Annotated in this window: 191 protein-coding genes, 4 tRNA genes and 1 pseudogene (2 of these 196 running past the window's edge); 122 read left to right on the forward strand and 74 right to left on the reverse strand. The window is 64.6% G+C overall.

Features of this window, described 5'->3' with window-relative positions:
• The 7 genes from CSW57_RS15895 to CSW57_RS15925 all read right to left on the reverse strand — a co-directional run.
• On the reverse strand, positions 1-2,938 hold the 5' portion of the coding sequence (locus CSW57_RS15895; RefSeq protein ID WP_099383687.1) for a BTAD domain-containing putative transcriptional regulator. It extends 524 nt beyond the left edge of the window; the window shows 2,938 of its 3,462 coding nt (coding positions 1-2,938); it begins with the start codon at positions 2,936-2,938; its stop codon lies beyond the left edge, outside the window.
• Positions 2,939-3,054: 116 nt separating this feature from the next.
• Positions 3,055-3,954 carry a metal ABC transporter permease gene (locus tag CSW57_RS15900; protein WP_099383688.1) on the reverse strand — a complete coding sequence of 300 codons (900 nt, stop codon included), beginning with the start codon at positions 3,952-3,954 and terminating at the stop codon, positions 3,055-3,057.
• Positions 3,951-4,820 (reverse strand): metal ABC transporter ATP-binding protein, encoded by an 870-nt coding sequence (locus CSW57_RS15905; protein ID WP_099384521.1) that lies wholly within the window; start codon positions 4,818-4,820, stop codon positions 3,951-3,953. Before CSW57_RS15905 ends, CSW57_RS15900 begins: the two co-directional genes overlap by 4 nt.
• Positions 4,821-4,868: 48 nt before the next feature.
• Positions 4,869-5,888, reverse strand: coding sequence for a metal ABC transporter solute-binding protein, Zn/Mn family (locus CSW57_RS15910; RefSeq protein ID WP_099383689.1), 1,020 nt, complete (start codon positions 5,886-5,888; stop codon positions 4,869-4,871).
• Between the two features lie 101 nt (positions 5,889-5,989).
• Entirely contained in the window at positions 5,990-6,574 is a 585-nt protein-coding gene (locus tag CSW57_RS15915) for a TetR/AcrR family transcriptional regulator (protein ID WP_099383690.1), read from the reverse strand.
• Complete coding sequence (locus CSW57_RS15920; RefSeq protein ID WP_099383691.1) at positions 6,571-7,809, reverse strand: cytochrome P450; 1,239 nt, start codon at positions 7,807-7,809, stop codon at positions 6,571-6,573. Before CSW57_RS15920 ends, CSW57_RS15915 begins: the two co-directional genes overlap by 4 nt.
• A 48-nt stretch (positions 7,810-7,857) precedes the next feature.
• The gene (locus tag CSW57_RS15925) at positions 7,858-8,832 is read right to left on the reverse strand and encodes a pirin family protein (protein ID WP_062797264.1); all 975 of its coding nucleotides are present in this window, start codon (positions 8,830-8,832) and stop codon (positions 7,858-7,860) included.
• A 119-nt stretch (positions 8,833-8,951) separates the two neighbouring features.
• Between CSW57_RS15925 and CSW57_RS15930 the strand changes: the two genes are divergently transcribed.
• The 4 genes and pseudogenes from CSW57_RS15930 (at position 8,952) to CSW57_RS15945 (ending at position 13,710) form a co-directional block, all read left to right on the forward strand.
• Positions 8,952-9,842, forward strand: a complete 891-nt coding sequence (locus tag CSW57_RS15930; RefSeq protein ID WP_223249297.1) for an alpha/beta fold hydrolase — start codon at positions 8,952-8,954, stop codon at positions 9,840-9,842.
• Complete coding sequence (gene mshA, locus CSW57_RS15935; protein ID WP_099383692.1) at positions 9,839-11,269, forward strand: D-inositol-3-phosphate glycosyltransferase; 1,431 nt, start codon at positions 9,839-9,841, stop codon at positions 11,267-11,269. Before CSW57_RS15930 ends, mshA begins: the two co-directional genes overlap by 4 nt.
• Positions 11,266-11,868 (forward strand): annotated as a pseudogene (locus tag CSW57_RS15940) (YbjN domain-containing protein); the annotation flags it as partial. The gene mshA and the pseudogene CSW57_RS15940, both read left to right, overlap by 4 nt.
• Positions 11,869-12,105: 237 nt before the next feature.
• Positions 12,106-13,710, forward strand: a complete 1,605-nt coding sequence (locus CSW57_RS15945; RefSeq protein WP_099383693.1) for an AMP-binding protein — start codon at positions 12,106-12,108, stop codon at positions 13,708-13,710.
• Positions 13,711-13,797: 87 nt separating this feature from the next.
• Here CSW57_RS15945 and CSW57_RS15950 read toward each other — a convergent pair whose 3' ends face one another.
• Together CSW57_RS15950 and CSW57_RS15955 are read right to left on the reverse strand one after the other, a co-directional pair.
• Positions 13,798-15,267, reverse strand: a complete 1,470-nt coding sequence (locus tag CSW57_RS15950; protein ID WP_099383694.1) for an MFS transporter — start codon at positions 15,265-15,267, stop codon at positions 13,798-13,800.
• 89 nt (positions 15,268-15,356) lie between these two features.
• Positions 15,357-16,100, reverse strand: a complete 744-nt coding sequence (locus tag CSW57_RS15955) for a tyrosine-protein phosphatase (protein ID WP_099383695.1) — start codon at positions 16,098-16,100, stop codon at positions 15,357-15,359.
• Between the two features lie 109 nt (positions 16,101-16,209).
• On the opposite strand from CSW57_RS15955, the gene CSW57_RS15960 reads away from it, so the two are divergent.
• The 4 genes from CSW57_RS15960 to CSW57_RS15975 all read left to right on the forward strand — a co-directional run bounded on the left by CSW57_RS15960 (position 16,210) and on the right by CSW57_RS15975 (position 19,583).
• Positions 16,210-16,956, forward strand: coding sequence for a phosphoglyceromutase (locus tag CSW57_RS15960; RefSeq protein ID WP_099383696.1), 747 nt, complete (start codon positions 16,210-16,212; stop codon positions 16,954-16,956).
• A gap of 149 nt (positions 16,957-17,105) precedes the next feature.
• Positions 17,106-17,399 (forward strand): GNAT family N-acetyltransferase, encoded by a 294-nt coding sequence (locus tag CSW57_RS15965; protein WP_023961312.1) that lies wholly within the window; start codon positions 17,106-17,108, stop codon positions 17,397-17,399.
• 178 nt (positions 17,400-17,577) lie between these two features.
• Positions 17,578-18,897 carry a sensor histidine kinase gene (locus CSW57_RS15970; RefSeq protein WP_223249298.1) on the forward strand — a complete coding sequence of 440 codons (1,320 nt, stop codon included), beginning with the start codon at positions 17,578-17,580 and terminating at the stop codon, positions 18,895-18,897.
• Positions 18,894-19,583 carry a response regulator transcription factor gene (locus CSW57_RS15975; protein WP_023961315.1) on the forward strand — a complete coding sequence of 230 codons (690 nt, stop codon included), beginning with the start codon at positions 18,894-18,896 and terminating at the stop codon, positions 19,581-19,583. Before CSW57_RS15970 ends, CSW57_RS15975 begins: the two co-directional genes overlap by 4 nt.
• 4 nt (positions 19,584-19,587) lie before the next feature.
• On the opposite strand, the gene CSW57_RS15980 is transcribed toward CSW57_RS15975, so the two are convergent.
• The gene (locus CSW57_RS15980; protein ID WP_062797278.1) at positions 19,588-20,454 is read right to left on the reverse strand and encodes a hypothetical protein; all 867 of its coding nucleotides are present in this window, start codon (positions 20,452-20,454) and stop codon (positions 19,588-19,590) included.
• A gap of 52 nt (positions 20,455-20,506) precedes the next feature.
• Between CSW57_RS15980 and CSW57_RS15985 the strand changes: the two genes are divergently transcribed.
• The 10 genes from CSW57_RS15985 to CSW57_RS16035 all read left to right on the forward strand — a co-directional run bounded on the left by CSW57_RS15985 (position 20,507) and on the right by CSW57_RS16035 (position 29,721).
• Positions 20,507-21,463 (forward strand): Ppx/GppA phosphatase family protein, encoded by a 957-nt coding sequence (locus CSW57_RS15985; protein WP_099383698.1) that lies wholly within the window; start codon positions 20,507-20,509, stop codon positions 21,461-21,463.
• A 17-nt stretch (positions 21,464-21,480) separates the two neighbouring features.
• Positions 21,481-23,067 (forward strand): hypothetical protein, encoded by a 1,587-nt coding sequence (locus CSW57_RS15990; protein ID WP_099383699.1) that lies wholly within the window; start codon positions 21,481-21,483, stop codon positions 23,065-23,067.
• A gap of 50 nt (positions 23,068-23,117) precedes the next feature.
• Positions 23,118-23,966 carry a sugar phosphate isomerase/epimerase family protein gene (locus CSW57_RS15995; RefSeq protein WP_099384524.1) on the forward strand — a complete coding sequence of 283 codons (849 nt, stop codon included), beginning with the start codon at positions 23,118-23,120 and terminating at the stop codon, positions 23,964-23,966.
• An 82-nt stretch (positions 23,967-24,048) separates the two neighbouring features.
• The gene (locus CSW57_RS16000; RefSeq protein ID WP_099383700.1) at positions 24,049-24,897 is read left to right on the forward strand and encodes a thioesterase family protein; all 849 of its coding nucleotides are present in this window, start codon (positions 24,049-24,051) and stop codon (positions 24,895-24,897) included.
• A gap of 139 nt (positions 24,898-25,036) precedes the next feature.
• The gene (proC, locus tag CSW57_RS16005; protein ID WP_099383701.1) at positions 25,037-25,873 is read left to right on the forward strand and encodes a pyrroline-5-carboxylate reductase; all 837 of its coding nucleotides are present in this window, start codon (positions 25,037-25,039) and stop codon (positions 25,871-25,873) included.
• 177 nt (positions 25,874-26,050) lie between these two features.
• Positions 26,051-26,266, forward strand: coding sequence for a helix-turn-helix domain-containing protein (locus CSW57_RS16010; RefSeq protein ID WP_023961329.1), 216 nt, complete (start codon positions 26,051-26,053; stop codon positions 26,264-26,266).
• 225 nt (positions 26,267-26,491) lie between these two features.
• Positions 26,492-26,593 (forward strand): 30S ribosomal protein bS22, encoded by a 102-nt coding sequence (locus CSW57_RS16020; protein ID WP_003402602.1) that lies wholly within the window; start codon positions 26,492-26,494, stop codon positions 26,591-26,593.
• A 143-nt stretch (positions 26,594-26,736) separates the two neighbouring features.
• The gene (locus tag CSW57_RS16025) at positions 26,737-27,798 is read left to right on the forward strand and encodes an NAD-dependent epimerase/dehydratase family protein (protein ID WP_099384525.1); all 1,062 of its coding nucleotides are present in this window, start codon (positions 26,737-26,739) and stop codon (positions 27,796-27,798) included.
• 127 nt (positions 27,799-27,925) lie between these two features.
• A complete protein-coding gene (locus CSW57_RS16030) occupies positions 27,926-29,074 on the forward strand; it encodes a lysophospholipid acyltransferase family protein (protein WP_370623970.1) in 1,149 nt (382 codons plus the stop codon).
• 92 nt (positions 29,075-29,166) lie between these two features.
• Positions 29,167-29,721, forward strand: coding sequence for a hypothetical protein (locus CSW57_RS16035; protein ID WP_099383703.1), 555 nt, complete (start codon positions 29,167-29,169; stop codon positions 29,719-29,721).
• Between the two features lie 94 nt (positions 29,722-29,815).
• Here the strand turns inward: CSW57_RS16035 and CSW57_RS16040 are convergent, their stop codons facing one another.
• Complete coding sequence (locus CSW57_RS16040; RefSeq protein WP_099383704.1) at positions 29,816-31,036, reverse strand: HAD family hydrolase; 1,221 nt, start codon at positions 31,034-31,036, stop codon at positions 29,816-29,818.
• A gap of 59 nt (positions 31,037-31,095) precedes the next feature.
• Here CSW57_RS16040 and CSW57_RS16045 point away from each other — a divergent pair, with 59 nt between their 5' ends.
• The 9 genes from CSW57_RS16045 (at position 31,096) to CSW57_RS16085 (ending at position 39,227) form a co-directional block, all read left to right on the forward strand.
• Positions 31,096-31,353, forward strand: coding sequence for a glutaredoxin family protein (locus CSW57_RS16045; protein ID WP_084248173.1), 258 nt, complete (start codon positions 31,096-31,098; stop codon positions 31,351-31,353).
• A gap of 98 nt (positions 31,354-31,451) precedes the next feature.
• Positions 31,452-32,282, forward strand: a complete 831-nt coding sequence (locus CSW57_RS16050; RefSeq protein WP_223249299.1) for a redox-sensing transcriptional repressor Rex — start codon at positions 31,452-31,454, stop codon at positions 32,280-32,282.
• A complete protein-coding gene (locus CSW57_RS16055; protein ID WP_099383705.1) occupies positions 32,279-33,637 on the forward strand; it encodes a glutamyl-tRNA reductase in 1,359 nt (452 codons plus the stop codon). The genes CSW57_RS16050 and CSW57_RS16055 overlap by 4 nt, the downstream gene beginning before the upstream one ends.
• A gap of 3 nt (positions 33,638-33,640) precedes the next feature.
• Complete coding sequence (hemC, locus tag CSW57_RS16060; RefSeq protein ID WP_099383706.1) at positions 33,641-34,576, forward strand: hydroxymethylbilane synthase; 936 nt, start codon at positions 33,641-33,643, stop codon at positions 34,574-34,576.
• A gap of 46 nt (positions 34,577-34,622) precedes the next feature.
• Complete coding sequence (locus CSW57_RS16065) at positions 34,623-36,326, forward strand: uroporphyrinogen-III synthase (RefSeq protein ID WP_099383707.1); 1,704 nt, start codon at positions 34,623-34,625, stop codon at positions 36,324-36,326.
• A 10-nt stretch (positions 36,327-36,336) separates the two neighbouring features.
• Positions 36,337-37,329, forward strand: coding sequence for a porphobilinogen synthase (hemB, locus tag CSW57_RS16070; protein WP_099383708.1), 993 nt, complete (start codon positions 36,337-36,339; stop codon positions 37,327-37,329).
• A 143-nt stretch (positions 37,330-37,472) separates the two neighbouring features.
• Positions 37,473-38,234, forward strand: coding sequence for a hypothetical protein (locus tag CSW57_RS16075; protein WP_099383709.1), 762 nt, complete (start codon positions 37,473-37,475; stop codon positions 38,232-38,234).
• A complete protein-coding gene (locus tag CSW57_RS16080) occupies positions 38,231-38,617 on the forward strand; it encodes a hypothetical protein (protein WP_223249300.1) in 387 nt (128 codons plus the stop codon). Before CSW57_RS16075 ends, CSW57_RS16080 begins: the two co-directional genes overlap by 4 nt.
• Before the next feature lie 13 nt (positions 38,618-38,630).
• A complete protein-coding gene (locus tag CSW57_RS16085) occupies positions 38,631-39,227 on the forward strand; it encodes a hypothetical protein (protein ID WP_189339290.1) in 597 nt (198 codons plus the stop codon).
• A gap of 8 nt (positions 39,228-39,235) precedes the next feature.
• Here CSW57_RS16085 and CSW57_RS16090 read toward each other — a convergent pair whose 3' ends face one another.
• The 3 genes from CSW57_RS16090 to CSW57_RS16100 all read right to left on the reverse strand — a co-directional run bounded on the left by CSW57_RS16090 (position 39,236) and on the right by CSW57_RS16100 (position 42,783).
• Positions 39,236-41,260 (reverse strand): acyl-CoA dehydrogenase family protein, encoded by a 2,025-nt coding sequence (locus CSW57_RS16090; RefSeq protein WP_099383710.1) that lies wholly within the window; start codon positions 41,258-41,260, stop codon positions 39,236-39,238.
• Positions 41,261-41,338: 78 nt separating this feature from the next.
• A complete protein-coding gene (locus CSW57_RS16095) occupies positions 41,339-42,310 on the reverse strand; it encodes an isopenicillin N synthase family dioxygenase (RefSeq protein ID WP_099383711.1) in 972 nt (323 codons plus the stop codon).
• Positions 42,307-42,783: a nucleoside deaminase gene (locus CSW57_RS16100; RefSeq protein ID WP_099383712.1), complete on the reverse strand. Its 477-nt coding sequence runs from the start codon at positions 42,781-42,783 to the stop codon at positions 42,307-42,309. Before CSW57_RS16100 ends, CSW57_RS16095 begins: the two co-directional genes overlap by 4 nt.
• Before the next feature lie 104 nt (positions 42,784-42,887).
• On the opposite strand from CSW57_RS16100, the gene CSW57_RS16105 reads away from it, so the two are divergent.
• The gene (locus tag CSW57_RS16105) at positions 42,888-44,423 is read left to right on the forward strand and encodes a PucR family transcriptional regulator (protein ID WP_099384529.1); all 1,536 of its coding nucleotides are present in this window, start codon (positions 42,888-42,890) and stop codon (positions 44,421-44,423) included.
• Here CSW57_RS16105 and CSW57_RS16110 read toward each other — a convergent pair.
• From CSW57_RS16110 to CSW57_RS16140, 7 genes are all read right to left on the reverse strand, one after another.
• Positions 44,411-45,820: a purine-cytosine permease family protein gene (locus tag CSW57_RS16110; protein WP_099383713.1), complete on the reverse strand. Its 1,410-nt coding sequence runs from the start codon at positions 45,818-45,820 to the stop codon at positions 44,411-44,413. The genes CSW57_RS16105 and CSW57_RS16110 overlap by 13 nt on opposite strands.
• A gap of 114 nt (positions 45,821-45,934) precedes the next feature.
• Complete coding sequence (locus tag CSW57_RS16115) at positions 45,935-46,954, reverse strand: agmatine deiminase family protein (RefSeq protein ID WP_099383714.1); 1,020 nt, start codon at positions 46,952-46,954, stop codon at positions 45,935-45,937.
• Positions 46,954-47,940 (reverse strand): nitrilase-related carbon-nitrogen hydrolase, encoded by a 987-nt coding sequence (locus tag CSW57_RS16120; protein ID WP_099383715.1) that lies wholly within the window; start codon positions 47,938-47,940, stop codon positions 46,954-46,956. Before CSW57_RS16120 ends, CSW57_RS16115 begins: the two co-directional genes overlap by 1 nt.
• A gap of 58 nt (positions 47,941-47,998) precedes the next feature.
• On the reverse strand, positions 47,999-49,501 hold the full coding sequence (locus CSW57_RS16125; RefSeq protein WP_099383716.1) for an NAD-dependent succinate-semialdehyde dehydrogenase: 1,503 nt from the start codon (positions 49,499-49,501) through the stop codon (positions 47,999-48,001).
• Positions 49,494-51,488 (reverse strand): primary-amine oxidase, encoded by a 1,995-nt coding sequence (locus tag CSW57_RS16130; protein WP_099383717.1) that lies wholly within the window; start codon positions 51,486-51,488, stop codon positions 49,494-49,496. The genes CSW57_RS16125 and CSW57_RS16130 overlap by 8 nt, the downstream gene beginning before the upstream one ends.
• Positions 51,470-52,849 carry a 4-aminobutyrate--2-oxoglutarate transaminase gene (gabT, locus tag CSW57_RS16135; protein WP_099384530.1) on the reverse strand — a complete coding sequence of 460 codons (1,380 nt, stop codon included), beginning with the start codon at positions 52,847-52,849 and terminating at the stop codon, positions 51,470-51,472. The genes CSW57_RS16130 and gabT overlap by 19 nt, the downstream gene beginning before the upstream one ends.
• A gap of 2 nt (positions 52,850-52,851) precedes the next feature.
• A complete protein-coding gene (locus tag CSW57_RS16140; RefSeq protein ID WP_099383718.1) occupies positions 52,852-54,249 on the reverse strand; it encodes an aminobutyraldehyde dehydrogenase in 1,398 nt (465 codons plus the stop codon).
• Between the two features lie 240 nt (positions 54,250-54,489).
• Between CSW57_RS16140 and CSW57_RS16145 the strand changes: the two genes are divergently transcribed.
• Positions 54,490-55,998 (forward strand): PucR family transcriptional regulator, encoded by a 1,509-nt coding sequence (locus CSW57_RS16145; protein ID WP_442316349.1) that lies wholly within the window; start codon positions 54,490-54,492, stop codon positions 55,996-55,998.
• A 57-nt stretch (positions 55,999-56,055) separates the two neighbouring features.
• Here the strand turns inward: CSW57_RS16145 and CSW57_RS16150 are convergent, their stop codons facing one another.
• Positions 56,056-56,994 carry an SDR family oxidoreductase gene (locus CSW57_RS16150; RefSeq protein ID WP_099383719.1) on the reverse strand — a complete coding sequence of 313 codons (939 nt, stop codon included), beginning with the start codon at positions 56,992-56,994 and terminating at the stop codon, positions 56,056-56,058.
• A gap of 142 nt (positions 56,995-57,136) precedes the next feature.
• On the opposite strand from CSW57_RS16150, the gene CSW57_RS16155 reads away from it, so the two are divergent.
• Positions 57,137-57,970 (forward strand): helix-turn-helix transcriptional regulator, encoded by an 834-nt coding sequence (locus CSW57_RS16155; RefSeq protein WP_223249302.1) that lies wholly within the window; start codon positions 57,137-57,139, stop codon positions 57,968-57,970.
• 79 nt (positions 57,971-58,049) lie between these two features.
• Positions 58,050-59,534 carry an FGGY-family carbohydrate kinase gene (locus CSW57_RS16160; RefSeq protein ID WP_099383721.1) on the forward strand — a complete coding sequence of 495 codons (1,485 nt, stop codon included), beginning with the start codon at positions 58,050-58,052 and terminating at the stop codon, positions 59,532-59,534.
• Between the two features lie 53 nt (positions 59,535-59,587).
• Here the strand turns inward: CSW57_RS16160 and CSW57_RS16165 are convergent, their stop codons facing one another.
• Both CSW57_RS16165 and CSW57_RS16170 read right to left on the reverse strand, forming a co-directional pair.
• Entirely contained in the window at positions 59,588-60,373 is a 786-nt protein-coding gene (locus tag CSW57_RS16165; RefSeq protein ID WP_099383722.1) for an SDR family NAD(P)-dependent oxidoreductase, read from the reverse strand.
• Positions 60,370-61,383 carry a sugar-binding transcriptional regulator gene (locus tag CSW57_RS16170; protein WP_031333076.1) on the reverse strand — a complete coding sequence of 338 codons (1,014 nt, stop codon included), beginning with the start codon at positions 61,381-61,383 and terminating at the stop codon, positions 60,370-60,372. The genes CSW57_RS16165 and CSW57_RS16170 overlap by 4 nt, the downstream gene beginning before the upstream one ends.
• Before the next feature lie 170 nt (positions 61,384-61,553).
• Between CSW57_RS16170 and eltD the strand changes: the two genes are divergently transcribed.
• The 14 genes from eltD (at position 61,554) to ccsB (ending at position 77,057) form a co-directional block, all read left to right on the forward strand.
• On the forward strand, positions 61,554-62,642 hold the full coding sequence (gene eltD, locus CSW57_RS16175; RefSeq protein WP_099383723.1) for an erythritol/L-threitol dehyrogenase: 1,089 nt from the start codon (positions 61,554-61,556) through the stop codon (positions 62,640-62,642).
• Between the two features lie 15 nt (positions 62,643-62,657).
• Positions 62,658-64,079, forward strand: a complete 1,422-nt coding sequence (locus tag CSW57_RS16180; protein ID WP_099383724.1) for an ABC transporter substrate-binding protein — start codon at positions 62,658-62,660, stop codon at positions 64,077-64,079.
• Between the two features lie 17 nt (positions 64,080-64,096).
• On the forward strand, positions 64,097-65,053 hold the full coding sequence (locus CSW57_RS16185) for a carbohydrate ABC transporter permease (protein WP_099383725.1): 957 nt from the start codon (positions 64,097-64,099) through the stop codon (positions 65,051-65,053).
• A 1-nt stretch (position 65,054) separates the two neighbouring features.
• A complete protein-coding gene (locus CSW57_RS16190; protein ID WP_062797320.1) occupies positions 65,055-65,918 on the forward strand; it encodes a carbohydrate ABC transporter permease in 864 nt (287 codons plus the stop codon).
• Complete coding sequence (locus CSW57_RS16195; protein ID WP_099383726.1) at positions 65,915-67,054, forward strand: ABC transporter ATP-binding protein; 1,140 nt, start codon at positions 65,915-65,917, stop codon at positions 67,052-67,054. The genes CSW57_RS16190 and CSW57_RS16195 overlap by 4 nt, the downstream gene beginning before the upstream one ends.
• Positions 67,051-68,196 (forward strand): ABC transporter ATP-binding protein, encoded by a 1,146-nt coding sequence (locus tag CSW57_RS16200; RefSeq protein ID WP_099383727.1) that lies wholly within the window; start codon positions 67,051-67,053, stop codon positions 68,194-68,196. Before CSW57_RS16195 ends, CSW57_RS16200 begins: the two co-directional genes overlap by 4 nt.
• On the forward strand, positions 68,193-69,974 hold the full coding sequence (locus tag CSW57_RS16205; protein WP_099383728.1) for a dihydroxyacetone kinase family protein: 1,782 nt from the start codon (positions 68,193-68,195) through the stop codon (positions 69,972-69,974). The genes CSW57_RS16200 and CSW57_RS16205 overlap by 4 nt, the downstream gene beginning before the upstream one ends.
• Positions 69,971-70,456: a ribose-5-phosphate isomerase gene (locus CSW57_RS16210; protein WP_099383729.1), complete on the forward strand. Its 486-nt coding sequence runs from the start codon at positions 69,971-69,973 to the stop codon at positions 70,454-70,456. Before CSW57_RS16205 ends, CSW57_RS16210 begins: the two co-directional genes overlap by 4 nt.
• A 352-nt stretch (positions 70,457-70,808) precedes the next feature.
• Positions 70,809-72,128, forward strand: coding sequence for a glutamate-1-semialdehyde 2,1-aminomutase (gene hemL / locus CSW57_RS16215; RefSeq protein WP_223249394.1), 1,320 nt, complete (start codon positions 70,809-70,811; stop codon positions 72,126-72,128).
• Positions 72,128-72,760: a histidine phosphatase family protein gene (locus tag CSW57_RS16220; protein WP_099383731.1), complete on the forward strand. Its 633-nt coding sequence runs from the start codon at positions 72,128-72,130 to the stop codon at positions 72,758-72,760. Before hemL ends, CSW57_RS16220 begins: the two co-directional genes overlap by 1 nt.
• 136 nt (positions 72,761-72,896) lie before the next feature.
• The gene (locus CSW57_RS16225) at positions 72,897-73,442 is read left to right on the forward strand and encodes a TlpA family protein disulfide reductase (protein WP_099384532.1); all 546 of its coding nucleotides are present in this window, start codon (positions 72,897-72,899) and stop codon (positions 73,440-73,442) included.
• 5 nt (positions 73,443-73,447) lie between these two features.
• Positions 73,448-74,272 (forward strand): cytochrome c biogenesis CcdA family protein, encoded by an 825-nt coding sequence (locus CSW57_RS16230; protein ID WP_370624006.1) that lies wholly within the window; start codon positions 73,448-73,450, stop codon positions 74,270-74,272.
• The gene (resB, locus tag CSW57_RS16235; protein WP_099383732.1) at positions 74,269-76,059 is read left to right on the forward strand and encodes a cytochrome c biogenesis protein ResB; all 1,791 of its coding nucleotides are present in this window, start codon (positions 74,269-74,271) and stop codon (positions 76,057-76,059) included. The genes CSW57_RS16230 and resB overlap by 4 nt, the downstream gene beginning before the upstream one ends.
• A 23-nt stretch (positions 76,060-76,082) precedes the next feature.
• Positions 76,083-77,057 carry a c-type cytochrome biogenesis protein CcsB gene (ccsB, locus tag CSW57_RS16240; protein ID WP_030165497.1) on the forward strand — a complete coding sequence of 325 codons (975 nt, stop codon included), beginning with the start codon at positions 76,083-76,085 and terminating at the stop codon, positions 77,055-77,057.
• 47 nt (positions 77,058-77,104) lie between these two features.
• Here ccsB and CSW57_RS16245 read toward each other — a convergent pair whose 3' ends face one another.
• From CSW57_RS16245 to CSW57_RS16255, 3 genes are all read right to left on the reverse strand, one after another.
• Complete coding sequence (locus CSW57_RS16245; RefSeq protein WP_023961395.1) at positions 77,105-77,527, reverse strand: helix-turn-helix domain-containing protein; 423 nt, start codon at positions 77,525-77,527, stop codon at positions 77,105-77,107.
• A gap of 238 nt (positions 77,528-77,765) precedes the next feature.
• On the reverse strand, positions 77,766-78,014 hold the full coding sequence (locus tag CSW57_RS16250) for a hypothetical protein (protein WP_099383733.1): 249 nt from the start codon (positions 78,012-78,014) through the stop codon (positions 77,766-77,768).
• Between the two features lie 146 nt (positions 78,015-78,160).
• Positions 78,161-78,412, reverse strand: a complete 252-nt coding sequence (locus CSW57_RS16255) for a BldC family transcriptional regulator (protein WP_062797656.1) — start codon at positions 78,410-78,412, stop codon at positions 78,161-78,163.
• Positions 78,413-78,670: 258 nt separating this feature from the next.
• On the opposite strand from CSW57_RS16255, the gene CSW57_RS16260 reads away from it, so the two are divergent.
• From CSW57_RS16260 to CSW57_RS16290, 7 genes are all read left to right on the forward strand, one after another.
• Positions 78,671-79,117, forward strand: a complete 447-nt coding sequence (locus CSW57_RS16260; RefSeq protein WP_223249303.1) for a DUF4229 domain-containing protein — start codon at positions 78,671-78,673, stop codon at positions 79,115-79,117.
• Between the two features lie 15 nt (positions 79,118-79,132).
• Entirely contained in the window at positions 79,133-80,275 is a 1,143-nt protein-coding gene (locus tag CSW57_RS16265; RefSeq protein ID WP_099383734.1) for a PLP-dependent cysteine synthase family protein, read from the forward strand.
• 61 nt (positions 80,276-80,336) lie between these two features.
• A complete protein-coding gene (locus CSW57_RS16270) occupies positions 80,337-81,005 on the forward strand; it encodes an ABC transporter ATP-binding protein (RefSeq protein ID WP_099383735.1) in 669 nt (222 codons plus the stop codon).
• The gene (locus tag CSW57_RS16275; RefSeq protein ID WP_223249304.1) at positions 81,002-83,542 is read left to right on the forward strand and encodes an FtsX-like permease family protein; all 2,541 of its coding nucleotides are present in this window, start codon (positions 81,002-81,004) and stop codon (positions 83,540-83,542) included. Before CSW57_RS16270 ends, CSW57_RS16275 begins: the two co-directional genes overlap by 4 nt.
• A 140-nt stretch (positions 83,543-83,682) precedes the next feature.
• Positions 83,683-84,531 (forward strand): endonuclease domain-containing protein, encoded by an 849-nt coding sequence (locus tag CSW57_RS16280; protein ID WP_099383737.1) that lies wholly within the window; start codon positions 83,683-83,685, stop codon positions 84,529-84,531.
• Between the two features lie 92 nt (positions 84,532-84,623).
• Positions 84,624-84,878 (forward strand): helix-turn-helix domain-containing protein, encoded by a 255-nt coding sequence (locus CSW57_RS16285; RefSeq protein ID WP_317615600.1) that lies wholly within the window; start codon positions 84,624-84,626, stop codon positions 84,876-84,878.
• A gap of 32 nt (positions 84,879-84,910) precedes the next feature.
• Positions 84,911-85,753, forward strand: coding sequence for a Clp protease N-terminal domain-containing protein (locus tag CSW57_RS16290; RefSeq protein ID WP_099383738.1), 843 nt, complete (start codon positions 84,911-84,913; stop codon positions 85,751-85,753).
• 74 nt (positions 85,754-85,827) lie between these two features.
• On the opposite strand, the gene CSW57_RS16295 is transcribed toward CSW57_RS16290, so the two are convergent.
• Positions 85,828-86,697, reverse strand: coding sequence for a 1,4-dihydroxy-2-naphthoate polyprenyltransferase (locus tag CSW57_RS16295; protein ID WP_099384535.1), 870 nt, complete (start codon positions 86,695-86,697; stop codon positions 85,828-85,830).
• A gap of 122 nt (positions 86,698-86,819) precedes the next feature.
• On the opposite strand from CSW57_RS16295, the gene CSW57_RS16300 reads away from it, so the two are divergent.
• Positions 86,820-90,044 carry a BTAD domain-containing putative transcriptional regulator gene (locus tag CSW57_RS16300; RefSeq protein WP_223249305.1) on the forward strand — a complete coding sequence of 1,075 codons (3,225 nt, stop codon included), beginning with the start codon at positions 86,820-86,822 and terminating at the stop codon, positions 90,042-90,044.
• Here CSW57_RS16300 and CSW57_RS16305 read toward each other — a convergent pair.
• The 11 genes from CSW57_RS16305 to CSW57_RS16355 form a co-directional block, all read right to left on the reverse strand.
• Positions 90,041-90,865, reverse strand: coding sequence for an ABC transporter permease (locus CSW57_RS16305; RefSeq protein WP_099383739.1), 825 nt, complete (start codon positions 90,863-90,865; stop codon positions 90,041-90,043). The two genes, CSW57_RS16300 and CSW57_RS16305, sit on opposite strands and share 4 nt — an antisense overlap.
• Positions 90,862-91,845, reverse strand: a complete 984-nt coding sequence (locus CSW57_RS16310; protein ID WP_099383740.1) for an ATP-binding cassette domain-containing protein — start codon at positions 91,843-91,845, stop codon at positions 90,862-90,864. The genes CSW57_RS16305 and CSW57_RS16310 overlap by 4 nt, the downstream gene beginning before the upstream one ends.
• Before the next feature lie 123 nt (positions 91,846-91,968).
• On the reverse strand, positions 91,969-92,226 hold the full coding sequence (locus CSW57_RS16315) for a response regulator transcription factor (RefSeq protein WP_223249306.1): 258 nt from the start codon (positions 92,224-92,226) through the stop codon (positions 91,969-91,971).
• Between the two features lie 143 nt (positions 92,227-92,369).
• On the reverse strand, positions 92,370-93,461 hold the full coding sequence (locus CSW57_RS16320; protein ID WP_099383742.1) for a hypothetical protein: 1,092 nt from the start codon (positions 93,459-93,461) through the stop codon (positions 92,370-92,372).
• Positions 93,443-94,678, reverse strand: a complete 1,236-nt coding sequence (locus CSW57_RS16325; protein WP_099383743.1) for a sensor histidine kinase — start codon at positions 94,676-94,678, stop codon at positions 93,443-93,445. The genes CSW57_RS16320 and CSW57_RS16325 overlap by 19 nt, the downstream gene beginning before the upstream one ends.
• Complete coding sequence (locus CSW57_RS16330; RefSeq protein WP_099383744.1) at positions 94,645-95,313, reverse strand: DNA-binding response regulator; 669 nt, start codon at positions 95,311-95,313, stop codon at positions 94,645-94,647. The genes CSW57_RS16325 and CSW57_RS16330 overlap by 34 nt, the downstream gene beginning before the upstream one ends.
• Before the next feature lie 156 nt (positions 95,314-95,469).
• Positions 95,470-96,633 carry an o-succinylbenzoate--CoA ligase gene (gene menE / locus CSW57_RS16335; RefSeq protein WP_370623971.1) on the reverse strand — a complete coding sequence of 388 codons (1,164 nt, stop codon included), beginning with the start codon at positions 96,631-96,633 and terminating at the stop codon, positions 95,470-95,472.
• Entirely contained in the window at positions 96,626-96,976 is a 351-nt protein-coding gene (locus tag CSW57_RS16340; RefSeq protein ID WP_099383746.1) for a DUF3349 domain-containing protein, read from the reverse strand. Before CSW57_RS16340 ends, menE begins: the two co-directional genes overlap by 8 nt.
• Before the next feature lie 109 nt (positions 96,977-97,085).
• A complete protein-coding gene (locus CSW57_RS16345) occupies positions 97,086-97,394 on the reverse strand; it encodes a DUF3349 domain-containing protein (RefSeq protein ID WP_099383747.1) in 309 nt (102 codons plus the stop codon).
• 13 nt (positions 97,395-97,407) lie between these two features.
• Complete coding sequence (locus CSW57_RS16350; RefSeq protein WP_099383748.1) at positions 97,408-97,686, reverse strand: hypothetical protein; 279 nt, start codon at positions 97,684-97,686, stop codon at positions 97,408-97,410.
• 3 nt (positions 97,687-97,689) lie between these two features.
• Positions 97,690-98,922 carry an inorganic phosphate transporter gene (locus CSW57_RS16355; RefSeq protein ID WP_189339292.1) on the reverse strand — a complete coding sequence of 411 codons (1,233 nt, stop codon included), beginning with the start codon at positions 98,920-98,922 and terminating at the stop codon, positions 97,690-97,692.
• Positions 98,923-99,134: 212 nt separating this feature from the next.
• On the opposite strand from CSW57_RS16355, the gene CSW57_RS16360 reads away from it, so the two are divergent.
• Positions 99,135-100,187, forward strand: a complete 1,053-nt coding sequence (locus tag CSW57_RS16360) for an LLM class F420-dependent oxidoreductase (RefSeq protein ID WP_099383749.1) — start codon at positions 99,135-99,137, stop codon at positions 100,185-100,187.
• Positions 100,188-100,521: 334 nt separating this feature from the next.
• Here CSW57_RS16360 and CSW57_RS16365 read toward each other — a convergent pair whose 3' ends face one another.
• On the reverse strand, positions 100,522-101,451 hold the full coding sequence (locus CSW57_RS16365; RefSeq protein WP_099383750.1) for a type IV toxin-antitoxin system AbiEi family antitoxin domain-containing protein: 930 nt from the start codon (positions 101,449-101,451) through the stop codon (positions 100,522-100,524).
• Between the two features lie 641 nt (positions 101,452-102,092).
• Here CSW57_RS16365 and CSW57_RS16370 point away from each other — a divergent pair.
• On the forward strand, positions 102,093-102,926 hold the full coding sequence (locus CSW57_RS16370; protein ID WP_370623972.1) for an oxygenase MpaB family protein: 834 nt from the start codon (positions 102,093-102,095) through the stop codon (positions 102,924-102,926).
• A 5-nt stretch (positions 102,927-102,931) separates the two neighbouring features.
• On the opposite strand, the gene CSW57_RS16375 is transcribed toward CSW57_RS16370, so the two are convergent.
• Together CSW57_RS16375 and CSW57_RS16380 are read right to left on the reverse strand one after the other, a co-directional pair.
• Positions 102,932-104,806 (reverse strand): ABC transporter ATP-binding protein, encoded by a 1,875-nt coding sequence (locus tag CSW57_RS16375; protein ID WP_099383752.1) that lies wholly within the window; start codon positions 104,804-104,806, stop codon positions 102,932-102,934.
• Positions 104,803-106,548, reverse strand: a complete 1,746-nt coding sequence (locus CSW57_RS16380) for an ABC transporter ATP-binding protein (RefSeq protein WP_189339293.1) — start codon at positions 106,546-106,548, stop codon at positions 104,803-104,805. Before CSW57_RS16380 ends, CSW57_RS16375 begins: the two co-directional genes overlap by 4 nt.
• A gap of 1,068 nt (positions 106,549-107,616) precedes the next feature.
• Here CSW57_RS16380 and CSW57_RS16385 point away from each other — a divergent pair.
• Positions 107,617-108,576 carry an alpha/beta hydrolase gene (locus CSW57_RS16385; protein ID WP_099384538.1) on the forward strand — a complete coding sequence of 320 codons (960 nt, stop codon included), beginning with the start codon at positions 107,617-107,619 and terminating at the stop codon, positions 108,574-108,576.
• 350 nt (positions 108,577-108,926) lie between these two features.
• On the opposite strand, the gene CSW57_RS16390 is transcribed toward CSW57_RS16385, so the two are convergent.
• Complete coding sequence (locus CSW57_RS16390) at positions 108,927-109,190, reverse strand: hypothetical protein (protein ID WP_099383754.1); 264 nt, start codon at positions 109,188-109,190, stop codon at positions 108,927-108,929.
• A 68-nt stretch (positions 109,191-109,258) separates the two neighbouring features.
• Positions 109,259-110,194 (reverse strand): 1,4-dihydroxy-2-naphthoyl-CoA synthase, encoded by a 936-nt coding sequence (locus CSW57_RS16395; RefSeq protein ID WP_099383755.1) that lies wholly within the window; start codon positions 110,192-110,194, stop codon positions 109,259-109,261.
• A 555-nt stretch (positions 110,195-110,749) separates the two neighbouring features.
• On the opposite strand from CSW57_RS16395, the gene CSW57_RS16400 reads away from it, so the two are divergent.
• The 21 genes from CSW57_RS16400 to CSW57_RS16495 all read left to right on the forward strand — a co-directional run bounded on the left by CSW57_RS16400 (position 110,750) and on the right by CSW57_RS16495 (position 151,458).
• Positions 110,750-111,421, forward strand: a complete 672-nt coding sequence (locus CSW57_RS16400) for a PaaI family thioesterase (protein WP_062799148.1) — start codon at positions 110,750-110,752, stop codon at positions 111,419-111,421.
• A gap of 129 nt (positions 111,422-111,550) precedes the next feature.
• A complete protein-coding gene (locus tag CSW57_RS16405; RefSeq protein ID WP_099383756.1) occupies positions 111,551-112,621 on the forward strand; it encodes an enoyl-CoA hydratase/isomerase family protein in 1,071 nt (356 codons plus the stop codon).
• Complete coding sequence (locus CSW57_RS16410) at positions 112,621-113,397, forward strand: enoyl-CoA hydratase (protein WP_099383757.1); 777 nt, start codon at positions 112,621-112,623, stop codon at positions 113,395-113,397. The genes CSW57_RS16405 and CSW57_RS16410 overlap by 1 nt, the downstream gene beginning before the upstream one ends.
• A 920-nt stretch (positions 113,398-114,317) precedes the next feature.
• Positions 114,318-115,823, forward strand: coding sequence for a sugar transferase (locus CSW57_RS16415; protein ID WP_099383758.1), 1,506 nt, complete (start codon positions 114,318-114,320; stop codon positions 115,821-115,823).
• 2 nt (positions 115,824-115,825) lie between these two features.
• Positions 115,826-116,359 carry an arsenate reductase/protein-tyrosine-phosphatase family protein gene (locus tag CSW57_RS24860; RefSeq protein ID WP_099383759.1) on the forward strand — a complete coding sequence of 178 codons (534 nt, stop codon included), beginning with the start codon at positions 115,826-115,828 and terminating at the stop codon, positions 116,357-116,359.
• A gap of 8 nt (positions 116,360-116,367) precedes the next feature.
• On the forward strand, positions 116,368-117,690 hold the full coding sequence (locus CSW57_RS16425; RefSeq protein ID WP_099383760.1) for a UDP-glucose dehydrogenase family protein: 1,323 nt from the start codon (positions 116,368-116,370) through the stop codon (positions 117,688-117,690).
• Positions 117,691-117,720: 30 nt separating this feature from the next.
• On the forward strand, positions 117,721-119,874 hold the full coding sequence (locus tag CSW57_RS16430; RefSeq protein ID WP_099383761.1) for a WecB/TagA/CpsF family glycosyltransferase: 2,154 nt from the start codon (positions 117,721-117,723) through the stop codon (positions 119,872-119,874).
• Positions 119,875-119,877: 3 nt separating this feature from the next.
• The gene (locus CSW57_RS16435; protein ID WP_099383762.1) at positions 119,878-120,840 is read left to right on the forward strand and encodes an NAD-dependent epimerase/dehydratase family protein; all 963 of its coding nucleotides are present in this window, start codon (positions 119,878-119,880) and stop codon (positions 120,838-120,840) included.
• Between the two features lie 224 nt (positions 120,841-121,064).
• A complete protein-coding gene (locus CSW57_RS24500; RefSeq protein ID WP_189339294.1) occupies positions 121,065-121,487 on the forward strand; it encodes a serine O-acetyltransferase in 423 nt (140 codons plus the stop codon).
• 13 nt (positions 121,488-121,500) lie between these two features.
• Positions 121,501-122,409, forward strand: coding sequence for a glycosyltransferase family 2 protein (locus CSW57_RS24865; protein ID WP_189339295.1), 909 nt, complete (start codon positions 121,501-121,503; stop codon positions 122,407-122,409).
• Positions 122,403-123,662 (forward strand): O-antigen ligase family protein, encoded by a 1,260-nt coding sequence (locus CSW57_RS16450; RefSeq protein ID WP_099383765.1) that lies wholly within the window; start codon positions 122,403-122,405, stop codon positions 123,660-123,662. The genes CSW57_RS24865 and CSW57_RS16450 overlap by 7 nt, the downstream gene beginning before the upstream one ends.
• Positions 123,663-123,681: 19 nt before the next feature.
• Positions 123,682-124,170, forward strand: coding sequence for a serine O-acetyltransferase (locus tag CSW57_RS24870; protein ID WP_099383766.1), 489 nt, complete (start codon positions 123,682-123,684; stop codon positions 124,168-124,170).
• Between the two features lie 14 nt (positions 124,171-124,184).
• Positions 124,185-125,138: a polysaccharide pyruvyl transferase family protein gene (locus CSW57_RS16460; protein ID WP_099383767.1), complete on the forward strand. Its 954-nt coding sequence runs from the start codon at positions 124,185-124,187 to the stop codon at positions 125,136-125,138.
• A gap of 125 nt (positions 125,139-125,263) precedes the next feature.
• Positions 125,264-126,517: an oligosaccharide flippase family protein gene (locus CSW57_RS16465; protein ID WP_099383768.1), complete on the forward strand. Its 1,254-nt coding sequence runs from the start codon at positions 125,264-125,266 to the stop codon at positions 126,515-126,517.
• Between the two features lie 248 nt (positions 126,518-126,765).
• The gene (locus CSW57_RS16470; RefSeq protein WP_099383769.1) at positions 126,766-128,253 is read left to right on the forward strand and encodes a polysaccharide biosynthesis tyrosine autokinase; all 1,488 of its coding nucleotides are present in this window, start codon (positions 126,766-126,768) and stop codon (positions 128,251-128,253) included.
• Positions 128,254-128,288: 35 nt separating this feature from the next.
• Complete coding sequence (locus CSW57_RS16475) at positions 128,289-146,207, forward strand: non-ribosomal peptide synthetase (RefSeq protein WP_189339296.1); 17,919 nt, start codon at positions 128,289-128,291, stop codon at positions 146,205-146,207.
• Positions 146,204-147,994, forward strand: coding sequence for a DUF4012 domain-containing protein (locus CSW57_RS16480; RefSeq protein WP_223249307.1), 1,791 nt, complete (start codon positions 146,204-146,206; stop codon positions 147,992-147,994). The genes CSW57_RS16475 and CSW57_RS16480 overlap by 4 nt, the downstream gene beginning before the upstream one ends.
• Positions 147,991-148,977 carry an ATP-binding cassette domain-containing protein gene (locus tag CSW57_RS16485; RefSeq protein WP_223249308.1) on the forward strand — a complete coding sequence of 329 codons (987 nt, stop codon included), beginning with the start codon at positions 147,991-147,993 and terminating at the stop codon, positions 148,975-148,977. The genes CSW57_RS16480 and CSW57_RS16485 overlap by 4 nt, the downstream gene beginning before the upstream one ends.
• The gene (locus CSW57_RS16490) at positions 148,974-149,798 is read left to right on the forward strand and encodes an ABC transporter permease (protein ID WP_062799126.1); all 825 of its coding nucleotides are present in this window, start codon (positions 148,974-148,976) and stop codon (positions 149,796-149,798) included. The genes CSW57_RS16485 and CSW57_RS16490 overlap by 4 nt, the downstream gene beginning before the upstream one ends.
• Before the next feature lie 58 nt (positions 149,799-149,856).
• The gene (locus tag CSW57_RS24505) at positions 149,857-150,015 is read left to right on the forward strand and encodes a hypothetical protein (protein WP_189339297.1); all 159 of its coding nucleotides are present in this window, start codon (positions 149,857-149,859) and stop codon (positions 150,013-150,015) included.
• Positions 150,016-150,486: 471 nt separating this feature from the next.
• Positions 150,487-151,458 carry a GGDEF domain-containing protein gene (locus tag CSW57_RS16495; RefSeq protein ID WP_099383771.1) on the forward strand — a complete coding sequence of 324 codons (972 nt, stop codon included), beginning with the start codon at positions 150,487-150,489 and terminating at the stop codon, positions 151,456-151,458.
• A gap of 10 nt (positions 151,459-151,468) precedes the next feature.
• Here CSW57_RS16495 and CSW57_RS16500 read toward each other — a convergent pair whose 3' ends face one another.
• The 3 genes from CSW57_RS16500 to CSW57_RS16510 all read right to left on the reverse strand — a co-directional run bounded on the left by CSW57_RS16500 (position 151,469) and on the right by CSW57_RS16510 (position 154,711).
• Positions 151,469-151,927: a cupin domain-containing protein gene (locus CSW57_RS16500; RefSeq protein ID WP_223249309.1), complete on the reverse strand. Its 459-nt coding sequence runs from the start codon at positions 151,925-151,927 to the stop codon at positions 151,469-151,471.
• Between the two features lie 15 nt (positions 151,928-151,942).
• Positions 151,943-153,346, reverse strand: coding sequence for a sugar transferase (locus CSW57_RS16505; protein ID WP_099383773.1), 1,404 nt, complete (start codon positions 153,344-153,346; stop codon positions 151,943-151,945).
• A 99-nt stretch (positions 153,347-153,445) separates the two neighbouring features.
• Positions 153,446-154,711 (reverse strand): glycosyltransferase, encoded by a 1,266-nt coding sequence (locus CSW57_RS16510; RefSeq protein WP_099383774.1) that lies wholly within the window; start codon positions 154,709-154,711, stop codon positions 153,446-153,448.
• A 465-nt stretch (positions 154,712-155,176) separates the two neighbouring features.
• On the opposite strand from CSW57_RS16510, the gene CSW57_RS16515 reads away from it, so the two are divergent.
• Genes CSW57_RS16515 through CSW57_RS16545 form a run of 7 tightly spaced genes read left to right on the forward strand, consistent with a single transcriptional unit; the run spans position 155,177 to position 164,113 of the window.
• The gene (locus tag CSW57_RS16515; protein ID WP_223249310.1) at positions 155,177-156,808 is read left to right on the forward strand and encodes a lipopolysaccharide biosynthesis protein; all 1,632 of its coding nucleotides are present in this window, start codon (positions 155,177-155,179) and stop codon (positions 156,806-156,808) included.
• A gap of 2 nt (positions 156,809-156,810) precedes the next feature.
• Entirely contained in the window at positions 156,811-157,578 is a 768-nt protein-coding gene (locus CSW57_RS16520; protein ID WP_099383776.1) for a hypothetical protein, read from the forward strand.
• Positions 157,575-159,578: an O-antigen ligase family protein gene (locus CSW57_RS16525; RefSeq protein WP_099383777.1), complete on the forward strand. Its 2,004-nt coding sequence runs from the start codon at positions 157,575-157,577 to the stop codon at positions 159,576-159,578. Before CSW57_RS16520 ends, CSW57_RS16525 begins: the two co-directional genes overlap by 4 nt.
• Complete coding sequence (locus CSW57_RS16530) at positions 159,575-160,768, forward strand: glycosyltransferase family 4 protein (protein WP_099383778.1); 1,194 nt, start codon at positions 159,575-159,577, stop codon at positions 160,766-160,768. Before CSW57_RS16525 ends, CSW57_RS16530 begins: the two co-directional genes overlap by 4 nt.
• Complete coding sequence (locus CSW57_RS16535; RefSeq protein ID WP_223249311.1) at positions 160,765-161,745, forward strand: hypothetical protein; 981 nt, start codon at positions 160,765-160,767, stop codon at positions 161,743-161,745. The genes CSW57_RS16530 and CSW57_RS16535 overlap by 4 nt, the downstream gene beginning before the upstream one ends.
• Positions 161,742-162,887: a glycosyltransferase family 4 protein gene (locus CSW57_RS16540; protein ID WP_223249312.1), complete on the forward strand. Its 1,146-nt coding sequence runs from the start codon at positions 161,742-161,744 to the stop codon at positions 162,885-162,887. Before CSW57_RS16535 ends, CSW57_RS16540 begins: the two co-directional genes overlap by 4 nt.
• A complete protein-coding gene (locus tag CSW57_RS16545; protein WP_099383779.1) occupies positions 162,884-164,113 on the forward strand; it encodes a glycosyltransferase in 1,230 nt (409 codons plus the stop codon). Before CSW57_RS16540 ends, CSW57_RS16545 begins: the two co-directional genes overlap by 4 nt.
• Here the strand turns inward: CSW57_RS16545 and CSW57_RS16550 are convergent.
• The 4 genes from CSW57_RS16550 to CSW57_RS16565 are packed head-to-tail and all read right to left on the reverse strand — an operon-like array spanning position 164,094 to position 168,113.
• Positions 164,094-164,483: a holo-ACP synthase gene (locus tag CSW57_RS16550; protein WP_223249313.1), complete on the reverse strand. Its 390-nt coding sequence runs from the start codon at positions 164,481-164,483 to the stop codon at positions 164,094-164,096. The two genes, CSW57_RS16545 and CSW57_RS16550, sit on opposite strands and share 20 nt — an antisense overlap.
• A gap of 11 nt (positions 164,484-164,494) precedes the next feature.
• Positions 164,495-166,915: a glycosyl hydrolase gene (locus CSW57_RS16555; RefSeq protein ID WP_189339298.1), complete on the reverse strand. Its 2,421-nt coding sequence runs from the start codon at positions 166,913-166,915 to the stop codon at positions 164,495-164,497.
• A complete protein-coding gene (locus CSW57_RS16560) occupies positions 166,912-167,871 on the reverse strand; it encodes a DUF1839 family protein (RefSeq protein WP_370623974.1) in 960 nt (319 codons plus the stop codon). The genes CSW57_RS16555 and CSW57_RS16560 overlap by 4 nt, the downstream gene beginning before the upstream one ends.
• Positions 167,868-168,113 carry an acyl carrier protein gene (locus CSW57_RS16565; protein ID WP_030165326.1) on the reverse strand — a complete coding sequence of 82 codons (246 nt, stop codon included), beginning with the start codon at positions 168,111-168,113 and terminating at the stop codon, positions 167,868-167,870. The genes CSW57_RS16560 and CSW57_RS16565 overlap by 4 nt, the downstream gene beginning before the upstream one ends.
• A gap of 194 nt (positions 168,114-168,307) precedes the next feature.
• Here CSW57_RS16565 and CSW57_RS16570 point away from each other — a divergent pair, with 194 nt between their 5' ends.
• Genes CSW57_RS16570 through CSW57_RS16580 form a run of 3 tightly spaced genes read left to right on the forward strand, consistent with a single transcriptional unit; the run spans position 168,308 to position 172,154 of the window.
• On the forward strand, positions 168,308-169,471 hold the full coding sequence (locus CSW57_RS16570) for an acyl-CoA dehydrogenase family protein (RefSeq protein WP_099383782.1): 1,164 nt from the start codon (positions 168,308-168,310) through the stop codon (positions 169,469-169,471).
• Positions 169,468-170,415, forward strand: a complete 948-nt coding sequence (locus CSW57_RS16575; RefSeq protein ID WP_099383783.1) for an amino acid--[acyl-carrier-protein] ligase — start codon at positions 169,468-169,470, stop codon at positions 170,413-170,415. Before CSW57_RS16570 ends, CSW57_RS16575 begins: the two co-directional genes overlap by 4 nt.
• On the forward strand, positions 170,415-172,154 hold the full coding sequence (locus CSW57_RS16580) for a hypothetical protein (protein ID WP_099383784.1): 1,740 nt from the start codon (positions 170,415-170,417) through the stop codon (positions 172,152-172,154). The genes CSW57_RS16575 and CSW57_RS16580 overlap by 1 nt, the downstream gene beginning before the upstream one ends.
• On the opposite strand, the gene CSW57_RS16585 is transcribed toward CSW57_RS16580, so the two are convergent.
• Complete coding sequence (locus CSW57_RS16585) at positions 172,145-173,407, reverse strand: EAL domain-containing protein (protein ID WP_189339299.1); 1,263 nt, start codon at positions 173,405-173,407, stop codon at positions 172,145-172,147. The two genes, CSW57_RS16580 and CSW57_RS16585, sit on opposite strands and share 10 nt — an antisense overlap.
• 324 nt (positions 173,408-173,731) lie before the next feature.
• On the opposite strand from CSW57_RS16585, the gene CSW57_RS16590 reads away from it, so the two are divergent.
• Complete coding sequence (locus CSW57_RS16590; protein WP_223249314.1) at positions 173,732-174,814, forward strand: GGDEF domain-containing protein; 1,083 nt, start codon at positions 173,732-173,734, stop codon at positions 174,812-174,814.
• A 33-nt stretch (positions 174,815-174,847) separates the two neighbouring features.
• Here the strand turns inward: CSW57_RS16590 and CSW57_RS16595 are convergent, their stop codons facing one another.
• The 3 genes from CSW57_RS16595 to CSW57_RS16605 all read right to left on the reverse strand — a co-directional run bounded on the left by CSW57_RS16595 (position 174,848) and on the right by CSW57_RS16605 (position 177,630).
• Complete coding sequence (locus CSW57_RS16595; protein ID WP_099383787.1) at positions 174,848-176,098, reverse strand: saccharopine dehydrogenase family protein; 1,251 nt, start codon at positions 176,096-176,098, stop codon at positions 174,848-174,850.
• A 97-nt stretch (positions 176,099-176,195) separates the two neighbouring features.
• On the reverse strand, positions 176,196-176,351 hold the full coding sequence (locus CSW57_RS24510; protein WP_023962269.1) for a DUF6131 family protein: 156 nt from the start codon (positions 176,349-176,351) through the stop codon (positions 176,196-176,198).
• A 184-nt stretch (positions 176,352-176,535) separates the two neighbouring features.
• The gene (locus tag CSW57_RS16605; RefSeq protein ID WP_099383788.1) at positions 176,536-177,630 is read right to left on the reverse strand and encodes an AbrB family transcriptional regulator; all 1,095 of its coding nucleotides are present in this window, start codon (positions 177,628-177,630) and stop codon (positions 176,536-176,538) included.
• Positions 177,631-177,705: 75 nt separating this feature from the next.
• On the opposite strand from CSW57_RS16605, the gene CSW57_RS16610 reads away from it, so the two are divergent.
• On the forward strand, positions 177,706-178,158 hold the full coding sequence (locus tag CSW57_RS16610; RefSeq protein ID WP_099383789.1) for a MarR family winged helix-turn-helix transcriptional regulator: 453 nt from the start codon (positions 177,706-177,708) through the stop codon (positions 178,156-178,158).
• A gap of 21 nt (positions 178,159-178,179) precedes the next feature.
• Here CSW57_RS16610 and CSW57_RS16615 read toward each other — a convergent pair whose 3' ends face one another.
• Together CSW57_RS16615 and CSW57_RS16620 are read right to left on the reverse strand one after the other, a co-directional pair.
• Complete coding sequence (locus CSW57_RS16615) at positions 178,180-180,528, reverse strand: glycoside hydrolase family 65 protein (RefSeq protein WP_099383790.1); 2,349 nt, start codon at positions 180,526-180,528, stop codon at positions 178,180-178,182.
• The gene (locus tag CSW57_RS16620; RefSeq protein ID WP_099383791.1) at positions 180,525-181,274 is read right to left on the reverse strand and encodes an HAD family hydrolase; all 750 of its coding nucleotides are present in this window, start codon (positions 181,272-181,274) and stop codon (positions 180,525-180,527) included. The genes CSW57_RS16615 and CSW57_RS16620 overlap by 4 nt, the downstream gene beginning before the upstream one ends.
• Before the next feature lie 97 nt (positions 181,275-181,371).
• Here CSW57_RS16620 and menD point away from each other — a divergent pair, with 97 nt between their 5' ends.
• Positions 181,372-183,009 carry a 2-succinyl-5-enolpyruvyl-6-hydroxy-3-cyclohexene-1-carboxylic-acid synthase gene (gene menD, locus CSW57_RS16625; protein WP_099383792.1) on the forward strand — a complete coding sequence of 546 codons (1,638 nt, stop codon included), beginning with the start codon at positions 181,372-181,374 and terminating at the stop codon, positions 183,007-183,009.
• 34 nt (positions 183,010-183,043) lie between these two features.
• On the opposite strand, the gene CSW57_RS16630 is transcribed toward menD, so the two are convergent.
• A complete protein-coding gene (locus tag CSW57_RS16630) occupies positions 183,044-183,910 on the reverse strand; it encodes a cyclopropane mycolic acid synthase family methyltransferase (RefSeq protein ID WP_099383793.1) in 867 nt (288 codons plus the stop codon).
• Between the two features lie 185 nt (positions 183,911-184,095).
• Here CSW57_RS16630 and CSW57_RS16635 point away from each other — a divergent pair, with 185 nt between their 5' ends.
• From CSW57_RS16635 to CSW57_RS16645, 3 genes are read left to right on the forward strand one after another with little or no spacing between them, the layout of a single operon-like run.
• A complete protein-coding gene (locus CSW57_RS16635) occupies positions 184,096-184,566 on the forward strand; it encodes a DUF3592 domain-containing protein (RefSeq protein WP_099383794.1) in 471 nt (156 codons plus the stop codon).
• Positions 184,567-184,591: 25 nt separating this feature from the next.
• A complete protein-coding gene (locus tag CSW57_RS16640; RefSeq protein ID WP_099383795.1) occupies positions 184,592-185,752 on the forward strand; it encodes a glycosyltransferase family 4 protein in 1,161 nt (386 codons plus the stop codon).
• A 41-nt stretch (positions 185,753-185,793) separates the two neighbouring features.
• Positions 185,794-186,483: a demethylmenaquinone methyltransferase gene (locus CSW57_RS16645; RefSeq protein WP_099383796.1), complete on the forward strand. Its 690-nt coding sequence runs from the start codon at positions 185,794-185,796 to the stop codon at positions 186,481-186,483.
• Between the two features lie 116 nt (positions 186,484-186,599).
• Here CSW57_RS16645 and CSW57_RS16650 read toward each other — a convergent pair whose 3' ends face one another.
• The 9 genes from CSW57_RS16650 to CSW57_RS16690 form a co-directional block, all read right to left on the reverse strand.
• Positions 186,600-187,508: an ABC transporter substrate-binding protein gene (locus CSW57_RS16650; protein WP_099383797.1), complete on the reverse strand. Its 909-nt coding sequence runs from the start codon at positions 187,506-187,508 to the stop codon at positions 186,600-186,602.
• 26 nt (positions 187,509-187,534) lie between these two features.
• On the reverse strand, positions 187,535-188,251 hold the full coding sequence (locus tag CSW57_RS16655; RefSeq protein WP_099383798.1) for a class II aldolase/adducin family protein: 717 nt from the start codon (positions 188,249-188,251) through the stop codon (positions 187,535-187,537).
• Positions 188,252-188,301: 50 nt separating this feature from the next.
• Complete coding sequence (locus CSW57_RS16660; RefSeq protein WP_099383799.1) at positions 188,302-189,471, reverse strand: LLM class flavin-dependent oxidoreductase; 1,170 nt, start codon at positions 189,469-189,471, stop codon at positions 188,302-188,304.
• Between the two features lie 21 nt (positions 189,472-189,492).
• Positions 189,493-190,569: an LLM class flavin-dependent oxidoreductase gene (locus tag CSW57_RS16665; RefSeq protein WP_099383800.1), complete on the reverse strand. Its 1,077-nt coding sequence runs from the start codon at positions 190,567-190,569 to the stop codon at positions 189,493-189,495.
• Positions 190,569-191,630, reverse strand: a complete 1,062-nt coding sequence (locus CSW57_RS16670; RefSeq protein ID WP_099383801.1) for an ABC transporter substrate-binding protein — start codon at positions 191,628-191,630, stop codon at positions 190,569-190,571. The genes CSW57_RS16665 and CSW57_RS16670 overlap by 1 nt, the downstream gene beginning before the upstream one ends.
• A 54-nt stretch (positions 191,631-191,684) precedes the next feature.
• Positions 191,685-192,491, reverse strand: coding sequence for an ABC transporter ATP-binding protein (locus CSW57_RS16675; RefSeq protein ID WP_099383802.1), 807 nt, complete (start codon positions 192,489-192,491; stop codon positions 191,685-191,687).
• Positions 192,488-193,366, reverse strand: coding sequence for an ABC transporter permease (locus CSW57_RS16680; RefSeq protein ID WP_099383803.1), 879 nt, complete (start codon positions 193,364-193,366; stop codon positions 192,488-192,490). Before CSW57_RS16680 ends, CSW57_RS16675 begins: the two co-directional genes overlap by 4 nt.
• Positions 193,363-194,397 carry an NrtA/SsuA/CpmA family ABC transporter substrate-binding protein gene (locus CSW57_RS16685; RefSeq protein WP_099384545.1) on the reverse strand — a complete coding sequence of 345 codons (1,035 nt, stop codon included), beginning with the start codon at positions 194,395-194,397 and terminating at the stop codon, positions 193,363-193,365. Before CSW57_RS16685 ends, CSW57_RS16680 begins: the two co-directional genes overlap by 4 nt.
• Positions 194,398-194,489: 92 nt before the next feature.
• Positions 194,490-198,224 carry an ABC transporter ATP-binding protein gene (locus tag CSW57_RS16690; RefSeq protein ID WP_099383804.1) on the reverse strand — a complete coding sequence of 1,245 codons (3,735 nt, stop codon included), beginning with the start codon at positions 198,222-198,224 and terminating at the stop codon, positions 194,490-194,492.
• A gap of 179 nt (positions 198,225-198,403) precedes the next feature.
• Between CSW57_RS16690 and CSW57_RS16695 the strand changes: the two genes are divergently transcribed.
• On the forward strand, positions 198,404-199,147 hold the full coding sequence (locus CSW57_RS16695; protein WP_099383805.1) for an IclR family transcriptional regulator: 744 nt from the start codon (positions 198,404-198,406) through the stop codon (positions 199,145-199,147).
• Positions 199,148-199,230: 83 nt separating this feature from the next.
• On the opposite strand, the gene CSW57_RS16700 is transcribed toward CSW57_RS16695, so the two are convergent.
• Positions 199,231-200,505 (reverse strand): geranylgeranyl reductase family protein, encoded by a 1,275-nt coding sequence (locus CSW57_RS16700; RefSeq protein ID WP_099383806.1) that lies wholly within the window; start codon positions 200,503-200,505, stop codon positions 199,231-199,233.
• A gap of 32 nt (positions 200,506-200,537) precedes the next feature.
• Between CSW57_RS16700 and CSW57_RS16705 the strand changes: the two genes are divergently transcribed.
• Both CSW57_RS16705 and htpX read left to right on the forward strand, forming a co-directional pair.
• On the forward strand, positions 200,538-201,548 hold the full coding sequence (locus CSW57_RS16705) for a polyprenyl synthetase family protein (RefSeq protein WP_099383807.1): 1,011 nt from the start codon (positions 200,538-200,540) through the stop codon (positions 201,546-201,548).
• A gap of 93 nt (positions 201,549-201,641) precedes the next feature.
• On the forward strand, positions 201,642-202,499 hold the full coding sequence (htpX, locus tag CSW57_RS16710) for a zinc metalloprotease HtpX (RefSeq protein WP_099383808.1): 858 nt from the start codon (positions 201,642-201,644) through the stop codon (positions 202,497-202,499).
• 95 nt (positions 202,500-202,594) lie between these two features.
• On the opposite strand, the gene CSW57_RS16715 is transcribed toward htpX, so the two are convergent.
• Positions 202,595-203,086: a YajQ family cyclic di-GMP-binding protein gene (locus tag CSW57_RS16715; protein WP_099383809.1), complete on the reverse strand. Its 492-nt coding sequence runs from the start codon at positions 203,084-203,086 to the stop codon at positions 202,595-202,597.
• A gap of 161 nt (positions 203,087-203,247) precedes the next feature.
• Here CSW57_RS16715 and CSW57_RS16720 point away from each other — a divergent pair.
• From CSW57_RS16720 to rplA, 10 genes are all read left to right on the forward strand, one after another.
• Positions 203,248-203,328: transfer RNA gene (locus tag CSW57_RS16720), tRNA-Tyr, on the forward strand.
• Between the two features lie 157 nt (positions 203,329-203,485).
• Positions 203,486-203,558 (forward strand) — tRNA-Thr (locus CSW57_RS16725).
• Between the two features lie 71 nt (positions 203,559-203,629).
• A tRNA-Met gene (locus CSW57_RS16730) sits at positions 203,630-203,703 on the forward strand.
• A gap of 162 nt (positions 203,704-203,865) precedes the next feature.
• The gene (gene rpmG, locus CSW57_RS16735; RefSeq protein WP_030165273.1) at positions 203,866-204,033 is read left to right on the forward strand and encodes a 50S ribosomal protein L33; all 168 of its coding nucleotides are present in this window, start codon (positions 203,866-203,868) and stop codon (positions 204,031-204,033) included.
• 180 nt (positions 204,034-204,213) lie between these two features.
• Positions 204,214-205,299, forward strand: a complete 1,086-nt coding sequence (locus CSW57_RS16740) for a fused (3R)-hydroxyacyl-ACP dehydratase subunits HadA/HadB (RefSeq protein WP_099383810.1) — start codon at positions 204,214-204,216, stop codon at positions 205,297-205,299.
• Between the two features lie 208 nt (positions 205,300-205,507).
• Positions 205,508-205,580: transfer RNA gene (locus CSW57_RS16745), tRNA-Trp, on the forward strand.
• Positions 205,581-205,689: 109 nt separating this feature from the next.
• Positions 205,690-206,184 carry a preprotein translocase subunit SecE gene (gene secE / locus CSW57_RS16750; RefSeq protein WP_030165268.1) on the forward strand — a complete coding sequence of 165 codons (495 nt, stop codon included), beginning with the start codon at positions 205,690-205,692 and terminating at the stop codon, positions 206,182-206,184.
• 42 nt (positions 206,185-206,226) lie between these two features.
• A complete protein-coding gene (gene nusG / locus CSW57_RS16755) occupies positions 206,227-207,060 on the forward strand; it encodes a transcription termination/antitermination protein NusG (RefSeq protein WP_099383811.1) in 834 nt (277 codons plus the stop codon).
• Between the two features lie 106 nt (positions 207,061-207,166).
• A complete protein-coding gene (gene rplK, locus CSW57_RS16760; RefSeq protein WP_023962301.1) occupies positions 207,167-207,604 on the forward strand; it encodes a 50S ribosomal protein L11 in 438 nt (145 codons plus the stop codon).
• Positions 207,605-207,727: 123 nt separating this feature from the next.
• Complete coding sequence (gene rplA, locus CSW57_RS16765) at positions 207,728-208,438, forward strand: 50S ribosomal protein L1 (RefSeq protein WP_099383812.1); 711 nt, start codon at positions 207,728-207,730, stop codon at positions 208,436-208,438.
• A gap of 342 nt (positions 208,439-208,780) precedes the next feature.
• Here rplA and CSW57_RS16770 read toward each other — a convergent pair whose 3' ends face one another.
• From CSW57_RS16770 to CSW57_RS16785, 4 genes are all read right to left on the reverse strand, one after another.
• Entirely contained in the window at positions 208,781-209,779 is a 999-nt protein-coding gene (locus CSW57_RS16770; protein WP_099383813.1) for an LLM class flavin-dependent oxidoreductase, read from the reverse strand.
• Between the two features lie 131 nt (positions 209,780-209,910).
• Positions 209,911-210,525, reverse strand: a complete 615-nt coding sequence (locus tag CSW57_RS16775) for a flavin reductase family protein (RefSeq protein ID WP_189339300.1) — start codon at positions 210,523-210,525, stop codon at positions 209,911-209,913.
• A 65-nt stretch (positions 210,526-210,590) separates the two neighbouring features.
• A complete protein-coding gene (locus CSW57_RS16780; protein WP_099383814.1) occupies positions 210,591-211,139 on the reverse strand; it encodes a dihydrofolate reductase family protein in 549 nt (182 codons plus the stop codon).
• 10 nt (positions 211,140-211,149) lie between these two features.
• Positions 211,150-211,725, reverse strand: coding sequence for a TetR/AcrR family transcriptional regulator (locus CSW57_RS16785; RefSeq protein ID WP_099383815.1), 576 nt, complete (start codon positions 211,723-211,725; stop codon positions 211,150-211,152).
• Positions 211,726-211,849: 124 nt separating this feature from the next.
• Between CSW57_RS16785 and CSW57_RS16790 the strand changes: the two genes are divergently transcribed.
• On the forward strand, positions 211,850-212,671 hold the full coding sequence (locus CSW57_RS16790; RefSeq protein WP_099384547.1) for a DUF2786 domain-containing protein: 822 nt from the start codon (positions 211,850-211,852) through the stop codon (positions 212,669-212,671).
• Positions 212,672-212,700: 29 nt separating this feature from the next.
• Complete coding sequence (locus CSW57_RS16795; RefSeq protein WP_099384548.1) at positions 212,701-213,216, forward strand: TIGR04338 family metallohydrolase; 516 nt, start codon at positions 212,701-212,703, stop codon at positions 213,214-213,216.
• 15 nt (positions 213,217-213,231) lie between these two features.
• Here CSW57_RS16795 and CSW57_RS16800 read toward each other — a convergent pair whose 3' ends face one another.
• Positions 213,232-215,166, reverse strand: coding sequence for a CocE/NonD family hydrolase (locus CSW57_RS16800; protein ID WP_370623975.1), 1,935 nt, complete (start codon positions 215,164-215,166; stop codon positions 213,232-213,234).
• A gap of 538 nt (positions 215,167-215,704) precedes the next feature.
• Here CSW57_RS16800 and rplJ point away from each other — a divergent pair.
• The 14 genes from rplJ to rpoB form a co-directional block, all read left to right on the forward strand.
• Positions 215,705-216,244 (forward strand): 50S ribosomal protein L10, encoded by a 540-nt coding sequence (rplJ, locus tag CSW57_RS16805; RefSeq protein WP_099383816.1) that lies wholly within the window; start codon positions 215,705-215,707, stop codon positions 216,242-216,244.
• A gap of 66 nt (positions 216,245-216,310) precedes the next feature.
• Positions 216,311-216,694, forward strand: a complete 384-nt coding sequence (gene rplL, locus CSW57_RS16810) for a 50S ribosomal protein L7/L12 (protein ID WP_030165235.1) — start codon at positions 216,311-216,313, stop codon at positions 216,692-216,694.
• 403 nt (positions 216,695-217,097) lie between these two features.
• The gene (locus CSW57_RS16815; RefSeq protein WP_099383817.1) at positions 217,098-218,240 is read left to right on the forward strand and encodes an ABC transporter ATP-binding protein; all 1,143 of its coding nucleotides are present in this window, start codon (positions 217,098-217,100) and stop codon (positions 218,238-218,240) included.
• The gene (locus CSW57_RS16820; RefSeq protein ID WP_099383818.1) at positions 218,241-219,047 is read left to right on the forward strand and encodes an MlaE family ABC transporter permease; all 807 of its coding nucleotides are present in this window, start codon (positions 218,241-218,243) and stop codon (positions 219,045-219,047) included.
• Positions 219,048-219,060: 13 nt separating this feature from the next.
• Positions 219,061-219,918 (forward strand): MlaE family ABC transporter permease, encoded by an 858-nt coding sequence (locus CSW57_RS16825; protein WP_023962325.1) that lies wholly within the window; start codon positions 219,061-219,063, stop codon positions 219,916-219,918.
• Between the two features lie 4 nt (positions 219,919-219,922).
• Positions 219,923-221,287, forward strand: a complete 1,365-nt coding sequence (locus tag CSW57_RS16830) for an MCE family protein (protein WP_099383819.1) — start codon at positions 219,923-219,925, stop codon at positions 221,285-221,287.
• Entirely contained in the window at positions 221,284-222,351 is a 1,068-nt protein-coding gene (locus CSW57_RS16835) for an MCE family protein (protein ID WP_099383820.1), read from the forward strand. The genes CSW57_RS16830 and CSW57_RS16835 overlap by 4 nt, the downstream gene beginning before the upstream one ends.
• A 43-nt stretch (positions 222,352-222,394) precedes the next feature.
• Positions 222,395-223,429 carry an MCE family protein gene (locus CSW57_RS16840; RefSeq protein WP_223249316.1) on the forward strand — a complete coding sequence of 345 codons (1,035 nt, stop codon included), beginning with the start codon at positions 222,395-222,397 and terminating at the stop codon, positions 223,427-223,429.
• Complete coding sequence (locus tag CSW57_RS16845; RefSeq protein WP_099383822.1) at positions 223,429-224,691, forward strand: MCE family protein; 1,263 nt, start codon at positions 223,429-223,431, stop codon at positions 224,689-224,691. The genes CSW57_RS16840 and CSW57_RS16845 overlap by 1 nt, the downstream gene beginning before the upstream one ends.
• Positions 224,691-226,016 carry an MCE family protein gene (locus tag CSW57_RS16850; protein WP_099383823.1) on the forward strand — a complete coding sequence of 442 codons (1,326 nt, stop codon included), beginning with the start codon at positions 224,691-224,693 and terminating at the stop codon, positions 226,014-226,016. Before CSW57_RS16845 ends, CSW57_RS16850 begins: the two co-directional genes overlap by 1 nt.
• Positions 226,013-227,254, forward strand: coding sequence for an MCE family protein (locus CSW57_RS16855; RefSeq protein ID WP_099383824.1), 1,242 nt, complete (start codon positions 226,013-226,015; stop codon positions 227,252-227,254). Before CSW57_RS16850 ends, CSW57_RS16855 begins: the two co-directional genes overlap by 4 nt.
• Before the next feature lie 79 nt (positions 227,255-227,333).
• Positions 227,334-227,990 (forward strand): hypothetical protein, encoded by a 657-nt coding sequence (locus tag CSW57_RS16860; protein WP_143696557.1) that lies wholly within the window; start codon positions 227,334-227,336, stop codon positions 227,988-227,990.
• Complete coding sequence (locus CSW57_RS16865; protein WP_099383826.1) at positions 227,990-229,003, forward strand: hypothetical protein; 1,014 nt, start codon at positions 227,990-227,992, stop codon at positions 229,001-229,003. Before CSW57_RS16860 ends, CSW57_RS16865 begins: the two co-directional genes overlap by 1 nt.
• Before the next feature lie 254 nt (positions 229,004-229,257).
• Positions 229,258-230,686, forward strand: partial view of a DNA-directed RNA polymerase subunit beta gene (gene rpoB / locus CSW57_RS16870; protein WP_099384550.1) — the start only. The gene runs 2,060 nt beyond the window's last position; 1,429 of the gene's 3,489 nt are visible here — the first part of the coding sequence; it begins with the start codon at positions 229,258-229,260; its stop codon lies beyond the right edge, outside the window.

Raw genomic sequence — 230,686 nt, forward strand, 5'->3', positions numbered from 1 at the left:
CGGCGCTGGCCGCCACACCCTCGATCAGCTCGCGGGCCATCGACGCCTCGTCTTCGGACAGATGGCCCTGCTCGCGGCGCAAGCCCATCAAGGACATGTTGGACTGTCCGGTCACGTACAGCTCGGTCTGCTCGTGGACACGTTTGGCGATGGCCCGGTGGCGGGTGGCCCGTTCGAAGTCGCCGTCCCAGACCGCAACCACCACCTCCATCCAGCGGAGCTGTGCACGCAAGATCGGCAGGTTCAGTTCCTCGCTGCCGTTGATCGCCTGGAGTAGATGGCCCCGGACCGCGTGCACGTCGCCGAGGGTGAACGCAGCCATCGTCGCGATCGAGTGTGCGATCACGGTGTCGAATCGGGCCTGGCTGTGCGCGAAGGTCAGCAGGTCATCGATCGTGGCAATGGCTTCGGCGGCATGGGTTGCGACGCCGGAAAAAGTGATCAACCGGGCCATCATCACCTCGGCGGTGATCTCGGGGTCGTCCGCGATGGCCGCGAAATGCTCTGCCTGGACTATCAATTCGGGTGCCAGAGTCGGGTCGGGGTGATAGCTGTGCCCGACACACAGGGCTCCGAGAACCTGTGCGCGCGCGGCATGTTCGTCCGCGACAATTTGTTCGGCGCGAAACAGCAGGGCCAGCAATGGCGCCGGGTCCTTGCCCGGGGTCACCCACGGCCACCCGCCGCCCGAACGCAGCAGCGAACCGGCCAGTTTTCCGATGGTCGCGGTCTTCTCGGTGCGGATGGCCATGGCCAGTTCCGTTTCGACCGTGTCGAGTACGGTCTGGCCACGGCCCGAGCGTGACAGCGCCTCGAGATAGGACACGGTGAGGCCGTCCCGCTCTGCGTCGTCCTGATCGGCTGCGGGCAACAGGTCGTAGGCCACCAGTGCCTGATGCCACCAATTGGCCGCGGACTCGGAGTTCCATCGCTCGGCGGCAGCGGTGGCGGCCGCGATGCAAGCCGCGACCGCGTCGCGGGCCTCCACCAGAGGCAGCGCGGCCATGAGATGTTGTGCGCGCCTGCCCAACACGTCCGAGCCCGATGCGCCTTCGAGTACCTCGCCGACTTTGGCGTGCGCGCGTTTACGACGCAGCGTCGGCATCTGGGCCAGCACTTCCTCGCGAAGCAATCCGTGGGCGAACGCGTAACCGTCGGTGCCCGGGGCCGCGGCGATGATCCGGGCATCGGCCGCCTCGTCGAGATGGTCGGCGAGCGAATCGATGTCGAGGCGGGTGGTGGCCGAGAGCAGCGCCACGTCGATTGCGTCCCCGATGACAGCGGCCATCCGGAGCACTTGCAGCACAGCAGGATCGAGGCCGGCCAGCCTCAGGCCGAGCACGGAGCGAACTGCCTGGGGCAGTTCGCCGGCGTCACGTTCGTCCTTGGACAGGCGTGCGTATTCGGAGACGAACAGCGGATTGCCGCCCGTGCGTCTGATCAGGCGGGAGACCTCCGTGTCGGACAGGGCTTCGTCGGCGATCTCATTGGCCAGTGTCGCGGCATCGTCATCGGCCAGTGCCGACACGACGATCTGACGATTGCCACCTCCGCGGGCGACCGCGCTGAGAAGCCGGCCCAGCGCGGTCCCGTGCTCACCCTCACGCAGAGTGATGATGAAGCCCACCGGGTGCCCGTGCACAGCGGTCGCCATGGAGGCGAGCGCGCCCACCGACATCGCGTCGGCCCATTGGGCATCGTCGATCACGACCGCCAGAGGTGTTGTCGCCGAACTCTGTTCGATGACGCGCTGTACCCGGTCGTACGTGGTGAAGCGGGCGGTGTCGGCGTCCACGCCGGCCTGGGTGGTGAGGATCTCGGCGGGGTCGCAGCCCAGTGCCTCCACGAGCTGACGGGCGGGCCACCAGGCGGGCGCGCCCTCCTCGGGATTGCGGGCCCACACAGCGCGACCACCCAGGGTCTGCATTCGCTGGGCGGCCTCGTCGGCGAGTCGTGTCTTTCCGATGCCAGGCGGGCCGATCAGGATGAGCCAGCGTGTGTTCCCCGCGACCACCTCGCCGAGCAGCCGGCCGATGTGGTCGATCTCGCGCGCGCGGCCCACGAGTTTGCCGCTCGAGGCGGCAGCCGAGGCCGGCACCGGCTGATCCGGAACCGCCTCGGGTTCGGGTGAACGGATCTCGCCGGCGCCAGACCAGCTGGGTTTGCGGGGCCACGCGGCCAACTCCGGGTCGTGGCGCAGGATGGCACCCTGCAGCTCGCGCAGCTCGGCGCTCGGTTCGAGTCCGAGATCGTCGTCGAGTCTGCGCGCATGTTCGGTGAACACATCGAGGGCTTCAGCCGAGCGGCCCGCCCGGTGCAGCGCCATCATGTGCAGCCAGCAACTGCGATCGCGATAGGGCTGCTCGGTCTGCAGTGCCACCACATCGGCGAGTGCCTGAGGAACGCGCCCCAGCGCCAGGAGCGCGGTGATCCGGTTCTCCCGGCACCCGCTGCGGAGTTCTTCGAGTCCGGCCGCCTCGGTCTGAACCCAGCTCTCGTCACCGAAACCGTCGAGCAGCTGTCCGCGCCACATGCCGAGAGCCCGATCGGACGTCTCCAGGGCCGGCGCCCAATCCTCGCGGTCGGAGGCCTGGCGGGCCGAATTGGCCAGGTCCAGGAACTCGTCGATGTCGAGTTCGGAATCGTAGATCTCAAAGATGTACCCGTTCGACTGCCGCCGGATGGGTGAGGTGCCGACCGCGTCGTTACGCAGCGCCCGGCGCAGATTCGAGATGTAGGCCTGCAGGCTGGACGTGGCACTCGGGGGTGCGTCTTCTCCCCAGATCGCGTCCGACAGCCGGTCGATGGAGACGACGGTGCCGCGATTGAGGAGCAGCAGCGCCAGTACCATCCGCTGCTTGGGCGATCCGAGCTCGACGACCTGCGAGTGGTCGGCGCGACGGACCACAGACAGCGGTCCGAGCAACTGATACCGCATCGCCTGCCTTCCGGTCCGGGCCGCTTCGCCTGCGTCGCCCGAATTGAGAGCTTAGGCGATCAGCGGCCCCGGCGTGCCCTTGCCGAGCAGGTTCGAGCCAGCGGAAGGCGAAAGTCTCAGAAACTGCTGCCGAGCAGCGGTTTGCTGGAGGTGGGAACCCGTCGGCGCCCAGAGCCGGCGGACCGTTTGGAGCCGACCACACGGCATACCAGGTAGATGACAAACGAGATGGTGGTGACGAAGGCGGAGACCGGCAGACCCGGCGCCAGCGACAAGACGATACCGCCGACCGCGGCGATCTCAGCGAACAAGATGGACAACCCGAGCACCACCGTGGGGTTCGACGACACGCGCATGGCGGCTGCGGCCGGGGTGATCAGCAGCGACATCACCAGAAGAGCGCCGATGATCTGCACACTCTGGGCCACAGCCGCGCCGAGCAGCACCGCGAACACCACCGAGAGCAGCCGCATCGGCACTCCACGGGCCTCGGCCACGCGGGGGTCGGTGCTGGCGAACAGCAGCGGCCGATAGATGACAGCCATCGCCGCGACCACGACGACAGTGGTGATGACCACGGCCTCGGCGCCCTGGGTGCCCGCGTTGATGGCCTGCCCGGCGAGCAGGTTGAATCCGGTTCCGATGCGTCCCGGGTTGAGCGCGATGAACAGCACCGCCAGTCCGAGGCCGAACGCCATCACGACGCCGATCACCGAATCACGTTCGCGCACACGGTTGCCGAGCAAACCGAAGATGACGGCCGCGACGATCGCCCCGATCACGCCGCCGAGGTTGACGCTGAAGCCGAACAGCAGGGCGGCAGCGGCGCCGGTGAACGACAACTCACTGGTGCCGTGGACGGCAAACGACATCTGGCGGCTCACGACCATCGGACCGAGGACGCCGCCGAGGATGCCGAGCAGCGCGGTCGCCACCAACGCCTGCTGGACGAAGTCGTAGGAGAGCAGGTTCATCGTGGCGTCGAAGTCGAAGAAGTCCGACCACTGGGCCTTCATTCCTTCACCTCGACATCGCGGGTGGGCAGGTGGTGGAGGTCACCGCTATCACCGTGGCAGGCGGATTCGTCGGCGCCGACGACGATCAGCCGGCCCTGCACCTCCAGGACATCGACACGCGTCTGGTAAAGCTCGCTGAGGGTCTCCGACGTCATGACCTGCGCCGGCGTCCCGATGCGGAACCGGCCGTCGACGAGGTAGACGACCCGATCGACGTACGGGAGGATCGGGTTGATCTCGTGGGTGACGAACAGGACGGCGGTTCCGTGGTCGCGGCGACGGCGGTCGATCAGCGCGGCCACCCGGCTCTGGTTGGCGGGGTCGAGACTGAGCAGCGGCTCGTCACAGAGCAACACCGAAGGATCGCCCGACAGTGCCTGCGCAACCCGAAGCCGCTGTTGTTCGCCACCGCTGAGCAGTCCCAACGGGGCGTCGGCGAACTCGCGTGCGTCCACCTGAGCGATCGCATCGTCGACAAGAGCCTTGCGGCGCTTTCGGTTGCGCCATCCGATGCCCCACGCCTGCCCGTCCACGCCGAGACCGACGAGATCCCGGCCACGTAGCGGCACACCCTCATCGTGGGTCTGTTGCTGGGGGATGTACCCGATGCTGCTGTCGCCGGCCCGCAGGCTGCGGCCTTGCACCGCAACCGTTCCCGCGTTCAGCTGGTACTGGCCCAGCAGTGTCTTGAGCAGAGAGGTCTTGCCCGACCCGTTGGGTCCGAGGATCGCGATGAACTCACCGGGGGCCACGGTCAGGTCGAACTCGTCCCACAGCACCCGCTGCCCGAACATCAGGCGCGCGCCGCTGATCGTGACGGCGGCACCGATGTTGTCCAGAAGTGATGCCGATTCGGGCTGGGTCATGAACTGCGCTAACTGCTTGGTGTCGGTCTGGTCGAACACGGTGGCCGATCAGGGAGTGGCTGGTTTGGACGCCAGGGCGGACGTCAGAGACTCAACATTAGCCTTCTGCCATTCGATGTAGTCGGTGGTCCCGGCGGGCAGGGTCTCGGTGAAGTCGACCACCGGCACGCCCGACCTGGTCGCGATGTCGAGAAGTGCCTTGGTGCCCTCGTCAACTGCCTGCGTGTTGTAGATGAGGGCGCGCACCTGGCGTCCCCGCAGCAGATCCTGGGTGGCCGCGATGTCGCGGGCCGACGGCGACTGCCCGGCCTCGACCGCGTCCTGCAGACCGGCGGGGGTGACATCTTTGAGTCCGGCGTCGAGTAGCAGGTAATAGGCGAGCGGTTCGGTCTGCGCAACCGGGGCATCGGGGTTCGCGGTCTTGATGGCGGCGACCTGCGCAGTCAATTCGTCGAGCCGCTTGTCGAACTCGGTGACGTTGTCGCGGTAGGTCTGCGCGTTGGCGCTGTCTTTCTCCGACAGGGCCTCGGCCACCTTGTCGGCGACGAGTCCGGCGACCGCGAGATCGTAGAAGACGTGCTCATTGGCGCCGCCCGCTCCGTGATGGTGGCCGGACTCCTCCTCGTGGCCGGATTCCTGGGAGCCGCTTTCGTCGTGGCCTGCTTCTTCGTGCCCTGCTTCTTCATGGCCCGGTTCTTCGTGCCCACCCTCGGCGAGTTCGAAGGCGTTGATCACGACGGCATCGGAACTCTTGGGCGCGTCCTCCATGTAGGTGTCGTAGTGCCCACCGTTGAGGACCACCACACCAGCTTCGGAGACCTTGGCCGTGTCCTGTGCGTTCGGTTCGAACTCGTGCGGGTCTCCGGTGGGGGAGTTGTACAGCGACGTCACCTCGGCCTTGTCGCCGGCGACCGCAGCGGCGACCGAACCCCAGACGTCGGTGGAAGCCACGATGGACACCTTGCCGTCGGCGGTGGTGCCCCCGTCGTCCGAGGAGCATCCGGCCGCCAACGCGGCGGTGAGGGAGACGGCGGCGGCAACCGCCAGGGGTCGGGACCAGGTGCGCATCGGGGAGTGACCTTTCACGTCGAGACGATGGCCCGCCTCATCGAGGCGGGGGCTCCATCGGGTAGACGCTAATGATAACCGTTACCGACAGCCAGGCGAAATCAGCCTGGCGACACCACGGCCGGCGTCACGAACCGTTCGATGACAGCGCGCTCCTCGGCGGCGTCGGTGCCGGGAGTTGTCAACAGCGACAGAATCATTCGTACGATGAACTGCGCTCGCAACGCTTCATCGGCGCTCGGGTCTACGGAACCGCCTGTGGGGTCGTCGGAGACAAACGCCGTGACGATCTTCTTGATCAGCGCGGACGACGATCCGAGTTCGGCCGCCACGCTTGCCGAGCCGGGGCGAAACCAGGAGTGCAACACCGGGTCGGCGCGCACTGCCTCGACCGCGGTGACAATCGCGTCGGTGGTCCGCTCTGCCGGGTCGGCGTCGTCGGTCACACGCTCGGCGATCTGCCGCGACAGCGCACGGGCCTCGCGTTCGACAAAGGCCATCTGCAGTTCGGCGCGGGACGGGAAGTAGCGGTAGAGCGTGGCCCGCGAGCATCCGGCGGCCGCGGAGATCTGGTTCATGTTGACCGCATCCACCCCGTGCTCGGCGAATAGCTCGGCCGCGACGTCGAGTATGCGGCCGGCAGCGATGGCCGATCGGCTCTCGCCCAGCCAGGAGGCGGCCGTCACCGGTTGGTCCGCACAAGCAGTCTGGTCGGACGGCGTACGTAATTGCCCTTGGCGTAGGTGATCGAATCGGCGTCGACCTCGAAGTCAGGGCAGCGCCTCAGCAGCTCTTCCAGGGTCACCCGCACCTGCATGCGCGCCGCTGCCGCCCCGAGGCAGTGATGGCCGCCTCGACTGAACGTGAGGATCTGGCGGGGGCGCCGATGGATGTCGAGTTGGTCCGCGTCGTCACCGTAAACCCGCGGATCGCGATTGGCCGCGCCGTAACAGAGCAGGACTTTGCGACCCGCCGGAATGGTCACGGGTCCGTCTTCTGTCTCGACCTCGGTGTCGACTGTGGTGGTCCGGGCAAGGCCCTGGACCGGCGAGGTGAGACGGAGGAACTCCTCGATCGCCCCGGTGATGAGTTCGGGCTCGTCTGCCAGTTCGCGCCGCTGCCCGTGGTGTTCGCCGAGCAACGCTGTGGCACCGCCCAGTACTCCGGTGGTGGTGTCGTTTCCCCCGGTGACCATGGTGAAGGCGAAGGCGAGGATCGACAGCAACCCCTCGGTGTTGCCGTCCTCGCCGACTCCCGCCCTCACCAGATGCGACACGGTGTCGTCGCCGGGATGCTCTCGCCGATAGGCGATCAGCGTGCTGAAATACCCCATCAGCTCCACCACCGCCGCCGATGCGGCTTCGCCTGCTCGTGCCAGATCTGAGCTGTCGGCGCCGACGATCGCCTCGGTCCAGCCGTCGAACGCGCGCCGGTCCGACTCCGGTACGCCCAGGTAGTGCGCGACAACCATCGACGGCAGGGGTTTGAACAGGTCTGCGACCACGTCGCCTTCTCCGGCATCGAGGAGGACATCGAGCCGGTCGGTGACAAAACGCCGCACCGCGGGCTCGACGTCGGTCACCTGCTTCGGGGTGAACCCGCGGGCCACCAGCTTGCGGAAGTCGGTGTGCGCAGGCGGGTCCTGCATCACCATGGGCGGGTTGTCGACGAGGCCGAGGCTCTCGAGTTCGCCATAGGTGACGGTGAGGCCTGCGGTGGAGGTGAAGGTGCGCCAGTCGTCGGCGGCGCGGCTGACGTCGCCGTGTCGGGTGAGCACCCAGAAGTCGCGGTCGGGACGGTCGGTACGGACGCGATGGACCGGGTCATGGTCGCGCAGTGCCGTGTACATCGCCCAGGGTTCACGCCATGTCTGCCCAGAGCGCAGGGTGAACTCGGCTGGATATGACACATTGGCCTGCATGTCTCAACAGTGAGACACTTGGGCCAATGTGTCAACCCTCTTGTGCTGTCAGGCTCCCGAGGTGTGCGGCATGAGCGCACCCGGCGGGATGTGGCCGAACTTGCCGGCGTTGAAGTCGTCCATCGCCTCGATGAGTTCGGCGCGGGAGTTCATCACGAACGGCCCATACTGGAACACCGGCTCACGGATCGGGCGACCCCCGAGCAGCAGCACCTCGAGTGCGGGGCGGTTCGAGTCCTGTTGTTGCGCAGCGGAGATGGAGATCCGGTCACCGGGTCCGAGGACTGCGAGCTGACCCTGCTGGATGGGATTTCCCACCGGTCCCACGGTGCCGCGCCCGGACAGGACGTAGACGAGTGCGTTGAAGTCGCGGTTCCACGGCAGGTTCAAGGCTGCGCCCGGCTCGATGGTGGCGTGAGCCAACGTGATCGGTGTGTGGGTCGACCCCGGGCCGGTGTGGCCGTCGATGCCGCCTGCGATGATCCGCACCAGCGAACCTCCGTCGGGCGAACTCAGCAGGGTGGCTTGGTTGCCTTCGATCGACTGGTAGGCCGGGGTGGCGAACTTCGCCTTCTTCGGCAGGTTCACCCACAGCTGGACCCCGTGGAACAGGCCGCCACTCTCGACCAACTCTGCGGGCGGTGTCTCGATGTGCAGGATGCCCGACCCGGCCGTCATCCATTGTGTGGCGCCGTCTTCGATCAGGCCGCCACCGCCATGAGAATCCTGGTGGGCGAACCGGCCGTCGATCATGTAGGTCACGGTTTCGAATCCGCGGTGCGGGTGCCAGCTGGTTCCACGCGGCTCGCCGGGCTCGTATTCGACCTCGCCCATCTGGTCCATGTGGACAAAGGGGTCGAGGTCGGTCTTGGAGACGCCGGCAAAGGCCCGGACGACCGGGAAACCCTCACCCTCGTAACCGCGCGGTCCGGTGGTCACCGACCTGACGGGCCGCTCGGTGTCCGTCGCGACGGGGCCGGCGATGCGGGGCAGGGTCAAGGTATCGGCTGTTACGGCGGGCATGACGTGCTCCTTAGGTGGAGGTGGTTCGTACAGCCAGTATAACCGGACCGCGGTCCGATTCATTCCGTGACCACGGTCGCTGGTCCGTGCCCCCAGAGCCACACCATTAGTGTGGACTCATGGGCACCACCATGGGCCAGGTCGAGGCTCCCGACGGCACGCGCATCAGCTATCGGGTCGCCGGGCGGGCCGCCGACGCAGACAGCCCGGCACTGCTGCTCATCCACGGTTGGGCTCAGTCGTCCACCTGCTGGGGCGATCACCTACTCGAACTCCTCGGGCGCGGGCACCGGGTCATCGCGATGGACCTGCGCGGGCACGGCGAGTCCGGCGTACCCCCGGGCGCGACGTCTGCCGAGAACTTCGGACCGGCGAACTTCGCGATTGATGTGGCTGCAGTGCTCGCCGCCGAGGTCGGACCCGGGCAGCCGGTGTTCCTGCTCGGCTGGTCATACGGCGGGCTGGTCGTGTGCGACCACCTCGCGACCCTGGGGCGAGCGTCGGACACCGTGGCAGGTGTCGTCCTGGTGGGAGCGACAACCTCGATGGGGCGGGGTAAGCCCGGTGGCCGGATCGGGCCGGCGATGCGGGCCGCACTGCCCGATGCGTTGTCCGACGACCCGAAGGTGGCAGTGGCGGCGTTGTCCGACTTCGTCGCCGCGGTGACACCGCTCGGCGACGGTCCCACCATTCAACGCTTCCTCGGCACATCGCTGGCCACCGCACCGGCGGTGCGCAGCGCACTGTTCGGCCGCGGCGCCGACCACGACGACGTCCTGGCGGCTCTCGACGTGCCCGCACTGGTCATCCACGGCACCGCCGATGCGGTGGCCGACATCTCGTGCGCCGAACATGCCACGTCGCTGATCCCCACAGCCACCGCGGAGTTCTGGGAAGGCGGCGGTCACGCACCGTTCGTCGACGATCCCGACACCTTCGCGCGCCAGGTGGAGGGCTTCGTCACCGAATCCGTCCGGAGCTCCGAGCAGGGCAGGGGAGTCCGGTCGTGAGTCCGGCCGGTGGTCCCGCGGTTCCGCGGCGGGTGGCGCTGATCTCGGTGCACACGTCCCCGCTGGCCCAACCCGGGGTCGGAGATGCCGGTGGGATGAACGTCTACGTGTGGCAGACCGCCAAACGTCTGGCGCAACGTGGTGTCGAGGTCGAGATCTTCACGCGCGCAACATCCTCGGCAGATGAGCCCGTGGTGGAGGCTGCCCCGGGGGTGACCGTGCGGAACGTGGTGGCCGGTCCGTTCGAGGGGCTGGACAAGCGGGACCTGCCCACTCAGTTGTGTGCGTTCACGGCGGGTGTCCTGCGGGCCGAGGCGGGACGGCCGGTGGGCTACTACGACCTCGTCCACTCGCACTATTGGCTGTCAGGACAGGTCGGCTGGCTGGCCCGCGACCGATGGGCAGTACCTCTCGTGCACACCGCACACACTCTCGCCGCGGTCAAGAACGCCTCGCTCGCCGAGGGCGACACCCCCGAACCGCCGATGAGGCAGGTGGGTGAGCAGCAGGTCGTCGATGAGGCCGACCGTCTGATCGTCAACACCGAAACCGAAGCGCAGCAACTGATCTCGATCCATCACGCGGACCCGTCGCGGATCGACGTGGTCACCCCCGGCGCAGATCTCGAGTGTTACACGCCGGGGCCTCGGATCGACGCCAGGCTCGACCTCGGACTGGACCCTGACGAGGTGGTGGTGACGTTCGTCGGCCGGATCCAGCCACTCAAGGCTCCGGACGTGTTGCTTCGGGCCGCGGCGCCGCTGATCCGTCGCGGACTCTCGAACGGACGAAAACTACGGGTACTGGTGGCCGGTGGACCGTCCGGCTCCGGGTTGGAACGCCCCACGTCGCTGATCGAGCTCACCCGTGACCTCGGTATCGAGTCGTCCGTGACGTTCATCCCGCCGCAGTCGCCCGAGTCGCTGGCCAAGGTGTACCGCGCGTCGAATGTGGTTGCGGTGCCCAGCTATTCAGAAAGCTTCGGATTGGTCGCCATCGAAGCGCAGGCGGCCGGGATACCCGTGCTCGCCGCGGATGTGGGCGGGCTGGGGGTGGCCGTCGACAACGGCGTCAGTGGTGTCCTGGTGGACGGGCACGGCATCGACCGCTGGACCGGGGAACTCGACCGTCTGCTGGGAGACGAAACCGCCCTCGCGGCAATGGGAGAGGCCGCGCACCGGCACGCCCAGAATTTCTCGTGGGATCACACCGCGGATCAGCTGCTGGCCAGTTACGGCAGGGCCATCGACAGCTTCCGGCGAAATCGTGCACAGGTATCGAATGCGCCCGATTCGGGTACAACCCAGTCGCAGAGCGACCTCTCAGAAGAAAGCACTCCGCACGGAGTCGTGGCCGAACCCGAAGCCCGACCTCTGGCCCGGATGGCACGCCGGTTCGCCGGACGTAGAAATGGGGCACGAACATGACATCACAGATCACCTCAGAGCTCGGTTCGACGATCGACCGATTCCTCACCGAGCGCGAGATGACCTTCAGCCGTAAGGATTCCGGCGGCAAGGACGCCGACTACTTCGTAGTGGATCTACCGGGTGAGAAGAAGCTCAAGACCACGGTGCTGCTGACCGCAGCCCCACACGGATTGCGGATCGAGGCGTTTGTCTGCCGCAAACCCGACGAGAACCACGAGGGCGTCTACCGCTGGATGCTCAAACGCAACCGACGGCTCTACGGCGTGGCGTACACGCTCGACAACTCAGGCGATATCTACCTGGTCGGCAGGCATTCTGCGGAGTCGATCACCGACGCCGAACTGGACCGGCTGCTCGGGCAGGTCCTCGAAGCAGCCGACGGCGACTTCAACGTGCTCCTGGAGATCGGGTTCATCACCTCGATCCGGCGTGAATGGGCATGGCGGGTCTCGCGCGGTGAGTCGCTGAACAACCTCAAGGCGTTCGAGCACCTCATCGACGGTGTCGGGTCAGAGGGGGCGCCTGGTCGATCGGTGCCGTCGCACAACGGCAACGGCGGCGCGCCCCGGTCGCACGGTGAGCGTGCCCGCGGTGACGGCGGTGCACACCTTTCCGGGGGCGATGGGACGACCTCCGCCGGTGGTGCGCCGATCGGCAGTATGGAGAAGGGTCGCGAAGAGGGCGACAGCGGCCGGCCACGGGCATTCGACGCGGCAACCCCGTCGTCGGACGTCGGTCTGGACGACTAACTGTCCGATTCGGCAGACCCTGACAACCGGCATTGCTACTGTTGTTGACTGATCGTCAACAACAATGCCGGAGGCCGAAGAATCATGAGTTTCAAGAGTCCCTTTCCCCCTGTGGAGATCTCCGAGGATTCGATCTACGAGACGTTGTTCGGGTCGATCAGCGAGGAGGACCTGGATCGGACCGCGCTGATCGACGCCGGCGCCACCGAGGGCACCACCTACCGCGAGCTGATAGGCCGGATCAACGCGTTCGCGGGAGCCCTGGCGGCCCGTGGCATCGAGGTGGGCGACAAGGTGGCGCTGCTGTCGCCGAACACCTCGGCGTTCGCGTTCGCGTTCCACGGCATCCTGCGCGCGGGCGCCACTGCGACCACCGTCAACGCGCTGTTCACCGCGCCCGAGATCGCCAAGCAGCTCACCGACTCGGGTGCCAAGATGCTCATCACGATCACCCAGCTCGGTGACCAGGCCAAGGCGGCAGCAGCGCAGGTCGGTCTGCCCGAGAGTGCGGTGATCTTGCTGAACGGGCCCGGAGAGGCAGAGAGCCCCCACCCGAATGCGCTCGATCTGCTGGGTGCCGGCCTCGCGGCACCGGACGTCAGCTTCGACCCGGCAACCCATCTTGCGGTCCTGCCGTACAGCTCGGGCACCACCGGCAACCCCAAGGGTGTGATGTTGACCCATCGCAACCTCGTCGCGAACGTGGCGCAGATTCAGCCACTGCTGAACATGCAGGCGAGCGACTCGGTTCTCGCGGTGCTGCCCTTCTTTCACATCTACGGCATGACTGTGTTGCTCAACGCCGCACTGTTCAACCGCGGCCAGCTGGTTGTGATGCCGCGTTTCGACCTCGAGCAGTTCTTGACGTCGGTGCAGGACTACAAGTGCAGCTACGTGTTCATCGCGCCACCGGTGGCGGTCGCTCTCGCAAAACATCCGATGATCGACGAGTACGACCTGTCGTCCATCCACACGATCATGTCGGGTGCGGCGCCACTGGACGAGGTGCTGGGAAATGCGGTCGCCAAGCGGCTGAACACCCGGGTCATCCAGGGCTACGGCATGAGCGAGCTGAGCCCGGTCAGCCACGCCATGCCCAGCAAACCCGGCGACGGTCCGGAGGCGCCGCTGTCGTCGTGCGGTTGGCCGATCCCGAACACGGTCAACAAGATCGTCGATCCGGCGACCGGCGACGAGATCGACATCCCGGCCGAAGGCCTCAGCGAGCCGGGCGAGCTGTGGGTGGCGGGCCCGAACGTCATGGCGGGCTACCTGAACAACGACAAGGCCACCAAGGAGACCATCGACGACGACGGGTTCCTGCACACCGGTGACATGGCACGGGTCGATGCGAACGGTTGCGTCTACATCGTGGACCGGCTCAAGGAGCTCATCAAGTACAAGGGCTACCAGGTGCCGCCCGCCGAACTCGAGGCGTTGCTGCTCACCCATGACGATGTCGCGGACGTCGCGGTCATCGGCGTGATCGAGGCCGACACCGGCGAGGAGATCCCGAAGGCGTTCGTGGTCAAGCGCCCCGACGCCGAGCTCACCGAACAGCAGGTGATCGACTTCGTCGCCGGACAGGTCGCGCCGCACAAGAAGGTCCGCGAGGTGGAGTTCATCGACGCGATCCCGAAGAGCGCGGCAGGCAAGATCCTCCGCAAGGATCTGCGCAAGCCCGCCTGATCCCAGAGACGCTCCACAATACGAAGACGATCCACCTGGTAGGTGGATCGTCTTCGTATGTCCGGCGTGTTCGCGAAGGTTTGTGGCTCAGACCTTCTGGCTTGCCTGCGCGCTGTCGTTGGCCTCGATCGCCCCGGGCGAGGCCGGCGGCCGTACGTACTTGTTCGGGATGCACAACGCCAGTAGGGCAGCGCCGATTGCGGCGATACTGCCGACGATGAAGACCAGCCGGAAACTGGACTCCGACGGAACGCTCTGGCCACCGCCGAGATCAATGACCGAACTGGCAAGGATTGTTGCGAGCAGGGCTGATGCGATGGCGGTACCGATCGAGCGCATCAGCGAGTTGAGGCTGTTCGCCGCTGCCATCTGGTGGAGCGGAGCCGCGGACATGATGAGAGCGGGCATCGCCGAGTATCCGATCCCGACACCCGTGCTCACGATGATGTTGGCCACCAGGATCTGCCATGGTTCAGCCATGAGGAAGACCGATGTCACATAACCGGCCGCGATGACCGAGGCGCCGATGAGCAGTGTGAACTTCGGACCGATGGCGATGTTGAGCCGCGCGGACACCGGGGACAGGAACATCATCATCAGTCCACCCGGCGCCAGGATCAGGCCGGTGGCCAGGATCGTCTCGCCCATGCCGTAGTCGACAACTCCGGGAATGTTGGGGATCTGCAGCAGCTGCGGCGCGGACAGGCCGATCGCCATGAGCGAGAAGCCTACGAGCACGGACGAGGCGTTGGTCAAGACGATCACCGGCTGCCGAGACGTGCGCAGATCGACCAGTGGCGTCTTCGTGCGCAGTTCGAACCAGCCCCAGAGGGCCAGGATCACGACACCGGCAGCGGTGAGCCCCAGCGTCGTGACACTGGTCCAGCCCCACGTCGCACCCTTCGACAACGCGAGCAACAGCGCCACCAACGCGGTGGTCAAACCTGCTGCGCCGATGATGTCGAAGGTGCCCGGTGACTTCACGTGCGACTCGCTCACCAGCGTGAACACCAGGATGAAGGTGAAGGTGGCGAGACCGGCAGAGGTCCAGAACAGCACGTGCCAGTCAAAGGTCTGCGTGATCCAGGCGGCGACCGGCAAACCGATGGCACCGCCGACACCCAGGGTCGCGGACATCGTTGCGATGGCCCCGGGGACCCGCGCCGGCTCCAGCTTGTCCCGCAGCAAACTGATGCCGCAGGGGATCAGACCCATCGCCAGGCCCTGGAGTCCACGACCGACGATCATCGGAACCACAAGCGATGTCAGAGCACAGATGACGGACCCGATGATCATCGCGGCGATACATCCCAGGATGACGCTGCGCTTGCCGAACATATCTGCCAATCGCCCCGCGATCGGCATGCCCACCGCGGCCGCGAGCAGCGTTGACGTGATCACCCACGACGCGTTGTCGGCGCTGGTGTTCAAATACTCCGGCAGCTTGCCGACAATCGGAATCACCAGCGTCTGCATGAACGATGCCAGCAACCCCCCGAAGCACAACACCGCGATGAGCAGGTTCGGGTTGGGACTGGAGTTCGACTCGCTTTTCATTACTTGCATCATGCATGCAAATGAGTTCGCCAAACAAATCGGACACGCGTGCTGACCTGCACGCGGAGCCCGGGTTGGCCGGTTTGTGACTACGTCAGCATGCGGGCGCGTAAGCGATCCAGGTCACCTGGGGTCACGCGGCAGGCCGTCAGATAGTCGTCGAACGTGCCGAACTCCTCCAGGGCGGCCTCCCGCGCGCTCTGTAGGTAGTCGGCCTTCACCCCGAGGAGGTCATCAGAGATCTCGATCGGTTCGCCGCCCTCCGATGGACCGTAGATGCGCTGCAGGTGCGCGCGAAGGGCGTCGATGTCGCCGTTGCTCTCCAGGTAGTCGGCCATGATCTCGTCGGGATCCACCGCGAGCGCGGTGAGCACGGCAGCCACCACCCAGCCGGTGCGGTCCTTGCCGGCTGCGCAGTGCACCAGTACCCGCCGTTCGGGGTCACCGAGCAACTTGATCACCTGGTCCACCGTGTTCATCGCTCCGGGGAGCGCGGGCATCTGTGCGTAGACGTCGTACATGTAGCGGGTGCGGTTGGCGATGTAGTCGTCGCCCGACATCTCGTGGGGTGCCTTACCGTCCGGCCGGAGATCGAAGGGGACGATGTGCACATCGATCGAGTCCGGAACGCGGTCCGACCCGCTCTTCTCGATCTCCGCGTAATCGCGCAGATCGAAGACATCGGTGACGCCCAGGTTGATGAGATCTTGCCCGCCGGTGTCGTCGAGGTTGCTCAGTTCCGAACTGCGGAACAGCAAACCCGAAGCGACGCAACGGCCTTCGGTGGTCTTGAGGCCGGATACATCACGGAAATTCCACGCGCCTGAGAGCATGGCGTCAGTGTAGGGGGTCGATCCGCGCGGTGTGTTGTTGTTGTGTGGCCTCGATCGACCGATAGGTGTCGAATGCCGCGCCGGTGGGCCTGTGGAAAACTACTGCTCTATGAGCAACGGAACCCTGATCTTGATGCGTCACGGTGAAAGCGTGTGGAATGCGTCCAACCAGTTCACCGGTTGGGTCGACGTTGCCCTCACCGAGAAGGGCGAGGCCGAAGCGGTACGCGCCGGCGAGCTGCTCGTCGAGCACGATCTGCTCCCTGACGTCCTGTACACCTCGCTGCTCCGGCGCGCGATCTCGACCGCTCAGATCGCCCTGGACAGGGCCGACCGCCATTGGATCCCGGTGGTGCGTGACTGGCGGCTGAATGAGCGGCACTACGGCGCTCTGCAGGGTCTGAACAAGGCCGAGACGAAAGAGAAGTTCGGCAACGACCAGTTCATGTTGTGGCGCCGTAGTTACGACACCCCGCCTCCGGTCCTGGAGACGGGCAGCGAGTACAGCCAGGACGCAGATCCCCGGTATGCGGACCTGCCGGCAGTTCCGCAGACCGAATGCCTCAAGGATGTGGTCGACCGATTGATCCCGTACTACAACGAGGCCATCGTCGCCGACCTCAAGGCGGGCAAGACGGTGTTGGTGGCTGCGCACGGCAATTCGCTGCGAGCTCTGGTGAAGCACCTCGACGGGATTTCGGACGACGACATCGCGGGGCTGAACATTCCGACGGGTAATCCGCTGCGCTATGACCTCGACGACAATCTTCGGCCGGTCGTCAAAGGCGGGGCATATCTAGACCCTGAGGCTGCCGCTGCGGGGGCCGCGGCGGTGGCGGCACAGGGCAGTAAATAGCGAGCAATCGCTCTTTCTTTCCGATCGGAAATTCGGCATCAAGTGATTGCCGCATCCCGCTCTCGTACCCGTTGATCAGGTCTACCCTGGTCTCATGATGGCGCTTGCCCATCTGACCGGCGAATCCAGCTGAGGCGGGGGAGCATTGCATGGCAAATATCCGCGTGACACATTCTCAGGCCCAGGAACGGTATGAGATCTTCGACGGCGAGCAATACGTCGGATATCTCGACTACGTCAGTGAGCCCGAGCAGGTGGTGCTGACCCACACCGTCGTGCTCGATCAATTCAGCGGCAAAGGTTATGCCGGACACCTGGTGAAATATGTCCTCGACGATATCGAGCGCTCCGGGAAGAAAGTCGTACCGCTGTGCTCGTACGTCGGATATTTCATCGAACAACACCCGCAATATGCGCCGATGGCCACCGAGGTCACCCGCTGATCCACCCTGGACGTCACCTCGATTCGATGAGCCCGATCCCTTCCGACCGCGCGTGTGGGGCTCTTTCGGCGACCATCGGATGAACAGCGTCCGAACACTTGCGCGCTGACTTGTTACCGACCGTCACTGCCCAGCATTCTGCTGTGGTGTCCTGTTGCCCTGCCCGTAAGATTTGCTTGTGACCGCAATTTTCATCGCGGCAGTGGGCGTGCTGGCACTTCTTATCGGCGTGGCGGCCGGATGGTATCTGGGCCGCAGGCGCGCCGTCTCCGCGTTCTCCGACCTCACTCGATCGGCAACACCGGTCGAGTCCGATGTCGCCCCACTCCTGCACCCGTCGTCCGCCAGGGTTCCCCGGATGACCCGCGCCACCCTTCTCGACCTGATCATCGACGGTGGTGAGACCGGTGTTGCGGTGGTCGACGACGTCCGCGACGTCGTGTTCTTCAACGATCGCGCCAACGCCCTCGGCATGGTCCGCGACCATCTACTCGACGACGACGTGTGGGGCTACGCCCGATACACACTCGAGAGCGGCGACACCAGCAGGTTCACCTTCGTGCCGCCGCAAGGCATCGGGGCCTTTGTGTCCACCGGCCGGGGGCCGGGCCGCAAGATCCAGTCGGTCTCGTGTGTCACCGAACGGATCTCGGACGGAGACGAGCGCTACACCGTCATCTACGGCCAAGACGACTCCGAACACATGCGGGTCGAGCAGACACGCCGCGACTTCGTGGCCAACGTCTCGCACGAACTCAAAACGCCCGTCGCCGCCATCGGACTGCTGGCCGAGGCGTTGATGGAATCGGCCGATGACCCGTACTCGGTGGAGCACTTCGGAGAGCGGGTCCGCGTCGAGGCCCTGCGCATGGGCAACATGGTTTCGGAGTTGATCGCGCTGTCGCGGTTGCAAGGCGCCGAGAAACTGCCCGACCTCGAAGACGTGGAGGTGGACGTGCTCATCGACGAGGTCATCGACCGCGCCCAGATCAACGCCGAGGCCGCCGGCATCAAACTCACCACCGACGAGGACTCCGATCTGCACGTCGACGGCGACCACACCCTGTTGCTCACCGCCCTGAACAATCTCGTGGCCAACGCAATCGCCTACTCGCCCAGCGGTACCGCGGTGTCGGTGAGCAGGCGTGTGGTGACCATCGACAACCGCCAGATGGTGGCCATCGCCGTCACCGACCGCGGCATCGGGATCGCCCCGCAACACCAGCAGCGGGTGTTCGAACGCTTCTTCCGGGTCGACAAGGCGAGGTCACGAGCCACCGGGGGCACAGGCCTGGGACTGGCCATCGTCAAACACGTTGCGGTGAACCACGGCGGATCCATCGACCTGTGGAGCAAACCCGGCACCGGATCCACCTTCACCCTCACCATCCCGCTGGCGACACGCACCACCTCGCGAGCCCCCGAATTGTCCACTGCCACAAGCGCAGAACCGACCACGCAGACCGTGGTCACCGAAGAGAGAGAACTGAGCCGTTGACACATGTGCTGATCGTCGAGGACGAGGAGTCCTTGGCCGACCCGCTTGCGTTCCTGCTTCGTAAGGAGGGATTCGAGGCCACCATCGTCACCGACGGCAACTCCGCGTTGCCCGTCTTCGAACGCGTCGGTCCCGACATCGTCCTCCTGGACCTCATGCTGCCGGGTGCCTCGGGTACCGAGGTGTGCAAGGCGATCCGCGCCAAGTCGTCGGTGCCGGTGATCATGGTGACTGCCCGCGACAGCGAGATCGACAAGGTTGTCGGGCTCGAGTTGGGCGCCGATGACTATGTGACCAAACCTTATTCGGCCCGTGAGCTGATCGCGCGGATCAGGGCGGTCCTGCGCCGCGGTGGCGATTCGGCCGAGACCGACGACCTCGACGGCGGACTCATCGAGGCCGGCCCGGTCTCGATGGACGTCGAACGCCATACGGTCTCGGCCAGTGGGCAGTCGGTGACGTTGCCGCTCAAGGAGTTCGACCTGCTCGAGTATCTGCTCCGCAATGCCGGACGGGTGCTCACCCGCGGACAGCTCATCGACCGGGTGTGGGGCGCCGACTACGTCGGCGACACCAAGACCCTCGACGTCCACGTCAAGCGGCTGCGGTCGAAGATCGAATCCGACCCTGGCAATCCGAAACACCTTGTGACGGTGCGCGGTCTGGGCTACAAGTTCGAGCCCTGAGTTCTCAGGTGACGTCCGGCAGACCGGGGTCGGCGATGTCTTCGGCCTCGGGATGCTGGGCGTACTTGCGGTCGCCCTCTTGACGCTGGGTGGCCTTCGCCGTGGCCGGGTGCACCGCGACCAGGCCCAGCGCGCTGCGGCGACGGCAGACGGTGGCCAACTCGTCGTAGGCCGGTTTGCCGATCAGCGCGATCAGCTCGGGTCCATACGATTGCCACACCTGCTTCTCGCCGATGTGCGCGTCCGGCGACCCCGAGCAGTACCACTTCAGGTCGGCGCCACCTGAACCCCAGCCCCTGCGGTCGAACTCGGTGATCGTGGTCTTGAGCACCTGTTCACCATCGGGGCGTTCCACCCACTGCTCCTCCCGGCGAACCGGGAGTTGCCAGCAGACCTCCGGCTTGACCTCAAGCGGTTCGATGCCCTTGCGCAGTGCCATCGAGTGCAGGGCGCAACCCTGCCCACCGGCGAACCCCGGCCGGTTCAGGAATATGCAGGCGCCCTTGTACTTGCGCGTCTTGATGGCGGGCTCGTCGTCCAGCTCATCCTCTTCGAGGTAGCCGCGTTTGCCCAACGGGTCCTTACCTGAACCCTTTTCGTAGAACTGCCAGTCGTCGGGCGTCAGCATGGCCGCTGCCTTGGCAAGGTTCTTGCGGTCGCCCTTGTCGGACAGATAGGCGCCGTGGCTGCAACACCCATCGCTCTCGCGGCCCTCGATGATGCCCTGGCACGCCGGCGTACCGAAGACGCATGTCCAATGCGACAACAACCAGGTGAGGTCGGCGTTGATGATGCGTTCGGGGTCGGCTGGGTCTGCGAATTCGTACCATTCCCTCGGAAAGTCCAACGGGACCTCGGGGGTGGGCACCATTTTGGAGGCTGGCTGCACAGGTATCAACGGTAGACGCACTAGGTTGTAAGCCGTGCGTTTAGGAGTCCTCGATGTCGGCAGCAACACTGTCCACCTGTTGGTGGTCGATGCTCACCGTGGCGGTCACCCGACCCCGATGAGCTCGACCAAGTCCACTCTGCGGCTCGCCGAGCAGATCGACACCGACGGGCGGCTGTCCGATCCCGGTGCAGACAGCCTGGTGGAGGCCGTCGACGAGTTCACCAAGATCGCGTACACCTCTGGCTGCAAACAGGTGATGGCATTCGCGACCTCGGCTGTCCGTGATGCCACGAACTGCGATGACGTACTCAACCGGGTCGCCGACGAGACCGGTGTGCGGGTGGTGGTGCTCTCCGGCGTCGACGAAGCACGACTGACGTCGCTGGCGGTGCGCCGCTGGTACGGGTGGGGTTCAGGCCGCATCGTCGCCCTCGACATCGGCGGCGGGTCGCTCGAGTTGTCCAACGGCGTCGACGAGGAACCCGACGTCGCGTTGTCGTTGCCGCTGGGCGCCGGCCGGCTGACCCGCGAGTGGTTGTCGGACGATCCGCCCGTCCGCCGCAAGGTCGCGGTGCTGCGTGACTGGCTCGACGCCGAACTGGCGCCGGCGGCCAAAGAGCTCCTCGCTGCGGGCACCCCCGACCTCGCCGTCGGCAGTTCCAAGACGTTCCGCTCGCTGGCGCGACTCACCGGAGCGGCGCCTTCCAGCGCTGGACCCCGGGTGAAGAGGACACTGACCAGCAATGGTCTGCGGCAGTTGATCGCCTTCATCTCCAGGATGACCACGGCGGACCGGGCCGAGCTGGAGGGAGTGAGTGTGAACCGCGCGGGACAGCTCGTGGCAGGCGCACTGGTGGCCGAGGCGAGCATGCGAGCACTGTCGATCGATACTTTGGAGATATGCCCGTGGGCCCTGCGCGAAGGTGTCATTCTGCGCAGACTGGACCTCGAGTCCAGCGATACCGAGTTGCCGGCCGGCGAACGCTAAGGATGGTGAACTAACTCATGGCCAGAGGATCCGATCCCGATTCACGCCCCATCTCGGTTGCCGAGTTGTTGGCGCGGGCCAAGGAGCAGGACGCGGAGAACGCGGCAACCGGGTCTCAACCTGCAGCCACCCCGCCGACCGGCCGTCGCCACCGTGGAGGCAAGGGCGCGGTGTCGGTTGCCGAACTCACGGGCGAGATCCCTCGGGTGAACGATTCTTCCCCTCCGCCCAGCCGAGTTGACAACCCTGTCCCGCCACCCACCCGGGACTTCAATTCGGCAGACGTGTCCAAACGCGCGCAGGACACCGACGATGCCGCCGCACCGACGCCGGGCGAGCCCGAACGTCCTGCTCTGTCGCGCCCCCGTGATGTCGAGGCGCCGGCGGATGAGCAGCGGGCCGATGAATCCCCGGAAGGGTCGAACACCGAGTCGGCGACAAGCGGCGACGAGACCGCAGCCATGCCGGCGTCCGACCGTGGCGAGCGCGAGGAGTCGCAGACCGCGTCAGAAGAGGCCCAGCAGTCCGACGAGGAGACCACCGGAGTCATCGCATCGGTCCAGGCGTATTCGCAGGTCGACGACAACGACCCCGACCGCACCAGGGAAGACGGTCAGCACGACTTCCGTACCGCCGCCGAGCGCGAGGCCGACTTCCAGCGGTACCGCAACTTCGAGGACGTCGACGATTCCCCTGCCGCCCCCAAGCCGGCCAAACGCAAACGCGGTCTGTTCGGCTTCGGACGCAAGGCGGACGAACCGGCACCTGCGCCGTCGGAGCCTGAGCGGTCCGACGACAACGCCGGTGGCAACACCGACCACCAGGTCACCCAGCTCATTCCGACCGTCGATGACTCCGGCCACCCGCCGGCCAAGCCCGACGTGTCCACCCGATCGATGCCGACAGCGGACGGATCGAATCAGGCCGAGCCGGAACAGACCGCCCCGCAACCTGCCACTTCGCAGCCTGCCACCACGGCAACGTCGGGCGCAGCCGCGGGTCGTTACCTCCGGTTCGATGTCGATGACGACGAACAGACGCAGGTGTCAGGTCCAGATCTGACCAAACGCGATGTGCAGCAACCTGATCCGCGAGAGGTCGACCTCACGGGCACCGACCCGGTGGCGTCCGGCATGCCGTCGGGCCTGCGTGAGGTCGGGGCCACGGAGGAACACGGACCGCTGATCCATCCGCAGGTGCACCCGAGTGCCGAAGAAACCGAGGCCGTCAAGGCGCGGCTCACCGGATCCTCTACCGACACACAGGCCGGCGGGACGGACGCTCGATCGACCCACGACGACAGCAGCGCTCAGACCGCCGACAGTGAATCGCGACACTCGCCGACCGTGCAGTGGCTGATCCTGATCGGTCAGGTCCTCGCCGGATTGGCAGTCGGCGTCGCCCTCTTCTGGGGCTTCACCGAACTATGGCGCTGGAACGTGTATTTCGCGCTCGTCCTCGCCGTCGCGGTCATCTTCGGCATGGTCACCCTGGTCCATGTCGTCCGTCGCAGCCAGGACCTGATCAGTACACTATTGGCGTTGGGGGTCGGTCTCCTGGTGACCATCGGCCCGTTGGTTCTCTTGCTCGTCGCCGGAGACTGAGAGTGCCCGAGGAGATCGCCGTGTCCGCGCAGGGTTCTCCGAAAGAGTCGATGAGAGAAGACATCGCGATCGGTCTGTCGACCGCGTCCGTGTATCCGCAGAACACCGAAGCCGCTTTCCAGTACGCCAACGATCTCGGATACGACGGCATCGAGCTGATGGTGTGGGCCGAACCGGTCAGCCAGGACATCGACAGGGTCGCGTTCCTGTCCGACCGCTACCACCTGCCGGTGTTGTCGGTGCATGCACCGTGTCTGCTGATCTCGCAACGGGTCTGGGGTCGCGACCCCGCCGCCAAGCTGGCGCGGTCGGTGGCAGCGGCCGAGGATCTCGGAGCCGGAACCGTGGTGGTGCATCCGCCGTTCCGGTGGCAGCGAAAGTACGCGGGTGGTTTTCGCGACCTGATCGACGCGCTCGAGGACGACTCGGGGGTCGACATCGCGGTGGAGAACATGTTCCCTGTCCGCACCGACAGGTTCTTCGGCAAGTACGAGGAGGCCGCCGGGCGGATGCGAAGGCGCGGTGGGGGACCGGGCGCGGCGGTCTCTGCCTTCGCGACGTCGATCGATCCCACCGATGACGGTTTCGCGCACTACACACTCGACCTCTCCCATGCCGCGACCGCGGGCGCGGATGCGATCGAGATGCTCGACCGGATGGGCGGTGGCCTACGTCACCTGCACCTGACCGATGGTTCGGGGGCGGCCGTGGACGAACACCTGGTCCCCGGCGACGGTTCGCAACCCTGTGTGCAAGTGTGTAAAAGTCTGGCCGCCGGGGACTTCTCCGGATCGGCCATTCTGGAGGTCACCACGAGTTCGGTGAACACCAAGGCCGAGCGTCGTGAGATCCTTTCCCGCTCACTGGATTTCGCGAGAACGCACCTCGAGAGGCCGTAGCCGACCCATCCGGGCCGCCACCGAATCTTCCGATGGCCGTGGCCGGGATGAATGTAGAACCGTTGAAGGAGTACTGAGCACTGTGTCCGAGCCCAGCCTTGCCCGCCTGAACATCCTGCAAGAGATCACCGCTCCCAGCGGTGACCGAGTCGAGTACTCGGCCCAGATCGACCCCGTCTTCACCATCGGGCCCAAGGTGCACGGCGGCACACTGCAGATGCTCAGCGCCAATGCGGCCCTCGCCGGCTTCCGGGCCACCGCGCCGGCCGACAAGCCCGCATCCGACGATCTCGCCGCGATGGCCATCTCCACCAACTACCTCGGCGCACCCGACCCGGCCGAGATCACGTTGCACGTCTGGGTGCGCAAACGCGGCCGCCGGGTGTCGCTGGTCGACGTCGAGATCCATCAGAACGGCCGCAATCTCGTCCACTCGACCGTGACGGTCGGGACACCCGATGTGGACAACCACTACTCGGCCCCCACCCCGCTCTCCGCGGTTCCGGCCTCACCGACCGAAGACGTCATCTGGGTCGAGAAGAGCCCGGTCGGCGAGGTCATGCACCTGTCCGCAGTGCTCGACATCGCCATCGAGGAGCGATCGCTCGCCTTCACCCGCGGGGAGAAGGCCGACCCGGTGTTCCGGATGTGGGCACGGCCCAAGGAGGCCGACCCCGACGCCCTGTTCGCGATCCTCTGCGGCGACCTGAGTGCGCCGGTTGTGATGAACCTGAATCTGTTCGGCTGGGCACCCACCATGCAGTTGACGACATATCTGCGACGTCGGCCCGCGCCCGGATGGCTGCGTATCCAGGCCTCGAGCACCGAGGTCGGGCACGGCTGGTTCGAAGAGGACCACGTGGTCGTCGACTCCACGGGCCAGGTTGTCGTCCAATCGCGGCAACTCGCGATGATCCCGGCCGCGGGCTGACGACCACCCGGCAGCGATCCGGTCCATCGACAGGCGGGGGTCGTCCGCACCCCCGACGATCTCTGCGATCTGCGGCGAAAAAATCAGCCCTGGTGGACTCGCCAGAACACACCCACATCAGCGTGAGAAAGTGAGCAGCATGACTCAGCGAATCGCAATCATCGGCGGCGGCAAGATCGGTGAGGCGCTGCTGGCCGGCTTGATCAAGACCGGCAAGCCGACCAAGGATCTGGTCGTGGCGGAGAAGTCGGCGCGCCGGGCCAAAGAGATCACCGAGGACTACGGGGTGCGCGTCACCGACATCCCCGACGCTGTCGAGGGCGCCAACATCGTTGTCCTCGCAATCAAGCCGGGTGATGTCGACGCCGTCCTGTCGATCATCGCCGACGTCGAGGATGTCGGTGAGGCCGAGCGGCTCACCGTCACTCTCGTCGGCGGATTGCCGATGCTGAAGTACGAGAACGCTCTGCCTGCCGGCGCGCCGGTGGTGCGGGTGATGCCCAACACCCCGATGCTGGTCGGCGAGGCCATGTGCGGGATCGCGGCGGGTCGGTACGCCACCGACGAGCACGTGGCCACCGTGGTGACGCTGCTCGAGACCGTCGGCAAGGTGGTGGTCGTCCCGGAGAGGCAGATGGATGCCATCACCGCGCTGTCCGGATCCGGGCCGGCCTACGTCTTCCTGCTCGCCGAGGCGATGATCGACGCCGGTGTGTCGATGGGGCTGACGCGGTCGATGGCCACCGAACTCGCCGCGCAGACCGTGCGCGGTGCCGGCGTACTGCTGACCGACTCGGGGGTCTCGCCGGTGGATCTGCGCGCAGCCGTGACCTCACCGGCGGGCACCACCGCCGAGGCCCTGCGTGAACTCGAGCGCTACGGCATGCGTCATGCGGTGTCCGAGGCGATGCGGGCGAATGCGGCCAAGAGCGAGGCGACCGGCCGCGCTGTGCTGGCGAACATCGAGACGTCCTGAATCGCCGTCAGGCGCCGCGTCGGGGCGATCTCATGCGACAAAATCGACCCAGTTACCTACTCACGTCGCATTAACCCCACCCGCCACGCTAAGCTTCGGGGAGCACGTGCGTGTCTGGAGTCCGCCGGAGGGGAAGCCGAGCGGCCGCGACGCGTGCCCCGGAGGTATGAAAATTTCATGGCATCTGCAAGCAAGTCAGGTGACAACGCCGGTGGTGGAACTCAGTTCCTGACCGTCGCGGAGGTCGCATCACTGATGCGCGTCTCGAAGATGACCGTGTACCGCCTGGTGCACAACGGAGAGTTGCCCGCGGTACGCGTGGGTCGTTCCTTCCGAGTGCACGCCAAGGCAGTCCACGATTACCTCGAAACGTCGTATTTCGACGCTGGTTAGGCCTCACGAGGCATTCCCGACGGGCCGGGCCGCCACGGTGGCCCGGTCCGCGTCGGCCATTGGATCGAAGACCGCCGCGGTGGATTTCGTGACGAGTACGGTGGCGCGGTAAGGTCGGTAGTCGACCCGTTCGCCTGTGTTCTGGCGTACGACGTTATGTGAGCCAGCCTCGTTGGACGGCAAAACCTTGAAGGACCATCGGTCAGATCGTGAGGAAGTTCCCACATGGGTTCAGTGATCAAGAAGCGCCGCAAGCGCATGTCGAAGAAGAAGCACCGCAAGTTGCTGCGTCGCACCCGGGTGCAGCGCAGAAAACTCGGTAAGTGAGTTTTCTTTTTCGTTCAGAACCCGCCGACATCTCGGCGGGTTTTGTTTTGCCCTGATAAAGGCTTTCTCGCCGGATGTGCGCCCCGGAAAATTACTGAGCCACTGACTGGATGAAGACGGGCAAAGTTCCGTACGCTGGGCACATGGTCGAGGGTGGGGATGTGGCGGATACAACGCCGCGCGTTGTGTTGGTGACCGGCGCATCGACTTTTCTCGGCGGATATCTGACCACTCGTCTGGCGCAGAATCCCGACATCGACCGGGTGATCGCCGTCGACTCGCGGGCCCCTTCCAAAGACATGTTGCGACGTTTCGGTCGGGCCGAGTTCGTCCGGGTGGACATCCGGCGTTCGGCGATCGCGAAGGTGATCGACAAAGCCGGTGTGGACACCGTCGTGCACGCCGCGACCTCGGTGATGGACACCGTCGGTCATTCGCCTGCCATCAAAGAGTTCAATGTCATCGGCACGATGCAGCTGTGCGCCGCCTGCCAGCGCAGCCCCACGGTCAAGCGGTTTGTCGTCCGCTCGTCCGGCATGATCTACGGCGCCAGTTCGGCCGACCCCGCGCATTTCTCCGAGGACACCCATGCCCGGCATGAGCCGACACACGGCTATGCCCGTGATCTGCTCGACGTCGAAGGTTATGCCCGAGGCCTCGGCCGCCGACGACCCGACATGTCCGTCACCATTCTGCGGTTGTCGGCGATGCTCGGACCGCAGATCTCCACGCGCATGAGCAAGTACTTCTCGGCCACGGTGATCCCGGTGGTGATCGGTCACGAACCGCGACTGCAGTTCCTCCACGAAGAAGACGCCTTGTCGGCGCTCGAGCACGCGACTCTCGCCGGTCGCGCCGGCACGTTCAACATCGCCGCCGACGGTGTGGTGACGCTCAGTCAGGCGGTGCGGCGGGCCGGCCGCGTCGCTTTGCCGGTCCCGGGCCGGATGTTGGGCACCGTCGCCGGGGTCTACCGCGGCATGCGCGTTGCCCCGTTTCACAGCGATCAGGCCGACTACCTGACGTTCGGCCGGGTTCTCGACACCACCCGGATGCGCACCGAACTCGGCTTCGAGCCGAAGTACACCAGCTTGGAGACTTTCGACGACTTCATATCCCGAAAACCGCTGGAGCCGGTGATCTCACCGGCGGCCTGGCGGCGGTTGGAGCAGTGGATAGCCCAGGCCGCGAAGCAGCTGACGTGAGCGGGGCGAGCGGAGAAGGTAAGTTCATCCGATGCCTGGCGCGGGGGCGACCATGGCGGGGACAATCGACGAATGCTGTTCGACACGACCACGTAGGGGCGGCGGGCACCATGCTTGAGGGAGGTGGGTGATCGTGCAGAATCGGAATAGTACGTCCGACGCGCGAACGGCCAAGGTGATCCAGCTGTATTCCAGTGCGCCGGGCCCCGGTGGGCAGCCGCGTCGTCGGCATCCGTCCCAGACCAGCGGGCACTCGGCGAAAACTGCTGCGCCACAACAACACCCGAATCACCGCGGGCATCCGAACACCGATGAGTTCGTGCAGGCGCCGGTCACCCCGATCAGCGAGGACGTGCGAGCGCAGCTCGAGGCCGGACGGTTCGAGCAGGCCGCCGAGATGTCGTCGAACTTCCTGAATCTCGACGGTGTCCGGCAGACGATCGCCGACACGATCACCGGTGCCGCCGGGTACGTGCGTCAGCGCGTGACCGGCGACTACGAGGTGGACGACTTCGGCTTCGACGCCCACTTCACCGAGTCGGTGTGGCTCCCCGCCTTGCGGGTCTTGTTCGACAAGTGGTTCCGGGTCGATGTGAGCGGTATCGAGAATCTGCCGCTCGACGGTGGTGGACTCCTGGTGGCCAATCACGCCGGCACCATCCCCATCGATGCCTTGATGACGTCGGTTGCCGTGCACGACTACCACCCGAGGAATCGGCACCTGCGCGTGCTCGCCGCGGACCTCGCCTTCGACACCCCGGTCATCGGCGACATAGCGCGCCGCACGGGGTCCACTCTCGCCTGCACCGCCGACGCACAGAAGTTGCTTCGAGGCGGCGAGCTGACCGCTGTGTGGCCGGAGGGCTTCAAGGGCATCGGCAAGCTCTACAAGGACCGCTACAAGTTGCAGCGCTTCGGCCGGGGTGGTTTCGTCACCACGGCGCTGCGTGCCAAGGTCCCGATCATTCCGGTGTCGATCGTCGGGTCCGAAGAGATTTATCCGATGCTTAACGACCTGAAGCCGATCGCCCGCCTTCTCGGTCTGCCTTACATCCCGATCACGCCGACGTTTCCGCTGCTCGGACCGCTCGGCCTGGTGCCGTTGCCGTCCAAGTGGCAGATCCATTTCGGTACCCCGATCGAGACCGGCCATTTCGATGATCAGGCTGCCGACGATCCGATGGTCGTGTTCGACCTGACCGACAATGTGCGTGAAGACATCCAGCAGACTCTCTTCCGCATGCTCAGCCGTCGATCGAGCGTCTACTTCGGCTGAGTTTCACCCGCCACCCCCGATGATGTGCTGTTATGGCGAACGAACCCCCAGGTGGGCTCCGCCATAAGGGCACATCATCGGAGGGATTGGTTGTGACGTCAGCGGTTGAAGAACTGGACGGGCGACTCGAGCTGTGGCGTGGCCATCTCGGCCCGGACTGGGATGCTTATCGGGGCCATGCGGCACGAGTGCTGGCGTTGTGCGACGAACTGCACGCCATTTCGCCGCGTGCCTCGTCATCACCCGTGCCCAGCACCACCGAGGAGTTCCTCACGGCCGCCGCGTTCCACGACCTCGAAATCTGGACGGCCGGCACGTTCGACTACCTGCCACCATCGGCCGATCTGGCCGTCGCGTGGTTGCGCGATCACGGCCGCGACGACCTCCGGACGATCGTGACGGAGATGGTCTATCACCATCACAAGGTGCGGCGTGCCGCGCCGCCGGCATCACCGGTTGAGATGTTCCGGCGCGCTGACGCGATCGACGTCAGCTTCGGTGTCGTCCGGTTCGGGGTTTCCCGACGGCGGTACCGCCAGCTCTCTAAGCGCCTGCCCGACAACGGGTTTCATCGCCGCCTCATCGAACTCACGGTGGATCGCGCCAAGACCCACCCGACATCACCGTTGCCCATGTTCCGTTGGTGATCCCGCCCAACCCCCGATGTTGTGCTGTTATGGCGAACGAAACCGCAGGTGGGCTCCGCCATAAGGGCACATCATCGGAGGGGGGGCAGGGGAGTCAGCGGCGTAAATGGCGGACCGCGGCGGCAGCGCCACCACCGGCCGCGCCGAGCAACACGGCTGTCGGCACGCCGATCTTCGCGGCCTTGCGGGCCGTGCGGTAGTCGCGGATCTCCCAGCCACGCACCCGGGCGACCTCACGCAGGTCGGCATCGGGATTGATCGCCACGGCGGTGCCGACCAGCGACAGCATGGGGACGTCGTTGTGGGAATCGGAGTACGCCGTACACCGCTTGAGGTTGAGGCCCTCGCGGATCGCGAGCGTTCGCACGGCATGCGCCTTGCCGAGCCCGTGCAGGATGTCGCCGACCAGCCGTCCGGTGAACACCCCGTCGACGCTCTCGGCCACCGTGCCCAGTGCCCCGGTCAGTCCGAGCCGGTCGGCGATGGTCTGGGCAAGCTCCACCGGTGTCGCGGTGACCAGCCACACCTGCTGTCCGGCGTCGAGGTGCATCTGCGCAAGGGTGCGGGTGCCGGGCCAGATCTTGTCGGCGATGAACTCGTCGAAGATCTCCTCGCCGAGCCGCACGAGTTCGTCGGTCTCGCGCCCGGCGATGAAGGACAGCGCTTTCTCCCGCCCCTGCGCGACATCCTCGGAGTTCTCCCGGCCGGTCATCCGGAATTTCGCCTGCGCCCAGACGAATTCCATCACGTCGCGGTAGCTGAAGTAGTCGCGTGCGGCGAGGCCGCGGGCGAAATGCACGATCGACGCGCCTTGGACGAGTGTGTTGTCGACGTCGAAGAACGCCGCAGCGGTGAGGTCCGGCGGGACGTCGGTCGGCGTGCCGGGCTCGTCGGATTCGAGGAAGGTCGAAGGCTCGCTCTCGTCGAGTCCGCGTTCCCGCAGCTTCGACGACGCGGCCCGTGCACTGGCCTCACCGGCGAGCGACTGGCGCAATTCGGCTGCCGACTGACGGAAACGCCCGACCCTGCTCGTCAGCGGGGAGAGCGGGCCGGCCGTGGAGGTGGGTCGCAGTCGCTGCCCGTGGTCGCCGACGGGCCGGTCGTCGAGGTCGTCGTCCGCGAAATCGTCCCCGAAATCGTCTCCGAGGTCGTCGTCGGCGTCGTCATAGCCGTCATCGGAGTCGTCATCCGGACCGTCCCCGGGCAGCTCGCGCCGCCGGTCGTCAGGCTCGTGGTCGTCGCCGTGCTCGGCGCGGGAACCGGTGGCGCCATCGTCCTCGCCGTCGGCGTCCCCACTGCCCGGAGTTGTGCTCACTCCATCGCCTCCTTCGGTCGGTGCCAAGCCTAGTCGCCGATGCCTGCAACACTGGCAGGGTGAGGATCACGTTGCTGTCCCGGGCGGGTTGTGCCGCCTGTGCCCGTGCCAGGGCCGATCTACGGCCGGTTGTCGACGAGTTCGACGTGGAGTTCGACGAGGTCGACGTCGATGCCGTCGCGGCCACCGATCCATCCCTGCGCGCCGAGTTCGGAGACCGGCTGCCGGTGATCTTGCTCGACGATCGTGAGCATAGCTACTGGGATGTCGATATTCCCAGGTTGAGGGCCGATTTGCAGGGTGCCGCCGGACACTAGTCCAGACGCATGGCCAGAAGAACTCGAGCCGAGTTTGTGAATCGATTCACAAGCGGTACCGTAGTGCCTCGAGTTGGTGTTGAACCTGCCATGAGCAGGTGAAGCGCACCGAAGTCCGCAAAGCCGCGGACGATGCAGCCCAGAAGAAAGACGGACGCATGGCCAAGAGTTCGGCGGGGTTCAACGCCCAGTCCGAGATCCCCAGCGCCTCGGTCGCCCGGCTGGCCACCTACCTCCACGTTCTGCGTTCGCTGAGCGAGAGCGGCGCGATGGTGGTGTCGTCCGGTCAGCTGGCCACCGCAGCCGGGGTCAATCCGGCGATCCTGCGCAAAGACCTGTCCCATGTCGGGTCGGGCGGAGTCCGCGGCGTCGGTTACGACGTCGGCCGGTTGATCGCCCGCATCGCCTTGGCCCTCGGAGTCGAGCACAATCACAACGTGGTGCTGGCCGGCGCCGGCCACCTCGGCAAGGCACTGCTGGGCCGGGTGGGGTTCGAGCGACGCGGGATCAAGATCGTTGCCATGTTCGATGCCGATCCCGAGCTGGTCGGGACGACGATCACCGCGGCCGAGGGCGAGTTGGCCGTGCGGGCGCTCGACGAGATCGGCGACATCTGCCAAGAGCACGGGGTGGAGATCGCGGTCCTCGCGACCCCCGACGCCGACGCCCAGGCCACCTGCGACGCATTCGTCGAGGCCGGGGTGCACCAGATCCTGAACTTCACCGCGCTTGCGCCGCGCGTCCCCGAGCACGTGTACGTGCGGCCGGTGGACTTCGCGCTCGAGCTGCAGGTGATGGCCTTCAACGCTGCCCGACGGCACAACGCGGAGTCCGCGGTCGTGCCACGTGAGCAGCGCAGCAGTGGACGTGCCCCGAGGAGTGGGGCGAAGACGAGAGCACGATCAGATCAGAGATCGGTGGGCGTGTGAGTATTTTCCTGTTCGGCGTATCGCATCGGAGCGCGCCGGTACCGATCCTCGAGCGACTCGCCGTCACCGACGACGACCGTCCGAAGATCATCGACGATCTGCTGGCCAGTCCGCAGATCAGCGAGGCGATGATCGTCTCGACGTGCAACCGCGTCGAGGTCTACGCCGTGGTCGACGCCTTCCACCCGGCCCTCGAGGCCGTGGGTGAGGTCATGGGCAAACACTCGGGCATGACGGTCAACGAGATGACCAAGTACGCCTACGTGCGGTACTCCGAAGCCGTTGTCGAGCACCTGTTCTCGGTCGCCGCGGGCCTGGACTCGATGGTGGTGGGCGAGCAGCAGATCCTCGGCCAGATCCGGTCGTCCTACGCCAGCGCCGACGCGAACCGCTCTGCCGGGCGAGTGCTGCACGAGCTGGCGCAGCAGGCGTTGCGGGTGGGTAAACGCGTACACAGCGAGACCGGGCTCGACCGCGCCGGTGCATCGGTGGTCTCGGTGTCGCTCGAGCGCGCGCGGAGCATTCTCGACGATGACATCACCTCTGCCGTTGTCCTGGGTGCCGGCGCGATGGGTGGCCTGGCTGCCGCCCACCTGGCCCGATCCGGGGTGTCGGAGCTGGTGGTCGTCAACCGCACGTTCGAGAAGGCGCAGCATCTGGCGGCCAACGTCACCAAGAATCACGGCATCCCCACGCGGGCGGTGCGTTTCGACGACATGACCGACGCGCTGATCGGCGCCGACGTGCTGGTGACCTGTACCGGCACCATCGGCGCGGTCGTCGGTGTCGGTGAGGTGCATTCGGCGCTCGCCCGTCGCGAGAACAACAAACCATTGGTCATCTGCGACCTGGGATTGCCTCGTAACGTCGATCCTGCGGCCGGTCGGCTACCCGGTGTCCACATCATCGATATCGAGGGTCTGCGTGGCGATGAGGCCACCAAGGCCGCCGATGCCGACGAGTTCGCCGCCCGCGAGATCGTTTTGGGTGAGCTGGCCGACTACCTGATGCATCAGCGTCAGGCCGAGGTCACCCCCACGGTCACCGCGCTGCGGCAGCGGGCCGCCGAGGTGGTCCAGGCGGAGATCCTGCGACTCGAGAGCCGGTTGCCGGGTCTGGACGACCCGCAGCGCGACGAGGTCGCCAAGACCGTCCGGCGGGTGGTCGACAAGTTGCTGCACGCGCCGACGGTGCGGGTCAAACAACTCGCGAGCACGCCGCAGGGCGACACCTACGCCGAAGCTCTTCGCGAGCTCTTCGAACTCAAGCCCGGTGCGGCCGAATCGGTGTCGGCACCAGAGGTCGGGCTCGGGGACACGGCCGGACTCGGCGACACAGACGGAAAGGCCCGGTAGGACTTGAGCACCGACGAGACGAGTCCGATCCGGATCGGCACCCGTGGTTCGTTGCTGGCCACAACCCAGGCCGGCGACATCCGCGACGCACTGATCAAGGCCGGCCATCCTGCCGAACTGGTGATCATCAAGACCGCAGGCGACCTGTCGGCCGCACCGGTCCAGCAGATCGGCGTCGGGGTGTTCACCACGGCGATCCGGCTGGCGTTGACCGCGGGCGAGGTGGACGTCGCCGTGCACTCATACAAGGACCTCCCGACGGCCCCTGAACCCGGGCTGCACATCGCAGCCATCCCGCCCCGCGAAGATCCACGAGATGCGCTGGTCGCAGCGGGTGGCAAGGTGCTCGGCGAGCTACTGCCGGGAGCCACTGTCGGCACCTCCGCGCCGCGCCGGGCAGCGCAGCTTAGAGCATTGGGTCTCGGTTTGGAAATCCGCCCCCTACGAGGCAACCTTGATTCTCGGTTGGGCAAAGTCGCGAGCGGCGAACTCGACGCGGTGGTAGTGGCTCGAGCAGGACTGGTACGCATCGGACGGGCCGACGAGGTCACCGAAGCGCTGGGTCCGGTTCAGATGCTGCCGGCGCCCGCACAGGGTGCCTTGGCCGTGGAGTGCCGCGCAGACGATGCCCGACTGGTGAGCATTCTCGCCGAGTTGGACGATCCGTCCACCCGTGCGGCGATTGACGCCGAACGTGCGGTGCTGGGGGCCCTCGAGGCCGGATGCACCGCGCCGGTCGGTGCGATGGCCGAGGTGGTCGAGTCGATTGACGAGGACGGGCGCATTTTCACCGAGCTGTCGCTGAGGGCGACGGTCGTGGCCGAAGACGGATCGGACGCGGTCAAGGCCTCGGTGGTGGGTCCGGTGGAACGGGCAGCCGAACTGGGCCGAGAACTCGCCGCAGAACTGCTGGATCAGGGAGCAAGACAGCTTCTCTAGAAACAGTGGGCCGAGCTACAGCCCCACGGGGCAGGAGTTGCTGAGCATGAGCCGTAACAAAAAGGCCACCACCCCCGGTCGCATTCTCTTTGTCGGGGCAGGCCCGGGCGATCCCGGACTGCTGACCGTCCGCGCCCGGACCGCGATCGAGAACGCCGTCACGGTGTTCATCGATCCCGACGTGCCGTCCGCGGTCGTCGAACAGATCGGTGTCCGCTGGGGTGAGCAGGCCTCATCGAAGAGTTCGTCGACCGGTGCGACCCGCTCGGGCAAACAAGACATTAGCGGCGGCGAGCAACGCGATTCGCAGGGGGGTGATCCCCAGGACGCCGACGGCGCTGCCGCAGCCGGGGCGGGTGCCGATTCGGCAGACGACTCGATGGGCAATGTGCGTCCCGCGCTGGGTGATCCCGCCGAGGTCGCCAAAACTCTCGTCGCCACCGCCAAGGACGGCCACGACGTCGTCCGGCTGGTGGCAGGCGACCCCCTGACCACCGATGCGGTGCTGGCCGAGGTCAATGCCGTTGCCCGCACCCAGGTGCAGTTCGAGGTCATCCCGGGACTGCCCGCGACGGCCGCTGTGCCGAGCTACGCGGGTATGCCGCTGGGTTCGGGACACACCGAGGCCGACGTCCGCGGAGAGGTCGATTGGGCGGCACTCGCTGCCGCTCCCGGACCTCTTGTGCTCCACGCCACCTCGGGTCATCTCGCCGAGACCGCCAGTGCACTCACCGAGCACGGCCTGGCCGCGCAGACCCCTGCCGCCATCACCGTCAACGGCACCACTTGCCAGCAGCGCACCATCGAGGCGACGCTGGCCACGCTCAACGAGAGCGGAAGCGCCCTCACCGGACCGCTGATCGTCACCATCGGCAAGGTGGTCACCCAGCGCGGCAAGTTGAGCTGGTGGGAATCGCGCGCACTGTACGGCTGGACCGTTCTGGTGCCGCGTACCAAGGATCAGGCCGGCGACATGTCGGATCGGCTGGTCACGCACGGTGCCATCCCGATGGAGGTCCCGACGATCGCGGTCGAACCGCCGCGTAGTCCTGCCCAGATGGAACGTGCCGTCAAGGGTCTGGTCGACGGCCGTTACCAGTGGGTGGTGTTCACCTCGACCAACGCCGTGCGCGCCGTCTGGGACAAGTTCGCCGAATTCGGTTTGGATGCACGGGCTTTCAGTGGCGTGAAGATCGCCTGCGTGGGCGAGGCGACCGCCGAGAAGGTTCGCGGTTTCGGAATCAACCCCGAACTGCTGCCTTCGGGTGAGCAGTCGTCGCTCGGTCTGCTCGAGGACTTCCCGCCCTACGACGACGTGTTCGATCCGGTGAACCGAATCCTGCTGCCCCGTGCCGACATCGCCACCGAGACGCTCTCGGAGGGGCTGCGTGGCCGTGGCTGGGAGATCGACGACGTCACCGCGTACCGCACGGTCCGCGCCGCGCCACCGCCCGCCGAGACCCGCGAGATGATCAAGACCGGTGGCTTCGACGCGGTCTGCTTCACCTCGAGTTCCACGGTGCGCAACCTGGTGGGTATCGCGGGTAAACCGCACGCCCGCACCATCGTTGCGTGCATCGGCCCGAAGACGGCCGAGACCGCAACCGAGTTCGGCCTGCGGGTCGACGTGCGGCCGGAGAACGCATCGGTGCACGAGTTGGTGGACGCGCTCGCCGAGCACGCCGCTCGCCTGCGTGCCGAAGGTGCGCTGCCTCCGCCGCGCAAGAAGGCCCGCCGCTCACGCTCGTAGGCTGGAGGACATGACCTCACCGATCGATCGTCCCAGGCGTCTTCGAACCACTCCGGCCATGCGCCGGATGGTCGCCGAAACCTCCTTGGAGCCCAGGCATCTGGTGTTGCCGATGTTCGTGGCCGACGGGATCGACGAGCCGCGGCCCATCAGCAGCATGCCCGGGGTCGTCCAGCACACACCGGATTCACTCCGCAAGGCCGCGGTCGCCGCAGTGGAATCCGGTGTGGGTGGTCTGATGCTCTTCGGTGTTCCTGCCGAGGGCGACAAGGATGCCGTCGGGAGCGTCGGGACCGATCCGGATGGGGTGCTCAATTCGGCTCTGGGCCTACTGAAGTCCGAGCTCGGCGACTCGACTGTCCTGATGGCCGACACCTGCCTCGACGAGTTCACCGACCACGGGCACTGCGGTGTGCTCGCCGATGACGGCACGGTCGACAACGACGCCACCCTGGCGCGCTACGCCGAGATGGCTGTGGTGCAGGCGCAGTCGGGCGCGCACCTGGTGGGGCCGAGCGGGATGATGGACGGCCAGGTGGCCGTGATCCGTTCGGCACTCGACGATGCGGGATACACCGACACCGGGATCCTCGCCTACACCGCCAAGTACTCATCGGCCTTCTACGGCCCGTTCCGGGAGGCCGTCGGCTCGTCGCTGCGTGGCGACCGCAAGTCCTACCAGCAAGATCCCGCCAACCTGCGCGAGGCGATGCGCGAACTCGAACTCGACCTGTCCGAGGGCGCCGACATCGTGATGGTGAAACCGGCCATGTCGTACCTGGATGTGTTGCGACGGGTGGCCGACGTGGCCGATGTCCCGGTCGCGGCCTACCAGATCTCGGGGGAGTACGCGATGATCACCGCGGCGGCCGAGCGCGGCTGGATCGACCGCGATGCCGCCATCCTCGAGTCACTCACCTCGATCCGCCGCGCCGGTGCCGACATCGTGCTGACGTACTGGGCGCACGAGGTCGCCGACAAACTCCGCCGACCGGGCCGATAACCCCGCCGACCGGGCCGATAACCCCGCCGACCGGGCCGATAACCCCGCCGACCGGGCCGTCAGGGTCCGTTCGCGGCTCATGGCCGGGCGAGCGTTTGTGACGCCCGCGCGCAGCCGCCCGCCCGACCTCTAGGCTGGTGCCCATGTCCGTGACTCCACCGCCCTACAGCCAGGGCCCGTACGGCGGCTCCTCGCCCGAGTCACCGAGCAAGCCGGTCCTGGCCAGCCCGATGGCCATCGCCACCGAACTGTGGGCGCTGATCATCGTGGCGCAGTGCGTGGTTTTCGGAGGTCAGTACCAAGTGGCCTTCGACGCCGCCGACGAGGTGTCCCGAGATATGCCCGAGGGCGAGCTCCCCGATGGCGCCATCTGGGTGGTGTACGTCATCGTGGGGCTGACCCTGGCCGCGGCGTTCGGGGTGCTCGCGTGGCTTGCCCGGTCCGGGCGCAATTGGGCCCGCCTGGTTCTCGGTTTCGTCAGTTTTTATCTCGTTGTGCAGACGGTGTCGGCGTTCTTCATCGAGGAGGCCGATCATTGGACGATGATCCCGACCGTCATCGGCGGAGTCGCCGCACTCGGCGCGGGTGTCCTGCTGATGCATCGGGACTCGGACAAGTACTGCAAAGAGATGGCGGCGTGGCGAAAGAGTCAGTCGCACAAGGGCGGGCAGGCGCCGTGGTCGCAGGGCCCGCCGAGTGGGTATCCGCCCAACCCCACTTATCCGAACCCCTACCAGCAGTACCCGCAGCAGTCATATCAGCAGCAGTACTACGGGGCGCCGGGGTACCCGCAGGGTGGATACCAACACCCCGCCGGTCCGGACAACAGCACGCCCTCGGAGCCCGGCAACACCGATCCGAGACGTTCTGACGACGCCGGATCAGATACAGGAGAACGCAAGTGAGCACCGAGTCCGTGAACCCGGGCGTGCCCCCGAACACCGTCGTGTGGGCGTATCGGTTGTGGCTTGCATCCGGCGTCCTGCTCGCGCTGTGGGGTCTGTTCCAGATCGCCCTGGTGCGAACCGGGACCAGCGTGGTCTTCGGGGTGTTTTTCATCCTTGTGGGGGCGGCCCTGGTGTGGGCGGGTCGGCAGGCGTACGCCGGTGACCCGCGCTGGCGGTCGGCGGTCTCGGTCCTGACGCTGATGCTCGTCGCCATCGGGATCTTCGCCTCGATGCTCTACTCGCTGCCGATGGTCCCCGCACTGCTCTTCGCGTTGATCGGACTGTCCGGTTCGCTGACCGCCAACCGCCCCACGTCCGAGCCCTGGTTCGCTCGCCGGTGAGGGGACTGCGCCGATGAGTGACGAGACGCCCGACCACGAGCCCGAGACGCCGGAGACCGAAGGCGAGGTCTTGTTCTACGAACCCGGCGGCAGTTGGTGGGTGGTCACCATTGGCCCGCTCCTGTGTCTTGCCCTGCTCATCGTCGAGATCGTCGGCGAAGGCAAGGTGCACTGGCTCGCGCTGCTGGTCTTCGCCGCCATCATCGGCGGGTTCTCGCTCGTCCAGGTGTACGCGGCTCGGTCACACGTCACGGTGCGACTCACCGAGATGACTCTGCGTCAGGGCGCGCAGACCATCGCCCTCGACGAGATCGATGAGATCTTTCCGCAGAACAACAGCCCCGAACATCAGAAGTGGGAGAGCGCTCCTGCCCTGGGTGAACTGACTGCCGTGCCGCGGCGACGCAAGGGTGTGGGCATCCAGTTGCGCAGCGGCCGATTGGCGCAGGCGTGGGCCCGTGACGTCGACCGTTTTCGTTCGGAACTGACCCAGGCTCACCAGGCGATCGCCCTGGGGCTCGGTCCGAAGAAGTCCACTTCCCTTCAGAAACCCAAGCCGAAACCGAAGAAGTCCCCGCCACCGGTACGTGGTGACGAGGACTCTTCGTAGGTACAGCTCTAGCTGAGCTGGTCTTCGACCATCGCTGTCTTGAGCAGTTCCTCTGGCACCGCGAACCCGTCGACGAGCGTGCGCGCATGCGGACGCAGTGCCGCACACAGGTCGTTGACGCCGCGGCGGATCGCTTTGGCGCGTTCCACCGAGATGTGCCGGTGCATCAGGAACCATTCGAGGTCTGCTTCGAGAGCCGAGTAGACGTACAGGTCGCAGACCTTGCCGAGCAGTTCGGTTCCGGCCTTGCTGTCGCACTTGTCGATGGCCTCGATGAACGACTCGAGCACCACCCGTTCGATGTGCGCCGTACCGACTTTCAGCAGATGGTCCTGGGCCCCGTTGAACACCTCGAACGGATCGGCGTCGTCGTCGGTCGCCCGACGCAACCGGTTGGCGCAGGTCCGCAGGAGATGGTCTTCGCGGTTGCGGAACAGCCGGATCTGGGTGCCGCGGTTGGTCAGCTCGGACTCTTCGGGATCTTCGCCCGAGGTGTCCATCAGGGTCTGGACCACCTGGCGCGCAGCGGACTTCTCGAGGAACACGTCGCGGGCCATCCCCGCGATGAACCGTGCCCAGCCGACGGTGTTGAGTCCGCGAACGTCTTGCGCGTACGCCGACAGCAGTTCTTTGGCGACGAGCTGCGTGAGGACTGTGTTGTCGCCTTCGAAGGTGGTGAACACGTCGATGTCGCCGCGCATGATCGACAGCTGGTTCTCGTCGAGGTAGCCCGCGCCACCGGTGGCTTCACGGCAGACGTTGATGGTGTGCGAGGCATGCCAGGTGGTCATCGCCTTCAGGCCGGCGGCAGCGCCTTCGAGTTGACGCTGACGGTCTTCGTCGAGGTCTTCGGCGGACTGCAATTCGTGCAGTTCCTCGATGATCTCGTTCTGTGCGAACGCGAGCGCGTACGACTTCGCGATGAGGGGCATCAGCTTTCGCTGATGTGCCAGGTAGTCCATGATCACGATCTCGTCGTCCGAGTCCGGCTGTTCGAACTGCCTGCGCACCAACGCATACCGGGTCGCGATGGTCAGCGCTTTGCGGCCTGCGGCGCCAGCCGTGGCCGCGACACTGACCCGGCCCCGGATGAGGGTGCCCAGCATCGTGAAGAACCGCCGGTTCTCGTTCTCGATGGGCGAACTGTAGGTGCCGTCCTGGGCGACGTCGGCGTAGCGGTTGAGCAGGTTCTCGCGGGGGATGCGCACGCGGTCGAAGACGATGCGGCCGTTGTCGACCCCCGCCAGGCCGCCCTTGTATCCGCAGTCGCTGGTGGTGATCCCGGGGAGATCGTTGCCGTCGTCGTCACGGAGCGGGACCACAAAGCAGTGCACGCCTCGGCCGGTCGGTTCCTCGTCGGGACCACCGGTCACCAGCTGGGCGAACACCGCCGCGACCTTTGCATGCTCTGCCGCGCCGCCGATGTAGTCCTTACGTGCCAGTTGGGTGTCGGAGTTGACGACGAACTCGCCGGTGGCGGTGTCATAGGTGGCCGTGGTCTGGATGGCCTGCACATTGGAGCCGTGTCCGGTCTCGGTCATGGCGAAGCAGCCGAGCACATCGAGATTGATCAGGCCGGGTACGTACTTCTCGTGGTGGACATCGGTGCCGAGGTTCTCCACCGCGCCGCCGAACAGGCCCCACTGGACTCCCGCTTTCACCATCAGCGACAGATCGGCGTAGCCGAGCAGTTCGATCGCGCTGATCGAGGCGCCGATGTCGCCGGTGCCTCCGTGCTTCTCCAGGAATCCGGCGCGGGGGAACCCGTGACCGGCCAGTTCACGCATGATCTCGAGGATGCGAGCACGGGCCTGGTCCAACGGCAGCGACGGGTCGGGTAGCAATTCGGAACGGTTCAGCTGCTCTCGCACCGCTTCACGGGTGGACCGCCAACGCCCGTCGAGTGCGATGCGCAGGTTGTCGACCAGCAGCTCGGTGTCTTCCTCGGGGGTCTGCTTCTCGGGTAGATCTGCGGTTCGGACCTCGGGATCGATGTCCGTTGCCGTGAAGGTGTCCGCTTCGTTCGCCGTCATGGATCCGATGTTACCCACGGGTAAGGACTTTGAACCGGCAGTTCCGCAAACCCTCGGGGGCACCCGTACGGGCGGGCATCAGGACGCTGTGACGGTGATCGCTTCGAGCCGCTCCATGATGAACTCACCTGCGACAACCGGGGGTTGGCCGTGTGCTGCACCGACCGGTGGGCCCAGTGGGGTCACCACCGCATCGTGATCGAGTTCATAGAAGAAGATGAGCGACATCAGGTCTTCGTCGGGAGCGTCGGCCTGCGGAGGCAGCACGCGGTGGCGGCCTGCCGGCCATCGTCCGCCCGTCCAGTATTCGAGGAGATCTCCGATGTTGACGGTCAGGGCCTCGGGGTCGTAGGGGGCGTCCGCCCAGCCGCCTTCCTCGGTATAGACCTGGAGACCGCCGGACCCCGGTTCACGGTCGAGAACGGTGACGGTGCCGAAGTCGGTGTGCGCCCCGATCCGGAACTGTCCTTCCTCGGGACGACCCACCTCGGTCAGGGCGGGGTAGTGGTTGATGTTGGAGGTCCACGTGGCTCGCTCGGCCCGGCCGAGGAAGTCATGTCCGGCATCGAGCCCGAGCGAAGCGCTCATCAGTGCGAGCAGATCGTCGGACAGCAGCTTCATCTGACGGCAGTACTCGGTGAACAACTCCTCCAGCTCGGCCACCTCCGCAGGCCACACGTTCGGCGGGAACCACGCGGCGTCCACCACCGGGTCACCGGTCGGGGTCTGCGCACCGCAGTTGTAGGTCTCCTTGAGGTCGGGTGGCGTCTCGCTCCCGTCGGCAGAACCGTTGGCCTCCATGCCCGGTCCGATCCATCCGCGACCACCGACGGCCACCGCGTACCGGCTCTTGACGTTGGCAGGAAGAGCGAAGAACCGGCGCGCGGCCGCTCGGAGGTCGGCGGGAAGCGCCGGATCGATACCGTGGCCGGTGACCAGCAGGAAACCTGCCTTCTGCAGGCTCTCGTCGACCGCCCGGCACAGTGCCTCGGCTGCGTCGCCGCCCCGGCGCCACTGTGAGATGTCGACGGTGAGAATCGGGCTGCTCATCGGTCGGTCTCCTCGGCGACGCCGATGTCTTCGTTCCACAGCCCGGGGTTGCCGTCGATGAAGTCGGCCATCATGGCCACGCACCGTGGGTCGTCGACCACGGTGACCGACACACCCAGGTCGGCAAGCCAGTCCTCGCCGCCTTGGAAGTTCCGGGTCTCACCGATGACCACCGAACCGATGTCGAACTGGCGGATGAGGCCGCTGCAGTACCAGCACGGCGCCAGCGTGGTCACCATGATGGTCGATCGGTAGTCGCGTTGCCGCCCGGCGTTGCGGAAGGCGGCGGTCTCGCCGTGTACCGACGGGTCATCGTTCTGCACGCGCATGTTGTGACCACGTCCGAGGAGTGTTCCGTCGGCGGCGAACAGTGCGGCCCCGATCGGGATCCCCCCCTCGATCAGACTCTGCTGGGCTTCGGCGTAGGCGGTCTCGAGCAGCGTTGCGGGCGAGACGTCGATGGAGGTGCTCATGGGGACCAACGCTGCCCGTCGTGCGCAGGTGGGGCAACTGACATAGTGTCGCGGCACCGGGGGCTACCGGCGTGCAATTCGTCGGTGACGAGAGGCGAGCGACAATGGTTCTGGCGTTACACGAGGTCCTCGACCGACACCTGGCGGCAACAGATCCGCAGGTGCTCAGCGGGCACGGACGGCTCGGCAACGAAGTCCGCTGGGTGCATTCCAGTGAGATCTTCGAGATCGGTCCGCTGCTGTCAGGTGGTGAACTCCTGCTCACCACGGGACTCGGACTGGCGGGCACCGACGCCGGTACGCGTCGCCACTACATCCGCGAGCTGGCCACTCGCGACGTCGCCGGTGTGGCAGTGGAATTGGGCAGAACCTTCGACGAGGTCCCCGACGAGATGATCCGCGAGGCCTCGTCGGTGCAACTACCGCTGATCGCGCTGCACACCGTGATCCCGTTCATCGACCTGTGCCGTGCCGCCAACACCGACATCGTTTCGCGCGAAGTAGGAGTGCTCCGCCGACGAGGTGAACTCGACGCGGCGCTGCACGCGCTCATGGCGGCCGGTGCCGGTGCCCCGGCGATCGTGAAGGCCATCGCGGCTGCCATCGGTTGCCCACTGGTGGTGTTGGGCAAGAACAATGCGCTGATGGCCGCCGAGGGTGTGGACGACGACCATTCGGCGTGGCAGGTGGTGGACGCGCAGTCCGCGTCGGTGCCGGTACAGTCGCGCGGCCAGGTCATCGCGACATTGGTCGCGGGTCCGTCGTCGCTCGATGCGGACACCATGATGTCGCTTCTCGACCTCGGTGCCGGACCGCTGGGTGTGGCGCTGTCGATGTCGCGCGAGCTCGGAGGGCTGCGCCATCGGGCCGCGGCCACTCTGATGTCCGATCTGCTCGATCGACGGGTTGATCGCCGTCCTGACCTCATGATGCGTTCTCGGGCAGCAGGTTTCGACCCGGCGGGCGCTGTCTGCATCGTTCCGGTGGCGATCTCTGCCCCGGCGCCCCGGATGGCCGCGCAGCTGACGGCGACCGTGACGAAGAAGCTGGCCGTGCAGTCGCTGCACGCCGACGTACATGCGACCTCCTACGCGCTGTTCGCCATGACCGATCAAGCCCGCGACCAGATCACCCGGGTATGTGCGGCATTCGCCGGAATCGTCGGTGAGGCAACGGTTGTGGTGGGAAATGCTGCGCGTGTCGACGCCCGTGACCTGTCCGACGCCTTGCTGACCGTACGGCGAGCACTCGCAATCGCATCCGGGTCCCGTCGGGCGATGGCCCGTCACACCGATGCGGTTTCCTCGGTTCGCGCGCTCGCGGCCGAACTCGCGGTGGAGACTCTCGACGCCGCGGTCCGCGACGACCTGGTGACCTCTGTCGGGCCGCTGGTCGAATGGGATCGGACCCACGGGTCAGAGCTCACCCACACCCTTGAGGTGCATCTTCGACATGGTTGCAGCGCAACACGATCCGCTGTTGCCCTGCACTTGGGCAGGCAGAGTCTGTATCAGCGTCTGGAACGGATCCGGGAGCTGCTTGGATTCGACTTCGCAGCGCCCGAGACGTACCCGTCGGTGTTGCTGGCCCTCTGCGCGCACCGCAGTGCGGTGCGATCGGCCTCCGGTCAGGAGGACTGATAGTCGCGACGAATCTTGCTGCGCGACAGCACGAAGTATCCGGTGAACGCGATGACAAATCCGGCGAAGAACGTGATGTCTCCCAATTCGGGGACGGCCTCGGCGACAAAACCGACATATCGTTCCTGGTTGCTGAAGAGCAACACCGAGGCGACGAGCGCGATCAGGAACGCCGACAGTCCGCCCCAGTTCGTGTACTTCGGGTCGTACAGCATCGCGGCCACGGCACGGTTCCGGCGAAGGATCTGGTCGGCGAACACGATGCCGAGCCACGGGCCGATCCAGTAGGCGACGATCAGCAGGAAGGTCTCATAGGACTCGGCGGCGTCGGCCAGCGCCCACCAGGCAACCAGGAATCCCACGACTCCGAACACCACGGTGACGAGCGCCCGCTGAATACCGAGCGACATCTTGAATCCCATGGTGACAAAAGCCATTCCGCCGGAATAGAGGTTGATCGCGTTGGCCGCGACCGCCCCGACCGCGATGGCCAGCAACGTCAGATCCGCCACGACCGACGGCAGGTGCCCGGTGAATGCGTCGGTGGGGCTCTCCGCATCCGAGCCGATCGTCACCGACGCGGCGCCGACGGCCATCAGGGCCGTGGTGGACACGAACAGCCCTGACGAGGCGAAGAATCCGGTCTTGAACCGGGACACGGTCGCGGGAAGGTAGCGGGTGAAGTCGGCCGCGTAGGGGGTCCATCCGGCGGTGTAACCAAACGCCGTACCCACGGTCAGCAGGAAGCCGCCGAGTCCGGCGCCGCCGTCGGTGGCGGGTGCGCCGAGATCGGCCTTGCTGAAGATGATGACGCCGGCGATCACGAACACGATGGCGAGAAGCGGCGCGGCAATGCGTTCGAACCCTTGGACGAGGTTGTGTCCGAAGAACGCAAAAGCTGTCTGCGCCAATACGACGATCAGGAGTGCCAGCACCGACGGGAGACCGAACAGCGTGTTGAGGGCCAGCGCTCCGCTGACGCTGTTGGTCGCGAACCAGCCGACGCCGCACATGACGGTCATGAACGCGGCGGGCACGATGTTGCCGCGGTAGCCGAAACCCAGGCGGCCAAGAACCATCTGCGGCACTCCGTGCAGCGGGCCGCGAGCGGAGAGGGCGTAGTGAGCGAGGGCGCCGAGGAGGTTGCCGAGAGCCACCGCGGCGAGGGCCTGCCAGAAGCTGAGACCGAAGTAAAGCACCGACAAGACCCCGACGAAGATCGTCGCGAACTCGAGATTGGGCGCGGTCCACGTCCAGAACATGCTGCGCGGTTTGCCGTGCCGGGCCTCGAGCGGGATGAACTCGTTGCCGCCTGGTTCGACCGCAAGCACTTTGCTGCCATACGAGCTGGGCGCCGCGTCGGCGACGGGCTCTGTTCGGGGAGTGGTCGATGTCATTGCGTCACGGTCCCCTACCCGCAGGTGCCGCGGCAACCTACAGAACGTCCGCTGGCGTGGTGTCCCGGGCGGGCGAACTGTCGGCCCATCGGGCGGGGCTCAGTGACAGGTGGTTCATATCCGACGGCCGGCCGGTTGATGCTGCGTGATGCAGTGGATGCCCCCGCCTCGCTCGAACAACGGCCGCGCGTCGACCGTGCGGATCTCTCGCCCCGGGTACACCTCGGACAGGATTGCCGCAGCCCGTGCGTCATTCGGATCGTCGAAGCTGCACGCGATCACGGCATTGTTGACGACGAGGTGGTTGATGTAGCTGTAGTCCACCGGTCCCTCGTCGTCGGTCAGGACCGTGGGGGCCGGCACGTCGATGATCCGCCACCCGGGTTCTGCCGCAGCGATCACCTCTCTGATCCGAGCGCTCACCGCGTGATCGGGGTGGTCGGGGTCTTGCTGGTCGTGCACCAGCACCACACCTGGCGACGGGATGGCCGCGACGATGTCGACGTGTCCACGGGTGCCGAACTTCTGGTTGTCGCGGGTGAGGCCGTACGGCAACCAGATCGCACTCTCGGCGCCGATCGTCCGCCGCAGCTCGTCCTCGACGTCTTCACGAGACCACGTGGCATTGCGGCCCTCGCCCAACTGCACCGATTCGGTCAGCAGCACCGTGCCGTCACCGTCGACGGCGATTCCGCCGCCCTCGTTGACCATCGGCGAGTCGATGCGTTGCGCCCCAGACAGCTCGGCGATCAGCGCGGCGATGTGCTGGTCTTTGTCCCATCGCGCCCACGAGGCGGCGCCCCAGCCGTTGAACACCCAGTCGACGGCTCCGAGGGTGCCGTCCTCGTCGAGCACGAATGTGGGCCCGATGTCGCGCGCCCAGGCGTCGTTGAGCGGAGCCGCGACGATCTCGACGTCGCGGGAGAGATATCGCCGTGCCGCGGGCAACTCGTCCGGGTCGACGAGCATCGTGACCGGTTCGAACTCACAGATGTTGTGCGCCACCGCCGCCCATGTCCGGCGGGCTTCATCGCGCGCGGCGTCGGTGTCGCCGAGTGAATAGCCGGGTGCCGGGAAGGCCATCCACACTTTCTCTTGCGGAGCTGTTTCGGCGGGCATGCGCCACTGCGACATCACACGTCTCCGGCGCCGAAGTGGCCGTGCGTCGCAACCGGATCGACAAGACGACCATAGGTGTCAGGCCGCCGGGTTTTCAGGAACGGGAACAGTGTGAGCCAGTCCCGGCGCTGGGCGAGGTCGAGTTCTGCGACCAGCACGGCAGGTTCGTCGCGCGGCGCCTGGACAAGGATGCGGCCGTACGGGTCGGAGATGAAAGACGAACCGTAGAAGGTGATCTCGCCTTCGTTCCCGGTGCGGTTGGGCACCACCATGAAGGTGCCGTTGGCGATCCCGTTTCCGACGATCACCTGCTGCCACAGCGGCTGGGTGTCGAAGTCGGGGAAATCGGGCTCGGAGCCGATGGCAGTGGGGTAGACGATGATCTCGGCCCCGGCCAGCGAATACGCGCGTGCGGCTTCGGGGAACCATTCGTCCCAGCAGGTCGGCATCCCCAGGGTGGCGTCGAGCCCGGCCGGCGAGTGCACGGGGTACGGGTCGGGTCCGGCGGGTCCTGCCCGGAAGTATGTGTCCTCGTAATAGCCGGCCGTGATGGGGATGTGGATCTTGCGTGTCTTGGCCACCAGCTCACCGGTCGGTGAGACCAGGATGGCGGTGTTGAACCCGAGGCCGTCGTCGTAGGTGGTTCCGTTCTCCGTCGAGTTCTTCTCGTACAGCGACGCGTGCAGGAAGATGTTGTGTTGTCTCGCCATTGCCGAGACGAAGGCGAATGTGGGCCCGGTGTCGAGATCCTCGGCGGACTCGCCCGGGTTCGCGCCACCTCGGACGAACGCCGGATACCGCAGCAGGGTGATCTCGGGCAGGCACACCAGGCCCGCCCCGGTGTCGGCGGCCATCTCGACGCCCTGGGCGAGTTCGGCCAGCAGGGCATCGGTGTCGGGCTGCCAGCGATGCTGCACCAGACCCACCCGTATCGGTGCACGCCCTGAGTCGGTGTCCCGGCACAGTGACGGCGGCGCCGTCAGGGCAGTGATGAGCTGCATGATGTCCTTTCCCGGACGGCGTCGCCGATCCGGTGTGTGTCACTGCGTGTTTGCCGGACTACGTCAGTGCGATGTACTTCGTGGTCAGGTATTCGTAGATGCCCTCTGATCCACCCTCGCGCCCGATCCCGGATTGCTTCACGCCGCCGAAAGGTGCCGCGACATCGGAGATCACGCCTCGGTTGATCCCAACCATCCCCGACTCGATCTTGTCGGCCACCCTCAGCGCCCGGTCCAGGTCCTGGGTGTAAAGGTAAGCAGCCAAGCCGTATTCGGTGGAGTTCGCGGCCTCGATGGCGTCGTCCTCGGTGGTGAACGTACTGATGACGGCGACGGGACCGAAGATCTCGTTTCGCACGATGTCCGCGTCTGCCGGCACCTGGTCGAGAACCGTCGCTGGGTAGTAGCACCCCGCGTCATCGGTCGACGTATCCGGCGTGACGGAGCTCGGCAGGTTCTCCGGATCGGCGCCGAGGCGCACCCGGGCCCCATCCGCGACCGCGGCCGCGACAGCCTTCGCGATGGACGTCTGCTGTTTGGTGTTGACCATCGGGCCCAGGGTGGTCTTCGGGTCGTAGCCGGGCCCGAGGACCATGGCCTCCATCTTCGCCGTCAGCGCCGCGGTGAACTGTTCGGCGATACCTTCCTGGACGAGAAAGCGATTGGCTGCCGTGCAGGCTTCGCCACCGTTGCGGGTCTTCGCTGCGAACGCACCTTCCACCGCCTTGTCCAGATCGGCGTCGTCGAACACGAGGAAGGGTGCGTTGCCACCGAGCTCCATCGACGTCCGCTGAACGTTCTCGGCTGCCTGTCCGAGCAGGCTCCGGCCGACCGGGGTGGACCCGGTGAAGCTGATCTTGCGTACGCGGGGATCGGCGATCAGCGGCTCGGTGACGTCGGCTGCCTTGCTGGTCGGGAGAATCGAGAGCACACCACCGGGAAGTCCTGCCTCGCCGAGCAGCTTGGCGAGGTACAGCATGGTCAGCGGGGTCTCCTGGGCGGGCTTGACGATCATCGTGCAGCCCGCGGCCAGCGCCGGACCGATCTTCCTGGTGCCCATGGCAAGTGGGAAGTTCCACGGTGTGATCGCCAGCGCCACCCCGACGGGGGCGTGGGTCACCATGATCCGTCCGGAGCCGCCCGGCGACGGGGCGAAGCGGCCCGAGACCCGGACGGCCTCTTCGGCGAACCACCGAAGGAACTCGCCGCCGTAGGTGATCTCGGATTTCGAATCGGGCAGTGCCTTGCCCATCTCGAGGGTCATGATCGTCGCCATGTCGTCGGCGTGGTCCTGGACCAAATCGTAGGTGGCGCGCAGGATCTCCGATCGCTTGCGCGGCGCGGTGGCAGCCCACTCGTCCGCCACTGCGAGCGCGCTCTCGAGGGCGGTGTTCGCGTCGTCGGGCGTGGCATCGGCCACGCGGACCAGGGACGTGCCGGTGGCCGGGTCGTCCACCGAGAACGTGGAACCGTCGGATGCGTCCACCGAAGCCCCGCCGATCCACAGACCCGTGGGGACCTGGTCGAGGAGCTCGCGGAAGTCGGCAACAGGATCAGTCATGACAGTGTCCTCCAGATGATTCGAGCGATGTGGATGATGTGGGGTGACAATGCGCGCTCGGGCTCGGTGCGACATCCAGGGATGGGTTGCGGTCGAAGAAGCCGAATGGCTTGAGCCAGAACGAGACCGTGTCGGCGGGCATGATCGGCCAGTCCTCGGGCCGGGTGATGTGGTGGATGCCGAAGGTGTACCAGAGCACCACGTCGGTGTTGTCGATGCTGCGGTTCGCCTTCGTCCATTCGCCCAGCCCCTTGTCGGTGGCCGACTGGTTCACGAATTCACCTGCAGGCCAACGTTCGTCGGGACTGTTCGGGGTGACCCACACGGTATGGCCGATGACCTCGGCGCGCGCGAACACCGGTGAGGCCGGGTCGAACATGGCAGGGATGGCGTCGCCGGGGACCAATTTGTAGGCAGGATGGGTGCCCAGTCCGTTGGTGGTGTTGGTGTTCACCACCTTCCACGCTCGCTGGGTGGACCAGTTCATGTCCTGCTTGCCCTCTTCTTCGGTTCTTAAAGGGGTGTTGCGCTGCACCAGTGACAGGCCGTAGGGATTGGCCGGACCCATCGGCTCGATCTCGGTTTCGCTGGCGTAGACGGTGTTCTGGGTCCCGTCCACGTCGAGGTCGAGGCGGGCGACCAGGAAATGCTGATGGAACGGTGCATACGTGCGTTCGTCCACCAGGGTGCCGTGCGGGTGCGTCGCGCCGGGTGCGATCGGGGTGGTCACCATGATTCCGGTGGCGCGCACCTCGCACTCGATGTTGCCGTCCTGGTAGAAGCGCCAGTAGACGAGGTACTCGTAGTTGGCGACGGTGACATGGAACGACACCGTGAGCCGGCGCATTCGGCGAACCTCCGCGCCGGCGTCGTGATCGACATGTTTCCAGAGGACCGCGTTGTCCTCTTCGTGGATGCAGATCGCATTGGTGATCGTGTACGGCTCGCCTTTGCTGTTGTGCAGCACAGCATCCAGGTAACGGATCTCACCGAGGCAGTCGCAGCCGAGTTCCAGCGAGGTGGTCATGAAGCCAAGGCCCCACTCGCCGATGTCGAATGCTGTTCGGCGGTAATGGTCTTCGCAGTGATCTCGGTACGGCACCATCATCTCGGCAAACGACAGCCGATGGGCCACCGAGCGATCGCGGCCACCGTCGTTGTAGGTGACGGCGTGCAGGGTCATGCCCTCGCGGTGGTTGAATCCGACGCGCAACGACCAGTTCTGCCAGGTCAGCTTGTTGCCCTCGAGGGTGAACGAGGGGCCGTCCGGCTGGGTGATCTCCAGGGGCTTGAGTGGCGGTCGGCGGGATTCGGCCCGGATACGCTCTGGGATCCGGCCGGGCACGTACTCGCCCATGACATTCGGCGGATCCACGCCGCCGTTGTCCTCGATCTCGAGCAGTTCCATCGTGTTGAGGTCGATGACACAGTGCAGTCCGCTGACCGGGTGGGCGTAGGGATTGGCTCCCGGTTCGGACCTGAGCCAGGTGTCCGACCACCCGAGCCGCCTGTCCCGGTACTTGTCCGGGGCCACGGCGTCGCCATAGGTCCAGGTGTCCATGAACACCAGCCCGAGGTCGGTGATCCCGCGCTTCTTCAGGGCAGCGATGACATCTGGGTGGCGCCGCAGCACCTGGTCGCATTCTTCGAACTCGTCGACGGTGAAGTTCGCCTGTACGCCGGGGATGTGGGTGAAGGATTCGACCGCATCCTCGGTCAGTGAGACAACCGCCTTGTAGGTGGCGTTGCGCGTCGTGTCCGAGCAGGTGACGATTCCCTTGCGAGGGGGCCGCGGGCCTCCCGTCGCGTGGTCCGACAGAGCTTGTTTGCTGGGCTCGAGCAGCTCGATCGAATGGAACCGCCAGCCCTCGGCGACGCCGTGGTCTCGTGCGAGTAGTGCTGCCGTCGAACGGAATTCGTCGGCGCTGAAAGGGTCGAGGGGATGGCTGGTGGCCTCGGTTCGGCCGGCTACCGGATCAGTGGACACGCGCTGCTCCTGTCGACCCCGGTCAAATCGCGCAGGCAGTTCTCGAGTACGTCGAGCCCGTCGTTGAGCAGTTCGTCACCGATCACCAGCGGGGGCAGGAGCCGGATGACGTTGCCGTACGTACCGCAGGAGAGCAACACCACACCGTGTGCGAGACAGGCCGCCACCAGAGCCTTGGTCAGCTCCGGATTGGGCGTGTTCGTACCCGGTTGCACGAGTTCGATGGCCAGCATCGCTCCTCGTCCCCGGACGTCGCCGATCTCGTCGGTGACCGAGGCCATCGCCCGCAGTCGTCCGACGGCGATCTCTTCGATCTCCCTTGCCCGTCTGGGTAGATCGAGTTCGGCCATCACGTCGAGGGTGGCAAGTGCAGCTGCGCAGGCCACCGGGTTACCGCCGTACGTGCCTCCGAGACCACCGGCATGCACTGCGTCGAGCAGATCGGCGCGCCCGGTGACTGCGGACAACGGCATACCGCCGGCGATACCCTTGGCCATCGTCACCAGATCGGGCACCACGTTCTCGTGTTCGCTGGCGAACCACGCACCGGTGCGGGCGAATCCGCTCTGCACCTCATCGGCGATGAACACAATGCCGTTCGAGGCGGCCCAGTCTGCCAGTGCGGGAAGGAATCCGGGGGCGGGCACGATGAAGCCGCCTTCGCCCATCACGGGCTCGATGATGATCGCGGCCAGCTGATCTGCCCCGATCTGCTTGTCCATCATCGAGATCGCGCGGGCCGCCGCTTCCGGACCGTCGAGTCCGTCATGGAAGGGATAGGACCCGGGTACTCGGTAGACCTCCGGGGCAAAGGGTCCGAAACCATACTTGTAGGGCATGGTCTTGGCTGTCAGCGCCATCGTCAGGTTGGTTCGGCCGTGGTAGGCGTGGTCGAACGCCACGACCGCGTCGCGTCCGGTGGCCAACCGAGCCACCTTGATCGCGTTCTCCACCGCCTCGGCGCCGGAGTTGAACAGCACGGTGCGCTTCTGATGGTCACCTGGTGTCAGGTGATTGAGTCGTTCGGCCACCGCGACGTATCCCTCGTAGGGCGTCACCATGAAGCACGTGTGGGTGAAATGCCGTGCCTGCTCGGCAACCGCTTCGGCGACCGCCGCGTTGCTGGCGCCCACGCTCGTGACGGCGATCCCCGACCCGAAGTCGATGAACGAGTTGCCGTCGATGTCGACGATCACGCCGCCGTCGGCGTCGGCGGCGTACACCGGCACTGTCGAGCCCACGCCGCCGGCGACGGCCATCGCGCGGCGACCCTGCAGTTCAAGGGATTTAGGTCCGGGGATTGGCGTGACGAGTGTGCGTTGCTGGGGGAGGCGGTAGGAGACCGCTGCTGTTGTCGTCATGGTCATTCCACCGAACTCATCACGTGCTTGATGCGGGTGTAGTCCTCGACCCCGTAGGACGACAGGTCCTTGCCGTAGCCGGAGTTCTTGAACCCGCCGTGTGGCATCTCGGCAACCAGCGGGATGTGGCAGTTGACCCACACACAGCCGAAGTCCATACCTGCGGTCATCCGGTTGGCGGTGCCGTGGTCGGTGGTCCACACGCTCGAGGCCAGGCCGTAGCTCACGTCGTTGGACAGCGCGATGGCCTCGGCTTCGTCCTCGAAGGTCTGCACGGTCACCACGGGGCCGAACGTCTCTTCCTGCACCAGCGCGTCGGTCTGGCGGACTCCGGTGATCACGGTGGGCTCGATGAAGAATCCCTTGTCACCGCGGCGCTTTCCGCCGGTGACCACGGTGGCGTGCGAGGGGATCGAGTCGAGGATCGACGTCACCTTGGTGAAATGGTTGATGTTGTTCAGCGGAGGAACCGTTGTCGCGTCGGCCTTTTCACTGAGCGCGGCAACGAACTTGTCGTGGATGGAGGAGTGCACGAGGATACGGGTCACCGCCGTGCAGTCCTGGCCGGCATTGAAGAACGACGCCTCGCCGATGCCGTCGACGGCCTTGTCGAGGTCTGCATCGGCGAACACTACGGCGGGGGCCTTGCCGCCCAGTTCGAGGTGTGCGCGCTTGAGTTGCTGTGCGGCGGACACCGCCACGGCGATGCCGGCCCGGACCGACCCGGTGATCGACACCATGCCCGGGGTCTTGTGTCCGACGATGGACGCACCCGTCCCACCGTCGCCGAGCACCACGTTGAGGACTCCGTCGGGCAGGATGCCCTTGGACAGCGAGGCCAGGACAAGCGTCGATTCGGGAGTGGTGTCAGAAGGCTTGAGCACCACCGTGTTCCCGGCGGCGATTGCAGGTCCGATCTTCCACAAAGCCATCATCAGGGGGTAGTTCCAGGGGGTCACCTGACCGATGACGCCGATGGGTTCACGCCGCACGTACGAGGTGAACCCCTCCATGTACTCACCGGCCGATTTACCCTCGAGGAGGCGCGCCGCACCGGCGAAGAACCGGATCTGGTCGGCGCCGACGGTCACCTCTTCGTCGGCGATTTGATCGGCCGGCTGCCCGGTGTTCCGTGCCTGGGCGGCCACGAGCGCATCGGAGTTCGCCTCGATGGCATCCGCCAGCTTCAGCAAAGCGGTCTGTCTGGTCTTCGGGGTTGTCTTACCCCAGGTCTCGAAGGCGGTGGCCGCAGCGGCCATGGCCGCGTCGATGTCGGCGGTGGTCGAGACCGGCGACGTACCGACGACCGATTCGTCGGTTGGGTTGATCAGGTCGATCGTCTCGGTGGACGACGACGCGACGAACTCGCCGTTGATGTAGTTCTTCAGGATCTCGGGCATGACGCGCGGTCACTCTCTGTCGGATGGACTCGGGTCGGATCGGACTCGGGTCGTGTGGCTCGGGGGTCGATGTGGCTCGGGAATCGATGGGGGGCAGGTGATGGTTGCCAGTGTTCGCCGCATCGATGTGGTTGCGGACCTGACAAAATGTCCATGGTCTGCTTCCCATCGGTACACTCTGTCCAACGGTCGGCGTGTTTGTGCTGGTCTGCAGCCAGGGGCTGGGCCCCGAGGAGGAAGGTGAAGCGGTTGACCACCACTGTCCGCTGGCTACTGGGTCAACGCGACCTCGATCTGCGGCTGATCGGGGGAGCCGCTGGTCAGGACCGCGACATCGACTGCGCGCTGAGTTCGGAACTTCCTGCCCCGCACGAGTGGCTCGCCGGCGGAGAGCTGCTTCTCACCACCGGTCTGCGCCTGCCTCCCACCACGGCCGGGCGCCTCGAGTACGTCCGGCTGCTGGACCGGGTGGGAGTCGCAGGTGTCGGTTTCGGTGTCGGCCTCGGCTTCGACGACGTGCCTGCCGATCTGGTGGAGGCCGCCGATCAGGTGGGCCTGCCGCTTCTCGAAGTCCCCTTGCCCGTGCCGTTCTCTGCCATCGCGCGCACGGTGCTCGACCACATCGCCGCAGAGCGCTTCGACCAATTCGTCCGCGCGTCGCACACGCAGCCGCGCATCACCCGCGCGATCATCGCCGGCGGCATGCCGGCGGTGGTGCGAGAACTGGCAGATGCCATCGAGCAGACGGTGGTGCTGCTCGACCGTGATCAGCAGTTGGTGAGTGCACGGCCACAACCGGTGTCCACCGAGGATCTGGAGTCGGTGCGGTCGCAGGTGGGACGTGACCCCGCGGCGGCCAGCGGCGTCACCCTGACCGGCGACCGGGTGATCACAGTGCAGCGGATCAGTGTGGCAGGCAACGTCTTCGGGCACCTTGCGGTCATCGGCCGAACCCCGCTCGGTGATCTCGAGCGGGTACTGGTGGGTCACGCGACGTCGCTGCTCAGTCTCGAACACGCCAAACCCGGTCAGGTGATGCGCGACCAGCAGGCGCTGAACTCCGACGCGTTGACACTGGCCATGTCGGGCCCGCCGCCCGCGGCAGCGCGCAACATCGTATTGCGCGCAGCCGACCGGGGCGGGCGTGTGCGGATCGCCGTCGCGCAGTACTCCGGGGTGGGAGGTGCACAGCAGGCTGCCACGGCGGTGGCGGTGGAATTGCAGAACCATTGGCGCCCGGTGTTCGTCGACCAGAGCGGTCCGGAGGTGGTGGTGCTCCTTCGCGGGGAGGACCAACGTTCGTTCGCCGAATCGGTGCTCGCGATGGTGGGCAGGCAAGGGGCCCGTGCGGGATTGGGCACGGTGGTCTCGGTGGACGACATCAGCGACTCGGTCCGTCAGGCTCGGCTCGGATGTGCGGTGGCCGGGGACGGCGAGGTGGTCGACCTGGCCGCACAGGGGTCGGTGCTGGCGCTCGAGCCGGTTCGCCAGGCGTTCAGCGGAGCGCACGAATCGGTCCTGGGCCCGTTGCTCGATCACGACCGACGCAACGACAGCGCCCTGGTGGAGACGCTGCGCGGATACCTCCTGGCGAACGGACAATGGGAAGCCGCCGCCACCTCGGTGGGTGTGCATCGGCACACCCTTCGCCACCGGGTGGACCGCATCGAGCAACTTCTGCGCGTCGACCTCACCGACGCACGAACCCGCGCCGAACTGCTGCTGATCCTCCTGTCCGACCCCCGCTGACCCGGTCGTTTCAGTACAGTCCTGCACGAGCCCCGCGCTCTGCACAGCCCATCGCCGCTACTGGGCGAATGGCTTGGTGAGCTGTTCGGAGACCTGCCAGATTCGTTTGGCCGCCTGGGGATCACGCAGTCGTGAGAAGAGTTTCTGTCTTCCGGGGCCACCGCTGGTGTGCGCGAGTCCGTTCGGACTGTAGAGGCCGCCAGGTTCGGCGTCGGCAGAGGTCGCAGCGTACAGCGCTGGTAGCCGGGCTGTGTCGACCGTCCCGGCCAAGATGCCTCGTTCGGAGAGTGCCTGGATGACCCTTCGGCCCACCGTTTGCTTATCGCGGCCGAGTTCGGGGTGCGCGGCGAGCAGGTTCGTCGGGGCGATACCTGGGTGGGACAGGTTGCTGGTGATGTTCCACCCGCCGGCTTGGCTACGCCGGTCGAGTTCGAGGCCGAACAGGCCGAGCGCGATCTTCGACTGGCTGTAGGCCTTCATGCCGTCATAGAAGCGTTCCCACTGCAAATCGTCCCAGTTGATGAAGCCGCTGTTGGCCGCGACACTGATTTGCGACGTCACGCGTGCGTGGCCCGCGCTCAAGAGCGATAACAGCTCAGCGACGAGTCGGAAGTGGCCGAGATGGTTGGTGCCGAACTGGATCTCGAATCCGTCGACGGTGCTCTGCCGGTCGGGCGGGGTCATGATGCCGGCGTTGTTGATGAGGATATGGATCGGCCGGCCCTCCTCGCGTAGGGATTGGCCCAGAGCCTCGACGGAAGCAAGCGAAGACAGGTCGAGCTCCCGTAGCGACACGTTTGCGGCGGGCGCCTTTTCGAGGATTGAGGCGATCGCGGCCTCGCCTTTGCCTCGATTTCGTACGGGCAGCAACACTTCGGCGCCGGCACCTGCGAGTTTGGTGGCGATGCCGAGCCCGATGCCGTCGCTTGCTCCGGTGACGACAGCGCGGGTGCCGGACAGGTCGGGGATGGTGATGTCGATAGCTGCGCGTGGCATGTGTTGTTCTCCTGGGCTCTGGTGGTTCCTTCACAGTCGCGCGTCCCGGCCGCCTTGGGCAGGGCCCGTTTATCCACTGATCGCGAAGCCGTGGATAGACCGTGCTGCGCGCGGTAGGAAGAAGGCGAACCTTGGAGGCGATGTGGTCATCGATCGGATTGGACTGGCGGACTTCTTGCGTCGCCGACGGGAGGCGCTACAGCCCGAGGATGTGGGACTGCCGCGTGGTCCGCGCCGGCGCACCAGCGGATTGCGGCGAGAGGAAGTGGCGGCGCTGTGCCACATGTCGACCGACTACTACGCGCGTATCGAACGCCAGAGCGGACCGCAGCCGTCTGAGCAGATGATCGCAGCCATCGCGCAGGGCCTGCATCTCTCTATTGAAGAGCGTGACCATCTGTTCCGGCTTGCCGGACATCAACCGCCCACGCGCGGCCCGGGAAGTGAGCACATCAGCCCTGGTCTGCAGCGCATCTTCGACCGCCTGCACGACACTCCTGCCGAGATAGTCACCGAACTCGGCGAGACGTTGCGGCAGACCGCGCTCGGCGAGGCGCTCACCGGTGACCTCACCGCCTACAGCGGCCCAGCCCGCAGCATCGGATATCGCTGGTTCACCGATCCCGACAGCCGCGGGCTCTACGCACCCGAGGAACACCCATTTCTCAGCCGTCTGTGGGTGTCGGGCCTGCGCGGGGTAGTCACCCTCAGAGGGTCCGATTCCTATGCGGCGCACTTATCCAATCTGCTGCTCGAGCAAAGCGACGAGTTCCGGCAGGTATGGAATAGGCATGAGGTCGGTCTACGCCCCCCTGGCGTGAAGAAGTTCATACATCCTGAGCTCGGCGACTTGGAGTTGACCTGTCAGACCCTGCTCGATCCAACCCAGTCGCATGTGCTCTTGGTCTATACGGCTGTCCCCGGCACACAGAGTTACGAGAAGTTGAAGTTGCTGTCAGTCTTGGGGACTCGGTGATCCGGCCGGTAAGGATGAACCCTGTCAGCAAGCGCCAACCCGGTGACGACGATGATGTGCGGCCGATAGGCTGACTCAGGTGGAACTCGTCATCGGAATCGACATGGGCACCGGAAGCAGCAAAGGGGTTCTCGCCGACGCCGGGGGAACGGTGCTCGCCACCGAGACGGTCCCCCACGAGACGTCGATGCCGCGGCCGGGATGGGTGGAGGTCGACCCGGAACGGGTGTGGTGGCAGGAGATCTGCACGATCAGCTCCGCGCTGATGGCCGCCAAACCAGCAGACGGTGATGTGGTCGCCATCTGCGTCAGCGGGGTCGGCCCGTGCCTGGTTCTCTGCGACGCCGATCTCCGGCCCACCCGCCCGGCCATTCTGTACGGCGTCGACACCCGGGCCAGCGCGGAGATCGCCGAGTTGACCGAACAACTGGGCGCCGAACAGATCCTCGCCGATGCCGGGACGTTGCTGTCCAGTCAGGCGGTCGGGCCCAAGATGCTGTGGGTGCGCAATCACGAACCTGAGGTGTGGGCGCGCTCGGCGCGCTGGTATGGGTCCAACTCGTACATCGCCGCGAAACTCACCGGTGAGTACGTGATGGATCACCACACGGCCAGCCAGTGCGACCCGCTCTATGCGATAAAGGATTTCGAGTGGCACCGCCAGTGGGCTGAGCAGATCTGCGTCGACATTCCGATGCCACGCTTGTGCTGGCCGGGCGAGGTGGTGGGCACTGTTCACCGTCGCGGCGCGGAGGAAACCGGACTGCCGGAGGACATCCCGGTGGTCGCGGGAACGGTCGACGCTTTCGCCGAGGCGTTCTCGGTGGGTGTGCGTCAGCCGGGTGACCAGATGTTGATGTACGGCTCGACGATGTTCCTGATCCAGATCATCGACGAGTTCCACAGCGACCCTGCGCTGTGGACCACGGCCGGCGTCCAGGAGCGCACCCTCGCACTTGCTGCCGGGACGTCTACCGCCGGTCGGCTGATCTCGTGGCTCCAATCGGTCACCGGCAACGCCTCATTCGACGAATTGACGTCCGAGGCGATGGCGGTGCCGCCGGGGAGCGAGGGGCTGCTCTTGCTGCCGTATCTCGCGGGAGAACGTACTCCGGTGTTCGATCCCGATGCGCGTGGCGTGTTCGCCGGGCTCACGTTGCGGCACAACCGTGGACATCTGTTCCGGTCGGCGTACGAGGGGATCTCCTTCGGTATCCGGCAGATCCTCGAGATGTTCGATGACGCGCACACCGCCAAACGCACTGTCGCGGTGGGTGGCGGGCTGCGCAGCCCGGTGTGGGCTCAGGCGCTCAGCGATATCACCGGCCGTACCCAGCTGGTCCCCGAACAGACGATCGGCGCGAGTTACGGCGACGCTCTCCTCGCCGCGATCGCGGTTGATCTCGTTGCGCCGGAGACCGATTGGACCAAGCTCGCCCGGGAGATCACTCCCGACCCGAAGGTCGCGTCACTCTACGACGACCTGTATCAGACGTGGCGCGAACTGTATCCGGCAACGGCAGATCAGGTACATCATCTGGCGCGCATGACCGACGGCCGCTGAGAGCTGGTGGTCGGGTCCACCGCGGCTGAGCCGGTCGTGCCGGCTTGTAGCGCTCAGCCCATCGTGTAGCCGCCGTCGACGGGGAGGTCCACGCCGGAGATCATCGATGCCGCGTCCGAGGCCAGCCACAGCACGGTGTTCGACACTTCCTGGGGAATCGCGAAGCGGCCCAGAGGGATCCGCGCCAGCATCGGCGCAGCTTTGGTCTCCTCACCCCACACGCGTTGACCCATCTCGGTGAGTACGACGGTGGGGCACACCGAATTGGCGCGGATCCCGTACTCGCCCAGTTCGAGCGCCAGTACCTTGGTGGCCATCACCAATCCGGCCTTGGAGGCGCAGTACGAGTAGTGCTCACGCAGCGGTGCCAGGGCGGCAGCCGAGGCGACCGTGACGATGGAACCCCCGGTGCCCTGCTCGACCATGATCGAGCCCACCCGCGCGGCCAGCAGGGCGGGAGCTCGGAGGTTGACGTTCAGCACGGCGTCGTACTGCTCGGTGTCGAGGTCGAGAACCGAATGGGGGTAGGAGATCCCGGCGTTGTTGATCAGGATGTCCAAGCCGTCGAACGCATCTGCGGCGGCACGCGCGAGTGCTTCGGGACCATCGGTGTCCGCCAGGTCGGCGACCACTGTGGCAACGCGCGTGCCGTGTTCACGGCCCAGGGTGGCAGCGGCCTCGTCCAGCTCGACCTTGTTGCGTCCGCTCAGGATGAGGTCGGCCCCCGCGCGTGCGAGCGTGGCCGCGATATCGGCGCCGATTCCTTTGGTGGCGCCGGTGATCAGCGCGCGTTTGCCGTCGAGGCGCAGAGTGGTCGGATCGGCAGTCGGGGTGGTCATAAGCTCTCCATGATTGCTGTGGCGGTTGCGGGATCGGTGACGAGTTGGTTGAAGAAGCCCGCGGCTGCCCCGGCGACGATCGGGTCGACCTTGTCTTTGCCGACCGCCACACCGATGCCGATCGGCACCTGCTTGAGCAGGTCCAGTTCGATGGCGATGAGCCGTTCGCGTCCGGGGAAATCGACGGCCCGGCCGTCGCGGTCGTAGAAGCGCGAGCACACGTCCCCCACGGCCGAGCGCAGCGACGCCGAGCCGGTCGGGACGAATTGCGGTATGTCAGAACGTAACAGAGGCGGTGCGCCGATGCCCATCAGCGCGCAGCGGGCCTGCGACCACAGTCGTAGGACCGGCTGGATGCTGGGGTCGGCGGTCAGCGAGGCATGCAGATCGGGCCCGGGCAGGGCAGGCGCGAAGAGGTAGTTGGGGCGGCCGCCGATCCTACCGGCGACGAGGCGGGTGATCTCGTTGGTCTGGTACCACGGCTCGGGTTGGTCGTTGCCGCCGACGGTCGGAACCACCAGTACGCCGGGCAGTTCGGCCATCTCGTACTGGGCCACTTCGTAGACGGTGCGGCCCGAAGACACCAGGAGTACGTCGCCCGGCAGCAGATTCGCGTCACGGAGGCTGCGTGCCACCGCGGGAGCGAGAACCGATCCCATGACCTCCACGGTCGGGCGCGCTGGGGTGGGCGGGGGCAGCGGGCTGCTGAGATAGACCCTGTCGAGGTGCAGTGCTGCCGCCAGGCTGGTCTCCAGGTCGGCGTCGAAGAAGTCTTGTGGCGCAATCACTTCGATGCGGACGATGCCCCGGCGACGGGCTTCGGCGAGCAGCCGGCTGACGGTTGCGCGGCTGACGCCGAGCTGTGATGCGACATCGAGTTGAGTGGCTTCTTCGGTGTAGTACAGGCGGGCAGCGGCATAGACCAGCGAGGCGGAGAAGTGGCCGGAATCCGACCCGTTCGCCGCATCGGCCGACGGGGAGGCCGCCGACCTGCGTGTCTGGTTGGCCATGAGGCACACCCCTCCGTCGGTGACTGCGATCCCGCCGATTATGGCACTGCACATTTGTTCATGCGGTGAAAACTCGTGAACATCTGTTCTGTACATATGTATCAGGAAGCGCTAACGTGACCCGGAACACAGCAAAATGAACGCGGCCTCGGCCGGTGAGGAGTTGGCTAATGGGTGAGCAACTACCCGAGAAGATGCAGGCAGTTGTCTGTCATGGACCCGAGGACTACCGCCTGGAGCAGGTCGCGGTACCGGTCGCCGGCCCCGGTGAGGCGTTGATCAAGGTCGAAGCAGTGGGTATCTGCGCGAGTGATCTCAAGTGCTACCACGGTGCGGCGAAGTTCTGGGGCGACGAGAATCGTCCCGCATGGGCCGAGACGGAGGTGATCCCAGGTCACGAGTTCGTCGGCACGGTGGTCTCACTCGACGACGACGCCGCCGAGCGGTGGGGGATCGCGGTGGGCGACCGGGTGGTGTCCGAGCAGATCGTTCCCTGCTGGGAGTGCATGTACTGCAAGCGCGGCTGGTACCACATGTGCGCGCCGCACGACCTCTACGGATTCAAGCGCCGTACACCCGGGGCGATGGCCGAGTACATGGTCTATCCCGGAGAAGCGCTGGTGCACAAGGTCTCCAAGGACATCCCTGCGCACCACGCTGCATTCGCCGAGCCTCTGTCGTGCTCACTCCACGCCGTCGAGCGCGCACAGATCACCTTCGAGGACACCGTCGTCGTCGCCGGCTGCGGACCGATCGGCCTGGGCATGATCGCAGGTGCCAAGTCGAAGAATCCCGCTCGCGTGATCGCCCTCGACATGGCCGAGGAAAAGCTCGAACTCGCGAAGCGGTGCGGCGCCGACCTCACCATCAACATCGCGACCGAGGATGCGGTGGCGATGATCAAGGATCTGACGGACGGCTACGGTGCCGATGTGTACCTGGAAGCCACGGGGCACCCGTCGGCGGTCCCGCAGGGACTGAACCTGCTGCGCAAATTGGGCCGGTACGTGGAGTACGGCGTCTTCGGGAGCGACGTGTCCGTCGACTGGAGCATCATCAGCGACGACAAAGAGCTCGACGTCCTCGGTGCGCACCTCGGTCCGTACTGCTGGCCCGCAGCCATCCGCATGATCGAGTCGGGGGTTCTCCCGATGGACGAGATCTGCACCCACCAGTTGCCGCTGAGCGAGTTCCAGCGCGGATTGGACCTAGTGGCCAGCGGTAAAGAGTCGGTCAAGGTTTCCTTGATCCCGGCCTGAGCGAAAGACGTATCCATGAATGAGAACTTTTCGGTCAACGCTCCGATGTCCCGTCGAAACCTGCTGCGGGCGTTCGGCGTGGTGGGTGTGGCCGCTGCCGCAGCACCGATCCTGGGCGCCTGCGGCGTGGGTGGTCGAGTTGATGCGGAGAACGGTGCCGCTGCGGTCTCGGGCTCGTTCGACTGGCGGAAAGCCGAAGGCACCACGCTCAACATCCTGCAGACACCGCACCCCTACCAGCAGTCATTCCAGCCGCTGCTGTCCGAGTTCAGCGCTCTCACCGGCATCAAGGTGAACGTCGATCTCGTGCCCGAGGCCGACTACTTCACCAAGTTGAACACCGAACTCGCCGGCGGCACGGGCAAGCACGACGTCTTCATGCTGGGTGCCTACTTCATCTGGCAATACGGCCCGCCCGGATGGATCGAGGACCTGGGCCCGTGGCTGGGCAACAGCGCAGCCACGAGCCAGGAGTACGACTTCGACGACATCTTCGAAGGCCTGCGCACCTCGACCCGCTGGAACTTCGAGCTGGGCAGCCCGCTCGGCACCGGCGGTCAGTGGGCGATCCCCTGGGGGTTCGAGAACAACGTGGTGGCCTACAACAAGGCCTACTTCGACAGCCGGAAGATCGCGCTGCCGGACAACTTCGACGACTTCATCCAGCTCGCCATCGATCTCACCGATCGCTCGGAGAACCGCTACGGCATCGCGACCCGCGGCTCGAAGTCGTGGGCGACCATCCATCCCGGCTTCATGAGTCAATACGCCCGTGAAGGCGCCGTCGACTACACGCTCGACGGAGACGAACTGGTGGCCCGCATGAACTCCGCGAAAGCGGTCGACTTCACGCGCAAGTGGATCGAGATGCAGCACAAGGCCGGACCCACGTCGTGGACGACGTACGACTACCCCAACGCCACCGGTGACCTCGGTGACGGCAAGGCGATGATGGTGTACGACGCCGACAGCGCCACGTACCCCAAGAACAAGCCCGGCGCCAGCGCGCAGGCAGGCAACCTCGGGTGGTACCCCGGACCCGCGGGACCGGACGGCAACTACAACACCAACCTCTGGACCTGGACGTGGGCGATGAACTCGCTGTCCAAGAACAAGCTCGCCGCCTGGCTGTTCATGCAGTGGGCCACCGGCAAAGAGGCGATGAACAAGGCCGTCGAAGGCGGCATCTATGCCGACCCGGTCCGTAAGTCGGTGTTCGACAGCACGTTCAAGCGGATCGCGGCCGATCAGCCGGGTTACCTCGAGACCTTCGAGACGGTCATCGGCTCCTCGAAGATCCAGTTCACCCCGCAGAAGAAGTTCTTCGACACGACCAAGGATTGGGCGGTGGCGTTGCAGGACATCTACGGCGGCGACGACGCCCAGTCCCGGCTGGACAGTCTGGCCAAGACCAACACCTCCAAAGTGAATCTCTAACGGAGAGAGAAGAACCAATGACCACTCAAGCGTCAAAGGCGACGACGGATGGTGTTTCGGGCCAGCCGCCTGTCCGTGCGGACAAACCGGTCGAGGTGCCGACCTGGCGCCGACGGCTGCGCCCCTACCTGCTCTCGCTCCCCGCACTCGTCATCGTCATCGGCATCCTGTACCCGTTCTTCGTCGGTGCCTACTACTCGGTGCTCAACTACGCAGCCGTCAACCCCGATCCCGTGTTCGTCGGTTTCCGTAACTTCGCCTCCGTGCTCGGCGACCAGATCTTCTGGCAGAGCGTGCAGGTCACCGGGGTGTTCGCGGTGGTCGCCACGGCGGTCGAGACCGTCCTCGGCGTGGGCCTCGCGCTGTTGCTCAACCGCTCCAGCATCATCGGCAAGATCTTCGAGAAGGTCCTGATCCTGCCGCTGATGATCGCACCCGTCATCGCGGGCGTGATCTGGAAGCTGATGTTCAACCCGCAGTTCGGAATCCTCAATCACGTTCTGGGACTGGGGAACACCTTCGACTGGTTGTCCAGCACCAATGCGCTCTGGTCGGTGATCCTGGTCGACGTCTGGATCTTCACGCCCTTTGTCGCGATCCTCGTGCTCGCGGGCATCCGCTCGCTGCCGAAGGAGCCGTTCGAGGCCTCCGAGGTCGACGGTGCCAACTGGTTCTTCATGTTCCGCAAACTGATGCTGCCCATGCTGTGGCCATACATCCTGGTGGCCGTCATCTTCCGGTTCATGGACAACCTCAAGGTGTTCGACGCGATCTACGTGCTCACCGCGGGCGGCCCCGGCGTCTCGACCCGCACCCTGCAGATCGGCGCGTTCGAGGACGCGATCATCAATCTCGATTACTCCCGTGGAGCGACCTACATGTTGCTGCTCTGGATCATCGTGTTCATCACCGCACGCGTTCTCGTCAGCGTGCTCGGAAAGGCGCAGCGACGAGCTGCGGGAGCGGAGTCCTGACATGGCGCGTGAACTCTTGCCCGGTCAAAAACGTTTCACCGTCGGATCGGTTGCGGCCGACCTCACCCTCATCGCGTGGTTCATCTTCTCGCTGTTCCCGATCATCTGGATGGTGATCCTCTCGCTGAAGAACACCGAGCAGCAGACCAGCACCTACTTCTCCTTCAGCCCCACCCTGGAGAACTTCTCGACGGTGCTGTCCAACAAGGGAACCGAGCTGACCAGCGTCGACTTCAAGGCATCGCTGCTGACCAGCCTGATCAACTGCGGGGGTGCGGTCATCGTGTCGCTGGTCATCGGTATCCCGGCGGCCTACGCGGCCGGCCGGTGGAAGTACCGCGGCAGTGAGGATCTGATGTTCCAGATGCTCTCGTTCCGGTTCGCCCCAGAGCTCATGGTGATCGTCCCGCTGTTCGTCATCTACAACCAGATCGGACTCTTCGACACCAACGTCGGAATGATCTGGGTGCTGCAGCTGGTCACCATGCCGTTGGTGGTGTGGATCCTGCGTTCCTACTTCCAGGATCTGCCCGAAGACCTGGAGCAAGCGGCCCTGCTGGACGGCTACACCCGGTCCCGGGCGTTCGTGATGGTGGCGCTGCCGCTGGTCCGTCCGGGCATCGCGGCCGCCGGACTGCTGGCGTTCATCTTCGCCTGGAACAACTACGTGTTCCCGTTGATCCTCGCCGACAGCAATGCCGGTGTGACGGTGGCGATCACCAAGTTCCTCGGCGGTGGCGGTCAGGCCTACTACAACCTCACCGCGGCAGCGGCGGTCATCGCGGCGCTGCCCCCGCTGATCCTCGCGCTGACCATTCAGCGCTACCTCGTCCGCGGTCTCTCGTTTGGAGCGGTGAAAGCATGAGCACTCTCAGGCTCGACAACCTCAGCAAGAACTACGGCAAGACGGTCGGCATCAAGGACCTGTCCCTCGACATCGCGGACGGCGAGTTCTTCGTCATCCTCGGACCCAGTGGAGCGGGAAAGACCACCACCCTCAAGTCGATTGCCGGTCTGGTCGACGTCGATGCCGGTTCGGTGCACATCGGCGGCGTCGACATGACACTGGTGGAGCCCTACCGCCGGAACGTGGCGATGGCGTTCGAGAGCTACGCGCTGTATCCACAGAAGACGGTGTCGCAGAACCTCGAGTCGCCGTTGAAGTCGGGACGGACGGGCAAGTACACCGACGCCGAACGCAAGCAGCGCATCGATCAGGTCACCACAACACTGGGCATCAACCATCTGCTCGAGCGCTTTCCCCGTGAGCTGTCCAACGGACAGCGACAGCGTGTTGCGCTCGGCCGGGTGCTGGTGCGACCGGCGGATGTCTACCTGCTCGACGAACCGCTCAGTCACCTCGACGCCAAGCTCCGCGCGGCGATGCGTGCCGAGCTGAAGCAACTCGGCCAGATGTCGAGTACCACCACCATTTACGTCACGCACGACTACCAGGAGGCGCTCGCGCTCGGTGATCGCATCGGGGTGCTGCGCGACGGAGAACTGGTCCAGGTCGGCACGCCCGAGCAGATCTGGCGCAGCCCGGCCGACACCTTCGTGGCGAAGTCGTTGGGGCAACCCGAGATCAACGTCGTCGACGCTGTGATCGATGGCCCGACCGCTCGGTTGGGCGACGGATCGGGAAGGGTGCGGGTGCCGGATGGCGTGATGGCGTCGTCGGGCGACCGCGTGCGCGTCGGACTGCGGCCCTGCGATCTGAAGGTGCTGGGTCGCGGCGAGCGGATCCCCGACGATGCGATGCAATTGCACGGTCGGGTGATGCTGGCCGAACGACTCGGCCGGAACGTGGAGCTCACCATCGACTCGTGCGGACGGCAGATCATCGCATTGTCCAGCGGGCGCGAACATTTCGCGGAAGGCACCGAGGTGAGCCTCACCGTCGCCACCCGCGATGTCCACGTGTTCGACGCCGAGCAGACCGGCGCGGACAGCGTGCGGCTGATATCGAACGTGCAATCGGAAATGGAGGCAACCCGGTGAGCTCGACGACCATCCCCGCCCCGAGTCAGGTGTCGTCTGACGTCGCCAAGAGCCTGACCCTCGACAAGTTGGTGAAGACGTACTCGGCCCGCGGCCGCGAGAGTTTCCAGGCGGTCAAGGGCATCGACCTGACCATCGCCCCAGGGGAACTCGTCGCATTGCTCGGTCCTTCGGGCTGTGGCAAGACGACAACCCTGCGCATGATTGCCGGTCTGGAAACCGTCACCTCCGGTTCGATCAAGGTGGGCGACAAAGAGATCTCGCAGTTGCCCGCAGCCAAGCGGGGCATCGGCGTGGGGTTCGAGAGCTACGCTTTGTACCCGCCCATGTCGATCCGCGACAATCTCGCGTACGGCCTCAAGGCCCGCAAGGTTTCCGGGGCCGACCAGCTGGTGGAGACCATCGCCAGTCGTCTGGAGATGGAAGACCTGCTGCCGCTTCGGCCGGCGAGCCTGTCGAGTGGTCAGAAGCAGCGGGTGGCGCTGGCGCGAGCGCTCGTCCGCAACCCACCGGTACTGCTGCTGGACGAGCCGCTGAGCCACCTCGACGCATCGGCCCGGCAACGGGTGCGCCGCGAACTCAAGGTGCTGCAGCGCGAATTCGGATACACCACCATCGTGGTCACGCACGACCAGGTCGAGGCGCTCTCGCTCGCCGACCGTCTCGCCGTGATGAACCACGGCGTGATCCAGCAGTTCGGCACGCCGGACGAGGTCTTCGACGACCCGGCCAATCTCTTCGTGGCCGAGTTCGTGGGCGAACCGCAGATCAACGTGCTGCGCGGTGTCACTCGCACCATCGACCAGACTGTTTTCGTCGAGATCGGGCGTGGTGCAGGGCGATTGGCGACCACCGTGCGTGGCCCGATCGCCGATGGCACCCGGGTGTCGGTGGGGTTGCGACCGCAGGATTGCTCGGTTGTCCGGGCCGCCGGTGATCCGACCGTGTCGGCGTCGGTGGCGTACTTCGAGCATCTCCTCGAGTTCGGTCTGGCCACCTGCACGATCAGTGGCATCGAGGAAGGGATCGTCGTACAGACGCCCGCCGAGGACCACTTCACCACCGACCAGAAGATCGAGATCGGCGCCCCACCCGAGCGCGTGTACCTCTTCGACGCCGATGGCGGGGAGCGGTTGCGATGACCCGGTTGTTCAACGACCCGTCGCGGTTCTCCGAGGACATGCTCGCGGGTTTCTGCGATGCCAATTCCCGGTACGTCGCGGCCGTACCCGGGGGAGTGGTGCGTGCGCACCGGACGCCACCGGGCAAGGTCGCGGTGGTGGTCGGCGGCGGCTCCGGTCACTACCCCGCGTTCTGCGGCGTCGTGGGCCCGGGGTTCGCCGACGGGGCCGTGGTGGGCAACATCTTCACCTCGCCGTCCACCGACGAGGCCACCTCGGTGGCCCGCGCTGCCGACGGCGGTGCCGGCGTGTTGTTGACCACCGGGAACTACGCGGGCGACGTGATGAACTTCGGGCTCGCTGTGCAGCAGCTGCGGGCCGCGGGAATCGATGCGCACTACCTCGCGGTCACCGACGACGTCGCCAGTGCACCGGCGGGTGAAGAGTCCCGACGGCGAGGCATCGCAGGCGATTTCACGGTGTTCCGGTGTGCCGGTGCCGCGGCCGATGCCGGCCGGGACATGGCGGGCGTCCTCGAGATCGCCCGCCGGGCCAACGACGCGACGCGCACACTCGGTGTCGCTTTCGACGGATGCACGATGCCCGGGGCAGATGCCCCGCTGTTCACCGTCCCGGCCGGGAAGATGGGTGTGGGCCTCGGCATCCATGGTGAACCCGGCATCGCCGACGAGCCGATGCCGACAGCCGAGGAACTGGCCCGCACACTGGTCGACGGCGTGCTGGCCGCAGCTCCCACGACCGACTCGAAGCGGATCGCCGTGATCCTCAACGGGCTCGGCCGCACCAAATACGAGGAACTGTTCGTGGTGTGGTCCACGGCGTCGGCGCTGCTGCGCGAGGCGGGGTACACCCTGATCGATCCCGAGGTGGGGGAGCTGGTGACCAGCCTCGACATGGCCGGTTGTTCGCTCACCGTGATGTGGCTCGACGACGACCTCGAGCGTTTCTGGACGGCCCCCGCCGACACCCCTGCCTACCGGAAGATGACCGGCGACCACGTCGGCCCGTCGATGGGTGATGCGCAGTTACGTTCGAAGACAGATGAAGTCGTGGTCGCCGCGGCCCCCGCGTTGGCATCTCTCTCGGACGAGGCGGGTCGCCGCACCGGACAGGTGGTCGGACAGGCATTGCACGCTCTTGCCGATGCGGTGGCCGGCGCCGAGACGGAACTCGGCCGCATCGATGCCGTGGCAGGCGACGGTGACCACGGCCGCGGAATGGTCAAGGGCAGTTCGGCCGCTGTCGCCGCGGCCGATGAGGCCATAGCCGCTCAGGCGGGTGCCGGATCGGTACTCGCCGCCGCCGGAAAAGCCTGGGCCGCAAAGGCAGGCGGCACCTCGGGTGTGTTGTGGGGTGCGCTGCTCGGTGCACTCGGCGCCCGGCTCGGCGACACCGGTTCACCCGACACCGCACTGCTCGGTGCCGGTCTGCGCGACGGGTATCAGGCACTCGTCGATCTCGGCGGTGCTGCGCCCGGCGACAAGACGATGCTCGACGCGCTCGGGCCCTTTGTCGAAGAGATCGAACGACAGGCTGCCGATGGCGTCGGCTGGCACGAGGCCTGGTCGGCCGCCGCAGTGGTGGCCGACGAGTCCGCACAGGCCACAGCTCGATTACGACCGAAAGTCGGCCGTGCCCGGCCCCTCGCCGAACGCAGCGTCGGGACACCCGATGCCGGCGCGATCTCACTGGCCCTGTCGGTGCAGGCAATCGCCGACCGAACCAGTGCCCTCGTGGGCGCAGGGCACTCAAGCGATGAGAGGACATCTCACTCATGACCGATTCACAGAACTACGGCGCACTACGCATCGTCATCGGATCCGACGACGCGGGCTACGAGTACAAGGAGACCCTGAAGGCTGACCTGCAGTCCGACGGAAGGGTCGACAGCGTCGTCGACGTCGGTGTCGGTGCCGACGACCAGACCGCGTACCCCCACGTCGCCGTGACGGCCGCGCGGATGGTCGCCGAGGGCAAGGCCGACCGCGCGCTGCTGGTGTGCGGCACCGGGCTCGGTGTGGCCATCAGTGCCAACAAGGTGCCGGGTGTGCGGGCGGTGACCGCGCACGACAGCTTCTCCGTCGAGCGGTCGGTGCTCAGCAACAACGCACAGGTGCTGTGTTTCGGACAGCGGGTGGTCGGGCTCGAATTGGCCCGCCGGCTGGCCCGTGAGTGGCTCGACTACACCTTCGACCCCGAAAGCGCCTCGGCCGGAAAGGTCGCCGCCATCGACGACTACGAGCACAAGACCGCCGGCTGAGGCAGAACTTGGTGGGTCCGGGTAGAACGTTTCTCCCCGGTCGCGTTCCCCGGGCCCACCATTCCCAGGTGCAAGCACCTGCCCGCCCTCAAAACTGTTGACATACGGGACTTCGAGGGCAATACTCCCTCGCCCCTGCCGTATCCGTCAGTTTTCAGGGCGATGTTGGGCCAATGATTCACACTCTGGGTTCAGCGCCGTTCGGGCCGGCCGAATTCGACCACTGTGTCAATTGCGTCGACCTCGCCGACCGCAAACATTTCCCCCATGAAAGCCCCCGGCCCAGCAGCACCCCGGAGCAGCGTAAGTCATCCATGGCCGGGGTCACATCAGGACATTTGCCACACTGGAGATCGTGCCGCACACCACCGACCGTTCCGCCCAGCTGTTCGAGCGCGCTTCACGCTCCATACCCGGCGGGGTCAACTCGCCGGTTCGTGCCTTCAACTCGGTTGGGGGTACACCCCGATTCATCTCCAGTGCCTCCGGGTGCCGGCTGAACGATGCCGACGGCAACAGCTACGTCGACCTTGTCTCCAGCTGGGGGCCGATGATTCTCGGTCACGCCCATCCGGCCGTCGTCGAGGCGGTGCAGACAGCCGCGACCACAGGTTTGTCGTTCGGTGCACCCACCGAGGCCGAGATCGATCTGGCCGAGGAGATCATCGCGCGAGTTGACCCGGTGCAACAGGTCCGGTTGGTGAACTCGGGCACCGAGGCCACCATGTCCGCGGTCCGGCTGGCCCGCGGGTTCACCGGTCGCAGCAAGATCATCAAGTTCTCCGGCTGCTACCACGGCCACGTCGACGCGCTGCTGGCCGACGCGGGTTCGGGCGTCGCGACCCTCGGACTGCCGACGTCACCCGGCGTCACCGGCGCGCAGGCACAAGACACCATCGTGCTCCCGTACAACGACCTTGACGCAGTCCGCGAGACCTTCGCCGCGTACCCCGGTCAGATCGCCGCCATCATCACCGAGGCGGCGGCAGGAAACATGGGCGCGGTGGCCCCGGTCGACGGCTTCAACCAGGGTCTCAAGGACATCACGTCGGCCGATGGTGCCCTGTTGATCATCGACGAGGTGATGACGGGATTCCGCGTCAGCAAAGCCGGCTGGTTCGGCCTCGAGGGTGTCGCAGGTGACCTCTACACCTTCGGAAAGGTGATGAGCGGCGGCCTGCCTGCCGCTGCCTTCGGTGGCCGCGCCGACATCATGGCCTACCTCGCGCCCGCCGGCCCGGTCTACCAGGCCGGCACCCTGTCCGGGAACCCCGTCGCGGTGGCGGCCGGTCTCGCCACCCTGCGCCATGCTGACGACTCCGTGTACGCGGCACTCGACGCGAACTCCAAACAGCTCGGTTCCCTGATCGGCGAGGCGCTCACCGCGGAGGGAGTCGGCCACCGCGTCCAGTTCGCAGGCAACCTGGTCAGTGTCTTCTTCACCACGCGACCCGATGCCGCCATCAACGACTACGCGGCCGTGAAGAACACCGAGACCTGGCGTTTTGCGCCGTTCTTCCACGCGTTGCTCGACGCCGGGGTATACCCGCCGCCCAGCGCGTTCGAAGCCTGGTTTGTATCCGCGGCGCTGGACGGGGATGCTTTCGGTGTCATTGCCGACGCACTACCGGCAGCTGCGGCCGCGGCTGCACGTGCTCGGAAGGAGAACTGATGCAGCAGCGCACCATCGTGCACATGATGCGGCACGGCGAGGTACACAACCCGGAGGGCATCCTCTACGGACGCCTGTCGGGCTTTCATCTCTCCGAGCTGGGCGCGTCCCAGGCGCAAAAGGTCGCCGACTCCCTGGCCGACCACGACATCACTCATGTGTTCGCGTCGCCGCTGCAGCGTGCGCAGGAGACGGCCACTCCCATCGCCGCCTCGCACGGCCTGGAGATCATCACCGACGAGGGTTTGATCGAAGCCGAGAACACCTTCGAGGGCCTGCGTGTCTCGGCTGGCGACGGAGCTCTGCGTCGGCCGCGGCACTGGCCCAAACTGCGCGACCCGTTCACCCCCAGTTGGGGCGAGCCCTACATCCAGCTCGCGCACCGCATGCTCGCCGTCGCCAACAAGGCGCGCGAGGAGGCTCGTGGCCATGAGGCCGTGTGCGTCAGCCATCAGCTGCCCGTCTACACGCTGCGCCGTTTCCTCGAGGGCCAGCGCCTCTGGCACGACCCGCGTAAGCGGCAGTGTTCGCTGGCGTCGCTGACCAGCCTTCTGTACGACGGCGATGCACTCGTCGACATCGTGTACTCCGAGCCGGCCGGATCATCTGATCCGCTCGCCACAGGAGCTTGAGGGAAAACGGAACATCTTGACGGCGAACGACAATGGGGGCCAACTCGGCCGCGGGCGCAGTGTTGCGCGCGTACTGGCCCCGTTGGGATGGCGACTGGGTCTACTGGCCGTCCTCGGCCTGGTGACCCTGCTCGTGATGACGGCGTGCAGCACCGGCGATGACGCGGTCGCCCAGGGCGACACCTTCGAGTTCGTCTCGCCCGGCGGCAAGACGGTCATCTTCTACGATCCTCCCGCCGACCGCGGCAAGGTGGCCGCCATCTCCGGCGAGGATCTGCTCGACGACGCCAAGACCATCAACCTGTCCGACTTCGCAGGACAGGTCGTGGTGATCAACGTGTGGGGTTCGTGGTGTGGCCCGTGCCGCGGCGAGGCCGCGGCCCTGGAGCAGGTGTACGAAGCCACCAAGGCCCAGGGCGTGAGTTTTCTCGGTATCGACCTGCGCGACGAGAAGAGCACGGCGCGTGACTTCGTGAAGGACCGCGGCGTCACCTACCCGTCGATCTTCGACTTCCCCGGCCGCACATTGGCCAAGCTCACCACCCCCACATCTGTGGTTCCGACCACCCTCGTCCTCGACCGCGACCACCGCGCGGCCGCGGTGTTCCTCAAGGCGATCACCGCCGAAGAATTGCAGCCTGTCGTCGAGCGGGTCGCCGCCGAGAGTGCGCCGCAGCAATGACGTCGATGATGCTGAGCGCCGGAGCCCAGAGCACGGCAACGCTCGCCGGTGTGGGAGACAGCTTCTCCAACACCGTCTCGACCGGCCCACTGTTGCTGGCTCTCGGTGCGTGTGTGCTGGCCGGTCTCGTCTCCTTCGCCTCGCCGTGCGTGGTGCCGCTGGTGCCCGGCTACCTCTCCTACCTTGCCGGTCTCGTCGGAGCGGAGGCGCCGGCGATGTCGCCCAAGGAGTCGAGAAAGGCCGGGCGACTTCGGGTCACCGGTGCAGCGCTGCTGTTTGTCCTCGGCTTCACGGTGGTGTTTGTCCTCGCCACCGCATCGGTCTTCGGGATCACGAGCACGTTCATCGTCAATCGTGAACTGCTGCAACGCATCGGCGGAGTCGTCACCATCATCATGGGGCTGGTGTTCATCGGTTTGATCCCGATGTTGCAGCGCGACGCGAGGTTTCATCCGCGACTGGTGTCCAATCTCGTCGGTGCACCCTTGCTCGGCGCAGTGTTTGCACTCGGCTGGACACCGTGCCTCGGTCCCACGCTTGCTGCCGTCATCACCACCGCGAGCGGTACCGAGGGTGCAACGGCTGCGCGTGGGGTCACCTTGATCGTCTTCTACTGCCTCGGGCTCGGGTTGCCGTTCGTCCTGCTGGCCTTCGGCTCCGCGTGGGCTCTGCGTGCGGTGGGCTGGATGCGCCGTCACGCCCGGGCAATCCAGATCTTCGGAGGTGTACTACTGGTTGTCGTGGGCGTGGCACTGGTGACCGGACTGTGGGATCAGTTCATCGTCTGGGTCCGCGACATGTTCGTCACCGACACGGTGCTGCCGATATGACCGCCACCGCCACCAGGGCACCGCAGCCGGGCAAGGTGCCACCGCCCAGCCCGATCAAGCGCTACCTCCTGTGGCCCGCGCGTAATCTCTGGCGCTCGCTCACGTCCATGCGCACCGCGCTGGCCCTGTTGTTCCTCCTCGCCTTGGCCGCGGTTCCCGGCGCGCTGCTGCCACAACGCGACCTCAACGAACAGAAGACCGAGCAGTACATCGCCGACCACGGTTTCTTCGGTGAGCTGTTCGACAAACTGCAGATGTACGACGTCTTCGGCAGTGTCTGGTTCACCGCGATCTACGCGCTGCTGTTCATCTCCCTGGTCGGATGCCTCACCCCGCGCATGGTGGAGCACGCCAAGTCCCTTCGGGCGCGGCCGGTGGCCGCGCCGCGCAACCTCGGACGGTTGCCGCGGCACGAGAGCCACGAGGTGGACGGCAGCCCCGAGGCCATCGCGGAGCGGATCAACAACGGACTCCGCGGATGGCGTAAGACCACCCGGACCACGCAGCGCACCGAAGCCGACGGCTCGGTGGTCACCGTCACCGAGATCTCCGCGGAGAAGGGCTACCTGCGCGAGTTCGGAAACCTGGTCTTCCACTTCGCTCTCCTGGCGCTGCTCGTCTCGATCGCGGCCGGCAAGTTGTACGGCTACGAGGGCACCCGCATCCTGGTGGCCAACGGCGACGAAGGCCTGTGCAACACCTCCACGGCGGTCTACGACTCGTTCCGGGCCGGCAACCTGGTCGACGGCACCAATCTCAACGAGTTCTGCATGCAGGTCGACTCGTTCGAGGCCAAGTTCCTGCCCACCGGCCAGCCCGAGGACTACAGCTCGAAGGTGCGGTACCAGGTCGGCGACGACATCGACGGCGACACCTGGAAAGACGCAGAGGTCAAGGTCAACCATCCGCTACGGATCGCAGGCGACCGGATCTACCTGCTGGGCAACGGCTTCGCCCCCACCTTCACCGTCACCTTCCCGAACGGCGAGACCCGTTCGCAGACCGTGCCGTTCCAGCCCAACGAACTGCAGACGATGATGTCGAGCGGTGCGGCCCGGTTCGACACCCCCGCCGGGCTGTACCCGAACGAGGACGAGCGGCGCAAGAACCAGATAGCGATCGAGGGGCTGTTCGCGCCGACGGCCGTGTTCCACGGCGGCCTGATGACGTCGTCGTTCCCGCTACCGGAGAACCCCGCCGTCGCCGTCGACATCTATCAGGGCGACACCGGCCTCGACACCGGCCGTCCGCAGAATGTGTTCAGCCTGGACGTCAACCTCATCAACCAGGGGAGGTTGCTCAAGAAGGAGCGGGTCAACCTCCAACAGGGAGAGAAGGCGACCCTGGAGAACGGCACCACCGTTTCCTTCGACGGCTATCAGCGCTGGGTGTCGATGCAGGTGTCCCACGACCCTGCCCAGAACTGGGTCCTCGGTTCGTCGATCGCGATGCTGGCGGGGCTGCTGGTCTCGCTGTTGATCAAGCGCCGCCGTGTCTGGGCTCGGATCACACCACTGGCCGCGGGTACGAGCCTTGACGATGCCGGTGCGCGGGCGCCCGCAGATGCCGCAGATCAGGCTGGCGATTCCGCTCACGGACCGGATTCTCACAATCGGCCCGAGACCTCTACTCTGGATGTGCGACGCTGTGTAGTAGAGATGGCCGGGCTGGCCCGGACCGACCAGGCCGGATGGGGAGAGGGCTTCCCCGACATGGTCGCCGACCTGCTGGGGATCACCCCGCCTGCGTCCGGCAACCAGGCCACACAGGGCAACACGCGTAAGTAGCGATCGGCTGCGGAAGGTGAGCGATGGACGTCAACGAGACGCTGTCCCGATATTCGGATCTGTGCTTCGGGACCGCGCTGACGGTCTACGTACTGGCGATGGTCATGTTCCTGGCCGCGCTGGCCAGCAAGCGACAGGTCGTCGAGAAGTCGGCTGAACTCGTCGCTGCAGGCGCCGGCCCCACCGTGGTGCCCGCGTCGGATGTCCGCACCCCGGGCAAGCTCGAGACGGCGGCCAAGGCGCCGCTCGGTGATCGGCTGGCCAAGATGGCGTTCGGCGTGGTGTTGCTCGCGACCGCCCTGCAGATCGGGTCGATCGTCCTTCGTGGTTTCGCGACCGGTCGCGCTCCGTGGGGCAACATGTACGAGTTCGTCTCGATCTCGTGTGCGGCGGGCATGGTCGCCGCCCTGTTCGTGCTCCGTAAACGCGAGTACCGGCCGCTGCTCGGGTTCGTCCTGTTGCCCGTGGTGATCCTGCTGTTTATCGCAGGCACCTACCTGTACACGAACGCCGCCCCGGTGGTGCCCGCCCTGAAGTCGTACTGGCTTGCCATCCACGTCTCGATCGTCGCGACGGGTTCAGGGGTGTTCCTGGTATCCGGTGTCGCGAGCATCCTGTACCTGCTGAAGCTCAAGTACCCCAACCCGAGCGACCGGTTCTGGGGACGCATCCTGCAACGCGTGCCACCCGCGCAGACCCTGGATCGACTGGCATACAAGACCGTGGTCTTCGCCTTCCCCCTCTTCGGGCTCGGCGTGATCTGCGGAGCCATCTGGGCCGAGGCGGCATGGGGCCGATTCTGGGGCTGGGATCCCAAGGAGACGGTGTCGTTCATCGCCTGGGTGATCTATGCGGCCTACCTGCACGCCCGCGCAACCGCAGGGTGGCGCAACACCGCCGCCGCGTGGATCAACATCGCCGGTTTCGTGGCGATGTTGTTCAACCTCTTCATCATCAATTTGGTTGTGTCCGGCCTACATTCGTACGCCGGACTCTGACCCGACCCGAGGTGGACCGCCGGACCCGAGGGTCCGCCGGACCATGCTCACTCGTCGCGGTCGGCCTGCTGCTTCTTGACGACCTTGAGTAGCTCGATGACCACATCGAGGGTGTCGGTGGAGATGGCCTCTTGGCGGAACGCGGCCAGGTGGGCGCCGGTCTCGGCGGCCATCTGGACGTACTCGCGCTGCTGCTCGACCCGCTTGAGGTCTTCGTCGGGATCAGTCAGGAAATAAGTGACGCTGATCTCAAATGCTCGCGAGATCGCCTCGACGGTGCGGAACGACGGGGTTTTGGCCTTGCCCGTACGAAGCTGCGAGATGTACGCATCGCTGAGCGTGTATCCCAGCTGGTTCGCCTTCAGCGCGATCTTCTTGCCGGTGTAAGGAATTCCGTTTTCGTCGCGCACGGTGCTGAACAGCTCATTCAGGTGCTCGGCAAAGCTCTTTCCATCTTGTACAGCTGCCACTTCTCTATCTCCCAGACCTCTAATTTGACCCCGGCGGTATTGCAGGATCGAACTAGACCGAGACTCTACCTTTAAAGTTCGCAAAATGGGTACCCAGAAAAGCACACCGAACCAAGGGTTGACTTACTTAAGAATGTGCACATGTTTACGCCCGAAAACGCTGGTCTCAACCAGCAGAACCTGGACGTTGGTTCAACAAACTTTGGACAGTTGTGCAGGTCAGTAGCCCAACCGGAATTTATTGGTCGGTGGCGCTGGGTTTGTCGTCACCATCGGCTTGGAATTTGGGATCTTTATTTCGGGCCTTGCGGTCGAGGTCGTTGAGGAACTCAGGATCGTCGTCGGGACCGACCGGTCCGCGACGAATTTGACGACCCGGCGTGCGATCACCCGATTGCCCCGGCATCGCAGGGGCGTCAGGGCCGAACGCACGCCATGCCAGGTATGTGAGTGCCAGCAAGCCGATGATGGCGAGTAGGTAAATCATGTCGGCACCTCCGAAATCAAAGCCGTGCCCTCCAGGCTACGGGAGGCAGGCTCGTGAGAGGCCAGGCGTGGTGAGTGTGGACCGCTACGTTCGGCGCGATCCTGCGGTATCGCCTGAGCTGCCTGCGGTTCGGCCTGAGTCGGTTGTCAGCTGCCGGTTGCGGGAGTCCGCCGATTGAGCAGGGCGACCACGTCGGACTCCCGGAAACGGCGATGACCGCCCGGGGTGCGGATGGCCCCCAGGAGGCCTGAACTGGCCCAACGCGCCACAGTCTTCGGATTGACGTTGAACATGGCGGCGACCTGGCCGGGGGTGAGGGTGTGCTGGCTCGCCGCCTGCGGACTCAGCGTCGGCGGGGCGATACCTGCTGCAGATCCGTTGATACCCGAGTTCGGCATGTTTGCACCGTGGGGGCTTGCAAACGTCATTTGTGCTCCTATCGAGTCCGGCCTCACATCGGCCGCGCCGTGACTCCTGACGGAGGTTTCGGCGGGTCGCGAAGAGTCCTGCGGGTGTCGGTGGCCGCGACGATCCGCGAGTCACCGCGACCTCATGGTTACACCCGAAACCCCAGGTATTCGAACGGTCAGCTGTTGGTAAAGGGATCGCAAAGGCGCCCGTTTCGGGTCGGTGCGGAGAGAAGTAAGGTCTAGTTCGTGAGCGAACAAGCAGCCGGAGCCGGAACCGGACCTGACGGCGCAGGCGGATCCAAGAACGACAAGCGGGGCGGCCGGCGCGCGCCGTCGGCGAAGAAAACGGCTCCGGCCGTGGAACCGAGCCCGGGGGCAGGCCGCCGTCTCGCGTTCGATCTGCTTGCTTTCACCGTTGCGCGGATCGCCCTGGTGATCGCGTTGGCAGGAGGTATCTATCTTCTCGGCCGCGCGGTGGGTGTGGACGTCCCGATCCTGGTTGCGGCGTTCTTCGCGGTGATCATCGCGCTGCCCCTGGGAATGGTCCTGTTCCGTGGACTGCGTGACCGCGTCAATGTCGGCATCGCGACCGTGGATGCCGGCCGCAAGGCTCAGCGCGAGAACCTCAACGCCAGGTTGCGCGGCGAGGGACGGCCCGAGTCCGACGGTGGCTCCGGTTCGTCGAGTGTGTGACGAGACGGGAATGACATGACCTCTGCCGATGGGGGAGCACGCACGCACGACATCGACCGCAGGTCCGACCGCGGATGGGTCGACAATGCCGTGCGGCTGATCGATGCCGACGCCACCCGCAGCGCCGACACCCACCTGCTGCGGTTTCCGCTCCCCGCGTGGTCGCGGTGGGAAGACGGCGCGGGCTCGGCTGGGATTTCTCTGTATCTGAAGGACGAGAGCACCCACATCACAGGCTCGCTCAAGCACCGCCTCGCACGCTCGCTCTTCCTGTACGCGTTGTGCAACGGCTGGATCACCGAGGGCACCACGGTGATCGAGGCGTCGTCCGGGTCCACCGCCGTGTCGGAGGCATACTTCGCTCAGCTGATCGGGGTGCCGTTCATCGCGGTGATGCCCAGGACCACGTCGCCGGCGAAGATCGCGCTGATCGAACGCCAGGGCGGCCGTTGCCATTTCGTGGATCGGTCCGACGAGGTCTACTCCGAGGCGCAGCGACTGGCCGACGAGACGAACGGGCACTTCATCGACCAGTTCACGATGGCCGAACGGGCCACCGACTGGCGGGGGAACAACAACATCGCCGAGTCGATCTTCAGTCAGCTGTCGCAGGAAGAGCATCCGGTCCCGACCTGGGTGGTGGTCGGGGCGGGCACCGGCGGCACCTCCGCAACGATCGGACGGTTCATCCGCTACCGCAGGCACCGCACCTGGTTGTGTGTGGTGGACCCCGAGAACTCGGCCTTCTATCCGGCCTATCGAGATGGCGCGGAACCGCCGGCGGGTGGCGCGCGGTCGTCGCGTATCGAAGGGATCGGCCGTCCGCGGGTGGAACCGTCGTTCATCTCGCAGGTGATCGACCGCATGGTGTCGGTACCGGACGCGGGAAGTATCGCGGCCGCGCGCCGAGCCAGCGACGTGCTGGGATGGAGAGTCGGTGGTTCCACCGGGACCAACCTGTGGGGCGCCCTGCGACTGGTGTCCGAGATGCGGGCGAACAAGCAGGCGGGCAGCGTGGTGACGCTGTTGTGTGATGGCGGTGATCGGTACTCGGGGACCTACTACAACGACGAATGGCTTGCAGGTAACGGACTGGACCTGGGCCGGGCAGAGGGGATTTTGGATGAGTTCTTCGCCTCCGGACAGTGGAGTGAGTGAGCAGGGTCCACACCCCGACCGAAGTGGGGGACACGGCGCGGTCGCCGAACCGCCGAGGCTCATGGTCGAGGCGACCGACCTGGTGCGCGAGTATCAGATGGGCAAGCAGAAGGTGCGCGCCCTCGACGGGCTGAACCTCACCCTCGAAGGCCGTCGTTTCGTGTCCATTGTCGGCCCCTCCGGTGCGGGCAAGAGCACCTTGCTGCACGTCCTGGGGGCGCTGGACGTACCCGACTCGGGAAAGATCGTGGTGGACGGTCTTGATCTCGCGGCCCTGTCCGAGGTCGAGCAATCCGAGTTCCGGCGGCATCGGGTCGGCTTCATCTTCCAGTTCTTCAACCTGATCCCCACCATGTCGGCGTGGGAGAACGTCGCGCTGCCAAGGCTTCTCGATGGGCGGTCACTGCGATCGGCGAAGGCCGAATCGATCGCGCTGCTGGACCGGGTCGGTCTGGGCGACAGGGCCAAGCATCGTCCGTCGGAGTTGTCGGGCGGGCAGATGCAACGCGTCGCCATCGCGCGGTCGCTGATCATGAGCCCGCGCATCGTGCTGGCCGACGAACCGACCGGCAACCTCGACTCCCACACGGGCGAATCGATTCTCCAACTGCTGACCGAGGTGGCCCACGAAGGGGATGGGCGCCTGGTGGTGATGGTGACCCACGACAACAAGGCCGCGGCGCACGCCGACCAGACGATCACGGTTCGCGACGGAAAGATCGAGGAGTGAGCCGTCTCCCGCTAGTGGGTTCGCTGCTCGCCGGGGCCACTCGTGTCCGGGTCGTCAATCTTCGTGAGCTGCTGGGGCACCGGCTGCGGGTGATCACCTCTCTGATGGTGATCGTCGTCGCCGCCACACTGATGGTCGCGGTGCTCGGAACCTACGGTTCGTTGACCTCGTCGGTGCAGAAGCTCAGCGCCACCATCTCCGGTACCGCCGACCTCGAGGTCGCGGGCATCGTCGACTCCGGTGTCGACGACCAACTGGCGGGGGAGATCCGCCGCGATGCCCCGGCGGCCAGAAGTGTTGTCCCACTGGTCAACAGCTCGGTGTTCATCGACGGCAACCGAACCACTGTGCTGGGCAGCGACAACAACATCACCGCGCTCAGCGGCGATCTGCGTGACGCCGTGCAGGGCGCCGCGACCAGCGAGGGCACCGACCTCACCACCTTGATGTCGGGTATCAGTGTCGGCAAGGGCACCGGACTGCAGAAGGGTCAGGAGGTGACGATCAACGGGGTGGACACCACCGTCACCATGGTGATCGACGCGCCCGAGGCCCAGACCATCAACGGCGGACGTTTCGTCTTCGCGTATCTCGGCCTGGCACAACAGATCACCGACCACGAGGGCCGCGTGGACTCGATCCTCGTGACCAAGGAGCCGGGCGCCACCACGGACGAGTTACGTGATCAGCTGAAGGGAGTCGTCGACGGGCGCGCGGTGGTGGTCGATCCCGACTTCCGGGCAAAACAGGCCGAGACCGCGGCCTCGGTCACGCGCGATTCCACCCTGCTGGTCTCGCTGATCTCCTTGGTCATCGCCGGGTTCCTGGTGTTCAACACGATGAACATGGCTGTGGCATCGCGTCGTTCATCCATTGCGATGATCCGCGCGCTGGGCGGGCGGCGTGGACCACTTGTCGCCGACCTCATCGGAGAAGCCGCGCTCTTCGGGTTGGTCGGAGGCCTGATCGGTGTGCCGATCGGGATCCTGGCGGGACGATGGGCCATCGGCCAATTGCCCGACGTGCTGTCGTCGTACGGTGCGACCGTCGAGTTCTCGCTGCCCGGGTACGCGGCGCCCGCAGCCGTCGTGGCCTGTGTGCTCGCCTGCTGTGCGGCAAGTGTTCTGGCGGCGCGGTCGGTGTTCACGGTGTCGCCGATCGAGGCGATGTCGAGCAGTGTTGCGGCCGACCAGCAGTCGGGCCGCGGCATTGCCGCGAAGATCTGCGCGGTACTGGGTGTGGTGCTCATCGTCGCCGGGTGGCTGATGTCCGACGAGATCCAGGGCCGGGCCGTGGTCACGGCCGGAATCGTCTTCTGTGTCGGAATGCTGTTGGTCTGTTACGCACTCACGCCGCCGCTGGTGGCGGCGGTGACCTGGCTGGCCGGCCGGTTCGGTGGGCCGGGCAAGCTCAGTGCGGTCAACACCGAACGTGCGCCGCGCCGCGCCTGGGCCACGTTGATGACGGTTGCGGTGGCGATCACCGTGGGGCTGTGCACCTCTGGCGTGATGAACAACCTGGTGTCGTCGATCACCGGATCGCTCAGCGGGCTCGCCGACCCGGACTTCTACGTGTCGTCGCAGGAGAAGTCGTCCATTCCCGATGGCCCGGTCATCGATCCAGCGGTCGCCGAGGCGGTGGCTGCGGTGCCCGGAGTCGAGCGGGTGGTCCGAGGTCAGTGGGCCGCGGTCAATGTCGGTGAGTCGCGAGTGTTGTTGCAGGGCTTGGAACCCGAGACGAGTGCACCATTCGTCCGCAAGGCTCGCCCGGAGGTCATCCAGGAGGTGCTGGCCGGACGTGGGATGGTCATGTCGCACACGTTGGCCCGGAACCTCGATGTCGACGCCGGGGACACCGTGGAGATCGCATCGCCGACGGGTTTCCACCGACTGCCGGTGCTGCAGCTCGTCGACTACGTCAGCATCAACTCCGGCACCGCGGCGATATCGTCGGACTTGTTGTCGCAGTGGTTCAATCGACCCGGGGCGACGTTCTTGCAGGTCGATCTCGAGCCCGGCGTCGACCGGGAGCAGGTGCGTCCGCTGATCGAGGCGGCGGCCGACGGGGCCACGTCGATGCCCATGAACGTCTACACCGGCCAGGAAGGTCTCGACGCCACGAAGGCGTCCGTCGAACAGTCCGGAGCGTTCGCGATCGCCATCCAGTGGATCGTCGCGGTGGTTGCCGCGGTCGCCTTGCTGAACACCCTGCTGCTGTCGGTGATCGAGCGCAAACGTGAGCTCGGGGTGCTGCGCGCAATGGGAGCCTCGCGGCGTTTCGTCCGCCGCATGGTGTTGGCCGAGGCGGCTGCGGTCGCTGCTGTGGGGTCGCTGCTGGGTGTGGTGATGGGCACCGCTCTGCACGTGGTGGGCAACAAGATCCTCACCGAGACCACCTCGGTCCAGGTGCAGTATTCGCCGCAGATCGTGATCGGCATCTACGTGGTGGTCGCGTTTGTGCTGTGTTTCGCCGGAGCCTTCTTCCCCGCCGCCCGCGCCGGCCGCATGAACATCAGCGAAGCCATCCTCACCGAGTAGCCCCTCCCCGATCTTGGTGGGTTCGGGTGAGCGTTTCCCCAGGTCAGCCTCGCCCGTTCCCACCACTTCGGGGTGTCGGGGCTGTGGATAACCCTTGCTGACACGAGATTCTCGTGCGTCGGTCTGTGCAGACTTTCCACATGGGGGAATTACCGACCGGACCGGCGCGCGTGACGGACCTGCTGGCCGTGATGTCGCGGCATGAACTTCGCCTTGATTATCGCAGTGTCGCGCGGGGCGTGTGGCTTCGAAACGACCAGCCGTTGACGTTTCGAACGCACTCGATCGCGGCCGGCATGGTGCACGAGGACGCCGTGTTGTGCGGTTGGTCAGCAGCCGACTTCTGGGGCAATCCCTTCCGCCCGGACTGCGCGCAGCCCGAGATTACGGCGCCGATCGAGGGCAACCGGCGCTATGACGGAATCTGTGTCCGCAGAGTGCAGATCGACCACGATGACATCGTTGACATCGATGGCGTCCGACTCACCTCGCTTGCCCGCACAGGGATCGACCTCGGGCGATTCAACTCTCGGGAGGATGCCGTAGCGGCTTTGGATGGCATGGTTCGTCTGAGGCCGACAATGCTCGATGAGATAAGAGTCGAACTCAAGCGGTGGGAGAACCACTGGGGAATCGGGAAGGCCATCACCGCACTGCGCCTTGTGAACCCGCTCGCGGAATCACCGTGGGAGACGCGCCTTCGGCTGATCCTGTGTGACGAGTGTTTGGACGGGTTCGTCCTGCAGCATGAGGTGATGGGCGGCAGGTACCGCCTCGACATCGCCTGGCCGGGCCTCAAGGTCGCGGTCGAATACGACGGAGCTCATCACCGTGAGAGTGAACAGCACGCACGAGACCTGGAGCGATGGAACCGGCTACGAGCAGCGGGGTGGTTGGTCATCGCGGTCACAGCCCGCAACATCACGGCCGGTCGCGCTGAGTTCGTCATTCAGCTCCGGGCCGCACTCGCCGCACGCGGCCGGTCGTAGCCGAAAGTGGTGGGAAATGGTGATCGTGACCTGGGCTTTTCTGCACCCAAACCCACCAAAATCGGAGGGCGGGGCGGTTCTGGTGTCAATAAATGTTGACAGTCACGCCTTGTCAGGATAACTTGACAATCGTGCAGGAGAACCAAGACGAAATCACCACAGCAGTTGCAGATCGCGATCCGGCCAAAGGGCTGGCAGCGGTGCGAGCGCTGCGCACGTTGGCGGACCGGCTCGAAGACGTCCAGGTCGCCAACGCCCGCCAACAAGGGTGGAGCTGGCAAGCGATTGCCGACGTACTCCAGGTGAGCCGCCAGGCTGTACACCAAAAACACTTTCGCGGCGAGTAAGAGTCAGCCGCTGCATCAGAGAGCGAGACAACATGCTTCACCAATTCACACGTGACAACAGGACAACCCTGGCTTTTGCGTATCAGGAGGCCGCCGACCTCGGGCACACCACACTCGGCAACGACCACCTCATCCTCGGAATGCTCTGCAATGCACGGCTTTCCGCCTTCAGTATCCTCGGTGAGCAGGGCTTGAACCTGCCACAGGCACGCGAGGTGGTCCGGGCCCATCATGAGGCCAACGCCGCTGACTCCGATCCCGACAAGGACCGGATCGACGAAGATCGCGACGCCCTTGCTGCCATCGGCATCGACCTCGACAAGGTGCGCGAAGCGGTCAAAGGCGCCTTCGGAGACGACATCACCGACAACTGGGGCAAACGCCGCGGAGGCCGGGGACGGCCGGGTGGACCCGAACGTGCCGAGCGCTCAGAACGCGGCCCGCACGGTCGTCGACACGGCGGCCCCCGTGGCCGACGCGGCGAGGGCGGTCCCTGGGTGCGCCCCGACGTCGACGGCCCGTGGGTGCGACCGGACGGGGACGGGCCCTTCATCGGGGAGCGCGGACCGTGGCGGGGCGGACCCGGACACGGCGGCCCGGGCCATGACGTACCGGGTCATGACGGACCAGGCGAGGCCGGCCGTGGCAGGCGCGGACCGCGTGGCCGCGCTCGCCGACCACAGTTCTCGAAAGACGCCAAGTCCGCGATCACCCATGCTGGCGTCATCGCCCGAGAGGCGAACCGCGACATCACGGCCGAGGACGTACTGCTGGGCATCCTCGCGACCGGCGACGCCGCATCCACCGCGTTGATCGAGTCGACAACCACGGTCGAGGCCTTGCGGTCCGCACTGCAGCCGGCCGACGCCACATAGCCGATGTAGGTGGGTTCGGGCGTGCAAAACCGCAGGTCAGCCTCGCCTGAACCCACCAAAACCGGAGGCCGGGGTCAGCCGATCAGCAGGCCGGCCGCGGTCCCGATGGACCACAAGAGCATTGCCAACCCGGTCAGTGCGAGGGCGGGTATCAGCGCCGGACCCCCGGCGCCGGCCCGGACGGGTGCGTTGGCCTTGACGGCCAGCGGCGCGGCGACCAGTCCGAGCAACGCCCAGGGGGTCGCGGCGATGAGCACCAGCGAGATCACCGACGGAATGACAACGAGGACGGTATGGAACACCCGCGTGCGTTTGTCACCGAGACGAACCGCGAGGGTGTTCTTGCCCGACACCGTGTCGGTGGGGATGTCGCGGAGATTGTTGGCGACGAGAACGCCACTGGAGTAACACCCGACCGCGATCGCGCAGAGAAGACCCACCCAGTCGACCGACTCGGCCTGCACGAACTGCGTACCGAGCACTGCGACCAGGCCGAAGAACACGAACACCGCGACCTCACCGAAGCCGCTGTAGCCGTACGGATTACGGCCACCGGTGTAGTACCAAGCCGCTGCGATGCAGGCGAGCCCGATCAGGATGAGCCACCAGGCACTGGCGAGGGCGAGTGCCAGACCGGCGACACCCGCGAGCGCAAATGCCGCGATTGCCGCGGTCTTCACCGACTTCGGGCTCGCCGCTTTCGACCCCACGAGCCGCATCGGGCCCACGCGGTCGTCGTCGGTGCCGCGAATGCCGTCGGAATAGTCGTTGGCGAAGTTCACCCCGATGATCAACGCCACCGACACCACGAGCGCGAGCGCGGCCTTCCACCAGATGATGTGGTCGAGCCAGCCGGCGGCTCCGGTGCCGGCGATCACCGGTGCGATCGCGTTCGGGAAGGTGCGGGGTCTGGCTCCTTCGAACCATTGCGCTGCGGTAGCCATGAGAGCATCCTTGCGCACGGGCTCGACCCCGGTGTCCGCCGGACCCACTAGTGTGTAAGAAGCGACCCCGACCTGCAGGTTTGCCGTCGATCTGTTCATCATCAGCGAGGAATGTGTTGTCAGTGACAGTAGCGCCGATCATCGGACTGCTGGGACCGGTGGCTGTTGCGGATGAAAACGGACAAATGCGACCGGTGCAAGGCATTCGCGCCCGGCGGTTGCTGACGGTGCTCGCGCTGATGCCCGGAACCCACCGATCGCAGTCGGCATTGATCGACGGGGTGTGGGGCGACAACTTGCCTCGGTCGCCGCAGTCGGCTCTCCACACGCAGATCTCCAGGCTTCGACCACAACTTCCCGACGGTGCCATCGAGGTCGGGCCGAGAGGCTATCGCCTCACGTTCTCCGCCGACGCAGTCGATGTGTTCGCCGCCAGATCTCTCGTCGCCGAAGGGTCGACCCAGGCGCTCGACACCGCGGCGGCACTGTGGCGCGGGGATCCGGGCGAAGACCTCGGTGACGATGACCTGGCCCGCACCCTCCGCCAGACCGCTGACCGCGTCCACGACGACATCGTTGCCCATCGATCACGTAAAGCCCTGGAAGACGGCGACTTCGAGCTGGCGCGCTCGCTCGCCCAGCAACGATGCGACGCCGATCCACTCGATGAGTCCTCACACACCACCGTGATCCGCGCGCTGGCGGCACTGGGTCGCGATGCAGAGGCTCTCGCCGTGTTCGCCCGCATCCGGCGCTCACTGTCCGCCGAATTGGGCGCTGACCCCGGGCCGGAACTCGCGGCGTTGCATCAGCAACTGGTGAGCCGACAGGGAACCGCGCCGTCGCCCACACGTCGCGCGGCCCCCGTCAAGGCGGTGGGATTGTCAGCCGAACCGAACGAATTGTTCGGCCGCGCCGCCGACGTCGCGCGGATCTGCCGGCTGTTCGAGACCTCGCGCATGGTCACCGTGCAGGGACCAGGAGGCGCGGGAAAGACGCGTATTGCCAACAAGATCGGGCATATCGTCTCCGACGACGGTGCCCGTGTCTTCTTCGTCGAATTGGCGTCTGTCCGCGGTGACGACGACGTGCTGGCCGCGGTCGCAGGCACTCTTGGCGTCGGCGAATCCGACGTTGGTCCAGGCGGTCGGCCGCGGTTGGCGTACTCAGATCTGCGTGCGCGGCTCGCCGACGCCCTGACCGCGGACACTCTGGTCATCCTCGACAACTGTGAGCACGTCGTCGATGCCGCGGCGCGCATTGCGAGCGAGTTGATCGCGGCAGCAGACGGGGTACGGATCCTGGCGACCAGCAGATCGCCGTTGCGGGTCAGCAGTGAGGTCGTCCATCAGCTCCCGACCCTCGATGTCGGCGAGAAGGGCTCGGCAGCAACGGATCTGTTCGTCGCCCGCGCGCATGCGATCCGCCCGGATGTGGCGATCGACCTCGGTGAGGTCGCGGCGCTCTGCCGGGCGCTGGACGGTCTGCCGCTGGCAATCGAACTGGCCGCCGCCAGGGTCAGGACGATGACCGTCGGCGAGATCTCCCAGAGATTGACCGACCGCTTTGCGCTGTTGAGTGCGGGTAGCCGCTCGTCGCCAGTGCGACATCGCACCTTGCATGCGGTGATCGAGTGGAGCTGGGAACTGCTCGACCGCGCGGCGCAGGTCGCTCTGCGTCGGCTGTGCCGGTTCCCTGGTGGTTTCTCGCGGGAAGCGGCCTCGGAACTGGTGGGAGCAGGCGGTTTCGAGCTCGACGACGTTCTCGATGCGCTTGTGGATCAATCCCTGCTGCACGTGGTGGAGAACGGCGGGGTTCGTTATCGCATGCTCGAGACCGTCCGGGAGTTCGGCGAAGAACAGATCGCCGCGGCCGGCGAAGAGGCGCAGGTCAATTCGGCGATCGCTCGCTGGGCCCGAAAGTTTTCCGAAGACGTGCGGGAGCCGTTTGAGAACGGGCGGCAACCGGTGGCGTTGAAGGCGATCGCTGCTGAGGCCGACAATCTGGTGTGGGTGCTGCGTCGCTGCATGGAACCTGACCCACTTCACCGCCCCGATGCCGCGGAATTGACAGTTGTGACCTGCTTTCCCGTGCTCGCCGGTTATTGGGCCATCCGTGGTCTGCACGCCGAGGTGATGATGTGGGGTCCGCGCGTGGTCGCGTCCCTGCCCGCCGAGACGCCCGCGGCGATCGCGGCGATGTCCGACTTCGAGCGCGAGAACCGCCAGGCCACTTACATTCTCGCGGCAGCGCATCTGCTGATGTCCCGACATCTGAGGTCGCTTGCTGTCGCGCGGACTCGACTTCGGCGACTTCTCGAACCCCAGTTGTCGAACCTTCGACCGATGGACTTCGCGTCGGCGATCGCAACCTCGTACCACCCGTTGTCCGCGTTGCGGCTGTTGGTCGTCGCGCGGGACAGTCCCAACCCGCGTGTGCAGATGCTGGCGGCGGTGTTGCGGGTGAACGTCCGGGAGAACGTGGGTGACCGCGCGGGCGCCATGCGCGACGCTGTCGAGAACCTGGCCCTCACCGAAGAGCGGAACGACCTGTGGATGGCCGCGGCGTCCAGGATGGAGATCGGAAGTCTCTACGGTCAGGTCGGTGACTTCGACGCGGCGCTCGAAAGTTATTTCAAGGCAATTCATCTGCTGAACGAGATCGGGTCCGAGCAGGACAGTATGCAGGCGCGAGGGTATGTGGTGGCCGCCCTGATCGGATCTGGCCGGATCGACGACGCCCGGGCGGAGTTCGCCGACCTCTCCGACGGCTGGCAGCCCACTGACCCCGACCCGCAACTGCATCCGGAGGTCTCTGCCGGCATCCTCATCGCCGCGGCCGAGCTCGAGGTCTACGACCACAGAACCGACTCGGCGGCGAACCTGTACGAGCGCGCGGTTCGGTTGTTGCTGCGCGAACATCCCATGCCGGCGCAGGACCCGTTTGTTGCCATGATCATCAGTACGGCTGTGTGTGGCATGGCGGTCAACGGCGCCGTCGACCGCGCCACCCCGTACCTTGCCGATCTCGCCAAGATCGTCGACTTCATGGTGGGACCCAGTCGAATGGGTGATCTGCCGCAAATGGGTTCGGTGGCACTGGGATACGGGGTGTTGACGTGTCTGCTCCGACCTGGTTCGCCCGACGGAGCGAGGCTGTTGCATCTGGCCCGACGCCTCGGTGGCCGCCGAGACTTTCCCACACTCGCCTCAGCGATGGACCGTCGATTCGAGATGTCCGGTGTCTGCCACGACGATTGGCGATCGGGTGAGGCGGCGGTGACCACGATGTCCCGCAGGCAAGCCGTGCGGGACATCGTGGACATCATCAAGAGGCTCAACGTCTAGGCGTTGCGCATGTACGACTTCACCGTGAGTGGAGCCATGATCACGATGATGATGGCGGCACCCACGAGCGACCACACGACGTGCATACCGATGTGACCGTTGTTGGTCAGTTCGCGAACCGCGCTCACCAGGTGTGAGATGGGGTTGACCTTGACGAAGGACTGCATCCAGCCAGGCATGGTCTCCGGTTGCACGAATGCGTTGGACATGAAGGTCAGCGGGAACAGGATGAGCATCGAGATGCCCTGCACTGCTGAGGCTTTCTTCATGATGGTGCCCATGAAGGCGAAGATCCACGACACCGCGAAGCTGCAGGTGATGACGAGCAGGGTCGCACCGAGCACGCCTAGGGCGTCTGGTCGCCATCCCATCGCGATGCCCACCACGAAGGTGATCACGGTGGCGATCAAATAACGGACGACATCGGCGAGAAGTGCACCCGCCAAAGGGCTTATCCGAGCGATCGGGAGCGACCTGAATCGGTCGAAGACACCCTTGTCCATGTCCTCACGCAACTGCGTGCCGGTCACGATGCTGGTGACGATCACCGTCTGCACCAGGATGCCGGGAATGATGATCGGCAGGTAGTCGTGCACGCTGCCGGCGAGGGCGCCGCCGAAGATGTAGGTGAACATCAGGGTGAAGATGATCGGTTGCAGCACAACGTCGAACAGCTGCTCCGGGTTGTGGCGGATCTTGAGCAGACCGCGGTAGCCCATCGTGAACGACTGCCGGACAGCGTCGGCGACACTCACCGATCTGACGGGGACGGTGGTGTTGGTGGGTGCGGTGGTGATGGGTTTGTCGATGAGTGTGGTCATGCGGCTTGCTCCTCGGAAGTGGGGTCGGCGGGTTTGCCGGTGATGGTGAGGAAGACCTCGTCAAGACTCGGCTTCTGGACATTGAGCCCTTCGATCGCGATGCCCTCCTCGCGCAACGCAATGAGGACGTCGGGCAGTAGATCCGGGCGGTCCATGGGGGCGGTGATGCGTCCGGCTTCGGCGCTGAGCGTGGCCGGTTCGGAGAGGATCCGTTCAATGAGTGCGGCCGCGGCCGGCGCCATCGCCTTGTCGGCGGGGGTCAGTTGCAGGGTGGACGACCCGACCGAGCTCTTCAACTCGTCCGCTGTGCCGTCGGCGATCACCCGTCCGTGGTCGATCACCGCGATGCGGTCGGCGAGTTGGTCGGCCTCGTCGAGATATTGGGTGGTGAGCAGCACTGTGCTGCCACCGGCGACGAGACGCCGGATGGTGTCCCACATCTGCGCTCGGGTCCGCGGGTCGAGGCCGGTGGTCGGCTCATCGAGGAAGAGCAGTGGGGGAGTGGCTATCAGGCTTGCGGCGAGGTCCAGTCGCCGGCGCATTCCGCCCGAGAACTGTTTGAGTGGTCGTTTGGCGGCGTCGGTGAGTCCGAACTCCTCGAGGAGGTCGTGGGCCCGCTGCCGCGATGCCTGGCGACTGTTGCCGAGCAGGCGACCGAAGACGATGAGGTTCTCGGTGGCGGAAAGGTCTTCGTCGACCGACGCGTACTGGCCCGTGACACCGACCAGTGAGCGCACGGCGACAGAGTCGGTGGTCACGTCGTACCCGAATATCTTCGCCTGGCCCTCGTCAGGCTTGAGGAGGGTGGCGAGCAAGCGCACGGTGGTGGTCTTGCCCGCGCCGTTGGGACCGAGGACGCCGTAGACCGATCCGGTGGGAACCACCAGGTCGACGCCATCGACGGCCTTCGTGGAACCGAAGTGTTTGACCAATCCGCGGGCCTCGATGGCCGGCGCATCGGTGTGCAGTGGTGTGTTCATGGAACAGACTCTGCGCCGACGCGCTGTCGTGGCGCTTACACCGGCTGTCGTGGGCTGCCAAGTGCTGTCGTGGGTTCACCAGGGCAGCAGAATCGTCAGGTCGTCGCGTGCAATCGAGACCGTTTACAACTCATCGAGTTCGATATGGCCGTCTTGCAGAGCGCGGGCGAGCAATGCCGCTTTCGTGTTCGCCGGACGACCCACCGACGCGTATTTCAGTCTGATCCGATTCACGTGCGTGCTCACCGTAGCTGGGGTGATGAACAGCGCTTTTGCCACTTCCGCTTTTGAATCGCGCATGACCCATTCGCGCAGGATCTCAATTTCGCGAGCGGTCAGTGGTGGGGCTGGAAGGGGTTTTGAACCGGTCAACGGCAACACCAATGCAGAGCTACTCCTCGGGCAGGCCACAGGCCGGAACATGGGTCCCCCGACCCATCAGGAGAACTTATCGCGGGTGGCGACAACTCGACAGATGTATCTTTTGGTGTCACACGAATAGGGGTCATCGTGAGCCCTGCAAACTATTCGTCTTCGATATCGGCGTTCGAATACTTCACGACGTGATTGCCTCTTGACATCCTGCCTGATCTGTCAAGGTCTATGCGGCGGGTTCCGGAAACTCCACTGCGATAAATGGACAGGACGGTCGACCGGCCGGGTGGCAGCACGCGAATGCGTACGTCGCCGTCGCCCGCCGCGGACAGTGCATCGGTCACCACGGTGCTGGCACGGTCGCGGACCGTTGCGTCCGCGTCGTCGAGACCCCCGTCGTCGATCATCAGCACCTCCACGCCCCGACCTCGAGCCGCGCGTGCGGCCGCAGCCGTTGACGGGGTCACCAGTGCTTGCGCGCGAAGCTGATCGCGTAGATGAGCTTCGAGCAGTTCGCACGATTGCCGCTCATGATCCGACAGTGGCGTGCCCGTGGCGATTCGTTCGAGCAGTGGGCGGGCGAGTTCGTCGAGGTCGCGTAGCCGGAGGTTGCGCTCGAACTGGGCCGCCGCGACGGCCGACGCCTCGGCCGCGCGCGTCATCGACTGCTGTCGCAGCGTGAAGATCGAACGGATCGTCGGGCGGACGGCCAACGCGAGTGCGGTCGCTACCGCAACTGCGCCCGAGTTGTAGATCGGTGTGGTGGCCCCGGTCCACCAGCCCTGATCGGTGAGCGCCGCCCAGGCGCCGTAGACCCCGACCGTCAGGGCGATACTCGACCACGCGTATCGCGCGCGCCCTCGCAGACACATGAAGACATAGATGATCGACGAATAGCCGGACACCCAAATCTGATTCGACGTCTCCAAAGGCACCGGTACCGCCGACAGCAAGAACGCCGCTGCCACAGGCGACGACAACGCCAGGACGAGTGCCGCAGTACGGAGCAGAGGGTCGTGCGGCAACATCACCACGGCGACGGTCGCGGCGGCCATGATGAGCACGGCGACCACCTCGGGCCACATCGGTGACACGCCCCTGGTGTTCTGCAACGCACAGAAGGCCATCGCCAGCACCGCCGCACCCGTCAGTCCCCGCGCCAGGCGGGTGTGCAGGCCCAGCACCTCGCGGACGTCGGTGGGTCCGGTCGACGTCGCGAGTGTCATCGCGGCAGTCGCCATGTCAAGTCGACGCGAGTTCCCTCGCCCAGGCGCGACGCGATTTCGGCTGAGCCACCGGGCAATTGCCTCATGCGGCCTCGAACGCTGACAGCGAGGCCGAGCCGGTGGCCGGGAACGGTCGCAGTGTCGAACCCGACTCCGTTGTCGCCGACCGTCACCCGGAGAAAATTGTCGCCGGCCCGCACCTGCACCGACCGGCGGGCGCCTGCCCCGGCGTGCTGAACACTGTTGCGGAGGGACTCGGCCAGTGCCGCGGACATCGTCCGAACGACGGTGCCCGGGTAGCGGGTGGCCGGATCGACAGTTCCGTTGAAGCTGATCACTCGGATCGAGTCGTCGACTTCACCAGTGGCACTGCGCAACTGACTGATCGCAGCGTCGACATCGAACTCGGCTTGTTGCCGTACACCGGATTCGAGTACCTCGAGTTTGGTGAGCGTATCGGTGGCCTGTTCGACCAATGCCGGTGACATGCCGTGGCGCGCGGCGGCCAGCAACGTGGCCATCACGCCGTCGTGGGTGAGCGCGTCGAACCTCGAACGCTCATGTGCGCGAGCCACGGCCGCAGCGGCTTCGGCAGCAGCAGTGGCCGATTGATGCCGAGTGGTGTCGAGGATGCGTCCGGAGCGAATCGCGGCCACTCCCATCGCGTAAGGCATAGCCGTGAGGCAGAAGCTCCAGGCGATCTCGGCGGCAACCGGATTGCTGTGGTCCGACATGCGTACCACTTCGTTGACGAACTGCACCGAGACCAGGACGAACAGCCAGTAGGGCAGCGACCACCGGACGCGCCAGGTCAACGCAGCACTGAAGGCGACCACCCCGTTGAACTGGGTGAACCACATCCCTTGCGCCACATCGAGTTGCACCCCATTCCACACCAGGGGCCACGTGACGATGGTCAATCCGTAGCCGATCACCACCGCACTCGAAGCCACCCGTACGGCACGAACACCCGGCCGGAACGAAGCGATGATCATCGCGATCGCCGACCCGTATACGGACAGCAGCGCGGCCACCGTCCACCACATCGGGACCACGTCGAGCGATCTCGTGATGACGCTGCTCAGCCCGATGAAGCTGAGGCAGTAGCCGATTCCGAGATAGCGGCAGAACTGCCGGATGATCTTGTCCGCGGCCGACACGCCGCCTTCCGGATCAAAACCTGTCGTCAGGGTGCCGTTCAGCGCCGGAACAGTCGCGGTATCGGAAGCCAACCGTCCTCCAATGCGCGTTTGTAGAGGTCGGTCTTGGTCGGTGCCGGACGGCCGGCGTCGGCGTATTTGCGGCGGATCCTGGACAAGTACACATTGACGGTTTCGGTGGAAAGACCGGTGAGCGACGCAACACGATTGGCAGGCTCGCCGGACGCATAGAGTTCCAACACCTGCCGTTGGCGGGGGCTGAGATTCACCTCGGACAGCGCCGGGTCTGCGTCGATCGCGGAGGCCCAGTCCATCGTCGCGACGGTGTTCCCGTCGGCCGCGGATCGGATGGCCTCCACCAGTTCGGTGTTGCGTACCGATTTGCGCACGACACCGAGAACGCCCGCAGCTGTGGCGGCCCGAACGAGGTCGGGATAGTCCGCTGTGGTGAAGACCAGCACCTTGATGCCGGCGGCGTGCAATTGCTCGACGTTGGATTTTGGCGTGGAACCGTCTTCCAGCCGCAAGTCCAAGATCACCAGATCGAGGTCCTTGGTGATGCTGAGGAGCCCGTCGACGGTGCTCGCCCCCGCGGCGAAGGTCATGCCGTCGGAATCATTGATGATGGCCGCGAGTCCGGTGAGCTGGGACTCGAAGTCCTCCACCACACCGATCTTCCGCTCACGGTCACAACTCTGCTCAGTCATCGCAATTGCTGTTTTAGCCGGTTCCCCCGATTCATATAGTTAGTTTCACCCAACCAGTCATGATCGGGTGACAAAGAACACGAATCGTGATGTGTTCGGAAAACGCCGCCAGTTGGTCCGTTTTGACGTGTCGCGGGCTGCCGAGCCACCGCTGAGTTACTCGCCGAGCCCGCGCAGTTTTCTCCGAAGTGCCGCACGATCCACCTTGCCTGGACCCCGTCTGGGCAGGTCATCGACAAAGAACACCCGCCGGGGGACAGCGGTCTTGTCCAGCTGATTCGCGACGACGTCCTGCAGATCTTCGGTGGTGGCAAATGCGCCGGGCGAAAGAACAATCGCTGCGACGACCTGCTCCCCGAGCCTCTCGTCGGGTAAACCGAGAACCGCGCATTCGCTGACCGCAGGATCGGTGAGCAGGGCGGCCTCGACCACCTGCGGAACGATGGTGAGGCCCCCGGAGCTGATCGCTTCGTCGGCGCGGCCCAGTATCGTCAGCGACCCGTCGACGTTCAGGGTGCCGAGATCGTCGGTGCGGAACCAACCGGGTTCGGCGAATGCCGGATGACGTGGACGGCCCCGATAGCCGGACGCGACCATCGGTCCGCCCAGCTGCACCCGGCCCGACGGTGAACCGTCGATACGAATCCGCACCCCGGCCAGAGGCCGGCCGTCGTAGACGCAACCGCCGCAGGTCTCGCTCATGCCATAGGTGCGCACGATCGGGATGCCGGCGTCGATCGCCCGTTCGCGTAGTGGCGCCGGAGTGGCGGCCCCGCCCACCAGGACGGCATCGACGCCGCGCAGCGCGGCCACAGCCGACGGGTCGGCGAGCACCTTGATGAGCTGGGTGGGTACCAGTGAGGTGTATCGGCGTGGGCCTGGCATCTTGTCCACGCCCGCGACGAGGTTGGCTGGGTCGAATCCGCCGGCGACGTCGAGGGTCACCGGATCAAATCCGGCCCGCACGCTTCGCAACAGCACCTGCAGCCCCGCGATGTGATGAGGAGGCAAGGCCAGCAGCCACGCCCCCGGCCCGCCGAGGTATTCGTGAGTGGCATCGATCGAGGCCTTCACCGATGCAGCGGAATGCATGGCGCCTTTCGGGGTACCCGTGGTGCCCGACGTCGCGACCACCAGCGCCACTTCATCGTCGATCGGTTCGCCCGCGCCGAGAGCCGCAGTGAGCCGCCGAGTTTCGGCCTCGTCGTGGGTGGGCACCGGAAGGTAGGAGCCCGCACCGTCCAGAAGTCGCTGCAGCGCATCGATATTCGTCGATCCGGCCGACAGCGGCAGTGGTTCGAGCGGACGCTGGTCAGCCACGGGGTCGATCATCACCCGGCTGCTCGGGGGTCGGGGCGGGGTCGAATGGCCACCCCTGCTCTTCCAGATGCGCGCGGATCCGGGCGACGTCGGCTTCGAAGGGCAGTTCGTCGGTGATCTTGGTGATGAGCACCCCGGCGTCTACTGCCTTGATGGGTTCAGGACCCTCGTTGGTCACCTGACCCTGGTGGATCAGCTCTCGTGAGACTGCCTTCACCTCGTCCTCGGACAACTGGCGGCGCAACAACGCCACCAGCGGGACGTAGTCGCCGGACGGCACACCGTTCGGGTACCCGGCGCGTAGCCAGTTGACGACTCTCATCAAGAACTGCGGGCGGTCCACTACGCCTCCTTCCGGGCATCAAAACCATCGACGAACAGCGATGAACCAGCCGACCAGATTTTACTGCGACCACCTGCAGGTCGCGCCCGGGTCGATCGGTCCGAAATGGTCAGGGGTTGGCCAATGGCCATCCGGCAGCGGCGAGGCGGGCCGAAACACGTTGCACCTCTTCGCTGTCGGGTTCGACACGGGTCACCTCGGCCACGGCGGCACGGATCTCCGCTGTCGTGGGCGCCGGACCCGAGATCTGGTCGTGCAGGTTGTCGACCACTTTGTCGAGCTGCTCATCGGTGAGTGATCGACGCAGCAGAGCCAGCACGGGGTGGTAGTCGCGGGGCGGGATCCCATCGGGGTATCCACTGCGCAGCCAGTGCAAGACCGCCTCGAAAGGGTTCTCCTGCTGTGTGCTCGTTGTCATCGGGACGCGACTCTCACTCGGCGAACGGGAAGAGTGTGATACCGAAGTAGTAGTCGATCGTTTCGCGGGTGATCCACAGGATTCCGGTGACGATGACCGCCGCGATGAAGGCGAACAACAGGTACGCAACGTATTTCAGGACCGGATTGCCCGAGGACGCCGTGCCGTCGGCGTGGCTGTCGCCCGCACCCGCAGAGTGCAGACGCAGGCCCACGGCGAAGATCGCAGGAAGTCCGGCACCGAGGATGAGCCCGACCACCAGGACCTTGAAGATTGCCTCAACGGTTTCCATCGATCACACCTTTTCGGTCTCAGCGCGGGCGGCGGCAGTCTCGGGCGGGATGATGCTGCCGGTCTTCTCGTCCCACTCGTCGTTGACGTTGTTCGCATCCACCTTTTGCTGCTGTGCACGCCAGTACATGTAGCCGGCGAGTGCGACGAGGATGAGGAAGATGGCCACTGCGCCGGCAGCGCCACCGATGATGTCGGCGACGTAGTAGCTCAGGGCACCGACGAGGCCCGCCGACGGCAGGGTGACGATCCAGGCCACGGCCATCCGGCCGGCCACCGACCAACGGACTGTCGCGCCCTTCTTGCCGACGCCCGAACCGAGGATCGATCCGGTGGCGACCTGAGTGGTCGACAGCGCCATACCGGCGGCACTCGACGTGAGAATGATTGCTGCCGAAGACGCTTCAGCGGCCATTCCCTGGGGGGACTCGATCTCGACCAGGCCCTTACCCAGGGTGCGGATGATGCGCCAGCCACCCAGGTAGGTGCCGATGGCGATGGCGGCGGCACAGCTGAAGACGATCCAGAACGGCAGGCCGTGCTCCACGCTCGATGCGTCGAGGTGGCCGCTGGCGATCAACGCCATGGCGATCACGCCCATCGTCTTCTGGGCATCTCCGGTGCCGTGGGCGAGGGAGACCAACGAGGCCGAAGCGATCTGGCCGGCCCGAAAGCCTTGTGCCTTCTTGTTTTCCGCCACCTTCTTGGTGAGTGCGTAAATCATCCAGGTACCCGCGGCGGCCACCACGCAGGCGATGATCGGGGCCATCAGGGCGGGGACCAGGATCTTCGACGTGATGCCGTCCCAGTTGACGCCGGAGGTGCCGATCGCGGCCATGCCCGAGCCGATCAGTCCGCCGAATAGGGCGTGCGATGAGCTGGAGGGCAGACCGAACAGCCATGTGAAGAGATTCCAGAGGATGCCGCCGATGAGACCGGCGAAGATGATGATCATCGCAGTCTCGGCGTTCAGACCGGCGATGAGATCGCCTTTGTCCTCACCGCTCGTCTGCTGGATCTCGAGCACGTCCTTGGTGATGGTCGCGGCGACCTCCACCGAGAGGAACGCGCCTACCAAGTTCAGTATCGCGGCGATGCTCACCGCGGTTTTGGGCTTCAGAGCGCCGGTGGCGATCGACGTCGCCATTGCATTTCCGGTGTCGTGGAAGCCATTTGTGAAGTCGAATCCCAGTGCTGTGATGACCAGCAGCACGAGAATCAACATTTCTGCGCTCATGAGTACTGATTCTGAGGCTGAGCTGAGGATTCTGTCGAAACGGACATGTCTTGAAGAACACCACTGAACTGGGGTTTCATCCAGCAAACCGGGCGAGTTCACCCAATGTTCATGTGGCGTACGCCGCGTCGCCACACCCATGGATCGCCCGCGGGAGCATATGGAACACTTCTGAGGAATGTCTCGCAACGTCGCGGTCCGTGGGAGGACACATGAAGATCGGCATGGCCATCAACTACTCGGGAGATTTTGCCGAGACCATCGATAACCTGATCGATTTCGAGAAGGTCGGCCTCGACCGGATCACGGTGCCAGAAGCCTACAGTTTCGATGCTGTCAGCCAGCTCGGCTACATCGCCGCCCGGACCTCGACGATCGAACTGGCTACCGGCATCTTGCCGATGTACTCGCGGACTCCCACCAACCTGGCGATGACCGCGGCCGGTCTGGATTACATCTCCGGTGGACGCTTCGTACTCGGTATCGGCGCGTCCGGTCCGCAGGTGATCGAGGGCTTCCACGGCGTCAAGTACGACGCCCCGGTGGGCCGCGCCCGCGAGAACGCGGAGATCTGCCGCATGGTCTGGCGGCGTGAGCGCACCGAGTACAACGGCAAGTACTACAAGCTGCCGTTCTCGAAGGAAGACGGCGGCACCGGGCTGGGCAAGCCACTCAAGATCATCAACCACCCTGTGCGCGAGCGTATCCCGATGTTGTTGGCGGCCATCGGCCCCAAGAACGTGGAGTTGGCCGCCGAACTCTTCGAGGAGTGGCAGCCGATTCTCTTCCATCCCGAGCACCTGTCGGTGGCGTTCGGCGACGCCCTGGACAAGGGCAACGCCAAGCGCGCGCCCGAACTCGGCAAGCTGGGCATCTCGGTACACACCACCGCCTTGATCACCGACGACGAAGAGCAGCGCCAGAACGCGCTCGCCTTGGTCAAGCACCACGCCGCGCTGTACATCGGCGGCATGGGTGCCCGTGGCAAGAACTTCTACAACGACCTCGCCGTCCGCTACGGATACGCCGACGCCGCCAAAGAGATCCAAGACCTCTACCTCGACGGCAAGAAGCAGGAAGCCGCGGCAGCCGTCCCCGACGACCTCGCCTCCGGGATGTCCCTCATCGGCCCCGAGAGCTTCGTCAAAGAACGCCTCGCCGCCTTCGAAAGCGCTGGGATCACCACCCTTCTCGTCGCTCCCGCAACACCGGGCCATGCCGATCAGGTGGAGCAGATTCGTTTGCTGAAAGAGTTCGTCAGCTGATCTGAGGGTTCTCGCCTTTGCTCCGTCTGCTGCGCGAGCTTGCGCGGGTTTGGTGCCCGAGTTGGCTGGCCCGCTTGGGGTTCTCGTGGTTGCTCGGTCTGTGGGACGAGCTTCCGCGGGTTTGGTGCGGGCGTCCGCCGGTGCGCTTCGAGTTCTCGTCGTTGCGCGGTCTGTGGGGCGAGCTTGCGCGGGTTTGGTGCGGGCGTCCGCCGGTCCGCGGGGGTTCTCGTGGTTGCTCGGTCTGCGGAGCGCGTTTCCGCGGGTTTGGTGCCCGAGTTGGCTGGCTTGCTCGGGGTTCTCGCCTTTGCGCGGGTGTCCAGTCCCGCCGGCGACATCAGCGAAGTCCTGCTCGAACCATGGCCTGGCGGAGGATCTCTGGCAGACGGCCGGCTTCGAGGTCGGCCCACGTCCACCGGACAACTTCGAGGCCGAGTTGTCTCAGTCGGTCTTCGCGGATCTTTTCGGCGACGACAACGTCGTTCGGCGTCTGCCCCGGCGCCATCAACCCCTGGCCGTATTTCACCAAACCGTCGAACTCGCCGACCAGTCGACCTTCCCACTCGAAATCCACTCTGGCCACGAAAACCCCTGTTGGGGTGTAAAATTCGCGTTGCAGCCGCGGTCGCGGGATGTCGCGGCTCGCCAGCATCTGCGCTCGGCTCCATGACTCTCCGACGGTTTCCGCCAGTTGGTCGGCGGCCGCCAACGCTGTCCGAACCGGTCCGACGCCTCGCTTGGGCCCGCACGATTCCACCATCGCCGACATCACGTCGCGGTCAGCACCCGCTCTCAGTGCGCTGTCGAAAATCACCAGCGCCTGATCGAATGAGCCCGCGAGTGCGGTGTCGACCGCCGTCCGCTCGAGGCTGGTCAACGCAATTCCACCGACCTCGATGACCTCGCTGGGCGCAGCCTTCCCGGCGTGCAGGTGCCGCCGACTCTCGACGCGTCCGCCGCCGATGCGCCCGTTCAACAGATGCACCCGTGCGTGGGAGGGCTTGAGCAGCGGGAGCTCATGTAACAGAGCGGCCGAGGTGTGACTGACCACCAGTGGGTGGTTGCAACTTCGCGCGGCCGCGATCACACGCAATCGGGCCGCCGCGTCGTCCGACAGATCTCGTGATGTCCTCACATACGCCCCGTGCCAGATTCGACTGAGCATCCCGCCTCGAACGGCGCGCTTGATGTCGTCGTCGGAATACCCCAGCGCGATGACGTCGCGGCGCCAGATCAACCCATCGCCGTCTTCCATGAATTCCCCCATGAAGCGATTGTCAGTGCCCCGAAGGACCCGCCACCCGCGATACGCGGTGCAAATGGGGATAACCCCGGAGCTGTGGATAGTTCGCCGTGTATCGATGAGCTACCGGCGGGTTGGCGGCGCCGGTGCGCTCGGGGTTCTGGGGTTTGCTCGGTCTGCAGGGCGAGCGTTGGCGAGTTTGGTGGGATGGGGGTGAGGCTCGCTCGGGGTGCTGGGGCTTGCTCGGTCTGTAGTCCGAGCGTTGGCGAGTTTGGTGGGATGGGGGTGAGGCTCGCTCGGGGTGCTGGGGCTTGCTCGGTCTGTAGTCCGAGCGTTTGCGGGATTGGTGGGCTGGGGGTGAGCCCCGCTCGGAAGTCCTGGATCAGCGCGGTCTGCGGGGCGAGCGTTTGCGAGTTTGGTGCCCTGGGGCTCAGGCTCGTTCGGGATGCTGGTGTTTGCTCGGTCTGCAGACCGCGCCTTTGCCAGTTGGGTGCGCTGGGGGTGAGGCTCGCTCGCGCTGCCGGGATTCGCTCGGTCTGCAGACCGAGCCAACCCCCCCGGCCCCCACACGCGACCGAAGATCAACGCCACCCCCACCACCCGCTAATCTGGAAACACCTGTTATCAGATGGAAGGGTGGATGGATGAGCCAGAACAGTCAAAGGATGTCCCGGGAGGAGATGGACAGCCTCGACAGCAGTGTGTTCGCCAGGTCGTTGTTGTCGATGGGGCGCACGATGAGCACGTCGAACGTCATCATGCAGCTGGCCAATCCGGCGGTGGGTTATGGCGTGGCCAGGAGCAAGGTGGAGAACGGGCGTCTTGATCTGCACCCGATCAAGCGGGCGCGCACTACGGGGTCGTATCTGGCGGTGGCGGTGTTCGGCAACGCCGACGACCGCAGCCGGTTTCGCCAGGCCGTCAATCGGCAGCATGTGCAGGTCAGGTCGGACGACGACAGTCCGGTGCCGTACAACGCCATGAACATCGACCTGCAATTGTGGGTCGCCGCGTGTCTGTACTTCGGCTGGGAAGACATCTATGAGCGGGTGCACGGTCCACTGACCGGTGAGCTGCGTGAGGTGTTCTATCAGCAGGGCAAAGTGTGCGGAACCACCCTGCAGATGCCGGCCGAGGCCTGGCCCGCCAACCGTGACGCGTTCACGGAGTACTGGGACGAGCAGACTGCGACGATCTCGATCAGCGATGAGGTGCGTGAGTTCCTCCTCGGGATCGCCAATTTCGACTACGCGCACCCCGCCATCAAGAAGCGGTACGGGCCGGTGAAGTATCGCCGCACCATCGGGTATTTGCCGCAACCCTTTCGGGAGGCGCTGCGCGTTCCGTGGACGCAGGCAGACCAGGAATGGTTCGACGACTACGTCGAGAAGCTCGTCAAGAAAGAACGCCGGACACCACTATGGCTCTCGCAGTTGGGTTTTCGCCTACTGCTGTGGGATGCGCGGATGCGTAGCCGGCTGGGCCGACCGCTGGTCTGACCCGATCACTCGAACTGGGATTTGTACATCACCGAGTAACGTCCCTGGCGGGCCAAGAGCTCGTCGTGGGTTCCTTGCTCTGCCACCACGCCGTCTTCGATGACTGCGATGCTGTCGGCCTCGCGGATTGTGGAAAGTCGATGTGCCACAACGATGGTGGTGGTACGGGTGGTGAGTGCCTCGAGCGCTCGGGCGATGAGCAGCTCGGTGCGTGAGTCAACGGCACTGGTTGCCTCGTCGAGCACAAGTATGCGGGGGCGGGCGATCATGGCCCGGGCGATGGTGAGGAGTTGCACCTGCCCCTCGCTCAGGGTGGTTCCGCCGTCGCCGATGATGGTGTCGAAGCCCTCGGGCAGGGCCTCGACGATCTGCAGCGCATGACTCTCGCGAGCTGCTTCCTCGATGTCGGCGCGGGTGGCAGATGGATTGCCGAACGCGATGTTCTCGGCGATCGTGCCGGTGAACAACCAGCGATCCTGGGTGACCATGGCTGCCTGGCCACGTACGTACGACCGGGGTGCGGTGTTGATCGGCTCGCCGTCCACGAGGATCGATCCGGAGGACGGATCGTAGAGCCGCAGAAGCAGATTGGTGAGGGTCGTCTTGCCGGCGCCCGTGGGCCCGACCACCGCTACCGTTGATCCCGCCTCGACCTCCAACGAGAGGTCGTTGATGACGTCGATGGTCTTGGTGTCGTCCTCGGTGGACCGGCGATATCCGAATCGCACCTTGTCGAATGCGATGGCCGGCGGTGCACTGTGACGTCCGATGGTCTGCTTTGCCGAGTCCTCCATCGCCGGTGCATCTTCGATGGGCTCGGCCAGCAAAGACTTGATGCGGCCGAGTGATACGAGCCCGGCCTGGAGTTGGGCCATCATGGAGGTGAGTTCGTTGACGGGCTGACTGAACATCCTCGAGAACGACACAAAGGCCTGGACCTGCCCGACGGTCAGCGATCCACCGACCACCTGGATTGCGCCGACGATGGCGACTGTCAGATATCCGAATGCGGTGATCGCCTGCAGGACGGGCGAAATCGAACCCGCGTACGACTGCGCGGTGCGTGATGACCGTGCGAGCCGTTCAGTGGTGGCCTCGAACTCGTCACGGGCCCGGTTCTGCGCCCCGTACACCCGCAGGGTGTGCAGTTGGGCGTAGCCCTCGTCGATCTGTGAGGTGAGTTTGGCGGTTGCCTCCATCTGATCTTGGAAGTGGGGTCGTGACCGCTTGGCGATCAACACTCCCGCGACGACGATCAGCGGAATGGAAGCGAGCACAACAAGAGTCAGCTTCCAGGAGATGATCGGCATCACGACGAGAAGCGCGACAACGGTCAGTACTGCGCCGGGAAGTTTGACGAAGAGCGGTGAGAACACCGATGACACGTTGTCGATGTCGGCGGTCACCTTGGTCAGCATCTGGCCCCGCGCCGCGGTGTCGAAGTAGGCGACAGGAAGACGGTGAATGTGCGACTCGATATCGGCCCGCAGACGGTTCATCGCACGTTGGGTGAGGTTGTTGACCGCCGCGGCTTGCGTCCACGTACCCAGCGCTCCAATGGCATACACGACGACCAGCACGGCGAGAAGCGTGCCGACCGTGCTGAAGTCGATCCCGACTCCGGGCACCGCATCGGCGCCGGCCACCACGTCTGCGTAACTGCCGCGGCCCTCGGCGCGTAGCTGGGCCTCCGCCTCGGCAGCTGACAACCCCTGGGGGAGTGTCATGCCGATGGCACCGGTGAACAGAGCGTTGATGATGCCGGCCAAGATCAGCGGCCCGGCGATCAGTGCCGCGACGTTGGTCGATGCCAGCAATCCGACGGTGAAGAGTTTCCGGCGTTCATGAGTCAGCCTGGCCAGCAGCCATTTCAGGTTCATGCGAGGGCAGCCTGGGAATCGAGGATCTCGCGGTACGTGGCACTGGAGGCCAACAATTCGTCGTGCGAGCCTTGGGCATCGATGCGGCCGTCGGTCAGGATCACTATGGTGTCTGCTCCGCGAGCCGACGACACCCGCTGGGCAGTCAGGAGGATGACGGCCTCCGGAAGAGACTGCCGCAGTCGGTGTTTGATGACACTCTCGATCTCGGCATCGAGCGCTGAGAACGGGTCGTCGAGCAGCAACAGACGTGGTTTGGCGGCGATGGCCTGGGCAAGGGCGAGGCGCTGCCTTTGACCGCCGGAGAAGTTTCTGCCGCCGTGTCGCACCGGCTGTGCAAGACCCATCTCGTGGGAGAAGACGAAGTCGGCCGCGCACGCCGTGGTGAGGACGGCGCGGAGGTCGTCGTCGGTGGCTTCGGGGCATCCGAGCCGCAGGTTGGCTTCGAGCGTCCCCGACATCAACGACGGTGCCTGCGAGACGTAGGAGATGTCTTCGTGCAACACCTCTCGTCGCCGCTCCCGCACGTCCACTCCGTCGATCAGCACCCGCCCGGATGTGACGTCGCTGAATCGGGGGATCAGTTTGAGCAGCGTGCTCTTGCCATCGCCGGTTCCGCCCAGCACGGCGGTGACTGTTCCGGGGCGGCACACCAGGTCTATGTCGATGAGCACCGCATGCTGCGCGCCGGGATAGCGGAAGCCGACGCCTTCGAGCTGCAGCGAACCTGTCCGCGACGACGGCGTCCGGTCGGTCGGGGGATCCTGCACCGACGGTTCCGTGTCGAGCACTTCCTTGATGCGACGGGCGCTCACCTGCGCGCGGGGGATGAGTGCGATCATCGCGGCGCCGATGGACAGACCGATCAAGATCTGGGTCAGGTATCCGACAAACGCGATGATGCCGCCGACCTCCATCGTCTGATTGTCGACGAGAATGGCCCCGACGCCTATCACCGCGGCGGCCCCGAGATTCGCGATGAAGATGATGCTCGGCAGCAACACAGCCTGCAGGGCTCCGATCCGTCGCGCCGTTGCGGTGAGGTCTGTATTCGCCGCATCGAAGCGCGACATCTCGAGTTCCTCGCGGCCGAACGACCGGATGACGCGAATGCCGGTGAGTTGTTCGCGGAGAACCCGTCCGACGCGATCGACGCGCGCCTGGAGCTTCTCGTACGAGGGAATGAGTTTGCGGACGATGACAATGACGACCGCGGTGAGCGCGGCGGCCACCAGAACCACCAGGGGAGCCAGTTTGTAGTTCTCGCTCAAGGCCATCACCGTTCCGCCGATGACAAGCACCGGCGCGGACGCGAGCACGGTCATCACGACAAACACGGCAAGCTGAAGTTGGTTGATGTCGCTGGCGCTGCGGGTGATCAGAGTGGGGATACCGAACCTCTGAAGATCGGTGTCGGAGAACGACTGCACTCGGGAGTACGTGGCGTTTCGGATGGACCGGCCGGCGCTGGTCGAAATATGGGATCCGATCACGGTGGCCAACACCGAGGCGCACAGGTTGGTGAGCGCGAGCGCGAGCATGATCGCGCCGATGGTGACGATCGCGTCCATGTCGGCGCGGGCAATTCCGTCGTCGACAAGGCGGCCGTTCAGGTTCGGCAGCAGCAGGGTGGTGGCCGCCGCCGTGAGTTGTAGAACAAAGAGCAGGACGAGGGTCCAGCGGAATGGCCGCAAGTGCGGCAGCAAGACAGCTCGGAGTGGTCGCTTGATATCGGTGGCCATATGCATCACACGTCCCCGAAGCGCAGTAGCGCGCCGCGGGGACGTGTAATCAATAGAGAACTAGGACCCAGGGCTACTAGTTTGCGCTTCCCGAGGCGAGGCCGGCGAGGAGTCCGCCGAGCAGCTGGATGAAAGCGAGCAAGCCTGTTTCTGATGAGGTCATTTTTGAATCCTTTCGACGTGCTTCCCAAGTGCGGCTCAGGTCGTCGACGCTGAGCTGTCCGCCGGTGTTCGCGGCGAACCGGTCTCACAATGTCATCTTCACGGCCACTTGTCAGCATCTTCGACGTGAATAGTTCGCGAAGGAAGCGATCCTGCAGGTCAGCGAAAACTACTGCGGCACAAGCGGGTCGCTGTAGTGTCAAAGCGACAAGTTGTCTATTCCCGGCTCGGAACGAGAAAACGCCCCAGGATGACGGGTCATCCCGGGGCGTTCGGCGATCTAGCCGGCAGTGCCGCCGCCTTCTTCTCCGCCACCGGCGATGAGGCCGAGCAGGAGTTGCAGCAAAGCACCGAAATCAATATCTTCCAGCGAACCCATTGTAATCTCCTTCTGTTGAATATATGAACAGGCCGGAGTTTGCCGAGGCGCATGCTCGTGTTTTGAATCCCCCGACTAACCGAGCCGATATCCACCATGGCATCTTCGATTCTCTTTGTCACCCCATTCGAAGAAAAAGAAGGGGAAATGGCGCCGAAGTCATGCGCGAAAGTGCGTTTGACCAGCGAACATTAAGTCTTTCAACTCGCGAATTATTTTAATGAATGGGTGTCTAGGGTGCACATTCCTGAAACGTCCGGTGAACGTCCGTTGGATCGAAATCGGCCGGGCGCGAATGGCAATTCGATCTGCCGACGAGGCGGTTGGCCACCCAGGGCTGCCTGTGCTCGAGCCTCTGACCTGGTGTTTTGGACAGGTGGATATCGAATCGGCTACTGGGGTCACACGGGACGGGAGAACCAGGATATTGTTCCCCCGTGACGCGAACTGTGCGACGACTGAACTTTCCTGCCCGATCCTGGCGTGCCCTGCTGTCTGCAGCCGTGGTCACTGCGGCATGCGCATCGATGCTGACGGCGGCCCCCGCCTCCGCCGAGACGATTCCGACCCCGGGAATCTCCTCCCCGGGCGGCTCGACCCTCAAAGCGGTGAACAAGGTCGGACCGAAGCGGCTCGATCTGGTGGTGTACTCCGCTTCCATGAACCGGGACATCCCGTTGTCAGTGATCCTGCCGAAGGACCAATCGGCGCCGCGGCCCACGTTGTACCTGCTCAACGGTGCCGGTGGCGGCGAGGACGCGGCCACGTGGCTCGCCAGGACCGACGTCGTGGACTTCTTCGCCAACAAGAACGCGAACGTGGTCATCCCCAACGCCGGCGCGTTCAGCTACTACACCGACTGGCAGCAAGATGATCCGGAGCTCGGCCGCAACAAGTGGTCGACGTTCCTCGGCAAGGAATTGCCGCCCATCATCGACACGGCGCTGAACACTTCGGGTCGTAACGCGATCGCGGGCATTTCGTCGTCCGGCACCTCTGTGCTGAACCTCGCCATCGAACATCCGGAGCTGTATCAGGCCGTGGGTTCTTACAGTGGCTGCGCCACCACGGCGAGCCGACTGGGCCAGCTGTACATCCGCATCACTGTGGAGGCCCGCGGCGGCGGTGACCCGGTAAACATGTGGGGCCCCTACGACGGCCCAGGGTGGCGCGCCAATGACCCGATCCTCAACGCTGAGGGTCTGCGGGGCCATTCGCTCTACATCTCGAATGCGACGGGTATTCCGGGGCCGTACGAAAGCCTGGCATATGTGAACGACCCGACAAAGCTCGCCGATCAGGTGGTCATCGGTGGCGGAATCGAAGCCGCAACCGGGATCTGCACGGCGTTGCTTGCCGACCGCCTCAATACGCTCCGGATTCCCGCGACATTTGATGTTCCGCCGGTGGGTACCCATTCATGGGGCTACTGGCAGGATCAGCTGCATCGTTCGTGGCCGCAGCTCGGCGGAGCGATCGGCGCCTGAACGGGCCTTGTAACCACAAAAAACGCGCCCCCAGCGATGCTGGGGGCGCGTTTTCTATGACGTGTGGGTCTAGACCATCAAGCCGATGAAGAAGGCGATGATTTCCAAGAAGTCGATGTCCATTGTGGAGGTCATGTAGGTCCCTTTCGTTGATGTGGCAGGGTTGACCGATGCCCTGAGGCCACTTCGTTACTCGAAGCTTTATTCTCGTCAACCTGATTTGAACTCTTGCATTGTCAAGTCAGCTTCGCGTATCGAATTGTCGAATCGATACAAAAGTCATCTGTTTGAAGGTCACCAAACTGGGGGCTCGATCGGCGCAATTGCCGGGGATTAAAAGGACTGATTTGTCACCAACGTCGTCGTATCCATAGCGCTCTGAGCGCGATGATGACGCCTGCCAGAGACAACAGATCAGACTCGGTCAGCCCATTTTGGTAAGTGTACGAGAGCAGCACATGACCTTCGATCGGCCCGTTGAACAACACCCATAAGACCGCGACGAATATCAGGACCACTGCGGCCGCACGGCTGGGGCGAGCCAAGCACCACGCGCCGGTGACGAAAAGCAGGTTCAGCAGCACCAGGCCGTAGAACAGAGCTGGTGGAATCATCAGACCAGTATGTGGCGGTCACCGCGCTCGGGTTCGCCCCAGAGTGGGTGACAATCGCCACGCCCGCTTCAGTAGTAGAACGGGAACTCTTCCCACTCCGGTGAACGTTTCTCCAAGAACGCATCCCGGCCCTCGACGGCTTCGTCGGTCATGTAGGCCAGCCGGGTTGCTTCGCCGGCGAACACCTGCTGGCCCATCAGGCCATCGTCGGTCAGATTGAACGCAAACTTGAGCATCCGTTGAGCCGTAGGCGATTTCCCGTTGATGGTCTTGGCCCATTCGATCGCGGTGGTTTCCAACTCGGCGTGATCGGCGACTTCGTTGACCGCCCCCATACGCTGCATGGCGTCTGCGTCGTAGGCGCGGCCCAGGAAGAAGATCTCTCGAGCGTTCTTCTGCCCGACCTGTTTCGCGAGGTATGCGCTGCCGTACCCGGCGTCGAATGAACCCACATCGGCATCGGTCTGTTTGAAGCGGGCGTGTTCGCGCGACGCCAGGGTGAGGTCGCACACCACGTGCAGCGAGTGACCACCGCCGGCTGCCCAACCGTTGACAACGGCGATCACCACCTTCGGCATGGTGCGGATCAGTCGCTGCACTTCCAGGATGTGCAGACGACCGCCCTCAGCCTTCACCCGGGCGGAATCTACAGTGTCTGCGGTGTCCCCACCGGCGTACTGGTAGCCGGACCGCCCGCGGATTCGCTGATCGCCGCCGCTGCAGAAGGCCCAGCCGCCGTCCTTTTCGCTGGGGCCGTTGCCTGTCAGCAGGATGACGCCCACATCTGGGCTGCGACGGGCGTGATCAAGGGCCCGGTAGAGCTCGTCCACCGTGTGTGGACGAAAAGCGTTGCGCACCTCGGGACGATCAAACGCGATCCGGACAATGCCGTGGACCCGGCCTTCACCGGCATGCCGGTGATAGGTGATGTCGCTCAGATCGTCGAAACCGTCGACTACGCGCCACTGCGTGGGATCGAAAGGCTGATCAGATGGTGTGCTCATGGTGATCGAGCCTACGTCGTGGTGATGTGCGCGATCGAGGGCCGGGAGGGCCCGACGCTTGACGCACTCTCGTCGCCGCCTACCCAGGCTGATACATATTCGCGATGAGAAGAACGGCAAGGATGAGTATGACCAGAACGATTCCGACAGCTAGTTGAATCCGCTGTCGGCGTTTATAGATTCCCCGAGATCCCATTCGCGATATCGTAGACGGTCGCGAAAAAGACGGTGCGTTCCTGGTAGAGAATTTGTTCACCTAATTACCAATTACCTGTTCGCTATTATCTGCACCTGGAAATAATGTTAAAGCTTCGCTAATAGGAGACATCCTGGCCGGCAGTTGTCAGCCGGTAGCTGGCACGGGCTTCGGTACTTTCCGGCCGACCGCCCGTAGCCTGCACGTGCGGTCCATCCTTGTGACGGCTCCGTCAATGTGGCGAGCGTCGCGTCGCTACAGAGTGGAGCTTGGTTGCCGGTAAAGCGGCGGACGATGTCATCTGTCCGCTACGCAAGGCGGCGGAAACAGGTTCTACCCGTGTCTATAGTGTCGAGGTCATGACTCAGGACAGCCCGCTCGAACAATCTGCCGCAAAGTTCGAAAGCGCCCAGGCGGACGAAGTGCACCACGAGGGTGGGTTCCGGCCGACGTTCGACATCGACCTGACGCGCGGAGGTCCGCGGTACGGCGAGTTCATCGAAGAGGTCCGCACCTTCATGGACCGGGTGAAGGCGGCCTGCCCCAGCGAAGAGCTCACCACCGAGGTGATCGACGCGCTGCAGGTTTTGAACAAGAAGCTCGATGAGGTCGCGATCGATGAGTGGCGTGCACCGTCCGGTGGGCGGATCGATCTGCCGGCGCGCGGCAACATCACGCTGCCTCCGTATGAACTGGACGAGGCGAGTGCCGAAAACGTCAGCGCACGTATGACATTCCGCCGCTACCATCTGGGCGGCAACAACGCTGCCCACGGTGGTCAGGTGGCCGTTGCATTCGATGACTTGATGGGCATGGCCGGTGCGCTCGGTTCGGGTGGTGTCACCAGGACGGCATACCTGACCGTCAACTACCGCGCGATCACCCCGCTCAACACCGAGCTGGCGATCCGGTCGTGGGTGGATCGGATCGAAGGACGCAAGGTGTTCATCAAGGCCACACTGCACAACGGCGACGTGCTGTGTGCGGAAGCCGATGGGCTGTTCATCAAGCTCAAACCGGGCCAACCCTGATCGCTCGTCGCGCCTGTCGAGTGCGCGGCGGCCGGCAACGTGATGTGTGCGGCTTCGCAGGTGCCCTGGACCGCCAATACTAGGATATGCAACTATGTGAGGCGCCCGGCAGTCGATCAACGGAGAGTCATGTCAGACGAGAGCAGCGTCCTTGTTCGTACCGAGGGTCGTATCGGCCGCATCACCCTGAATCGGCCGAAGGCGATCAATGCGCTGACGCACGAGATGGTGACCGCCATCCACGCGGCGCTGCGCGAATGGGCCGATGACGACGCGGTCGAGGCCGTGTTGCTCGATGGCGCCGGCGAGCGTGGACTATGTGCCGGCGGAGATATCGTAGCCATCCACCGAGACGCCTCGGCTGCAACCACTTTGGACGATGCAGTCAACACCCCCTCGGGGCACTTTTGGCGAGACGAGTACATCCTCAACGCGTACATCTCCCACTATCCGAAGCCGTACGTAGCCCTGATGGACGGGATCGTGATGGGCGGGGGAGTGGGAGTGTCCGCTCACGCCAACAGACGTATCGTCACCGACCGGACGAGGATGGCGATGCCCGAGGTGGGGATCGGATTCTCCCCGGACGTCGGCGGCACCTACCTGCTTGCGCGCGCGCCGGGCGAGTTGGGCACCTACTTGGCCCTCACCGCCGCACAGATCGGTGGCGCCGATGCCATCGCCATCGGATTCGCAGACCATTTCCTGCCGTCGGAAAACATCGAGAATTTCGTCTCGGCTCTCACGACGAAGCCCGTTGATGACGCGATCGCCGAGTTCTGTGTTGCTCCTCCTGAATCCGATCTACTCATCAAGCGTCACTGGATCGACGATGCCTTTGCCGCCGACACCGGCGTCGGCATCGTCGAACGCCTGCGCGGACACGACGAAACCGACGCCCATGACACTGCGAACGTGGTGGGAGCCAAATCGCCGACGTCGGTGGAGGTGACAATCCGGTCGTTGCGGCAGATATTGGCCGATACAACCCTCGAGGAAGCTCTGGAGAGTGAGTTCCGGGTGTCGATCCACTTCCTGACCCATCCCGACCTCGCGGAGGGCATTCGGGCCCAGGTGATCGACAAGGACCGCTCGCCGAAGTGGTCGCCGCGGGGACTGACCGAGGTGGATCCCGCCGTGGTTGCCGACTTCTTCGTCCCCGTGCCCGACGATCTTGTACTGACGAATGGAGCGTTCTGATGAGCAGCTTTGAGACCATCACCACCGAGCAGCGGGGCCGAGTCGGCATCATCACGCTGAACAGGCCAAAAGCGCTCAACGCGTTGAACTCTCAGCTGATGACCGAGGTGGTTGGAGCCGCGCAGGCGTATGACGCCGACGCGTCTGTGGGTGCCATCGTTATCGCAGGCTCCGAACGTGCCTTTGCTGCGGGCGCTGACATCAAAGAGATGGCCGACAAGTCGTACGTCGACATGCTTTCTGAAGACTTCTTCAGCGCTTGGGGACACCTGACCGAGGTCCGCACCCCGGTGGTTGCGGCGGTGGCCGGATTCGCCCTCGGTGGTGGATGTGAACTGGCCATGATGTGCGACATCATCATCGCCGCAGAGAACGCCGTATTCGGTCAGCCCGAGATCAACTTGGGCGTTGTCCCGGGAATCGGTGGCTCACAACGACTTACGCGTGCGATCGGCAAGGCGAAGGCCATGGACATGGTGCTGACCGGCCGGCGCATGAAGGTCGACGAGGCCGAGCGTGCCGGCCTCGTTTCGAGGGTGGTACCCACCGAGTCGTACCTGGAGGATGCGATCGAGGTGGCGAACACGATCGCAGAGCTGTCGCTGCCGATCACCATGTTGGCCAAGCAGGCAGTGAACCGCTCACAGGAAGTGGGACTGACCGAGGGCGTCCTGTTCGAGCGGCGGGTCTTCCACTCCACGTTCGCGACCGAAGACCAATCAGAAGGTATGGGTGCGTTCGTGGAGAAGCGCGCGGCGAAGTTCAACCACCGGTAACCGACCAGAGCGAAGTCCGGGACGTCGCAAGACGACGTGTGCCGACGCAACCGGCCGAGTGGTCGTCTGTGAATCGTGCGTCACGATCGGTGGCCTGTGCTGCACCGCGGTTTGCAGCGATGCTCCGAACGGCACTGACGGGCCGCGCTGACAGATTGACGTGTATCCGAGGGGCTGATCCAACGCCAAGACACCGATTCTGTCGGCGGCCTTCCACCTCTGCGGCCAGATCGGGCATGCCCCGGCCGCAGATGCTTTCGTATCGCTCTGAGGGCTACGCGGCCTGTCATCGACGTTTCGGGCTGAACCGGCGCTGACTTTGAGACCGGGCGTTGCCAGTCGTACCCCACAGCCGCTGGGACGCCGCGAGGCTGAAGTTTGAGCAATAACTCAGGTCAAGGTACAGAAACCTAATGTTACGCACATGTTAAATCTTGACCTTAACGATCACTGCCTATTTGCGTGAGACGACTGTCACAAACGTGTATCGGCCGTGTCCGCCCTCGCGCTGCGGTCAGCTCATCGGACGACACCAGCGGGAAGTTTTTTTAAGGGCCGACTGGGCTCCGGTCGGGCCTGTTGTGCTGCCCGGCAGCGTGTTTCGCGCGATGGGGGAAATTGCAGAGTTGGGCGGAAGGTCTTCGAAGGAATCTAATAGACGCAAGGTCTCTTAGTCGAATGTTCGAACGATCGATCATTCTCCGAGTTTGTATCGAATTTATAGAGGCCACATCACGCCTCCAGGCGGCGACCATCGACGCGCGGTCCCCGGAATAGTGCAGTAACGTCCGTACTACGCGATGAACGCGCGGGCGGGCTCGAATAGTGCAGACATCGCATTGTAGGCCGCAATTAAGAAGCCGTTAACAAACTCACTGCTGAGATCAGCGGTGTCTTTGTCGACGCACAGGGAGGGATAGATGTCCAGACGCCAGGGGTCCGTTTCGGCCGTCGTCTGGCCAGGCGACGCGCGGGATTTGCCCCGGTCGGTGCAGGTCAAGCCGCGTGCCGAGAGTTGGGCCAGTCGTTACGTCACGCGCGTCAGATGGACCGACGCGTTGATTGTTGCGGTCGCAGTCCTGCTTGCGCAGCACATCCGATTCGGGGTCCCCGAGGATATATCCCGAGCGGCCTCGATGACCTCTTTTATCGTGACACCCTGTCTAATTGTTGCCTGGATATTGACCCTTCGAGCGACCCAAAGCAGCGATCGTCGGATCGTCGGTGACGGACCGAACGAATACAGTCGGGTCCTTAATGCGTGCTTCATAGTTTTCGGACTACTGGCGATCGTGGACCTTGCGTTTCGCTTGAATCTTGCCCGCGGCTTCATTGCGATCGCTTTGCCCCTGGGTACCGTGAGCCTTCTCTTCTCTCGTTGGGCGTGGCGCAAGGCGTTGCACCGCAGCCGTCTGCGGCGCAGGAACTTGAGTCAAGTTCTGGTTGTCGGTGGCCCGAGCTCAGCTGTTCCACTGATCGAGCACCTGGACAAGAACCCCGGCCTCGGGTTCGAGGTCGTCGGTCTCTGTGTTCCACCAGGTAGTGAGCACCGGCCGGTCACAGTCAACGGCCATGACGTACAGATTTACGGTTCTTTCAGCGAAGCGCGTGACGCGGTCGCACTGTGCGGGGCAACCACCGTGGCAGTGACGTCTGCGGAAGCTCTCGGACATTCTGCGATGCGCGAACTGTCGTGGGAGCTCGAGGGCATGAATGTCGACATGTTGGTGTCTCCGGGGGTGACCGACGTAGCTGGGCCCCGCATGATGGTGCGGCCGGTGGCCGGCTTGCCGCTTCTACACATCGACAAACCGCGGTATGACGGCGCCAACCGGTTCCTCAAAGCAGCGTTCGACCGCCTCGGTGCCGCAGTCCTGTTGTTGCTTGTCGCGCCAGTGCTGGTCGCTTGCGCCATAGCAGTGAAGATCAACTCCAGTGGGCCAATCTTCTACCGCGCTGAACGCATCGGCGTGGGCAACGTGCCCTTCGACATGTGGAAGTTCCGCACCATGGTCGATGGGGCAGACAAGCAGAAGGCGGCGCTGGCCCAGAAGAACGAGGGCGCCGGCGTCCTGTTCAAACTGCGCGATGACCCGCGGGTGACGACGGTGGGGAAGAAGCTGCGGCGATACAGCCTCGATGAGCTTCCCCAGCTCTTCAATGTGGTGGGTGGTTCGATGAGCCTCGTAGGACCGCGGCCGCCGTTGCGGGATGAGGTTGAGCAATACAGCGGTCTTGTCACGCGACGAATGCTGGTTCGACCGGGAATCACAGGGTTGTGGCAAGTCTCAGGCCGATCTGATCTGTCCTGGGAAGAGTCTGTGCGCCTTGACCTCTCATACGTCGAGAACTGGTCGATCATGCAGGACGCGATGATCTTGTGGCGGACGGTGCGTGCAGTGGTACGAAGCGACGGCGCGTATTGAGGATGAAAGTTCTCTTTGTTTGCACCGGAAACATCTGCCGGTCACCTGTGGCCGAGCGGATGCTTCAAAACCTGGGAGATGCGAGAGGTTTGCAACTCCAAGTGTCAAGTGCGGGAACAAGGGCTCTCAACGGGATGGAAATGCACCCGGAAAGTGCGCGAGTTCTCAGGGCCAGAGGAATCGACCCTGCGAACTTTCGTTCGAGCATGCTGACGGCGGACGCAGCTGAGCAGGCAGATCTCATCCTAGGCATGACTCGTGAACACCGCGCTTTCGCGAGACAACTAGCACCGGCGAGATGGAAACGAATGTATGCGTTACGCGAGATTGCAAGTGTTGCAAACCCGGCGATGGGCGACGCCACCAACCACCGGAACGATGCTCGAATTGGTCCGACCGATGCTCGGTTAGATATCGAGGACCCGATCGGAAAACCCAGTGAGACGTTCGACAAAGTCGGGGATGCAATCGCGCAGTCAATGGAAGGCGTACTCGCATGGTTGGCTAACGGCAAAATATCTACATCGAAGACGTAGGAGTCAGCATGCGAATCACTGTTTTGGGGACCGGATATCTCGGAGCTACACATGCGGCCTGCATGGCGGAACTGGGACACCAGGTTCTCGGCGTGGACGTAGACCCCTCGAAGATTGCGAAGCTACAGGCCGGGGAAGTGCCGTTCTACGAGCCGGGCCTTGAGGACGTTCTAAAACGGAATATTGCGGAAGGGCGTCTGAGTTTTACAGATTCTTACGCGCAAGCTGCTGATTTCGCAGACGCCCATTTCCTCGCTGTCGGTACGCCGCAGAAACGCGGCGAGTACGCGGCAGACCTGAGGTACGTCGACTCGGTTATTCAGGAACTGGCCCCACTCATAACTCGGCCGAGTGTGATTTTTGGGAAATCCACCGTCCCAGTGGGAACGGCCGAACGCCTTGGCGCGCTGGCCCGTCGTCTGGCACCTGTGGGAGAGGGCCTGGAGGTTGCATGGAACCCAGAGTTTCTTCGCGAAGGTCATGCGGTCAAAGACACACTGACCCCTGACCGTTTGGTGCTTGGGACCGATCCTACGCGGGGTGGACTTGCAGAGGCGTTTGCGCGAGATATATATTCAGCGCCTCTCGCGGCCGGCGTTCCGCTGGTGACGACAAACTTGGCTACGGCTGAGCTAGTAAAAGTCTCAGCGAACGCGTTCCTGGCGACGAAGATATCGTTCATCAACGCGATCGCTGAACTCTGTGAGGCGGCGGGCGCTGACGTCACTAAGCTTGCCGACGCGATAGGACATGACGAGCGTATTGGTCGCAAGTTCCTGAACGCGGGTATTGGATTCGGCGGAGGGTGTCTTCCCAAAGATATCCGCGCGTTTATGGCACGGGCCGGCGAATTAGGAGCGGATCAGGCGCTCACATTTCTCCGCGAGGTCGACAATATTAATATGCGCCGGAGGACGTGGATGGTCGAACAGGCCAAGAAATCGTGCGGCGGGTCATTCCTAGGGTCGAGGGTCGCAATTCTCGGAGCGGCCTTCAAACCCGAATCGGATGATGTGCGGGACTCTCCAGCGCTTAACGTGGCAGGTCAAATACAGCTCCAAGGAGCTACAGTTAACGTTTACGACCCCAAGGCAATGGATAATTCAAGGGCTCTATTTCCTACTCTTTCGTATTGCAGCTCAGTCGAAGAGGCATGTGAGGGAGCGGACACCGTGTTGGTGCTGACTGAATGGAAAGAGTTTACCGAAATTGATCCATCACTGCTGGCGAAGATCGTGCGAAATCGCTCAGTGGTAGACGGCAGGAACTGTCTGGACCCAGAAACTTGGTCAGGAGCTGGATGGATATACAGAGGAACCGGACGAGGCTAGCGACCGACACCGAGAGAGTCTGGATACTGGATGTTACGAGAGATTCGCGATCAGTCGAAGAGCGCGACCCACATGAAAGTTGGCCACGGGGGTGAGGTAAGCATCGACGGCGAGATGCTCTTTTCTGCCGGAGAAGATCAGCTAGTCGATGAACTGAAGCGGCTGATCGAGACGCAGGAGCGACACCTCGTCACCACCTGCAATGTCGACCAAATTGTCAAATTACGCAAGTCAGCAGACGCGCGGTCAGCATTTGAGGCTTCGTCCATACGGACGCTGGATGGCGCACCACTTGTACTGCTGGCGCGCCTGCTCGGAGCACGGCCCTGTGAGCGAAATACTGGTGCGGATATGCTCACTCGATGCGCTGCCTTATCTGGAACTGAGGGATGGTCAATCGCTATCGTCGGAGGAGCAGGCGATGTAGGGGCCCAAGCGGCAAGAAACCTGAGGGTCACTTATCCGGGAGCCCGTGTAAACCATGTGCCGCTCGGCCGATTAGAGAATGTGCGGTCTGAAAAGTCTAAACCAGCTCTGGCCCAACTCAAGGATCTGCAGCCTGATATTACATTCGTATGCCTGGGGTTCCCAAAGCAAGAAGCCTGGGTCCAGTACTGGCTTTCAGAACTGCCTCCCTCCGTTTATATAGGCGCCGGAGCGGCCGCTGATTTCGCAGCCGGGTCAAAGGCACGTGCTCCCGTCTTCTTGCAGAAACTTAGCCTTGAATGGGCGTTCCGGTTGTATCAAGAGCCACGTAGGCTCTTCAAACGCTACATGATCGATGACATTCAATTCGTCAGTATTGTGCTGCGTTCAATAGTAAATGCAGTCTGGTTGCGGTCCGCAACATGGCTTTTGCGCAGCCCGGGCGCCTCATGGGCGCGGAGGTTCCGCGGAAAACCCGAGGCGAGAAAAGAGAATATGACTAAAGAACGCCCTCATCCGAGACTAGCTATTGCGAAAAATCAAGGCGCGCCGAGCACCGTGGACCGTTTGATTATCCATCAATTTGACCTTCTCAAGGCCTCTCCCGGCGGAATAGACACCTGCATACGTGGGCTTTTGAAATACTTGCCAGTCAAGACAAGCATAGCGATCGTTGGAGTGATTGCGATGGGAAGCACCTCCGAACGCCAACTTGGAGTATGGGAGACGCACCGCATTGAAGGAAGAATAATCTACTTTCTCCCGGTCGCGCGTTTGGACCCGGCTGATCAGCACAGGAGAGTTCCGCACTCATTACGGATCGCATCTGGATTGCTGCGCTACCGTTCACGTTTGCCAATACCAAGCATTGTGCAAGTGCATCGAGCGGACCTAGCAGCATTCGTGATCGCAATGCGCTTGGCGCCGTTGGCCTATTTCGTCCACACTCAAGAGAATGGATTGACAGGGGGAAACTCGGACTCCGTTTGGCGGAAGGTTGGTGGTGCGCACCGACAAATGGAACGTCGCGTTGTTCGGCATTCCGCAACCGTCACGGTGTTCAACGAGGATCACGCAAAAGCCCTGAAACAGCTCAACGCGGCCACAATATTCTCTCCGACGTGGTTCGATCCGGAGATCCTATCTAGCGCCCAGAAGTCTGACACACGGACAGTAATCTGGGCGGGCCGCTTGGAGACACCGAAAGATCCAGCACTGGCGATAAACGCGGTCGCACAACTCATTAGCCAAGACCCGGGTTCATCATGGAGATTGGACATGTACGGGTTTGGCACGCAGGCAGACGCACTACAAGAGCTAGTAGCAGGCTTTGCTCCATTTGTATCCGAAAGAATAACCTTAAGAGGGCGCGTAGATCAAAAAGAACTCGCGCGCGCAATGGGGTCTGCGAGTGCATTTGTTATGACATCTTACCCGGGCTACGAGGGGTTCCCGCGGGTCCTGGTTGAGGCCCTCGCGTCCGGGCTTCCTGCCGTCGTGACCACAGGGTCGGATACCGGGGGCCTAGTCGAGGACGGTGTTAACGGGTTCACGGTCGAGAGTCGCAATGCGGCTGAAATAGCGTCGGCCCTCGCCCGAACTACTGATATTCAACAGGAGATTGTCGCTGCAAGTGTTGCTCATCTCGCCGCGCCGGCCGTAGTGGACCGCATTTACGATCACACAGTCGACAGCTTCGGCGCGAATGAACCCGTCGGCGTTAACGCGGCGGGATCCCCGCAGATCAAGGAAGTATGAAACATGAAATGCCTGGTTACCGGCGCGGCAGGGTTTATCGGTTCGACGCTCACGCAGAGATTACTAACTGAAGGCCATTCGGTAATTGCGATCGACGCCTTCACCGATTACTACGATTCAAGCCTGAAGAGACGAAACCTGGACGGAGTATTGAATCAGGTCGAACTAATTGAAGGAAACTTGAACGACCTCGACCTGAGCAAGGTACTGAGCCGCGGCGTCGACGTAGTATTTCACCAAGCAGGTCAACCAGGCGTACGGAAGTCTTGGGGAGAAGATTTCGGGATCTACTTAGATGAGAACATTCACGCCACACAGAAGTTACTTGAAGCGGCTGCGACTAACGAAGTAGAGAGAATCGTCTACGCGTCATCGTCGTCAATATACGGAGATGCAATCCGATATCCGACCACTGAGTCAGACTTACCTCAGCCGGTGAGCCCATACGGCGTCACAAAGCTAGCTGCGGAACACCTTTGTTCGTTATATGCAAAGCAGTTCGGCGTACCGACTGTTTCGTTAAGGTACTTCACGGTCTACGGCCCGAAGCAGCGTCCCGACATGGCTTTTACTAAATTTATAAAATGCGCGCTAGCGGACGAGCCGCTCGAGGTATATGGCGACGGGACGCAAATTAGAGACTTCACTTACGTTGATGACGCCGTCGAGGCGAACCTGGTCGCGGCGTTTGCGCCCGGAGTTACAAAAGGTGAGGTCATGAATGTGGCTGGTGGAACAAGTATCACTGTCAACGAGGTGATCAGCTTGCTCAGTGAAATACTGGACAAGAAAATCAAAGTAGAGTACCGATCGAATGTCCGCGGAGACGTATTTCAGACTGGGGGCACGGCTGATCGACTGCGAGGACTCGGATGGCAGCCCCGCGTCGCCATTCGTGAGGGGCTCGAGGCGCAAGTGGAGTGGGTCCGGTCAAAGCTTGTCGGTGTGCGCCCGGTGGCAAAATGACCGGGTTCTTATCTCGCGACCTCATTAAATCTGCTAACGCCACGAGGCGAGTCAAACTCCAGCAGGACTTGGCGGCGTATGACGTGACGGGATGGCGGCCTTCTATGCGGCTGCAGTTTCCCGGTCTCTACTATCAGAGAGTTATGCGTGATGTCGAATTTTTGTACTCGGCCGGGCGGCCTAGACTGGCAAACATACGTCGGGCCTATTTGAAGCTAATAGGAATGTTCCTGGGAATCTCGATACCGCCGGGAACTTTCGATGGCGGATTGTCGATCCCGCACTACGGGAGCGTCATCGTGAACGACAAAGTTCGAGCAGGCCGATTCTGTCGCATACATAGCGGTACTAATCTCGGCGAAACGAGCGACGGAGCGCCGACTTTAGGTGACGGTGTTTACATCGGCCCTGGCGCAGTTCTGTACGGTCCGATCTCCATAGGCGCCGGAGCAGTCATCGGCGCCAATTCGGTGGTGAACCAGGACGTACCACCAAGCACGCTGGCCGCAGGCTCGCCAGCTCGGCTAATGCGGCATAACAATCCGCCCGATGTAATGCCCTCTTGGATTCAGGCCAACTTGCTGCGAATTGTCGACCGGCAGGCGGGACTCAAGGTGGACACGACTGCACAAAATGGCGAAGGCTAGAGAGGCGATTCGAATGCCACGCCTCAGCGTAATAGTGCCAGTTCGCAACGGTGGACACTACGTCAAACGGGCGGTGCAGAGCACGCTCTTAGCTCTTCCCGCTGATGCGTCGGTTCACGTCATGGACGATTGCAGCACAGACGATACAGTGGAGCAGCTGGAGCAGATCAACGATCGTCGCTTGGTTGTGCTTCTCAAAAAGCATAAAGAACCCGGTTTAAGTGCCGTGCTGAACGAGCTACTGGACCGGACTGATAGCGAATACGTCGCTCGTATGGATGCGGATGACATCGCACTGCCGTGGAGGTTTCGACAGCAGTCGTCATACATCGAGACGCGAGGTCTAGATTTCACCTTCGCGCCAGTCATTCGATTCAGCAGACGAAAAGTTGCGCCGCAACGATTCATTGGCCTTGACCCAGCTAGTTTCAACCGTGCACTGCTGCTTACAAACCCAGTCGCGCACTCAACGATGTACGCAAAGAGACAACCGCTTACTGCTCTTGGCGGGTATCGGCAGGTGCAGTCAGAAGACTACGATTTGTGGCTGCGAGCCGCAGTACTCGGTTATCATCTCGGGCGCTCGTCTATGCCTTGCCTCCTATACCGGGTACACGCCGGCCAGGTGACTAGCAAGCCGGACTGGTCTGAAGCGTCGGTAGATGAAGACTTGCTGAGGCAGTCGCACCAAGCGCTCTCGGCCAAATTGATCGGTTGCCAGGTTAGTTCGCTCGTAGGGCTGAGAGCGCCGAGCATAGCGAGCGCTGATCTCATCGCTGAAACCAAGCGGCTGATTGCGGCAGTTCGTGACGTCTCGGCAGCATCCCATTCGCAATCGACTAAACAACTGCGTAGGATCGCAAATCGAGCCGAGGATGTATTGCCTACGACGCCGCCGAGCTACGGGAGAAGTCGATGGTGACGCTTGCGGTAGGGGTAGGGCTAGTCAGCATACTGATCGCTATGCCGTTCAGGTCGGGGCTGTTCGCGCTTTGGGCGGTCGTGGTCCTTCGATCGCTGTGTGATTACGGCGTTGTCGACTCGTCGAGACCGATGTTGGTCGCCTCTTTGTCCTCGGTGCTGCCAGTCGTCGCTATTGCTTATGCATTGTCCCTGTGGCTATCCGGCAAGCTGAAGTTGCGAAATCGGTGGCTCCTCGCTCTCGGTGTATTTGTGGTCCTATGGCAGATCGTGGCTTTTCTCGACTTTGGAATCCGCCCGTCAATATTGAACGAAGTGGTTCGCCTTTTGTCGATACTTGCGGTGTTCGCAGTGGCTACTTGTGCTGCGGGTTCTCTTCAGCGCATTTCGACTTACGCTATATCGCTGTTCATTCCGGCTGCGGCGGTCGCAATTATTGTGATGGTGCTTTCGTTGCCGCATACAGTCGTAAACGACCGGTTCACTTATACCTTCAGTCACCCGAACGCCGCAGGCGTCTATTTCGGGGTAGCGTTCTTGGTAGCACTCGGCATCGCGATATCCGGCAAAAGCCCCTTGTCTATCGGTGTGGCGGTGATCGCATTGATATTACTGACCGCAACTGCGAGCCTTACCTCTCTGTTGGCTGCAGCTATAGGTGCTATTGCACTACTGACAGTTAGCCCAGACTTGGGGAGTAGCCGAAAAGTGCAGATAGGCTTTTTTGGCGGCATTCTAATCTTCGCGGCCGTCGAGATTCTTAACGTATCAGATCGTTTCAATGAGTTTGCTGCCTCGGACGTGGCAGGTGATCCGGATTCGTTCCAGTGGAGGCTCGAGAACTGGCGCCTACTAATCGACCAATGGAAGATGTCGAAGGTACTTGGTTTCGGGACTGGTACCACCAACTCAATAATCAACCCGCTAGGCGGGCCTCCTCACAATGTATATGTGCAGTTCTTGGTCGAATATGGCCTGATTGGAATCGTTCTATTTGCGGTTGGTTACGCGTTATTTCTCAAGTCGTCCTACAAGTTAGCGCGATCGGGCGTTGGCGAGTTATCCGGCTTAAGCTTTGGTGTTCTTGTGTATCTGGGCGTGTGCGGTTTGGCAGGGAACACTGTTGGATATACGGCGGCTATGTATGCTGCTGCAGCGGTCGTTGGCCTCTCATTCGGTGAAGCCTGGATCGGAAAGGGCAGAGGAGGGGTTCCTCAATTAGGACCTCAGAACTCGAAAGGCGCGGCGCTTTGATAGGAATGGTGTTGAGAAAATGACCGATGGGTTTCCGCCTAGTGCTGATTGGCACGTGAATCGTGGACGTCTGCACGTGCAGGTAGCCTTGTTTCTGCTGCGTTGGGCCCAACGTAGTAGAAAATGGCCCTCGCCTGCGCGCCAGTTAGTCGGTATTCCTGTTGGACTACTTTACCGATTCGTGTCCCTGGCACTTATCGGGTTTGACATACCGATATCGACTCAAATCGGCCCGGGGTTGACGATTCAGCACGGAGTGGGATTAGTGGTGCACAATAGAGCCGTTATCGGGGCGGGCGTGACGCTACGGCAGTGCACGACGATAGGATCAAAGCAGGGATCGAATCCACCTAGAATTGCAGATGGGGTAAGCGTCGGTCCAAACTGCGTTATTCTCGGCCCGATTTCTATAGGTTCCTATGCGCAGATCGGTGCGGGTAGCGTCGTGCTCGCAGATGTGGGCGAATCGGAAGTGCACGCAGGCAATCCGGCGCGACGTCTTCGGTAGGTTTGATATAGTTGATGGACGGAACGCATTTGAAATATATAGATGTCATGCGTGATCGATGCCGAGCGGGCTTCGATTCGCTTCTAGGCAACACTAAGACGTTAAGTTTCGTCGACTTCCCAGATTACCCAAATGTCGGGGATAGCGCGATTGCTCTCGGGGCGTTGCAGTATTTTTTCGAGCGGGCGATTAAGGTCGAGTCTGTTTCGTGCATCGGCACGCTCTATGTACCAAAATTGCGCTCCTCTGATGTTGTTTACATCAATGGTGGTGGCAATATTGCTGGCTTTTTTGCTGGTATTGATCGCCATCGGAACGGTCTCAGTAGGGATCTGCCAGCCAACGTGAGGTTGGTGCAGGGCCCGCAGTCGATTCACTGGGCGAGCGAGTCAGCGCGGGCTGGTTTTCTCAACGACTTTCTGTCGCGTGAAGGTCTGGCGATCGCCGTTAGAGATAAGCGGTCTTCTCAGATATTGGCTGAGGAAGGTGCAAGCCCTGTGCTTATGCCGGATTCTGCTCACTTGCTGGGTAGGATAGAAAGTCCTCCTCCGTGCCAGAAGTACGTGGTGCTTGCCCGACGAGACCAGGAAGCTGTTGATTCCGGGCGCAGCGAGATGCACCCCGATTGGTTGACTGACGACAGGCGCGAGCGAGTAGCGAGCACAGTTCGATGGAAATATCGCTATCTATCTGGAATCGGATCTTGGCTGAATCCGTCTCCGTCAGCGTGGAAGTCGATCGCTGAACGCCGTCTCGCGCGCGGGGTTAGTATGCTTTCCCCGGGCGAAACTGTGGTTACTGACCGACTGCACGCGATGCTGATTGCCCTTCAGATGGGTCGCTCAGTTGTCGCTGTAGACAACAATAATCAAAAGCTTAGTAATTACGCTTCTACCTGGTTCGGAGATGTCGACGCTCGGCTGGTTTTTGCCGAGTCGATCGAAGCTGCTGTCGAGTCTGTTCGTTGACTCGGCCAGTAACGCCGGGGCGGTCCTACCGTGACTGTCACTCCCAACGGTTTGGCAAATAGTTGATAGCGCAGCTGTGGTCGCTACTGGAACGCGTTTTTCCGCGGGCGTCTTCGGCGTTTCTTATGCTTGTGCTCGCGTATTTTGCCGAACCGCGTCTCGTTGGCATCTATGGTTTGGCTGTCGTCTGTCTATTGTTGGTGCAGTCGGCCGGCGATAGCGCGGTACGGCAGATCGCAGTCCTCGCCATCAAGTCGAGTGAAGGTCGGCAATTTTTGCGCCGCTATCGCGTCATTGCCGGCTCTATGGGCTGTATATTTATCCTAATAATAGCTTTTGCGATTTATTACGTGTATAGGGGTAAGGTTCCGGATCAGAGTCTATACGCGCTGTTTACCTTGAGTGTAATTCCGGTTTTTCAGGCATCACGGGTATTCGGCCTAGCCGAACTTCAACTTTCGGGTCAATGGCGTCGCCTCGCATCATATCAACTACTGGCGTCAATCGTCTCGTTCGCATTCGGCTTCGTAATTCTTCTGCTAACTCGATCGCTAATTGCACCGTGCATACAGATGGTTTTGGCAGAGGGGTTGTTCGCCAGCGCTTGCATCTTCCGACGGCCCGGCAAGTATTTGGGTGATTCTACCGGCGAACATTCGTTTCCTGCCGGTGGGGGTAGACATGCGAAGCAAGAACATTTTGCGCGAAGTGAGTTTTGGTCTATGTCGACGTACTCTATCTTGGGCTGGGGCCAAATTCAGTCGGACCGGCTTCTGATGGGCTTCTCTGCTGGGCCAGCGGTTCTCGGCTCCTATTCGGTCGCCTCCGCTATTTCGCGGAGCGGTGGTGATGCCGCAGCAATGTCTTCGGCCAATATTTTGCGTTCTTCTATGGCCAACTCGAACGAGTACGAATCGCGTGCAATAGAAAAGCTGCTGCTGCGCGGTTTGGTGGTTGTGCTGGTTGCCGTAATACTGTCGGTTGCGCTGTCTGAAATTTTCGTTCGACGTCTGCTCTCCGCAGAATGGTCCGCGTCGGTGGATGTTGTTCCCGTGCTGGCGCTGGGCTCCATCCCCGCGTATCTTGCGTGGAATACTACTGTGGTGCTTGTCGTGTCTGGACAAGCGAATAGAGCGTTACCAGCAAAATTGCTTGGTGTTTTCCTGTCGGTTGGGGTTGCTTTCGGCGCTGCGCACAGTCTTGCGCTTGCTGCAGTGTTAGCGGTTAGTCGAGATGCCATTGTGTGTCTGTTGACTCTAATCCCGGCCCGGAAGCTGATCCCGAAGAGAGTTCTCTGGTCTTGTCTGCTCGCCTTTTCCGTAGGTGCCGTGGCATCGGTATGTCTTTTACTTGTGGGGGGCGAGGATTGGAGTATGTGAAGCAATTTTGAAAGCGAGTACTGACCGGTACGACACTTGGTCAGCGGCGGCATTTTGCGATACGGATCGGCGTGCGCATTGACGGGCAACTTATCGTGCGATTTGGCGTAGTGCACGCTAGTCTGTAAACGGCGACGAAGACACTGTGTCGCACTCTGGTCACCGGGGCGGGGCTCGGCGGCTGCAACCGACAAGCCGCAGGTGTGCAGTAGCTCCTAGAATGATCGTGACGATTGGAACTGGCTTTTATGACTGACGAGGCAAAAAAGGGCACTTCGCTCGGTGCGGATTCACTGCGCGCGGCGGTAGAGGTCGCGAAGAAGGGATGGCTGGTCATCCTGGCGTGTACGTTGATCTTTGGCTTAGCTGGGTTTTCGTACAGCGCGTTACAGGATCCGACGTATCGCTCGACTGCGGTGCTATACGTGACGTCAGGTGCCGAAAACACCGCCCAGTCTGCGTACCAGGGCTCTTTAGCCTCGCAACAACGAGTGACTTCTTACACCAAACTCGTCGATTCGGACGCAGTCGTAGATGAAGCCTTGAAGACTTCCGGCTTGTCTATCTCGATGGCTGAGGCAAAAACGGGACTTAGTGCCTCATCGACAGCTGACACGGTTCTGTTGAACGTGTCTGCAGAAAGTCACAACGCTGCGGACGCCGCAGCACTGGCGAACGCGGTAGCCACGTCTATGACGGCCTATGTTGCGGAACTCGAAACTCCCAGTGGGGGCGGTTCTCCTTTGGCGAAGATGACGGTGGTGACCCCAGCGAGCGAAGCGTCGTCTCCCGTTTTGCCACAGACCACACGGAACACAGTCTTTGCGCTGGCTCTGGGGCTTCTGCTTGGAGTGTGCTTCGTTTTTATCCGGGATCGTTACAACAACAAGGTTCGCGATGAAGCAGAGGTCGCTGCGGTCAGTGGCGCTCCAGTTCTTGCTTCAGTGCCTAGTGACGATCTTCTCAAGCGTCAAGGTCTGATCGACTTCGGATCAGGTGCCACTCTTGCCGCGGAGGCATATCGAAAGCTGCGCACGAACTTGTCGTTCACGAGTGTTGACAACCCTTCACGGCGCATTGTGGTGACCAGTGCGTTGGCCGCCGAAGGTAAGACGACAACTGCTATGAACTTGGCCGCCGCATTGGCCGAGACCGGTAAGCGTGTCGTTCTCGTTGACGCCGACCTCCGCAGGCCGCAGGTGTACCACCGTACAGGCGGCATGGGCGATATCGGTCTGACGAACTACCTCAAGGGCGACGGGTCGATGGCCGACCTGCTACAGCCGAGTGAGGTTAGCGGCCTGCAAATCTTGGCCAGCGGCCCGCAGCCGCCTAACCCGGCGGAGCTTCTGGGGTCGAAGAAGGCCGGACAAGGCATCGAGAATCTCTCGGCGATGTTCGACTACGTGATCATCGACTCGCCACCTCTGCTTCCCGTTACCGATGCCGCGGTCTTGGCGCAGTGGGCCGATGGCGTCGTCCTGGTTGCGCGGGCAAATCAGTCCCGCATCCCCGATGTCGCGGCGAGCATCGAGCAGCTCGAAGCTGTGCAAGCCAAGCTCATCGGTGTCGTTCTCACCGATGTCCCCACTCGCGGTGGCGCGTACAAGTACGGCTACTACTACAGCTCCACCGACGTGATGAAGAAGCCCGGGTTCTTCAGTCGATTCGGCAAGAAGGATCCGAAGCACCAGGATATCGAGGCGGTTCTCGAGTCAGCGCCTTCACATAGGTGATTCGACGCCTCGATGACCGTGAGGAGGGGCCTTCTGTGGGGCAGGTGCTGCGGCAGCCACTGACGCGCGCACAGCGCGCCCTGTGGGCTGCCCAGCAGGCAACTCCTCTGTGTCCCATCAACATTGCGCTGTGTATCGAACTCACAGGCAACCTGGACGCCGAGCTGCTGCGGGCGGTCACGCTCGGAGTGGCACGGCAAACCGGGATAGCGTTCACCCGCTTCGAGCAAACCGAGCGTGGCATCGAGCAGGTCATCGACCGTGGCCTCAGCGACGAGATCACGATGAAAGACCTGCGTACCGAACCTGATCCGGACGCGGCCGGCCACCAGTGGATGCGCGACGACTACACGCGCCCACTCGACGTATTCCACGACAGACTCATGGCGTCGGCAATACTGCGCGTGGCAGACAACCGGTGGTTGTACTACATGCGCGGCCACCACCTGACGTTCGACGGGGCAGGCGCATTCCGTTCGCTGCAACTCATCGTCGCCGCGTACAACGAACGCTCGGAGGACGGTTCCCTCAACCTCCCACCGGAATCGGACCTCTCCGGGTTGGCGCAAACCGACGTCGACTACCGCGAATCGCCGCGGTTCGAGAAAGACCGGGCGTACTGGGCCGAGCAACTTGACGGCATCGGTCCGCCGATCAGTCTCGCGCACCGCACCGGGCAACCCGATCCATCACCACGTCGTCACTCCGCAGTGCTTCCACCCGACACCGCAGCATTGCTCGCCCAGGCCGAGACCGAACTCCGCACCACGATGCCGGTGATCGTCGCGGTGGCGGTGTCGGGGTACCTCGCCCGTATCTCCGGCCAGGATGACGTGAGTCTCAGCCTGCCCGTCGCCGCACGCACAACTGCGTTGCTGCGCAAGACCTTCAGCACGGTGTCCAACGTCGTCCCCGTTCGCACTGGTATCGGAAGCCGCAGCACCATACGTGCGGCGATCACCTCCACCCAGGCCGCGATGATGGGTGCGCTGCGGCACCAACGCTTCCGGTTCGAGGACATGGCCGAGTCCATGCCTCGCGACTCCGCAGTGCTGCCCAACCGGCAGTTCACCGGGCCGCTACTCAACCTCATGCTCACCGTCGACAAGATCAATTTCGGCGACGTGTCCGGGTCGTTACACGTGCTGTCCACCAGCGCGGTCGACGACCTCGCCGTCAACCTCTACCGCACCGGAAATCCCTCTGCGCCGGACGAACTGCGATTCGACCTGGAGGCCAACCCGAATCGCTACTCCTCAGAAGAACTGGAAGGCCACCACCGTCGGCTGCTCCGATTCATCCGCGAGGTCGCGACTACTGCCATCGACGACCCCGCAAGATCTTTCGCCGATATCGCGCTGGAGTCAGATGCCGAATTATCAAGCCTGACAACCACTTCGACGCCGACTTTTGGCGGCCAGACACTGCCTGAACTGCTCGATGCTGCAGCGGCTCGGTACGGCGAGCGCCCCGCGCTCCACGCGGGTTGGGCGCACTGGACCTATCGGGTGCTGGCCGAACGATCACGCCGACTCGCCAACCTTCTCAAAGATGGTGGCGCCATCCCGGGTACAACCGTCGCGATCGCAACCGGCCGGGGGCTCGACCAGGTGCTGGCCTTCTGGGCGGTGGCCCGCACCGGCGCGACCCTGCTGCAGATCGACCCGGCGCACCCGGCCTCCCGTATCAATGGGCAACTCGCCCAATCGAGCCCGGTGAAGATCCTGACGTCGCGCGGGGGAGTCGCGCCGGGCGACACAACCCAGTGGTGGGACCTGAGCGACGTCGACCTCACGGACACCCCAGACACTCCGATCGAATTCCCGCGCCCACTGACGCTCGACGACATCGCCTACGTCGTCTACACATCTGGCTCCTCCGGCGCACCGAAAGGCGTTGAGGTCACCCACCGGGGGCTCGCTGCTCTGATGGCGCACCAGCGAGCGCTCGGAATTGACGAGAACGCGCGGGTCTCCGGACTCGCGTCTCCGGCATTCGACGCGTCGATCTTCGAGATGCTGTTGGCCGCATCGGGTGGCGCAGCCCTCTGCCCAGCACCGCCGGACGTGGCCGGCGGTCAGGAACTGGCCGAGTTCCTCACCGGCGCATCGATCACACACACGGTGATCACGCCCAGTGTTCTATCAACGGTTGACCCCGCCGGGCTTCCCGCCGACGTCTGCTCCACCCTCATGCTCGCCGGAGAAGCGTGCCCACCCGACCTCGTCCGACGGTGGGGGGCCGAACGGACGGTCCTGAACCTCTACGGTCCCGCAGAAGCAACCATCATGGCGACGGCGAGCGCGCCGTTGCGTCCCCTCGACGAACCGCCGACAATCGGGACTGCGATCACCGACGCGACCTGCTACGTCCTCGACGACCAGCTGAGGCCCGTCCCGTCCGATGTGATCGGCGACCTCTACCTCACAGGTCCAGGATTGGCATCGGGGTATGCGGGCCAATCTGGCCTCACCGCAACCGCTTTCGTCGCCAACCCCTGGGCAGCTCCCGGACAGCGGATGTACCGCACTGGCGACCGCGTTCGGCGGGACTCGACCTCAGGCCGGCTGCACTACGCGGGACGCAGCGACGACCAGGTGCAGATCCGGGGCGTCAGGATCGAACCGGGTGAGATCGCGATGGCTGCCGAGACGCATCCCGACGTGCACCAGGCGGTAGCCGTGGTTGTCGGCTCGGGTGACACCGAGGCGCTGGCGTTGTACGTCTCCTCGCACGTGGACGATCGCCGTCTCGCCACCCGCATCCGCAAGCACCTGAGCAGGCGTCTGCCGACGTCGATGTGGCCGGCCCACGTTGTCGTGATGAGGGCGCTGCCGGTGACTCCCTCGGGCAAACTCGACCGAGAAGCGTTGCCGCACCCGTCGACTGCCAACCAGCGCCCCCACCGAGCTGCACAGACCCCGGCCGAGCGACTCGTTGCACAAGTGGTTTCGCAAACGGTCGGCATCGACGAACCGTCCATGTACGACGACTTGCTCGCACTGGGCGGTTCGTCTCTCGACGCCACCCGGATCTCGGCGCGCATCGGTGCGACGACAGGAAGCGCGATCGGCGTTCGCGAAGTTCTCGAGGCCGGCGACCTGGCCGAATTAGCTTTGTTGGTGGAGCATTTCACGAAGACGGCTGCGCCAGCGGACGCACATCGCCCACGTCCGCCACGACCTCCCGCGTCATCGGGACAGATCTCGATGATTCTGGCCGACCGCCTCGACCCGGGATCCACCGCGAACCACCTCGAAGCCGACGTCGACCTGAAAGGGGCGCTGCATCGCGATGCGTTGATGGCCGCCATCGCAGACGTCATAGAACGTCACGAAGCGCTACGCACCATCATCCGCCTCGAGCCCGACGGCACTGCCTGGCAGGACGTCGTCACCGTCCGAGAAGCCCTCGCCGACAACGGGTTCAAGGTCGACGACGCCACGAGCGATGTGAGCGTCTCCGAGCAACTGATCGACCCCACATCACGGCCGCCGCTGGTGCTGGAGCTGTTGCGCATCGGTGCTGACCATCACCGCTTGGCTGTCCGCTCCCACCACGCTGCGGTGGACGGGTGGTCACTGGGTGTCCTGGTCGATGATCTGGCGACGGCCTATCAATCGCGTGTCGACGGCCACGCTCCGTCGTGGGCACAGGTCACGCAGTACATCGATGCCACTGTCGCGGTGAGTGGTGACCAAACCAGGCGTTCGGCAGAGCAATTGGAACGATGGACGCGCCGACTGGGTGACCTGCCGACTCGTCCTGAATTGCCGATCGACCGGCCGGCCGTGGGGGACCGGCATGTTCCAGCGCCTGCTGGGGTGGAGAGACGAACACTCGGCACGCAGATCACCGCAGCGTTACGCGATGCTGCCACCGAGCGGGGAATCAGCACCTTCGCCTGGCTCCACGCCACGCTTGCGGTGACGTTGGCGCGGTTCACCGGCTCGAACGACTTGGTGGTGGTGGTGCCGCAGGCAGGTCGGAGTCGACCGGAACTCGACACCGCCGTCGGAATGTACGTGAACCCCGTAGCGATACGTTCCACCCTCGGCCCCACGACCTCGTTCGAGCAGATTCTCGAGCAATCCGCCGAAGGATTGGCTTTCGCGCTCGGTAACGCCGACGTCCCGTTCGCCGACGTGGCCGCCGCGGTCGAACCGCAGCGCGACATCACCACGGCGCCGCTGTCCGACGTGTTGCTCACGTATCAGAACCAGCCGGTCGGCAGATGGGACGTCGCCGGCCTCCAGATCGAGTTCCACCCCAAGGACCCTCGGCACGCACGTATTCCGCTGCAGTGGATCGTGGACGACACCGCGGATGGCCTCCGGGTGGAGTTGACCTATCGCAGTGATCTTTTCAGTGGCGACATCGCGGCGGCGATGTGCCACTCGTACGTCACCGCGCTTGCCCAATCGCTTGCACGTCCCCAGTCGATAAGCGGGGAACTGGTTCCAGGGGAGCATCACTCGCTCGACGCGCCTATTCCCCGTAGCCACGCGTCGCTCGTCCAGCAGGTACGCGCCGCAGCGGATCGAGATCCGCTCGCTCCGGCATTGGTTTTCGGCGATCAGGTCCTTGACTACAACGAGTTGATCGGGCGAGCCGAGCAGGTGGCAGGCGGGCTTCGAACGGCCGGGGTCCGTCGCGGCGACCTGGTCGGCGTCGCGCTACCCCGCCATCCGGATGCGCTCGTCGGCCAACTGGCTGCGATGTTCGCCGGCGCTGCCTATGTGCCGATCGATCCGGAGTATCCGCGGCAGCGCATCGCAGCGATCATCGAGGACGCGAAACCGGCCACCGTACTGGTCAATTCGCGAACTCGGCGCAATATCCCCGCCGACGTGAACATCTTCGATGTAGACCAAGCCCGGGCAGCCGATGACCACAACCCCGTTGCCAACACACTGGACGTCGACGGCGACGACCTCGCCTACGTCATCTTCACCTCAGGATCCACCGGCCGTCCCAAAGGTGTGGCCGCCACCCACGCGAACGTGGCTGCATTGCTCGACGCCGCCCGAACCAGCTACGACTTCGGTCCCAGCGACGTGTTCAGCTGCACCCACTCCACTGCGTTCGACGTCTCCGTATTCGAGATCTTTGCTGCGTGGACAACCGGAGCCCGCGTTGTTCTGGCCGATCAGGAAACCGTGCGGGACCCCCAGGCACTGTGGCCCTTCCTACGCCAACACGGAGTGACCATCCTGTCCCAGACGCCTTCGGCGTTCTATCCGCTTGCCGCAGTGGCTATTCGAGACACCGATCCCGGTGCCGTTCGAGCTGTCGTCTTCGCCGGCGAGGCGTTGCACCCGTCCCGCCTGATGAGCTGGCACAGTGCATTCGGGCGCGACGTGCTGCTGTCCAACATGTACGGCATCACCGAGACCACGGTGCACCTGACAATCGGAGAGACCGACCCCAGAGACCATCGTTCGTTGATCGGCGACCCGCTTCGTGACACCACACTTCTGATTCTCGACCGCTGGCTGCAGCCGGTTCCGATCGGAGTATGGGGCGAGCTGTACGCGTGCGGACCCCAGGTCACCCGCGGATACGTGGGGCGGCCCGGTCTGACTGCCGAACGGTTCGTCGCCTGCCCGGCACGGTCGGGTGGCGGAAGAATGTACCGCAGCGGCGACATCGTGCGACGCACCGTGGACGGCAAGCTCGAATACCGGGGTCGGTCGGACCGCCAGGTGCAGGTGCGCGGATTCCGCGTCGAGCCAGGCGATGTCGGTAACGCGCTCCAGACCTTGCCCGCCGTGGCCGAAGCGGAAGTGGTGATCCGCACCAGTGGCACCGCGGGCGGCAGCGAAATCATCGCGTATGTCCGCCTCCGAACTGACCTCGCCGGCCAGGTGCCGAGCGAGAGTGAACTGCGTGACGCGGTGCTCTCCGTCCTACCGGGTTACCTCGTCCCATCGCGGATTGTCGTGGTCGAGACCTGGCCGCTGAACGCCTCGGGGAAGAGAGATCTCCGCGCGCTGCCAACCCCCGATACGCGAGGTGCGGTCGCCGTCGAGGGCAATGCGGTGCTGCCTGTGGGAGAGGTGATCGCCGAGGTCCTGGGAGTGCCGCCGACCAGTCTGAGCCCGGAGGTCGGCCTCTTCGACGTCGGTGCGAACTCGTTGTCGGCCATGCATATCGCGCTCTTGCTGACCGAACGCACCGGCCGCGACGTCAGTGTGCGGATGGTGGCAGAGGCGCCCTCGATCGCGGACCTGCAGGTGTCCGTCGACGCAGCGCGTCCGTGCGCCACACCCGCCGCCGAGGTGTCGATCGGGTCTGCCGCACCACCCGCCACCGCTCAGCAGCGGGCGCTGTGGGCATTGAGTCGGATCGATGAAGGTAGCGCTGTCTACCACTTGCCCGCCGTCCTCGATCTGCCACCCGAGGCATCGCCGCGCACCGTCATCGACGCGTTGACCGATGTGGTTGCGCGACACGAAGTCCTGCGCACGGTGCTGACCGACAACGACGGGTTTCCGCAGCCGGCTCTGGTGCCGCTGGATCAGGTTCGCACTCGACTTGCTGCCCTGGCTCACCCCCGCCCACTGCCAGAATCGCACGCGGCTGCCAACCTTCATGCCGAGGCGCTACGGCCGTTCGACCTCGCAACCGAATTGCCCTGGCGCGCGGAACTGTTCGCGGCGGGCGGTGGTGGAGGTCTTCGGCTGCTGTTGATCGGACATCACGTGGCCGTCGACGGATGGTCGATGACCGTGCTCGCCGACGACTTCGCGATGGCCTTGCGGGCTCGCCTGGCAGGGGTTGTGCCGGAATGGCAGGCACCGGCGGCCCAGTACCGTGATCACGCCTGGCGCATGGCCAAGGAGTTGGGTACACCCCCACGCTCCACCGAGCATCGGAGTCAGCTTCTCGAGCACTGGTCGCAAGTGCTCGACGGTGCCCCGATCCATCTGCAACTACCGTTCGAGTCGAAGACTGCAACCGTGCCTCCCGGTCCAGAACCCGCCGACTACCTGGACGTCCCCGTGCCCGCGGAGATGCGGGACGCGCTGCAGCGCATTGCTGCCGCGGAGAGCGCAAGCGTCTTCCACGTGTTGCATGCCGCTCTGGCCGCGACGATCGGTCTGTTCACCGGGACCGACGACATCGTGATCGGGACCCCCACGGCCGGGCGTACCCGGGAGATGATCACCGCAGTCGGCATGTTCGTCCAGACCGTGGTGCTACGTAGTCGAGTGGACCCGGGAATGACTGTCCGCGAATCCATTTCACAGAGCCGCGACGTGGTCACACAAGCTCTCGCGCACTCGGAGGTCTCGTTCGAAGAGGTCAAAGAACGCCTGGCGCCACCCCGGACCCTCGATTCGGACGCCTATCTCGACGTGATGGTCGCCTACCAGCCGGCGCCGGTCTCGGACAGCGACATCTCGTTGACGCCGATACGCGTCGGCCAGGCGCGAGTGCCACTCGAGTTCACCATCACCGACCACGGTGATGGCAACCCGATGCATCTCACGCTGAGCTACGGACTGTGGCATGTGCGGCCCGCGATGGCCGCGCAGTTCGCTGACACTCTTGTTCAGACCGTGCAGGCCCTCTCCGAGACAACGGATCCGGGCGTCACCACGATGCATGCGCTGACCCGTCCCGCCGACCGTCACATGCCGGTAGCATCACCGCGGCCACTGGTCGATGGTGCACACCAGAACACCGATGTGGTGGAACGCATCATCGACCGAGCACGCCAGGCGCCCGAAGCGATTGCGCTGGTCAATGTCACAGGCAACCTCACCTACTCCGGTCTCGTCACCCAGGCGGCCGCCATAGCGGATGAACTGAGGTCGCGTGGTGTGCAGCGCGGTGACCTCGTCGCCGTGATCGCCGACCGGCGAACCGACACGGTGTCGGCCATGCTCGGCATCCTGTTTGCCGGCGGGGGCTACGTTCCCGTCGATCCGACGTACCCGGCCGAGCGGATCGGGACCATCATCGCCGATGCCAGACCGGCAGCAATCATCGGCGCCGGCGGGGTACTGGACCAGGTCGACACCGAGATGACAGCCATTCTCGACGTTGCAACGCTGGACTTGGCGGCGCGTCGAAGTGTTGACGAGATAGACCGCGTCACAGCCACATCCGGTGATATCGCGTACGTGATCTACACATCCGGATCCACCGGAAAACCCAAAGGCGTGATGGTCACCCGGTCGAACATGGCCACGCTCCTGAGTACCGCCCAATCAGAGATCGGGGCGAGTGCCGACGACGTCTGGACCTGGTTCCATTCGGCCGCCTTCGACTTCTCTGTATGGGAGATCTTCGGTGCGTTGACTTCTGGCGGCAGAGTGGTGGTGGTGGACCACGACACCGCTCGGGATCCCCACCACCTCGTGGGTCTGCTGACACGCCACGAAGTCACCATCCTGAATCAGACACCGACGGCCTTCTCGCGGTTGGTGCAGCTGCCGGGTGACGACCTGCCAAGGTCGTTGCGTCTGGTGCTGTTCGGTGGCGAAGCGCTTGACCCCAAGGCGTTGTCGCACTGGCATTCCCGGCGTCCCGAGGTGCGCTTGGTCAACATGTACGGCATCACCGAGACCACGGTGCACCTGTCAGTCACGGACGTCGACACCTCCGATTCACGCAGTCTCGTCGGAGTGGCGCTGCCGAGCGCGGGCCTCGTGGTACTCGACCGATACCTACGGCCTCAGCCGATCGGTGCCACCGGAGAGCTGTATGCCACCGGAACCCAGGTCACCGTCGGCTACCTCGGCCGGCCCGACCTCACCGCCACCCGATTTGTTCCCTCACCATGGGGTCCGCCCGGAAGCCGAATGTACAGAACCGGGGACCTGGCCCGGTGGGTCGACGGCGGTCGGCTCGAATACCTCGGCCGCGGCGACCAGCAACTGAAGATCCGCGGGCACCGCATCGAACCGGGCGAGATCGCGGCAGTGCTGCGGGCCCAGCCCGGAGTCAGCGACGCCAAAGTGCTGCTGCGCAATACCGATCGCCAGGGCGACGAGATGTTGATCGGGTACGTCATCGCCGACGAGTCGATGCCGAGTCCGGACCCCACGTCGCTGCGCTCGGCCTGCGCCGCCGCCTTGCCGGCGCATCTGGTTCCCGCCCAAGTCCAGGTCGTCGCCGACTGGCCGCTCACGTCCACCGGGAAACTCGACACCGCAAGACTCCCGGCAATCTCCGCGCCGGTCGCGTCACGGGCACTCACGGGATCCGAGGTCGTGGTCGCCGCGGCAGTCGCCGATGTGCTCGGGTTGTCAGCCGACGACCTGGGTCCCGACACCCACTTCTTCGAACAGGGCGGCAATTCGCTGTCGGCTGCGCGACTCGCCTCGCACGTCGCAGCGCTCACAGGCGCTGACTTGGCCGTGCGATCGGTGTTCGATTGTCCCACCGTCGGTCTGCTCGCGGAGTACATCGACAGCGGCGTCGACGTTTCCGGCAGCAACCGCCTGCCGATGACCGCGCCGGCCGCTCATCCACGTCCGTCGCGACTGGAGCTCACGCCGCAGCAGCAGGCACTGTGGCTCCATTGGCAGGTGGACCCGGCACGTACCGATTACAACCTGAGCGCGCTCATCCCGGTCGGAGACATGCCCGTCAACGAGTTGTCGGCGCTCATGGCAACACTCGTCGACCGCCACGAGAGCTTGCGCACGAGCTTTCCCGCCGATGCCGACGGCCCGTACCAAGAACTCTGGGACAGCAGCAGGGTCGACAGCGACGTGACCGCTGATGTGGTCGCCGACCCCGATTCTGCGCTCGAGATGCTCAACGGCCCGTTCGATCTGACCAGCGAACTCCCGTGGCGAGTAGCGCTGTTCGAATCGCCGACGTACGGTAGGCAACTCGCGGTGGTTGTCCACCACATCGCGGTGGACGGGGAGTCGGTCCGAATCCTGCACAAGGAGCTCGCAGCGTTGACGGGCGGCGAGTCCCTCCCGGGTGGGGCGCTCGACTACGGGGACTACACAACCTGGTCCTCCGACGTTCTGAGCCACAACGGCGAGATACTTCAACGGTTCTGGGAGCGGGTTTTCGCCGAACCAGTGGCCCGGCCGGCACTACCTGGGCTGCGCCCGCCGGCCCGCGAATCTCGACCGGGCCCGACGATCGAAGTCGAGCTCGCCCCCGAGCAGCACCAGCGGCTTCGTGAGCAGGCGGCGGCACACAACACTTCGACATTCATGACCGTGCATGCCGCATTGGCCGTCTTGCTGGCACGCCTGGGCGATGACCCCGATGTGATCATCGGAACCGTTGTCTCCGGACGGGACGCGACAGAGTTCGCGGGCACCGTCGGAATGCTGGCCCGAACCGTGTTGCTGCGCAACGACATCGACATCAACAGGCCGTTCTCGGCAACCCTGCGCGAGGTCACAAGGGCGGATCTGGACAGCTTCGCGCACTCTGCGTACCCCGCCGACCTGGTCGCCGGGCTCGCCGATCCGAATCATCGACGGGGCTCGCGACCGGTGGTCGACATCTTCCTGGCCGACCTGGGTAGCGCGGTAACCGACGGGGCACTCACGGACGGGCCCCACCGAAACCTCCGCGGAGACCGAGCCCTGCGACTGCCTTCGCGGTTCGGCCTCGACCTGATGATGGAGGAACGCGGCGGTACCCTCGTCGTGCGGCTCGCCTTCGACTCGGCGCGCATCGACCAGCCCGACGCCGAATTGTTCCTCACCCGACTGATCGCCCTGCTGCAAGACGTAGTCACCGACCCGGCGCGACCGCCTGCAGACCACCTCGGCGCAGCGCCCGGCGACCTCGATGTCGTACCCGAGTTCGACGTGTGGGAACCACTGCCGGATCTACTTCGCCGAGGGACGCTCTCGAACCCGGCGGCGACGGCGGTCGAGGACGGCTCGTGGATCCTCAGCTACCGCGATCTCGACGTGGTGAGCACCCAGGTCGCACGAACGCTGATCGGCAGAGGCATCGGTCCGGGAGACGTGCTGGCGATCTGCGCGCACAGATCCGCGTGGTCGATCATCGCGACGTGGGCAACAGCCAAGACCGGCGCCGCGTTCGTCACCCTCGGTGTCGATGACCCGGATACCCGTCGACGTCGCATGGTGGACCAATCCGGGGCAGTGGCAGGTCTTTACGCACCCGGCGATGGTCCCGACGTCCCCGGGGTCGACTGGCTGTCACTCGCCGACATCGTCGCGGGCACGCCTGCCGAGCGTGCCCGAGTCACCTCTACCTTCGCTGCCGATGAGCGGACTCGACCCATCTGTCCGGATGATGTTGCCTACGTGATCTTCACGTCGGGATCGACCGGCGAACCCAAGGGCGTCAGTGTCACCCAGCAGGGGATCGCTCCGCTGGTGAACGCCGTCGTCGAGCACGTGGGTCTGACCGCGGCCGGCCGAGTGCTGCACAACTACTCCACATCGTTCGATGCCCACCTCGTCGAGTTGCTGCCGGCGTTCGCCGTCGGCGCCACGGTGGTGGTGTGCCCACCGACCGTGATCGGCGGACGGGAACTGACGGCGTTGCTCAACGACGCCGCGATCACCCACTTCTTCTCCACACCCGCCGTGATGGCAACGGTCGAACCTGCGATGGTCGACACGGTGCAGGTGGTTGCCACCGGTGGGGAGTCGCTGCCGAATGCAGTTGCGCAACAATGGGTGTCAGGGCGCAGAGTCGTCAACTTCTACGGTCCCACCGAGGCCACGATCGTGGCGACGGCCAACCGGGCAGTGGAACCGGGGGGACCGATTCCCATCGGCAGAGCCACGGGGCCGGCAGCCACCTACGTGCTCGACCGCAGACTTCGTCCGGTACCGCGGGGCGTGATCGGCGAGTTGTACCTGGCCGGAACCGGGTTGGCCCGCGGTTACACCCGAGCCGCCGGAATGACCGCGGGACGCTTCGTGGCAGACCCGTTCGGAGACCCCGGTACGCGCATGTATCGCACCGGTGATTTGGTGCACCGCACGGCATCGGGCGATCTGGTGGTCCACGGTCGCGCCGATGAGCAGATCAAGGTGCGCGGCATCCGGCTCGAACCCGCCGAGATCGACGCGGCACTGATGTCGTTGCGTGGTATCGAGCGGGCTGCGACCGGTGTGTACAACCAGGGGCCAGAACGCGTTCTGGCGTCCTGGATCATCGCCGACCCCGATCAGCCATGCGATCCGGAGAGGGTTCGAGATCAGCTGCGGAGCATTCTGCCGCCGACCCACATACCCACCCACATCACCGTTGTGGACCATTTCCCGGTCACTCCGAGTGGGAAACTGGACCGGCGGGCACTTCCCGCGCCGGCGCCGGCGCACCACGAGATCGAAGCTCCACGCACCGACACCGAGATAGTGGTGGCGGAGGGTTGGGCAGACGTTCTCGGGTTGCCTCTGGAAAGGGTCGGACGGGACAGCGAATTCTTCGACAGCGGAGGCACGTCCCTGTCCGCCAGCCGAATCGCCGGCCGGTTGCGACTACAGACCCATCGTGACCTCACCGTCCGCCACATACTCGACGCACGTACGGTAGCCGCCCTCGCGGCCGTCATCGATGGACTACCTTCCTCCGTGCTGGGTGACGTGGCGCCGCGATCCCTGCCGGTACCTGCCGAGTTGGAGTTGGCGTATCCGCAGCAGCGGCTGTGGGTTCTCAACCGGATCGATCCACAGTCGACGGCGTATCTGGTGCCCCTGGTACTGCGACTGCGCGGAGGAGTCGACGTCGATCGACTCTCGGATGCCATCGTTGAGGTGCAACGCCGACACGCCACCCTCCGCACCGTGTACCCGCAGACCCCTCGTGGACCACGGCAACAGATTGGCGGACTTGACTCTGCGAAGGCCCCCGCCGTGACCCGGGTGAATGACAACGACGTCAGCGGCCCGATCGGCGAACTGCTCACCGTCCCGTTTGATCTCAGTTCCGAAGCCGGCTTCCGAAGCGCAGTGGTGGTCGCCGGAACCGACACCTGGCTGGTGCTGGCGATGCATCACGTGGCCACCGATGGGTGGTCGATGCGGACCATCCTCGCCGATCTGGTCGGTGCCTACGCCGGAAGCCCCGCTCCGGCAGCAGAACTGACGTACTCCGACTTCACCCAGTGGCAGGCGCAACGCCTGGGCGACCCGTCCGACCCCGGCAGCCGGTATGCCCAGCAGCTCGCTTTCTGGCGGCAGACCCTCGCGGGTGTCGATGCGTCCTACCGCGTTCCAGGTCTCGTCGACAACGCGTCGGCCACCGGCGGCGCCGTCTACGCCACGCTCGGGCCAGACACTCTCGAAGCGCTGAACGACCTCGGACATACCGAGTCCGCCACGCTCTTCCACCTCGCGCACGTCGCCTTGACCGCTTTGCTGGCGCAGCACGGATCCACCCGTGACCTCGTCATCGGCACACCTGTACTCGGACGCGATGACCCGGCCTGGGAGCGGGTGGTGGGAATGTTCGTGAACACCATCGCGCTTCGTACACCGGTCGACGTGAGCCGCCCGATCCGGGCCGAGTTGCGAACCGTGCGCGACGCAGACCTGGCCGCGCAGTCGAATGCCGATGTGCCGTACGACGCCGTGGTTCGGGCGGTGACTTCGGTGCGCGACGCCGGCAGTAGGGAAGGCGGCAGTCGGGACGCCGGCAGGGATCCACTCATCTCGGTACTGCTCGTGCACCAGGAGGCACTCGGTGAGGTGTCGTCCGACCACGTCGACCTGCCGGGCGTCGACATCGGGATCGTCTCGGACGCATCCGAATACGTCGCGGCGAAGTTCGACCTCGAGATGGTGCTCTCCTCGGCACCGGGCGGCGGGCTCGCGCTGACGTTGGTGCACGGTGCCGCCGTTCCCGAACGCGTCGCCGAGGCATTGCTCGAGGACTATCTGGAACTGTTGCACGCCATGGTCTCGGCTCCCGACCATCCGTTCCCGTCACTGAGTCGCCGCTTCGAACCCGCTGCGGCGGGGGTGGCAGCGCTGTCCTCGGAGCCCACGCCTCTTGCGCCCAGCACCTTCACCGAACAACCGTCGGAGCTCGAACCCGTCGTGGCTGCAGCCTTTTCCGAGGTCCTGGGCCTCGACATCCACGACGTGGGCCGCGACAACAGCTTCTTCGACCTCGGCGGCAGTTCACTGTCGGCCACTCAGGTGGTGGCCATCATCGCCGACGAGACCGGGACGGCGGTTCCGGTGCGGCACCTGTTCACCGCCCCGTCGGTTGCCGCGCTGGCCGCGCTGCTGAGCAGCTCTGGCGAACGTGCCGCCGCAGCATTGCCTCCGCTGACGGGGCCCGGTGCACCACCAGATCTCGGGCCGGTGCCGTTGTCGCCGGCACAGCAGCGACTGTGGCTGGTACAGCGCATGATTCCCGAGCGACCGCTGTATGCCGTCCCCGTTGTCGTCGCGGTCCCCGCGGGAGCTACCCACGACGAGGTGGTCGGCGCCTGGCAGCGGGTTGTCGGTCGGCATGCTCCCCTGCGAACGATTTATCCCGACAACGGCGGCGCCCCCGAACAGCGTGTTGTGGACCAACCAGCCGATGTCGTCGACCTGGGGGAGCGCGACCTCGCGGAGGTCATCGGGGACCTTCTCGCCGAGCCGTTCGACCTCGAACGTGCCGTTCCGGTTCGCAGCGCACTCGTCGGAACCAACGGGCACCGGTTCGTGGTGGTGGTTGCCCATCACATCGCGATGGACGGGCAGTCAGTACAGGTGCTGCGCCGCGATCTCGAAAGTGCGCTGGCCGGTGACGAATTACGGCCGCTGTCGGTGTCATACCCCCAGGTGGCGCGCTGGCAGCACGTGGCGAACAATCTCATGCGCGGCGAGATGCTCGACTTCTGGGACCGAGCGCTGAGGGGGTACCCGGGAGTCCTCGAACTCCCCGACTGCGGACCGCGCGACGCGCAGCGCTCGCTGAGTACGTCGACCGTGGCAGTCCCGGTGTCGACGAGCATCATGGACGCGGTGACCCGCACGGCACAACGACTCGGTGTCAGTGACTTCCACGTGTATCACGCGGCCCTCGCGCTGACGTTGTCGATCGCGTGCGGCACCGACGATGTCGCCGTGGGGACCCCGGTGTCGCTGCGGCGCCACGCCGAGACGACCGACATGGTGGGGATGTTCGTGTCCACCGTCGCCTTGCGAACCGTGCTGCGGCCGGGGTTGACCACCGATGACCTCATCCATCTCGTCCGCGACACCGACCTGGCCGCCATGGACAACGCGTTGCTCCCGTTCGATGAGGTGGTGGCCCAACAGGATCCGATCCGTGAGATGGGCCGGCACCCCGTCGTGCAGGTCACTCTCTCGGTGAACGACGAGCCGGGCGGTCACGTGGCCGACGAACTGAGCCCCGACTCGGAGTTCGACCTGCAACTCACGGTCGGGCGGGGAACAGCGCTGTTCACCCACGCCAACTCGCTGTACGACAAGCGCGCCATCGAAACCCTCGCCTTGCGTTGGCAGCTCGCGTTGAGGCTCGTGGTCTCCGAGCACTCGGTCTCGCTGGAGACAGCCGACCTGCGCACCGAAGAAGAGCGATCGGAGAGGTCATCCCTCGCCTCGGTCGGGGCGCCGATGACCCTCACCCACATGCTCGAGCGGTCGGTTCGGAAACGTCCGACTGCGGTCGCCGCGGACGACGGCGAGACCGCGCTGACGTACGCACAATTGGACCAATGGTCGTCGGTACTGGCATCCGAACTCGTCTCAGCGGGAGTGCGACCGGGTGATCGGGTGGCAATGATGTTGCCGCGGAGTCTGGGATCGGTCGCCGCGTTCTGGGCCATCGCCCGTATCGCTGCGGTGTACGTACCCATCGACCCCCGGTACCCGGCCGAACGGATCGACCGGATGATCGCGACAAGTGGGGCCCAGGTCGCCGTTGCCCATCCGTCGGCGTCGCACCACTGTGCCGTGCAAGTGTCGGTACCCGAGCCGCCGACGGCTGAACCAGAACTCGGCCGGCCGACACCGGGGTGGATGCACGCGGCGCCCGAGGCTGCTGCCTATCTATTGTTCACGTCCGGCACCACAGGGCTTCCCAACGGAGTTGTCGTCTCACATCTCGGGCTACGGAACCTGTTGGAACCCAGGGTCTTCGTCGCCCAACCCGGTGCGCGCGTGGCGCACGTCGCCAGCCCGAGCTTCGACGCGTCCATCTTGGAAATGGTGTGGGCGTTCGGGTCGGGAAACACACTGGCAGTGGTGCCCGCTGACGACGTCACCGGCCGGACACTCACCGACCACCTACGGTCGCTCGCCGTGACCCAGACCTTCCTCACGCCATCGGTTCTGTCGACCGTCGACGAGGCCGTGTTGCCGGAACTGCGCACGGTGTTCGTCGGCGGCGAAACGTGCCCGCCCGAACTCGTCCGCCGTTGGAGTCGCGGCCGGATGATGGTGAATCTTTACGGTCCCACCGAGACAACGGTTTTGGGTACATCACATTCACCGATGCGTCCGGAAAGTGCGGCCACCATCGGCGCCGCGGTGCCGGGGTTGCAGGCCAGGGTGCTCGACGGTCACCTGCGACCGACACCCGACGGGGCAGTGGGCGAGCTGTACTTCACGGGGCCCGCCCTGGCAATGGGCTACCAGGGCAACACGCCCTTGACGGCATGCCGTTTCGTGGCAACAGCCGACGGTGGGCGGATGTATCGCACCGGCGACCTCGTCCGCCGTCACCAGAGTGGTGACCTGGAGTATCTGGGCCGTGCCGACCGCCAGGTCAAGATACGTGGCCAGCGGATCGAGCCGGCCGAAGTGGACGCAGCGTTGACCGCGGCCGGCGTGCGCACTGCGATGACAGTGCTCCGGAACGGTCCCACTGGTCCGGTGCTGGTGTCGTACGTGGTGGGCAGCCCGCAGGATGCGTCGTCGACAGCAGGCCTCCTCGACCTCCTGATGGAACGTCTGCCACACCATCTGATCCCCGCCGCCATCGTTCCCGTTGCCGAATTGCCCCGTACCCCTGTCGGGAAGCTGGACACCGCCGCGTTGCCGGAGCCGACCTGGACGGTGTCGGGTGGTGCGCCGCGTACGCCCACCGAAACCGCGGTGGTCGATGTGTTCCGTGAGGTGCTGGGCAACAACAACATCGGGATATACGACGACTTCTTCACCGTGGGAGGCAACTCGCTGCTGATCACCGCCGCTGCCGCCGCATTGACCCGGCGACTCGAACGTCCCGTCCCCGTCGCAGTTCTCTTTGCACACACCACGCCGGTGGCACTCGCCGGCGCCCTCGACAAGTACGAGGATCTCGCGGCAGAACTCGGGTCGGTGGTGCAACTGTCTCCCGCACACCGGGCGGGTACACCGCTCTGGTGTATTCATCCGGTCAGCGGGCTGGTGAACGACTACCGCCCACTCGGCCGTGACCTGCCCACTCCGGTGTTCGGACTGCAGATGCCCGGTTTGGACGACGTCTCCGCGCCGCATCTCACCACCATCGAAGCGATGGCGGCAGCTCACGTGGACACCCTCAAGCGTAGGCAGCCCAACGGACCCTACCGACTGCTCGGCTGGTCACTCGGCGCCGTTCTCGCACACGAGATGACCAAACAACTCACCGCGGCAGGTGATTCGGTGGATCTACTGGTACTGCTCGATCCGCGCATGGAGCCCGATATGCAGCCCGCGGCGGGAATGGACGAGACCCTCGAGCGGTCGTTGCGTGCCATCGACGCAGCCCGATTCGAGCAGTACCGGATCCGGTGCGAAGAGGCGATTGCCGCAGCGGCCGCCTACGAACCGGATGCCGCGGCGCCGCGATCGGCGATCATCGTTGCAGCGCAGGACAATCCGCATCCCGATCACTGGCGGTCGTTGATCGACGGGCGGGTGACCGTGGAGAACATCGCGGTCGCCCACCACGCAATGGGCGCCGAAGACGCCATGTCCGTCGTCGCGCAGCTGACGAATGCAGCAATCAGCGACCTCGACGACAACCACGAGAACATCAGGAGCACACCTTGACCCACGCGGTGACCGACCAGCCAGAACCGAGACGCCGGCCGCGCCGGCTGCGGTGGTGGATCCTGGCGGTGCTGGGCGTGCTGGTGGTGCTCGTCGTGGTGGGCCTGTATCTGGCATACCTGGCGTTCAGTGCCAAGGGCTCGCTCGAATCAGCCCGTGGTCACGCGTCGTCGGCGCAGCGGGCGTTCCTCGCCGGTGACACCGACAAGGCGGTGCGTGAGGCCGATGCCGCAGTTGTCCAGGCCCAGGCCGCCAACGGAGACACCCACAACCCGGTCTGGTCTGCGGTCGCGGTGCTGCCGTGGCTCGGTGATCCGCTGCAGTCGGTGCGGGACCTGACCGAGTCCGTCGAGGGTCTGTCCACGGATGTCCTGGTGCCCACGGCCGAACTGGCCGATGTCATCAACCCGAACAGTCTGCGCACCGAAGACAACACCATCAACACCGCCGCGCTCGCCCAGGCACAGCCAGAACTCGACACGATCGCCACGCGGGCCGAGGAACTCGAGGCGGATGTCGCCGCAACCGACGGGAGCTGGCTCGGCGTCGTCTCCGATGCACAAACCGAACTACACGATCAGCTCACCGAATCGGCCCGCTTCATCCGCGGCACCGACACCGCCGCGCAACTGCTGCCACCCATGCTCGGCGCGGGCGGCCAACGCAATTACTTCTTCGGTTTCCAGACACCTGCGGAGTCGCGGGCGACGGGCGGACTTCTCGGCGCGTACGGAGTGGTGAGCGCCGAGAACGGCCGGGTGAACGTGGACAATCTGGGCGCCAACAACACCATTCGGCCGCCGGCAGAACCCGTGGATCTCGGCGAGGAGTTCGACTTCAACTACGGCTACAACCGCCCCTACACCGACGTCCGCAACAGCAACATCAGTGCGCACTTCCCGTATGCGGCTCAGATCTGGATGTCGATGTGGGAGCAGCAGTCCGGTACCCGACTCGACGGGGCGGTCGCAATGGATCCGGTTGCGTTGAGCTATCTGCTCAAGGCCACCGGTCCGGTCAAGCTGGCCGGCGGTGAAACCATCACCGGCGACAACGTCACCGAGATCACGTTGTCCACGTCATACAAGCAATTCGGTGGCGACAACCCTGCGCGCAAGGCGTACCTGCAAGAGATCGCCCGCAAGGCCGTGTCATCGCTGACAGCGCTGCGCGGCAACACCGGAAAGGTGCTCGAGGCGCTGGGTCGTGGGGTGCACGAACGACGGATCATGGTGTACAGCGCCGATGAAGGCGAGCAGAAGCTTTTGGCCGCAGCAGGGTTGACGCATGAAGTCGCCGAAACGGAGGCGCCTTATGCCGAAGTGGTGGTCGGAAACCTGGCGGGTAACAAGATCGACTACTTCCTGAAGCGGTCGATCACCTATCGCGCCGACAAGTGCGAGGGGGATCGGCGCAAGGCCGTGGTGGAGGTCGAATTGACCAACACCGTCGAAGACATGAGTCTGCCGCCCTACGTGATCGGGAGCCTCGGTAATCCACAGCTGCAGCTGCCCAACGGAACGAACTTCGCGTCGGTCACCCTTTATGCCACGTCCGGCGCGAACCTCGAATCGGTGACGGTGGACGGAGATCCGATGCTGTACTCGTCGGGAACCGAGCGGGGCCACCCCTTTGTCACGGGCCAGGTGAAGATCCCCGCCGGCAAGACGGTGGTCCTCGAGTACGAGCTCGACGAGCCTGCCTCGTCGGGTACACCGCAGGTACCGGTACAGCCGCTCGTCGACGAGCCCCAGATCACGGTCGACGTACCGGCGTGCAAGGAGTGAGAGACAACAACATCGCCGTTCCGCCCGCCGATCGATCAGGTGCGCACGGCGACAACGCGATCGAGATCCGCGATCTGCAGATGCGTTACCGGGGCGTGCATGCGCTGAAATCGATCGACCTCGACGTTCCCGCGGGGACCGTGATGGGTGTTCTCGGACCCAACGGTGCCGGTAAGACAACCACCGTCCGGATCATCGGAACACTGCTGCGTCCGACGGCAGGCAGCGTGCGCATCAACGGGATCGACGCGCTGGCGAATCCACACGAGGTACGGAGTCTGATCGGGCTCTCGGGACAGTTCGCCGCGGTCGACGACAACCTCACGGGTATCGAGAATTTGACGATGGTGGCGCGCCTGTCCGGGCTTGGCCGACGGGCATCGAAGGCCAGAACACACGAGTTGCTCGAGCAGTTCGGAATCGCCGAGGCCGGAAAACGCCGGGTGGGTACGTATTCCGGCGGGATGCGTCGACGAATCGATCTGGCCGGCGCCATCATCATCCGACCGCCTGTGTTGTTGCTGGACGAGCCGACGGCGAGCCTGGACCCGATCAGCCGTGCCGAATTGTGGTCGGAGGTGCGGACTCTGGTCAGTGAGGGGACAACGGTGCTCCTGACCACCCAGTACCTCGAGGAGGCCGACCAACTCGCGGACGCGGTCACCGTCATCGTCGGTGGGGAAGTGGTGGCCCGCGGCACTCCCGGAGATCTCAAGGCAACCGTGGGTACGGCGCAGGTCCGGCTGCAGTTGGCCGATCCCGCTGATGCCGTCCGGGCGGTCGGCATCGTCGCCCAGCTCCCGGGTATGTCCGAGGTCGGTGCCGATGGGCCCGCCGTGACGTTCTCCACGGTGGAACCCAGCAGGCACCTGGCGCGTGCGGTCGCGGACCTCGCCCAGGCCGGCGTCGAGATCGTCGATGCGACAACAAACGCACCGACTCTCGACGATGTCTTCCTCGCTCTGGCGCGGAGCTCGAAGTGAGCCGTCCCGTCACCGCACCTCGCGGTCGCACCATCGCTACGTTCCTCGTGGATTGCGAGGTACTCGCAATCCGCAATCTCCGCACCATCTCGCGCAACTGGCAGATGCTCCTAGGTGTTGTCCTGCAGCCGCTGATGTTTGTCCTGCTCTTCTCGTACGTCTTCGGCGAGGCCCTCGGCGGTGACCGTTATCGCGAGTTCCTCATCGGCGGGATCATGACGCAGACGGTTGCTTTCAATGCCGGCTTCACGGCGCTCGGACTGGCCACCGACATCAAGACCGGGATGATCGACCGATTCCGGGCATTGCCGATGTCACGCGTGGCCATCGTGGTCGGCCGCACGGTCTCCGACCTCACGGTCAACATCGTCGGGCTCATCGTCATGTCGTTGGCGGGGCTGGCCATCGGATGGCGAATCGACACCGGTTTTCTCGACGCCCTCGCCGGCTACGCGATCGCGCTGCTGTTCGGATTCGCCATGTCCTGGATGGGGGCGGTGGGCGGTTTGGTCGCCGGTTCGGCAGAAGCTGCCCAGAGCCTGTTGCTCACCATTCTGTTCCCGCTGACGTTCATCTCGTCGGCGTTCATCCCGTCGACCACACTGCCCGGACCTCTGCGGGTGATCGCAAACTGGAATCCTGTGACGTCGGTGGCGGGAAGTCTGCGCGAGTGCTTCGGCAATCCGGTGTCGGTCAATCCGCTGTTGCCCGAGCCGGTGACCTGGGCGTCGGAGAATCCGCAGTGGTATTCGATCCTCGCTTCCGCCGTGATCTTGCTGGTAGCCGTCCCGCTCGCCGCTACCGTATTGAGACGTGTCTGAGCCGCAAGGTTGACCATTATTTTCGCGTTTTCTCAGCCTTTGGTTTCACACTGGTTGAATGATCGCATTCTGGATAACCCTCGCCGTGCTGGTGTGGCTGATCGTCGCAGTGGTGCTTGCGTTCATATTCGGAGGCGTTGTCCGACTCCGTGAACAGCGGGCGCACATCTACGGCTCTCGATCACACAGCACCTACTCGCACCCCTGGGCGTCCTGACGGCCGTTCATTCCGGTGTGCTGTCGGGACACCGGGCGCCATAACGATCGTCTGGCTCGCGCCCTGGAACTTCGCCGTTCCCGGTTCTGGCAGTTTGACGAGACCAATGCTGTGACACCGACTTTGGGCAGGTGTCAAAGAAACCCGGCGGCGCCAGCACGTCTCGTGTTTCCCGGTATGTGGGACGGCGACCTTTGCTATCGCGGATTACTGACCGCCGGGAATGTGAGGTTGATCACACAGACCTTTGTTCGACCGGTGGTGCATTCCCCCGTTGGCTCGGGAAATGAGTGAAGCAGGTTACTGCCGGGTAGTAATCGAGCTCAAACCGGGCACTTCCCGATCCGATCTGAACGTTAAGATCATCTTTGATATCCGTAATGTCCCAGGTCGTCGCCTTGCGCGGTCGTCGAATGGACCTCATGCTCGGTTGTGTTGCTTAACAGGCGCTCACTACAGCGTGGAGGCGGGATGTTCGAGGCCAAGGGAAATGACGGCGAGTCAACCGCCGTCGATTTCACATCGGTTGTGGACTCGCTGGGCACCGGGGTCCTGGTCATTTCCGCGAATGGCGAATTGCAAGCTGCGAATGCAAGCGCGAGGCGGATATTCGAACTAGATATCCGCAGCGACGGAAGCCCTGGAAACGCAAACGATCATTTCCCTCTCGTCGACGCCGATGGTCGCGAACTCGCGCCCGAAGATCGCCCGGACAAAATCGTTGCGCGCACCGGACGTGCAGTGGCCGGCATGGTTGTCGGCTTCGACCGCACCGACGGCCAGCGGGTGTGGGTCACATGCAACGTCGGCCTGGTGAACCCGGAGGACCCGGCCAACTCGGCGATCGCTGCCTCGTTCTCCGATGTCACCGCACAGCACGTGGGCCGTGCGATGCTCCAGTACGCGGCCGACCACGACATGATGACCGAACTTCCGAACCGTGCGTGCGTGATGCGCCGATTGAACGAAGTGGTCGCGAACTCCCAGCGTCGTGAACCCGCCGAGTCGACCGTCGTGATGTTCATCGATCTCGACAGTCTCAAACAGGTGAACGATTCGCTGGGTCACGGCGGCGGCGACGTCGCATTGGTGACGGCGGCAAACCGCTTGCGCGGCATCCTCAACGAGTACGGCATCGTCGGCCGATTCGGCGGTGACGAGTTCGTCGCAGTCCTGTCAGGTATTTCCGGAGCGGACAGAATCGCTGTGCTGTCCAAGCGTGTTCACGACTCGCTTGTGGAGCCGGTGATCATCCAGGGACGCCTGCTTCGTATCCGCGCGAGCGTCGGCATCGTGGAGGTCACCCCGAGTGACATGCGCAGTGCCGAAGAAGTGATCCGAGCTGCGGATACCGCGATGTACGAAGCGAAGTCGGCGGGTGGTGGCCACAGCGTTGTCCACGGGCGCGACTCCTCACAGCGCTTGCAGCTGTCCAAAGCCTGAGCTGATCGGTTCAGCGCGACAGTAATTCGTTCCCGGCGGGACGTTCGCGGATACCTTTACCGGTCACGAGGCGCTTCGTCGCCGAGAGTGCCCGCCAGACCGTTCGGACCGGCGCCGGTACCGGTGTTCGCAGAATTGCGTGTTTGCGGACGAAAACCGGGACTTCCCACGTGGTCTGAGAACCGGCGGGGAACAGGGCCGCGCTGTGGGGGCCGAGTCGGACCCGGTTGCCGTCCGCGCCGGTCACGATCACCTCGCCCTCGATGATGTGCACCAGCTCATCGCATCCGAACTTCCACCGAAACGTGCCTGCGGTGCAACTCCATACCGCCATGGTGGTGAGGCCGTCAGACGATGTCACCCACTCGCTCGATTGCGCGACGGGCGCACCGTCGATGATCCAATCGGGATCGATCGGTGCGTCCGAGAGGACGACCCCGTCGAGATCGACGCTCTGAAAAGTGATCATGCTCATTGCCCCCGTTCACGATCCGGTTCCACGAATCACCGCCCCGACAGTCAGGATGAGTATCCGGATGTCCAGCCACACCGACCAGTTCTCGATGTAGAAGTTGTCGTACATCGCCCTGTCGTCGATGCTCGTATCGCCACGCAGGCCGTGGATGGCTGCCCAGCCGGTCAACCCGGCCTTCATGCGATGGCGGTCCCGGTACGACGGCACCGAGTCCTCGAACTGCTGCACGAAGTGTGGGCGCTCGGGTCGTGGACCGACCAGGGACATGTCTCCCTTGACGACGTTCCACAGCTGTGGGAGCTCGTCGATCGACGTCTTGCGGATGATCTTTCCGACTGTGCTTACCCGTGACGAACGCTGAGCGTTCCAGCTGGTGTCTGAGTCGGCCGGTGGCGCCGGCCGCATCGACCTGAACTTGTACAACGTGAACTGAGCACCGTTGCGGCCGATGCGGTGCTGGCGAAACACGATGGGGGCCTGCCGGTCGGACGCCTTCACGGCCAGCGCGGTGACAGCGAGCAACGGGCTCAGCAGCAAGAGGGCCGACGCGGACACCGCGACATCGAAGACCCGCTTGAGGGGCCAGTACCACGTGCGCGCCATGTTGCGGCGAACGCAGGTCAGCGGAATCGTGTGGATACGGTCCATATCCGTACTGAGATGCACGAACTCGAACAGTCGCGGAACGATGAAGACTTCGCAATCCAACCCGTCGCATTCACGGAGCGGGGACACCAGCGAGGAATCGGGGGCGCCTCGGAATGCGACGATGACCGTCTCGATCTGGTGCTGCTCGACATATGTGCGAATGGGGATGTCCGAGACAACGGGAACCCCAAAGGTTGTCGGTCCCGCCATGGGGTCACTGCCGATGATCGCTATCGGTTCGACACCCAGTTCGGGGTAGTCGACCACACTCTCCAGGATCTTGGACGCAACGATGCCCCCGCCGATGATGACGGTACGACTGCGCGCATGGGGATTGGTCCGCCGTCGTCTGCGCTGAACCGCGAAGTAGAAGAGCCGGACGACGAGGAGTACGCCGACCATCGACACGGCGTGGACGAACAATTCGCCGACATGGGTGTCGCGCTCGAACACCACCGCCGAACTGAAAGCCGCGATGATGCAGGCGGCCACGAGCCCGGGCGCCTCACTCAACGAGGAGAGGTTGAAGCGGGGGCGATACTTGCCTGCCAATTCGAGAACCACCACGAAGATGGCGGCATCGATGAGAGTGGACGAGATGGGGCGCACCAACAGGAGATCCGTGATCACGATGGCGACCACGTCGAGCATCACCAGACTGACGTCGATCCGCTGCCGAGGTTTGAAACGATAGCGGCGTCGTGGCAACTCGGCTGTCAATTCACCCCTCTGGATCTGCGGACGCGGCGTCTCCTGCGGCGACATGGCCTCACTTGGTCTCGTTGCACTGCACGTTGACGATCGATAGCGGCGGACCGCGTCCCTCTTCCAGGATGCTATACGCCGACCAGCCCAGTCGCTGATTCAGCTCAGATCGAATGCCGCGTCGTAGCGCCGGAATACGGCCTCACGCGAATAGGTCGATTCGAAATGGGCTCGAGCGGCCTGCGACACCTCGTTGTTGTATCGGGTGGAGGTGAGGCCCACCATCACGTCGGCGAACTCCGCGGGTTCGTCGGCGACGAGGACGCCGTGGGAGGCTCCGCTCGTAATACCCTCGGCCCCAAGTTCGGTCGAAACCACAGGCACCCCCCGCCCGAGCGCCTCGATCACCTTCAGCTTGATACCCGAACCGAACCTGAGCGGATTGATGGTGGCGGCAGCCCGTCCGAAGAGTTGGCCGAGATCGGGGACAAAGCCCTCGAGCGAGACGCTTTGCGAGAAACGTTCTGCCGCTTCACGCAGCTTCCCGGAGGGCTCTCGACCGAGTACCCGCAGCTTCGCTCCGGGGACCCGTGCAAGCACCAGAGGCCACACGGACGTCAGAAAAGAACGCAGCCCGTCGTCGTTGTGTGGGAGCGATAGCAGCCCGAGAAAGATGAACTCCGGTGCGCCGCCGTATTCGCGAGAGTGCATTCCGGGTTCGGCGATCAGCGGCGGGATGGACTGCACTTTCGAATCGTCGACACCGGCTCGCCGGATGAGGTGCTCGGCCTCGCGCTGATTGACCAGGAGGCTGCGCGGGAACAGGCGTGCCGCTCGGTCCTCACTCTTTCGCACCAGGCCGCGCTCGACACGCATCAACCCGCGCTGCGTGTGCCTCTCGTCGGCCAATGGACGCAACGCACGCGGTACGTGGGCGGCGAAGTTGCCGAGCGGACTTATCCGGACGTCCGGATACCTTCTCGCGGCGTCGAGCATCGCCCGGTACCGCTCGGAGAACAGGTCGTCGAGGTAGCAGACCTGTCGTCGGGTGCGTTCGCTGCCTGCATATTGGGCCAGGCGGACTGTGTCAAAGATCTCGATATCGGTATCGAGGTTCTGCAATGTGTGATCGATGTCGGCTGCGACCGAAGCAGATCGAAGCAGTGCTTCCTGCAGACTCGAGCGGCCGGTGGGAACACGGGTCAGGACACTTCCCAGGGCCGCGGATGTTGCCGGTTTGGAAAGGGGATGCAGCCGTACGGGGAAGTCCTGAGGTCCGACGCCGTCGCCGATCAGGACGTAGTGGACGTTCTCCGCACCGAGACGATCCCGGTAATAGTCGATGATCCCGGCCAGAACCACCTTCTTACCTGCATCGACCGGATAGGGATGCACCGCGCTGACAAGTGCAACCGATTTCGGCATCTGACCTCCGTCGCAAGGGAACGACCTAGTCTCCGGACAATCGGGCGGCGTTGCCGAGTCGCCGATGAAGTGTCCGAGCCTGGCCTGTACGCGAGCGTAGCGGTCTGGTGCGCACAACGTGACACGGTGTGGACGTTGTCCCACCGGGTGAAATTCCCGCTCAGCGGCCGGATTTGAGGTGGATGGATTTGCCTCGGTCGTGCAGGTTGCTCCCGCAGATTGCGGCCGGCAACGACTACCATCGAGTCAGCCCGGCATTCCGGGGCAGGCAGGTGCGACTCCCGCGATTGTAGGAATCGGTGGTGGGGAGAGGATTGAGACAGCCGCATCATGCATGGCTCACCTCGCCCGATTGATCAACTCGATCATGAGAACGCCAACGCGATAACCCTGCCTGTTTTCCCGCCCCTCCCAACGGCGATGTGGGATGCCCAGACCGACGTCCTCGAGCGTATCGATACGTCCGTGCCGGCCACCGGTCGTCAAGCAGCCTGGAATTACCTCGTTTTCGCGCTGAGCAAGAGTTCCACGCTCGTGATGACAATCGTGCTCGCGCGTCTGCTCGACCCCGCCGAGTTCGGCCTCTTCGCTTTTGCTCTCCTCGTGGTGAATCTGTTCGACTTCGTCAAAGATCTCGGGGTCGGCGCATCCCTGGTGCAGAGCCGTCGCAGGTGGGACCAGATCGCCCCGACCGGTCTGACACTGTCGGTTGTCTTCGGTGTGCTGATCGGCGCCGTTCTGGCCGGTACCGCGGGGCTGACCTCCGATCTGGTCGGCCATCCGGACCTCGAACCCCTCATCCAGGTGCTGGCAATCGGTCTCACGATTTCGGCGTTGAGCGTGGTGCCGACCGCATATCTGCGCCGCAACATAGATTTTCGCGGTCGCATCTTCCCCGAGTTCATCGGAGCGCTGCTCAAGACAATTTTGACCATCGGGCTCGCGGTCGCGGGATACGGCGTGTGGAGCCTCATCTGGGGACAATTGGCCGGTGTCACGATGACCATGTTGCTGTATTGGAAGGTGGCCGGATCGACCCTGCGATTCGGCTTCGACGGACCCGAGGCCAAGTCGCTGTTGAAGTTCGGGCTGCCGGTCACCGCGGTCACCCTCCTCGCCTTCGGCATCTACAACGTCGACTACCTCGCCATCGGCAGCCGTCAGGGTGACGCCGAATTGGGTCTTTACACGCTGGCGTACCGGATACCCGAACTACTGGTGCTCAGCCTCTGTGGCGTCATCAGCGATGTCCTGTTCAGTTCGTTGTCGCGGCTGCAACACGACCTCAAGTCTCTGGGCAGCCACTATGTCCAGACCCTCGGTGTGGTGGTGGCACTGACGGCACCGATCGGGATCGGTCTGGCGGTCAGTTCGGACGCCCTCATCGGGACCATGTACGGCTCGCAGTACGAGGCGGCAGATCCGATGTTGTCGGTGCTGGCGATCTACGCGGTGGTGTACTCGGCGTCGTTCCATTCAGGTGACGTCTACAAGGCGATCGGCCGACCAGGCATCCTCACCTCGATCAATGCCGGCAAGTTCGTGGCGCTGATCGTCCCGATCTGGTGGGCTGCCGGTCACAGCGCGGTACTCGTCGCCGTGGCGTTGCTCAGTGTCGAGTTGGGCCACTTCGTCGTTCGGATGATCGTGGTCCGCCGGGTGCTGTCCCTGTCCTGGAACCAGCTCATACCTTCGATCATTCGGCCCGTGGCCGCCGCGGTGGTGATGGGTGTGGCTCTTGTCGGTCTGCACCGGATGATCCGCACACTCCCGGCGCCGCTGGTGTTGGTGCTGCTCGCCGTGGCCGGTCTGCTGGTCTATGTGGTGGCGCTGCGCTTCACGGCGCCGCTGCTGTTCGCGTCCGGATACGGCATCGTGATGAAGACGATGAGCAAGAACCCCACCATGACAACGCCGGGCCGACACCGTGCCCCGGCGGGTACACGACCGCGGCGTAGCGAAAACAACGTGGCCCCGGGCCGGCATCGCCGGACCGGACCCGCCACAGCACGCGCGCTGGTCGTGTCTAATGCAAATGAGCCGCACCGTGGTGTGTCCGGCTCTCGAGGTCGGCACCGCGTCGTGTCGAGGAACTAAGGATGAAGATGATTGCATTCCTGCGAGCGCCCGGCCGTGGAATCGCGGCCCTGTGCGCCGTGGTCGGATTGATACTCGGTCTCGCTGCAGCGCTGGTGTATTCGGCAGCCGCGACTCCCTCGTACGAAGCAAAGGCGACCGTTGTGATGATGCCGGCGCCGGGCGTCCCGCCCGCCGAGTCGTCGTACTACTGGGAAATCCTCAGCCGTGGCCAGGTCACCCGTACCGCCGCGATCGTGTTGGCAGATCGGCGATGGGTCGAACAGGCCGCGCAGTCCGCCGGTGTGCCGGCGTCCGAACTGACCCTCGCCGCGGGTGCGGTCGCGGACACCACCTTGATCGAGGCCACCATGACCGCCAAATCCGGTGAGGCCGCCGAGAAGGGGCTGGAGAAGGTTCTCGAGGTGGCCTCCGCGGACGCGGCAAGCATTTCCGGTCCCTTTGTCCTGAAAGAGATCTCTGCACCCGGCGGCACTGCGACGTCGACCGGTATCTCGAAGGCGCAATTGGTCCCGGCGGCATCGATCGCCGGACTCGTGTTGGGCCTCGGGGTAGGACTGCTGATCGCGCGCACCAGGCGCGATCCGCGTGCTCGGCATGGTTCCGCCCGGTCCGGACGCGGCGACGACAACGATGGGCGCTCAGATCAGCGCCCCGAGGCGTCGGCAGTGCACTCTCGCGCGGACGGCAGCACGCCGCCCGTGGACCGCCGTGACGAACCAGGCAACGAGTACGCGGCCTATCGACCCACGCCGGGACAGGCTGGATGACCACTCTCCGGCCGGTGATGGACAAGAACGATCCCATCATCTTCCTGATCGGAACCGGCCTGGCCATCGCGGGATCCATCGCGCTGCTCGGACCTCGACCACTGCTGGTGGTCGCGGCGCCGTTCGCGGTTGCCGTCGCCGTGTATGCGATGCGACGGCCGCTCGTGACACTGCTGATCCTCGTCGTGTCCGAGGTCCTCAACCTTGCGGGGATCGTGGCACTGCACGCTCAGCTGCCGGTGTTTCCTGCGTCGCTTGCACTTGGCGCACTGACCATCGGTATCGCGTTGCGTTCGCCCGAGGGCAGGGCGAAGATCAACCGCTGGACTACCTATTTCGCCGGCCTGGTGTGCATCTACCTTGGGACGCAGGCCATTGCGATCCTGGGCAGCGTCGACAACCAGGAGTCGATGTGGACCTTCCGGCGCATCCTCCTCGACTGCGTATTCCTGTTGATCGTCCTGATGTTGGCGCAGTTGAGCGAACGGCCCTGGGTGATGGCCGCGGCCATCGTTCTCCCGCTCGCCGTCTTGTCGTTGCTCGCCTTGGTCAATCAGGTTGTGTTCAGCGGAACCATGTCCTTCGGCGGCTTCTCCACAGTCACCGAAGCCTCCGGTGAGCTCACCACAACGTTGCGGTACGGCGGGCCACTTCCCGACTCGAACTTCTGGGGCCGAAACCTCGTGATGGGCATGCCCCTTGCGTGCGCGTTGCTGACCCGGTCGATCCGCCGCAACGATCGCATCGCGACGGCACTGTGGGGTGGTTCGGCAGTCGCTCTCCTGATCGGTGTGTACCTGACGCAGTCGAGAGGCACCTTCCTTGCTGCGGCCGTCGGCGTGCTGGTCTGGATCGTGGCGAGCGGCCCGGCCGTCCGGCGATGGAGCTTGGTCGCCGTACCGTTCCTCGCGCTCATGCTGGTGATCCCCGGTGTGGGAAACAGGTTGTCGGCGTTGGTCAACGACGTGTTCGCCGCCGACGTCGACTACGGGATCGACCCGTCGATCCTGGGACGCAAAGCAGCCCAGGAGATTGCGTGGGCGATGTTCGATGATCGCCCCATGTACGGCTTCGGACCCGGCACCTACTACACGCGGGTGCCCGAATACGCGGGGACTGTGGAAACAGCGGTGGTGCACCCCACCGACGCCCCGCACAACCTGTACGCACAGCTTGCCGCCGAGACCGGTATCGTCGGCCTGCTCGGTTGGCTGATCATGGTCGGTGGAGTGGTCGCCGTGGTGATCCTGCGGATGGGTTCGGTCACCTCCGGCAACCGCCGCACACTGCTCGCCGCTGCGCTGGCGGCAGTGATCGCCTGGTCAGCCGCGAGCATCTTCCTCCACCTGGCCTACTTCCGGTCCTTCGCTCTTGTCATCGCGCTGGCGGCGTTCTTGGCGTCGACGGGCGGTCCGGTGAAGGCGCGGGCTCTTGCCCGCGGTCGACGAACTGCGGTGGTCGTCTGCGGTTCACTGGGCGTGGGAGCCGTGGTCGCCGGAACGGTGTTGTGGTCGACGGCTTCTCACGACACGACGGCCAATCAGCAGCTGATGCTGTTACCGCGAGGCGATTCGGGTGATACTTACTTCGGATACGCGCTCGACATACGTTCTCGCACCCCAGTTCTCCCGACCTACTCGGCGATCATGAGGTCTGCCGACTCGCCGGCCACCGTGGCCGCTGACCCAGTTCGAGGAGTGATCACCATCAGCCTCACCGACGCGGACGCCGCGACAGCCGAGACCCGGCTGAGGTCCGCTGTGGAGGAGGCACGCGAGCGGGTTCGTGCTGTGGGTGCTGACGACGAATACTCCATCGTCAACGTCGGGAATCCATACGAGACGTCTCACACGGGACATTCGTCGACTTCGGTACTGCTGGCTTTGGTTCTGGGCGCAGGTGCGGCCGGCGCGACTGCGGCGGTGCTCCGCCGAGTTCGTCGGCGGCCCGCCGGGGAAGTGCGGCCGGGCGAGCAGGATCTGGTCGGGGCGCAGCGATGACAACGCGCCCGATTGTGCTTGTGGAGTTCTCCCCATCAGGTGGATTGTTCCAATTCGCAGTGCAATTGGGTGATGCGATGTCGGAGGCGGGACGGCCGGTTGTGCTCATCACCGGGCCCAGGCCCGAGCTGGCGCCGTCACGCGGTCTGACCATCCGCCCGCTGCTGCCGACGTGGCATCCCGCAGACGACACCGTCCGACCCGCATGGTTCTCGGCGGCCCGCCGTGTGCTGCGTGCCGGGCAGCTCGTGCTGGCGTGGTCGGTACTGGCAGTCGCACTCGTCCGTATCCGACCCGGAGCCGTGCTGTGGTCGCACTGGCGATTCTCCTTCGAGCCGATGTTCGTGGTGATGATCACCAAGATCGTGAGAGATGCCGTCTTCGGGATCGTGGCGCATGAGCCGTTACCGAGGTCGGACGCGAAGGACACGAGCACGCCGAAGTCGGGAATCCTGGTCGACAACGCCTTTTCGGCCGCGTGGCGGCAGATGGACGTCGCGTTTGTACTGGGGCCGCGCACACGGGACCTGGTGCTCGAACACTTCGACCCCGCCGGCCCGGTGATCGTCATCCCGCACGGCGATGAACGTGCCCTGCGTACATCGCGTGTCCTTGCGCCTGTATCGGAGTCCGATCAGGTGGCACTCTTCTTCGGTACCTGGACCGCCTACAAAGGCATCGACGTCCTCCTCGACGCTTTCGCCATCGTCCGGGCCGATCTACCCGACGCCCGGTTGGTTCTCGCCGGGGCGGTCGGCGCCGACATCGACCTCGACAGCCTGCTGCAGCGGGCCGATGAGATCGGGAACATCAGCACGCATGCCGGTTACATTGCGGTAGAAGAGGTCCCGGCCATCGTCGAGTCCGCCCGCGTTGTCATCACGCCGTACATCCGGGCGAGCCAGAGCGGTGTCGCCCACCTCGCCTACACCTTCGGGCGCCCAGTGATCGCGACCACCGTCGGAGACCTGCCCGAGGTGGTCCGCGACGGGGTGACCGGGTTGCTGGTGCCGCCCGGTGACGCGTTGGCCCTCGCCGGGGCCATGATCGAGTTGCTGACCGACCCGGTCCGCTCACGTGAACTCGGAGACGCCGGCCTGCAGCGGTTGTCGCAGGCGTGGGATGTGGCCGCCGGCACCGTCATCGAATCGCTGGATGAAGCAATGGTCCGAACCGGGAGAGGTAAATGAGCCGTCACCCCATCGCAAGGCACCTCAACATCCACATGACGTGGCGAGTTGCGCTCATCTGCTCGCTCGTCGCGATGATCGTCGCGTCCACGGCCGTGCTGGTGTTCCGATCGGAGAATCCGTCGAACGGTGCGTCGCTGGGCAAACCGTTCGCCACCAACAGTCCCTGGAACACCGCGATTTCGTGGAATGCGGCGCTTGATCCGAACAGTTCGGCGATGAGCGCGTACGCATCCCGGAACGGGCGGATGTACGCATCGATGGGTGAGTTCGGGATCCCCATCTACGCGGCCGATGCGCAGACACCGAAATACACCGTGCAGTGTACTCAGCAGGGTTGGGGCACATGCCCTTTCAGTGGCTACCAGGTGCCGATTCCCAATGGCGCCAAACCGCACACCGGCAGTGACGGCGCGATGGTGGTCGTGGACCAGGGCGCCAACCGGATCTACGAGTTCTGGCGCGCAAACCAGTCCGGGAGTCAGTGGACAACCCAGTGGGGCGCGATCAACCGCCTCGACGGTTCCGGATGGGGCGGAGCGAGCACTGGTTCGGGCGCATCGCGCCTTGCGGGTGTGATCCGCCTGGCCGAGATCCGCAACGGGGTGATCCCGCACGCACTCGCGGTCCAGACCGACAACATCTGTGCGGGGATCTTCCGTAGCCCGGCAATCAAGACCGACGGCCCGTCAACGCGTTCGGACTGCATCCCCGAGGGCGCGAGGCTACGGCTCGACCCCACGCTCAATCTGAGCACGCTCAACCTCGCCCCGGGTGTGCGTGCGGTGGCAAAGGCCATGCAGCAGTACGGCGCCTACGCGATGGACGTCGGCGGTACGTCGCTCAGCGTCGCTTTCGAGTTGGACACCCAGGCACCGGCCGGTTCCATAGGGCAGGTGTACACCAGTGCAGGCTTGCGATGGGATTATGACGGGATGGAGTCGATACCCTGGAAACGCCTGCAGGTCCTGAGGTGACCCGTCCACTGCGTGTGCTGTTGCTCATCGATGCATTCCGGATGGGAGGGGCCGAGACGTTGCTCGCGCCGCTGGCCGTCGCGTTCCGCGACAGTCCGGTGGAGATGGAGTTCGTCAGCGTCCTGTCATCGGCTGCCGATGCCGACAAGACCACCGAGATCCTGACCCAAGCGGGAATCAAGACCCGGGCCCTGGGTATCAAGCGTCTGCTCGATCCCGGCGCGCTGCCCAAGCTCGTGCGCGAGATCAAACACTCGGACTTCGACGTGGTCCATGCCCACCTCGAGATGGCGATCACGCTTGCGGTGCCCGCCGCGGCCATCGCCCGACGACCGGCTATCTGCACATTTCACCATGTGGCCCGGCCACTGTCGGGTCGCCAGGGTGCCCGGGAACGGCTGGCGGTGGCAGCCGCGGACAGGTCGTACCGCGCACTGTTCGTCTCCGAGGCGTCGCGGGAATCGTTCCAGCAGCAATACCGTCCCCGGGGACTCCCGGGGAATTGGGATGTGATGCATAACGGGATCAACATCGCCAACTTCACTCCCGGACAACCGGACCCGGCTGTCAGGAAGGAACTCGGAGGTACTGAGGGGCCGCTGGTGGTACTGCCTGCGGCATTCCGGGACTTCAAGGGAATCCCCGTTGCCGTCGAGGCGTGGCCGAAGGTTCTCGAGCGGTTCCCCACAGCAGTGCTGTCGCTGGTCGGCGGGGGAGAACTGGAGAAAGAGCTCCGTGACCAGGTCTCGCAGCTCGGTCTACAAGACTCGGTTGTCTTCGCCGGGGTGCGGTCGGACATGCCGAGTGTCTACCGAGCCGCGGACATCGTTCTGCTGCCCTCGACGCATGGCGAGAACCTGCCGACGGTGCTGATCGAGGCCATGGCTTCGGGCCGCGCGCTGGCCGCCTCGAGAATCGGTGGGATCCCCGACATCGTCGCGGACGGATCCACCGGACTTCTGTTCGAGCCCAATGATCCTCAGGCCCTTGCCGACACCCTGGGCGAACTCATTGCCGACCCCGGTCGGCGTCAACAGCTCGGTGACGCCGCGGTCCTGCGCGCCCGTAGCGAGTTCTCGGCCACCTCCTGGGCGCAGCGATTGCACGAACTGTATTCCGAAGCGGCAGAACGTAGAAGGTGAGCAAACCCGAAATCGTCTACATGGTGTCGCGGTTCCCGCGGACATCGGAGACGTTCATCGTCCGCGAGCTCGATGGTCTGGCCGGTCTCGGTCGATTCGATGTCTCGGTGCGATCGTTGTTCCCGTCGCCGGACACGGCAGTGCATTCGGTGGCCGAGCGATGGGCGGCGGTGCTGGTGCGGCCCGGAGCGGTGGCGATCGCGCGCGGAGTGTTCTGGGCCCTCGTGCGGCACCCGTTGGCGTTCCTCGGTGTCCTCGCGACCGTAATCGGTGAGCACCTGCGGGCGCCGCGGCTCGGTGCCCGGGCCCTGGTGACCACCGCGATCGGATGCGCACATGCGAGGGACCTCGCCCCGAGATCCCGCAGCGCGCACATTCACGCGCATTACGCGACCTATCCGGCGTTGGCGGCATGGGTGTGCCACCGTCTCACCGGCATCTCGTACAGCTTCACCGCACACGCCCACGATCTGTACGTCGACCAGGTGATGCTCGGCCGCAAGGTGTCCGACGCTGCGCTGGTGGTCACCATCTCGGATTTCAACCGGGCAATCCTGACCGGGCTGCACACCGGGACAGATGTACACGTGGTGCATTGCGGCATCAACACTTCCGGCTACCGATTCGAGCCGCGGGTGATTCCCGCACAGGGCCCGATACGTGCCGTGTGCGTGGCGTCGTTACAGGAGTACAAGGGTCACGAGGTGCTGCTGTGTGCATTGGCCAAGGGCGGTCCGGGCGTCGGTCGCATCCAGCTGGACCTCATCGGAGACGGGCCACTACGGGATGAGCTCGAGCAGCTCAGCCTCGAGCTCGGTCTGGCCGACCGCGTCCGATTCCTGGGCGCACAGACCGAAACCGTTGTGGCGGCGAAGCTGGCGGCCGCCGAACTGTTCGTGCTGCCCAGCGTCGTGGCCGCGGACGGGCAGATGGAAGGCCTCCCGGTCGCGTTGATGGAGGCGCTGGCCTCGGGCCTGCCGTGTGTGTCGACCTCGCTGTCGGGCATTCCGGAGATCATCGTCGACGGGGTGACCGGACGGCTTGCCCGACCCGGTGACGCGAAGGACCTACGCGACGCGCTCGAGTCGGTGGTGTCCGGTGGGGAAGACGTCGCCGGGTTCGCCGCAGCGGGACGGGCACTCGTCGAACAAGACTTCGATCTCCGGACCACCGTCGAGAAGCTGGCCGATCTGCTCGAACCGGTCTTCACGAACCGGCGAGACTGACCACAACCACAGCCATCGCGTGACAGTCGGTGTGCGACAACGACAACTGCGCTGTTGCCCACCCGGCCTGCGCGGCACGATCGGCCATCGATCCGTGCAGTTCGACGTGGGGCTTCCCGGCTATCATCACCACCTCGATCTCCTGCATCGGTGTCGGGATGTCGGTGTCGGCAAGTACTTTGATCACGGCTTCCTTGGCGGCGAATCTCGCGGCGAGCCGATCGACACGGTCGGCGCAGTACGCTATCTCGGCTGCGGTGAACACCCGATCGAGAAACCGTCCGCCGAAGTGGGACAGGGAGTTCCGCACGTCGTCGAGGGCCACGAGATCGCATCCGATGCGGGTACCCGGCGGGAGATCCATGTGCATGAAGGGCGCATTCAGCGATCGTCGGCGGCAAAACGAGTGACGGTCAGAGCGTCGATGGAGGTGACCGAACCCTTGGGAGGCCTGCCGGGGTGGTCTGGCAGAGCGGTCAGCGGTATCCGGTAGGGAAGGCCCCCGGCCAGGTGGAAATAATTGTCCGCGGGACGCCATCCCGGCGCGTCGACCTCCACGTACCGCAGGGTCGTGCGCGACAACAGTTCCAGCCACCACCGACCATCCGTCAGGACAGCTTTCGCGTCCAGTTCGATGAGTACCTGATGTGCTGTGGGTCGGATGACGAGAACATCACGCGCCACCACAACATCTTTCACGACCAAGGTCGCCTGCACTGCGTCTGCCACCGGTTCGCCGAACCCGTATGCGTGGGACAAGTCGGTGAACCTGCCGGTCAGATCGGAGTCGTGCAGCGTCGTCGACGAATGCGCATCGACGGACACCGTCCTGCGGGCCTCGGTCACCGGGTGTCCGGACGAGTTGGTGGCCACCAGTTCGAGGGTCCCCTCGAGGAGCTCCGGTCCGTCGTCGTAGACGTCGATACGAATTCCGGACTGACCCGCGGATGCGAGGCGGACCGCAACAGGTGACCACAGTCGCGCGAGAGCTTGGAGAGGTGCCTTCGGTTGCCCATCGATGTCGATGAGTCCCCATCCTGCGCCCGCGCACAGATCTTTGGACGACAGCACCAGCGCGCCATCACACCCGGAATCGTGCCGGCGCCAGAACGCATAACACTCGAGCATCGCCTCGGCCACGGCCAATCGCCCCAGCTGCAAATAGCGTTCGGGATCAGTCCTGCGCACCATCAATGGGTCGACGTCGAAGATGTCGGCCACATAGTGGTCGCGCACATCCTCGAAGTCCCATGACGCTCCCCGGTCCCGCGGAACCCCCGCTTTCCAGCGTGGATCGTGTCCGGCCACCGCCGCGCCGGAAAAGTGGCGGTCCACTGCGTCCGCAGACGGTGGGATGGCAAACGCCAAGCTCTCGGCTGCGAATCGGACACCCGCTGTCTTGACATCGGACAGAGGGCGCAGGTATCCACCGACTCCGAACCAGTGCGCCACACCGGAATCCGGACGGATCGCGAGGTCGGTGCTGCCAGGGACCGGCGAGGGGCTGGCGACGACAAACACCGCGTCGGACTCTGCCGCGACCACGAGCGACAACGCTCTCGACAGAGCCGAGACGTCGCGTTGCTCGGGCGCCAAACCCAGCATCTCGGGCTGCTGGATGAGTTCGTTCCCGCCGCTGACCACAGCCAACGCAGGGTTGCCCGACACCGTCCGCAGAAGCTCACGCATCTCGGCGCACAGCAAGTCCTGGGTGTCCTCGGGTGGGTCGAAGGTCGCCTGCATCGTGTCCTGCCACACCAAGATTCCGAGATCAGCGCAGGACGACCAGAACTCCGCGTCGGGAACTACCGTGCCACCGGGTACACGGAGCATGGTGGCACCGGCATCCGCGAGCAGCTGGAGGTGCTTCTGTGTTGTCGCGGCCTGACTGGTCAGTCGAAGTGGGTCGGGTGGCATCCACACCGCACCCCGGCAGAAGATGTCGACACCGTTGACAGCGATGGCAAAGCCCTGGTCTTCGCTGCTCATCTCGACGGTTCTGAATCCGAAGTCCTTCTCGCACAGAGGTTGTCCCGCCACGGTCACGATGGCGGTATAGAGGCTCTGATCCCCGTAGCCCCGCGGCCACCACAGCGCCGGTTCGGGAACCGTTGCCGAGACCGTGAACAGCCCATCGGAGTCGGCGGTGGCCGCTCCGACCGTGAGCTCGGTGCCCTTGTGGCGCACGGACATCGAGACGTCGCCTGTGCTCGGTGCGACACCACGCACAGTCACCCGACCGGAGCGCGGATCGGCCTGCACCACCACGTCGCGGGCGCGGCCGAGATCCCGGAGGGCCACCGGGCGCCAGAATCCCACCGCAGGGGATACTCCGGAGTAGACCGGAGCGCGACCGATCAACGTTGTTCGCAACCACCGAAAGCCCTGCGCTGCAATCAGACTCGATCGCCACCGACCGCGGGGTCGACGTTTGCGCAACACGGCGTCCAGGGCAGGGAAGTGCACCACCAGCCGGCTGTCGCCGGCGGGAACGGCCACCGATACCGGTAGGAACATGGATTCGACCTCGGCCACCGGGCGGTCATCGAGATAAACCGTTGCCGGCGCGGTCACACCCGCGAAGTCGATCCACGAGTCCTGCGCCGTTTCGACCGTGGTCATCAACCACCAGTCGGATGCATCGACGTTGTCGCCCCAACGCGACAGTGCCTGGTCCACGGCCCCTACGACGGTGGCATCCTCCACGTCGACGGCGTCGGACCAAAGGTCGTGCACGTCTTCGGAAGTCATGGCCGTACCGGGTGGGGTGCCCAAGAGCTTCCACCCGGTGATCGGACTCATCGGGCCACGGCGTCGGCGACGGTCTGCATGGCCGTCGCCCATGATCGAGCCATGTTCTCGAGACCTTCGCCGACGTCCACCTGGCGTCCGCGCGCGGCCCGCGCCATCTTGAACTGAACCGCCTTCGCTCCGGCAGCCACGTCGAGAAATGGCTCGACAGCTTCAGCGGCCCCTGGTGCCGGACCGGCCGCGAGGTGGCGACTGAGGTCTGCTGCCAACTCGGCGGTGGCGCCGCATTGACGCAATGTGGCGAAGGCCCACAGGTGAAAGGTCTCCATCCCGGCACCCGGAAGCCACGCGACGGCCTCCCGCACGCCGTGGCCGAGGCGCTCTACCGGATTACCCGGTGCCCGGCGCGCCAGATGCTCGCGAACGATCGGCAGGAGCGAATCCTCGTGGGCTCGTTCAGGAAAAGAACGAATCTGTTCCACGTAGGGCAGTAGTGAACCCTCTTCGGTCCCGGCGAGACCGAATACTCCCGTGAAATCAGCTCCTGAAAGGGAATGAATCCCGGAATTGTGGATATAGCTCATGGTCTGTGTGAATCGATCGACAGATGTCGGAATGATCGTGGTCTTCACATGATTTCGGTGGTAATCGGTGCCGGCGGTATCAGGGAGCCACCAACTGTCGACCTCGACCGTATGGAGAAGGCCGCGGCCAGGACCGCTTTCGATGGTCTCCAGCAGCGGCAGCCACACGTTCTCTTCGGTGACCTCGAGGCCGTAGAGTCGCCGGATGTCTTCTGGGGCGACCTTGAGGAAGCTCCACTGCTGGCCGTCGTGGTCGGCTGAGAGCGCGCAGGCGAAGGCCGGTACCGGATCGTGGCCGAGCGCATGGAGCAATTCGATCCACAGGTCGACATAACAGTTCGTCTCAGGCCAGATCCGGTCTCCGCTGTGGCAGAAATGGGGCTGACCGGTGTTGCTGATCGTCAGCGCCGCCGGCAAGCTCACGCGACACCGGCGAGGAGCTTGCTCACCACCGCTTCGAGGTTGCTGACCGTCGCGAATGTTGCCTTCTTCAGATCTTCGTCGGGGAACTCGACATCGAACTCGTCCTCGAGCGCCAGCATCACGTTCACACTCGCGTGCGAGGTCAGGCCCAGCTCGTACAGGTCGGCGTCGTCCTCAACCGACTGCGCGTCCACGGCGAGTCTCCCGTGTGCCGCGAGGATGTCGCGAATCTGATCTTTCACCGACACGATCCTTTCAGTAGCAAGTCGCCCGTGCGAGAAGAGCGTTCAAACGTATGACAGTGGAATCCATTCTGCCATCCACGTTTTCCGCATATAGCGATGTAGATTACAGTACGACCAGGAGCCATTGCCCGTCACACAGTTCGGCTGGGCGTCATCGCGCACCACGCGCCCTACCCGTACAGAGGTCCTCCATGACTGTCGACTCCACGCGCGACGGCGCCGCACCGATCGACGTCACGGGCGCGGTGAAAGCCGCAGCAGCCAATGCACACATAGTCGACCGCGACGCACGGTTCCCGGTCGAGGCCGTCACCGCCATGAAGGACGCCGGACTCCTGTCGTGTTCGCTGCCCACGGAGTTGGGCGGTAGGTCGGCCACTATGACCGACCTCGCGTCGTACGCCCGTTCCCTCGGAGCTGCGTGCAGTTCGGCGGCCATGGTCTTCGCGATGCACCACACGCAGGCCCTCACGCTCCGCTGGCACGGCGCGCAGGGCGACATCGCCGACCTCACCCGATCGATCGCGCAGAACGAGTCGCTGCTCGCCTCGGCGACCACGGAGATCACCACCGGCGGCGACGTCCGGTCATCCACCTGCGCAGTGGTTGTCGAGGGCGAGCGCGTGACGCTGTCCAAGAACGCCCCGGTGATCTCCTACGGCGAGTACGCCGATCACATCTGCGCCACTGCCCGGCGCGGCCCCGACAGTCCGCCCAGCGACCAGGTGCTGGTGATCTGCCCCGCCGCCGACACCGTGCTGGAGAAGACCGGGACGTGGGACGTCCTGGGGTTCCGCGGTACGTGCAGTCCCGGATTCCAGCTCAACGCCGACACCGACGCCCGCAACGTCCTGCCGGTCGACTACGCCACCATCTCCGCGCACACGATGTTGCCTGCCTCGCACACGCTCTGGGCCTCGGTGTGGCTGGGGATCGCCGACGCCGCGGTGAACAAGGCGCGGGTGCAAATCCGCGCCGACGCCAAACGCAACTCGGGGGCGCCCACCGATCGCACCGCCGCGTTCGCCGATCTGCTGGTGATCCACCAACGCTTCGCGTCCTCGGTGGCCGAGGAAGTCCGACGGTACGAGACCTTCCTGGAGTTGGGCGAGCTCGAGACCACAGTGGGATTCGCGATCGCAATGAACAATCTCAAATTGAACGCATCCAAAGCAGTGGTCGAGGTGGTCGCCGGCGCACTCGGCCTGGTGGGAATCAACGCTTACCGTGAAGATCACGCGGCCTCGATGGGGCGTCTGCTGCGCGATGCCTACGGGCCACAACTGATGGTCTCCAATGACCGTATTCGCGCAAACAATGCGCGACTTGTTCTTGCATACCGGGGGAAACCATGACAATCGCCGACCACGCGGAGACCGAACTCGAAGTTTCACGTCGCGCGTTCCGTGATGAATTGATCGCCGCTGATCTGCTCGTCCCATCCGGCATAGACGGTTTGTTCGGTAGGGGCGCTGTATTCGAAGACATCGTTGATGGAATCGACCGGTATGTCCGGTCGGCCGGCCTCGAAGCACACGGCACAGGTATTCGCCGTCTGCGCTTTCCTCCGGTGTTTCCGCGAGAGTCTTTCGAAAAAACCGACTACATCGCTTCTTTCCCTAATCTGACGGGATCGATCTCCACTTTTGTGGGCGACAACAAAGACCATCGAAAGCTTCTCGGCGATCGGGACGCCGGCGCGAGCTGGGACCACCACCTCTCCCCGGCGGGCACCATGCTGGTCTCGGCTGCCTGCCATCCGTGCTACTCGAGCCTGAGCGGCGTGCTACCCGACGGCGGCGTCACGTTGGACGTGTACGGGTACTGCTTCCGGCATGAACCCGCCATCGACCCCGCGCGGATGCAGGCGTTCCGGATGCACGAGTTCGTTGTCGTCGGGACGCCGGAAGCAGCGCAGCAGCACCGAGATTCATGGGTACCCAGGGGTTTACAGGTGCTGGCAGATCTGGGCCTCGAAGCTGCGGCGGTGGCTGCCAACGACCCGTTCTTCGGCCGCGTCGGCAAGATGCTGGCGGCCAACCAGCTGCAGGAGAGCCTCAAAACCGAACTGGTGGTACGCCTTTACGGCGACCTGGACGACGGAACCGCTCTGGTGTCGTGCAATTGCCATCGCGAACACTTCGGCCACAGCTTCGACATCAAGACGTCCGACGGCGCGCCCGCCCACAGCGCGTGCGTCGGTTTCGGCATGGAACGGATCGCCCTGGCGATGCTGCGCACCCATGGCTTGGACGTCACCCGCTGGCCGACGGACTTGCGCACCCGATTCGAGGCGTGATGCACGCGAGTCCAGACGTCACAACCCAATTGACGTACTTCGGACCCGCGGACACCCCTTTGTTCGGTGTGGTGTGCACTCCTCGCGATGGTCGGGTTCGCGGGGGTGTGGTGCTGTGCCCGCCGCTGGGGAAAGAGCAGGCCGACAGCACGCGGGGAATGAAATTGCTCGCCGAAAGGCTGGCCGCACAAGGATTCCTTGTGCTGCGGTTCGATTACCTCTGCACCGGTGAGTCCGCGGGCGCGCAGGACTCGCCGGACGCCGCCGACGCATGGCTGGGCAGCATCGCGTCGGCAGTGCAGTTCGTACGCGACGCCGGCGCGGAAACAGTTGCGCTGGTAGGACTTCGAGTCGGCGCGCTTCTGGCGTGCCAGCAGGTCGACCGCCTGGGACCACTCGCCGCACTGGTGCTGTGGGACCCGGTTGTGAACGGACGGCACCACGTCCGTGGTCAATCGGCACTGCACAACATGTCGGTGGGGCCCGTGGATCCGGCTGACGAACGAGTGCACCTGGTGGGCGCCTCGCTGCATTCGACCACCGCCGCGCAGCTGTCCCGGATGCGGGTGACCGCCGACGTCCTCGCCGAGGATCAAAGGCTGCCTGTGCTGTGTGCGATCAGGGACACCGATCTCGAACTGCCTGTGGTCAAGGCACTCGGTCAGCGCGGGGCCCGGGTTGCCCCGATCGGCGACCCGACCCGTTTCATCGCGTCGGAGACCGTGTACTTCGAGCTGCCCATCCGCGCGGTCGAGGTGATCGCCCGGTGGGTCGATGCGGTTCTTCCGAAAACCGTTGCACCGGTGAATGTTCGGCAACAGATGCGGATCACCGTCGGGACCGGTGCCGGTGGTCCGGACATCGACAAGAGCATCACCGTCCTGCCCGGTGGCACGGTGGTGTGGGAGACCGCACCCACCGACAGTCCCCGTGGAGTCGACAACCTGCTGATGGCGTACTCCACCGCAAACGACATCCGCACCGGTCCGGCGCGCCTGTGGGTGGAGGCCGGCGACCTGGTGGCGGGCCGCAACGGTCGAACCATTCGCTTCGATCGTCCGGGGGTCGGTGAATCCGGAAACGTCGACGCCGATGACGATTTTGCACCGCTCTACACCCCGGAGTCCGTCGAGCAGGCACGTGCGGTGTTCGACTTCGCGGCCGGACGTCCGTCCCGAATCGTCCACGCAGGCTTGTGTTCTGGTTCCTGGCTTGCCGCTCACGGCGGATGCTGGCCGGAGGAGTCCCACGTGGTGATGGTGAACCCGCTGATGTGGCGTCTGCGCGCTCGGACGTTCGACACCGCCATGGCGATCGCCAGTGGCGCCGCCTCGCAACCTGTGGACAGCACCGGCGCCGGTGCGCCCTGGTCGACCAGGGCGCAGGCGCGGCTTCGGGGCACGCTGGGCCCGTCCCTTCGCAAGCACATGCCGTACCCGCTGGTCGGTGTACTCGGAGCCGCCGGTGTTGTGCAAGCGCCCCGACTGTTGCTCAGAGAGCTGGCAGGTAGAGGTCTGCGTCCCGATGTGTTGTTCTCGCCGTGGGACCACGAGAGATTCACCGTGAATCGGGGGCCGAAGGCGGTCAGCAAGTTGAAGCCCGACCGTCGGCCACAGGTCACCGTCACACCGACCGGTGATCATCCCGGGTTGCACTGGGCGGTTCGTGCCGCGGTGCTCGATCGTTGTCTGTCGGCCCTGGCCGAACCCGGGGGCGATCGGGCCGCGGTTCAGTGGTGAGTGTTGTCAAAGCTCTCGGCAGGTGCGGGTTTGCCGAAGAGATACCCCTGAACCGTGGTGAACCCCAGCTCGCGTAGCCCCTGCAGCTCGGAGTCGTGCTCCACCCCTTCGGCGACAGTGGTGATCCCGAGTGAGTCGGACAACGAGCACACTGCCCGGACGATGGTTCTGATGGTGTTGTCCGTACCGACCTTGTTGATCAGCGATCTGTCGACCTTGACCACCTTGACCGGTTGCTCCACCATGTAACGCAGTGCGGCATAACCGGTTCCGAGGTCATCGACACACACGATGCAACCCAATTCGTCCAGCTCGACGAGCGTCTGGGTTGCCGGGGATCCGATCCGGATCAGGTCGCGTTCGGTGACCTCGATCCACAGGGTGGACGGTGGAACGCCGGTGGCGTCGAGACCCGCCTGGATGAGCTTCACGAGGCCGGGATCACTCAACTGCCGGACCGAGAAGTTCACCGACATGAAGAGACCGAGGTCGCCCGACTCGGCATGCCATTTCGCCAGCTGATGTAGCGCGGCAATCACCCCGAGGCGTCCGATGGGCACGATCAGTGACGTCTCCTCGGCCGCGTCCAAGAAGTCGGCAGGCGGCCTGATCTCGCCACCGACCCGCCACCGGAGTAGCGATTCGTAGCCCACCGCCTTGAGCGAGTTGATGTCGACGATCGGCTGGTAGAAGAGTTCGAAATCGCTACCCACGGACTTGGACAGCTCGGTGGTGCGTGCGACCTCACGATGCAGCCGCCCGATGGACTCCGGATCCGCGTAACTCACCGCGACGTCGGTCACCAGGGCGCTGTGGACAGCAGCGAGGGCCGCCTGTACGAGCTGGCTGGGACTGGCCGCGGTCGGGACGTCGGCCGCCGACGCCACGCCGAGACGGGCCTGCACGAAGTACTCGTCGTCGTCGACCTTGGTGGGTCTGCTCATCCGCTCGGTGAGTTCGGTGACGACCTTGTCCGGGGCGTTGGCCACCGCGTCGAAGACGACAAGCAATTTGTGGTCGTACGGACCCAGGAACACGTCTGCCCTGGGGCTGAGCAACTCTCGGATAGCAGTACCCATCGCCGGCCGTAGACGCTCGGTCAGTTCCCAGCCTTCCGCTGCGGCGAGCAGGCCGGTGGGATCGAGACCGATGACAACAACAGCAAGGCGCTCCATCCCGATGCCGTCGACGGCGGTCCTGAAGTCGGGGTCTGTATCGAGCGAGCGGCCGGACACGACTGGAGGACGCGGCACCCGAGAACCTCCCTGCCAGCCCGGTTTGGACGTGAACACACGGGTCTCACCCATGCGTCAGATGGCCTCACTGTACAGCGACCCGAACGGGATTCTCATCATCGTCGCAGAGTGTGGCGAACTTTGACTACAGTGATCGGAGCTGGTTGCAAATGGTTCATTTGGCTATGCATCGAGGGCCGTGCGGGGAGCGCGCTCTGGATGCATCGCTGTCCACTCCTGAAGTTGCGGCTCTCACCGGGCGCCGTTGTTTCGTTAGGCTGGTAGTCGCTTGTCGTGAGGCATTTCTGGGGGCGTTTTGACGCTCGGTCCACAGCTGTTCTGGTGAGTACTGCCGGCGTGTCCCCGCTGCCCCTGTTCGCTTTTTTCGCCCCGTCGTTCATCAACGACGGCCAGATGATCTTCGTGGTCGTCATCTGGCTGTTCACTCTCGCCAGCCTCGCAGTCACCCTCCGACGAGGCCGTTTGAGCGATCGAGAGTTCATGGTCATCGGCCTGGGAGCAATGCTGTGCATCTTCGGGGCGTCGCTGGTGGTCACGGACCCGGCCGCGGCACGCGCAATCGTGTCCCTGCTGGCGGTCCTCCCGGCCATTGCGGCCATGGGTTCGTCACGATGGGTGACGGGCGCGTTCACGATGATCGCGGTGTCACTGGCGGTCACGTCGTCGGTGGTCGAAGTGACATCGACGACCGCGCTGCTGGTCGCCGGCACTGCCGCCGTCATCACGGTCATCGTGCCGGTGTCCATGGTGGCGGCGCTGCGCGCATCGCTACGAATTGCCATGGACAAACTCGCCAGGCTTGGTGAGACCGACCCGCTGACCGGCCTTCTGAACCGGCGCGGACTGCTAAAGCGCAGCGGCGGTCTGCTCGACTCGGCGACCAAGCTGGGCCGATGCATCGGCTTCATGATGATCGACGTCGACGATTTCAAGATCGTGAACGACACCTACGGACACGCCTACGGGGACACGGAACTTCGCGGGACGGCCGCGGCGATTCGGCGGGCGTCCGGTCCAGACGCGCTCGCCAGCAGGATCGGCGGGGAGGAGTTCGTCGTGATGGCAGCGGTGAACGGAGCTGCCGAGCTGGTGCACTTGGCCGAACGGATACGAGAGGGTGTAGCTCACGATTGCATGGTCACCATCAGCATCGGCGCTGTCTACGCACCGGTGGCGCGTTCGGCACAGGGGAGCCCGAACATCGAGCAGGTCATCGACGGTCTCACCCGGTCGGCAGACAAGTGCGTCTACACGGCCAAGGACAGTGGTCGCGACCGTGTGGTGTCCAGCGAAGTACCGGAGATTGCGTGGGTGCCGGGAGGGCCCAGCGAACCGGAGGGTGAATTCACCACCGAGCGCAGCACCAGCATCCTCGACCTCGTCCGCCGAGCGAACCCCCGTTGAACTGACGTTTCGCCGGCGGGACGAGCTGCGCTGTCAGGTGAGTTCTTCGGTCTCCAAGACGAAACCGGCCGACTCGAGGCGCTCGATGAGAACGTCGCCGATCGCTGCGGCGGGGGTCAGCACACCGGTCCGATTCGGCAGCACGTCCCGGTGCAATGCAAGGGAGAGTGCACTCTCGGCGAGCATGACCGCGGTGGCCTTGTACCCGGGGTCGCCTTTGGCTCGCATCCGCGACCGGTAGCGCCTGCCGGTGCTGGTGGTGGTGTAGGTCTCGGTGGTGAAATGACCTGTCTCGCGGACCTTTTCACTCGGTCCCTCGCCTGGTTTGGGAAGGATCCGGTCGAGTACGCTGCGTACCGGTCCCACGGACATGGCGCCGAGGAAGGCCACGGTCCCGGCGCTGACGGCACCGGCAACAGCGGTCGAGACGCCCGGGACGCCGCCCACGTACATTGCTTCGCCGTAGTGGAAGTCGTCGCCGTAGGCGCCATCGAGCAGAGCGTTGGATCGACGGACGATGCGGGTGTTGTAGCTCGCCATGAAAAACGGCGCGAGCGTTCCCTTTAGTGATGGATCGACCTTGGACCCGCTGATCATCGCCATGTCGCTGGGCTCTGCGCTGCGTTTGATGCCTGCTCTCTCACCGGGGGCCGTCGAGAGGGCGTGAGGGTCGAGCAGCGTTCGCCGGGTGTCGGGGTCCGCGGCTTCTTTGGCGATCACCCGCATCGAGTCGACCGTGCCGCCGCTGACGCCGCCACGGAAACTGCGCACGACCATGGTGGTGTCACCCATCGAGCCGGCCTGGTCTGCGGTGATGCGTTTGTGGAGGAGATAAACGCCGAGATCCGATGGCACGGAGTCGAACCCGCAGGAGTGCACGATACGTGCGCCGGTCGCCTCGGCCTGCTCGCCGTACTTGTCGATCGACAGGCGTACGAAGGGCACCTCGCCGGTGAGATCGACGTAATCGGTACCCGCGTTGGCGGCAGCGGCCAGCACGCTCTCGCCGAACTTGAGGTAGGGGCCGACCGTGGTGCAGATGACGCGAGTGCGTGCGGCCATCGCATCGAGGGAGGCGGGCGAGTTGATGTCGGCGACCACGAGGGGCCAGGTATCCGCCGGTGCCGGCAGGTCGAAACGCACCTGGGCCAACTTGTGTTCACTACGGCCGGCAAGCGCGATTTTGGTTCCCTCTGGTGCGAGCTCGGCCAGGTAGGCGGCAGTCAGCTTGCCGACAAATCCTGTGGCCCCGAAAACGATGACGTCGAACTCCCGATCACTCATGACCCCGACCTTACTGACGCGAGACGCGACCGGCGAAAAAATCTCGCCAACCGCGTCTCGTTGGTTGTGGTGTCTGGCGGCAGAGCCGCTGCAGACGTCAGTAGTAGTGCGCTCGTCCACCGACCTTGCGACCGGTCGCGCCCAGGATCCAGAGCACCGCCCCGACCACGATCAAGATGGCTCCGACGATGTACAGAATGTTGATGCTGAACACAAGACCGAGAATCAGCAGAAGCAATCCCAGAATGATCATTTTGGCTCCATTACGCCCCCGTACCAGCTCGGCATGCCCCGTCGATGTCTTCGACGATCGGCCGAACCCACGTCTCCCGCTGTTGTGGCCGTTCGTGCGCCAGGGAACCGCATGAGATCGAATACCCTTGTTGCAAAACGCTAAACAAACAGGCTGTGACCTGGGCTACAGGCGCAGGTGTTCGCTACACCGACACCATTTCTGATGCGGCTGCGGGATGGCGGCGCCGAAGCCACCACTGATAGGCGCGCGCAGCGAACGGCGCGACAAACAACATGATGAGTACCCGGAGCATCTGGGCCGCGACGATGAAGGCCAGATTTCCGCCGGTGGCCGATGCCGTCGCGAGCACTGCGTAGATGCCGCCTGGAGTGGTGGCGAGGTAGCTGTCGAACATCGACTCGCCCGTCCACAGACTGAGCAATGCGCCGAGCCCGGCCGACGCCGCGGCGATCGCAACGATGAGCACGGTGGCGAACGGCAGGATTCTGGCGATGGCCACGAGGGCCGACCTGGTGAAGCCGAGCCCGGCCTGCCAACCGATCACCGCGTAGGCGACCTGCACCAGGACAACCGGAATTGCGGCGGCGGTGGTGATCCCCAGCAACTCTCCGGCGACCGACAAGATGAGCGGGCCGAGCAGTCCCGCCGCCGGCAGTCGGATGACTCGGCCGACCCCGTAGCCGACGACCATGCAGACCGCGAGGACGAGCAGCCCCCACCATGGGTTGCCGTGATTCTCGGAGAACTCGCCTCCGCCACCCGATACGGACTTCCCGTAGACGAAGATCGCCACGAGCGGCATCGACATCGTGATGATGGCGACGCGGAGATATTGGACAACGGCAACGATGCGCTCGTCCCCACCCAGTTCTCGGGCCAGGGCCACCAGGCCGGAAGCCCCGCCTGCCACGAGGGCAAGTGACCCGGTCAGCGAATCGACGTTGCGATGCAGTCCGAGCAGTGCCCCGCCGACCACCGAGAGCGCAAGTGTCGCAAGGGCCATGGACAGCACAGCAGGCCAATCCGAGCCGATACCCGAGAGGGTGTCGGTGGAGATCAACGTGCCGATGTACACGCCGAGCACTCCCTGGGCCGCCAGTCCGATCGGCCGGGGCATGGGAGGTTTGTCGCCACGGGCTCGCGGTGCCCACCCGACGACGGCCAGGATTGCTGCCACCACGAGGCCGGCGAACAACGCCGCCGAGGGGACCCCGGCCGCGGACAGGCCGACACTCGCCACGGCGGTGAACATCATCAATCCGATCCACCGCTTCACGATTGCAAGTTTACGCTTGCAATTATTCTTTCTCCACTCGGGAAGAACGGTGAGAAAACGAAGTACAATCTTGGTATGTCCAGAGCTGACCAGGCGGCAGGGGGGTTGGGTACCGCGGATGCGACCCGTCTTCGGGAGGCGATGATGGCGGTCACCCGACAGGCGCGAAGACATCGGCCCGCCCACGGACTCACGATGACGCAGGTGGCCCTACTCGGTGACCTCGACCGGAACGGGGTGAGCACGGTCGCCGAATTGGCGGAACGAGCGCAGGTGAAGGTGCAGTCACTGACGCTGAGCATGAACCGTCTCGAAGACCTCGGACTCATCACCCGGCGCACCGACACCGTGGACCGCCGCAGGCAGTTGGTCGAACTGACCGAGCCCGCCGTTCCACTGCTCGAAGCCGACCGCAGGCAACGCGACGAGTGGCTTGCCGAAGCCGTCAACCGGTTGTCCGACACCGAACGCGGGCTGCTGATGCTCTGCGTGCCGGTTCTCGAAAAGGTTGCGGCGTCCGCGGAGTGACAACCGGAGGTGCTGCCCGGGTCAGACCGTCGACGATCTCCGATACGGCTCGCGTCCTGCGGGTTGCGTCGGAGGCTCTCCGGCGCGGGCCGGTGGGATGGCCAGTGTGATTGGCTCATGATTCAAGACGAATGCCTCACCGTGATGCACCAGTTCCATCTTGTCGCCGTGCACCAGTTGATAAGTGGCCTCGCCGGCATCGATCTGAACTTCGATGCATCCGGTGCCCACCGCCAAGCGGAACACCATCCGGTTCAGGCGTGAAGGCAACCGGGGCGCGAAGGACAACGTTCCGTGGTGGTCGCGCATTCCGCCGAAACCTGCGACGCAGCAGAGCCAGGTGCCCGCAAGTGAGGCGATGTGCAGACCGCTCGACGAGTTCTGGTGCAGGTCATGAAGATCGGTGAGCGCAGCCTCCACCAGGTAGTCGAAGGCCAGGTCTAGGTACCCGACTTCGGCCGCGATGACCGATTGTGCGCACGCGGACAGCGACGAATCGCGCACAGTGAGCGATTCGTAGTAGTCGAAGTTCCGCTTCTTCTGTTCGGGGGTGAACGCGTCGCCCCGCAAGTACATCGCGAGCACCAGATCCGCTTGCTTCACAACCTGTTTGCGGTACAGGTCCTGGTAGGGGTAGTTCAGCAACAGCGGATAGTTCTCCGCCGGTGTGCCGTCGAAGTCCCACAGTGCCTGCCGGGTGAAGGACTCGCTCTGCTGGTGCACGTCGAGCGACGAATCGAACGGAATGGACATCCGGGCGGCGCAGTCCTTCCAGTGCGCCGTCTCCTCGTCGTTCACCCCGAGCCGCCGCGCATCCGAGGGATGCCGGGTGCACGCCTCCGCGGCATCGCGAAAGTTCCTCTGCGCCATCAGATTCGTATACAGGTTGTTGTTGGCGACCGCCGAGTACTCGTCGGGGCCGGTCACTCCGTCGATCCGGAAATGGCCGTGCAGGTCGTGATGTCCGAGTGACACCCACGAACGGGCGGTCTCCACAAGCAGCTCGAGGCCGTGGTCGACTTCGAACTGCGCATCACCGGTCGCCGCGACGTACTGCGCCACTGCGTAGGCGATGTCGGCGTTGACGTGCACGGCAGCACTGCCTGCCGGCCAATAGCTCGAGCACTCCTCGCCGTTGATCGAACGCCACGGGAACATCGCGCCGACCTGACCGAGTTCGCGGGCGCGGCTCTTGGCCTTGTCCAGCGTGGAGTGCCGCCATCGCAGGGCGTCGGCCGCTGCGGCGGGAACCGTGTAGGTGAGTACCGGCAGCACATACGTCTCGGTGTCCCAGAACGCGTGACCGTCGTAGCCGGGACCGGTGAGTCCCTTGCCAGGGATCGCACGGGTTTCGCCGCGTGCCCCGGCCTGTAGGACGTGGAAGAGAGCAAACCGGATCGCCTGCTGGAGTTCGGCATCGCCGTCGATCGTGACGTCGGCGGCGGACCAGAAGTCGTCGAGGTACCGGCGCTGGCGGGCGAGCAGCTCGTCCCAGCCGTTGTCGAGCGCAGTGGCCAGGGCAGCGTCCACCTGAGCCCGCAGAGCAGACGGGGACCTCTGACTGGACCAGCCATAGGCCAGGTACTTGGTGAGCGTGATCTTGTGACCCACCTCCACTTTGGCGGTGACCGTGAGACGGGCCAGGTCGCCGCTGAGGACCTCGCAGCTCACCGAGTTCGGTGCGTCGAGTTCGTGGTCCATGGCGGCCGCCATACGCAGCCCCGACTCCCTGGTGTGATGCCCGAGTACGGCGCGATGCCCGTGTGCTTCGGCGAAGTCGGCCACCAGAGGACGATCGAGCGCCGCAGAGACCCGGGGGTCCTTGCCCTGTTGTGGCGTCGACTCATTGGCGAGCAGATCCGACTGCAGCACCAGCTCCATGTCGTGATCGAGGGGTTCGACCTCGTAGCGAATGGCCGCGACCGCACGCTCGGTGAACGATACGAGTCGTTCGGTACGCACCCGCACCCGTCGGCCGGTGGGCGAGGTCCATTCGGTGACCCGTTGCAGGGTTCCGGCACGGAAGTCGAGGGTCCACTCGAGTTCCTGTGTGCTGCCGTACCGCAGATCCATCGGCTCGTCCTCGACGAGCAGGCGGATGATCTTCCCGTTGGTCACGTTCACCACGGTCTGCCCGTCCTCGGGATAGCCGTAACCGGCTTCGGCATATGGTAATTCGCGCCGTTCGTAATAGCCGTTGAGGTAGGTGCCGGGATTGAACACCGGTTCGGCCTCCTCGAGGCAGGCGCGTAGACCGATGTGGCCGTTGGAGAGCGCGAAGATCGACTCGATGTGTGCAAGTTCGTCGGCCTTCGTTCCGCGCCAGATCAGCTGCCACGGTGCGACCTCCAGGCCGCCGCCCTGGGTCATCGGGGATCCAGGAGTTCGGTCAGGGCATCGACGACCACGTCGGCACCCGCCTGCTCCAGTTCGTGCCGGTGCGTGTCGCCCTCGGTGCGGTCGACGCCCACCACATGACCGAAATCTCCGGCATGGCCGGCCTGCACGCCGGAGACGGCGTCCTCGAAGACGGCCGCCTGAGCGGGGGCCACGCCGAGCGCCTTCGCCCCGGCGAGAAACGAGTCCGGCGCCGGCTTGCCCGCCAGCCCCTGTTCGGCGATCACCAATCCGTCCACGCGGGCCTGGACGTAGGACTCGAGCCCCGTCGCACGCAGGATCTCCGCGCCGTTCTTCGACGACGTCACGACGGCGATGGCCAACTGTGCCTCCCGGGCTGCGTTCAGATAGGTGATGGCATCGGGGTATGCCTGTGCGCCTGTGGTTTTGAGGATGTCGAGGAAGAGGGCGTTCTTGGTGTTGCCGATGCCTGCGACGGTGGCGTCGTGCGGGCCGTCGTCCGGGCTTCCCGGTGGCAACGTGATGTTCCGTGACCGCAGGAACGTGGTGATGCCGTCGTCCCGGGAGCGGCCGTCCACGTATCGCAGGTAGTCGTTCTGGTCGAACGGCCGCTTCTGGGTGGCGTCATCGGCGGGATAGGTCTGGAGGAAGGTGTCGAACGCCTGCTTCCACGCCTGACTGTGGATGACTGCGGTACTGGTGAGCACCCCGTCGAGATCGAACAGCAGCGCGGTGACCGAGCTCGGTAATCCAATCACCGCCCCGACGCTACCCGTGCGCTCGCGACAGCACCGGCCGTGTGGCGCATCCGATCGGGCCGGGACCGCCCGCCGCGACCGCGGTTAGCCTGAAGTAATGAATCCCTCGACTCTGCAGGCCCGAGTGATCGTCGACGAGATGATCCGCGGCGGCGTACGCGAGGCGGTGCTGTGCCCTGGTTCACGTAATGCACCGTTCGCCTTCGCCCTGCACGCCGCCGACGCAGCGGGCAGACTGCGACTCCACGTCCGGGTGGATGAACGCACGGCCGGATATCTCGCACTGGGCCTGGCGGTCGCCTCCGGGCAGCCGGTGCCCATCGTGATGACCAGCGGCACCGCAGTCGCCAACATGAGCCCGGCGGTGTTCGAGGCCAACTATGCGCGTGTGCCACTGGTGGTGGTCAGCGCCAACAGGCCGTATGAACTTCTCGGCTCGGGTGCCAATCAGACCATCGAACAGTTCGGGATCTTCGGCACGCAGGTGCGTGCCGCCATCAGCCTGGGCCTCGCCGAACAGAACCTCGACACCAACAGTCAGTGGCGTTCGGCAGTCGGACGCGTGCTGGCCGCGGCGCGCGGAGCCCGCACCGGCAATGCGGGCCCCGTCCAATTCGACATCCCGTTGCGCGAACCGCTCGTGCCCGAACCCGGCGTCGGACCGCACGACGACCTCGGCGCCTACAGCGGACGACCCGGCAACGCGCCGTGGACCGCGACAGCAGTCGGGAAGCTGGACGTACCGGTGGAGATCGACCTCACCGAGCCGACCGTGGTGGTCTCTGGGCACGGTGCCGGACACCGTCCCGAACTCGCAGCGTTGCCCACGGTCGCCGAACCGACCGCACCTGCCCCCGAGAACCCGCTGCATCCGCTGGCTCTCACCGCGGTACGACCCACCCAGGCCATCATCTGCGGCCGGCCCACCCTGCACCGCCAGGTGTCGACGCTGCTCGCCGACCCGTCGATCAGGGTGTATGCGCTGACAACCGGGCCGCGGTGGCCGGACGTCTCCGGCAATGTGTTGGCGACGGGTTCGCGAGCCATAACCACCGGTGAGCCCGACGAGGACTGGCTCAAGGACTGCGCCGCCGCACATCAACGAGCGGTCGGGGCGGTGGACGCCGTCCTCGATGCCGCCGACCTGCCCACCGGGTTACACGTGGCCCGGGTTGTCAGCGCCGCGATGTCGCCGGGTGAGCAGCTCGTGGTCGGGGCATCGAACCCGATCCGTGACGTCGCCCTGGCCGGTCGGGTGGGACCAGACGTCCGGGTGCTGTCCAACCGGGGTGTGGCAGGTATCGACGGCAACGTCTCCACGGCAATCGGGGCCGCGTTGGCCCGTGATGTGCGCACCGTGGCGTTGATGGGCGACCTGACGTTCGTGCATGACGCGACGGGTCTGTTGATCGGTCCGGCCGAGCCGCGACCGGGTCGGCTGACCATCGTGGTGGCCAATGACGACGGCGGCGGGATCTTCGGGTTGCTCGAGCAGGGCGACCCCCGCTTCGACGGGCCCGACTACCTCGGCGCCCACGAGAGGGTGTTCGGTACTCCACACCGCACCGACCTGGCGTCGGTGTGTGCGGGCTTCGGTACGAGGCATTCGCTGGTGACGCCGGCCGAGCTACCCGCGGCACTGAGCGCCAAGGGCGAGGGCATCGACGTGGTGGAGGTACGCACCGACCGCGCGTCGCTGCGGTCGGTGCATGCCGCCATCAAGGCGCGCCTCTAGACCGATCGGGTCCTCTCGATTCGTCGGTGATGGGTCAGGGCTTGAGCAGGGTGAACTGCATGACGTCGACGTAGCCCTGCCGGAACAGCTCCGCGCACCCGGTGAGGTACTTCATGTACGTGTCGAACGTTTCCTGCGAGGCGATCTCGACCGCTTCGTCATGGCGGCGCTCCAACGCGGCCGACCAGAGGTCGAGCGTTCGTGCGTAGTGCAGTTGGAGCGGGTGCACCCGGTCGACCGTGTACCCGACACGCTCGGCGCCCTCGACAACCCACTTCGGTTCCGGCAACTGCCCTCCCGGGAAGATCTCCCGGGTGATGAACCGCGTGAACTCGAGGAGCTTGCGGTCGATCGGCAAGCCCTTGTCGCGGATGTCGTGTCGATTGTGACCGACGATCGTGTGTAACAACATCCGACCGCCCGATGGCAGGAGTGAGAACGACTTCTCGAAGAACGCGTCGTACCGTTCCTTGCGGAAGTGCTCGAACGCTCCGATGCTGACGATGCGGTCGACCGGTTCGTCGAACTCTTCCCATCCCTGCAAGCGCACCGAAGCCCGCTCCGGGGGCCAGCCACGGTCGTCGATGAGCCCTTCGACATATTCGAACTGATTCTGCGACAACGTCAGTCCCACCGTGTCGACGCCGTACCCCTCCACTGCCCGCATCACCGTGGCGCCCCATCCGCAACCGATGTCGAGCAGGCGCATGCCCGGCTGGAGGTCGCATTTGCCCAGTGCCAGATCGACTTTCGCGCGCTGAGCCTGTTCCAACGTGTAGTCGTCCTGCTCGAAGTAGGCGCAGCTGTACGTCCGCGTCGGATCGAGGAACAGTGCGAAGAAGTCGTCTGACAGATCGTAATGAGCTTGGACGTCGTCGAAGTAGGGTTTGAGGTCGGCCATGAAAGGTCCAATCAACGAGACTGAGCGACCGCAAGCAACGCCCGAGGGTTTCAGCGCAGCGGCCACTGGTCTCGGGATATTACGGGTAACTCGTATTCAATGTTGGATGAACAACATTGTTGGCCTGTTGCGTCGGCCGTCACACGGCTCGATGAGGAGGCGGCTGGAGTCGCTATTGTGGCCGCATGTCCGCTACCGTGCTGCGCCGAATCCAGATCGGACTACTCACGGTCGGGGTGCTGGTCACCATCATGATGGCCGTGATGGTCGCCGGGTCGTACCGAGACGATGCACTGATCGACGACGACAAGGCCACCGCCGTGGCCGAGGTGGTCAGCGCCAGCCCCACCAAGGCCACCGTCAGCTTCTCCACACCGGACGGCATCTTCCGCAGTCCCAGGCTCGGCGTGTTCTACCCCGGACGCCTGACCGAGGGGCAGCGGATCAGCATCGAATACTCCTCGACCAACCCCGAGCTCGTTCGGGTGGCCGGACGCGACGCGAGTCTGTCGATCCTGCCCGCCCTGTCGGTACTGGTGTATTCGTGGCTCGCCATCGCGGCGATCATGGTGCTGCTGGCCGAAACACACCGCCGTCGCGCCAATGGACGTTCACCTACGGTTCGGCCTGCGGTCACGGCGTCGCAGACCTCCTGACAGGTCCGGTGCCCACACTGGCACCGTGCGAGTCGCAATCGTCGCGGAGAGCTTTCTCCCGAACATGAACGGCGTGGTGAACTCCGTGCTGCGGGTGGCCGAGCATTTCGAGCACACCGGGCACGAAGCAATGGTCATCGCGCCGGCCCTTCCCCGGTCGGCGAGCAAGGGTGAAGAGCCGTCGCGCGGGCCGGACGAGGTGTCGGGCGCTCCTGTGCACTACATCCCTTCGGTGATGGTCCCGAAGGTCAGTTCACTGCCCGTGGGTGTGCCCGCGCCGTCGATGTTCCGCGCTCTCGCAGATTTCGAGCCGGACGTGGTGCACCTGGCATCGCCGTTTGTGGTCGGGGCCGCGGGAGCTGCCGCAGCACGGCGTCTCGACGTGCCGTCCGTGGCCGTGTTCCAGACCGATGTCGCGGGCTTCGCGGCGAGCTACGGGATGAAACTGGGCACTCGCGCTGCCTGGGCATGGACCCGTAAACTCCACACCGCGTGCGACCGCACTCTCGCGCCGTCCACCGTGTCGGTGAAAGCCCTTCGAGATCACGGCATCCCACGGGTGTTCCAGTGGGGCAGAGGTGTTGATGCTGAGCGGTTCCACCCCGATCGACGTGACGAGTCGTTGCGGTCGCGGTGGAGCCCACAGGGCAAGTTGATCGTCGGTTTCGTCGGCAGATTGGCGCCCGAGAAGCACGTCGAGCGCCTCGCGGTGCTGTCCGGGCGTTCGGACGTGCAGCTGGTCATCGTGGGCGGGGGACCTGAGCGCGAACGGCTCGGCAAGCTGATGCCCGACGCGGTGTTCACCGGGGAACTGGGTGGCCTCGACCTGGCCCGCGCCTATGCCAGCCTCGACGTCTTCGTGCATGCGGGCGAACACGAGACGTTCTGTCAGGCGGTGCAGGAGGCCCTGGCCAGCGGTGTTCCCGCGATCGGCCCCGACGCCGGGGGGCCACGTGACCTGATCACCCACTGCCGGACCGGGTACCTACTCGGCGTCGAAGATTTCTCGCCAAGGCTCGCCGATGCGATCGCGACCTTGCAGGACAAGAGGACCCGTGACGAGTTCGGCACCGCGGCCCGGCGCAGCGTGCGCGGACGCACCTGGGCGGCCATTGCTGACCAGCTGATCTGGCATTACGACGACGTCCTCGGCCGCGACGACCTGTTGCGTCGGCGGTCGGCATAGAGGCTCACGGGGACTCTTCTCCAGCCGGTACGGTGGCCGTTATGTCTCGTGCATCGCTGGCCAAGGATCCCGCCGACGTCGCGGCCATGTTCGACGGAGTGGCCGGCCGCTACGACCTGACGAACACGGTGCTCTCGTTCGGTCAGGACAGGGGATGGCGGGTCGCCACCCGCAAGGCGCTTGCCCTCGGACCCGGCGACGTGGTGCTCGATCTCGCCGCCGGCACCGCGGTGTCCACCGAAGAGCTGGCCCGCTCGGGCGCGGATTGTGTGGCTGCCGATTTCTCCATGGGCATGCTCAAGGCCGGCGCCCGGCGGTCGGTACCGAAGGTTGGGGCCGATGCGTTGCATCTGCCGTTCGGAGACGAGTCCTTCGATGCCGCGACGATCTCCTTCGGGCTGCGCAACGTGAACGACGTCGACCAGGCTTTCGCAGAACTGTTCCGGGTTCTCAAACCCGGTGGGCGAGTGGTGATCTGCGAGTTCTCCACCCCGGTGTTCGCGCCGATGCGCGTGGTCTACATGGAATACCTGATGAAGGCGCTGCCCTCGGTCGCCAGGAAGGTGTCCAGCAATCCGGATGCCTATGTGTACCTTGCGGAATCGATCCGCGAATGGCCCGACCAGGCTGCTCTCGCGCAGCGGATGAAGTCCGCAGGTTTCGAGCACGTCCGCTGGCGCAACCTCACCTTCGGCATCACCGCGCTCCACCGCGGCATCAAGCCCCGCTAGCCGGTCCTGTCCCGCCCCCACCACCCCCGATGATGTGCGGTTTTGGCGGTCGCGACCTGGGGTTTTGCTCGCCAGAAGGGCACATCATCGGGGGTGGTGGGGGGCGGGGATTGCGGTCAGACCTTTTGTTCGACGAGGGCGTCGCGCACGGTGACGGCCTTGGGGAGCAACCCGTTGGCGAACAGGAGGTCGGCGGCCCGCTGCTGCTCGTCGAGGAATTCGTCCGAGACGGGGTTGATGCCGAACGGTCGATTGCGCAGGGCTGACTCCCACGCGTCGAGACTGGCATCGCCGCCACGTGCGACGATGTCATCGACGAAGAACTGCGCGGCTTCGCGCGGATGGTCGACGATCCACTGGTCCGATTCACGCAGCGCATCGACGATGTGGTTGAGCTCCTGGGAGTTCCTCTCGGCGAAGTCGCGGCTGGTGAACCACAGCGACGGGTGACTGAACAGCCCTTCGGTGTCCACCAGGGTTCGCACCTCGATGTCCGCTTCCACGGCGCTCAGTCCTGGATATGCGCCCACCCAGGCGTCGATCGAGCCCGACCGGAAGTCGTCGGCGCCATCGGTGACCGAGGTGTTCACCGGGATCACATCCGACCACGACAGCCCGGCATTGTCGAGAGCGAACAACAACAACGTGGTCTGCCACGAGCCGTGTGCGATACCGACCCGTTTGCCCGCGAGGTCTTTGACCGACTGGATGTCGGAGTCGCCCTTGACAATCAGCCTGCCGTTCTCGACGCGCGGACCCGAAATGCCCACGTAGACAATGTCTCTACCGTGCGCGAGCGCCGTGATCGGAGGGGTGAAACCGGTCCCGATGAAGTCGTAGCCACCGTCGGCGAAGAGCCAATCGGAATGCAGGGTGGGCAGATCCCGCGTCGGATCGGGCTCGGGGGAGTCCGGCAGCGAACGCAGATCGACCCAGTCGACGTCGAGGTGTTTCTCGAGGATGCCGAGATGACGGAGGACGAACAGAGAATTGTTGTGGGGGAAGTAACCGACGCGAATGGTCATGGTGGGCTCCTGGCGTGGGGTGATGGTCAGATGTTCGGGATGAGACCGAGTTTGCGGGCCTCGTCGACCAGTCCGGATCGGCTCCACTGCGCTTCGAGGTTGGTGGGATCGAATTCGGCTGAGCCGCCCAGGGTTTCGGCAATGGCCTGGAACTGCGCTCCCTCTTCGAGGAGCACGATGAACTTGGCCGTTTCCAGCAGGCCGTCGCGGCCGATGACGTTTGCTCCGCCGTTGGCCTCGAAGATGGCCACCAAGTGTGGGTCGGTCTGCAGCCGCTCGAGGATGAACTCCGAGGCCGGCTGACGGCGGTTGATATGCGGTGGGATCTCGCGCGACAGTGTCAGGCGTTGTGAGGCGGCGTAACGGATGGGCAAGGTCCGATGGGTCTGCGCCCAGCCACCGAGCCACGGTGTGTGGATGTGGACCACCGTGGTGATCTCCGGATGGGCGCGGAACACGTCGGCATAGGACGTGACGAATCCCGCTCGACCGGAGCCGGACAACACGGTGCCGTCGAATGTTGCGACGATCGGCTTGACCGTCTTGTCGTCGGCCCACGGTCCGGGTTCGTTCAGGGCGATCGCGATCTCTTCACCCGGAACGCGTTCGACAAAGTTCACGGTGCCGTTTGCGGACACCGTCCCGGTCTCCCGGAAGACGGTGAAAGCCTTCTGGGCATCGCGCGCGGCGTTCTCGACGAAGTCGGCTATCGCCTGGCTGAGCCCGGATTCGGTTGTGGTCATGGGAGTTCCATACTTTCTGGTTGGGGGTTGGTCGGGGTCAAACGATCGGGTCAAACGGTGGCGTGTTCGAGGAGCACCTGATCTGGCCTCGTCAGTCGTGAGCGCCCCAGCAGGGGCAGGACCTCTTCGCCGACCCGGTACGCCTCTTCCAGATGCGGGTTGCCCGCCAGGATGAAGGCGTCGACACCGAGGTCCACGAGTTCGTCGAGGCGCTCGGCGACCTGCTCGTAACTGCCGACCAGCCCGAAGGCGGGTCCACCCCGCAGGAGGCTGAAGCCGGCCCACACGTTGGGCTGGACCTCGAGATCGCGGTAGCCGGTGATGGTCTCGGGAACCCAGCCCTTGATGCGTCCGGCGCCGACGGAGTCGCCCTGTGCCTGCCGGTTGGCCGCCTCACGGTCGACGTACTGCCAGCCTTTTTCCAGTTCCGCCCACGCGGCTTCCTCGGTGTGCCGGGCCAGGACGTCGATCCGGACAGCGAACTTCGGGGTCCGCCCGAGCTTCGCCGCATGTTCGCGAACGCCGTCGAACTTGGCCTTCAGATCGCCGTAGGGTTCGAGCCACGACAGGTAATAGTCCGAATGCAGACCTGCCGCACCGACCGCCGCTGCCGACGAACCGGAGAAGTAGACCTCCGGGAACTGCTCGCCGGCCAGATCTGATGGCAACAGCGCTCCCTCCGTGCGGAAGAAGCGTCCTTCGTAGTCGAAAGGCTCGGTGCCCCAAACACCTTTGAGTACTTCGAGGAACTCTGTGGTCCTGACATACCGGTCGTCGTGGGCGACCTTGTCCCCCCACCACAGCTGATTCGGGCCGCCGCCGCCGCTGATGATGTTGTAGACGAGCCGTCCGCCGGTGGCGCGCTGCAGACTGGCCGACATGCGGGCCGCCTGGAGGGGATGCAGGAAGCCCGGCTGGAACGCCACCATGAACTTGTAGGTGGTGGTCTCCCGAGCCAGCGCGGCTGCCACGGCCCACGGGTCGTCGGTGCCCGGGAACGAAGGCAACAGTCCGCCGAGGAACCCTGCCGATTCGGAAGCCTTTGCCACCGCGGCCATGTGGTCGATGTAGGCGTAACCGTCGGTCTGGCCGTTGCGGATCGCCGGGGCGATGTTTCCCGGGCCGATGCCGTTCCATTCACCCCGGTTGCTGCGGCGCGGTGTCCTGAGGGTGGCATGATCGCCGCCCATCCCGATCCGCCAGTAGATGTCGATCGTCATGGTGTTCTCCGTTTACAGGTGTTACGCGAGTACGCGGGCGGGGTCGGTGCGATACAGCAGGTGCTCGGCGGCACGGTGCAACTCTTCGATGTGGGGCACCCCGGACAGCACGAAGACGTCGATTCCGCCGGCCGCGAGTTCGGAGATGCGCTGCGCGACATCGTCATAACTTCCGACCAGTCCAACCGATGTCCGGTGGCCGAGATGCTCGAAGCCGGTGAACGTCACATCGTCGATACGGCCCCCGCCGGGATCGGCAGCGCTTCCCGGCAATTGCGCCCACTGACGCCGCAATCGAGCCCAGGCCTCGTCGGTGGTCTCTCGGGCGATGATCGGCAATCGCAGACCCACCCCGATCTGCCGGCCGAGACCCCGTGCGCGGCCGGTCAGCTCCTGAACCGAGGTATCGAGCGAACCGGACAACTCGAACAGGTGTACATCGCCGTGCCGTGCCGAAAGGTCCAGTGCCGCCTCGCTGTCTCCGGAGAGGTAAACGGTCGGGAAGGCGTGCCCGGTGACGGCTTCGTCGAATCCGCCGTCGATGACGTCGTAGAACTCGCCCGCGAAGTTGAACTCGCCTCCGGCGAACCCGCCGCCGCGTGCTCCGGCGCCGGTCCACACCCCTTTGGCAACCGTGAGGAATTCGTCTGCCCGCCGGTACTTTTCGGCCAACGAGGTCCGATCACCGCGACTACGATCATCGGTATCGGTGGTCTCGACGGTGACGTGCCAATCGAGCCGATCGCCGGAGAGCCGCTGCAGGGTGGCAGATACCTTGGCGGCATACACCGGGGTGCCGAAGCCGGGATGGAACCCGACGCCGACACGAGCGTGCCGGGTCTGCCTCAGCGCGTTGCCCGCCACGATCCAGGATTCCTCACCGTGAGGGTCGTACGGCGCGATCACGCTGTCGTAGCCGGTGAGTTCTGCGCCCGCGATGATCTGATCGAGTGCGTCGAACGGGCCGAAGCGTCCGGGCCTGATGTCGGTGGCGACCGCCGAGGTCGGGCCGGGGCCCCACCCGCCACGATGTCGCGGGGCGGATCCCACATGGCGACTGTCACCACGGGTGGGTAGTTCCCACGCGTAACGCACCATCAGCGAACACCCTTTGCCGCAACACGTTCCGCTTCGACCTCGGCGAAGGCCAGTTCGAGCGGCTCGCGGGCGACCCAGCTCTCGACATCGAAGTCGTGTGCCAAGAAGCCGTGGGCGTAGAGGAACTGCTTCTGTACGCCGATGAGTTCCACGCGCTCGTCGTTCAGCGACGGGTGCAGTGAGGTGTGGAACTCGTCGCCGTACGCCTTGGCCACGCCCTCGGGACCCGAGTAGGTCTCGCGTGCCAAGACCTCGCGAACGGTGCCGAGATTGGTCGCGGCCCAGTCCGCGGCCCGGAGACTCTCGGCGAGGAACCCGACAACAACCTCGGGGCGCTGCTCGAGGAGATCGGCGTGCACGGTGATCGGTCGTGGGGTTCCGTTGTTGACCCGCAGTCGTTTCGACTCGGTGCGGTCGAGGTCCACCAGCACTCGCAAGTTGTTCTCGATGGCGACCTCGGCTGCCCGGGCTCCCTTGACGTAGATCGCGTCCACCGACCCGTCGAGCAGCTCCTCGACACCTGAACTGGCCGAACGGATTCTGTCGGCAGCGTTGGTCCGCACCTGCGGATCGGTGTTCACCGCGGTCTCCCGGACGACGACGTCGGCGAAGGTGAGGCCACCGATCCGCAGCGCGGATGCGAACCCGTGCAGCGCCATCGCCCGCGGAAAGCTGCGGGCCTGGTCAGCAGCCCAGCCGGGGATGCCGATTCGTTTGCCCGCCAACCCTGCCGCGCTGTCGATGGACGATTCAGGGCCGACGAGGATGGCCTGCGACTCATCGATCCAGGTCAGTCCGATGAGCCGGGTCGGCGAACCGGCGGCCCGAGCGGCGATGGCGGGAACGTTGCCGCCTTCACGGATCAGTCCGGACAGTTCGTGGTCGAAGTGGTGTGATGCGATGGCCGGTTCGGCGTCTTGGAGGATCGAGAAGCCCAGGTCGCTGCGCGCAGCGCGCTGACCGAGCCAGCCCAGGCTGTTGGCCAGCCCGCTGGCCGTGGGCACGGGGCATCGCGTGTACCAGAGGGTGTCGATGGTGGTGTCCGGCGCAGTGATGGTCATGAGGGGGTCCTGTTCTGGTGGGTCAGGTGGATCGGGGTGATGTGCTCGGTCGGTTCAGGATTGGTATCCGGTGTGTTCGGGTGCGATCCGCCCGACACCCAGTTCGGCGAGGAACTCGGCTCGATACCGCAACGACTCCGGGTCGGTCCGGTCGCGGGGGCGGGTCAGGTCGATGTCCTCGTCGACGCGGAATCGTCCCTCGGACAGGATGAGTACCCGGTCGGCCAGACGAACGGCCTCGTCGACGTCGTGGGTGACGAGCAGGACAGCGGGCCGGTGCCGGGATACGAGGTCTCCGACCAGGTCCTGCATGTTGAGTCGAGTGAGTGCGTCGAGTGCTGCGAAAGGCTCGTCGAGCAACAGTAATTCGGGTTCCCGAACCAGCGCGCGTGCCAGAGCGACGCGCTGGGCCTCACCTCCGCTGAGGGTGGCCGGCCATGAATCCGCCTTGTCCACCAGGTTGACCTCATCCAACGCATCGCGGCCGCGTTCTCGGGTGGCCTTGCCGCGGCGTTGGCCCACGATCACGTTGGGCAACACCCGCTTCGAAGGGATGAGCCGCGGTTCCTGATAGACCGTGGTGCGCTTCGCCGGCACCAGCACACGTCCCGAGTCCGGGTTCTCCAGGCCGGTGAGCAGGCGGAGAAGCGTGGTCTTTCCCGTTCCGCTCGGACCGAGCAACACCACGAACTCACCGCTGTGGATGGTGAGGTCCACCTGGTCGAGGATCACCTTGTCGCCGAAAGACTTCGAGACGTTCGTCAGCGATACCGCCACGGGATGACCGGCTCGGCGCTCACGTGCGGTCGGGGGAGTGGGCTCCCGTTCGAGCAGGGGCGGCAGCGGGGCCTCTGGGCTCATCGGATGCTCACCCCCTGACGCCACGGCATCGAATAACGTTCGAGGATTCGGACGAAGGCGTCGAAGACCAGGCCGAGGATGGCGTAGAGGACCACACACAGGACCATGTAGTCGGTGCGGTTGTACTCCTGCGCCAGACTCACCAGGTAACCGATGCCCTCGCGGGTGCCCACCTGCTCGGCGGCGATGAGCCCGGTGATCGATATCGAGAGGCAGATCCGCAGCGCCATCAGGATTCCCGGTAATGCCGCCGGGATTATCACGCCGAAGATGAGTCGAGGCCCGGTGAGCCCGAAACTCTGCGCCGCCTCGATCATCTTGCGGTCGACGTTGCGGACGCCGAGGTAGCTGTACGCGTACATCGGGGAGACCGTCGCGACCGCGATGAGCAGGACCTTGAACGTCTCGTCGATACCGAACCAGGCGATGAACAGCGGTACCAGCGCCAAGAACGGGATGGCGCGGTTGATCTGCATCGTCGCGTCGATCAGTTCCTCACCGAGGGTGTACAGGCCTGCCAGGACCCCGAGGATGAGCCCGACACTCACCCCGAGCGCGACGCCGATCACCGCTCGCTGTAGCGAGGCGAGGGTGAAGTCGATGAGTTGGCCGGTCTCGTACAACTCAACCAGCGCGTCCCAGACGGCCGGCGGCCCGGCCAGGATCTCCTCGGAAATCCATCCGGTCGCCGACCCGATCCACCAGACCGCAACGATGATGGCGGGCACCAGAACTCGCAGGGGCAGCGTCAGCCAGAAGGGGCGACTGCGTTGCTTGCGGTGGCGCGGAGTCTCGAGACGAAGTCCCGATCCTCCGATCCCGACGGCATCCTCAGACGCTGACGGACTCGACTTCGCAACAGTCGACGATGTCATTTCCGGTTGCTCTCATACTCTTTGACTTCGGCAGGCAGATCGAAGAACACCTCTGAGGCGAGGACCGGCTTCTGGATGACCCCGGCCTCGAGGAACAGTGTGGAGACCGATTCGAGGTCGGTGCCATCTTGTGCCGTGGGATAGCGCGGAGTTGCTGCCTGTGAACCCAGAGCCAGTGCACGATCGAGTCGATCGTCCTTCAGGGCTCGGGGACCGGCCTTCTCGAAGACGTTCTCGAAGTCGGACGGGTTGGCACGCTGCTGATCGGTCAACTGCTGCACCACCTCGAGGTACTTCTGTGCGACGTCGGGACGCTGCTCCAGGACCTCGGTGCGCACGGCGATGATGGTGTTGTCGACCGAGCCGATACTCGCCTCCGTCGCGATCTCGACCCCGCCCTTCGCCTTCGCCTGCTGGTAGGGCTCGAGGAACGAGGCCCACGCTTCCACCTGTCCGGTGGAGAAGGCAGAGGCCGCATCGGCCTGCTGCAGCGGGACCCGCTCGACCTGGTCGAATGGAATGCCCGCCTGCTGCAACGCCTTCAGGGTGATGTACTCGCCCTTGCCGGCCGGGTTGACCGCGATGCGCTTGCCGATGAGCCCATTGACCGAGGTGATCCCGGAGTCCTCGGTCACCACGATGCCGTTCTGGTCCTTGCCGACCGGGTCCGCGGTGGCGATGATCTTGACGCCGACGTCCTTGGACAGCGCACCGACCACAGGGCTGTAGGCGCCGCCGGACACATCCAATTGCCCGGTGTTGAACAACTTCAGGTTCGACGAGAACCCGGGCGTCGTCTCGACCCATTCGATCTTGGCGTTCAGCGGGGCCAGCGCCTCGTCGAAAGTGCCGTCGCGCTTGCCGACTGCGAGTGGACCGGCGTTGCCCGGGTCGGCGACCTGGAGCACAAAGGCATTGGCATTGCTGCCGCCATCGGAGTCCGAGTCGCTGCCACACGCAGCGGCGAGGGTGAGCAACGGCAGCACCGCCAGCAGGCCGGCAGCGCGGCGGAAGGTTCGAGATCGTGGCATCGAGGGCTCCTGTTCGAGGGGGCGTGAGGGTCGCCGCGTGTTGGTGTTCACGTTATGGCCGATGACTTGTTTTGCAGAGCGCTGGGTTTCCATTAAGTGGAAAGATTGACATCGAGTGGTTTGTCTGTTTTCAACGCCGAGAAGCCGTGCCACAGAGTGGCGTAAGCGCCTGCCCGGTCGATGAGTTCGTCGTGCCCGCCGGACTCGACGATGCGGCCTGCGCTCATCACGACGATGAGGTCGGCTCGGGCCGCGGTCGCCAGGCGATGCGCCACCAGGACGGTCGTGCGTCGACGTGACACCGCGTCCAGGGCGGCCTGCACCCGCCGCTCGGTCGCCAGGTCGATGTTCGCCGTTGCCTCGTCGAGGACCAGCAGGTGCGGACTGATGAGTTCGGCGCGGGCCAGGCAGACGAGTTGCTGCTGACCGGCCGACAGTGTCGATCGGCCGGGACCAACCGGTGTCCGGTACCCCTGGGGCAAGCCTGCGATCATGTGGTGGGCGCCCACCGCGCGTGCTGCGTTCTCGATGACCGCGGGGTCGGCGGTAGGGCGACCGAAAGCGATGTTGGAGGCGACGGTCCCGGTGAAGAGGTAGGGATCCTGTGGGACATAACCGATTCCGCGGCGGTAGTCGTCGGGATCGAGGTCGGCGATGCGGCGCCCACCCAGCTCGATCGATCCCGAGTCGGGTTCGTAGAACCGTAAGACGAGCTTGGCGAGGGTGGTCTTGCCTGCCCCGGTGGTGCCGACCAGCGCCACGGTCTGACCGCTCTCGATCCGTAGATCGACCCCATCGACCGCGGGAGTCGGTGTGCTCCGGTAACCGAAGGTGACGTTGTCGAACACGAGGTCGGTGCCGGATGCCGCCCGCGCGGGTCCACTGGCCCGTGGCGTCGTTTCCTCGGCGGCGGTGAGGAAACCGGTCATCCGCCCGGTCGCGACCTTGGCCTGAATCCAGAGGTCGAGGACGATGGACAGCTGCTGCAGAGGGGTGAAGAACTGATCGACATAGAGCAACGTCGCAACCAGGACGCCGATGGTCAGCGTATCGGCGTCGAGCAGTTGTGCGCCCACCACCAGCACGAGCGCCTTCGCGCCGACGGCAAGCAGATTCATGAACGGGAAGAACACGGAGATGTACAGCATGGTGCGGCGGCGCGAATCGCGGTACGAGGCAGAATGATCGGCGAAGTGCGCGCTCGCGGATCTCTCGGCCGAGAATGCTTGCGTCACCCGGATCCGTCCGAGATGTTCGGCGAGAGTGGCCGTCACGGCGGAGATCCGGGTCCGTGCCTGCAGGTAGGCGGCATGGGAACCGCGGATGAAGAAGTATGAGGCGACGGCCAGGATCGGCAGCATGGTCAGCATGGCAAGGGCCAGTCGCCAGTCGAGGACAAACAACACCACCAGGACGCCCGCGCACGTGGAGATGCTCACGATCGAGTTGACCAGGCCTTGCTGGAGCAGCTGATTCACCGCGTCGACGTCAGTGGTCAATCGGGTGATGACCTGTCCGGCGGCGTGGCGGTCGAAGTAGTCGACGGGCAGCCGTTGAAGATGATCGAAGAGTCTGGTGCGGACCGAGTACAGCACTCGTTCCGACACCCGGGCCGACTTGAACAGCAACAGCCGCGAGTTGATCAAGGAGACCACCGAGACGAGTGCGAGCGCGATGCAGGTGAGCCAGAAGACATCGGCCGCTTGCGCACTGATGCCGTTGTCGATACCGAATCGGAAGGCCATCGGCGCGGCCAGTGTGGTCGCAGCGTCCACGAACACGAGCGCGGCGCACACCGCGATGGCAGGCACAAACGGCCGAAGGGCGCCGCGCACGGCGAACGGACGCGGATCCGATAGCGCGGATCCGGACTGCCGGGGGTCATCGGCGACTTCAGGGCTCGCGGACAGCGGTGGCAGCGCGAGGATGTCTCGCCGCAGCCCGGGGTCGACTCTGGCCGCTTGTTCTCCGCTCATCTCGGTCGTCAATCCGATGTGGCTGAGCAACTCTGGGTCGTCGTGCCCGGTGAGTTCCGCTGGGCCGGGCCAGCAAGCGGCGGTCGCGTCGGGAACCTGAATCAAGCCGGCGAGGTCGATGTCGTCGTGGTGTTTCCCGACCCCGACGAGAAGGTCGCGGACGAACTCCGACTGTGCCGCCACCACGTCGGGTCTTCCGTCGTGAGTGATGCGCCCTTCCTCCAGCACGATGACGTGATCGGCCAGCTCCACAGTGGTCGCCCGATGCGCGATCAGAATGGTCGTGCGCCCGGACATCAACTGCTGCAGGCTGTCCAGGATCGCGAGCTCGGTTCGTGAATCGACCGCCGACGTCGCGTCGTCGAGGATCAGCACGGCGGGGTCGACGAGGAAGGCCCGGGCCAGGGCGATGCGTTGGCGCTGTCCGCCCGAGAGGGCGATGCCGTGTGGTCCGGTCTCGGTGTCGTAGCCGTCAGGCAGTGCGTTGATGAACTCATGGGCGGCGGCGGCCTCGGCGGCCCGGTGCACCTCGGCGTCGGAGGCGTCTGGGCGACCCAGCGTGATGTTGTCCCGAACGGTCCCCGAGAAGAGCAGGCTGTCGTCGAACACCATCGTGACTGCGGCACGCACCGAGCGGAGCGAGACGTCCCTCAGGTCGGTGCCACCGATTCTGACCTCGCCCTGGTCGGGATCGTAGAAACGGCCGATCAGCAAGGCCAGCATGGTTTTTCCCGAACCCGACGGCCCCACCACGGCCACCCGTCGCCCGGGTTCGATGCGGGTGCTGACCTGCTGTAGCACGGTTCGGCCGTCGACGGTGAGGTAGGCACGATCGACCTCGATGACGCCGTGCGGATCGGGTAACTCGCCCGCCCCGGTGGTGAGGGTCGAAGTGGTGTCGAGGAGCATGAACACCCGCCGGGCGCCTGAGCGGGCGAGCTGTGTGGTCGACACCATCGCGGCGAGAAGCCTGGTGGGAGCTGCGAATTGCAGGACGTACGACGCGAACGCCAGGAACACCCCGAGTGAGATGCGGTTGTCGAGCGCGAGCCAACCGCCGAAGATCAGTACCCCGAGCTGAGTGAAACCGGGGATCGCGGCCATCGCGGCGCCCCATCGGGCCGAGATCCGGGCGGTCCGGATCCGTGACGAGAACAGGGTTGCGGCCCGCTCGGTGAAACGGTTGCGCTGGTGGGCTTCTCGGGCGAAGGCGCGGACGAGTCGCACGCCACCGATCTCCTCTTCGACAGCACTCGACACCTGACCCAGTTGAACCTGATCGCTGAACGACGCCGGATAGAGATCGCGTCGCAGTCGGAGGGTGACATAGGCGAGCACCGGGACACTGAGTGCAACCACGACGAACAGCAGCGGCGACAGCCCGGCCATCACGATCAACCCGACCACCAGCAGGGTCGCGTTGGCCAGGAACAGCGGTACCTGCGAGATGAACATTTGGATCAGGTTGAGATCCGCAGTACTCCGGGACAGGACGTCGCCCGCCGCGAGTTGCTGGTGACGGCGCGCGTCAAGGGTGTGCAGGTGCTGGTGGACGGCAACCCGCAGGTCGTGCTGGACGTCCACGGCGACACGACTTCCGAGATATCGCCGGATTGCGTGCGAGACGAAGGTGATGACCCCGATGCCGCACAGGACGCCGATCCAGCCGGCGAGGCGGGCCGCACCGGTGCCCAGCACATCGTCGATGATGATCTGCTGCAGCAGAGGAACCAGGGCCAACAGGCCTTGGCCCACGATGGCCAGAAGTAGCGACAGGACGACCTGCCGGCGATACGGTCGGAGCCACTGCCAGAGCCGGCGCAACCACCTGGGGTCCGGCTTGTCCGTCACGTCACCTCTTCGTCGCAGCTTGCTCGCCGATGTACTCGGGGAGGAGTATCTTCCGAATAGTGGAAAGGTGCCAGGCTCAGAATCAGCCCGATTCATATGGGTCGCGGCCGGTGGCGCCCGGGTGAGCATCGTGGACGAGACGAGGTCGATCGGGGCCTACGGGAGGATCGCAGAGGCCGATGGCGAATGGCGGAGTACAGACGGTTGCGCGTGCGCTATCGGTCCTGGGCTGTTTTCGGGGTGGTCAAGAACTCGGCGTCTCCGAGGTCGCGCGGGCTCAGGGTCTTCCACTGAGCACCACGCACCGGTTGCTCAATGCGCTCGTCGATGCCGGGTTCCTGGAGAAGAACGAACAATCCGGGCGATATGGCCTCGGAGGAGCGCTTGCGCAGTACGGACAGATCGCGTATCGCCAGCACCGCATCTATCTGACCGAGCCGCACCTGGAGCAGTTGGCCGCGACCACCGGGGCGACCGCGTCGGTGGCGATGCGGTACGGAAACGAGGTGGTGTTGCTCGGGACCAGTCGATGGCGGGAGGCCGACGGGCATGCGCTGCAAGGAGTCCTGCTGCCGTTGCACGCCTCGGCGCTCGGCAAGGTGTTGCTGGCGTGGTCCGAGGCCGGTAGCGATGAACTGCGGCGACTCCCGTACGGGCAGGGCACTGTTCGTGCTGTCGCCGATGCCGACGAATTGGCCAAAGAGCTCGCGCTGACCCGCGAACGCGGTTACGGATTCAACGACGAAGAACTAGCCCCGGACTTCCGGACGATTGCCCTGCCCATCATCGGCGAGGCAGAAAATGTCAAGTTCGCGTTGGGAATTCGGGGGAGTACCGATCTGATGATCCCCGAACGTATCCCGTTCCTCGTCGAGCTCGGCCGAGCAACGGCCCGTGATATTGCGGCCGCCCTGGCCGGTTGAGGTTTGTTCCCGATGATGTGCGGTTTTGGCGGTCGCGACCTGGGGTTTTGCCCGCCAAAAGGGCACATCATCGGGGGGGGGGGTCAGGTAAAAGGCGGGCGGGAGTCGAGTACGCTGCTCGTCATGCCGGCAACGCGCCAGGCCCGGGCGATCAGGTCTCTGTCGTCCTCGGTGATCAGATTTCCCATCACCCGCACCACCATCGACATCAGCGCTGCCGAGCGGATGCCCGGGCGGCCCAGGACGGGCACCACCCGCGGCACGGTCAGGACAGCAGCGAGTCGGCGGGCGGCGGAGAATGCCAACGCATACCGGGACCGGAGCAGGTCCGGCCAGAGGGTCGAAAGATCTTTCTGGTCAAGCACTTCGACGGCCAGTCGGGCAGTCTCCAGTGCGTAGTCGATGCCCTCCCCGTTGAGTGGGTTGACGCAGGCGGCCGCATCGCCGATCAACACCCAGTTGGCGCCCGCGACGTTGCTGACCGCTCCGCCCATCGGCAACAGCGCCGAGGCGATGCGCATCGGCTCGCCGCTGAGCCGCCAGTCCTCACGCTGAGAGTTGGTGTAGTGCTGGATGATCGGGCGCAGCGACATGCTCGCCGGGCGTTTGTCCGTCGCGAGGGCACCCACCCCGATGTTCACCAGCCCGGTCTCCGAACCCAGCGGGAAGACCCAACCGTATCCGGGCAGTAGTTCGGAATCGGTGCCGCGCAATTCCAGGTGCGACCCCATCCAGGGGTCGTCGCAGCGCTCCGAGTGCACGTATGCCCGCGCGGCGACGCCGTAGGCGGTGGTTCGGTGCCACGACCGTCCCAGCGCAGTGCCCAATGCCGAGCGCACCCCATCGGCGACGATGAGCTTGTCGACCTCGATCTCTGCGGGACCGTCATCTGTATTGACCTGAACGGCAGTCACTTTGCCGTCGACGACCGTGGCGCCGACCGCTTTGGTGCCCGACACCATCGTCGCTCCCGCCTCCACGGCATGAACGCGGATCCGGTCGTCGAGTTCCGTGCGGGCGACAGCGCTGCCGTAATCGGGGAAATGGTCCGACTTCGACGGCCAGCGGACGAGTTGACGGCCGCCCCAGCCCTGCATGTCCAGCCCGAGAATTCGTGGACCCGAGAACGCGTCGCCGAGGCCGAGGGCATCGAGTTCGGCGATGGCGCGCGGCGTCAGTCCGTCGCCGCACGTCTTGTCCCGCGGGAACACCGCCGAGTCGAGCAGAGTCACCTCATATCCCGCCCGGGCTGCCGCATACGCCGCGGCCGAGCCGCCGGGACCTGCGCCGACCACAAGCACCTGGGTGCGTGACGGACATGGGATGGGTGCACTCACCCGGCAAGTATCGCGCACCATTAGGCTCGTCCTATGACAGGAGCTGGTCAGGCGTGAAGACGACGTTCGCGGGTCTGGATATGGGTTCGGAAGACTTCGCCGCAGATGTGGGCAGGTCGCTGGAGAGCGTCGAGAAGCTGCTGCTCGAGGAGTTGTCCTCTGGTGAGGACTTCCTGACCGAGGCGGCCACGCATCTGGCCAAGGCCGGTGGCAAACGGTTCCGGCCGATCTTCTCGATCCTGTCGGCCCACTTCGGGCCAAACCCACACGCCCACGAGGTCATCATCTCGGCGACCGTCGTGGAGATGATCCACCTGGCGACGCTGTACCACGACGACGTGATGGACGAGGCCGAGCTGCGGCGCGGTGCCGTCAGCGCCAACAGCCGGTGGGGTAACAGTGTTGCCATCCTGTCCGGGGACTTCTTGTTCGCGCGGGCTTCGCGCCTGGTCTCCACCCTCGGACCGCATGCCGTCCGCATCATCGCGGACACCTTCGCCGAGCTGGTCACCGGGCAGATGCGTGAAACCGTGGGCTCGCAGGGCAAGCTCGACCCCGTCGACCACTACCTGAAAGTGGTCTGGGAGAAGACCGGTTCGCTGATCGCGGCCAGTGGGCGGTTCGGGGCGATGTCCTCCGGTGCGGACGAAGGCCAGATCGAACGCCTGTCCCGGCTCGGAGACTCGATCGGGACCGCTTTCCAGGTCAGCGACGACATCATCGACATCAGCTCGGTGGCCGGCGACTCGGGTAAGAACCCGGGAACCGATCTGCGCGAAGGCGTGCACACCCTGCCGGTGCTCTACGCCATCGCAGACCCCGACGAAACCCGGTTGCGCGAGTTGGTCCTCGCCGCCGACGGCACGCCCCGGCCGCTCACCGACGACGCCGAGGTCGCCGAAGCACTTGAACTCCTGAACAAATCGGCGGGCCTGGCCAAGGCCCGAGCCACTCTCCAGGGGTATGCCGACGCGGCGGATGCCGAACTGGCCCAGCTCCCCGAGGGGCCCGCGCACGATGCGATGAGCTCGCTGGTGCGCTACACCATCGACCGGATCGGCTGACCTGCTGCGTGGTCCGGTCCGGCCGGCCTGGGCCGGGAACCGTGAGGTCGGGCCCGATCGTTGTGCTGCCGTGTGTACAGACGGGAGTGATGGATGAGTGGTCATGCCAACGGCCTGAAGACCGTCCTGCTGCTCGGTTTCATGTCGGCGATCATCGTCGGGATCGGGGCAGCATTCCGCAGCCCCGCCATCCTGTTCGTCGCCGTGGTGGCGGCGGTCGGATTCAACGCCTACATCTACTTCAACAGCGCCAAGATGGCGCTCAAGGCCATGCACGCACAGCCCGTCACAGAGGTGCAGGCGCCGGCGCTGTACCGGATCGTCCGCGAGCTTGCGACGGTGGCGCGTCAGCCCATGCCCGCGTTGTACGTGAGTCCCACCGAGGCGCCGAACGCCTTTGCCACCGGACGTAATCCCAAGAACGCCGCAGTCTGCTGCACCGCAGGAATCCTGCAGATCCTCGACGAACGCGAGCTCCGGGCCGTCCTCGGCCACGAACTGTCGCACGTCTACAACCGCGACATCCTCATCTCGTCGGTGGCCGGTGCGATGGCTGCGGTGATCAGCGGCATTGCCAACTTCGCATTCTTCTTCGGCAGCAACCGTGAGGGCGGCGCCAACCCGATCATGTTGTTGCTCATCACATTTCTGGGCCCGATCGCTGCAACGGTGATCAAGCTCGCGGTGTCGCGCTCACGCGAATACCAGGCCGATGCCTCGGGTGCAGAGCTCACCGGCGACCCGCTGGCCCTTGCGTCGGCGCTGCGCAAGATCTCCGGTGGGGTGCAGGTCGCCCCGCTCCCGCCGAATCCCGACCTCGCCGCCCAGTCCCACCTGATGATCGCCAACCCGTTCCGGGCCGGCGAGCGGGTGGGCAAGCTGTTCGCCACGCACCCCCCGATGCAGGACCGCATCAGGCGTCTGGAAGAGATGGCCGGTCCAGGCCGCTGACGACGCCGGTGCCACCACAATCGTCCCGCCGGTAGGGGTGGCAAGGGGTATGTACCCTCGACGCCCTCCGAGCGGGACGAAATCGGCGCGTGGGACTAGCGGTAATTCACGAACTGCAGAGCGATCTCGAAGTCCTTGTTCTTCAGGAGCGAGATCACGGCCTGCAAGTCGTCGCGTTTCTTGCTGGAGACGCGCAGCTCCTCACCCTGGATCTGCGCCTTGACGCCCTTGGGCCCCTCGTCGCGGATCGCCTTGGTGATCTTCTTGGCCTTCTCCGAGTCGATGCCCTGCACCAGGGTCCCGGTGATCTTGTAGGTCTTTCCCGAAGCGACGACCTCGCCGGCGTCGAAAGCCTTCAAAGAGATGTCGCGCCGGATGAGCTTCTCCTTGAAGACCTCCAGGCCCGCCTGGGCGCGCTCCTCGGCGTCGGAGGTGATCACGATGTTCTCTTCACCCGACCACTCGATCTTGGTGTTGGTGCCCCGGAAGTCGTACCGCTGCGACAACTCTTTCGCCGCCTGATTGAGAGCGTTGTCGACTTCCTGCCGATCGAGCTTGCTGACCACGTCGAACGATGAATCTGCCATAACCGACAAGCCTAGTCGCCGCCCTCGGCAGTGATGGGCCCGATGGTCTCCGGGGCCGAAACGGGCGCCCATACGCAGGGCATTTGTGCTCAGGGGCCATGCCCGTTGTATTCTTTGCGGCGTTGCTTTCCGCCGGTCCAAAAGACTACGGAAAGTAGCCCGGCAGGTTGCCCGAGCGGCCAAAGGGAGCGGACTGTAAATCCGTCGCGCAAGCTACATAGGTTCGAATCCTATACCTGCCACAGCACCAGAAGACGGCCTCGAGCTGGGTGAACCGGCCCGAGGTCGTTTGGTGCGGCGAGACAACCACAGAGGCGATTTGGCGTGCACCAGCGCCGCTGTGTAATCTCGTTAAGGCTCTTCGTGCGTTGCCAGATAGGCAGCACATGGAAAGCGAACGCCCCCTTAGCTCAGTCGGTAGAGCGTTTCCATGGTAAGGAAAAGGTCGACGGTTCGATTCCGTCAGGGGGCTCGCTGGACTCAGATCCTGGGCAGCGGCGCAGCTGATGCCAGACGCGCTGTCGGACCTGGAATCGGGGCCATGGCGGTGTAGCTCAGTTGGTTAGAGCGAACGACTCATAATCGTTAGGTCGCCGGTTCGAGTCCGGCCATCGCTACGAAGTGTCGTCTCCGACGACGCGCTACGAAGTGTCGTCCCCGACGACGCGCTACGAAGTGTCGTCCCCGACGACGCCGCTACGAAGTGTCGTCTTGCGACGATGCGCCACAAGTACCGCCTCACGGTGGTACACCACACGATCCACCTGAAAGGCAATCCCGTGGCCTCCTCAACAGACGTGCGCCCCAAGATCACCTTGGCCTGCGAGGTTTGCAAACACCGCAACTACATCACCAAGAAGAACCGCCGCAACGATCCCGATCGCCTCGAGATCAAGAAGTTCTGCCCGAACTGCGGCAAGCACCAGAACCACAAGGAATCGCGCTAACTCCCACGCCGGGCGGCCGTTCGAGGCCGCCTGAGCAGCGGGGGCCACTGCGGCGCCCCAAGCGAAGTCGGCCCATTCCAGCCGACGATTTGTCCGGGAGTAGCCACGGCACCCGCGGCGCGGCCCCACATCGACAAGCCGCCGGAGTCGACGAAAAGTCGAAAGTCAGAGGTCGGTTTAGTGACGAATGTGAGCGAAGCCCAAGCTGCCGAGCGCATCCAGGCGATCCGGGACGGCGTCAAGCTGACCCCCGAAGAAATCGCCGAACACACGCAGGCGCTGGTGGGGTACAAGTACACCGTCGACGACTACTACGAGGTCGGCCGCGAAAAGGTGCGCGAGCATGCCCGCGCCGTCCAGGACACCAACCCCGTCCACTGGAATGAGGCCAAGGCCCGTGAGATGGGCCACGACACCCTCGTCGCCGCGCCCACGTTCGTATCCGTCCTCGGGATCATCGCCCAGCGGCGCCTCTTCGAAGATGTCATCACCGGCTACGACCTCTGGCAGATCATGCAGAGCGATCAGCGACTGGTGTTCCATCGGCCCATCAAGGTCGGCGACCACCTGATCTGCGACGTGTCCCTGGACTCGTTCCGACAGATGTCGGGCACCGACCTGATGGTCACCAAGAACGTCGTCTGGAATCAGCACAACGAGCCCGTGATGACCACGTGGACGAGCCTCGCCGCAAGGGCCGCCATCGAGGTCGACCCCGCGCTGGTCGACAAGATCGAACACGTGATGATGAGCGAGCCCCCCGGCATCGACCCGGGCAAGACCGTCAACGGCCCGTTCGCCCGCTACACCGACCCGGACCCGGCCATTGATCCAAAGGCCTATGCCGCAATCGATTTCGACACTCTGACGGTCGGACAAGAACTCCCCGCGCGGACATTCAAGCTGACCCGCGGAAACCTGATCAACTACGCGGGTGTGGCAGGCGATCCGAACCCGATCCACTACAGCGACGAGGTCGCCAAGGTGGCCGGCCTGCAGGACGTGGTGGCCCACGGCATGCAGACCATGGGTCTCGGAGCCAGTTTCATCGGCGAGTTCATCGGAGACCCGGCAGCCATTTACGAATACAACGTGCGGTTCACCAGCCCGGTGTACGTGCCGGCCGACGACTTCGCGGCCGTCGACTTCACCGGTAAGGTGAAGTCGCTTGATCCCGACACCCGCCGCGGCCAGATCTCGATCGTCGCCAAGCAGGGTGACCGCAAAATTTTCGGACGAGCACTCGTCAGCGTGCAGTTCAATTGATCGTCGGTACGGATGACCTGCGGTTTCCGCGGGTCAACACCGAGTTGGAGTTCAACCCGCCCGGTGACGTACACTTCAATAGTCTGAGTTCTACTCATACTTGCGCGCTGCCCTGAGGGTGGCGCGTTGGTTTTGTGTAGTGCAGACACCGGGTCGACGTGGCCTCGAGACCATCGCAAGGTGGTCACCGAGTAACTCGCCGTTCCAAAGGGGCGTAGCTCAACTGGCAGAGCAGCGGTCTCCAAAACCGCAGGTTGCAGGTTCAAGTCCTGTCGCCCCTGCCCTTGACGGTGTGCACGTCGGCACCTCAGGGCACCCGATGTCAGCTGTTCGGTGCCCAGGCACATCGCCTGCCGCCGAACATCCGACTTCAGCCACGAGAGGATCAAGTTGAGCAAGCGCGACCGTGCCGAACGCGCCAAGAGCGCGGCCGAGTCGAACGACGAGGTCGAGGTCGACACCTCAGTCGACGGCGAAGCCGGTTCGGTGGACGAGTCCGATGCTGAGAACGTCTCCGACGGAGACACTCAGACGGCGGCTCGCCCGACGGGTAAGCGTTCGCCGCGTGGCAAACGGACGAACCTGACGAAGAGCGACGACGACGATTCGGCGGGATCGGCCGTCGCCACCAAGGAAAAGACCAAAGACAAAAAGAAAGACGGCAAACGCAAGCGAGTCCGGCCCGAGGACAGCCACAATCCCTTCATCCGGTTGTGGATCTTCCTCAAGCAGGTTGTCAGCGAGCTCAAGAAGGTCATCTGGCCTACTCGCAAGCAGCTGATTCAGTACACGATCGTCGTGCTGATCTTCGTGATCATCATGGTCGCGTTCATCTCTGGGCTGGATCTGGGCTTTGCAAAGGCCGTTTTGTGGCTGTTCGGGTAATCACCCGCACGGCCGCTTCGAGGAAAGGGAGCGTGGGCTGCAGTGAGCACCCCCGAGAACGACGCTGAGATCAGCGAGACCGAAACCGACGTCACCGATCAGACGGTCGGTGATTCGGAGGCTGTTGACAGTGGCATCTCCGATCCCGAAGCGCCGGCTGATTCCGACAGCAGCGACCAAGACGCCTCCGGCGAGACCGACCAGGACGCCTCCGGCGAGGACGTGGCCCCCGAGGTCGTCGAACCCGAGGAAGAAGAGGACCCGGTCGAGGCCCTCAAGAAGTCCCTCAAGCGCGCTGCCGGCGACTGGTACGTGATCCACTCCTACGCCGGTTACGAGAACAAGGTGAAGGCCAACCTCGAGACCCGCGTCCAGAACCTGGATGTGGGCGACTACATCTTCCAGGTCGAGGTGCCCACCGAAGAAGTCACCGAGATCAAGAACGGCCAGCCCAAGAAGGTCAACCGCAAGGTGCTGCCGGGTTACATCCTCGTGCGCATGGACCTCAATGACGAATCGTGGGGCGCGGTGCGCAACACCCCGGGCGTCACGGGCTTCGTGGGATTGACCTCGCGTCCTTCGCCGTTGTCCATGGATGACGTGCTCAAGTTCCTGCTGCCCCGTGCCGAGCCGAAGAAGTCGTCGGCGAAAGCCGGCAGCGACGCCGGTTCCGATCTGGCCGCTGCCTCCGCACCGGTGGTCGAGGTCGACTTCGCGGTCGGCGAGTCGGTCACCGTCATGGACGGCCCGTTCGCGACGTTGCCCGCATCGATCAGCGAGGTCAACGCCGAGCAGCGCAAGGTGAAGGTGCTCGTCTCGATCTTCGGTCGCGAGACCCCGGTCGAACTCGCCTTCAACCAGGTAGAGAAGATCTGACGATCCGGCAGGTCGAGAAGATCTAAGACTTTCGCGTCTCCAGCGGGCGCGAAACCGGGCTGAGTGTTGTCAGCCCAAACGCAATCAATCAGAAACAGGGAAAAGGATGCCCCCCAAGAAGAAAAAGAAGCTGTCCGGGATCATCAAGCTTCAGATCCAGGCCGGCGCAGCCAACCCCGCACCCCCCGTGGGTCCGGCACTCGGCCAGCATGGCGTGAACATCATGGAGTTCTGCAAGGCGTACAACGCCGCGACAGAAAGCCAGCGCGGCAACGTCGTGCCCGTGGAGATCTACGTTTACGAAGATCGCTCCTTCGACTTCAAGTTGAAGACCCCGCCGGCCGCCAAACTGCTGCTGAAGGCCGCCGGTCTGCAGAAGGGTTCGGGAGAGCCGCACAAGACCAAGGTCGGCAAGGTCACGATGGACCAGGTCCGCGAGATCGCCAAGACCAAGCAGGAAGACCTCAACGCCAACGACGTTGAACAGGCCGCCAAGATCATCGCCGGAACCGCCCGCTCCATGGGCATCACGGTCGAGGCCTGAGTCTCTTCCTCGAACAGACATCACGTGGGAGGGCCGGCTCGGTCCGCACCACCAACCCCGCCTAGAACGCGAAGAGCGATCTGACAAGCAATCGCTCGAGCTGCGGAGAAAGACAGAGCAAACATGAGTAAAACCAGTAAGGCCTACAAAGCCGCTGCGGAAAAGGTCGACAAGTCCAAGCTCTACAGCCCGCTGGAGGCTGCCAAGCTTGCCAAGGAGACCGCTTCCACCAAGACCGACGCAACCGTCGAGGTCGCCGTCCGTCTCGGCGTCGATCCCCGTAAGGCAGACCAGATGGTGCGCGGCACCGTCAACCTGCCCCACGGCACCGGCAAGACCGCCCGCGTCATCGTGTTCGCCGCCGGCGACAAGGCCAATGAGGCCGTCGCCGCCGGAGCCGACGAAGTGGGCGCCGAGGATCTGATCGAGCGGATCCAGGGCGGCTGGCTCGACTTCGACGCCGCGATCGCCACCCCTGACCAGATGGCCAAGGTCGGCCGGATCGCGCGCGTCCTCGGACCGCGTGGCCTGATGCCGAACCCGAAGACGGGCACGGTCACCACCGACGTGACCAAAGCCGTCAACGAGATCAAGGGCGGAAAGATCAACTTCCGCGTCGACAAGGCAGCCAACCTGCACTTCGTCATCGGCAAGGCTTCGTTCGACGAGAAGAAGCTGGTCGAGAACTACGGCGCTGCCGTCGACGAGATCCTGCGCGCGAAGCCCTCTGCAGCCAAGGGCCGGTACCTCAAGAAGGTCACCGTATCGACCACCACCGGACCGGGCATCCCGGTGGATCCTGCGGTGAACCGCAATTACCTCGAAGAGGACTGAAGTCTTCCTCTAGGCCAGGCACAACAAAACCGGGACTCCCTATGGGGGTCCCGGTTTTGTGTTGGTGGCCTCGGTCGCCGGTTCTCGAACGGGGTTCCGGCACTGTGCATTTGGCTCGCCGGCGCTCGCGGGCGGATGGCCCTTTATCGCGTGTTCTTCCCTCGTCGACTCAGTCGCTGCGCTCCCTCGCTCCTCAGTCCAGAACACGCGGGCCATCCGCCGGGCGGTGTCCGCTTTGCTTCGCTCGCGTCGGGGGTGTCCTTCCCTCAGATCTGCTTAGAACGAGGGGGCCGAGGGAGTATTTCCCTCGGTCCCCTCGTTTTCGCCAGTTTTCGGGTTCGATCAGACCTTTGCGGTCTTCATGGCTTCGGCGGTGAGTTCGAGAGAACGGATACGTCCCGCACTGGTCACCGACTGGTGGGCCACGATGACCTCATCGGCCTGGGCCAACTCGGCGAAATCTTCCAAGAAGCCGCGTACGTCCGCACCCGTGCCGACGCCGGTGTACTTCATCATGTGGGCGATACCGCGGCCCTCGCGGGTGGTGAGGAAAGCATCGATCTCCTCATCGCTGTACTCGGGTGTCGACGGTCCGCGGGTGATGAACATCCGCACCCGGATCCGCCGCAACGCCTCGAAGTCCCGCGCCGCCTCGTCGGCGTCCTCGGCCGCGACAACGTTCGCGCCCGCGATCACATAGGGCTCCGGCAGCTGAGCCGAGGGCTTGAACTCGCGGCGATAGAGGGCCACCGCCTGCTCGAGGGCATCGGGCGAGAAATGCGACGCGAAGGCGTAGGGGAGCCCGAGAGCAGCGGCCAGTTGAGCGCCGAACAGCGACGAACCAAGGATGTACAACGGCACATCCGTCCCCGCGCCGGGAACGGCCTGAACGCCGGGGATCCGCGACTGTCCGCGCAGGTAGGCCTGCAGTTCGAGGACGTCCTGCGGGAAGCTCTCGGCCGAGCTGTGGTCTCGGCGCAGCGCGCGCATCGTCGCCTGGTCGCTACCGGGTGCGCGACCCAGACCCAGATCGATCCGACCGGGGTGCAGCGTCTCCAGGGTTCCGAACTGCTCGGCGATCGTCAGCGGCGCATGGTTGGGGAGCATGATGCCGCCGGCACCCAGACGAATGGTCTCGGTGTGCGCGGCGATATGAGCGATCAACACACTGGTGGCCGATGACGCGATCGACTCCATGTTGTGGTGCTCGGCGTACCAGACTCGCTTGTAGCCGTTGCGTTCTCCGGCCTGGGCCAGCGCAACACTCGCCTCGAAGCTCGCGCGAGCGGACTCGCCCGGCGCAATCGGTGCAAGATCGAGAATCGACAGGGTCAAGGACATAGACGGGCCTTCTTCACTGCTGGAAAGTAGTCATCACGCGAAATAGTTGTACGTGTGCAACAACGCTTGAGCGCGTCACTACCTTCCCGAAACCGATCAAAATCCGTCCGGATGGCGCAGCCGGAGCGATGTCAGGGTCGTTCGCGTTCGACAACCCGGCCCGGCAGACCCCATTCGGTCCGGCCCAGGCGACTGACCGGCGCCAGCCTGGTGAAGTCCGGATGGCCATCGGCGGCCGCGACAGCGGGGTCGACCGTCACCGCGACCACACGCCCCATCACCACCTGCGAGTTGCCCACCTCGATGATCTGGTGGAGTTCGCATTCGATGGCCACCGGGCTGTCGCGGACCCGCAGGCAGTCGACGACCGTCGCCGGTGCCGAGGCGACGCCCACGGCGGTGAACTCGTTGACGTCCTCGGCGAAGCCGGCCGAAGTGGCATTGACCTGGTCCATCATCGACTCCGTGGCGATGTTGACGACAAACTGGCCGGTGGCCGCCGCATTGTCCGCGCTGTGTTTGCCGCCGACGGCGGTGAACTGCACGACCATCGGATCGGTGGAGCTGACAGAGAAGAAGCTGAACGGTGCGAGGTTGTCCACGCCCTCGGCGCTGCGCGAGGACACCCAGGCGATCGGCCGCGGGACGATCGCGGTGGTGATCAGCTTGTAGAAGTCACGCGTGGAGGTGTTGGAGTGGTCGAAGAGCGTTCGACCGGCCAGGGTTTCGTCGACATCTCGATTCACCCGTCCAGCATTCCACCAGCCGCACGACGGCGTCGTGCGGCTGGTGTCCCGCGCTCAGGCGCGGCTCATCCGGCCGACACCCGGTAGACGCTCTGGGTCATCCCGTTGCCGAGAGTTGTGGTGCGCACGTGATCGAGCGGGATGTCGTGATCGATGGCGCCGAACAACGGCAGACCGGATCCGATGATCACCGGTGCCGTGGTGATCGTGATCTCGGTGATCAGGCCCCGCTGGAGAAAGCTGGTGATCAGACGGCCGCCGTCGGCATAGACATGGCGGACACCCTCGTCGTGAGCAGCGTCGAAGAACGCGTCGAGACCGCGGTGCACGGAGATCCGGTCGTCGACTCCGGGCTCGAGGGTGGTACTGAGCACGAACACGCGCATCCCCTCGTACGGCCATGTGTCGAAACTGCACCCGACCTCATATGTGTTGCGGCCCATGACAATCGCGTCCGTGGTCGCTATGAAGGCGTCGTAACCGGTTTCGCCGAGGTCCTCGTCGCGACTCAACAGCCAATCGATGCCACCGTCCGTGCGGGCGATGTAGCCGTCGACGCTGGTGGCGATGAACACCGCTCCGGTGACAGGGCTCGGGGAAGGGGAAGTGGTCATTGCTGTCCTTTCATGTCCAGGTGGTGATGAGTCGGTCGAACTCGTCTCCGAGAATCTCGATGAGGGAGCCGTGCGGTTGCACGGTCCAGCCGAGGAACGTGCCCTCGAGAAGTGCGAACAACGTTCGGGCTGCAGCCGGCGGAAGAGGCGCGCCGGGTAGTTCGTCGCTTTCGACCGCCCTTGCGATGACGGCTTGCAGTTGTCGGCGCTTTTTGTCCCAGCCGGCAGCGAGCAGTCGAGTCAGTTCCGGGTCGCCGAGATCCATCGCCAGGGAGGACACGTGGTTGCCGGCCTGGTCGGGGTCGTCGCTGTCGGTGTAGGACTCGACCGACAATCGACGAAGCGTCGCCAGGATCGGTTCGCCCGGGCGTCCGACGTCGTCGAGATCGATTGCGTCGACCCAGCGCTGCGACGAGGCGATGAGCAACCCGCGTTTGGAACCGAAGCGCTTGACGAAGGTCGCTGCCGAGACGCCGGCCTCCCGGGCCGCCATCTCGAGGGTGAACCGGGCCGAGCCGGTCTGCGACAGGACGGCGTCGGCTGCATCGAGCAGATGATCGTCGGAGTTCACTCGAGGACGCGCCACGCAGTTAGTAAATCATCATTGCCTAATACTGCCAACGAGTGGGTCTGTCCACAGATGCCGCGTTGTGCACATGACGTTGCCGCGGGCGGGGGAGCAGTCACACCGACGCCTTAGGGTTGTGAGCGTGCAAGACGACAAACTCCTGACCCGCATCTCCGGTTTGCTCAGGCAGGCAGAAGGCACCGACAACGAGCACGAGGCGCAAGCCTTCATGCAGGCGGCGCAACGGTTGGCCACCGCAGCGTCCATCGATCTGGCCGTGGCGCGGGCCCACGGGAAGCCCGAACAGCGCACATCCCCGGTGCAACGCAACATCGCGATCGGAACTGCCGGCAAGCGAGGGCTGCGCACATATGTCCAGCTGTTCGTGGCCATCGCCCACGCAAACGACATCACCTGTGACGTCGCGAGCAACTCGACGTTTGTCTACGCCTATGGATTCCCTGGCGACATCGACACCTGTGAGGCGTTGTACAGCTCGTTGGTGGTTCAGATGGTCGCCGCCAGCGACAGCTATCTGAAGTCGGGTGCGTACAAAGGCGAGACCTTTGCTCGTGTGGTCACCGAACGCCGCGGCTGGGTACAGCGCAAGGTGGTCGAGGAGAAGCCGCTGTCACCGATCACGGCCCGGCTGAACTTCCAGTCGGCGTTCGCCGAACGGATCGGCAAGCGCCTCACGCAAGCCCGCAATGAGGCGCGTGCGGCTGCGGTCGCCGCCGACGGGGGCCGTTCCGACTCGGGAACGGCTCTGGTCCTGCGGAACAAAGAGGTAGAGGTCCGGGATTTCCACAAGGAGACGTCCACCGCGCGGGGCACCTGGCGTTCGCAGAGCGCGTCGGCCGGCTACTCGGAGGGCGCGCGGCGGGCGGGGGACCGGGCCGGACGCCGGGCACGTATCGGCGAGGACAACCAGTTGGGTGCTGCGCGTGGGGCCCTGGAGGCGTGAGTGGGCGTGCTGAACCGTGAGTGGGCGCGTTGACGCAGCGTGACAGCCAGCGTTCGGCCTTGTACTCCGCAGAAGCGCTGGTGCACAACGTTTTCGAGCGCGCCGCGCGCGGTGGCTCCACTCTGGAGATCGCCGGCACCTCGGTGACACTGCCTCCGGAGGCTCGGTTCGGCTCGGTGGACTCGGTACGCGACTACGTGCACCGGGTGCTGTCGCTGGACAGCGTGATCGACAGGTTCCCGCGGGCCGCGGTTCCGGTGAGGGTTCGATCCCGCCGGGGGCAGCGCGAAGCCCACTACGAGTACCGGTCAGCCGATGACGACGGCGTGATCGCGGTACCCGATGCGGCCGAGGGGCGCTGGGCGATGCGCGAGCTGGTGGTGCTCCACGAGATCGCCCACCACCTGAGTCCGGGGTCGGCGCAGGACAAGCACGGCCCACGATTCGCGGGCACCCTCATCGACCTTGTCGGTCTGGTACTCGGACCTGAAGCCGCACTGATCTACCGGGTGACCTTCGGCGACAGCGGTATCGCGGTCGGTTGAGGGTCCGGTGCCCGACTACCAGCCTGGCTCGCCCACCGCCAGGAACGTGAGGTGGCTCTGGTGGAACGGGTCGAGAACGATTCTCTGCGAACGGAATCCGGACTTCACCAGGTCAGGGACCACGGCAAGGAAACGGGGCATGCTCGCCGCGTAGATGTCGACCCGCAGCCGATGCCCGACGTCCAGCAGCGCATCGGTGGACACCAGGTCGATGTCGAGGTCGATGGGTACGTTCGGGATCACCTTCAGTTTGCGTTTGCGGCTGAGCGGGTGGTGGGCGACGAGCAGCGAGCCGTCCTCGGCGTAATCGCTGAGTTCTGGGTCCAGAGATCGGTTGGACGCGGTCAGTGAACCGTTGGTGAGCACGGTCGAGGTACCGTCCGGCGCAACATCATTGAGGGTCACCGCCCACAGGGCGTCGCTACCGGCGCAGGTTGCGTGCAGGTGCAGATTGAGCGCGCCGGAGATCTGTACCTGTTCGGTGACCGGTGCCGTGGTGAACGAGAGGGCGCCCCGTTCCTGGAACCGGGCATCGGTGGTGAAGGCCTTGCCGAGAACCATGGTGGCGCCTGCGGTCACCTGTGTCATGTCCCGGGAGATGAAGCCGCGCACGCCCGGCTTCACCTTCAGTTCGGCGCGCGAGGTGTTCGCCTCCGCCCCAAGACTGCCGTCGTGCACGCAGTGCCCAGCGGTGTCCGAGCCGTCGGGCGACAGGTACAGCCGCCGAACCCGCGCCTCGGGGCGGGGGAAGCTCTGGCCCGAGGTCCACATACCGCCCTGTTGCTGCAGGGTCACCGGGCCGTATTCGTCCACGCCGTTGTCGAGCCCCTTGAGCCACTTGTCGAACCACGCGCGTTCGAGCACGTCGACGCGCGGCGGGCTCACCCGCCCGCCGAAGCCGAGCCCGGCATCGAGGTGGTAGCCGTCGGCCATGATCAGCTGCTTCTGCCCGGGCGGCAGGTTGAGCTGGTTGTAGATGCGGGTTGCACTGCGGCCGAAGAGGTCATGCCACCCGCCGAAGACGAATGTCGGGGCAGTGATCTCGTCGATCTTGGGGTCGCGCTCGTCGAAATAGGGATCGTCGTAGATCCGTGGATCGCGCCCGGTGAGGAAACCCCACGCCAGCGAGCCGATCTCGGTGGCGGGGGAGCCGACCCGGTCCTTCAGCCATCGGACGCCGTTGGTGCTGAGGGCATCGCCCACCGCTGTGGACGGGTTGGGCAGCCACTTGAGCAGATTCACCGCGGAGAGCCAGATCGGGATGAACGCCGACGGCGCACCGCCGGTGATGTAGATGTCGCGGACGATGTCCTCACATCCCTCGATGGCGAACACCGCCTTGAGGTGCGGTGAACCGTTGCCGGCCGCCTGCAGCGAGTTGATCGCCGAGTACGACCAGCCGGCCATCCCGATGTTGCCGTTGCTCCAGCTCTGCGCAGCGGCCCAGTCGATGACCTCGATGGAGTCACGTTGCTCGCGCTCACCGAGGATCTGCCAGCGTCCGTGCGACGCACCTGTGCCGCGGACATCGACCACGAGCTGGGTGTATCCGCTCTGCACGAGCTTGCGATTGATTCCGAAGACGTCGAGGGCACCACCGGACAGTGGAGGGAGGGGAAGGCGATGGGTGGCCTGGTCGATCGCGTCGAGCAGGGCGCGGTTGTAAGGGTTGATGGTCACCACCGTCGGCAACGGCGTCTGAACGGGTTCGCCCGACACCTTCACCGGCCGTACGAGGGTGGCACGCAAGCGGACGCCGTCGGACATGGTCAGCTCGAGTGAACGGTCGATCGTCACCTTGGGGAACGCGGGACGGCCGTCGACCTGTTCGCGCCACCAACGGGCGTTGGCGCCGCCGGTCGGGTCGCCGAACGGAAGGGTCGGTGCAGAGTGTGGAACCGCGCTCATCCGTGGCTCGGTGTTGTCGAACGGGTTGATCTGGTAGACCACGGCGTTCCCCTCTCTGCGTCGAGCGAGGCCACGGCTTCCAGGAACACCCCGTCTGAACAGGGCATATCTCAAAAACTGTGGCAACACTCCGTCGTGCTGCGGTACCGGGTGGGTCAGGAGGTATTCGTGACCGACCTCACACCGGATGGTTTGATGTCAATGTAGCCGAGCGGGTGTTCGGTCGCGACCCTGGGCCAGAACAGCCGCCTCTCCTTGACCCCGATGTGCCTGATTTGTGATCCGGTCCGTCGTGCCGGTACTGTTGGACCTTGGTGTTCGCAGGTCATCGACCTACGAGCGTCAGTTCAACCAGAGACCGTTGGTCACCGGTACGCATCGCGCGACCGGCCGAAGGCCCGACACACGTCGGCGGCCCACGCAGGGAGAACGAGGATTCGCTTTCGAAGCGGCGTCAAAGCCGCTTTGCTCGTGTGCGCCCCGTGCCCTGTGCCCGGGGCGTTTGTCGTTGGTGGGGCCCGCGGCCGATCGTACGAGTCGGACGAGGTGCCAACCGACACGTCATGAGAGGAGGCGAAGTATGGCAAATAGTGAAAAGGTCACCGCGGTTGCGGAGATCACCGAGCAGTTCAAGGGAGCCACTGCGGCAGTCGTCACGGAATACCGTGGCCTGACCGTCAAGCAGATCTCCGAGCTGCGTCGCTCACTGGGCGAAGGCGCTGTTTACTCCGTCGCCAAGAACACCCTGGTCAAGCGCGCTGCTGCTGATGCGGGCGTGGCCGGTCTGGACGAGCTGTTCACTGGTCCCACCGCAATTGCCTTCATCGAGGGCGAACCTGTGGTGGCTGCCAAGGCGATCAAGAATTTCGCCAAGGACAACAAGGCTCTCATCATCAAGGGCGGGTACATGGACGGCCGTGCGCTGTCTGTGGACGAGGTCAATCAGATCGCCGACCTTGAAACACGCGAGATTCTCCTTGCAAAGCTCGCCGGTGCCATGAAGGGCAACTTGGCAAAGGCCGCGGGTCTGTTCAATCAGCCCGCTTCGCAGGTCGCACGTCTTGCGGCCGCGCTGCAAGAAAAGCAAGCCGCGGGCGCACCCGCAGAAGCGGCCGAATAAAACCCCACACACCTCCGTCGGCCACATCACCTCGTGGCCGACGGGAAGACAGAAAGGATTGCCACCATGGCAAAGCTCTCCGCTGACGAGCTCATCGATCAGTTCAAAGAACTCACCCTGCTGGAACTCAGCGACTTCGTGAAGAAGTTCGAAGAGGTCTTCGAGGTCACCGCTGCTGCTCCGGTCGCCGTTGCCGCCGCCGGTGCACCCGCTGCCGCCGAAGCCGCTGTCGAGCAGGACGAGTTCGACGTCGTCCTCGAATCGGCCGGCGACAAGAAGATCCAGGTCATCAAGGTCGTCCGCGAGGTCGTCTCCGGACTGGGTCTGAAGGAAGCCAAGGATCTCGTCGAGTCGGCTCCCAAGGCCATCCTCGAGAAGATCGACAAGGACGCTGCCGAGGCTGCCAAGACCAAGCTCGAAGAAGCCGGCGCCAAGGTCTCGGTCAAGTAAAACAAGCACGTCACAAGCGATTGTTGATCCCTGTGTAGGGGTCGATCGCTCGACAACGATGGCCCGTAGCGACAGCTACGGGCCATCGTTGCGTCTCGGGTGGGGTGTGGGGCCACTGATCGGCGTGTCGGTGGCCCTGGCTACTGACGAGTAGAACCCGCTCCGACCTGGATTTGCGTCGCAAGGAAAAAGTTTTTACGGTGATTCAAGTTACTCGCGAGTAACTGTTCGTTTGATCTACCTGCGGCGATCGGGAAGAAGCCATCAGGCAGGTGGACCGGCGAGGGTGCGACGAAACTGAGAAAGATCGACAGCTCGTATATTCGTCACGCTGTGTGCGTTAGAGTGAGCCGAACCACAGGCTCCGCGCGGGGGCGGACTTCGTTTTGGAGGGACTAAATCAGTGGGCGTTGAGGTCAGTGTCGAGAATCTGACGAAGTCGTTCGGCTCGCAGAACATTTGGCGTGATGTGTCGCTGACCCTGCCCCAGGGTGAGGTCAGCGTGTTGCTCGGCCCGTCGGGTACCGGTAAGTCGGTGTTCCTCAAGTCGTTGATCGGTCTGCTCCATCCGGAACAGGGCTCGGTCATCATCGACGGCACCGACATCACCAAATGCTCCAACCGTGAGCTGTACGAGATCCGCAAGCTGTTCGGTGTCCTCTTTCAGGACGGCGCCCTCTTCGGGTCGATGAGCCTGTTCGACAACATCGCCTTCCCGCTTCGTGAACACACGAAGAAGAAGGAAGACGAGATCCGGCAGATCGTCATGGACAAGATCGAGCTGGTGGGTCTGACGGGCGCGGAGAACAAGCTCCCCGGCGAGATCTCCGGTGGTATGCGCAAGCGCGCCGGCCTGGCCCGTGCCTTGGTCCTCGACCCGCAGATCATCCTGTGCGACGAGCCGGACTCGGGTCTGGACCCGGTCCGTACCGCGTATCTGTCGCAGCTGTTGATCGACATCAACGCGCAGATCGACGCCACGATCCTCATCGTCACCCACAACATCCAGGTCGCCCGTACCGTGCCGGACAACATCGGCATGCTATTCCGCAAGGAACTGGTCATGTTCGGCCCCCGTGAGGTGCTGCTGACGTCCGACGAGCCGGTGGTGGATCAGTTCCTCAACGGTCGCCGCATCGGACCCATCGGCATGTCGGAGGAGAAGGACGACGCTCAGCAACGCCGCGAGCAGGAGATGGTCGATGCCGGCCACTCCGACGGTGGTACCGCCGAAGACGTCCGGGGCATCGTCCCGCAGCTGCAGGCCACACCCGGACTGCCCGAGCGCAAGGCGGTCGGACGCCGTCAGGCCCGTGTCCGCGAGATCCTGCACACGCTGCCCGAGCCCGCCCAGAAGGCCATCGAAGAAAGCTTCCTCGAAGAGGAGCGAGCTCAGGAGAACGGGCGCGAAGCTGCGCGTAAGACACAAAAGGTGGGCGCCGGTTCCGGTTCATCCAACTCCTCCTACGACGACTCCAGTTACCAGGGTTCGGACGCTCAGACAGAGCAGTTCCCCGCATACCGCGCCGGTGACAAGGCTCTTTAAATGACCAGTGCCACTACACGTGGCGTCGACAGAGTGGCGAAAGCCGGCTCCGGGGCACTTTCTCAGACCGGCAACATCGTCCAGTTGTTCATCGACGTCGCACGCCAGACTTTCGTGCGCCCTTTTCAGTGGCGTGAGTTCATCCAGCAGGCCTGGTTCATCGCCAGCGTCACGATCTTGCCGACGGCGCTCGTCGCCATCCCGTTCGGCGCGATCGTCTCGCTGCAGACCGGGTCGCTGATCCGCCAGCTCGGTGCCGAATCCTTCACCGGTGCGGCCAGCGTCCTGGTGGTCATCCAGCAGGGTGCCCCGCTCGTGACGTCGCTGTTGGTCGCGGGTGCGGCGGGATCAGCCGTGGCCGCCGACCTCGGTGCCCGCACCATTCGCGAAGAGATCGACGCGATGGAAGTGCTCGGCATCAATCCGATTCAGCGACTTGTGGTTCCGCGAGTGCTCGCCATGGTCCTGGTGGCCGTGCTGCTGTGCGGGCTGGTCTCCGTGGTCGGTATCGGCGGAGGTTACTTCTTCAACGTGATCATCCAAGACGGAACGCCCGGTGCGTATCTGGCTTCGTTCAGTGCGCTGGCGCAGTTGCCCGACATCTACGTCGCCGAGGTGAAGGCTGCCGTCTTCGGTGTGATCGCCGGCGTGGTCGCCGCATACAAGGGCCTGCACCCTAAAGGTGGCCCCAAAGGCGTTGGTGATGCGGTCAATCAGAGTGTCGTCATCACATTTTTGTTGTTGTTCTTCGCGAACTTGATCATCACCGCGGTCTACTTGCAGATCGTTCCCGCCAAGGGTTCATAGGAGGACTTCGGAAGTGACCATCGCCAAAGGTCGGGGAGACCTGGGATATCGGGCGGCCAAAGTCGCGCGTGTTCCTTTGCGCGTCCTCGACGGCGCGGGCGACCAGATGTCGTTCTATGGCCGCGCGATCGGCTGGTCGCCGCGCACCATTCGCCGTTACCCCAAAGAACTCCTCCGGCTTCTCGCCGAGGTGGCATTCGGGTCCGGTGGACTCGCGGTCATCGGCGGCACCATCGGTGTGATGGTGCTGATGTCCGGGTTCACCGGTGTCGTCGTCGGTCTGCAGGGCGCCAACGCCCTCGATCAGCTCGGGTCCCAGGCCCTCACCGGGTTCCTGGCGGCCTACGCCAACACCCGTGAGGTCGCCCCGCTCGTCGCCGGACTGGCCCTGTCCGCAACTGTCGGTTGTGGTTTCACCGCTCAGCTCGGCGCCATGCGGATCTCCGAGGAGATCGACGCACTCGAGACCATGGCCGTGCCGTCCATCCCGTTCCTGGTCACCACACGCGTGCTGGCCGGCTTCATCGCCGTCATCCCGCTGTACGTGCTGGGTCTGCTGTCGGCCTACTTCGCCTCACGGCTGATAGCCACGCAGTTCACCGGGCAGTCCTCGGGCTCGTACGACCATTACTTCAATCTGTTCTTGCCACCTGCGGACGTCCTCTGGTCATTCGGCAAGGTCATGATCTTCGCGTTCGTGATCATCCTGGTGCATTGCTACTACGGCTATTACGCCACCGGCGGTCCGGCCGGCGTCGGCGTGGCGGTGGGTCATGCCGTGCGTGCGGCCCTGGTGATCATCGCGGTGCTCGACTTCTTCCTGGGCCTCGCAATCTGGGGGACCACCACCTCCGTGCGAGTAGGGGGATAAACCGATGAAAGCTCTTCGCCGCCGGGCTCTGGGTCTGGTGTTCTTCATCGTTGTCATCTTGTTCCTGACGTTGACGATCATGCAGTACAACAAGTCGTTCACGAAGTTCGTCGACATCAAGTTGTCGACCACTTCGGCCGGAAATGCGTTGCCCACCAACGCCGACGTCAAGGCTCGTGGCCTGATCGTCGGGCAGGTACGCAGTGTCGAACCGGACATCAGGGACGGCTCGGTTGTGGTGACCCTCGGGCTGCAGCCGGACAAGGTCAAGATGCTGCCCACCGACACCACGGCCAGGATCTTGCCGAAGACCCTCTTCGGTGAACGGTATGTCGCGCTGCAGGTGCCCGACGGTCAAGAGGGATCGCCGAGCGATCACCTGACCAACGGCGACACCATCGACGAGGACGTGTCGGGTAACGCGGTGGAACTGCAGCAGCTGTTCGACCAGTTGCTGCCGGTGCTCGACGCGATCCCGCCGGCCGATCTGAACATCACGCTGTCGGCGCTGTCGAAGGCGTTGTCGGGCAACGGCGAACGCCTGGGTACGAGCTTCGAGCAGCTCAACACGATCTTCAAGGACATCAACGCGAACATGCCTGAACTCCAGGGCACGCTGCGTGGCCTGGCCAGTTTCTCGGAGACCTACTCAGAGGCGCTGCCGGACCTGGTGGACTCGCTGGACAATCTGCGTACGACGACCAACACGCTCTATGAACGCCAGGGCGACCTCCGCACATTGATCGCCTCGGTGACCCAGGTTGCGGTGGACGGCACGAACTTCCTGACCACAAACCGGAAAGATCTCGTGGACTTGGCAATTCAGTCTGAGCCGCTGCTGTCGTCGCTGGCGAAGTACTCGCCGACCTTCGGCTGCACGTTCAAGAACTTCGCGGGGTTGGTCCCCAGGGCGGACGTCATCACGGGCAAGGACACCGAGAACCCCGGTGTTCGGGTGAACCTCCAGTTCGTCAACCCCCGTGGTCGTTACCTCCCGAACCAGGACGAGCCGCGACTGTTCGACGAGCGCGGACCGATCTGCTACCCGCAGGCCCGCAACGGCCTGCCGTTCCCGCAGTACCCCTACGGGTCGGTCAATGACGGTTCGTACCAGCCGCCGTCGCGCAACGCCGGTCCCCGAGACCTGCCCGTCCTGCCCGAACCGCAATTCTCCGGTATCCCCTCGGGGACGATCGGTGCGGCTGAGCAGCAGCAGGACCCGCCGACCAACTACAGCGATCCGCGGAACAAACTCCAGGCGCGCGCAATCGTCGCGGCGTCATCGGGCAAGGACCCGGCCGAGATACCGGGATGGATCACGATGGTCGCAGCACCGACGATGCAGGGACAGCAGGTGAGCATTCGATGAAGAGTCTTGTCGGACCCCTCGTCAAGCTGATCGTCTTCGCTGTTGTCACGGTTTTCGCCACCTCGGTACTCGCGTTTGCGGTGGCCAACGGCGGTGGCGGTGGCGGCACCGATTTCAAGGCGATCTTCACCGACGCCACCCAGGTCGCCAAGGGCGACGACGTCCGCATCGCCGGCGTCCGGGTCGGCCAGGTCAGCGGAGTGGAGATCGTCAACCGCGATGAGGCGCAGGTCAGCTTCTCCGTAGACCGTGGCCGGCTGCCTGCCGGCGTGCGGGTCGCGATCAAGCTACGCAACCTCACCGGACAGCGGTACCTCTCTCTGGAGAAAGGCCCGGGCGACCCCGACGACACCATCGGCGGTGGCAGCACCATCGGTCTGCCGAACACCACCGAGGCCATCAACCTCACCGAGCTGTTCAACGGGTTCCGCCCGCTGTTCCAGCAACTCACCGCCGACGACGTCAACAAGCTGTCGGCAGAGATCATCCAGGTGTTCCAGGGCGAGAGCGGCACGATCTCGGAGTTGGTCCGCGACACCGCCAGCCTCACCAACACGATCGCCGACCGTGACCAGGTGATCGGCACGCTGATCGACAACCTGACAGTGGTGCTCAAGAACCTGAACGACCACGACGACCAGTTCACCGCGTTGCTGACGAACACCGAGAAGTTCGTCACCGGGCTTTCGGCACAGCGTGGCTCGGTCGGATCGGCAATCACGTCGCTGTCGAACCTGACGGCGGTGACGGCCTCGATCCTGCAGCCGACGCGCCCGTCAATCCAGGGCTCGATCGCTGCGCTCAACGACCTCGGCCAGACCGTGATACAGCGCCAGGACGAAATCAAGCAAACCCTGACCAACCTGCCGGTGAAGCTCCAAAAGATCGGGCGGGCAGCCACATTCGGTTCGTGGTTCCAGTTCTACCTCTGTGGACTGGACGTCACCGCGGGGAACGGCAGCAGTAGCGTGCTGACGCAGCCGCTGATCCCGCTGCCCGACATCAACCACGTCCTGTACACGAGCGCAGCTACCCGCTGCTGGGCAAACGAGGATCCACCGTGAACGAGATGACCCACCACGCAAGGCGAGAAGGGGAGGTGAGCAAGTGAGCGACCGTTCCAGTTCCGGACGTAGTCCGGTCACCGTGGGTTTCATCGGCATCCTCGTGCTGCTGATGCTGTCGACCTCTGCGTTCTTCCTCAACTCGCTGCCGATGATCGGTGCCGGTGTCATCTACTCCGCCGACTTCTCCGAAGCCGCCGGTCTCAAGCCGGACGCCGAGGTGCGAGTGGCCGGGGTCAAGGTCGGCAACGTGCGCGCCGTCGAACTCGACGGCGACAAGGTCCGGGTCGACATGCAGGTCAGCCAGGCCTGGATCGGCGATCAGACCACGGCCTCGATCCAGATCAAGACCGTGCTGGGCCAGAAGTACATTGCGCTCGATCCGCAGGGCAGCGAAATCGCCGACCCCAAGGACGTCATCCCGCTGAGCCGCACCACCTCGCCGTATGACGTGATCGAGGCGTTCTCCGACGCCGCCGATCAGATCGAGGAAGTCGACACCAACCAGCTCGCGACCAGCATGCGCACGTTGTCGGACGCCTTCTCGGGCACGCCCGCCGACCTTCGCGCATCGCTCGACGGACTCACCCGTCTCTCAGAGACCATCGCGAGCCGCGACCAGAAGGTCCAGGAACTGCTGGAGGCGACCAAGGACACCTCCAAGATCCTCGCCGACCGCAACCAGGAGTTCGAGCGGTTGATCAACGGCGCGGGACAGTTGCTCGAAGAACTGAACAATCGTCAGCAGTCGATCTCACGGCTGCTCTCGAGCACGATCACGCTGTCGGATGCCCTCAGCGGAATCGTCAAGGACAACCAGGAGCAGATCGGCCCGACGCTGGAGACGCTGCGTCAGGTGATCGAGATCCTCAACGACCAGAACGAGAACCTGCGTCAATCGCTCACGTACATGGCGCCGTTCTACCGGCTGTACGCCAACGTGCTCGGTAGTGGGCGCTGGTTCGACTCGGTGGTCACCAACATCCTGCCGCCGGCTCTGCCGCAGCAGAACACGACAAGGCTCCCGGTGCAGCAGAAGCAGATCAACAATGGCGGCGGAACGGTGGCCGGACAATGATGACCTCGGCGAGCAACACTCAGGACACTCGCGGTCCCGGCCGCTGGTTCACCCCGAAGCACATCGTCTTCATCGTCATCGCGTTGATCCTGGCGCTCTTGGTGGCGGGGTCGTTGTGGTGGGTGTTCAAGCGTGTCAACAGCACTCAGGTCACCGCGTACTTCAAGAGCAGCGTCGGCATCTACGACGGTAGTGACGTCCGCGTACTCGGCGTGGCGGTGGGCACGGTGGAGAACGTCAAGCCCGAAGGCGATCAGGTGCGCGTCAAGATGCGCGTCGACGGCAACGTCAATCTTCCGAAAGACGTTGGCGCAGTGCAGATCACACCTTCTGTGGTGGCCGACCGCTATGTGCAGTTGACGCCCGTCTACACCGGTGGCCCGAAGGCGTCGAAGGACATCAACCTGCCGGTCGCCAAGACGATGGTGCCCGTCGAGGTCGACGAGCTGTACTCATCGGTGCAGAAGCTCTCGACCGCTCTCGGCCCCGACGGCGCAAACAAGAACGGCGCGGTGTCCGAACTGGTCACCACCGGTGCGCAGAACCTGGCCGGCAACGGTGAGGCGCTGCAGTCGACGATCACCCAGCTCTCGAAGGCGGCGAACACCCTCAACGAGTCGCGGGGCAACATCGTCGACACGGTCAAGAACCTCGACAGCTTCATCGGCATGCTCGCGGCCAACGACCAGCAGGTGCGACAGTTCAACACTCAGATGGCCGACTTCAACAACTTCCTGGCCGGTGAGCGCGAACAGCTCGGAACCGCACTCGACAAGCTGTCGGTGGCGCTCGGTGACGTGGCCGGATTCGTCGAGGACAACCGCGAGGCACTGGGAGACCGGGTCTCGGAATTGATCCCGACCACACAGACCCTCGTGGACACCAAGAGCTCTCAGAAAGAGATCCTGACGGCTCTGCCACTGGCGCTGTCCAACCTGGTCAACGCCTACAACGCTGAGTCGGGAACTCTCGATCTGCACCTGACCATCCCCGAGTTGCAAGACCTGCTCGGCGCTCAGTGTGGCTTGCTCGACCTGGGCAGGCTCAAGCCAGGTGACCCGGCATTCGAACAGTTCAGCAAGACGCTCAAACCGCTGATCGACCAATGTACAAATGTTGCCGACCAGATCACCGCAGGTATCAAGACGCCGACGCTCAACCTGCCGTTCGGCATCCTGAGCAACGACAACCTGCAGAATCGCGGACCCGTGCCGGGCACGGTTCCGGGCAACCCGGATCCGGCGCTGGAGGGTGAGAACTGATGAGGTCACCCCTTCGTAGAAACGTTGTCGGTCGTCAGCGACTGGTGCAGGTCGGTGCCGCGGCACTGGCCGGTGCCGCGCTGATCGCGGTCAGTGGTTGTGGCACGCAAGGGCTGCAGTCGGTTCCGCTGCCCGGCGGCGCAAGCCTGGGTGACTCCCCGCGCACGTACAAGCTGCAGTTCCTGGATGTGCTCGACCTGGTCCCGCAGTCGACGGTCAAGTTCAACGGCATCGAGGTCGGCCGGGTGGATTCGATCAAGGTCTCGCCTGATCAGTGGACGGCGGAGGTGAAGATCGAGGTGCAGAACAACGTCGATCTGTCCGACGCGTCCACCGCGGAGATCCAGCAGACGAACCTGCTCGGTGAGAAGTACGTGGCGCTCGAAGATCCGCAAGAGAACGCGGACCTGCCCCGGCAGAACCCGGCCGAGACCATCGGTTGCCCCGCAGTGGGCGCGCCGGACTGCCGCACGCGCACGGCAACGGATATCGAGCAGGTGCTCGGCGCGTTGTCCTTGTTGCTCAACGGTGGTGGTATCTCGCAGATCAAGCCGATCGTCGACGAATTGAACACCGCACTCGATGGCCGCGAAACGCAGGTGAAGGGTCTCCTCAACGAGACCGCGACCCTGATCAGCGGACTCGAAGAGCAGAAGAACAACATCGTCACCGCACTCGACGGCCTCGACAAACTGTCCAATCGTGCCCGGGCCCAGACCGATCAGATCAACCGTGTCCTCGACGAACTGCCCAAGGGCGTAGCGGTACTGGAAGAGCAGCGGCCTCAGCTCGTGGCGATGCTCGAACAGGTCGACCGCCTGGGTGTTGTCGGGGTGCAGGTGCTGGGCACCGCTCGCGAGGAGATCATCACCGACCTCAAGGCTCTGCGGCCGACGCTGCAGGCTCTCGCCGGTGCGGCTCCGGACCTGATCACCGCGTCACCGCTGCTGTTCACCTACCCGTTCCCGGACGCACTGCTCCCGGGTATCAAGGGTGACTCGACCAACCTGTTCGCCAACCTGGACCTGCGGCTGCTCAACCAGCTCGAGGCTCTCGGGGTCGGACAGGGTGAGCCGGTGTACAGCCCGCCACGGACCGGACCGCAGCCGATCATCGATCCTGCGAATCCGTACTACAACGGCAATGGCCCGCGGCTCGGCTGGCCGACCATCACGTTGCTCCCGCTGCCGAACGCTCGGCCGGGGCCGAACACGCCGCCCTCGGGCGGGCAGTATGCGCTGATGCCGGAAGAACGCGGGCAGCAGAGCTTCCTGCAGGGCCCGATGAACATGCTGGCCAACGCGAACGTCGGAGCTGGATCATGATGAGCAAGATCGTCCGATGGCAGCTGATCATCTTCGTGGTGATCGGTGTGGTCGCCATCGTGTACGTGGGTGCCACCTACGCCAAGCTCGATCGGATGGTCGGCGTCGGTTCGTACTCCGTGAAGGCCGAATTCCCGGACTCCGGCGGCATCTTCACCAATGCCGAAGTGACGTATCAGGGTGTTCCCGTCGGCCGGGTCGGCGCGCTGACCCTGCAGCCCGAGGGCGTGCAGGTCGAGTTGATCCTCGACTCCGATGGCGCGGACATCCCGGATTCGGCCGTGGCCGTCGTCGCCAACCGATCGGCGATCGGCGAGCAGTACGTGGACCTGCGCCCGAAGAACAACGACGGTCCGTACCTCAAGAACGGCTCGGTCATCACCGACACCAAGACTCCGCCGCCGCTGCAGGACGTTCTGAAGTCGGCCGTCGACTTCACCGGCTCAATACCGGTGGACGATCTGAGGACGGTCGTCACCGAATTGGGCAAGGCCTTCAACGGCAATGCGGAGAATCTGCGGTCGCTCGTGGACTCGCTGACCAACCTGTCCCAGGCGGGTCTCGACAACCTGCCCCAGACGATCTCGCTCATCCAGAACAGCGACACCGTTCTGAGCACCCAGGCCGAGCAGTCTGACGAGATCCTCAGCTGGTCACGCAATCTGGAGCTGGTGACGCAGACCCTGCAGGCATCCGATCCGGCCATTCGGCGGTTGCTGACCACTGGAACCACCAGTGCCACACAGATTTCCAGGCTGCTGCAGGACAGTGGCGGTGACATCACCACCGTCGTCCGCAATCTCGCCGAGGACGTGCGGACTGTGTCGCCGACCTTCTTCGCGGCGAGTCCGACGCTGGCGCTTCTGTCGGCCCTCTCGAGCGGCAGCTACAGCCCGGCACCCGGAGACGGCACGATCCACTTCGGCATCGTCCTGGAGGTCAACAACCCGCCTGCGTGCACGCTCGGATACGAGAGCACTCAGGACATCATCGCCGCCGAAGAAGCCCGCAACCCGGACTTCGACATCAACTACGACGACTTCCCGTTCAACACCGAGGCGAAATGTACGGTCGCGCAGGGTAATCCGACCGACGTTCGTGGTGCTGCCCGGGCGGTGTACGCCAACCCGAACTTCCCGCAGCCGTGGGATGACAACCCCAAGAAGATGCCCGACACGTTGAATCTGAATCCGATCGCGGAACAGATCGCGGCGCTTCTGGGTGTGCGGGACAAGTGATGTCGAGGATGTGGGCTGTCCACTTGTCGACGGCTGAGGCGAGGCTGCACCCAGCAACGGCGTGTACCTTTGGCGGGCGATGACTGAGACTTCAAAGCCCGGCGGCAAGCGGCAGCACGGATCGCAGACGCTGTGGTTGCGGATCGGTGCTGCCCTGGCAGTGGCCGGCCTCGTGGCCGCAGTGGTGTGTGCAGCGTTCTTCGCGATCGGGTGGAAAGACGCCTACGCCGAGCGCGACGCCCAGCAGACCCGTGACAGTGCGCAGGACGGCGCCGAACAGGTGATCCTCAACGTCACCAACATCGACCCGAAAAATCTGACGGCATTCCGCGAGCAGGTCGACGCATCCCTCACGGGTAAGGCCAAGACGCAGATCACCGCGGAGGACTTCGAGAACCTCACCAAGCAGGTGGACGCCAACGGCGACCGGACCGCGACGTTGTCGTCGGTGGTCAAGCGCAGCGGCGTCGTCGAGTTCAACAAGGAAGACAAGACCGCAAAGGTGCTCGTGTACGTCGATGTCACAAGTACGGTCCAGGGCACGCCGCCGGCCACATCCAACATGGGGTTCTCGGTCGACGTCGTCGACATCGACGGCGGCTGGAAGGCCTCGGACATCCAGTCGATCGATGCGATCGGACTCGAGGACCCGGCAGGCAGCACCCAGGCACCGGCAGGCGATCCCGCTGCCACCCCGGCGCCGGTCGAACCCGCTCCCGCCACAGGGGGCAACTGATGGCGGGCACACCGCGTAAGCCGATCCGTCCGGCCGGACCCCGCGGCAAGATCCGCGTCGCAGGCAGCGGCCCGTCGGCCCGCAAGGTCAACCCTTCCGAGAACGCCGACGAATCGGCGACCACGGACAACGTGACGCCCGAGACAGCAATGCCGGAGTCGTCGGCACCTGAAGCGGTCGAGTCCACCGAGTCCGGTGCCGCTCAGTCCGCCACAACTCAGTCCGGCACCACCGAGTCCGGCACCACCGAGTCCGGCACCACCGAACCGGCGCCCGAGGCGGGGGAGTCCACGCCCGACGCCACCGCAGCACCCAGCGACCGGACGTCGACCGGCGAAGCCACGGCAACTGCCGAGACCGCGGCCACCGACAAAACGGTGAAACTCGGCAAGCCGGCCGCGAAGAGCAAGCCGAAGGTCAAGGGCGCCTCGCTCAAGAAGCCCGCAACCGAACGGTCGTCCGACGACAAGCCGGCCCAGGCCGCCGAACCGAAGACGGCGAAAGCGGCATCGGGCTTCCTGACCTGGCGCAAGGTTGCGATCGTCGCGCTCCTGGCCGTCGTGTTCGCGGTGTTCGCCGTGGTCGCGGCATTCAAGCCGGGTGCCTCGACGCAGTCGAACATGGCGTTCATCAACTCGTCGGAGACCAGTGCCCTCAAGGCGCAGGCCGGCGACCGCATCTGCGCCGTGCTCTCCATCGACCCCACCAAGTTCGACGACTGGGCCGACAAGGCGAAGACCGGTCTGACCGGCGAAGCGCTCAACGAGTTCAACGAGTACCAGAGCACCAGCAGGGACCTGGCGGCCCAGAGCGGCCAGGGAGCCGAGTGCAAGGTGGACATGGTCGCGGTCAGCAACATGGACGGCTCCAGTGCCACCGTGATCGCAACGGTGCTGATCAGTACCACCCAGCAGGGTGTGGCAGTCCTGAGCGGTCCCGGCCAGGCGCGTACCGAACTCGGTATGCAAAAGGTTGACGGACAGTGGCGCATCAACCGCATATCTGACTTTTAAGCGTCTTTCCGCGCGTTCCTCTTGACGCAGGGCCCCGTTGGTAGCAGTCTGTCCGCAGTAACCAAAAGGGGTTGTTTACGTGCGCCCATTTTCTGGTACAGTAGGACGTTGCGCTGGCTGCCTCCTGTCCATCTCTCGATTTCACCTTCTCGCCACGACCGTGTGTCGTCTCAGGTGATTCGCCGTTGACCAGGTCGCAGGCGCAGCGAACACCACTAAGGCACTACGAGTAATTCGTGTTGGAAGGACATATCTTGGCAGTCTCCCGCCAGTCCACCTCAACCATTCCAGGTGCGCCTCGGCGCGCCTCTTTCGCAAAGATCAGCGAGCCCCTCGAAGTACCCGGACTGCTTGATGTGCAGCTCGAGTCGTTCGAGTGGCTGGTCGGTTCAGCGGAATGGCGTGAGCGCGCTGCTTCCCGCGGCGACGGAAACCCTACCGGCGGCCTGGAGGACATCCTCGCCGAACTGTCCCCGATCGAGGACTTCTCCGGCTCCATGTCGCTGTCTTTCTCCGACCCACGCTTCGATGAGGTCAAGGCCTCGGTCGAGGAGTGCAAAGACAAGGACATGACGTACGCGGCCCCGCTGTTCGTCACCGCGGAGTTCATCAACAACAACACCGGCGAGATCAAGTCGCAGACCGTCTTCATGGGCGACTTCCCGATCATGACCGACAAGGGCAGCTTCATCATCAACGGCACCGAGCGTGTCGTGGTGAGCCAGCTGGTGCGTAGCCCCGGTGTGTACTTCGACGCGACCATCGACAAGGCCACCGAGAAGACCCTGCACAGTGTCAAGGTCATCCCGGGCCGCGGCGCATGGCTCGAGTTCGACATCGACAAGCGCGACACCGTCGGTGTCCGCATCGACCGCAAGCGTCGCCAGTCGGTCACCGTTCTGCTCAAGGCACTCGGCTGGACCAAGGAGCAGATCGAAGAGCGCTTCGGTTTCTCCGAGATCATGATGTCGACCCTGGAGAAGGACAACACCGCAGGCACCGACGAGGCCCTGCTCGAGGTGTACCGCAAGTTGCGTCCGGGCGAGCCCCCCACCAAGGAGTCCGCGCAGACCCTGCTGGAGAACCTGTTCTTCAAGGAGAAGCGCTACGACCTCGCCAAGGTTGGCCGCTACAAGGTCAACAAGAAGCTCGGTCTGGTCGAGAACCCGATGGCCGGCGCCCCCGTGCTGACCGAAGAGGACATCGTCGCCACCGTCGAGTACCTGGTGCGTCTGCATGAGGCCGATCCCAACGTCACCAGCACGATGACCGTGCCCGGTGGCGTCGAGGTGCCCGTCGAGGTCGACGACATCGACCACTTCGGCAACCGTCGCCTGCGTACCGTCGGCGAGCTCATCCAGAACCAGATCCGCGTGGGCCTGTCCCGCATGGAGCGCGTGGTCCGTGAGCGGATGACCACTCAGGACGTCGAGGCGATCACGCCGCAGACCCTGATCAACATCCGTCCGGTCGTCGCGGCGATCAAGGAGTTCTTCGGAACCTCGCAGCTGTCGCAGTTCATGGACCAGAACAACCCGCTGTCGGGCCTGACCCACAAGCGCCGCCTGTCGGCGCTCGGCCCCGGTGGTCTGTCCCGTGAGCGTGCCGGCCTCGAGGTCCGTGACGTCCACCCGTCGCATTACGGCCGCATGTGCCCGATCGAGACCCCTGAGGGCCCGAACA

Origin of the sequence: Williamsia muralis (assembly GCF_002735905.1) — a bacterium.
Classification (GTDB): domain Bacteria; phylum Actinomycetota; class Actinomycetes; order Mycobacteriales; family Mycobacteriaceae; genus Williamsia; species Williamsia muralis_A.

Bases quoted from the DNA above. Each gene is read 5' to 3' on its own strand.
- CSW57_RS15945 (WP_099383693.1), top strand. From the start codon at position 12,106: ATGAGTTTCAAGAGTCCCTTTCCCCCTGTGGAGATCTCCGAGGATTCG.
- CSW57_RS16575 (WP_099383783.1), top strand. From the start codon at position 169,468: ATGACAATCGCCGACCACGCGGAGACCGAACTCGAAGTTTCACGTCGC.
- CSW57_RS16525 (WP_099383777.1), top strand. From the start codon at position 157,575: ATGACCACTCTCCGGCCGGTGATGGACAAGAACGATCCCATCATCTTC.
- CSW57_RS16025 (WP_099384525.1), top strand. From the start codon at position 26,737: ATGGTCGAGGGTGGGGATGTGGCGGATACAACGCCGCGCGTTGTGTTG.
- CSW57_RS16830 (WP_099383819.1), top strand. From the start codon at position 219,923: ATGAAAGCTCTTCGCCGCCGGGCTCTGGGTCTGGTGTTCTTCATCGTT.
- rplJ (WP_099383816.1), top strand. From the start codon at position 215,705: ATGGCAAATAGTGAAAAGGTCACCGCGGTTGCGGAGATCACCGAGCAG.
- CSW57_RS16380 (WP_189339293.1), bottom strand. From the start codon at position 106,548: ATGGCCACCGATATCAAGCGACCACTCCGAGCTGTCTTGCTGCCGCAC.
- CSW57_RS16580 (WP_099383784.1), top strand. From the start codon at position 170,415: ATGCACGCGAGTCCAGACGTCACAACCCAATTGACGTACTTCGGACCC.
- CSW57_RS16505 (WP_099383773.1), bottom strand. From the start codon at position 153,346: ATGTCGCCGCAGGAGACGCCGCGTCCGCAGATCCAGAGGGGTGAATTG.
- CSW57_RS16425 (WP_099383760.1), top strand. From the start codon at position 116,368: ATGCGAATCACTGTTTTGGGGACCGGATATCTCGGAGCTACACATGCG.
- CSW57_RS16780 (WP_099383814.1), bottom strand. From the start codon at position 211,139: ATGACCACTTCCCCTTCCCCGAGCCCTGTCACCGGAGCGGTGTTCATC.
- CSW57_RS15905 (WP_099384521.1), bottom strand. From the start codon at position 4,820: ATGACCCAGCCCGAATCGGCATCACTTCTGGACAACATCGGTGCCGCC.
- CSW57_RS16075 (WP_099383709.1), top strand. From the start codon at position 37,473: ATGTCCGTGACTCCACCGCCCTACAGCCAGGGCCCGTACGGCGGCTCC.
- CSW57_RS16660 (WP_099383799.1), bottom strand. From the start codon at position 189,471: ATGACGATCGACATCTACTGGCGGATCGGGATGGGCGGCGATCATGCC.
- CSW57_RS24505 (WP_189339297.1), top strand. From the start codon at position 149,857: ATGATCGCATTCTGGATAACCCTCGCCGTGCTGGTGTGGCTGATCGTC.
- CSW57_RS16220 (WP_099383731.1), top strand. From the start codon at position 72,128: ATGCAGCAGCGCACCATCGTGCACATGATGCGGCACGGCGAGGTACAC.
- CSW57_RS15900 (WP_099383688.1), bottom strand. From the start codon at position 3,954: ATGAAGGCCCAGTGGTCGGACTTCTTCGACTTCGACGCCACGATGAAC.
- CSW57_RS15990 (WP_099383699.1), top strand. From the start codon at position 21,481: ATGGCCAGAGGATCCGATCCCGATTCACGCCCCATCTCGGTTGCCGAG.
- CSW57_RS16470 (WP_099383769.1), top strand. From the start codon at position 126,766: ATGACTGACGAGGCAAAAAAGGGCACTTCGCTCGGTGCGGATTCACTG.
- CSW57_RS16230 (WP_370624006.1), top strand. From the start codon at position 73,448: ATGATGCTGAGCGCCGGAGCCCAGAGCACGGCAACGCTCGCCGGTGTG.
- CSW57_RS16770 (WP_099383813.1), bottom strand. From the start codon at position 209,779: ATGTCCTTGACCCTGTCGATTCTCGATCTTGCACCGATTGCGCCGGGC.
- ccsB (WP_030165497.1), top strand. From the start codon at position 76,083: ATGGACGTCAACGAGACGCTGTCCCGATATTCGGATCTGTGCTTCGGG.
- CSW57_RS16520 (WP_099383776.1), top strand. From the start codon at position 156,811: ATGAAGATGATTGCATTCCTGCGAGCGCCCGGCCGTGGAATCGCGGCC.
- CSW57_RS15955 (WP_099383695.1), bottom strand. From the start codon at position 16,100: ATGCTCTCAGGCGCGTGGAATTTCCGTGATGTATCCGGCCTCAAGACC.
- CSW57_RS16510 (WP_099383774.1), bottom strand. From the start codon at position 154,711: ATGCCGAAATCGGTTGCACTTGTCAGCGCGGTGCATCCCTATCCGGTC.
- CSW57_RS16170 (WP_031333076.1), bottom strand. From the start codon at position 61,383: ATGGCCAACCAGACACGCAGGTCGGCGGCCTCCCCGTCGGCCGATGCG.
- CSW57_RS15980 (WP_062797278.1), bottom strand. From the start codon at position 20,454: ATGGTGCCCACCCCCGAGGTCCCGTTGGACTTTCCGAGGGAATGGTAC.
- CSW57_RS16290 (WP_099383738.1), top strand. From the start codon at position 84,911: ATGCTTCACCAATTCACACGTGACAACAGGACAACCCTGGCTTTTGCG.
- CSW57_RS16695 (WP_099383805.1), top strand. From the start codon at position 198,404: ATGGCGAATGGCGGAGTACAGACGGTTGCGCGTGCGCTATCGGTCCTG.
- CSW57_RS16180 (WP_099383724.1), top strand. From the start codon at position 62,658: ATGAATGAGAACTTTTCGGTCAACGCTCCGATGTCCCGTCGAAACCTG.
- CSW57_RS16285 (WP_317615600.1), top strand. From the start codon at position 84,624: ATGTTGACAGTCACGCCTTGTCAGGATAACTTGACAATCGTGCAGGAG.
- CSW57_RS16020 (WP_003402602.1), top strand. From the start codon at position 26,492: ATGGGTTCAGTGATCAAGAAGCGCCGCAAGCGCATGTCGAAGAAGAAG.
- CSW57_RS16385 (WP_099384538.1), top strand. From the start codon at position 107,617: ATGCTGACGGCGGCCCCCGCCTCCGCCGAGACGATTCCGACCCCGGGA.
- CSW57_RS16595 (WP_099383787.1), bottom strand. From the start codon at position 176,098: ATGAGTGATCGGGAGTTCGACGTCATCGTTTTCGGGGCCACAGGATTT.
- CSW57_RS16090 (WP_099383710.1), bottom strand. From the start codon at position 41,260: ATGACGGCGAACGAAGCGGACACCTTCACGGCAACGGACATCGATCCC.
- CSW57_RS16085 (WP_189339290.1), top strand. From the start codon at position 38,631: ATGAGTGACGAGACGCCCGACCACGAGCCCGAGACGCCGGAGACCGAA.
- CSW57_RS16405 (WP_099383756.1), top strand. From the start codon at position 111,551: ATGTCAGACGAGAGCAGCGTCCTTGTTCGTACCGAGGGTCGTATCGGC.
- CSW57_RS16115 (WP_099383714.1), bottom strand. From the start codon at position 46,954: ATGTCGCAGTGGCGCATGCCCGCCGAAACAGCTCCGCAAGAGAAAGTG.
- CSW57_RS24510 (WP_023962269.1), bottom strand. From the start codon at position 176,351: ATGATCATTCTGGGATTGCTTCTGCTGATTCTCGGTCTTGTGTTCAGC.
- CSW57_RS16855 (WP_099383824.1), top strand. From the start codon at position 226,013: ATGATGAGCAAGATCGTCCGATGGCAGCTGATCATCTTCGTGGTGATC.
- CSW57_RS16365 (WP_099383750.1), bottom strand. From the start codon at position 101,451: ATGGGGGAATTCATGGAAGACGGCGATGGGTTGATCTGGCGCCGCGAC.
- CSW57_RS16665 (WP_099383800.1), bottom strand. From the start codon at position 190,569: ATGGTGCGTTACGCGTGGGAACTACCCACCCGTGGTGACAGTCGCCAT.
- CSW57_RS16845 (WP_099383822.1), top strand. From the start codon at position 223,429: ATGACCTCGGCGAGCAACACTCAGGACACTCGCGGTCCCGGCCGCTGG.
- CSW57_RS16330 (WP_099383744.1), bottom strand. From the start codon at position 95,313: ATGACTGAGCAGAGTTGTGACCGTGAGCGGAAGATCGGTGTGGTGGAG.
- CSW57_RS16125 (WP_099383716.1), bottom strand. From the start codon at position 49,501: ATGACTGATCCTGTTGCCGACTTCCGCGAGCTCCTCGACCAGGTCCCC.
- CSW57_RS16010 (WP_023961329.1), top strand. From the start codon at position 26,051: ATGGCATCTGCAAGCAAGTCAGGTGACAACGCCGGTGGTGGAACTCAG.
- CSW57_RS15910 (WP_099383689.1), bottom strand. From the start codon at position 5,888: ATGCGCACCTGGTCCCGACCCCTGGCGGTTGCCGCCGCCGTCTCCCTC.
- CSW57_RS16205 (WP_099383728.1), top strand. From the start codon at position 68,193: ATGACCCGGTTGTTCAACGACCCGTCGCGGTTCTCCGAGGACATGCTC.
- CSW57_RS16700 (WP_099383806.1), bottom strand. From the start codon at position 200,505: ATGGTGCGCGATACTTGCCGGGTGAGTGCACCCATCCCATGTCCGTCA.
- CSW57_RS16835 (WP_099383820.1), top strand. From the start codon at position 221,284: ATGAAGAGTCTTGTCGGACCCCTCGTCAAGCTGATCGTCTTCGCTGTT.
- CSW57_RS15965 (WP_023961312.1), top strand. From the start codon at position 17,106: ATGGCAAATATCCGCGTGACACATTCTCAGGCCCAGGAACGGTATGAG.
- CSW57_RS15995 (WP_099384524.1), top strand. From the start codon at position 23,118: ATGAGAGAAGACATCGCGATCGGTCTGTCGACCGCGTCCGTGTATCCG.
- CSW57_RS16165 (WP_099383722.1), bottom strand. From the start codon at position 60,373: ATGACCACCCCGACTGCCGATCCGACCACTCTGCGCCTCGACGGCAAA.
- CSW57_RS24860 (WP_099383759.1), top strand. From the start codon at position 115,826: ATGAAAGTTCTCTTTGTTTGCACCGGAAACATCTGCCGGTCACCTGTG.
- CSW57_RS16820 (WP_099383818.1), top strand. From the start codon at position 218,241: ATGACCAGTGCCACTACACGTGGCGTCGACAGAGTGGCGAAAGCCGGC.
- CSW57_RS16415 (WP_099383758.1), top strand. From the start codon at position 114,318: ATGTCCAGACGCCAGGGGTCCGTTTCGGCCGTCGTCTGGCCAGGCGAC.
- CSW57_RS16395 (WP_099383755.1), bottom strand. From the start codon at position 110,194: ATGAGCACACCATCTGATCAGCCTTTCGATCCCACGCAGTGGCGCGTA.
- CSW57_RS16655 (WP_099383798.1), bottom strand. From the start codon at position 188,251: ATGACCACAACCGAATCCGGGCTCAGCCAGGCGATAGCCGACTTCGTC.
- CSW57_RS16140 (WP_099383718.1), bottom strand. From the start codon at position 54,249: ATGCCCGAGATCCTGAAGAACTACATCAACGGCGAGTTCGTCGCGTCG.
- CSW57_RS16370 (WP_370623972.1), top strand. From the start codon at position 102,093: ATGTCCCGGGAGGAGATGGACAGCCTCGACAGCAGTGTGTTCGCCAGG.
- CSW57_RS16305 (WP_099383739.1), bottom strand. From the start codon at position 90,865: ATGACCACACTCATCGACAAACCCATCACCACCGCACCCACCAACACC.
- CSW57_RS16250 (WP_099383733.1), bottom strand. From the start codon at position 78,014: ATGATTTACCTACTCGCCATCATCGGCTTGCTGGCACTCACATACCTG.
- CSW57_RS16390 (WP_099383754.1), bottom strand. From the start codon at position 109,190: ATGATTCCACCAGCTCTGTTCTACGGCCTGGTGCTGCTGAACCTGCTT.
- CSW57_RS16225 (WP_099384532.1), top strand. From the start codon at position 72,897: ATGACGGCGTGCAGCACCGGCGATGACGCGGTCGCCCAGGGCGACACC.
- CSW57_RS16645 (WP_099383796.1), top strand. From the start codon at position 185,794: ATGTCTCGTGCATCGCTGGCCAAGGATCCCGCCGACGTCGCGGCCATG.
- CSW57_RS16850 (WP_099383823.1), top strand. From the start codon at position 224,691: ATGAGGTCACCCCTTCGTAGAAACGTTGTCGGTCGTCAGCGACTGGTG.
- CSW57_RS16255 (WP_062797656.1), bottom strand. From the start codon at position 78,412: ATGCCGAACTCGGGTATCAACGGATCTGCAGCAGGTATCGCCCCGCCG.
- CSW57_RS16320 (WP_099383742.1), bottom strand. From the start codon at position 93,461: ATGGCGACTGCCGCGATGACACTCGCGACGTCGACCGGACCCACCGAC.
- CSW57_RS16615 (WP_099383790.1), bottom strand. From the start codon at position 180,528: ATGACCCAGGGCGGCGGCCTGGAGGTCGCACCGTGGCAGCTGATCTGG.
- CSW57_RS16860 (WP_143696557.1), top strand. From the start codon at position 227,334: ATGACTGAGACTTCAAAGCCCGGCGGCAAGCGGCAGCACGGATCGCAG.
- CSW57_RS16310 (WP_099383740.1), bottom strand. From the start codon at position 91,845: ATGAACACACCACTGCACACCGATGCGCCGGCCATCGAGGCCCGCGGA.
- CSW57_RS16550 (WP_223249313.1), bottom strand. From the start codon at position 164,483: ATGCACATGGATCTCCCGCCGGGTACCCGCATCGGATGCGATCTCGTG.
- CSW57_RS16095 (WP_099383711.1), bottom strand. From the start codon at position 42,310: ATGAGCAGCCCGATTCTCACCGTCGACATCTCACAGTGGCGCCGGGGC.
- rplA (WP_099383812.1), top strand. From the start codon at position 207,728: ATGAGTAAAACCAGTAAGGCCTACAAAGCCGCTGCGGAAAAGGTCGAC.
- CSW57_RS16345 (WP_099383747.1), bottom strand. From the start codon at position 97,394: ATGACAACGAGCACACAGCAGGAGAACCCTTTCGAGGCGGTCTTGCAC.
- CSW57_RS16295 (WP_099384535.1), bottom strand. From the start codon at position 86,697: ATGGCTACCGCAGCGCAATGGTTCGAAGGAGCCAGACCCCGCACCTTC.
- CSW57_RS16410 (WP_099383757.1), top strand. From the start codon at position 112,621: ATGAGCAGCTTTGAGACCATCACCACCGAGCAGCGGGGCCGAGTCGGC.
- CSW57_RS16635 (WP_099383794.1), top strand. From the start codon at position 184,096: ATGTCCGCTACCGTGCTGCGCCGAATCCAGATCGGACTACTCACGGTC.
- CSW57_RS16610 (WP_099383789.1), top strand. From the start codon at position 177,706: ATGTCCAGAGCTGACCAGGCGGCAGGGGGGTTGGGTACCGCGGATGCG.
- CSW57_RS16065 (WP_099383707.1), top strand. From the start codon at position 34,623: ATGAGCCGTAACAAAAAGGCCACCACCCCCGGTCGCATTCTCTTTGTC.
- CSW57_RS16865 (WP_099383826.1), top strand. From the start codon at position 227,990: ATGGCGGGCACACCGCGTAAGCCGATCCGTCCGGCCGGACCCCGCGGC.
- gabT (WP_099384530.1), bottom strand. From the start codon at position 52,849: ATGACGACAACAGCAGCGGTCTCCTACCGCCTCCCCCAGCAACGCACA.
- CSW57_RS16105 (WP_099384529.1), top strand. From the start codon at position 42,888: ATGGTTCTGGCGTTACACGAGGTCCTCGACCGACACCTGGCGGCAACA.
- CSW57_RS16460 (WP_099383767.1), top strand. From the start codon at position 124,185: ATGGACGGAACGCATTTGAAATATATAGATGTCATGCGTGATCGATGC.
- hemB (WP_099383708.1), top strand. From the start codon at position 36,337: ATGACCTCACCGATCGATCGTCCCAGGCGTCTTCGAACCACTCCGGCC.
- rplL (WP_030165235.1), top strand. From the start codon at position 216,311: ATGGCAAAGCTCTCCGCTGACGAGCTCATCGATCAGTTCAAAGAACTC.
- CSW57_RS16190 (WP_062797320.1), top strand. From the start codon at position 65,055: ATGGCGCGTGAACTCTTGCCCGGTCAAAAACGTTTCACCGTCGGATCG.
- CSW57_RS16185 (WP_099383725.1), top strand. From the start codon at position 64,097: ATGACCACTCAAGCGTCAAAGGCGACGACGGATGGTGTTTCGGGCCAG.
- CSW57_RS16355 (WP_189339292.1), bottom strand. From the start codon at position 98,922: ATGAGCGCAGAAATGTTGATTCTCGTGCTGCTGGTCATCACAGCACTG.
- CSW57_RS16650 (WP_099383797.1), bottom strand. From the start codon at position 187,508: ATGACCATTCGCGTCGGTTACTTCCCCCACAACAATTCTCTGTTCGTC.
- CSW57_RS16680 (WP_099383803.1), bottom strand. From the start codon at position 193,366: ATGACATCGTCGACTGTTGCGAAGTCGAGTCCGTCAGCGTCTGAGGAT.
- CSW57_RS15930 (WP_223249297.1), top strand. From the start codon at position 8,952: ATGGGCACCACCATGGGCCAGGTCGAGGCTCCCGACGGCACGCGCATC.
- CSW57_RS16435 (WP_099383762.1), top strand. From the start codon at position 119,878: ATGAAATGCCTGGTTACCGGCGCGGCAGGGTTTATCGGTTCGACGCTC.
- CSW57_RS16110 (WP_099383713.1), bottom strand. From the start codon at position 45,820: ATGACATCGACCACTCCCCGAACAGAGCCCGTCGCCGACGCGGCGCCC.
- menD (WP_099383792.1), top strand. From the start codon at position 181,372: ATGAATCCCTCGACTCTGCAGGCCCGAGTGATCGTCGACGAGATGATC.
- eltD (WP_099383723.1), top strand. From the start codon at position 61,554: ATGGGTGAGCAACTACCCGAGAAGATGCAGGCAGTTGTCTGTCATGGA.
- resB (WP_099383732.1), top strand. From the start codon at position 74,269: ATGACCGCCACCGCCACCAGGGCACCGCAGCCGGGCAAGGTGCCACCG.
- CSW57_RS16530 (WP_099383778.1), top strand. From the start codon at position 159,575: ATGACAACGCGCCCGATTGTGCTTGTGGAGTTCTCCCCATCAGGTGGA.
- htpX (WP_099383808.1), top strand. From the start codon at position 201,642: ATGAGTGGTCATGCCAACGGCCTGAAGACCGTCCTGCTGCTCGGTTTC.
- CSW57_RS16150 (WP_099383719.1), bottom strand. From the start codon at position 56,994: ATGCCACGCGCAGCTATCGACATCACCATCCCCGACCTGTCCGGCACC.
- CSW57_RS16210 (WP_099383729.1), top strand. From the start codon at position 69,971: ATGACCGATTCACAGAACTACGGCGCACTACGCATCGTCATCGGATCC.
- CSW57_RS16400 (WP_062799148.1), top strand. From the start codon at position 110,750: ATGACTCAGGACAGCCCGCTCGAACAATCTGCCGCAAAGTTCGAAAGC.
- CSW57_RS16430 (WP_099383761.1), top strand. From the start codon at position 117,721: ATGTTACGAGAGATTCGCGATCAGTCGAAGAGCGCGACCCACATGAAA.
- rplK (WP_023962301.1), top strand. From the start codon at position 207,167: ATGCCCCCCAAGAAGAAAAAGAAGCTGTCCGGGATCATCAAGCTTCAG.
- CSW57_RS16195 (WP_099383726.1), top strand. From the start codon at position 65,915: ATGAGCACTCTCAGGCTCGACAACCTCAGCAAGAACTACGGCAAGACG.
- CSW57_RS16685 (WP_099384545.1), bottom strand. From the start codon at position 194,397: ATGCCACGATCTCGAACCTTCCGCCGCGCTGCCGGCCTGCTGGCGGTG.
- CSW57_RS16465 (WP_099383768.1), top strand. From the start codon at position 125,264: ATGCTTGTGCTCGCGTATTTTGCCGAACCGCGTCTCGTTGGCATCTAT.
- CSW57_RS15925 (WP_062797264.1), bottom strand. From the start codon at position 8,832: ATGCCCGCCGTAACAGCCGATACCTTGACCCTGCCCCGCATCGCCGGC.
- CSW57_RS16670 (WP_099383801.1), bottom strand. From the start codon at position 191,630: ATGACCATCACTGCGCCGGACACCACCATCGACACCCTCTGGTACACG.
- CSW57_RS16500 (WP_223249309.1), bottom strand. From the start codon at position 151,927: ATGATCACTTTTCAGAGCGTCGATCTCGACGGGGTCGTCCTCTCGGAC.
- CSW57_RS16535 (WP_223249311.1), top strand. From the start codon at position 160,765: ATGAGCCGTCACCCCATCGCAAGGCACCTCAACATCCACATGACGTGG.
- CSW57_RS16100 (WP_099383712.1), bottom strand. From the start codon at position 42,783: ATGAGCACCTCCATCGACGTCTCGCCCGCAACGCTGCTCGAGACCGCC.
- CSW57_RS16570 (WP_099383782.1), top strand. From the start codon at position 168,308: ATGACTGTCGACTCCACGCGCGACGGCGCCGCACCGATCGACGTCACG.
- CSW57_RS16270 (WP_099383735.1), top strand. From the start codon at position 80,337: ATGGTCGAGGCGACCGACCTGGTGCGCGAGTATCAGATGGGCAAGCAG.
- CSW57_RS16120 (WP_099383715.1), bottom strand. From the start codon at position 47,940: ATGCAGCTCATCACTGCCCTGACGGCGCCGCCGTCACTGTGCCGGGAC.
- CSW57_RS24865 (WP_189339295.1), top strand. From the start codon at position 121,501: ATGCCACGCCTCAGCGTAATAGTGCCAGTTCGCAACGGTGGACACTAC.
- CSW57_RS16280 (WP_099383737.1), top strand. From the start codon at position 83,683: ATGGGGGAATTACCGACCGGACCGGCGCGCGTGACGGACCTGCTGGCC.
- CSW57_RS16715 (WP_099383809.1), bottom strand. From the start codon at position 203,086: ATGGCAGATTCATCGTTCGACGTGGTCAGCAAGCTCGATCGGCAGGAA.
- CSW57_RS15950 (WP_099383694.1), bottom strand. From the start codon at position 15,267: ATGAAAAGCGAGTCGAACTCCAGTCCCAACCCGAACCTGCTCATCGCG.
- CSW57_RS24870 (WP_099383766.1), top strand. From the start codon at position 123,682: ATGACCGATGGGTTTCCGCCTAGTGCTGATTGGCACGTGAATCGTGGA.
- CSW57_RS15920 (WP_099383691.1), bottom strand. From the start codon at position 7,809: ATGCAGGCCAATGTGTCATATCCAGCCGAGTTCACCCTGCGCTCTGGG.
- CSW57_RS16450 (WP_099383765.1), top strand. From the start codon at position 122,403: ATGGTGACGCTTGCGGTAGGGGTAGGGCTAGTCAGCATACTGATCGCT.
- CSW57_RS16630 (WP_099383793.1), bottom strand. From the start codon at position 183,910: ATGGCCGACCTCAAACCCTACTTCGACGACGTCCAAGCTCATTACGAT.
- CSW57_RS16555 (WP_189339298.1), bottom strand. From the start codon at position 166,915: ATGAGTCCGATCACCGGGTGGAAGCTCTTGGGCACCCCACCCGGTACG.
- proC (WP_099383701.1), top strand. From the start codon at position 25,037: ATGACTCAGCGAATCGCAATCATCGGCGGCGGCAAGATCGGTGAGGCG.
- CSW57_RS16375 (WP_099383752.1), bottom strand. From the start codon at position 104,806: ATGAACCTGAAATGGCTGCTGGCCAGGCTGACTCATGAACGCCGGAAA.
- CSW57_RS16675 (WP_099383802.1), bottom strand. From the start codon at position 192,491: ATGAGCCCAGAGGCCCCGCTGCCGCCCCTGCTCGAACGGGAGCCCACT.
- CSW57_RS15960 (WP_099383696.1), top strand. From the start codon at position 16,210: ATGAGCAACGGAACCCTGATCTTGATGCGTCACGGTGAAAGCGTGTGG.
- CSW57_RS16360 (WP_099383749.1), top strand. From the start codon at position 99,135: ATGAAGATCGGCATGGCCATCAACTACTCGGGAGATTTTGCCGAGACC.
- CSW57_RS16265 (WP_099383734.1), top strand. From the start codon at position 79,133: ATGACCTCTGCCGATGGGGGAGCACGCACGCACGACATCGACCGCAGG.
- CSW57_RS24500 (WP_189339294.1), top strand. From the start codon at position 121,065: ATGTTCCTGGGAATCTCGATACCGCCGGGAACTTTCGATGGCGGATTG.
- CSW57_RS16495 (WP_099383771.1), top strand. From the start codon at position 150,487: ATGTTCGAGGCCAAGGGAAATGACGGCGAGTCAACCGCCGTCGATTTC.
- CSW57_RS16350 (WP_099383748.1), bottom strand. From the start codon at position 97,686: ATGGAAACCGTTGAGGCAATCTTCAAGGTCCTGGTGGTCGGGCTCATC.